Annotated in this window: 241 protein-coding genes, 3 tRNA genes and 1 other RNA gene (2 of these 245 only partly in view); 108 read left to right on the top strand and 137 right to left on the bottom strand. The window is 66.6% G+C overall.

Going from position 1 to position 221559, the window contains the following annotated elements; genetic code table 11:
* The 40 genes from WFK98_RS20660 to WFK98_RS20465 all read right to left on the bottom strand — a co-directional run.
* Positions 1-866 carry part of the coding region annotated (locus tag WFK98_RS20660) for a DUF4815 domain-containing protein (RefSeq protein ID WP_336801563.1) on the bottom strand (this coding region is incomplete at its 3' end). The annotated region extends 619 nt beyond the left edge of the window, so 866 of the 1485 annotated nt are shown.
* The gene (locus WFK98_RS20655) at positions 866-1975 is read right to left on the bottom strand and encodes a phage tail protein (protein ID WP_336801562.1); all 1110 of its coding nucleotides are present in this window, start codon (positions 1973-1975) and stop codon (positions 866-868) included. The genes WFK98_RS20655 and WFK98_RS20660, both read right to left, overlap by 1 nt.
* Complete coding sequence (locus WFK98_RS20650; protein WP_336801561.1) at positions 1972-2829, bottom strand: baseplate assembly protein; 858 nt, start codon at positions 2827-2829, stop codon at positions 1972-1974. The genes WFK98_RS20655 and WFK98_RS20650 overlap by 4 nt, the downstream gene beginning before the upstream one ends.
* Complete coding sequence (locus WFK98_RS20645; protein ID WP_336801560.1) at positions 2826-3230, bottom strand: GPW/gp25 family protein; 405 nt, start codon at positions 3228-3230, stop codon at positions 2826-2828. The genes WFK98_RS20650 and WFK98_RS20645 overlap by 4 nt, the downstream gene beginning before the upstream one ends.
* A complete protein-coding gene (locus WFK98_RS20640; protein WP_336801559.1) occupies positions 3223-3411 on the bottom strand; it encodes a hypothetical protein in 189 nt (62 codons plus the stop codon). Before WFK98_RS20640 ends, WFK98_RS20645 begins: the two co-directional genes overlap by 8 nt.
* Positions 3408-4028 (bottom strand): phage baseplate assembly protein V, encoded by a 621-nt coding sequence (locus WFK98_RS20635; RefSeq protein WP_336801558.1) that lies wholly within the window; start codon positions 4026-4028, stop codon positions 3408-3410. Before WFK98_RS20635 ends, WFK98_RS20640 begins: the two co-directional genes overlap by 4 nt.
* Positions 4025-4615, bottom strand: coding sequence for a hypothetical protein (locus tag WFK98_RS20630; RefSeq protein WP_336801557.1), 591 nt, complete (start codon positions 4613-4615; stop codon positions 4025-4027). Before WFK98_RS20630 ends, WFK98_RS20635 begins: the two co-directional genes overlap by 4 nt.
* Positions 4612-5112, bottom strand: coding sequence for a phage virion morphogenesis protein (locus tag WFK98_RS20625; protein ID WP_336801556.1), 501 nt, complete (start codon positions 5110-5112; stop codon positions 4612-4614). The genes WFK98_RS20630 and WFK98_RS20625 overlap by 4 nt, the downstream gene beginning before the upstream one ends.
* Positions 5113-5114: 2 nt before the next feature.
* Positions 5115-5585 carry a phage protein Gp36 family protein gene (locus tag WFK98_RS20620; RefSeq protein WP_336801555.1) on the bottom strand — a complete coding sequence of 157 codons (471 nt, stop codon included), beginning with the start codon at positions 5583-5585 and terminating at the stop codon, positions 5115-5117.
* 220 nt (positions 5586-5805) lie between these two features.
* Positions 5806-5883: transfer RNA gene (locus tag WFK98_RS20615), tRNA-Met, on the bottom strand.
* A gap of 6 nt (positions 5884-5889) precedes the next feature.
* Positions 5890-6243: a hypothetical protein gene (locus WFK98_RS20610; RefSeq protein ID WP_336801554.1), complete on the bottom strand. Its 354-nt coding sequence runs from the start codon at positions 6241-6243 to the stop codon at positions 5890-5892.
* A gap of 197 nt (positions 6244-6440) precedes the next feature.
* Positions 6441-7403 carry a capsid protein gene (locus tag WFK98_RS20605; RefSeq protein WP_336801553.1) on the bottom strand — a complete coding sequence of 321 codons (963 nt, stop codon included), beginning with the start codon at positions 7401-7403 and terminating at the stop codon, positions 6441-6443.
* Between the two features lie 25 nt (positions 7404-7428).
* On the bottom strand, positions 7429-7812 hold the full coding sequence (locus WFK98_RS20600) for a hypothetical protein (RefSeq protein ID WP_336801552.1): 384 nt from the start codon (positions 7810-7812) through the stop codon (positions 7429-7431).
* On the bottom strand, positions 7809-8705 hold the full coding sequence (locus WFK98_RS20595; RefSeq protein ID WP_336801551.1) for a phage protease: 897 nt from the start codon (positions 8703-8705) through the stop codon (positions 7809-7811). The genes WFK98_RS20600 and WFK98_RS20595 overlap by 4 nt, the downstream gene beginning before the upstream one ends.
* Positions 8706-9130: 425 nt before the next feature.
* The gene (locus tag WFK98_RS20590; RefSeq protein WP_336801550.1) at positions 9131-10375 is read right to left on the bottom strand and encodes a phage head morphogenesis protein; all 1245 of its coding nucleotides are present in this window, start codon (positions 10373-10375) and stop codon (positions 9131-9133) included.
* A 3-nt stretch (positions 10376-10378) separates the two neighbouring features.
* Complete coding sequence (locus tag WFK98_RS20585; protein ID WP_336801549.1) at positions 10379-11974, bottom strand: DUF935 domain-containing protein; 1596 nt, start codon at positions 11972-11974, stop codon at positions 10379-10381.
* On the bottom strand, positions 11968-13635 hold the full coding sequence (locus WFK98_RS20580; protein WP_336801548.1) for a hypothetical protein: 1668 nt from the start codon (positions 13633-13635) through the stop codon (positions 11968-11970). The genes WFK98_RS20585 and WFK98_RS20580 overlap by 7 nt, the downstream gene beginning before the upstream one ends.
* Positions 13632-14228, bottom strand: coding sequence for a DUF3486 family protein (locus tag WFK98_RS20575; protein ID WP_336801547.1), 597 nt, complete (start codon positions 14226-14228; stop codon positions 13632-13634). Before WFK98_RS20575 ends, WFK98_RS20580 begins: the two co-directional genes overlap by 4 nt.
* Before the next feature lies 1 nt (position 14229).
* Positions 14230-14529 (bottom strand): VpaChn25_0724 family phage protein, encoded by a 300-nt coding sequence (locus WFK98_RS20570; protein WP_336801546.1) that lies wholly within the window; start codon positions 14527-14529, stop codon positions 14230-14232.
* Positions 14526-14933, bottom strand: a complete 408-nt coding sequence (locus WFK98_RS20565) for a DUF2730 family protein (RefSeq protein ID WP_336801545.1) — start codon at positions 14931-14933, stop codon at positions 14526-14528. The genes WFK98_RS20570 and WFK98_RS20565 overlap by 4 nt, the downstream gene beginning before the upstream one ends.
* 1 nt (position 14934) lies before the next feature.
* Entirely contained in the window at positions 14935-15444 is a 510-nt protein-coding gene (locus WFK98_RS20560) for a hypothetical protein (RefSeq protein WP_336801544.1), read from the bottom strand.
* Between the two features lies 1 nt (position 15445).
* Positions 15446-15655, bottom strand: coding sequence for a hypothetical protein (locus tag WFK98_RS20555; RefSeq protein WP_336801543.1), 210 nt, complete (start codon positions 15653-15655; stop codon positions 15446-15448).
* 1 nt (position 15656) lies between these two features.
* Positions 15657-16466: a glycoside hydrolase family 108 protein gene (locus WFK98_RS20550; RefSeq protein WP_336801542.1), complete on the bottom strand. Its 810-nt coding sequence runs from the start codon at positions 16464-16466 to the stop codon at positions 15657-15659.
* A 125-nt stretch (positions 16467-16591) separates the two neighbouring features.
* Entirely contained in the window at positions 16592-16990 is a 399-nt protein-coding gene (locus WFK98_RS20545) for a hypothetical protein (protein ID WP_336801541.1), read from the bottom strand.
* Positions 16987-17241, bottom strand: a complete 255-nt coding sequence (locus WFK98_RS20540; RefSeq protein ID WP_336801540.1) for a hypothetical protein — start codon at positions 17239-17241, stop codon at positions 16987-16989. Before WFK98_RS20540 ends, WFK98_RS20545 begins: the two co-directional genes overlap by 4 nt.
* Positions 17238-17636, bottom strand: a complete 399-nt coding sequence (locus WFK98_RS20535) for a thermonuclease family protein (RefSeq protein WP_336801539.1) — start codon at positions 17634-17636, stop codon at positions 17238-17240. Before WFK98_RS20535 ends, WFK98_RS20540 begins: the two co-directional genes overlap by 4 nt.
* Positions 17633-18262, bottom strand: coding sequence for a regulatory protein GemA (locus WFK98_RS20530; protein WP_336801538.1), 630 nt, complete (start codon positions 18260-18262; stop codon positions 17633-17635). Before WFK98_RS20530 ends, WFK98_RS20535 begins: the two co-directional genes overlap by 4 nt.
* Positions 18259-18549, bottom strand: a complete 291-nt coding sequence (locus WFK98_RS20525) for a hypothetical protein (RefSeq protein WP_336801537.1) — start codon at positions 18547-18549, stop codon at positions 18259-18261. Before WFK98_RS20525 ends, WFK98_RS20530 begins: the two co-directional genes overlap by 4 nt.
* Positions 18546-18782, bottom strand: coding sequence for a hypothetical protein (locus tag WFK98_RS20520; RefSeq protein WP_336801536.1), 237 nt, complete (start codon positions 18780-18782; stop codon positions 18546-18548). The genes WFK98_RS20525 and WFK98_RS20520 overlap by 4 nt, the downstream gene beginning before the upstream one ends.
* Entirely contained in the window at positions 18779-19504 is a 726-nt protein-coding gene (locus tag WFK98_RS20515; protein ID WP_336801535.1) for a DUF7168 domain-containing protein, read from the bottom strand. The genes WFK98_RS20520 and WFK98_RS20515 overlap by 4 nt, the downstream gene beginning before the upstream one ends.
* 9 nt (positions 19505-19513) lie before the next feature.
* Positions 19514-20161, bottom strand: coding sequence for a DUF3164 family protein (locus WFK98_RS20510; protein WP_336801534.1), 648 nt, complete (start codon positions 20159-20161; stop codon positions 19514-19516).
* Positions 20148-20579 (bottom strand): hypothetical protein, encoded by a 432-nt coding sequence (locus WFK98_RS20505; protein ID WP_336801533.1) that lies wholly within the window; start codon positions 20577-20579, stop codon positions 20148-20150. The genes WFK98_RS20510 and WFK98_RS20505 overlap by 14 nt, the downstream gene beginning before the upstream one ends.
* Positions 20576-20803 carry a hypothetical protein gene (locus WFK98_RS20500; protein ID WP_336801532.1) on the bottom strand — a complete coding sequence of 76 codons (228 nt, stop codon included), beginning with the start codon at positions 20801-20803 and terminating at the stop codon, positions 20576-20578. The genes WFK98_RS20505 and WFK98_RS20500 overlap by 4 nt, the downstream gene beginning before the upstream one ends.
* A gap of 1 nt (position 20804) precedes the next feature.
* Entirely contained in the window at positions 20805-21821 is a 1017-nt protein-coding gene (locus WFK98_RS20495; protein WP_336801531.1) for an AAA family ATPase, read from the bottom strand.
* A gap of 41 nt (positions 21822-21862) precedes the next feature.
* Positions 21863-23803 carry a transposase domain-containing protein gene (locus WFK98_RS20490; protein WP_336801530.1) on the bottom strand — a complete coding sequence of 647 codons (1941 nt, stop codon included), beginning with the start codon at positions 23801-23803 and terminating at the stop codon, positions 21863-21865.
* A complete protein-coding gene (locus tag WFK98_RS20485) occupies positions 23800-24297 on the bottom strand; it encodes a hypothetical protein (protein WP_336801529.1) in 498 nt (165 codons plus the stop codon). Before WFK98_RS20485 ends, WFK98_RS20490 begins: the two co-directional genes overlap by 4 nt.
* 1 nt (position 24298) lies before the next feature.
* The gene (locus tag WFK98_RS20480) at positions 24299-24481 is read right to left on the bottom strand and encodes a hypothetical protein (protein WP_336801528.1); all 183 of its coding nucleotides are present in this window, start codon (positions 24479-24481) and stop codon (positions 24299-24301) included.
* A gap of 1 nt (position 24482) precedes the next feature.
* Positions 24483-25319 carry a ParB/RepB/Spo0J family partition protein gene (locus WFK98_RS20475; RefSeq protein WP_336801527.1) on the bottom strand — a complete coding sequence of 279 codons (837 nt, stop codon included), beginning with the start codon at positions 25317-25319 and terminating at the stop codon, positions 24483-24485.
* Complete coding sequence (locus tag WFK98_RS20470) at positions 25316-25588, bottom strand: hypothetical protein (RefSeq protein ID WP_336801526.1); 273 nt, start codon at positions 25586-25588, stop codon at positions 25316-25318. The genes WFK98_RS20475 and WFK98_RS20470 overlap by 4 nt, the downstream gene beginning before the upstream one ends.
* 135 nt (positions 25589-25723) lie before the next feature.
* A complete protein-coding gene (locus WFK98_RS20465) occupies positions 25724-26005 on the bottom strand; it encodes a helix-turn-helix domain-containing protein (RefSeq protein WP_336801525.1) in 282 nt (93 codons plus the stop codon).
* Between the two features lie 130 nt (positions 26006-26135).
* Here WFK98_RS20465 and WFK98_RS20460 point away from each other — a divergent pair, with 130 nt between their 5' ends.
* The gene (locus tag WFK98_RS20460) at positions 26136-26828 is read left to right on the top strand and encodes an XRE family transcriptional regulator (RefSeq protein ID WP_336801524.1); all 693 of its coding nucleotides are present in this window, start codon (positions 26136-26138) and stop codon (positions 26826-26828) included.
* Between the two features lie 34 nt (positions 26829-26862).
* On the top strand, positions 26863-27318 hold the full coding sequence (locus WFK98_RS20455) for a hypothetical protein (protein ID WP_336801523.1): 456 nt from the start codon (positions 26863-26865) through the stop codon (positions 27316-27318).
* Positions 27319-27809: 491 nt separating this feature from the next.
* On the opposite strand, the gene WFK98_RS20450 is transcribed toward WFK98_RS20455, so the two are convergent.
* Entirely contained in the window at positions 27810-29027 is a 1218-nt protein-coding gene (locus WFK98_RS20450; protein ID WP_336801522.1) for an ABC transporter substrate-binding protein, read from the bottom strand.
* A 53-nt stretch (positions 29028-29080) separates the two neighbouring features.
* The gene (locus tag WFK98_RS20445) at positions 29081-30841 is read right to left on the bottom strand and encodes a substrate-binding domain-containing protein (RefSeq protein WP_336801521.1); all 1761 of its coding nucleotides are present in this window, start codon (positions 30839-30841) and stop codon (positions 29081-29083) included.
* 299 nt (positions 30842-31140) lie between these two features.
* Between WFK98_RS20445 and WFK98_RS20440 the strand changes: the two genes are divergently transcribed.
* The 6 genes from WFK98_RS20440 (at position 31141) to WFK98_RS20415 (ending at position 38668) form a co-directional block, all read left to right on the top strand.
* Complete coding sequence (locus WFK98_RS20440; protein WP_266336969.1) at positions 31141-32133, top strand: nucleoside hydrolase; 993 nt, start codon at positions 31141-31143, stop codon at positions 32131-32133.
* A 498-nt stretch (positions 32134-32631) separates the two neighbouring features.
* Entirely contained in the window at positions 32632-33669 is a 1038-nt protein-coding gene (locus tag WFK98_RS20435; RefSeq protein WP_336801520.1) for a sugar-binding transcriptional regulator, read from the top strand.
* The gene (gene deoC, locus WFK98_RS20430; RefSeq protein ID WP_336801519.1) at positions 33659-34675 is read left to right on the top strand and encodes a deoxyribose-phosphate aldolase; all 1017 of its coding nucleotides are present in this window, start codon (positions 33659-33661) and stop codon (positions 34673-34675) included. The genes WFK98_RS20435 and deoC overlap by 11 nt, the downstream gene beginning before the upstream one ends.
* Before the next feature lie 11 nt (positions 34676-34686).
* On the top strand, positions 34687-37080 hold the full coding sequence (locus WFK98_RS20425; protein ID WP_336801518.1) for an aldehyde dehydrogenase family protein: 2394 nt from the start codon (positions 34687-34689) through the stop codon (positions 37078-37080).
* Positions 37081-37214: 134 nt separating this feature from the next.
* Positions 37215-37706, top strand: coding sequence for a hypothetical protein (locus tag WFK98_RS20420; RefSeq protein ID WP_336801517.1), 492 nt, complete (start codon positions 37215-37217; stop codon positions 37704-37706).
* An 80-nt stretch (positions 37707-37786) separates the two neighbouring features.
* On the top strand, positions 37787-38668 hold the full coding sequence (locus WFK98_RS20415) for an N-acyl homoserine lactonase family protein (RefSeq protein WP_336801516.1): 882 nt from the start codon (positions 37787-37789) through the stop codon (positions 38666-38668).
* Positions 38669-38843: 175 nt separating this feature from the next.
* Here the strand turns inward: WFK98_RS20415 and WFK98_RS20410 are convergent, their stop codons facing one another.
* Positions 38844-39779: a carbohydrate kinase family protein gene (locus WFK98_RS20410; RefSeq protein WP_266336963.1), complete on the bottom strand. Its 936-nt coding sequence runs from the start codon at positions 39777-39779 to the stop codon at positions 38844-38846.
* 124 nt (positions 39780-39903) lie between these two features.
* Here WFK98_RS20410 and WFK98_RS20405 point away from each other — a divergent pair, with 124 nt between their 5' ends.
* Positions 39904-41952, top strand: a complete 2049-nt coding sequence (locus WFK98_RS20405) for a M3 family metallopeptidase (protein WP_336801515.1) — start codon at positions 39904-39906, stop codon at positions 41950-41952.
* Between the two features lie 171 nt (positions 41953-42123).
* On the top strand, positions 42124-42318 hold the full coding sequence (locus WFK98_RS20400; protein ID WP_336801514.1) for a hypothetical protein: 195 nt from the start codon (positions 42124-42126) through the stop codon (positions 42316-42318).
* A 78-nt stretch (positions 42319-42396) separates the two neighbouring features.
* Here WFK98_RS20400 and WFK98_RS20395 read toward each other — a convergent pair whose 3' ends face one another.
* The gene (locus WFK98_RS20395) at positions 42397-43191 is read right to left on the bottom strand and encodes an SDR family NAD(P)-dependent oxidoreductase (RefSeq protein ID WP_336801513.1); all 795 of its coding nucleotides are present in this window, start codon (positions 43189-43191) and stop codon (positions 42397-42399) included.
* Positions 43192-43380: 189 nt separating this feature from the next.
* The gene (locus WFK98_RS20390) at positions 43381-43953 is read right to left on the bottom strand and encodes a TetR/AcrR family transcriptional regulator (RefSeq protein WP_336801512.1); all 573 of its coding nucleotides are present in this window, start codon (positions 43951-43953) and stop codon (positions 43381-43383) included.
* Between the two features lie 91 nt (positions 43954-44044).
* Between WFK98_RS20390 and WFK98_RS20385 the strand changes: the two genes are divergently transcribed.
* From WFK98_RS20385 to WFK98_RS20370, 4 genes are all read left to right on the top strand, one after another.
* Complete coding sequence (locus WFK98_RS20385) at positions 44045-44953, top strand: SDR family oxidoreductase (protein WP_336801511.1); 909 nt, start codon at positions 44045-44047, stop codon at positions 44951-44953.
* Between the two features lie 151 nt (positions 44954-45104).
* A complete protein-coding gene (locus WFK98_RS20380; protein ID WP_336801510.1) occupies positions 45105-45605 on the top strand; it encodes a DUF2165 family protein in 501 nt (166 codons plus the stop codon).
* A gap of 223 nt (positions 45606-45828) precedes the next feature.
* Complete coding sequence (locus WFK98_RS20375; protein WP_336801509.1) at positions 45829-46407, top strand: TetR/AcrR family transcriptional regulator; 579 nt, start codon at positions 45829-45831, stop codon at positions 46405-46407.
* Complete coding sequence (locus WFK98_RS20370; RefSeq protein WP_266336955.1) at positions 46404-46748, top strand: DMT family transporter; 345 nt, start codon at positions 46404-46406, stop codon at positions 46746-46748. Before WFK98_RS20375 ends, WFK98_RS20370 begins: the two co-directional genes overlap by 4 nt.
* A gap of 72 nt (positions 46749-46820) precedes the next feature.
* On the opposite strand, the gene WFK98_RS20365 is transcribed toward WFK98_RS20370, so the two are convergent.
* Positions 46821-47192, bottom strand: coding sequence for a DoxX family protein (locus WFK98_RS20365; protein WP_266336954.1), 372 nt, complete (start codon positions 47190-47192; stop codon positions 46821-46823).
* A 105-nt stretch (positions 47193-47297) separates the two neighbouring features.
* Positions 47298-48257 (bottom strand): hypothetical protein, encoded by a 960-nt coding sequence (locus tag WFK98_RS20360; protein ID WP_336801508.1) that lies wholly within the window; start codon positions 48255-48257, stop codon positions 47298-47300.
* 135 nt (positions 48258-48392) lie between these two features.
* On the opposite strand from WFK98_RS20360, the gene WFK98_RS20355 reads away from it, so the two are divergent.
* The 5 genes from WFK98_RS20355 to WFK98_RS20335 all read left to right on the top strand — a co-directional run bounded on the left by WFK98_RS20355 (position 48393) and on the right by WFK98_RS20335 (position 54725).
* On the top strand, positions 48393-49736 hold the full coding sequence (locus WFK98_RS20355) for an amidohydrolase family protein (RefSeq protein WP_336801507.1): 1344 nt from the start codon (positions 48393-48395) through the stop codon (positions 49734-49736).
* 301 nt (positions 49737-50037) lie between these two features.
* The gene (locus WFK98_RS20350) at positions 50038-51081 is read left to right on the top strand and encodes a BMP family ABC transporter substrate-binding protein (RefSeq protein ID WP_336801506.1); all 1044 of its coding nucleotides are present in this window, start codon (positions 50038-50040) and stop codon (positions 51079-51081) included.
* 58 nt (positions 51082-51139) lie between these two features.
* Positions 51140-52684, top strand: coding sequence for an ABC transporter ATP-binding protein (locus WFK98_RS20345; protein WP_336801505.1), 1545 nt, complete (start codon positions 51140-51142; stop codon positions 52682-52684).
* Entirely contained in the window at positions 52681-53778 is a 1098-nt protein-coding gene (locus tag WFK98_RS20340; protein ID WP_336801504.1) for an ABC transporter permease, read from the top strand. Before WFK98_RS20345 ends, WFK98_RS20340 begins: the two co-directional genes overlap by 4 nt.
* Entirely contained in the window at positions 53775-54725 is a 951-nt protein-coding gene (locus WFK98_RS20335) for an ABC transporter permease (RefSeq protein ID WP_336801503.1), read from the top strand. Before WFK98_RS20340 ends, WFK98_RS20335 begins: the two co-directional genes overlap by 4 nt.
* Positions 54726-54827: 102 nt before the next feature.
* On the opposite strand, the gene WFK98_RS20330 is transcribed toward WFK98_RS20335, so the two are convergent.
* The gene (locus tag WFK98_RS20330) at positions 54828-55805 is read right to left on the bottom strand and encodes an alpha/beta fold hydrolase (protein ID WP_336801502.1); all 978 of its coding nucleotides are present in this window, start codon (positions 55803-55805) and stop codon (positions 54828-54830) included.
* A gap of 202 nt (positions 55806-56007) precedes the next feature.
* Between WFK98_RS20330 and WFK98_RS20325 the strand changes: the two genes are divergently transcribed.
* A complete protein-coding gene (locus WFK98_RS20325; RefSeq protein ID WP_336801501.1) occupies positions 56008-56427 on the top strand; it encodes an Rrf2 family transcriptional regulator in 420 nt (139 codons plus the stop codon).
* A 292-nt stretch (positions 56428-56719) separates the two neighbouring features.
* Here the strand turns inward: WFK98_RS20325 and WFK98_RS20320 are convergent, their stop codons facing one another.
* A complete protein-coding gene (locus WFK98_RS20320) occupies positions 56720-56995 on the bottom strand; it encodes a hypothetical protein (protein ID WP_336801500.1) in 276 nt (91 codons plus the stop codon).
* 138 nt (positions 56996-57133) lie between these two features.
* On the opposite strand from WFK98_RS20320, the gene WFK98_RS20315 reads away from it, so the two are divergent.
* The 3 genes from WFK98_RS20315 (at position 57134) to WFK98_RS20305 (ending at position 59253) form a co-directional block, all read left to right on the top strand.
* A complete protein-coding gene (locus WFK98_RS20315) occupies positions 57134-57391 on the top strand; it encodes a hypothetical protein (RefSeq protein ID WP_336801499.1) in 258 nt (85 codons plus the stop codon).
* A 131-nt stretch (positions 57392-57522) separates the two neighbouring features.
* Positions 57523-58737, top strand: a complete 1215-nt coding sequence (locus WFK98_RS20310; protein ID WP_336801498.1) for an XRE family transcriptional regulator — start codon at positions 57523-57525, stop codon at positions 58735-58737.
* 9 nt (positions 58738-58746) lie between these two features.
* Entirely contained in the window at positions 58747-59253 is a 507-nt protein-coding gene (locus WFK98_RS20305) for a DUF4411 family protein (RefSeq protein WP_336801497.1), read from the top strand.
* Positions 59254-59293: 40 nt separating this feature from the next.
* On the opposite strand, the gene WFK98_RS20300 is transcribed toward WFK98_RS20305, so the two are convergent.
* From WFK98_RS20300 to WFK98_RS20095, 42 genes are all read right to left on the bottom strand, one after another.
* Complete coding sequence (locus tag WFK98_RS20300; protein WP_336801496.1) at positions 59294-59551, bottom strand: hypothetical protein; 258 nt, start codon at positions 59549-59551, stop codon at positions 59294-59296.
* Between the two features lie 156 nt (positions 59552-59707).
* On the bottom strand, positions 59708-60091 hold the full coding sequence (locus tag WFK98_RS20295; protein ID WP_336801495.1) for a hypothetical protein: 384 nt from the start codon (positions 60089-60091) through the stop codon (positions 59708-59710).
* On the bottom strand, positions 60088-60369 hold the full coding sequence (locus WFK98_RS20290; RefSeq protein WP_336801494.1) for a hypothetical protein: 282 nt from the start codon (positions 60367-60369) through the stop codon (positions 60088-60090). The genes WFK98_RS20295 and WFK98_RS20290 overlap by 4 nt, the downstream gene beginning before the upstream one ends.
* Position 60370: 1 nt before the next feature.
* Complete coding sequence (locus tag WFK98_RS20285; protein WP_336801493.1) at positions 60371-60868, bottom strand: TIGR02594 family protein; 498 nt, start codon at positions 60866-60868, stop codon at positions 60371-60373.
* A gap of 268 nt (positions 60869-61136) precedes the next feature.
* The gene (locus WFK98_RS20280; protein ID WP_336801492.1) at positions 61137-61562 is read right to left on the bottom strand and encodes a hypothetical protein; all 426 of its coding nucleotides are present in this window, start codon (positions 61560-61562) and stop codon (positions 61137-61139) included.
* Positions 61559-63070, bottom strand: a complete 1512-nt coding sequence (locus WFK98_RS20275; RefSeq protein WP_336801491.1) for a phage head spike fiber domain-containing protein — start codon at positions 63068-63070, stop codon at positions 61559-61561. Before WFK98_RS20275 ends, WFK98_RS20280 begins: the two co-directional genes overlap by 4 nt.
* Positions 63070-64398, bottom strand: a complete 1329-nt coding sequence (locus WFK98_RS20270; protein WP_336801490.1) for a hypothetical protein — start codon at positions 64396-64398, stop codon at positions 63070-63072. Before WFK98_RS20270 ends, WFK98_RS20275 begins: the two co-directional genes overlap by 1 nt.
* Positions 64398-66032, bottom strand: a complete 1635-nt coding sequence (locus tag WFK98_RS20265) for a hypothetical protein (protein ID WP_336801489.1) — start codon at positions 66030-66032, stop codon at positions 64398-64400. The genes WFK98_RS20270 and WFK98_RS20265 overlap by 1 nt, the downstream gene beginning before the upstream one ends.
* Positions 66022-66393, bottom strand: coding sequence for a hypothetical protein (locus tag WFK98_RS20260; RefSeq protein ID WP_336801488.1), 372 nt, complete (start codon positions 66391-66393; stop codon positions 66022-66024). Before WFK98_RS20260 ends, WFK98_RS20265 begins: the two co-directional genes overlap by 11 nt.
* Positions 66394-66406: 13 nt before the next feature.
* Entirely contained in the window at positions 66407-66799 is a 393-nt protein-coding gene (locus tag WFK98_RS20255; protein WP_336801487.1) for a hypothetical protein, read from the bottom strand.
* Positions 66799-67170, bottom strand: a complete 372-nt coding sequence (locus WFK98_RS20250; protein WP_336801486.1) for a hypothetical protein — start codon at positions 67168-67170, stop codon at positions 66799-66801. The genes WFK98_RS20255 and WFK98_RS20250 overlap by 1 nt, the downstream gene beginning before the upstream one ends.
* A gap of 4 nt (positions 67171-67174) precedes the next feature.
* The gene (locus tag WFK98_RS20245) at positions 67175-68116 is read right to left on the bottom strand and encodes a hypothetical protein (protein WP_336801485.1); all 942 of its coding nucleotides are present in this window, start codon (positions 68114-68116) and stop codon (positions 67175-67177) included.
* Positions 68116-70629, bottom strand: a complete 2514-nt coding sequence (locus tag WFK98_RS20240) for a phage tail protein (protein WP_336801484.1) — start codon at positions 70627-70629, stop codon at positions 68116-68118. Before WFK98_RS20240 ends, WFK98_RS20245 begins: the two co-directional genes overlap by 1 nt.
* Positions 70629-71042, bottom strand: a complete 414-nt coding sequence (locus tag WFK98_RS20235) for a DUF6950 family protein (RefSeq protein WP_336801483.1) — start codon at positions 71040-71042, stop codon at positions 70629-70631. The genes WFK98_RS20240 and WFK98_RS20235 overlap by 1 nt, the downstream gene beginning before the upstream one ends.
* Positions 71042-71668 (bottom strand): hypothetical protein, encoded by a 627-nt coding sequence (locus WFK98_RS20230; RefSeq protein WP_336801482.1) that lies wholly within the window; start codon positions 71666-71668, stop codon positions 71042-71044. Before WFK98_RS20230 ends, WFK98_RS20235 begins: the two co-directional genes overlap by 1 nt.
* A complete protein-coding gene (locus WFK98_RS20225) occupies positions 71668-72318 on the bottom strand; it encodes a hypothetical protein (protein ID WP_336801481.1) in 651 nt (216 codons plus the stop codon). Before WFK98_RS20225 ends, WFK98_RS20230 begins: the two co-directional genes overlap by 1 nt.
* Complete coding sequence (locus WFK98_RS20220; protein WP_336801480.1) at positions 72315-75041, bottom strand: tape measure protein; 2727 nt, start codon at positions 75039-75041, stop codon at positions 72315-72317. Before WFK98_RS20220 ends, WFK98_RS20225 begins: the two co-directional genes overlap by 4 nt.
* A gap of 307 nt (positions 75042-75348) precedes the next feature.
* Entirely contained in the window at positions 75349-75501 is a 153-nt protein-coding gene (locus WFK98_RS20215; RefSeq protein ID WP_336801479.1) for a hypothetical protein, read from the bottom strand.
* Positions 75501-75917 carry a gene transfer agent family protein gene (locus WFK98_RS20210; RefSeq protein WP_336801478.1) on the bottom strand — a complete coding sequence of 139 codons (417 nt, stop codon included), beginning with the start codon at positions 75915-75917 and terminating at the stop codon, positions 75501-75503. Before WFK98_RS20210 ends, WFK98_RS20215 begins: the two co-directional genes overlap by 1 nt.
* Positions 75917-76360, bottom strand: coding sequence for a phage tail tube protein (locus WFK98_RS20205; protein ID WP_336801477.1), 444 nt, complete (start codon positions 76358-76360; stop codon positions 75917-75919). The genes WFK98_RS20210 and WFK98_RS20205 overlap by 1 nt, the downstream gene beginning before the upstream one ends.
* 21 nt (positions 76361-76381) lie before the next feature.
* Positions 76382-76786, bottom strand: coding sequence for a DUF3168 domain-containing protein (locus WFK98_RS20200; protein ID WP_336801476.1), 405 nt, complete (start codon positions 76784-76786; stop codon positions 76382-76384).
* Positions 76783-77253 carry an HK97-gp10 family putative phage morphogenesis protein gene (locus WFK98_RS20195; protein WP_336801475.1) on the bottom strand — a complete coding sequence of 157 codons (471 nt, stop codon included), beginning with the start codon at positions 77251-77253 and terminating at the stop codon, positions 76783-76785. The genes WFK98_RS20200 and WFK98_RS20195 overlap by 4 nt, the downstream gene beginning before the upstream one ends.
* On the bottom strand, positions 77253-77597 hold the full coding sequence (locus WFK98_RS20190; RefSeq protein WP_336801474.1) for a phage head closure protein: 345 nt from the start codon (positions 77595-77597) through the stop codon (positions 77253-77255). The genes WFK98_RS20195 and WFK98_RS20190 overlap by 1 nt, the downstream gene beginning before the upstream one ends.
* Positions 77584-77760 (bottom strand): hypothetical protein, encoded by a 177-nt coding sequence (locus tag WFK98_RS20185; RefSeq protein WP_336801473.1) that lies wholly within the window; start codon positions 77758-77760, stop codon positions 77584-77586. The genes WFK98_RS20190 and WFK98_RS20185 overlap by 14 nt, the downstream gene beginning before the upstream one ends.
* Positions 77760-78065: a head-tail connector protein gene (locus WFK98_RS20180; protein ID WP_336801472.1), complete on the bottom strand. Its 306-nt coding sequence runs from the start codon at positions 78063-78065 to the stop codon at positions 77760-77762. Before WFK98_RS20180 ends, WFK98_RS20185 begins: the two co-directional genes overlap by 1 nt.
* 33 nt (positions 78066-78098) lie before the next feature.
* Positions 78099-78251: a hypothetical protein gene (locus tag WFK98_RS20175; RefSeq protein WP_336801471.1), complete on the bottom strand. Its 153-nt coding sequence runs from the start codon at positions 78249-78251 to the stop codon at positions 78099-78101.
* Between the two features lie 68 nt (positions 78252-78319).
* A complete protein-coding gene (locus WFK98_RS20170; protein ID WP_336801470.1) occupies positions 78320-79717 on the bottom strand; it encodes a phage major capsid protein in 1398 nt (465 codons plus the stop codon).
* Between the two features lie 23 nt (positions 79718-79740).
* A complete protein-coding gene (locus WFK98_RS20165; protein ID WP_336801469.1) occupies positions 79741-80622 on the bottom strand; it encodes a head maturation protease, ClpP-related in 882 nt (293 codons plus the stop codon).
* Positions 80603-81940: a phage portal protein gene (locus WFK98_RS20160; protein WP_336801468.1), complete on the bottom strand. Its 1338-nt coding sequence runs from the start codon at positions 81938-81940 to the stop codon at positions 80603-80605. The genes WFK98_RS20165 and WFK98_RS20160 overlap by 20 nt, the downstream gene beginning before the upstream one ends.
* Positions 81941-81950: 10 nt before the next feature.
* Positions 81951-83702: a terminase large subunit gene (locus tag WFK98_RS20155; RefSeq protein ID WP_336801467.1), complete on the bottom strand. Its 1752-nt coding sequence runs from the start codon at positions 83700-83702 to the stop codon at positions 81951-81953.
* Entirely contained in the window at positions 83699-84178 is a 480-nt protein-coding gene (locus tag WFK98_RS20150; protein ID WP_336801466.1) for a hypothetical protein, read from the bottom strand. Before WFK98_RS20150 ends, WFK98_RS20155 begins: the two co-directional genes overlap by 4 nt.
* Positions 84179-84261: 83 nt before the next feature.
* Positions 84262-84603 (bottom strand): HNH endonuclease, encoded by a 342-nt coding sequence (locus WFK98_RS20145; protein WP_336801465.1) that lies wholly within the window; start codon positions 84601-84603, stop codon positions 84262-84264.
* A gap of 186 nt (positions 84604-84789) precedes the next feature.
* The gene (gene nusG, locus WFK98_RS20140; RefSeq protein WP_336801464.1) at positions 84790-85485 is read right to left on the bottom strand and encodes a transcription termination/antitermination protein NusG; all 696 of its coding nucleotides are present in this window, start codon (positions 85483-85485) and stop codon (positions 84790-84792) included.
* Positions 85485-86642, bottom strand: a complete 1158-nt coding sequence (locus tag WFK98_RS20135) for a helix-turn-helix domain-containing protein (RefSeq protein ID WP_336801463.1) — start codon at positions 86640-86642, stop codon at positions 85485-85487. Before WFK98_RS20135 ends, nusG begins: the two co-directional genes overlap by 1 nt.
* The gene (locus WFK98_RS20130) at positions 86639-87190 is read right to left on the bottom strand and encodes a helix-turn-helix domain-containing protein (RefSeq protein WP_336801462.1); all 552 of its coding nucleotides are present in this window, start codon (positions 87188-87190) and stop codon (positions 86639-86641) included. Before WFK98_RS20130 ends, WFK98_RS20135 begins: the two co-directional genes overlap by 4 nt.
* Positions 87187-88431: an MT-A70 family methyltransferase gene (locus tag WFK98_RS20125; RefSeq protein ID WP_336801461.1), complete on the bottom strand. Its 1245-nt coding sequence runs from the start codon at positions 88429-88431 to the stop codon at positions 87187-87189. The genes WFK98_RS20130 and WFK98_RS20125 overlap by 4 nt, the downstream gene beginning before the upstream one ends.
* Positions 88428-88970, bottom strand: coding sequence for a hypothetical protein (locus tag WFK98_RS20120; RefSeq protein ID WP_336801460.1), 543 nt, complete (start codon positions 88968-88970; stop codon positions 88428-88430). The genes WFK98_RS20125 and WFK98_RS20120 overlap by 4 nt, the downstream gene beginning before the upstream one ends.
* A gap of 2 nt (positions 88971-88972) precedes the next feature.
* The gene (locus WFK98_RS20115; RefSeq protein WP_442907468.1) at positions 88973-89209 is read right to left on the bottom strand and encodes a DUF2312 domain-containing protein; all 237 of its coding nucleotides are present in this window, start codon (positions 89207-89209) and stop codon (positions 88973-88975) included.
* An 89-nt stretch (positions 89210-89298) separates the two neighbouring features.
* Positions 89299-89982 (bottom strand): hypothetical protein, encoded by a 684-nt coding sequence (locus WFK98_RS20110; RefSeq protein WP_336801459.1) that lies wholly within the window; start codon positions 89980-89982, stop codon positions 89299-89301.
* Positions 89979-90131 carry a hypothetical protein gene (locus tag WFK98_RS20105; protein WP_336801458.1) on the bottom strand — a complete coding sequence of 51 codons (153 nt, stop codon included), beginning with the start codon at positions 90129-90131 and terminating at the stop codon, positions 89979-89981. The genes WFK98_RS20110 and WFK98_RS20105 overlap by 4 nt, the downstream gene beginning before the upstream one ends.
* Positions 90128-90619, bottom strand: coding sequence for a hypothetical protein (locus tag WFK98_RS20100; protein WP_336801457.1), 492 nt, complete (start codon positions 90617-90619; stop codon positions 90128-90130). Before WFK98_RS20100 ends, WFK98_RS20105 begins: the two co-directional genes overlap by 4 nt.
* A gap of 339 nt (positions 90620-90958) precedes the next feature.
* Positions 90959-91174, bottom strand: a complete 216-nt coding sequence (locus tag WFK98_RS20095; protein WP_336801456.1) for a carph-isopro domain-containing protein — start codon at positions 91172-91174, stop codon at positions 90959-90961.
* Between the two features lie 73 nt (positions 91175-91247).
* Between WFK98_RS20095 and WFK98_RS20090 the strand changes: the two genes are divergently transcribed.
* The 12 genes from WFK98_RS20090 to WFK98_RS20035 all read left to right on the top strand — a co-directional run bounded on the left by WFK98_RS20090 (position 91248) and on the right by WFK98_RS20035 (position 96697).
* Positions 91248-92009: a S24 family peptidase gene (locus WFK98_RS20090; RefSeq protein WP_336801455.1), complete on the top strand. Its 762-nt coding sequence runs from the start codon at positions 91248-91250 to the stop codon at positions 92007-92009.
* 121 nt (positions 92010-92130) lie between these two features.
* Positions 92131-92382, top strand: a complete 252-nt coding sequence (locus WFK98_RS20085) for a hypothetical protein (protein WP_336801454.1) — start codon at positions 92131-92133, stop codon at positions 92380-92382.
* Between the two features lie 91 nt (positions 92383-92473).
* Positions 92474-92605: a hypothetical protein gene (locus WFK98_RS20080; RefSeq protein ID WP_336801453.1), complete on the top strand. Its 132-nt coding sequence runs from the start codon at positions 92474-92476 to the stop codon at positions 92603-92605.
* On the top strand, positions 92602-92853 hold the full coding sequence (locus WFK98_RS20075; protein ID WP_336801452.1) for a hypothetical protein: 252 nt from the start codon (positions 92602-92604) through the stop codon (positions 92851-92853). The genes WFK98_RS20080 and WFK98_RS20075 overlap by 4 nt, the downstream gene beginning before the upstream one ends.
* Positions 92847-93077, top strand: coding sequence for a hypothetical protein (locus WFK98_RS20070; RefSeq protein ID WP_336801451.1), 231 nt, complete (start codon positions 92847-92849; stop codon positions 93075-93077). Before WFK98_RS20075 ends, WFK98_RS20070 begins: the two co-directional genes overlap by 7 nt.
* A complete protein-coding gene (gene dnaN / locus WFK98_RS20065) occupies positions 93074-94207 on the top strand; it encodes a DNA polymerase III subunit beta (RefSeq protein WP_336801450.1) in 1134 nt (377 codons plus the stop codon). Before WFK98_RS20070 ends, dnaN begins: the two co-directional genes overlap by 4 nt.
* A 2-nt stretch (positions 94208-94209) precedes the next feature.
* The gene (locus WFK98_RS20060) at positions 94210-94410 is read left to right on the top strand and encodes a hypothetical protein (protein WP_336801449.1); all 201 of its coding nucleotides are present in this window, start codon (positions 94210-94212) and stop codon (positions 94408-94410) included.
* Positions 94407-95207: a hypothetical protein gene (locus WFK98_RS20055; protein ID WP_336801448.1), complete on the top strand. Its 801-nt coding sequence runs from the start codon at positions 94407-94409 to the stop codon at positions 95205-95207. The genes WFK98_RS20060 and WFK98_RS20055 overlap by 4 nt, the downstream gene beginning before the upstream one ends.
* Complete coding sequence (locus WFK98_RS20050; protein WP_336801447.1) at positions 95204-95485, top strand: hypothetical protein; 282 nt, start codon at positions 95204-95206, stop codon at positions 95483-95485. The genes WFK98_RS20055 and WFK98_RS20050 overlap by 4 nt, the downstream gene beginning before the upstream one ends.
* A gap of 2 nt (positions 95486-95487) precedes the next feature.
* Complete coding sequence (locus tag WFK98_RS20045; RefSeq protein ID WP_336801574.1) at positions 95488-95706, top strand: hypothetical protein; 219 nt, start codon at positions 95488-95490, stop codon at positions 95704-95706.
* Complete coding sequence (locus WFK98_RS20040; protein WP_336801446.1) at positions 95703-95993, top strand: hypothetical protein; 291 nt, start codon at positions 95703-95705, stop codon at positions 95991-95993. Before WFK98_RS20045 ends, WFK98_RS20040 begins: the two co-directional genes overlap by 4 nt.
* Entirely contained in the window at positions 95990-96697 is a 708-nt protein-coding gene (locus tag WFK98_RS20035) for a hypothetical protein (RefSeq protein WP_336801445.1), read from the top strand. The genes WFK98_RS20040 and WFK98_RS20035 overlap by 4 nt, the downstream gene beginning before the upstream one ends.
* Positions 96698-96699: 2 nt before the next feature.
* Here WFK98_RS20035 and WFK98_RS20030 read toward each other — a convergent pair whose 3' ends face one another.
* Positions 96700-96942 (bottom strand): DUF982 domain-containing protein, encoded by a 243-nt coding sequence (locus WFK98_RS20030; protein WP_336801444.1) that lies wholly within the window; start codon positions 96940-96942, stop codon positions 96700-96702.
* A gap of 28 nt (positions 96943-96970) precedes the next feature.
* On the opposite strand from WFK98_RS20030, the gene WFK98_RS20025 reads away from it, so the two are divergent.
* Positions 96971-97240, top strand: a complete 270-nt coding sequence (locus WFK98_RS20025; RefSeq protein WP_336801443.1) for a hypothetical protein — start codon at positions 96971-96973, stop codon at positions 97238-97240.
* Positions 97237-98451 carry a hypothetical protein gene (locus WFK98_RS20020; protein WP_336801442.1) on the top strand — a complete coding sequence of 405 codons (1215 nt, stop codon included), beginning with the start codon at positions 97237-97239 and terminating at the stop codon, positions 98449-98451. Before WFK98_RS20025 ends, WFK98_RS20020 begins: the two co-directional genes overlap by 4 nt.
* Before the next feature lie 55 nt (positions 98452-98506).
* Here the strand turns inward: WFK98_RS20020 and WFK98_RS20015 are convergent.
* Positions 98507-98583 (bottom strand) — tRNA-Arg (locus WFK98_RS20015).
* Positions 98584-98795: 212 nt separating this feature from the next.
* Positions 98796-100247, bottom strand: a complete 1452-nt coding sequence (locus WFK98_RS20010; protein WP_336801441.1) for a sensor histidine kinase — start codon at positions 100245-100247, stop codon at positions 98796-98798.
* 389 nt (positions 100248-100636) lie between these two features.
* Here WFK98_RS20010 and rpmH point away from each other — a divergent pair, with 389 nt between their 5' ends.
* The 6 genes from rpmH (at position 100637) to WFK98_RS19980 (ending at position 105439) form a co-directional block, all read left to right on the top strand.
* Positions 100637-100771 (top strand): 50S ribosomal protein L34, encoded by a 135-nt coding sequence (gene rpmH, locus WFK98_RS20005; protein ID WP_201401895.1) that lies wholly within the window; start codon positions 100637-100639, stop codon positions 100769-100771.
* Positions 100772-100813: 42 nt separating this feature from the next.
* On the top strand, positions 100814-101257 hold the full coding sequence (gene rnpA / locus WFK98_RS20000; protein WP_266336935.1) for a ribonuclease P protein component: 444 nt from the start codon (positions 100814-100816) through the stop codon (positions 101255-101257).
* The gene (gene yidC, locus WFK98_RS19995) at positions 101247-103079 is read left to right on the top strand and encodes a membrane protein insertase YidC (protein WP_336801440.1); all 1833 of its coding nucleotides are present in this window, start codon (positions 101247-101249) and stop codon (positions 103077-103079) included. Before rnpA ends, yidC begins: the two co-directional genes overlap by 11 nt.
* Positions 103079-103720, top strand: coding sequence for a ribosome biogenesis GTP-binding protein YihA/YsxC (gene yihA, locus WFK98_RS19990; protein WP_336801439.1), 642 nt, complete (start codon positions 103079-103081; stop codon positions 103718-103720). The genes yidC and yihA overlap by 1 nt, the downstream gene beginning before the upstream one ends.
* A 91-nt stretch (positions 103721-103811) precedes the next feature.
* A complete protein-coding gene (gene argB / locus WFK98_RS19985; RefSeq protein ID WP_336801438.1) occupies positions 103812-104714 on the top strand; it encodes an acetylglutamate kinase in 903 nt (300 codons plus the stop codon).
* Between the two features lie 8 nt (positions 104715-104722).
* Positions 104723-105439: a pyrimidine 5'-nucleotidase gene (locus tag WFK98_RS19980; protein WP_336801437.1), complete on the top strand. Its 717-nt coding sequence runs from the start codon at positions 104723-104725 to the stop codon at positions 105437-105439.
* 385 nt (positions 105440-105824) lie between these two features.
* Here WFK98_RS19980 and WFK98_RS19975 read toward each other — a convergent pair whose 3' ends face one another.
* Positions 105825-106031: a hypothetical protein gene (locus WFK98_RS19975; protein ID WP_336801436.1), complete on the bottom strand. Its 207-nt coding sequence runs from the start codon at positions 106029-106031 to the stop codon at positions 105825-105827.
* On the opposite strand from WFK98_RS19975, the gene WFK98_RS19970 reads away from it, so the two are divergent.
* The 4 genes from WFK98_RS19970 (at position 106030) to WFK98_RS19955 (ending at position 110916) form a co-directional block, all read left to right on the top strand.
* Entirely contained in the window at positions 106030-107988 is a 1959-nt protein-coding gene (locus WFK98_RS19970; protein WP_336801435.1) for a TonB-dependent receptor domain-containing protein, read from the top strand. The two genes, WFK98_RS19975 and WFK98_RS19970, sit on opposite strands and share 2 nt — an antisense overlap.
* Before the next feature lie 247 nt (positions 107989-108235).
* The gene (gene dapD, locus WFK98_RS19965; RefSeq protein ID WP_266336929.1) at positions 108236-109087 is read left to right on the top strand and encodes a 2,3,4,5-tetrahydropyridine-2,6-dicarboxylate N-succinyltransferase; all 852 of its coding nucleotides are present in this window, start codon (positions 108236-108238) and stop codon (positions 109085-109087) included.
* 76 nt (positions 109088-109163) lie between these two features.
* Entirely contained in the window at positions 109164-110318 is a 1155-nt protein-coding gene (gene dapE, locus WFK98_RS19960) for a succinyl-diaminopimelate desuccinylase (RefSeq protein ID WP_336801434.1), read from the top strand.
* Positions 110319-110331: 13 nt separating this feature from the next.
* A complete protein-coding gene (locus WFK98_RS19955) occupies positions 110332-110916 on the top strand; it encodes a hypothetical protein (RefSeq protein WP_336801433.1) in 585 nt (194 codons plus the stop codon).
* Here the strand turns inward: WFK98_RS19955 and truA are convergent.
* Genes truA through def form a run of 3 tightly spaced genes read right to left on the bottom strand, consistent with a single transcriptional unit; the run spans position 110869 to position 113156 of the window.
* Complete coding sequence (truA, locus tag WFK98_RS19950; RefSeq protein WP_336801432.1) at positions 110869-111654, bottom strand: tRNA pseudouridine(38-40) synthase TruA; 786 nt, start codon at positions 111652-111654, stop codon at positions 110869-110871. The two genes, WFK98_RS19955 and truA, sit on opposite strands and share 48 nt — an antisense overlap.
* A gap of 7 nt (positions 111655-111661) precedes the next feature.
* A complete protein-coding gene (fmt, locus tag WFK98_RS19945) occupies positions 111662-112594 on the bottom strand; it encodes a methionyl-tRNA formyltransferase (protein ID WP_336801431.1) in 933 nt (310 codons plus the stop codon).
* A gap of 7 nt (positions 112595-112601) precedes the next feature.
* Positions 112602-113156, bottom strand: coding sequence for a peptide deformylase (gene def / locus WFK98_RS19940; RefSeq protein ID WP_336801430.1), 555 nt, complete (start codon positions 113154-113156; stop codon positions 112602-112604).
* Positions 113157-113296: 140 nt separating this feature from the next.
* Here def and WFK98_RS19935 point away from each other — a divergent pair, with 140 nt between their 5' ends.
* Both WFK98_RS19935 and WFK98_RS19930 read left to right on the top strand, forming a co-directional pair.
* Positions 113297-114469 carry a DNA recombination protein RmuC gene (locus WFK98_RS19935; RefSeq protein WP_336801429.1) on the top strand — a complete coding sequence of 391 codons (1173 nt, stop codon included), beginning with the start codon at positions 113297-113299 and terminating at the stop codon, positions 114467-114469.
* Positions 114470-114472: 3 nt separating this feature from the next.
* Positions 114473-114883: a hypothetical protein gene (locus tag WFK98_RS19930; RefSeq protein ID WP_336801428.1), complete on the top strand. Its 411-nt coding sequence runs from the start codon at positions 114473-114475 to the stop codon at positions 114881-114883.
* Here WFK98_RS19930 and WFK98_RS19925 read toward each other — a convergent pair.
* The 5 genes from WFK98_RS19925 to ffs all read right to left on the bottom strand — a co-directional run bounded on the left by WFK98_RS19925 (position 114861) and on the right by ffs (position 118684).
* Entirely contained in the window at positions 114861-115475 is a 615-nt protein-coding gene (locus WFK98_RS19925) for a DUF924 family protein (RefSeq protein ID WP_336801427.1), read from the bottom strand. The two genes, WFK98_RS19930 and WFK98_RS19925, sit on opposite strands and share 23 nt — an antisense overlap.
* Positions 115476-115607: 132 nt before the next feature.
* Complete coding sequence (gene recR, locus WFK98_RS19920) at positions 115608-116213, bottom strand: recombination mediator RecR (RefSeq protein ID WP_266336921.1); 606 nt, start codon at positions 116211-116213, stop codon at positions 115608-115610.
* A gap of 59 nt (positions 116214-116272) precedes the next feature.
* Complete coding sequence (locus WFK98_RS19915; RefSeq protein ID WP_266336920.1) at positions 116273-116596, bottom strand: YbaB/EbfC family nucleoid-associated protein; 324 nt, start codon at positions 116594-116596, stop codon at positions 116273-116275.
* Between the two features lie 39 nt (positions 116597-116635).
* Positions 116636-118465, bottom strand: a complete 1830-nt coding sequence (locus WFK98_RS19910; protein WP_336801426.1) for a DNA polymerase III subunit gamma/tau — start codon at positions 118463-118465, stop codon at positions 116636-116638.
* A 128-nt stretch (positions 118466-118593) separates the two neighbouring features.
* An RNA gene (gene ffs, locus WFK98_RS19905) (signal recognition particle sRNA small type) lies at positions 118594-118684 on the bottom strand.
* 149 nt (positions 118685-118833) lie between these two features.
* Here ffs and nudC point away from each other — a divergent pair.
* A complete protein-coding gene (nudC, locus tag WFK98_RS19900) occupies positions 118834-119799 on the top strand; it encodes an NAD(+) diphosphatase (protein WP_336801425.1) in 966 nt (321 codons plus the stop codon).
* An 87-nt stretch (positions 119800-119886) separates the two neighbouring features.
* Here nudC and WFK98_RS19895 read toward each other — a convergent pair whose 3' ends face one another.
* Positions 119887-120735: a prephenate dehydratase gene (locus WFK98_RS19895; RefSeq protein WP_266336917.1), complete on the bottom strand. Its 849-nt coding sequence runs from the start codon at positions 120733-120735 to the stop codon at positions 119887-119889.
* 32 nt (positions 120736-120767) lie between these two features.
* A complete protein-coding gene (locus WFK98_RS19890; RefSeq protein ID WP_336801424.1) occupies positions 120768-121520 on the bottom strand; it encodes a 3-deoxy-manno-octulosonate cytidylyltransferase in 753 nt (250 codons plus the stop codon).
* Between the two features lie 186 nt (positions 121521-121706).
* Here WFK98_RS19890 and WFK98_RS19885 point away from each other — a divergent pair, with 186 nt between their 5' ends.
* The 7 genes from WFK98_RS19885 to WFK98_RS19855 all read left to right on the top strand — a co-directional run bounded on the left by WFK98_RS19885 (position 121707) and on the right by WFK98_RS19855 (position 131260).
* On the top strand, positions 121707-122468 hold the full coding sequence (locus tag WFK98_RS19885) for a c-type cytochrome (RefSeq protein ID WP_266336915.1): 762 nt from the start codon (positions 121707-121709) through the stop codon (positions 122466-122468).
* Between the two features lie 148 nt (positions 122469-122616).
* Positions 122617-124476 (top strand): extracellular solute-binding protein, encoded by a 1860-nt coding sequence (locus WFK98_RS19880; protein ID WP_266336914.1) that lies wholly within the window; start codon positions 122617-122619, stop codon positions 124474-124476.
* Positions 124477-124529: 53 nt separating this feature from the next.
* Positions 124530-126380 carry an extracellular solute-binding protein gene (locus WFK98_RS19875; protein ID WP_336801423.1) on the top strand — a complete coding sequence of 617 codons (1851 nt, stop codon included), beginning with the start codon at positions 124530-124532 and terminating at the stop codon, positions 126378-126380.
* Between the two features lie 12 nt (positions 126381-126392).
* Entirely contained in the window at positions 126393-127505 is a 1113-nt protein-coding gene (locus WFK98_RS19870; protein WP_336801422.1) for a microcin C ABC transporter permease YejB, read from the top strand.
* Positions 127498-128646 carry an ABC transporter permease gene (locus WFK98_RS19865; RefSeq protein ID WP_336801421.1) on the top strand — a complete coding sequence of 383 codons (1149 nt, stop codon included), beginning with the start codon at positions 127498-127500 and terminating at the stop codon, positions 128644-128646. The genes WFK98_RS19870 and WFK98_RS19865 overlap by 8 nt, the downstream gene beginning before the upstream one ends.
* A gap of 14 nt (positions 128647-128660) precedes the next feature.
* Positions 128661-130304, top strand: a complete 1644-nt coding sequence (locus tag WFK98_RS19860) for an ABC transporter ATP-binding protein (RefSeq protein WP_336801420.1) — start codon at positions 128661-128663, stop codon at positions 130302-130304.
* Positions 130301-131260: a 2-hydroxyacid dehydrogenase gene (locus WFK98_RS19855; protein WP_336801419.1), complete on the top strand. Its 960-nt coding sequence runs from the start codon at positions 130301-130303 to the stop codon at positions 131258-131260. The genes WFK98_RS19860 and WFK98_RS19855 overlap by 4 nt, the downstream gene beginning before the upstream one ends.
* A 106-nt stretch (positions 131261-131366) precedes the next feature.
* Here WFK98_RS19855 and WFK98_RS19850 read toward each other — a convergent pair whose 3' ends face one another.
* The 4 genes from WFK98_RS19850 to WFK98_RS19835 all read right to left on the bottom strand — a co-directional run bounded on the left by WFK98_RS19850 (position 131367) and on the right by WFK98_RS19835 (position 134395).
* Positions 131367-131543, bottom strand: a complete 177-nt coding sequence (locus WFK98_RS19850) for a hypothetical protein (protein ID WP_266336908.1) — start codon at positions 131541-131543, stop codon at positions 131367-131369.
* A gap of 155 nt (positions 131544-131698) precedes the next feature.
* Positions 131699-132544 carry a C40 family peptidase gene (locus WFK98_RS19845; protein ID WP_336801418.1) on the bottom strand — a complete coding sequence of 282 codons (846 nt, stop codon included), beginning with the start codon at positions 132542-132544 and terminating at the stop codon, positions 131699-131701.
* Positions 132545-132558: 14 nt separating this feature from the next.
* Positions 132559-132909, bottom strand: coding sequence for a MarR family winged helix-turn-helix transcriptional regulator (locus tag WFK98_RS19840; protein ID WP_266336906.1), 351 nt, complete (start codon positions 132907-132909; stop codon positions 132559-132561).
* 88 nt (positions 132910-132997) lie between these two features.
* Positions 132998-134395 carry a leucyl aminopeptidase family protein gene (locus tag WFK98_RS19835; RefSeq protein ID WP_336801417.1) on the bottom strand — a complete coding sequence of 466 codons (1398 nt, stop codon included), beginning with the start codon at positions 134393-134395 and terminating at the stop codon, positions 132998-133000.
* A gap of 210 nt (positions 134396-134605) precedes the next feature.
* Here WFK98_RS19835 and WFK98_RS19830 point away from each other — a divergent pair, with 210 nt between their 5' ends.
* The 9 genes from WFK98_RS19830 to WFK98_RS19790 all read left to right on the top strand — a co-directional run bounded on the left by WFK98_RS19830 (position 134606) and on the right by WFK98_RS19790 (position 145898).
* The gene (locus WFK98_RS19830; RefSeq protein ID WP_336801416.1) at positions 134606-136138 is read left to right on the top strand and encodes an aromatic amino acid lyase; all 1533 of its coding nucleotides are present in this window, start codon (positions 134606-134608) and stop codon (positions 136136-136138) included.
* Between the two features lie 63 nt (positions 136139-136201).
* The gene (gene osmF, locus WFK98_RS19825; protein ID WP_336801415.1) at positions 136202-137113 is read left to right on the top strand and encodes a glycine betaine ABC transporter substrate-binding protein OsmF; all 912 of its coding nucleotides are present in this window, start codon (positions 136202-136204) and stop codon (positions 137111-137113) included.
* A 193-nt stretch (positions 137114-137306) separates the two neighbouring features.
* Entirely contained in the window at positions 137307-138458 is a 1152-nt protein-coding gene (locus tag WFK98_RS19820) for an ABC transporter permease (protein ID WP_336801573.1), read from the top strand.
* Entirely contained in the window at positions 138455-139435 is a 981-nt protein-coding gene (locus tag WFK98_RS19815; protein ID WP_266336902.1) for an ABC transporter ATP-binding protein, read from the top strand. The genes WFK98_RS19820 and WFK98_RS19815 overlap by 4 nt, the downstream gene beginning before the upstream one ends.
* The gene (locus WFK98_RS19810; RefSeq protein ID WP_336801414.1) at positions 139432-140190 is read left to right on the top strand and encodes an ABC transporter permease; all 759 of its coding nucleotides are present in this window, start codon (positions 139432-139434) and stop codon (positions 140188-140190) included. Before WFK98_RS19815 ends, WFK98_RS19810 begins: the two co-directional genes overlap by 4 nt.
* Before the next feature lie 246 nt (positions 140191-140436).
* Positions 140437-141810: a dihydroorotase gene (locus WFK98_RS19805; protein WP_336801413.1), complete on the top strand. Its 1374-nt coding sequence runs from the start codon at positions 140437-140439 to the stop codon at positions 141808-141810.
* Between the two features lie 5 nt (positions 141811-141815).
* A complete protein-coding gene (locus WFK98_RS19800; RefSeq protein ID WP_336801412.1) occupies positions 141816-143075 on the top strand; it encodes a Zn-dependent hydrolase in 1260 nt (419 codons plus the stop codon).
* A 16-nt stretch (positions 143076-143091) separates the two neighbouring features.
* Positions 143092-144228: a DUF917 domain-containing protein gene (locus tag WFK98_RS19795; RefSeq protein ID WP_336801411.1), complete on the top strand. Its 1137-nt coding sequence runs from the start codon at positions 143092-143094 to the stop codon at positions 144226-144228.
* Positions 144228-145898 (top strand): urocanate hydratase, encoded by a 1671-nt coding sequence (locus WFK98_RS19790; RefSeq protein WP_336801410.1) that lies wholly within the window; start codon positions 144228-144230, stop codon positions 145896-145898. The genes WFK98_RS19795 and WFK98_RS19790 overlap by 1 nt, the downstream gene beginning before the upstream one ends.
* Positions 145899-146114: 216 nt before the next feature.
* Here WFK98_RS19790 and WFK98_RS19785 read toward each other — a convergent pair whose 3' ends face one another.
* The gene (locus WFK98_RS19785; RefSeq protein ID WP_336801409.1) at positions 146115-147074 is read right to left on the bottom strand and encodes a nucleoside hydrolase; all 960 of its coding nucleotides are present in this window, start codon (positions 147072-147074) and stop codon (positions 146115-146117) included.
* Positions 147075-147408: 334 nt separating this feature from the next.
* Between WFK98_RS19785 and WFK98_RS19780 the strand changes: the two genes are divergently transcribed.
* From WFK98_RS19780 to WFK98_RS19765, 4 genes are all read left to right on the top strand, one after another.
* A complete protein-coding gene (locus WFK98_RS19780) occupies positions 147409-148908 on the top strand; it encodes a phosphomannomutase/phosphoglucomutase (RefSeq protein WP_336801408.1) in 1500 nt (499 codons plus the stop codon).
* 87 nt (positions 148909-148995) lie between these two features.
* Entirely contained in the window at positions 148996-150009 is a 1014-nt protein-coding gene (locus tag WFK98_RS19775; RefSeq protein ID WP_336801407.1) for an aldose epimerase family protein, read from the top strand.
* 272 nt (positions 150010-150281) lie between these two features.
* Positions 150282-151541, top strand: coding sequence for a GTP cyclohydrolase II (locus WFK98_RS19770; protein WP_266336893.1), 1260 nt, complete (start codon positions 150282-150284; stop codon positions 151539-151541).
* Between the two features lie 198 nt (positions 151542-151739).
* Positions 151740-152963: a URC4/urg3 family protein gene (locus tag WFK98_RS19765; protein ID WP_336801406.1), complete on the top strand. Its 1224-nt coding sequence runs from the start codon at positions 151740-151742 to the stop codon at positions 152961-152963.
* Positions 152964-153120: 157 nt separating this feature from the next.
* On the opposite strand, the gene lspA is transcribed toward WFK98_RS19765, so the two are convergent.
* From lspA to WFK98_RS19750, 3 genes are read right to left on the bottom strand one after another with little or no spacing between them, the layout of a single operon-like run.
* Positions 153121-153642, bottom strand: a complete 522-nt coding sequence (gene lspA / locus WFK98_RS19760) for a signal peptidase II (RefSeq protein WP_336801405.1) — start codon at positions 153640-153642, stop codon at positions 153121-153123.
* A 34-nt stretch (positions 153643-153676) separates the two neighbouring features.
* Complete coding sequence (locus WFK98_RS19755) at positions 153677-154513, bottom strand: TrmH family RNA methyltransferase (protein ID WP_336801404.1); 837 nt, start codon at positions 154511-154513, stop codon at positions 153677-153679.
* Complete coding sequence (locus WFK98_RS19750) at positions 154506-155486, bottom strand: class I SAM-dependent methyltransferase (protein ID WP_336801403.1); 981 nt, start codon at positions 155484-155486, stop codon at positions 154506-154508. Before WFK98_RS19750 ends, WFK98_RS19755 begins: the two co-directional genes overlap by 8 nt.
* Positions 155487-155651: 165 nt before the next feature.
* Here WFK98_RS19750 and WFK98_RS19745 point away from each other — a divergent pair, with 165 nt between their 5' ends.
* The 9 genes from WFK98_RS19745 (at position 155652) to irrA (ending at position 163466) form a co-directional block, all read left to right on the top strand.
* Positions 155652-156347, top strand: coding sequence for an SRPBCC family protein (locus WFK98_RS19745; RefSeq protein ID WP_266336888.1), 696 nt, complete (start codon positions 155652-155654; stop codon positions 156345-156347).
* Positions 156348-156477: 130 nt separating this feature from the next.
* The gene (locus tag WFK98_RS19740; RefSeq protein WP_266336887.1) at positions 156478-156966 is read left to right on the top strand and encodes a (2Fe-2S)-binding protein; all 489 of its coding nucleotides are present in this window, start codon (positions 156478-156480) and stop codon (positions 156964-156966) included.
* An 18-nt stretch (positions 156967-156984) separates the two neighbouring features.
* Positions 156985-157788 (top strand): FAD binding domain-containing protein, encoded by an 804-nt coding sequence (locus tag WFK98_RS19735; RefSeq protein WP_336801402.1) that lies wholly within the window; start codon positions 156985-156987, stop codon positions 157786-157788.
* Between the two features lie 161 nt (positions 157789-157949).
* Positions 157950-158201: a (2Fe-2S)-binding protein gene (locus tag WFK98_RS19730; protein ID WP_266336885.1), complete on the top strand. Its 252-nt coding sequence runs from the start codon at positions 157950-157952 to the stop codon at positions 158199-158201.
* Between the two features lie 98 nt (positions 158202-158299).
* A complete protein-coding gene (gene bfr, locus WFK98_RS19725) occupies positions 158300-158785 on the top strand; it encodes a bacterioferritin (RefSeq protein WP_266336884.1) in 486 nt (161 codons plus the stop codon).
* 230 nt (positions 158786-159015) lie between these two features.
* Complete coding sequence (locus WFK98_RS19720) at positions 159016-159900, top strand: phosphatase PAP2 family protein (protein ID WP_336801401.1); 885 nt, start codon at positions 159016-159018, stop codon at positions 159898-159900.
* A complete protein-coding gene (locus WFK98_RS19715) occupies positions 159884-161413 on the top strand; it encodes an ArnT family glycosyltransferase (RefSeq protein WP_336801400.1) in 1530 nt (509 codons plus the stop codon). The genes WFK98_RS19720 and WFK98_RS19715 overlap by 17 nt, the downstream gene beginning before the upstream one ends.
* Positions 161414-161534: 121 nt before the next feature.
* Positions 161535-162749, top strand: a complete 1215-nt coding sequence (locus WFK98_RS19710; protein WP_266336881.1) for an argininosuccinate synthase — start codon at positions 161535-161537, stop codon at positions 162747-162749.
* Positions 162750-163013: 264 nt separating this feature from the next.
* Positions 163014-163466, top strand: a complete 453-nt coding sequence (irrA, locus tag WFK98_RS19705) for an iron response transcriptional regulator IrrA (RefSeq protein WP_277614102.1) — start codon at positions 163014-163016, stop codon at positions 163464-163466.
* Between the two features lie 137 nt (positions 163467-163603).
* Here irrA and WFK98_RS19700 read toward each other — a convergent pair whose 3' ends face one another.
* Complete coding sequence (locus tag WFK98_RS19700; protein ID WP_420909594.1) at positions 163604-164122, bottom strand: SH3 domain-containing protein; 519 nt, start codon at positions 164120-164122, stop codon at positions 163604-163606.
* A gap of 260 nt (positions 164123-164382) precedes the next feature.
* Here WFK98_RS19700 and WFK98_RS19695 point away from each other — a divergent pair, with 260 nt between their 5' ends.
* Positions 164383-165378: a 2-hydroxyacid dehydrogenase gene (locus tag WFK98_RS19695; protein WP_336801399.1), complete on the top strand. Its 996-nt coding sequence runs from the start codon at positions 164383-164385 to the stop codon at positions 165376-165378.
* Positions 165379-165614: 236 nt separating this feature from the next.
* Here WFK98_RS19695 and WFK98_RS19690 read toward each other — a convergent pair whose 3' ends face one another.
* Positions 165615-166673: a LacI family DNA-binding transcriptional regulator gene (locus tag WFK98_RS19690; protein ID WP_336801398.1), complete on the bottom strand. Its 1059-nt coding sequence runs from the start codon at positions 166671-166673 to the stop codon at positions 165615-165617.
* A 257-nt stretch (positions 166674-166930) separates the two neighbouring features.
* Between WFK98_RS19690 and WFK98_RS19685 the strand changes: the two genes are divergently transcribed.
* Positions 166931-167104, top strand: a complete 174-nt coding sequence (locus WFK98_RS19685) for a hypothetical protein (RefSeq protein ID WP_266336878.1) — start codon at positions 166931-166933, stop codon at positions 167102-167104.
* A 98-nt stretch (positions 167105-167202) separates the two neighbouring features.
* Here WFK98_RS19685 and moeB read toward each other — a convergent pair whose 3' ends face one another.
* A complete protein-coding gene (gene moeB, locus WFK98_RS19680; protein WP_336801397.1) occupies positions 167203-167967 on the bottom strand; it encodes a molybdopterin-synthase adenylyltransferase MoeB in 765 nt (254 codons plus the stop codon).
* A 64-nt stretch (positions 167968-168031) separates the two neighbouring features.
* Positions 168032-168661, bottom strand: a complete 630-nt coding sequence (gene upp, locus WFK98_RS19675) for a uracil phosphoribosyltransferase (protein WP_266337361.1) — start codon at positions 168659-168661, stop codon at positions 168032-168034.
* A gap of 174 nt (positions 168662-168835) precedes the next feature.
* Between upp and WFK98_RS19670 the strand changes: the two genes are divergently transcribed.
* From WFK98_RS19670 to WFK98_RS19660, 3 genes are read left to right on the top strand one after another with little or no spacing between them, the layout of a single operon-like run.
* Positions 168836-170053 carry a phosphopentomutase gene (locus tag WFK98_RS19670; RefSeq protein ID WP_336801396.1) on the top strand — a complete coding sequence of 406 codons (1218 nt, stop codon included), beginning with the start codon at positions 168836-168838 and terminating at the stop codon, positions 170051-170053.
* Positions 170053-171030: an adenosine deaminase gene (locus tag WFK98_RS19665; protein WP_336801395.1), complete on the top strand. Its 978-nt coding sequence runs from the start codon at positions 170053-170055 to the stop codon at positions 171028-171030. Before WFK98_RS19670 ends, WFK98_RS19665 begins: the two co-directional genes overlap by 1 nt.
* A gap of 9 nt (positions 171031-171039) precedes the next feature.
* Positions 171040-171945, top strand: coding sequence for a phosphate/phosphite/phosphonate ABC transporter substrate-binding protein (locus WFK98_RS19660; RefSeq protein WP_336801394.1), 906 nt, complete (start codon positions 171040-171042; stop codon positions 171943-171945).
* A 145-nt stretch (positions 171946-172090) separates the two neighbouring features.
* On the opposite strand, the gene WFK98_RS19655 is transcribed toward WFK98_RS19660, so the two are convergent.
* Positions 172091-172543 (bottom strand): MarR family winged helix-turn-helix transcriptional regulator, encoded by a 453-nt coding sequence (locus tag WFK98_RS19655; protein WP_266336873.1) that lies wholly within the window; start codon positions 172541-172543, stop codon positions 172091-172093.
* Positions 172544-172798: 255 nt separating this feature from the next.
* Between WFK98_RS19655 and typA the strand changes: the two genes are divergently transcribed.
* From typA to WFK98_RS19635, 4 genes are all read left to right on the top strand, one after another.
* Positions 172799-174619 (top strand): translational GTPase TypA, encoded by a 1821-nt coding sequence (typA, locus tag WFK98_RS19650; RefSeq protein ID WP_266336872.1) that lies wholly within the window; start codon positions 172799-172801, stop codon positions 174617-174619.
* A 181-nt stretch (positions 174620-174800) separates the two neighbouring features.
* Positions 174801-175313, top strand: a complete 513-nt coding sequence (locus WFK98_RS19645; protein WP_336801393.1) for a GNAT family N-acetyltransferase — start codon at positions 174801-174803, stop codon at positions 175311-175313.
* Positions 175314-175434: 121 nt separating this feature from the next.
* A complete protein-coding gene (ppa, locus tag WFK98_RS19640) occupies positions 175435-175965 on the top strand; it encodes an inorganic diphosphatase (protein WP_266336870.1) in 531 nt (176 codons plus the stop codon).
* Between the two features lie 4 nt (positions 175966-175969).
* Positions 175970-176455 carry a hypothetical protein gene (locus WFK98_RS19635; RefSeq protein WP_336801392.1) on the top strand — a complete coding sequence of 162 codons (486 nt, stop codon included), beginning with the start codon at positions 175970-175972 and terminating at the stop codon, positions 176453-176455.
* A gap of 25 nt (positions 176456-176480) precedes the next feature.
* Here WFK98_RS19635 and WFK98_RS19630 read toward each other — a convergent pair whose 3' ends face one another.
* Together WFK98_RS19630 and WFK98_RS19625 are read right to left on the bottom strand one after the other, a co-directional pair.
* Positions 176481-176804: a DUF167 family protein gene (locus WFK98_RS19630; RefSeq protein WP_336801391.1), complete on the bottom strand. Its 324-nt coding sequence runs from the start codon at positions 176802-176804 to the stop codon at positions 176481-176483.
* A complete protein-coding gene (locus WFK98_RS19625) occupies positions 176801-177091 on the bottom strand; it encodes a YggT family protein (RefSeq protein ID WP_266336867.1) in 291 nt (96 codons plus the stop codon). The genes WFK98_RS19630 and WFK98_RS19625 overlap by 4 nt, the downstream gene beginning before the upstream one ends.
* A gap of 358 nt (positions 177092-177449) precedes the next feature.
* On the opposite strand from WFK98_RS19625, the gene WFK98_RS19620 reads away from it, so the two are divergent.
* Positions 177450-177525: transfer RNA gene (locus tag WFK98_RS19620), tRNA-Ala, on the top strand.
* A 94-nt stretch (positions 177526-177619) separates the two neighbouring features.
* Complete coding sequence (locus tag WFK98_RS19615; protein WP_336801390.1) at positions 177620-179299, top strand: site-specific integrase; 1680 nt, start codon at positions 177620-177622, stop codon at positions 179297-179299.
* A gap of 511 nt (positions 179300-179810) precedes the next feature.
* Here WFK98_RS19615 and WFK98_RS19610 read toward each other — a convergent pair.
* On the bottom strand, positions 179811-180080 hold the full coding sequence (locus WFK98_RS19610) for a helix-turn-helix domain-containing protein (protein WP_336801389.1): 270 nt from the start codon (positions 180078-180080) through the stop codon (positions 179811-179813).
* Positions 180081-180085: 5 nt separating this feature from the next.
* The gene (locus WFK98_RS19605; RefSeq protein WP_336801388.1) at positions 180086-180343 is read right to left on the bottom strand and encodes a helix-turn-helix domain-containing protein; all 258 of its coding nucleotides are present in this window, start codon (positions 180341-180343) and stop codon (positions 180086-180088) included.
* A 599-nt stretch (positions 180344-180942) separates the two neighbouring features.
* Between WFK98_RS19605 and WFK98_RS19600 the strand changes: the two genes are divergently transcribed.
* Positions 180943-181638 carry a recombinase family protein gene (locus WFK98_RS19600; protein ID WP_336801387.1) on the top strand — a complete coding sequence of 232 codons (696 nt, stop codon included), beginning with the start codon at positions 180943-180945 and terminating at the stop codon, positions 181636-181638.
* Positions 181639-181946: 308 nt separating this feature from the next.
* Here the strand turns inward: WFK98_RS19600 and WFK98_RS19595 are convergent, their stop codons facing one another.
* The 6 genes from WFK98_RS19595 to WFK98_RS19570 all read right to left on the bottom strand — a co-directional run bounded on the left by WFK98_RS19595 (position 181947) and on the right by WFK98_RS19570 (position 188609).
* Entirely contained in the window at positions 181947-183371 is a 1425-nt protein-coding gene (locus WFK98_RS19595; RefSeq protein ID WP_336801386.1) for a UvrD-helicase domain-containing protein, read from the bottom strand.
* Positions 183358-185082 (bottom strand): ATP-dependent nuclease, encoded by a 1725-nt coding sequence (locus WFK98_RS19590; protein WP_336801385.1) that lies wholly within the window; start codon positions 185080-185082, stop codon positions 183358-183360. The genes WFK98_RS19595 and WFK98_RS19590 overlap by 14 nt, the downstream gene beginning before the upstream one ends.
* 515 nt (positions 185083-185597) lie before the next feature.
* Positions 185598-187022: a PepSY-associated TM helix domain-containing protein gene (locus tag WFK98_RS19585; RefSeq protein ID WP_336801384.1), complete on the bottom strand. Its 1425-nt coding sequence runs from the start codon at positions 187020-187022 to the stop codon at positions 185598-185600.
* Between the two features lie 13 nt (positions 187023-187035).
* Positions 187036-187647 (bottom strand): SCO family protein, encoded by a 612-nt coding sequence (locus WFK98_RS19580; protein WP_336801383.1) that lies wholly within the window; start codon positions 187645-187647, stop codon positions 187036-187038.
* The gene (locus WFK98_RS19575) at positions 187647-188150 is read right to left on the bottom strand and encodes a copper chaperone PCu(A)C (RefSeq protein ID WP_266336864.1); all 504 of its coding nucleotides are present in this window, start codon (positions 188148-188150) and stop codon (positions 187647-187649) included. The genes WFK98_RS19580 and WFK98_RS19575 overlap by 1 nt, the downstream gene beginning before the upstream one ends.
* 66 nt (positions 188151-188216) lie before the next feature.
* Positions 188217-188609, bottom strand: coding sequence for a hypothetical protein (locus WFK98_RS19570; protein WP_336801382.1), 393 nt, complete (start codon positions 188607-188609; stop codon positions 188217-188219).
* 190 nt (positions 188610-188799) lie between these two features.
* On the opposite strand from WFK98_RS19570, the gene nikA reads away from it, so the two are divergent.
* Genes nikA through nikE form a run of 5 tightly spaced genes read left to right on the top strand, consistent with a single transcriptional unit; the run spans position 188800 to position 193763 of the window.
* On the top strand, positions 188800-190356 hold the full coding sequence (gene nikA, locus WFK98_RS19565; RefSeq protein ID WP_336801381.1) for a nickel ABC transporter substrate-binding protein: 1557 nt from the start codon (positions 188800-188802) through the stop codon (positions 190354-190356).
* Between the two features lie 8 nt (positions 190357-190364).
* Positions 190365-191309 carry a nickel ABC transporter permease subunit NikB gene (gene nikB / locus WFK98_RS19560; protein ID WP_336801380.1) on the top strand — a complete coding sequence of 315 codons (945 nt, stop codon included), beginning with the start codon at positions 190365-190367 and terminating at the stop codon, positions 191307-191309.
* A 47-nt stretch (positions 191310-191356) separates the two neighbouring features.
* On the top strand, positions 191357-192184 hold the full coding sequence (gene nikC / locus WFK98_RS19555; protein WP_336801572.1) for a nickel ABC transporter permease subunit NikC: 828 nt from the start codon (positions 191357-191359) through the stop codon (positions 192182-192184).
* A complete protein-coding gene (locus WFK98_RS19550) occupies positions 192181-192960 on the top strand; it encodes a nickel import ATP-binding protein NikD (protein ID WP_442907459.1) in 780 nt (259 codons plus the stop codon). The genes nikC and WFK98_RS19550 overlap by 4 nt, the downstream gene beginning before the upstream one ends.
* Positions 192957-193763, top strand: coding sequence for a nickel import ATP-binding protein NikE (nikE, locus tag WFK98_RS19545; RefSeq protein WP_336801379.1), 807 nt, complete (start codon positions 192957-192959; stop codon positions 193761-193763). Before WFK98_RS19550 ends, nikE begins: the two co-directional genes overlap by 4 nt.
* A gap of 16 nt (positions 193764-193779) precedes the next feature.
* Here the strand turns inward: nikE and WFK98_RS19540 are convergent, their stop codons facing one another.
* The 3 genes from WFK98_RS19540 to WFK98_RS19530 form a co-directional block, all read right to left on the bottom strand.
* Complete coding sequence (locus tag WFK98_RS19540; protein ID WP_266336859.1) at positions 193780-194778, bottom strand: GGDEF domain-containing protein; 999 nt, start codon at positions 194776-194778, stop codon at positions 193780-193782.
* A 129-nt stretch (positions 194779-194907) separates the two neighbouring features.
* A complete protein-coding gene (locus WFK98_RS19535) occupies positions 194908-196611 on the bottom strand; it encodes an arylsulfatase (protein ID WP_336801378.1) in 1704 nt (567 codons plus the stop codon).
* A gap of 366 nt (positions 196612-196977) precedes the next feature.
* Positions 196978-198591 carry a CYTH and CHAD domain-containing protein gene (locus WFK98_RS19530; protein ID WP_336801570.1) on the bottom strand — a complete coding sequence of 538 codons (1614 nt, stop codon included), beginning with the start codon at positions 198589-198591 and terminating at the stop codon, positions 196978-196980.
* Positions 198592-199153: 562 nt separating this feature from the next.
* Here WFK98_RS19530 and WFK98_RS19525 point away from each other — a divergent pair.
* The 12 genes from WFK98_RS19525 (at position 199154) to WFK98_RS19470 (ending at position 213167) form a co-directional block, all read left to right on the top strand.
* On the top strand, positions 199154-200497 hold the full coding sequence (locus WFK98_RS19525) for an ABC transporter substrate-binding protein (RefSeq protein ID WP_266336858.1): 1344 nt from the start codon (positions 199154-199156) through the stop codon (positions 200495-200497).
* Between the two features lie 110 nt (positions 200498-200607).
* On the top strand, positions 200608-201522 hold the full coding sequence (locus WFK98_RS19520; protein WP_266336857.1) for a carbohydrate ABC transporter permease: 915 nt from the start codon (positions 200608-200610) through the stop codon (positions 201520-201522).
* The gene (locus tag WFK98_RS19515; RefSeq protein ID WP_266336856.1) at positions 201519-202439 is read left to right on the top strand and encodes a carbohydrate ABC transporter permease; all 921 of its coding nucleotides are present in this window, start codon (positions 201519-201521) and stop codon (positions 202437-202439) included. The genes WFK98_RS19520 and WFK98_RS19515 overlap by 4 nt, the downstream gene beginning before the upstream one ends.
* A complete protein-coding gene (locus WFK98_RS19510) occupies positions 202436-203488 on the top strand; it encodes a Gfo/Idh/MocA family protein (RefSeq protein ID WP_336801377.1) in 1053 nt (350 codons plus the stop codon). Before WFK98_RS19515 ends, WFK98_RS19510 begins: the two co-directional genes overlap by 4 nt.
* A complete protein-coding gene (locus tag WFK98_RS19505; RefSeq protein WP_336801376.1) occupies positions 203485-205086 on the top strand; it encodes an N-acyl-D-amino-acid deacylase family protein in 1602 nt (533 codons plus the stop codon). Before WFK98_RS19510 ends, WFK98_RS19505 begins: the two co-directional genes overlap by 4 nt.
* An 82-nt stretch (positions 205087-205168) precedes the next feature.
* Complete coding sequence (locus WFK98_RS19500; RefSeq protein WP_336801375.1) at positions 205169-206320, top strand: alanine racemase; 1152 nt, start codon at positions 205169-205171, stop codon at positions 206318-206320.
* Positions 206321-206421: 101 nt separating this feature from the next.
* Complete coding sequence (locus WFK98_RS19495; RefSeq protein WP_336801374.1) at positions 206422-207471, top strand: lactonase family protein; 1050 nt, start codon at positions 206422-206424, stop codon at positions 207469-207471.
* 209 nt (positions 207472-207680) lie between these two features.
* Positions 207681-208757, top strand: a complete 1077-nt coding sequence (locus WFK98_RS19490; protein WP_336801373.1) for an ABC transporter ATP-binding protein — start codon at positions 207681-207683, stop codon at positions 208755-208757.
* Positions 208758-208790: 33 nt separating this feature from the next.
* Complete coding sequence (locus tag WFK98_RS19485; RefSeq protein ID WP_336801372.1) at positions 208791-209756, top strand: ABC transporter substrate-binding protein; 966 nt, start codon at positions 208791-208793, stop codon at positions 209754-209756.
* Between the two features lie 2 nt (positions 209757-209758).
* Entirely contained in the window at positions 209759-211489 is a 1731-nt protein-coding gene (locus tag WFK98_RS19480; protein ID WP_336801371.1) for an ABC transporter permease, read from the top strand.
* Positions 211477-212565, top strand: coding sequence for an MBL fold metallo-hydrolase (locus tag WFK98_RS19475; RefSeq protein ID WP_336801370.1), 1089 nt, complete (start codon positions 211477-211479; stop codon positions 212563-212565). Before WFK98_RS19480 ends, WFK98_RS19475 begins: the two co-directional genes overlap by 13 nt.
* Before the next feature lie 8 nt (positions 212566-212573).
* Complete coding sequence (locus WFK98_RS19470; RefSeq protein WP_336801369.1) at positions 212574-213167, top strand: dual specificity protein phosphatase family protein; 594 nt, start codon at positions 212574-212576, stop codon at positions 213165-213167.
* Positions 213168-213276: 109 nt separating this feature from the next.
* On the opposite strand, the gene WFK98_RS19465 is transcribed toward WFK98_RS19470, so the two are convergent.
* From WFK98_RS19465 to WFK98_RS19440, 6 genes are all read right to left on the bottom strand, one after another.
* Complete coding sequence (locus tag WFK98_RS19465; RefSeq protein ID WP_266336846.1) at positions 213277-213618, bottom strand: hypothetical protein; 342 nt, start codon at positions 213616-213618, stop codon at positions 213277-213279.
* A 267-nt stretch (positions 213619-213885) separates the two neighbouring features.
* Entirely contained in the window at positions 213886-214980 is a 1095-nt protein-coding gene (locus WFK98_RS19460; protein ID WP_266336845.1) for a GGDEF domain-containing protein, read from the bottom strand.
* A gap of 140 nt (positions 214981-215120) precedes the next feature.
* On the bottom strand, positions 215121-216599 hold the full coding sequence (locus tag WFK98_RS19455) for an SH3 domain-containing protein (protein WP_336801368.1): 1479 nt from the start codon (positions 216597-216599) through the stop codon (positions 215121-215123).
* Between the two features lie 249 nt (positions 216600-216848).
* The gene (locus WFK98_RS19450) at positions 216849-218435 is read right to left on the bottom strand and encodes an ABC transporter permease (RefSeq protein WP_336801367.1); all 1587 of its coding nucleotides are present in this window, start codon (positions 218433-218435) and stop codon (positions 216849-216851) included.
* Positions 218432-219457 (bottom strand): extracellular solute-binding protein, encoded by a 1026-nt coding sequence (locus WFK98_RS19445; RefSeq protein ID WP_336801366.1) that lies wholly within the window; start codon positions 219455-219457, stop codon positions 218432-218434. Before WFK98_RS19445 ends, WFK98_RS19450 begins: the two co-directional genes overlap by 4 nt.
* 180 nt (positions 219458-219637) lie before the next feature.
* Positions 219638-221559 carry the 3' portion of a GcvT family protein gene (locus WFK98_RS19440; protein WP_336801365.1) on the bottom strand. 529 nt of this gene lie beyond the right edge of the window, so 1922 of the gene's 2451 nt are visible here — the last part of the coding sequence; the start codon falls outside the window, past its right edge — the gene reads right to left on this strand; its stop codon occupies positions 219638-219640.

The raw sequence follows: 221559 nt of genomic DNA, 5'->3' as shown, positions 1-221559 counted from the left end.
GTCACCTCCTTGGTGATCATCGCGACCGCAAGGGCCGAGAGCGGCGCATGGTTCAGAGCGATCACCGCCGTGCCGCTGCCGGCATCGTCGAAGGTATGCGGCTCGCTCTGGGCCGAGGTGAGATCATAGAGCTCGGCCTCGGCGTAGCGCAGCGCGTTGAGGCGCGTGGTCTTGAAGCCGTAGATGTTGGCGATGCCTTCCTCGATCGAGAAGACCTGGTCGCCCGCCTCCTTGCCGAGCGCCGTCACCCGGCAGCCCTGGACGATGTAGTTGCCATGCGCCTGGTAGTCGTAGACCGCGATCACCTTGACGACGCCGGAGAGCGTCGGCGGCGGGCTCTGGTCGAGCACGGTGCCGTTGCGCAGCAGGTAGACGGCGATCAGGTCGCCGTCCTCGCCATCACCCGACCGGCCCCAGGCAACGGTCTCGGCGACCCTGGCGGAGCCGCCTTCGCCCTCGGCCTCGGAGCCCGGATAGAGGCCGAGCAGATCCGGGTCCTCGACGGAGGTGACGACGGTCGAAACGATGCGGATGCCGATGACGATGTCGCCGGTCATCGGCACGTCGGTGAGCACGGCGGCCGCAACGTCACGGACATCGCCGCGCGCATAGACCCGGCCGGCGGCCAGCTGGACGGAGCCGCCGGCGACGTCGACGACGATGTCGCCATCGGCGATGCGGTCACCATCCGAGGCAACCAGGTCGCCGACCCGGCGGTGCCGACGCTCGACGATCGTCTGGATGTCATTCAGGTCGGCCGCCTCGGCGAAACGGTCCTCGCGCCCGACGACGCGCTGCCAGAGCGGCTTGTGCTGCGCCCGGTCAAAGGCCGCCGGGAGGCCGGAGGGATCGGAGAAATCGGTCATCAGAACCTCAACAGGAAGCGCACGCGCTCGCGCACGGTGCGGCCGAATTCGATATCGAGCGGAGTCAAGGCGATCTCCGGCAGGCCGGCATCCAGCTCGCCGGGGCCGAGCCAGAGCGCGCCCGGCCGGGCAGGATCCGCAGGCTCGGCGGCGAGGATCAGCGAGACGGCGGCGGCCGTGCTGCCATAGCCTTCGCCGAAGTCGGTCAAGGCCTCGACCAGCATCATGTCGGCGCCAGTCGGCGCCGCCGCGAACCGCAGGCCGCCGAACTGGTAGGGGCCGGTCGGATCGACGACGACGCGCTGCTGCACCTTCGCCCGGCGATAACCGATCACCGTGCCGCCAGAATCGCGGAAGCAGGCCCAGGCCGTGCCGGCCGGAACGGCAAGCAGCATCAGCTCGGAGCGGGCATCGCCGCCAAACGCGTCCCAGGCGAGATCCGGCCATTCGATATCCAGCCACGGCACCTCGCCGTCACCGGTCGGCTCGATCCATACGCCGAGCGCGGTCAGATCCGCCTCCGTCATGGCGTGGTCAAAGCTGTAGGTCCGCCCGAATGACCATTTGGCGCCATCCGCGCGCAGCCGGGCTCCCGACGAGGAACTCCAGCGCGCCTCGGACCAGCGGTTCCGGCTATATTCCAGCGGACGGATGTCATAGCCGGCGAAGCCGCGCCAGAAGACCGAGCGAAGCGGCGTCGAGAGGTTGGCGACGCCGTCGATCGGATCGAGGTCATCCTCGTCGTCGCGGACGCGGTCGAGCGCGAGCTGGAACAGGTTCCAGCGCGATCGACGGACGGCCGCCTCTTCGATCCCGGCGGTATAGCCGAGCCAGCCGAGCGCGCGATCGACCGCCGCCGGCGTGCCGCGAACACGGGTCCACGCAACGCCCTCTCGAAGTAGGTCATAGAGGTTCGGGACATAGGGCGTCAGCTCGCCCAGGCCGTACTCGTAGACGAGAAAAGGCAGGAAGGACGGCGGCGGCGTGAACTTGATGCCGGAGAGACTGGTGATCGCGCCATCGAGGCGCGGCGTGACGTCGATCGCCTCCGACAGCGCCCGCTCGAAGGCTGTGGAAGACGTCGGCAGCAGATGCTCCGCCGCCGTCATCGATCCCGCCCCATCATCGTCAGGTCGACGGCACCGAGCGCGACGGCGCGGCCCGGCAGCACGACGACGGTCTCGGCCGGCGCCAGGATCTCGACCCGCTGCACGCCCGTCTTCATCAGCCGGGACAAGAGCCATTCGCGCGTCAGGTCGAAGCCGAGACCGCCCTCGGCAGCCCAGTCCGCCCGCAGCGCAGCCGGCAGGGCCGCGACCAGCGACCCGGCCGCATCCGGCAGCAGCCAGATGCGCGCCGCGACATCGATCGTGTCGGTGACGGCGGCGATCACCCGGATCGTGTCATTGACCATGCGGACGGCCGCGTTCTCGATCGCCTCGGAAACGAGGGCGAGCAGCCCGGCATCGGCGACGCCGTTGTTGTCGGCGGCGACCACGGCGATCTCGATCTGCGGCGTGGTGCCGACGCGATAGACGGCCGCGTCCGCGACCCGGAGCGAGGCGCCGAGCGCGACGGCGCGATAGCGCGGCTCGGTGCCACCAGTCGAACGGCCCTGGACCGTGAGCAGGGTGCGCAGGCGAAAGCGATCGTCGCTCTCGTCCAGTAGCCGCACCGCATCGTAGAAGGCGGCGAGATGGTCGAGATCGGCGCCGCGCGCGAAAGCCAGAAGATTGGCCCGCACCGCATCATTGACCCGGGCGCGAAGCAGCATCTCGCGATAGGCGGCGGCCTCGGCGACGATCTTCACCGGGTCGGTCTCCAGACCGCCGACGTCATAGGCGATGCCGGCCGCGTCGAAACGGCTCTGGGCGTCCGCCATGATCTCGACGAGGATCGCCTCGAAATCGAGCGTCTCGATCGCCTCGGGCGGCGGGAAAGTGGCGAGGTCGATCGCGGTCAAGACGAAGCGCCCCCGAGAAGACGTGCATCCAGATTGATCTCCGCCGCCTCCGACACGGAGTAGTCGCCCAGATGGCCGAACGGGTAGTGCAGCACCGACAGCAGAAAGCCGATCGCGCCGGAGCGGCCATCCAGGCGCCAGGGCATCACCTCAACGATGCGGATATTCGGCTCCTGGCTGTGCACGGCATCGACGATCTCGGCATAGGCCTTAAGCACGTTGTCGGCCGTCAGGTTCTCACCGCGCAGATCCCGGAGATCGGATCCGAACCCCAGCCGCATGACGCGCGTGATCCGACGCGTCGACAGGATGACGCGCACGGACTGCGCCGCATGATCGAGACCGCGCAGCAGGCGGCCCGTATGGCGGTCGATGCCGGTGCGGAGGCGACGCTCAGCCATTCTTCGCCTTGCCCTTCCTGGCAGACGGAGACGCCGGGCGAGGCGCGACCTTCTCAATCACGCCCCAGACGTCCTCGGCTTCGGCCTCGCGAAGGGTCAGAGGAAACTCCTCGCCCGCCTCGCGCCACTTGCCGGCGACCGGGGCACGTTTCGTCGCCCGATAGCGTTCTGTCTCGCTCACACCAGCACCTCGTCGTTGCCGTCCATGGCGGTATCGCCATCGCTGTCCTTGCCGCCCTTGTAGTGCGCCGGCCGGGAACCGCCCTTGCCGCGGAATCGCGTCGACATGGCGAGTTCGTCGCCGTCGAGGGTGAAACCCTTGCCATCGACCGCGATCGTGATGGAGCTCTCCGACAGCGAGATCTCGGCATCGCCGACCTTCAGCGTCAGCCCGTCGCCCTTCAGCACCAGGCGCGCTTTGCCGAACTCCCAGACGCGTTCGTCGTCCTTGGTCGACGGCGGCGGATGGTCCTCGTCGAAGGTGCCGAACATGGCGCGCGAGCCGGTGCCGATGACGCCGGAGGGCGACAGCAGAAGCATTTCCTCGCCTACCTCGGGCGGCGACCAGTCGCGCACCTTGCCGGCGGAGCCGGATTGCCACTTCACCCAGGGCGACAGGATCTCCGCGCCAGTCTCGGCGTCGCGCGCGATGACCAGGCGAATGCGATAGTTCTCTGCGTCGACCTCGCCGACCTTGCCGGGCAGCATGATGCGCGCCATGCGCTGATCCGTGTCGACCTGGCGCATTTCCATCCGGTCGAGCCGGGCCTTCAGGGCATTGAGGGCCAAGGGTCTCATGCGTCCACTCCCTCGGATCCGGGCCATAGGGTGACGGGCTGGCCGTCCTGTACCGTCTCCAGGCGCTCGGTCAGCATGGGCGGCGTCATCGGTTGCCCTTCGGCGAACAGCGTCTGGCGCCAGGTCACCGCGTAGAAGCAGAAGCCCTTCTGGTAGGAGAGCGCCGTAAAGAGAGGCTGGGCGCGCATCTCGGCTGGACTGGTGATGTCTGCCAGACCCCAACGCGGCGTCTGGAAATCGGCCAGGATGTCGAGCAGGCCATGGCAGAGCGCGAGCGCGACTTCCTCCCGGCGCGTCGAGCGGCCGGCGATCGCCATCTCCTCGGTGACGACATAGGCCGCGCATTCGGCGCCGATGTCGTATTGGCCCGGCACCTGCACCGGCGCGGTGGCGCCGATGACCGAGACGGCGATCATCGGCGGTTGAAAGATGTCGCCGGCGACGACGTCGGCAACATCAATCCGGCCGGGATGCGTCCGCACCGTGACATCGGGGAAAAGCGGGCGAAGGGTGGCGGCCATCGCATCGGGCAACGCGGCGAGGCGTGCGGCGGCCAGGCGCTCCGGCAGCGTGCGCGCGGCGATCATGACGCCCTCCGAGCGCGGCCAATCTGCCGGCCGAAGAAGTTCGTCACCAACTCGACTATGTCGGCGGCATTGTCGCCGGAAAGCCCGAGAAATTCGCGCGCCGGGATTGTCACCTGCTTTGCCACGACATGACGGCCCCCGACCATGAACGCGAGATGGGAGGCCTGCTGCGGCTTGATCGTCGCGCCAAACTGGTGGACGTGGGCGTATTCCCACGTCGCGCCCCATTCGACACTGTCGCCGCCGGCGATCCAGACGATCGATTGCAGCAGGTGCTGGCCAGTGCGGACCAGGATCGGCGTGCCCTCGGCGTTCTCCGGCCAGGCCGCGCCGTCTGGGCCGGCCTTTTCCTCCTCAATCCGCCGGCGCGTCTGACTTTCGCCGAGGGCCCCGATATCAGACAGCAGCCGTGCCCGGTCGAAATCGCCCAGCCCATCGACCAGGGGAATGATGGCCGCCAAATCGCTCGTATCGATGGAGATGCCAACGCCGGACATGCTCACCATCCCACCAGGCGATCGCGGGTCAGGACACGCTCGGGACCGACCACGAGCGCTTCATTCGGCGAACCGCTTCCGGCCGCGCCGTCCGGACCATCGCCACCGCTGGAGGCGCTGCCCTCGATCGAGAGCGCGCCCTTGCCGATGGCAATCGCCGTCAGCCGCGCGATCGCGGCCTCGTAGCGTTCCTTCACGCGCTCGTTGGAACGGCCGAAGGAAAGCGCGACGCGGTAGAGCGCCATGTCGATGCAATAGAGCTGCAGCACCTCGGCCGAGGCCGGCGTGACGCGGCCGAGCTCGGCCTCGGTGTATCGGGCGAAAAGGATGCTGCGGATCTCGGCCGACGCGTCGCCAAGGGCCGCCTCGATCCGCGCGTCGTCGCGCAGCCGCGTGGTCTCGTCGGCGGCGAGGATGGTGGCCTCGCTCGGATAGCGGGCGATGACCTGGGCGAGCGTGGCAAAGGCGGTCAAGTTCGTTCCTCTCTTTCAATGGTGTCTCCCGGCGCGTGCGCCGGGAGCAGGATCGCCGTCGCGATCGACCGGCAGGGAGGAGGTTGCCGGAGCTGGTTGCGGCGGGACTGACGCACCACGCCGCCCGAACTGATTGCCGGGCTACCCTCCCGGCCTGGCCGACGGCACTGGTTGCGTATCCAGCGCTTCCAAAACGGGGCACATCGGCTTCCCCTGGTATTGGTTGCGGGAGGCGGATTCGAACCGCCGACACTCCAGGGTATGAACCTGGCGGGCTACCGGGCTGCCCTATCCCGCGAAACGGTCAGTCGTCGGGCCATTCGCCGTCGATGGCGCGGGCGGCCTTCAGCTCGTCGAAGGCTTTCCGATCCAGTCGGATCTCGCCGCCGGCGGGGACGTGGACACCGTCGTGAAGGATGTTCGAATGGGCTTCGAAGACGTGGACCGGTTCCGAAACCGCGCTCATCTCGCCGATCGCATATCGGTCCTTGAAGAAGGCGGTCGACAGAGCCGTGCGCTCCTCGGCCGAAAGATTGGCGACCCAAAAGGCGGCGCGATCCTCAAGACTGAGGCTTTCCAGCTCGTCCACGATGACGGAGGCCGAACGGCCGCGAACGGAGAGGTCGGGGGCGGAGCTCGTCTCCGCCCCCTCGGTCATATGAGCAGCGGGCTGAACCCCTACGTCGGCACCGGTTGCCCCTACCACGGGCTCCGCCGGCTGACGTTCCGAAACGGTGCTGGGGGCCTCGCGAGCCGTACCAGACTGCTCTTCGCTCTCCACGGGTATGATGGGCGAGGTGGCGGCGGGATCGACCGCCGGCGCCTCGGAGCTCTTGCGCGGGGGGCGTGCCATGGTCAGGCCACCGCGTTCTGGATGAAGAAGCCGACGTCCTTGGCGACGACGAGCTCGCGCACCTTCTCGCCGACGCGGATCTGCACGCCGCCCTCCAGGCCAACGCCCGAATCCTCGATGCGCCCGGCGATCTTGTTGCCGAACTGTGCCGTCATGCCGAAGGTCACGCCATTGTCGGTGTTGGCGGCGGGATCGATGTGCAGCGCGGCGATGTGCTTGCCCCAGACGCGGGAAAGCGACGCGCCCTGGCCCTTCTTCGCCATGTTCACGAAGCTCTCGCCCACCAGAACCTTCTTGACCTCCAGGAGATCGGCGAGCTGCTGGCGGGTGATGACACCCTGGTCCGTCAGGTTGCCCTTCACGGCATTGACGAGCTTCGGGTGGCTGCGGATCTTCGCCCAGACCGGCTGACCGAAAACGAGCGTGTTGGCGCGGAAGATCAGCGTGCCTTCGATCGCGGCGAGCAGAACGCCGATCGGGTCGGAATTCGTGTAGTCCGAGAGCTGCGACGTGCCGGAAAGGGTGACCTTCCGATCGGAGGCGTAGCTGGCGGGATTGTGGACCAGGCCGGCAACGCGGATCTCGCGGCCGAGCTGGACGAGATTGGCGACGCCTTCGGCGGCACGAGCCTCGGGATCGTAAGCCGACGTCTTCTGCGCGCGGGCGGCGGCGGCGGCCTTGATGTCGGAGTTCGGCACCGGGCTTTCGAGCCCGTGATCCGTGGTCGAGCCATCGCGCTGCTCACCGGTGAACTCGACCTGGTTGACGCGGCCCTTACGCCCGACTTCGGTGTCGGGGACGGTGAAGCCCTCGGCGAGCGGGTATTCGGTCCACTTGAACTGCTCGGAGAGCACAGGGACACGCGGCAGCACCTCGTCGGCGATCAAGGTGTGCGCGGGATTGCTGTAGCCGATGGCGATCGCGGTCAGGACCGGATCGACAACGAAGGGGCGGTTCGAAGCCATGGAAGAATTGTCCTGGTTGGCGGCGTCAGGCCGGCGTGGTGATGAAACCCGGCGAGACCCTCACCGGAATGATGTCGTCGGCGACGCCGGGCGCGAGGGCGATCGCGACATAGGCGGCGCGCGTGCCGGCGGTGGGCGCACACTTGACGCCCTTGCCGCCCGTGCCGGCGGTGATCGGGTCACCGGCTGCGACCGTGCCGCCGAGGCGCACCTCGGCCGGACCGGCGAGCGTCACGTCGAGCATGCCGCCCTGCGGCGCGCCCATGCTGTCGGCGATGCCAAGCAGCGGATCCGTGCCGGCGGTGCCGATGCCGACCGTGGTGTCGGTGGTCGGCGCGGCGAACTTGGCGATGAGGTAGCCGGCGACGGCAACGGCCGCGCGGTAAGACTTGATGAAACTGCCGCTCACGACTGCTTCTCCTTCACGGCCAGGACGGCGTCGGCGAAGGAGATGTCGTGGCCGGCTGAGGACTGCTCCCTCTGATAGACACGGGCGGCGGCGGCGAGCGCGACCGGATCCGTGGCGGTGTCGGTATCGACCTTGCGGTCGTCGAGGCCGGACGCGGCGAGCTGCGCGGGCGTCGCAGCGATCAGACGCTCGACCTCGGCCAAGCCGGCGTCGGTGGCGCAAAGGGCGGTGTAGTGCCCCTTCTGCGCCGGCAGGATCTTCTTGGCGGCCAGGGCGCCATCGATGAGCGCCGTAACCTTCGCCGTCCGGTTGTCAGCCTGCAGCGTGGCGAGCTGGTCCTGGGTCGACTGCAGCGTGGCGACGGTCTGGTCGTGCACGGCCTTGTCGACCATGGCGCCCTTCAGCGTGGTGACGGCGGCAAGGCATGCTGCCTCGTCCGCAGTCTCGGCCAGGCCGAGCGCGACGGCGATCGTCTTCATGGGTTTCTCCGGGGTTTCAGGGATGTCCGAGGCGGCGGCCAGCGCCGGCATGGAGGGCAGCGCGGGCGATGCGACCAGCGCGAGCGACTTCAGGCGCGTGACCGTGCCGGCCTTGTCGTGCCAGAAGGCGGGCGAGACATAGCGGTAGGCCTTGGCGGCCAGCAGCGCCTTGCCCTTCTCCAGCCAGTCGACCTGGGCGAAGAGCAGCCCGCTCCGGATCTCCAGCTTCTTGATCCAGCCGACCGGCTCGACCTCCTCGCCCTTCGGCGCGCGGATCTCGGTGGCATGGTTCACGTCGACGGGCAGATCGATCGCGTCGCCGTCGAAGGTCGCGATCAGGGCGGCAAGATCGCCGAGCTGATAGGCGCGGCCGTCGCGGGTCTGGATCGCCGGTCCTGCGGGGAAAAGCTGCACCCAATCAGGCGCCTCAGCGCTCTCGCCGCCGAGGGCTGAGAGGGCTGCAAAGAAACCGATCGAGGGGGTTGCGCTGCGTTTCGTCATGCGGCCAGAATGGCGATGCCGAAGGGATCGAATGCCCCGGAACGGCTTCCGGGGCTAGACAGGCGTCAGGCCGATCGATCCGAAGAGGCCGAGCCTGCCGCGCCATCGCCTTCGAAGGCCTCTTTCAAAGCCCCTTCAAAGCCACTCAAAGCCCATCGCGGGCTTTTCCGGTAGGCTGATCGCCCGAACAGGCTGCTGCCGGCCGGCGGGCCGTTTCCGTGGCGAAGCGCTCGAAGCATTGCGCGAAGGCGAATTCGGCCCTATTTTGGTGATGCGGCCGGTCAAGCGGATAGGGAGCCTCGGATGCTCTGCTGGTTGTCCACCCAGCACCGGCCGCCTCAATCTCCCCGCCAGTTCCACGCCCCCAAACGATCCAGAAGCACGCGCATTCGGTTGCCGCTCGACCGGAACAGCGTCGACACATACGGGTAGCCGTCGCGGCTCACCTTGACCGCGAGCACCAGCCAGGAACCCTCCTGCTCCGCCGGCTGCCAGAACATCACGCCTTCCCCCTCTTCGCGGCGGTCGATGGCCGTGCCCATTTCGAGGATGGCGGGGATGTGGGCGAAGTCGCCGATGTCGATGCCACCGTGCTTGCCGATCTTCTGCGCCATCGTCGCCGGCGAAATGGCGACCACCGAGGATCGGGCGCCCAGGACGGCGGTGAGCTTCGGTGCGATGGCCGCCGGCAGATGCGCGCGCTCTCGCTTCAGGGCCAGCTGCAGCGGAACGTCGGATGCCCAAAGGTCCGAAATGGTCTTCTGCGCGATCGGGAGCTCGTCACGTTCCGCGCCTCCGATCACCTCGATCTTCTGGCGCAGGTTTTCGACGACGACCTTGGCGCGGCCGAGCCCGGAATTCGTGTGCCAGCCGGGATCGATGCCGACCGGGACGTGGGTGACTTCACCGGTCCGCCGGTTCACGAAAGGCTGCGTCTCGATGATCGGTCGATCCGCCGAGTAGAACTTCGCCTCGGACACCGAGGAGAGCAGGCGATCGCGCTCGCGCCGGGTGATCTGGCGGACCGTGCATTTGCAGCCCCAGCCATTCGGCGGAAAGTGGGAACGCCAGAACGGATCGTCGACAGGCAGAATTGTGCCGGCCCACCCAAGGTGCTCAGGTCGCGGATCGCTGGCCGTGGTCCGCACATAGAGCAGGAAGGGCAAGGCCTCCTTGGTCCGCTGGATCCGGTCCCACTGCCCGGCAGCCCGCGCCGCGTTCATGTTTGACCAGAAGATCGTCTTGAGGCGGCGCGGGTTGGAGAAATCGACCAGGCGGTCGGGATCCGCGCCGGTCGGATCCGCAACAGCCCTCTTGCCCCACCAGCCAAGGCGCCGCAGCTCGGGCTCGATCTCCGCTTTCCAGCTCTCCAGGCCCTGGCCGGTATCGATCGCCTTGCGGATCGAATCCCGAAAGGCCGTCAGGAGATCGAGCTCGGTCGCCTTGGCGACGGTAAACGCGGAGGCATGCTCCTCGCCCCAGACATCGAGCCAGGAGAAACGCGGCGCAAGGCCCTTCTCGCGGAAGTAGTCCACGACTTCCGGCGCCGGACCGAAACCCCTGCGCGGCGTGGGGTCTGCCATGGACTAGTCCTTGATGTCGCCGAGGCCACGCGCGATGGACGTCGCGATGGCGAGCTTCTCGGCCAGAGGGCGGCTGTCGAGATCCAGTCCGTCGACCAGTTCGAGGAGATCCTCGAATGTGGTCGCTCCATTCGCCGCCGCGAGCAGCTTGTCGATCATGGGAGCAAGCATCGGCTGCCAGCCTTCCATGACCTCGTCGAGATAGGCCTCGACATCGTCACCGGCGTGGTCACGCGGCCGATCGGCGGCAAGCCGGGCAATCCCGAGACAGCCACCGCATTGGCAGCCGGCGACATGGGCGCCCAGCGCTGCCGTGGGACGCTTGCCGACCGGCGGCGCGTCTGTCCGCACTTCCGGCGTGAGGCGTGGCTGCAGAAGCACCTCGTCCGGTGCAGGCTCGGAGAGGCCGATCCGTTCGCGCATCTCGCGCTGGCTCACTTTCAGGCCCAGCGGCACCAGGATGTCGACCGCCTCGGTCAGGGCCTTGATGTCCTCCGGCTCCGCCACCGACATGGCGAGCCTTGGATAGGCGTCCTGCGGACCGAAATTCATAGCCACGAAATAGGGGATGATGTCCCGGTTGACCGTGGTGCAGAGCTGCCGGCAATCGGCGCGGAGGATATCCAAGCGCACCTCGTTGTGGATCTTGGCCTGGCCAAGAGAGGCGCCATCGTCCGAGGTCATGGTCTGGCCGACGACCAGCTTGGAGACGGAGCGGTCGAGGTAACCGAGCAGACCGCCGAACACCGCCTCGCCCTGGCTGCCGGAGACCTCGTGGAACTCGATATCCATGCCCGTCGGCATGATGGCTGCGGCGTCGTTGGAGATCGATGCCACTGCCCGCAACAAGGTGCGCTTGTCGGCCTCGGAGGCCGAGGGATGATATTTGCCGACGCGCATCGGCATGCCGTAGACCTCGGCAAACGCCGCCCAGTCCTTCAGCGCCAGCGACTGCAGCAGGAAGGCCCAAGCCGCCGCGCGGGCGAAGCCGCGCCGGATAGGAATGCCCGTCTTGGCGCGCGGCGTGTGCCTGACGAACTTGCCAGGCGGAAGCGGCTCACCATCAAGGTTGCCGTCGACGGCCAGGCGCAGCTCTGTCATCGAGGCGCGGTCGAACTGGAAGAAGCGAGGGTCGCGCCAGCGGTACTCGACTGGCCGCAGCAGCTTCGCCTCGTACTCCCACATCATCTCCGACACGGCATAGCCCTTGGCAATGCCGTCCGTCTTGGCGCCGAGCATGTCCGAGAACTCGGCTGTCTCGACCAGCTCGCGCACGGCGTCGGTGATCTTGGACGCCACGCCCTTCGACGCCTCGATAGAGGTCTCGACACCCTCGATGGCGAGCCGACGCGTCTGCACCTGGCTGGCGTAGTGGAGGTAGCGTTCCTCCATCTCCTCCGCGAGGGTCAGATAGTCCCGAGTATGCCCCATGGCGGCGCCGCGAAGGATCATGGCGAGCCGTTCGGGCGTCATGCCGCTGGCGACCGTGTCGGAAAGCGTGTGGCGCACGCCCATGATGGCTGGGCCGGCGACCTCGGACGAAAGAAGCGTCCGCTCCATCGGTTGGCCGTCCGGACCGAGGATCGAGGATCTCACCACAGCGCGCGTCTCCCGCCGATTGAATAGTTGGGGTCGACCTGGTCGAGCCAATAGTCCTCGCCGCCGAGCTCGCTGACCGCGTCATAGGCATAGGTCGCGATCGGCATCAGCGAGGCGAAATGCGCCAATGCGGCGGCGATCGCCGCATCGCCGTGACGCTTCTTCTTCTTGCCGTCCGCTGCCGCCTCGCCCTTCTGGGTCGTGCGCGTGGCCGGCACGCGAGCGACGCCGTCGATCATCTTGATCAGGCGGAAATCGCCGAGCACGTCGGCATCCTTGGGCAATGCCATGCCGACCGCTTCCAGGGTCTCCTTCAGCTTCGGCATGTTCTCGCGATACCAGTCGACCGAGAATTTGATCTGCGCGATCCGGTCCATGCCCCATTTCTGGGCTGCGGCTTCCGCGAGCGCGGCGCCGTTGCCACCGGCGTCGAGCGCGCCACCAGCGAGGCGCGGCAGGCGCTCTCCGATCCAGAACAGCACCTGCTGCTGCTGGGCGAAGGGAATGTTCCGCATCTCGACCAGGAACGGCGTGCGCCGGTAGAGATTGCGGGTGAGTTGCACGGGCCAGAGGGCCGACAGATCCGCCACGCGGCCGAAGTCCATGCCGAAGAACGAGGTGAGGTGCGGGTCGAGCTGGGCCATGATCTGCCCCAGCATGGTCTCGCACCAGGAGCGCGCCGCGAGCTCGCGCTCGGCTTCCGGGGCGGCGGCGAAGCTGGACGGCATCTCCCAGCGCAGGACCGGCACTTCCGCGGACATGTTCTTCTCGATGACGGCAGGCAGCAGCCAGGCGCCCGAGCCCTCGGACGGGATGACGAAGAGCTCTTCGTCGGCCGCGTCGCCATAGTCGAGGATGACGCCGGCGCGCCATTCGGCCTCGCCCTCGGGCGACCAGACTTCGCGCTTGCGAAGGCAGATCCGGCGATAGAGGCCGTCGTGGAGCGCCTCGTCGAAATCGATCCGGACGAGGCCATAGCGCGCCCGGCCGGCACGGATGTCGCCGATGCGTCGATTGAAGGCGTTCGTCTCGCCGTCATGGGTTGAGATCACGACCACCTTTCCGCCCCAGATCAACAGAGCGAAGGCAGCTTTCAAAAGCTCGTCCAGGTCGTCATGGAAGGCGGCTTCGTCGACGATGACATAGCCCGCCTTGCCGCGCAGCGAGCGCGGCGACGACGGCAGCGCGACGATCTCGAAACCCGAGGCGAAGGCAATACGGAAGGCCTTGATCTGGCGCGTCTCGCCCGTCGCCGGATCGAGATCCTCGAAGACATACTCGCCGACCTCGACGGCCGCCTTGGCGAAGAGCTTCGCCCACATGCCGCAGACGTCGATGAACTCGCGCGCCATTTCGAGGTTGTAGCCGATGTACCAGGTATCCATGCCACCGGCGGCAAACTCGGCCGCCGACATCAGCACGGCATCGGCCGCAAAAGCCCAGGTCAGGCCGATGCGGCGTGACTTCTCGATGAAGGTGACGGAGTTCAGCAGACGGGCCGAGATCGACCGCTTCTGATAGGGCAGCAGGATATCGCCGAGGCCGGCCTCCTGCAGCTCGGGCGGAAGGCCGTAGAGGGACGCGCGCCGCAGCTCGGCCCACTCGTCCTTCGAGATGGCGCGGCCGATCTTGAAGGCCTGGTCAGAGGTGATGACGCTCATGGCGCCGCCTTAGCCGGCTCCGGCTTGATGCCGAGGAACTCGGCGCGGAGGGTGTCGACCGTCTCCTTGGTCAGACCCTGGCGCTTCGCCACGGTTTCGATCGTCGCGACGGCCGCTTGCTTCAGCTCGGCTTCCAGCTTCTGGCGCCGGTCGGTCGAGATCTTCTGCGCCGCGACGGTGGCATGGAAGGCGCGGGCCAGCTCCATAGCCTCCTTCGGCTTCTTCTTCCCCGACTGATCATCGACCAGCTCGATGATCAACGTCTTGATGAACTCGCCCAGGATGACCGTGTTCTCGTCGACGTCGGCGGCGGTGAACTGCGTCGCCAGGCCTTCGAACATGGCGCGCGCCTCGCCCATGCGGCGCTGTGCTGCCGCGAGGCGGAGTGCCTTTCGGTTGAAGGCCGACCGCGAGATCGCCTCGATGCCCTTCGCCTCGAGGCGATCGTTGAGCTCGAACAGGATGTCGGTCTGCGAGCGGGTGCGGAATCCCAGCTGCTCGCAAGCCCAGACGATATCGTCGGACGCTTCTTCCGGCAGCAGGTCGATCGACGACAGCCTGCCGCGTCCCAGACGATCCGGACGATCCGCCATGTCACACCTCCGGCGACGGGCGCGCGATGCCCTCGATCTGCGAACGACGTTCGACATGGTCGACGCCGGCGCGGGTGATCTCGGCGATCATGATGGTGCCGGCTTCCGAGATTCGGACAGCGCCGAGCTCGGAGAGCTTGCGCAGTTGGGTCCGCGTCCAATCGCGGGAACGGCGATGGCCGAAGGTTTCGAGAACGCGCGTGATCAGCGTTTCGTTCAGGCGGCCGTCGAGCTGGCGCACGAGCTCGCGCAGAATGACCAGGCGGGCGTCTTCGACCAGGTAGGCGTCGAAATCGGTCATCGACCATGCCTCATGAGAAAGTCTTCAACTCGCTGGCTGGATGCCGAGACGGCTTTCAGCGTCTCGCCCTGGGCGCGAACGTCGCCCCGGATCTCGGAGACGGTCAGCGCCAGCCCGTGGACGGATTCCATGTCCGGCATGTTACCGATGCGGGCCTCGATCTCGGTCAGGCGCTCGCGCACCTCGCCGCGCGAGGTCTGGCCGTCTTCGCGATCGACCTGCATATCGCGCTCCAGCTTTTCGATGCGACCGGCGAGGCCGGAGAGCGCCTCGTGCTGGGCGCGCTGCATCAGCGCCATGTCCTCCTTCTTCGCCTTCGAGCGCGCGGAACCGATGGTCCAGGCGAGAGCGGCTACGGAAAGCACGATGGGGATCGTTCGATAGACGTAGTCGATCCAGTCCATGTCAGCCGCTGACCTTCTTGCCGAAGATGGCCTTGAAGGTGTGGCCACCGCCGTAGATCGTCAGCCAGATGCCCGAAAAGCCGAGCACCTGCTCGTAGGGAATGCCGACGTCGATCGCGAAGAGAGCGCGGAGCCACGGCGCCAGGATCAAGGACTGGAAAGCGACCCCCGTCACCAGCCAGGAGAGCGCCGGTCGCCACGCCCAGGAGAAGGCGCTGCCGCCGGCCTCGCTTGCGGCCAGCTGCTGCATCAGCTTAATGCCTTCGGCTTCGAGCGCGGCGAATTCGTCCGCACGATCGCGCTGCAGGTCGTCGAGGCGGGCCGAAGCCTCCTCCGGATCCCGCTCGATCGCCTGGATGACGGCACCGGGCGTTGCCTCGACGCCGAGGGCGTCTGCTGCCGCCTTGCCGACGACGCCGCCGACAGCCGCACCGAGCGGTCCGCCGATGATGGTGCCGAGCGTCGTGGCGCCCGCCTGCGCCAGCGGCCCGGCGATTGTCTTCCAGTCCATGTCAGCCCCCGATCCAGAAGTAGAAAAGCGCGCGGACCACGATGAAGAGCAGCCCAAGCCCGACGAAGGCGCCGCCGGCGATGCCGCCGGCCATGGCGATGGCAAAGCAGCGGTCGAGGTCCGGCGAGCGGCAGAAGCGCCGAAACGTGATGGCGAAAATCAGCAAGCCGATAAGGATGGCGATGATGCCGATGGTGATCAGCCAGTCCATGTCAGGCGACCTCGGCGACGACGGCGAGCGTGGCGGTCGCCATCGCGTGGCGTGCCGCCGCACGGCGCTTCAGCACCAGCCCGCAGATGATCAGGACGCCGGCGGCAGCAGCCAGGGCGGCGACGGTGGTCCAGTTGAAATTGAGAAACTGATCGGACGGGACCGAGCCCGTGACAGCGCCCGTGCCCGAGCCGGTGCCAGCGGCGATGACCGCCGTTGCACCCTTCTCGTCGGCCTTGGCCTTCTTGTTGTCGTTGGCGGCAATGGCCTGCAGATCGGAGATGACGGCACCGGCCATCAGTAGCGAACGGGCGCGGATGTCGCCGACCCGCGCGCCCCAGCCTTTGCCGAAGGTTTTCCAGTTGGTCAGGCCCTGCAGGAAGCCGAGACGGCCGTCATTGAGCGCCTGGATCAGCTTGGTCGCCGATTTCGCGCGCACGGCCGCGAGCGTCGCCCGGCCGACCTTGCCATCCTGGATGGCGCCGGCGGCCCTCTGCAGCGCCTTGATCGAGCGCGAATTACCGGAGTTGACGCCATAGTCGAAGGTCGAAAGATCGACGCCGGCTGGCAGGTCATCGCCGCGCACGACGCGCCAATACTCGGCCTCGTAGATCTGGGCGATCTGCGCGTCGGTCAGCTTCTGGATGTCGAGGTTCGGATGCGAAGAGGCGGCGATGCCTGCCTTCGTTCCCCTCAGCTCGCCCTTGCCGACCTTGCCGCCGGTCCAGTTGCCGGGATCGGCGCGATTGGTCGAATAACCTCCCTCGTGCTTGAGGGTGACGGCCAGGCAGGCGGAGAAGCGGGACGACATGACGACACCTCGTTGCGGAGGTGTCCAAACTGGCCTGTGGCTATCGGGAAAATGCCCCGGAACTGTTTCCGGGGCCGGGTTCGAAGCGGCTTCGAAGCGGGCTCACGATAGCCCTGAAACCGCCTTCAGAACAAGGAGAGCTGATTGGCGTTCGCCGCGCCCCGCAGCTTGGCGCGGCGATAGCGGACGGCGCGGGTCGTGACGCCGGCCATGCGGGCGATATCGCGCTCGGAGAGGTCGTCGCGGGCGCAGAGCGCGGCGAGCCGGCGCTGGAACTCGGCGGTGGCGCCGGTGCCGCCGCGCGGCAGCTCGACCCACATGCCGCCCTGGCCGGTGGCGATATGCTTGGAGAGGATGTCGGCGGCGTCCTGGCCGATCGCGCGCACCACGGCGCTGTTCGGCTTGAACAGCACCGGCACATAGAGACGGTCGCCGCCCAATGCCGAGACGAGGCGTACCGCGTCGGCTTCGCCGAGCACGGTGAGCAGCTCCTCGAACGGCAGATAGGCGGCGGATCCGCTCATGCCTGCTGGACCCGGATGTTGCGGACGGTGGCGACGACGGTCAGGCCCTCTTCGCTGCCCTTCGATGGATAGCGATAGACGAACCGCCCCGTGACCGAGCCGTCTTTGCGATACCAGGCGCCCGACGTCGGCATGAGGGTGGCGCCGCGCTCGATCAACCCGGCGTGCCCTTCGAAGACTTTCGCGGCGAGCCCTGCGATCTGGGTCGCGGAGGCGCTGAGCCGCCAGGACTTGCGACGACGCGAGCTCACGGCTTCCTCCTCGGGACCGGATAGCCGCACCAGCCATTACGCCGCTCGCCATGATAGACGCGGGCCAGCCCTTCGCTGATCAGCACGCGGGCGACATCCCGGCCATCAGCGCGGACGATCGCCAAGGTCCGGCGATACTTGTCGGGTCGGCCCGAGCGGATGATCTCGATGTCGTCGGTGTCGACGAGCTCGGCCAGCCGGTCGCGCGCCAGCTCTGCCAAACGGCGCTCTGCCGGACACTTGGCCTGCAGCTCGGGAGCGTCCAGACCGATGATGCGGATCCGCTCGGAACCGAGGCGAACGGTGTCGCCATCGGTTACAGAGAGCCTGTCGGCGGCTGCCGCCGAGGTTGTCAGCATCAGCGCAACCAGCGCCGTAAGAGCAAACCTCTTCACTTCCGTTCCCCCTGCATGCGGATCTGCTCTCCGAGCTCAGCCTGGTAGCGGTCGAGGTCGTAGACACCATCGAGATTGGTCAGCGGCAGCCCGAGCCGATTGAGCTGGGCGGTGATAACCGCGCGCTTGGTGGCATTCGGGTTGGGCGTACTGCCCGGCCAGAGAACGCCAGATTCGCGCGCGATCCATCTCTTCAAGCCCTCGATCGCCTTCATCGCGTCGGCCGCCTCGCGCAGGAATCGCGTGTGAGAAAGACCGGTCTGACGCTCGACGAAGGCAACCAAGCCCCGGTCGGTGCGGTCGTGCACCACGCCGAGATGCCACCCGGAGATCCAGAGCGCGCGGAGCTTGCGGGCATAGGGACCGTCGAGACGCATGGCACCTTTCACGGCTGGTGCCCGCTGCGCTGCGCGCTCGGCCCTGTCGCGCGTCTTCGGACGGTACGGGTTGGGATAGGTGACCACGAAGCCAAGCCGAGTAAACTCGTTCATGACGAGGGAACGTTCGTGGGGCGACAGATCCTTCGCGGACCGCTTTCCGGTCACGCGCTCCAGAACGTCGCGATAGTCGTCATCATCGAGATCCAGCTCTTTCTTGGCGACGTGGATGGCGGCGAGAGAGGTCATGCTGATTTCACCATGGGGAGATCGACGAGAGATTGAGCGAGGACCAGAGCGCGGAGCGTCGCCTCGTGCGGAATGAGGGCCTTTACGAAGTGGTAAGTCTGGCCGGCGCGCTCGGCGGTTGCCCGGGCTTCGGCCAGGGTCCGCTCCGCCGTGGCGCTCGGATAGCGCGCCGCGAAAACCTCCAGCTGGCTGACGGTGCCTGCCTCGCGCTGTGCGATCAGGAAGAGATCGACGGCGATATCAGCCAAGCTGGCGTCCAGAAGGGGGATCGCGGCGCGCTGCGTCATGCGGCCCTCGCCACCAAGGTGAGCCGGCCGGGGGCGACGGCGAAGGATCCGACGCCGTCGACGCGGACCTTCAACCAGCCTTGGCCGAGCTCCTTGCTGACGCGCCCCTGGGCGCTGCTTGAGCCGTCGCGGAGGCAGAATTCGACCTGGTCGCCCAGCCGGGGAACATCCGCGGTGCGGGCGGGCCGAAGATCGTCGATCTCGTAGCGTTTCAGGAGATTGTCGTGGGTCATGACAGGATTCCTGCTGGCTGGCTGCGGTCGGCAACGCTTGCTTCGATGGCGAACGGTTGACCCGCTTGCCAACCCTGCCCGAGAGCTGCCATGCGGGATCGACCCGTTGCCTTTTGAACTGGGCGGAGCGGATCGAGCGTGATGCCCAAGCGTGCTAACGCGCCATCGGCGATGCGGATGTTGCCCTGGATGAGGCGGCTCGCCTCTTCGGGCGTGGTGCCCGGAAAGCGCCGCCAAAGGCCCTGCCAGATCTTGGACTTGATCGAGAGAGCAAAGCCCTCCTGGAAAGCCTTCAAGGCGGCAGCGCGGGTCTTTGGCTTCCGACGCTTCCGGTATTCCTCGGTCGACCGGAAATCGGTGATCGCGTGATCCGCCGCACGGCGGATCACCTCGTGCACGTACTCGGCAATGAGGACGTCTGAGCTGCTACCGACATAGGCATATTCCCAGCGATTACCCGCCCGCTGAAAGAAGCCGCTGCAGTTCGCGAAGGTCGCCACTCGTCGCCAGATCGTGTCTATCGGTGTCCGCCGTGGGCCCATTTGCACGGTCAGGACAACCAGGTCTGGCGTATCCAGATCAGCCTCGGTGAGCTCATAGGTCGACATCAGCTCGGCGGCCTTCTCAGCGGCGGCGAGGGCTTCGGCTTCGGTGCAACCATTGGCCTCGGTTTTTGCTCTCAACGCCGCGAGGCGAGCCCGGATTTTGGAGAGATCAGCCATGATCCGACCTCACGCCGCTGCCAGGTCGATGGTGATCGGGCGCCAGCCGCCCTCGGCGCCCGCCCGCTCGTGAAAGCGGATGTAGGTCTTGGAGCCGATGATGCGGATCGAATCGCGGATCGCCTGCATGGCGGCCTGCCAGCGCTCGTCCTCGATGGCGACGCGCAGCAGCATGAACAGCTCGGACCGGTTGATCTGCCCCTCCTTGTCGACGTTGAAGGCGCGCGTGACGATGGCGCGGAGTTCGTCCCGCGATCCCTCGGACCATTCCCCGAGGCACGCGTCGACGAGCCGCTTCGCCGCCTGTAGCTCGGGTCCGAACTCGATCTGATCGGCGACCTGGACGGTCACCTTCAGCGTGCCGTCGAAGCTGGTCAGGGTGACGTTGCCCTTCGGACCGCCCAGCGTGGCGCCGTATTCCTGCGCGATCAGCGCCTGCAGCGAACCGACATCATCGAAGCAATGCCCCTTGAAACGGGCGATCTGCTCCGACAGCTCGCGAGCGAAGGTCATCATCTTGCGGACCGTCTCGTCGGCCAGCTTGTCCATCGGCTTGACCATGGCGAGCGGCACGAGATTGCCCTTGGCGTCGGTCATGTATGGCTTGCCGCCGACATCGGTGACGCCGGGAGCGAGAGTGGCTTCAGGCTGCTGCATGGGACATTTCCTCTTGCTGGCGAACGATTTTGAGGGTGAGGCCGAGCGTGTTGAGCACGGCGAGAAGGTCGGAAAACCGGGGATCGATCGTGTGCCCCCAGCGCGAGATCTGGTGTCGGTCGAGGCCGGCGCGATCGGCGATCTCCGTCAGGGTTGCCCGCTGACGATTGGCCTCGACATAGATGCGGCGAACCGCCGGATGGGCATGCAACGGCACCGGCAGCCTGCCGCGCCAGCGCGTGCCGGCATGGTTGCCCTTCGGGCTCGGAGCGACGCGGATGCCGAGCATTTCGGCCTTGTGCCAGATCGACCGGCTGGAGCGACCCAGTTCCTGCCGGCACATGACGATGCCGAGCGGGGCGATCGCGCGAAGACGCGCGATCTCCTCCTTGGTCCAGCGTCCGGTGCGCACGATCATTGCGGCCTCCGGAACGGAAGGATGGTCGCGCCTGCTGTCGCCTCCGGCAGGAAGGGAACGTGAGGACCGAGCTGCTCCAACCGCATTTCCATGTTGGCGGCTTCGATCGCCCAGGTCTGGAAGATGCGGCGGTGTGCCTGGACGGCCTCGTCGTTCATCTGCAGGCCGGAATGCTCATACTCGCGGAAGGTGCGCGCGAGCTCACGGATGGCATCAGACAGCATTTCAGAGGGCCTCCCCGGAACGGTTGCGCCAGGCCGAGCGGATATGGCTGGCATTGAGCTCCTCACCGGCGCCAGCGGCCTGCATGGCTGCCAGTCGGATCGTCTTGTCGATCTGGCCGAGCGTGCCGGGCTTTCGGCCGATGACGGTGAGAAGCCGCCGGCAATCCATGTCGGCGATCTTCCAGGCGTCGAGCAGCGCGGTGATGTCGCCGTCGAGCGGCGACATGCGCTGGAGGCGCTTGCCAATGCGCCGGTGCAGCTGGCCGTGGCCGGCCTTCGGGTCGGCCTTGGCGAACCGGGTGTAGACGTCGAGATTGCCAACGAGCGCGATGCCGCAACCATAGAGGTCGAGGAAAAAGCGCAGTTGGTCGACGGACTTGTCGGCGAGGTTTTGGGCTTCGTCGACGATCAGCAGAGTGTGGCGACCGTTGCGCTTCAGCCGTTCGCCGACCGCGCGGTCCAGTCGGCCGGGGTTGCGCTCGGTGACATCGAGCGCCTGGGCAAGCTCCTGCAGCATGGCGTGCACGCCGGACGTCGTTGGGCGCATGGTGACGTGGAACACGGAAGACCGCTCGGCCGCATAGTTGCGGCAGGCCATGGTCTTGCCCATGCCGGCCTCAAGCGTGATCACCACCAGTTCGGGCGAGGTCTGCGCATAGATCAGCGTGTCGGTCAGCTCCCGCGCAGTGGGCAGGTCGACGAAACCCGGCGCGACCAACGTGCTGACGGCCTGGGACCTGGCGTCGGAGATGGTCTGCAGGAAGCGCCGCACGCGTTCGGTCGTGTTCGGATAGGAACCGCCATAGGTTCCGTCCAGCCACTGCGTCAGCGTCGGCAAAGGAATGCTCGAAGCCCGCGCAACATCGGTGCGGTTCAGCGTCTTGGTGCGGGCATGGGCGACCAGGTCGGCGCGCGCCGCCAGCCAAGTCGAGAGATCACCGGGCGAGAGCGCCGGCTCTGCCTTCGGTGCGCCCCATCCGTCCACTGCGGGGGCATCTTGTTCGAGAATGTCGGTCATGCGATGGTCCTGTTGCTACGAGGTGTTGCGGGCGGTCTTCTTCAGGGACCGCCCTCTTCTTTCCGGAAGGGGATTACGGCCCCGTCCTGGAATTGGCGGACGGCAGCCGAGAAAGCCTCGGCGCCGTCCCAAACTTCCAAATTCGAAGGTGTGCGGCCGCCGGCAACCATCCGGACGACCTTTGGCGAAACCGGCTCCATCGGCGTCGGGTCGGGCAGCATGGCTGCGGCTTCGTCGATCGTGAGACGCCGCTCCATCTCCAGCAGCTCGCGCCGCGACCGGAGATAGGTCCGCTTGCGGCGGGCATGGTCCCGCGCCGCATCGATATCGAGGAAGCCGGTCGCCGCGATGCACTCGGCCTCGCAGAGGAAGGAACCGTCCGGCCGATAGACAGCGATCGGCAGCATGAGGTTCTGCGGATCGAAACGGACGATCACCTTCCGGCCGGCGATTTCGGCCAGCGGCTCGGCCCAATAGCGGTTGTCGCCCAGGGCCAGTTCGCCGGTGATACGGTGTGCGGTGACATTCTCCGCCGCCATCAGGAACAGCCGGCGCTGTTCCTCGGTAGCGCGGCGCACCAAGGACGTCGGTGCTTCCATGCTCTCGCGGAAGACATCGGCGAAGGAGCGGCCCTTGGCGACGGCCGTGCGGCGGTTGGCCTTGGCGTTGTGCCGGGCAATCTCGGCCGCGACCAGCTTCTCGAACTCGTCGAACGCGATGGCGCGCGCGCCGTAATTGTCCGGTTTCGCGGTCGGGCTGTTGCCGGTATAGGCGCCGGCGCATTTCGGGTGGCGGGCGATCTCCTCGCAGAGGTCGCGGAAGGCGCGCTCGATCGGCTTCGCCTGGCCGTGATACGGCGTCGTGAAATGCACCTGCACGCCAAGGGCAGTGAGGATGCCGGCGGGTTCATCATCCCGGATTTTGAACCGGAAACGTGTCTTCGCACCTGCCGTCAGCCACTTAGAGGCGAAGTGCCGGCCATTGTCGAAGATGACGTGATCGGGAATGCCGAAGCTCTCGATCATGTCAGCAAGGCAGAGGCGAACGGCAGTCCAGTTCTCCGATCGGTCGAGGCGGTGCGCCACGATCATGTTGGAATAGAGATCCTGAAAGGCGGTCATCATCGGTCGGCCGACCGTGCCGTCCGGCCATTTGACGAAGACGTCGAAGCGGTGACCATCTGCGTTGACCGCTTCCATGGCTTGGAAAATCGAGCGGTCGCGGGTCTGGTGCGGGAAGATCTGCGCGGCGGCATGCCGACCCTTGCGGGCAAGCACCTGGACCGAGCGCGGTACGTCGCGCTCGATGCGCCGTTTCAGCGTCTTGGCCGAGGGGATGGGAGACCAGCCGTGCTCGCGTGCGGCATCGGAGAGCCGGCTGAAGCACTCCTCGAAGCATGGCTGCTCCGGCCGCAGGTAGTCGGCGAGCAGGTAGTCCCAGGCGCGCGGGTCGCATTCAACTGTGGCCGTGCGGCCCTTGCGCTGAGGCGCGAGAGCGGCAAGTCGGTCTGCACGGCTGACGGTAGCGGCCGTCTTCAGCCAACGATAGAGCGTGGAAACGGGGATTTGCGCGTCATGGGCGACGGCTGCAATCGCAGCTTGGCGACCAGTCGTCTTGGTCAGCAGATCGACCTGATCAACCGCCTGCAGCCGGCTGGCGGCCTCGTCTTTCGCCTTCTGGGAAAGGCCTTCATAGGCCTGCCAAAGCAGCTTCGAACGGGCGTCGTTGGCGGTGACGGGCACTGGGACCATGGCAGCATCGAGCAAGCGCGATTGCGCGTCCGGCGGCAGCAGGGTGATGTGATATTCCCAGCCGCCGCCCTGGCCACCCTCAGCCTGGCGGGAGCGCGCGCGATCGGCGCGCCAGCCGGCCTCAAGCACGAGGCGATTGAAGGCGGAAGGGTCGGAAGGCAGCGCGGGCGAGCCGGCCGCCAAGATCTCTGCCGGGCGGAACCATTCGCGCTTGCGTTCGGCGAAAGTCATACCCGTCTCCGGCGATGCGTGGCGACCTTGACGGGCTCTTCGCGGAGCTTCCGATCCAGTCCCTTGATTTCGTCTTGCAGCTGACGAACCTGCTGTTCCAACAGGCCGCGCTGGGCGAGATGCGCCTCCTCGCCTTCGAGCACGATCAGCCCGTCATCCTCGACCAGGACGTCCCACAGCCAGGTCGCGCCGGTCGCGCGGACGAAGGCGACGAAGCGGGTGATGCCGATCTCGTGTTCGGGCTTGGTCGGCGCGGTGTAGGTGTAGAGAGCATCCGCGGTCAGCTCGCGGCCGGTCATTTCCGTGATGGCAGCGGCGACCTGGGTGGCATTGAGCGGGCACTCCTTCAGCGCCCGGCCCATCGCCGTCTTGATGCGCAGCGACAGGTCGAGCGGGCGCATCGCGGTGGTCGGCTGACGCACCGGGTACATGTCGGCATAGGCGAAGAGGTCGCCCTGCCGCTTGTCCGCCCCCTTCTTGCCCCCGTTCGCCATGTCAGCGCGTCGCCTCGCCTTCCGGCTTCGATGCGACGGCCGGCTTCAGGTCCAGGAAATCGACGGCCGCATAGGCGGCGTGGCGGTCAAGGCCGATCCCTGCCATGACCGTCAGGCGCGTTTCTCTCGATGCTTCGGTGAGCTGGCGCAGGATCGAAAATGCCTGCTCTTTGTCGTTGGCCATATCAGTTGTCCTTGGACCGGCGACGCGGGTTCACGACGGCGTCGGCGACGTCCTCGGGCACCTTGATCAGCGAGAGGAACTGGCGCTTTTCCCGAGCGCTGGCGCGCGACCAGATGTCGAGCAGCTTGGCGGCTGTGACAGGCGGCGGGCCGGCGACTTCACCCGGCTGCCGGAACGCCTCTCGGATGTTCTGCGCGTCTCCAGCAGCGATCTTGGTCAGCGCGATCTTCTGGCTGTCGGGCGACATCGCCACGAAGGCCTCAAGGTCGCGCTGGTGGTCGACGAGATAGGTGCCGCGCAGCTGCGCGACGATCTCGGGCGTCAGGCCGGCGGCGATGTTGCAGGCGCGCTGGATGGAGCGCTCGGACATGCCGACCTTCTCGGCCGCGTCGGCGGAAAATCGAGTTGCCAAGTTGGCGACTTGATTTTCATCTTTGTTTTTCAGTGACTTGCGGTCACCGCCGTGCTGGGTATCGGGATACATCCGCTCCCACACGGCCTTGCGCTCGGCGAGGAAGATGGCGCGGTCGAGCACTGACAGCTCGCGACGGACAAGGTTCTCATCGATTTCAGCGAGGCGGGCTTCATCGTCCGTGAGCTGTTCGACCACCGACATGATGGTCTCGTGGCCGAGTTTGGTCACGGCGGCATGGCGATGTTCGCCTGCAACCAGCTCGAAGCGCTCCCCCTTGGGCCGCACCAGGATTGGCTGCTTCAGTCTCGAAACTCCGATGAGGCCCGCCAGATGATCGACCCACGCCGGATCGAGATTTCGCAGGCGATTGGCCGGCACGTCGATCAAATCGAGACGGATGGGGAGAACGGTCTGCGAGGTCATGCGGAGGTACCTTGATCAGCGGAAACGGCGCCGTCGTGCCAAGCCGGCAGCGTGAAAAATGGCTGGTCGCCAGGCGCGTGGGCGGACAGCAGGTCAGCCCACTCCACCGCGATCGGATTGGTCGGGAATATCTTCGCGTCTTCAACGAAGAAGCTGACCCTCGGCAGGGCGAGAACCATGGGCCCGCTGGTGTCGAGCGTGATGTCGCCTGCGAAATAGGAGAGGCCGGAGGGCGACAGGTTGCTGGCGCGAACGATCAGGAAGCGCATCAGAAGCCTCCCAGCCGCCGGGCGAGCACGACTGCTGAGCCGATATCCGACCAGCGGATGACGACCAGGGCGAAGGCTGCCAGGACGGAGAGTTCGACGAGATCACGAATGGCGCGCATCGAGCGTTTCCCCTGTCTACGCGGTGAGGCGTTTCAGACTGGCCGAGGCGGCATCGTCTGCGGTATGAAGGGCGGGCGTTGTGACGCGTGAGTGGTAGCGTTCCGGCCAAAGTTCGGACGGCTCGATACTGAGAAAGGCGGAGATCGCCAGTTCGCCGGCCGGATGCCGACGATGCAGGGCGACGCGCGTCGAGGAGGGTTCGAGGCCGGCATCTGCAGCGATGCCAAGCAACGTGCCGCCGCGACGATGAATCTCCGCCTTGATCGCATGTCGATCCCAGCGTTTCCGCTTCCGCATTCCTGACGCTCCGCCCCTCTTGAGCCGGCCGCATGGCCGTTTTTTTGAGGTTCATTGATCACAATTGTGACCAACTTAATCGCAGTTGCGATTACGGTCAAGGGGATCGCACTCTATTGCGATAAACGGTTTGGCGCGTCCGAAGAAGCAGCGACCCGAAGGGCTCTCCGAGTTTCACGAACGGCTTGCAGCCTTGGTAGATGAGGCTGGAGGTCAGGCCGCATTTGCTGGGAAGGCGGGGATTTCCCAGTCTGGACTGAACCGGATTCTGCAGGGAGGGCAGCCGACGCTGGAGACGTTAATCGCAATTGCGTCGGCTTCCGGGCGTGGGATCGAAGAATTAATTACTGGAGAGATAAATCGTTCGCCGGCTGCGGTGCCTGGGGTCGGCGCGGTTCTGGCGGGAGAAATCTTCGAGCTCATTCCGCGATACGACGTGAACGCCTCGGCGGGATCTGGTGCGGTAGCCCTCACCGAGATCGTCTCGGAAGAGATGGCGTTTCGACGTGACTGGCTGAAGGAGATCGGCGTCTCGCCCCAGAGTGCGAAGCTGCTTTCCGCCACGGGCGATTCGATGGAACCGCTGATTCCAGATGGCGCCCTGATGCTAATCGATAGTTCGATTCGCGAGGTGCGAAACGGCTGCATCTACGTCATCGTTAAGGATGGCGATCTCTTGGTGAAGCGGGTGCATCGTAAGATCGACGGCTCCATCTCGCTAATATCGGAGAACCCGCGCTATGATCCCGAGGTCATATCGGCGGACTTCCTGGACAAACTGCATATCGTCGGTCGCGTGCGCTGGGTCGGACGTTCGATTTGATCTCTATGCGGGCCGATTTGCTGGAGAAAGACCTATGCTGCGCGTGCTTCTGACAGGCCTGTCGATTTCGCTCATGACCGCATCAGCGCCGGCTATGGAGAAGACGTCCACTCTTCAGCCGATTGAACTGGCCTCCTGTGGGGAGGCGGATTCGGAATGTCTCGAATATCGGACCAAAGTGGAGCACGACTTTCCGCAGGCTCTCAACGGCGACTACAGGGCAATGTGGACGGTTGCGATCGGAATGGCCAATGGCCTGGGTGTATCGCAGAACATGGTCGGTTCATGCACTTGGGCGTCGCTGGCGATCATGACAGGAGACACGCGGGTCGATGACAATGCCGTAGCGATGGCCAAGAACGGTTGCGCCAAGCTCGACACGGCCGGCCTGCTCGCAGCTCGCCAACAATTCGATGGTTTGGCGCCCAAAGCGCTGAAATCCCCCTCGGCCGTCTTCCCATTCAGCCCCGGCATATTGGCCCGGCCCTGAACCACGTACAATTTGCCAGACCTCCGGCTCGACGGATTGGGCGAAATGGCGGAACTCCGCGACTACGTCGCGGCGGCCAAATCCAGACTTCCCGTCAGGGTGAGAGAGACTGAATCCTTCCGAACCTGCGCCGTCCCGTCAGCGGTCTTTCTCGGCTCAAAGCCAGCAATTCAGCCATTTCAAAGACTATCCGGCCCGGCCTCAAAGGCACTTCGAAGCGCAGAAGGCGCGGTAGCAGGATTCTCATTTCAAGTGTCCGCCGCGCCCCGATATTCTCATTTCAAGTGTCTAAGCGACCGATCGATCTAGACACAGAAAATGGCAGAGAAACCGCAGAATGCCGTGCTTTTCCCGCTCAATCCCGCAGGATCCCGGCCAATCCCGGGTTTCTCATTTCAAGTGTCCACCCACAGCCGGCCTGGCGGCAGGAAGGCAGGCAAGACCCTCACCCAACCCTCTCCCGCAAGCGGGAGAGGGCGAGGCACAGCGGATCAGTTCAGGCCGTTGATCGCGGCGCAGGCCTTCTTGGCGGCTTCGGCCGGATCGGCGCCGGAATAGACGTCCTGCGCCAGGGTCACCTCGATGTCGGAGACCTCGAGATAGCGGGCCGAGAGCGGACGCGGCTGGGCGTTGCCGAGATGCGTCATGATCTTGTCGGCGCCCTTGCGGTTGGCGTCGAGGAAGGTCTTGGCCGCCTTGACGTTGGCCGGGATCAGGTCGACGACCGCGCCGTTGACGTCTTCGCGCGTCAGGAACTGGATGAACTTCCAGGCCGCTTCCTGGTGCGGCGACGACTTGTAGACGACGAGGTTCCAGCCGCCATAGGTGCCGACCGGGGTCTTGCCCGCCGGCGCCGTGCCGTTCTCGAAGCCCCAGTCGATCTTCGACTTCTGCAGCGTCGGCTGCTCCAGCGCCGGCCAGAACTCGACGCCGAGCGAGCCGTTCAGGAACAGTTCGCGCATGTCGCCCGAGGACGCGTTCAGGATGCCCTTCGGCGCGAACGGCACCAGCGACTGCAGATAGGCGAGCGCCTCGACCGATTCCTTGCTGTCGAGCGCGCACTTGCCGTCCGCGTCCAGCACCTTGCCGCCATTCGAGAAGATGAACGAGTTCATGACGACGACGGTGTCTTCGCCCTTGTGGCCGAACAGGCCGACGCCGTACTTGCCCTTGGCCGGGTCGGTCAGCTTCTCGGCCGCCGCCTTGAGGCCGTCAAAGGTGGTGATCGAGGCCGGGTCGATGCCGGCTTCCTTGAACAGCGCGTTGTTCAGGAACGAGAACTGCCAGACGTCGACGTTGAACGGCACGCCGTAGAGCTTGCCGTTGTAGTTGGCCGAATCCCAGGCGCCCTTGAAGAATCCGTCCTTGGTCAGGCCGGCGGCCTTGGCCTGCTCGTCGAGATCGGCGATCGCGCCGGCTTCGGCGAAGGCGCCCTGCCAGATCTGGTCGACAGTCGAGACGTCCGGGGCGTTGCCGCCCTGCACGGCGGTCAGCAGGCGCTGCTGGAACTCCGGATAGGGGATGGTCGTGACTTCGACCTTGATGCCGGGATTCTCGGCCTCGAAGCGCTTGACCGCCTCCTGCTGGTACTGGCTCAGGCCAGATTCGGTCTGCTGGTTGTCCCAGAACTTCAGCGTGATGGTGTCCTGCGCGAACGCGGCAGGCGTCAGTCCCGCGAGCATGGTCGCGGCGAGAAGCAGTTTCTTCATGGTAGTCCCTCCCAGGTGTTCTTCAAAGTCGCATCTGCAGTCCGTCCGGCCGCTCAGGCCTTCCGTCTGTCCGCCACCGGCCTCCCGGTGCGGGGCGCCGCCATCTCCTCCGGCTCCTCGTCGGCAAGCGTGATGCGCGTGCCCATCGAGGCAAAGGCGAGCCGATCCGCCGGCAGCGAGGCGGAATCCGTGATCAGGTCGTCGATCGCGCCGAGCGCCACGATGCGGTGGCTGGCCTCGACGCCGACCAGCGAATGGTCGGCCATGACGACGACCTCGCGCGAGGCGTCGACGAAGCGCTTCGCCGCCAGCGCCAGCCGCTCGTCCGTCGCCGAGGCGCCGAAATGCGGCGAGATGCCGTCGACCGACAGGAAGGCGCGGTCGACCCGCATGGTCTCGAACAGGGCGCCGAGGCTGGGGCCGACGAGGCAGCGATCCTTCGGCTGGTATTCGCCGCTGGTCATGATGACCTTCAGGCCCGGGCGGCCGGAGAGCCGCTCCATCACGTCGACGGCGTTGGTGACGATGGTGATGCCGGTGCGGCTCATCAGTTCGTCGGCGAGGAGCGCCGAGAGGATGCCGCCATTGATCAGGATGGTGTCGCCGGCCTGCACGAGGCGGGCGGCGCTCCGCGCGATCAGCCGGCGGATCGCGGCGATCTCGCGGGCGATGCCGGATTGCGGCGCGGCGATGCGAAGCTCGAAGCCGAGCGCCTCGGCCCGCTCGCGCATGGCGCGCGCCATGTTGCGATACCAGTCATGCGCCGGATAATGCGGCACGAAGCCGATGGCGCGGCGCGGCCCGACCGAGCGGACGAAGGCCGGTCGCTCGGCGCCGCCGAGGATCGAGGCCTCTGCCTCCGGCGCCAGCCCCCAGCCGGCGCCCGCCTTGCGATAGTAACGGTCGAGCGTATCCGGCGTGACCACGACATGCGGCGTGCGGACTTCCTCCGGCATGGCGCCGCCATGCAGCGCGCTCGCCAGCGTCTCGACGGCGCGGATGCCGACGATTTCCGGGAACAGCGCCGAGGCCGCCTTGAGCTTGCCGCGAGACGCCAGCGCATCGAACAGCGCGCCCCCCTCGCCGCCGACGGAGAAGGCGCTGACATCGGCGACGCCGGCCCGGTCCGACGCCTCGATCGCCGCCAGTACCGAATGGTCGTTGACGCCGAAGATCACGTTGATGTCCGGGTAGGCGGCGAAGGCATCGAGGCTGGCGCGCAGCGCGATGCGGAAGCTGCCCTGGCCGTCCACCCGCCAGGGCCGGACGACGCCAGAAAACGTCTCGCCAAAACCCTTGATGAAGCCGTCGCAGCGGGCGCGCGTGTTCGGCAGCGTTTCGAGCGAGACGAGCAGAAGCCGTGCCTCGGCAATCGCCCCAGCCATCATGCGGCCGGCGGCGCGGCCAAGCTCGCGGCCGGCGGTGAAATTGTCGGGGCCGAGATACACGCCGCCTTCCTGCGGCGAGGATTCGGCGAGGAACGGGATATGCCGGCGCTTCGCCAGCATGCGCAGCGTGTCGGCGCCGCGCCCGCCGATCGGCGGCAGCACGATGGCGTCAACGCCCTCGATTTCGTCCTGCAGCGCGTTTTCGCGCGGCGCCGGCGCCTCGGCGACCTCGGCGGAGGCCGGCTGCAGCAGCGCGCCGCCATGCGTGCGCTCGACCCGGCCCTCCCCAGCCAGCCGGACGATGTCGCGCCGGATCGTGACGCTGGAAACGCGGCCGATGCGCTGCGCGATCTCCAGCACGGAGACCTCCTCGCCCGCCTGGGCAAGGATCTCGAGGATCCGGTTTTCGCGCTGCCTTTTGATCATATTGATCACTTTTCCTGATGTCTCGATCATTATCGTCAGCGGATTTCGGCAAGCAAGACGCGAAAACACGGCGAGACACATTGATCGATTTGATCGATTTGTCGTTCTTGACTAGCCGAGCGGATCGGCTTGAGCAGGATGGCGCGAGGCGTCGGCGGGGAGAAGTCGGGGCGCTTCGACACGGGGCCTGTTCAGCACCGCGATTCTGGACGATCTTGGCCGCCCCCGGCGCCGGCCTGCCCGCCGCCTTCCGAAGAGAATGGGGCGCCCGGCGCCCCCCGAAATGACCAGGACCCGACATGGCCGAAGCCACATCCGCCCCCATCAAGGTGATCTACGACACCGATCCCGGCATCGACGACGCCATGGCGCTGCTGTTCCTCGAATATGCGCCCAGCATCGACCTCGTCGGCATCACCACCGTGCTCGGCAATGCCTCGATCGACACCACCACGCGCAACGCGCTCTACATGAAGCAGCTCTTCAACCTCGCGGCGCCGGTGGCGCGCGGCGCCGGCAGGCCGCTCGCCGTGCCGATGGTCGAGGAGCCGCACTACATCCACGGCCATAACGGCCTCGGCGACGTGCCGATTCCCGAGACGCTGTCGGTCAAGGAACACGAGCTGCCGGCGCATCGCTTCATCATCGACATGGTGCGCAAGCACCCGCATGAGATCGTCATCGTCGCCGTCGGCCGCATGACCAACCTGGCGCTGGCGCTCCGCGAGGACCCCGGCATCGCCGAGCTGGTCAAGGAGGTCGTCATCATGGGCGGCGCCTTCGGCTTCTACGGCCATTCCGGCAATGTCACGCCGGTGGCGGAAGCCAACATCATCGGCGACCCGCACGCCGCCGACGAGATGTTCGCGGCCAAGTGGCCGGTCGTCGCCGTCGGCCTCGACGTCACCCAGGAATGCGTCATGACGACGGCCTACATGGAGCAGCTGCGCGACAAGGGCGGCAAGGCCGGCCAGTTCTGCTGGGACATCTCGCGCTTCTACGAGGACTTCTATCGCCGCGCGACCGGCATCGACGGCATCTTCGTGCACGATTCCTCGGCTGTCGCCTACCTGATCGATCCGAGCCTGTTCACCACCCGCTCCGGCCCGATCAAGGTGGTCACCGAGGGCATCGCCATCGGCCAGACGATCCAGAAGTCCGCGCTGCGTTCCTTCCCGCCGTCGGCGTGGGACGGCCTGCCCGACCAGAAGATCTGCACCGCCGTCGACGGCCAGCGCTTCCTCGACCTCTACTTCGACACCATCGTCAAAGGCGCCGCCGAGCGCGCATAGGCGACTCTACCCTACCCTCGCCCGTCCGCGGGCGAGGGGTTCCGGCCGGCTTCCACTCGATTTTGCCTCTCCCCGGCCGGACAACCTCCGCCGTCATCCTCGCGGAGGCGAGGATCCATGCCGCCGGGTTCCCGCCGCATGAATCTCCCGAAGCCTCGGCTGAATGGATCCCGGCTCGGAGGCCGGGATGACGGTGAGCGTTGGCGGGCGCCCGAGAACAACCCGCCACCGTCCGGGCTCTCGCCTTCCCCAACCCTCCGTCGTCATCCCTGCGAAAGCAGGGATCCATGCTGCCGGGCTCCCGCCGCAGGAGCCTCCCAAAGGCTCGACTGGATGGATTCCGGCCCGGAGGCCGGGATGACGGCGAGCGTGGACTGACGCCCGAGAACAACCTGCCGCCGTCTGGGCCGATGCCACAGGCCCCAAAACGATTGACTCTGCCGCTACGAGAGCCTATCGGTTTCACATAAGTGATCGCGTCTCACATTTGTGAAAGCAATGCCGAGCGTCGCCAACCCCGTTCCGCCGACCCGTGACGAGCAGCGCGAGCACCGCATGGTGCAGGTCGCGAAGCTCTATTACGACCTTGAGCGGACCCAGAGCGAGATCGCCGAGGAAGTCGGTCTGACCCGCTGGCAGGTCAGCCGGCTGCTGCGCGACGCGCGCGAAACCGGCATTGTCCGCATCGCCATCGTCCCCCGCGCCCAGCGTCTGCCCGCGCTCGAATCCCGGCTGCAGACCGCTTTCGGCCTGCGCGAGGCGATCGTCGTGCCGTCGATGGGCGATGGTGACGTGGCGCAGGACGCGGTGGCGCAAGCGGCGGGGCAGTACCTGGCCGGCCTCAGCCCGCGCCCCGGCCTGGTCGGCGTCTCCTGGGGCCGCACCATGGCCTCCGTGGCGCACTGGCTGGCGCCCGGCTGGAACGACGGCGTCCGCGTCGTGCTGATGAACGGCGCCACCAATCTGAAATCGGCGACGCTGAAGACCAACACCGTTGCCGAGCGCTTCGCCGAGGCCGGCAACGGCACGGCCACGCTGCTGCCGGTGCCGGCGATCGTCGGCCGGGCCGAGACGCGAAGCGTCATCGAGGCCGATCCGGTAATCGCAAGCGTATTGAAACTCGCCGACGAGGCCCCCGTCGCCTGCTTCGGCCTCGGCGGCATGGCCGGATCGGTGCATGTCGAATCCGGCTACCTGACCGCCGCAGACGTCGACGGCCTCGTCGCCAAGAAGGCGGTCGGCGACCTGCTCGGCCGCTTCATCGACGCGGACGGCGCCATTGCCGACCCGACGCTCGACGCCCGCACCATCGGCCTGGCGCCGGAACGACTGCGCGCCAAGTCGCATTCGATCGGCGTCGCCTCGGGCCGCGCCAAGCACGCCGTCGTGCTCGCCGCCCTGAAGGCGCGCTACGTCAACGTCCTCGTCACCGACGAGGCGACCGCCCTCCACGCCTTGTCGAACCAAGCCGTGTCCGACCAAGCCACCAACGAAAAAGCCCTTTCCGAAAACCGGGAGAACACCCATGCCGGCTGACGGCTCCACGGAGCGCAAGACTGCGCCCGCATCGAATACCCCGCCCCTATCGAACGCCCTGAAGCGCAATGACGGCACGCCGCTGCATGTCGACTGGTTCGAGGGCGCCCAGGTCAACACCTCCGCCGCCGAGCGTCGCGCCGCGACGCTGACCACGCGGCGGACGGTGAAGAAGGAATACCAGGCCGCCTGGCTGGTGAAGGCGGTGACGCTGATAGACCTGACGACGCTCGCCGGCGACGACACGCCCGGCCGCGTCCAGCGCCTCTGCGCCAAGGCGCGCCGGCCGTTCCGCGAGGATCTGGTCGAGGCGCTCGGCCTCCAGGCCAACCCGCCAAAGGTCGGCGCCGTCTGCGTCTACCCGACCATGGTCGCCCCGGCCGTCAAGGCGCTCGAGGGCTCGGGCATCCCCGTCGCCTCGGTCGCCACCGGCTTCCCGGCCGGCCTGACGCCGCTGAAGCAGCGGCTGGAAGAGATCCACTACGCGGTCGGCGAAGGCGCGCACGAGATCGACATCGTCATCACCCGCGCCCATGTGCTGAACGGCGACTGGCAAGCGCTCTATGACGAAGTGGCCGCCATGCGCGAAGCCTGCGGCGAGGCGCATCTGAAGGCGATCCTCGCCACCGGCGACCTGAAGACGCTGCGCAATGTCTACAAGGCGTCGATGGTCGCCATGCAGGCCGGCGCCGACTTCATCAAGACCTCGACCGGCAAGGAAGACGTCAACGCGACGCTGCCGGTCAGCCTGGTCATGTGCCGCGCCATCCGAGACTACCTGGCGCTGACCGGCTTCAAGATCGGATTCAAGCCGGCGGGCGGCCTCCGCACCGCCAAGGACGCCATGGCCTGGCTGATCCTGATGAAGGAAGAGCTCGGCAATGACTGGCTCGAGCCCGACCTCTTCCGCATCGGCGCCAGCTCGCTCCTCGCCGACATCGAGCGGCAGATCGAGCACTACGTCACCGGCCGCTATTCCTCCACCATCCGCCACGCGCTCGCCTGAGGGGAACGATCATGGCACTCGTCAAGGACATCCTCGTCAGCATGGACTACGGCCCGGCCCCCGAAGCGAACGAACCCGTCGTCGGCTGGCTCGACCTGCACAAGGACGGCTTCAACCACTTCATCGACGGCAAGTTCGTCGCCCCGTCGGAAGGCAAGCGCTTCCCGGTGTTCAACCCGGCCCATGAGACCGAGCTGGCCCAGGTCGCGCAGGGCAGCGCCGCCGACGTCGACAAGGCGGTCAAGGCCGCCCGCAAGGCGTTCAAGTCGTGGTCGGCGCTGTCGGGTCATGAGCGCGCCGTCTATCTCTACGCCATCGCCCGCCACATCCAGAAGCGCGAGCGCTTCCTCTCCGTGCTGGAGACGATGGACAATGGCAAGCCGATCCGCGAGACGCGCGACATCGACATCCCGCTGGTCGCCCGCCACTTCTACCACCATGCCGGCTGGGCCGAGCTGGTCGAGAGCGAGTTCCCCGGCGAAGGTCCGGTCGGCGTCTGCGGCCAGATCATCCCGTGGAACTTCCCGCTGCTGATGCTGGCCTGGAAGATCGCCCCGGCGCTCGCCGCCGGCAACACGGTCGTGCTGAAGCCGGCCGAATACACGCCGCTCACCGCGCTCGCCTTCGCCGAGATCTGCCGCGAGGTCGGCCTGCCGGCCGGCGTCGTCAACATCGTCACCGGCGACGGCGTGACCGGCAACGCCATCGTCGAGCATGCCGATGTCGACAAGATCGCCTTCACCGGCTCGACCGAGGTCGGCCGCATCATCCGCGAGAAGACCGCCGGCACGGGCAAGAAGCTGTCGCTCGAACTCGGCGGCAAGTCGCCCTTCATCGTCTTCGAGGACGCCGATCTCGACGGCGCGGTCGAGGGCGTGGTCGACGCGATCTGGTTCAACCAGGGCCAGGTCTGCTGCGCCGGCTCGCGCCTGCTGGTGCAGGAAGGCGTCGCCGAAGCGGTCTACGCAAAGCTGCGCGCCCGCATGGCAAATCTCCGCGTCGGCGATCCGCTCGACAAGTCGGTCGACATGGGCGCCATCGTCGACCCGGTCCAGCTGAAGCGCATCAAGGAACTGGTCGCGAAGGGCGAAGCCGAGGGCGCGACCCTCTTCCAGGCTAACAAGGGGTTACCAGCGAAGGGCTGTTTCTTCCCGCCGTCGCTGTTCACCAACGTCGCCCCGGCCTCCACCATCGCCGAGGTCGAGATCTTCGGACCGGTGCTGGCAGCCATGACCTTCCGCACCCCGGACGAGGCGGTGGCGATCGCCAACAACAGCCGCTACGGCCTCGCCGCCTCGGTCTGGTCGGAGAACATCAACCTGTCGCTCGACGTCGCCGCCAAGCTGAAGGCCGGCGTCGTATGGATCAACGGCACCAACATGTTCGACGCCGCAGCCGGCTTCGGCGGCTATCGCGAGAGCGGCTATGGCCGCGAGGGCGGGCGCGAGGGCATGGCCGAATATCTGAAGCCTGTCACCGACAAGCCCTTGAAGGCAGACGAGAAAGTCGCCGCCAAGCTGTCGCCGCTGCCGGTCGCCGACGAGGAGATCTCGGGCCTGCCGTCGATCGACCGCACCGCCAAGCTCTATGTCGGCGGCAAGCAGGCACGGCCCGACTCCGGCTATTCCTACACGGTGCTCGGCCCGAAGGGGCAGCCGATCAGCCAGGCCGGCCTCGGCAACCGCAAGGACATCCGCAATGCCGTCGAAGCGGCCGGCAAGGCGGGCTCGTGGGGCGGCGCCACGGCGCATAACCGCGCGCAAGTCCTTTATTACGTTGCGGAAAACCTCTCTTCCCGGGCCAAGGAGTTCGAGGCGCGCATCGTCGCCATGACCGGCGCCTCTGCCAAGGCGGCGGCGGAAGAGGTCGCGGTCTCGATCCGGCGGACGTTCTGGTACGCGGCGCAGGCCGACAAGTTCGACGGCGCGGTGCACTCGACCAAGTCGCGCCATGTCACGCTCGCCATGAACGAAGCCTTTGGCAACATGGGCATCCTCTGCCCGGACGAGGCGCCGCTGCTCGGCTTCGTGTCGCTGGTGATGCCGGCGATCGCGATGGGCAACCGGGTCATCGTCGTGCCGTCCTCCAGCCATCCGCTGGCGGCGACCGACTTCTACCAGATCCTCGACACCTCGGACGTTCCGGCCGGCGTGGTCAACATCGTCACCGGCGAACGCGACGTGCTCGCCAAGACGCTGGCCGAGCACGACGATGTCGCAGCGCTCTGGTATTTCGGTTCGAAGGCCGGCAGTGCGCTGGTGGAGAAGGCTTCCAGCGGCAATCTGAAGCCGGTCTGGGCCAACCAGGGCATTCCGCGCCGCTGGACCGAAAACTCGGCGCAGGGCCGCGAATTCCTGCGTCGCGCCACCCAGGTCAAGAACATCTGGGTGCCCTACGGCGAATAGGCCTCAAGCTGGCTGCCCCTCCGCTTCGCCTGGCGCGGCGGAGGGGCCCGCCGACCGCTCTTGAGCCCGGGCCCGCGATCGACCATGCTGCGCGGCCGGCCGTGGGGGGAGCCATCGGTCCGGCGGGAGGGGCCATGGCCAACCAACTGGAGTCCAAAACGTTTCGCTGCGACGTCCCGAACGGGCCCGACGACGGAACGCTCCGCTATATCGAGGCGGCGGGCGCCTGCTTCGAGGATCTGCGCGCCGTCACGGCGCAGCTTGGCGGCCTGCTGCTGCTTGCCGCCAGCGGCGCCCGTTCGGCCGGGCCGCATCATCCCATGCTCGCCGTCGCGGCGGACCTGCTGGATAGCGCTCGCGAGGCCACGCTTCGCCTCGCGCCATGCTCCGCCCGAACCCGCCATCACCATGACCACCTCGCCGCCGCCGTCACGCGATTGACGGAAGCGCTCGCGCTTGTCGACGCCGCGCCGCTCGGCCACGACGGCGTCACGGAGCCGATGCGGCGGCTCAACGCTTCCTGGACCGAGCTCGGCGCGGCATCGCGCGCGCTGCCCGGCTTCGACCTGATCGATCTCTCCGGCGCCTGCTGCGCCATGCATGCGCCGGGCCTCGCAACAGCCTAGAGCGTTTTCGATCGAAGTGGATTCTGGCTCGCGTGAAGAAAACGCGACACAACAAAGAGTTAGCGCGGCCGGGAGGGCCCATGTCCATCTATTCGATCTGGGTGCTGGAATACGCCTACATTCCGGAGATGCCGCTGAGCGCGCTGGTCTATGGCGAGCACAACAAAGGCACCTGCAAGCTTCCCTATGCCTACACGCTGCTGAAGAGCGACGACCATACCATCCTGATCGATTGCGGCCATGACGACGCCGCCTATGGCAAATTCCTCGCCGACCGCTCCGGCGTCGTGAATTTCGCCGCGCCGCGCGACGTGCTGGCGGAAGTCGGCATGACGCCCGAAGACATCGACCACGTCATCATCACCCACGCCCATTTCGACCATATGGGCGGCCTCGCCCTGTTCCCGAACGCAAAATTCCACATCCAGGAAGCCGAGCTATCACGCTGGATCTGGGCGATGTCGCTCGACCGGCGCTTCCGCTGGCTGATGCGCACCACCGATCCCGGCGACATCCTGCGCTGCGTCGAGCTGGCGCGCGACGGCCGCCTCGTCTCGGTGAACGGCGACAGGGAGGACGTCTTCCCCGGGATCGATCTTCGCATCGCCGCCGACACGCATACGCCGGGCTCGCAATTCGTCGTCATCCGCAATGACGGCCGGCGCGAAAGCGAAGACAGCTTCGTCGTCACCGGCGACCTCGTCTACCGGATGGAGAACCTCGATGGCGGCGAACCGGCCGACCCGTTCTACCGGCCGATCGGCATGGGCATCGGCAGCCAGACCAACATGGTGTTCGCGCTCGACGCCATCGTTGAGGCGGCTGGCGGCGATCACGGCCGGGTCGTCCCGCCGCACGAGGCGCGGCTGCCCGAGCGCTTTCCTTCCCGCCTGACGGAAAGGGGCCTGCAGGTGATCGAGGTCGCACTCGCCGACGGCGCGACGAGTTTTGTAGAGAGCTAGGTCAACGCGAGCGGGCGCCACCTCTCCCATGGGGAGAGGTCGACGCACGCAGTGCGGCGGGTGAGGGGTTAAGGCCCAACCTGTGACATCGCATCCCCTCACCCGGAGCTTCGCTTCGACCTCTCCCTGTGGGAGAGGTGAGGTGCCGCCTCTACCTCGTCGAATCCCCGAGCCCCTACACCTCGCCCCAGACGCGCGGCAGCGGGTCGCCGGCTGTGGGACGGCCGCCGAGGACGGTCGTCGCCTGCGCGCCCGCCTCGACGCCGCGATGCAGGCAGACATCGATCGCCTTGCCGGCCAGGCGAGCCGCCAGGAAGCCGGCGAGGAACGCATCGCCGGCGCCCGTGGTATCGGTGACCTCGACCCTGGGCGCCGCCGCCTTCAGGCGAACCGACCGGCTGGCCGCCTCGGCGCCCTCGGCGCCGCGCTTGATCACGGCCAGCTCGTAGCGGGCGGTGAGAAAACGGATCTGCTCGGCGGCGTCGCGGCTGCCGGTCAGGCAGGCGGCCTCCTCGGCATTCGGGAAAATGATCGAGGCGTCGCTGGTCCAGCCAAGGAAATTCGACGGGCCGACTTCCTCCAGGAAGCCGACCGAGGCCGGGTCGACGGTGACGGTAATGCCGCGGGCCCGCGCCACCGCCATCAGCGCCATGACGGCGGCGCGGGGGCCGGGCGTGAACAGCGCATAGCCCGAGACATGCACGAGATCGAGCTGGTTCAGCATCGAGAACGGCAGGTCATCGGCGCAAAGACCGTCATTGGCGCCGCGGTCGGTCAGGAAGCTGCGCTCGGCATTGTCCGAGAGAATGGCGATCAGCATGCCGGTGGTGCGCTCGTCGTCGGCGGCGAGAACCGGCACGACGCCGGCATCGCGCAACGCCTGTTCCTGCTCGGCCAGATCACGACGGCCAACCCGGCCGGCGAACGCCACCGGAATGCCGAAATGCGCCAGCCAGGCGGCCTGGTTGCAGCCCGAGCCGCCCGGATAGAGGCCGATCTTGGCGCGCCGGTCCGATCCGACGACCAGCGGCCCGTCCGGACGCACGATGACGTCGGTCATCACGTCGCCAATGACGAGCATGCGAGGGCGGGGCAAATCGGAGGCAGTCATGGCGGAACTCGAATCGGACAGAGGTTGATCACCCTCCTATAGAGAGGAATGCGGCCGGCATTAAGCTTGAACCATGCCGGCAAACCCTCCATGTCTGGACCAGCTCATTCTGACCGAGGCCCGCATGACCGCTGAAAATCCGCTTCTCGCGCCCTGGAACACGCCGTTCGACGTCCCGCCCTTCGCCGCCATCGAACCCGCCCACTACACCCCCGCCTTCCAGGCGGCGATCGCCGAACACGAAGCCGAAATCGCTGATATCGCCGACAATGCCGAGGCTCCGACCTTCGACAACACGATCGCGGCGATAGAGCGGGCCGGCCGCTCGCTCGACCGGGTCGCCAACGTCTTCTTCAACCTGACCGGCGCGCACACCAATGACGAACTCGAAACGATCGAGCTCGATCTCGCCCCGGTGCTGGCGCGCCACAGCAACGGCATCTACCAGAACGCCAGGCTGTTCGACCGCATCGACACGCTGTTCAAGGCAGGCGATGCCGGCCTCGACGCCGAGCAGGCGCGCGTGCTGGAGCGCTATCACACCAGCTTCGTGCGCGCCGGCGCGGGCCTATCGCCGGAAGCCAAGACGCGCCTCGGCGCCATCGCCGAAAGGCTCGCGACGCTCGGCACCAATTTCGGCCAGAACGTGCTCGCCGACGAGAAGAGCTGGAGCCTGACGCTCGAGGGCGAGGCCGACCTTGCCGGCCTGCCCGACTTCCTGCGCGATGCGGCAGCCCAGGCGGCCAGGGATCGCGGCCTCGACGGCAAGCATGTAATCACGCTGTCTCGCTCGTCGATCGAGCCGTTCCTGCAGTTTTCCGCCCGACGCGACCTGCGCGAGAAGGCGTTCGCCGCCTGGATCGCGCGCGGCGAGGCCGGCAAGACCGACAACCGCGCCATCATCGCCGAAACCGTGCAGCTGCGCGCCGAGCGGGCGAAGCTGCTGGGCTTCCCGAGCTTCGCGCATTTCCGCCTCGACGATTCGATGGCGAAGACACCGGAAGCGGCGATGGGCCTGCTCCGGTCCGTCTGGAAGCCGGCGCGCGCCCAGGCGATCGCCGAGCGCGAGGCGCTGCAGGCGCTGGCGCAGTCGGAAGGCGGCATTTTCGACATCGCCGCCTGGGACTGGCGCTACTATTCGGAGAAACGCCGCAAGGCCGAGTTCGATCTCGACGAGAGCCAGCTGAAGCCCTATCTGCAGCTCGACAAGATCATCGAGGCCGCCTTCGACACGGCGACGCGGCTGTTCGGCGTCACCTTCACCGAGCGCTTCGACGTGCCCGTCTATCACCCGGATGTCCGCGTCTTCGAGGTGAAGGACCGCGCGGGCCAGCCGGTCGGCCTGTTCCTCGGCGATTATTTCGCCCGCTCCTCGAAGCGCTCGGGCGCCTGGATGAGCGACTATCGCGGCCAGGAAAAGCTCGCCGGCGACATCCGCCCGATCATCGTCAACGTGATGAACTTCGCCAAGGCGGCCGAGGGCCAGCCGACCCTGCTATCCTTCGACGACGCCCGCACGCTGTTCCACGAATTCGGCCACGGCCTGCACGGGCTGCTTTCCGACGTCACCTATCCGCGCATCGCCGGCACCAATGTGGCGCGCGACTTCGTCGAGTTCCCGTCGCAGCTCTACGAACACTGGTTCGAGCAGCCGGACGTGCTGGAGCGCTTCGCGCTGCATTACAAGACCGGCGAGCCGATGCCGAAGGCCTTGATCGAACGGCTGATGGCCAGCCGCACCTTCAACCAGGGTTTTGCGACTGTCGAGTACGTGTCGTCGGCGCTGGTCGATCTCGAACTGCACCTGCTCGACGACACGGAAGGCCTCGACGCCTCGGCCTTCGAGCAGAAGGTGCTGGACGAGATCGGCATGCCGCAGGCGATGGTGATGCGGCACCGCTCGCCGCACTTCCAGCACGTCTTCGCCGGCGACGGCTATTCCTCGGCCTATTATTCCTATCTCTGGTCGGAAGTGCTGGACGCCGACGGCTTCGGCGCCTTCGAGGAGGCGGGAGACATCTTCGCGCCCGAGGTCGCTGTGAAGCTCCGGGACTACGTCTATGCGGCCGGCAACCGCCGCAAGCCGGAAGAGGCCTATCGCGCCTTCCGTGGCCGCGATCCCGAGCCTTCGGCGCTTTTGAAGAAGCGCGGCCTGCTCGAGGCCGCCGAATAGGCCGCTCCACCAAGCAACCGCCCTCTCCCTGCCCGGGAGGGGGCCATAACCACCGGATTAGCCGCGAAAACCGCGATCCGCCGGCCGCGCTTCACGAATTCTCGGCGCAGCGCTAGTCTTGGTCGGAATTATCGCTATTGTCCGCGGCCAATCATCAAGAGGATCAGCGCCATGGCCGTTTCCAAGTCCGACCTTTCCCAAATCGAGCTGAAGACGCTCGCCCGCGTCTCCCGCCCCGGCCCCTATGTCGGCCTGAACGGCAAGGCCGTGCAGAAGCTGATCGAGCTCGGCCTGGTCAAGACCCGCGTCGCCGGCTATGTGCTGACCGAGGACGGCATCAGCCTGCTGCGCGCCGACGCCGAGTAATCGGCCCGGGACATCGCGGATAGCAAAAGGCCCCCGGCGACGATCGCCGGGGGCCTTTTTCATTCCGTTCGCCCACCCTCAATCCGGCAGGACGACGCCGATCTTGGCGAGAAGGCCGCCATCGACCTTGTATTCGCCGCCGGTGCAGAAGGCGGCGCGCGGACCGGCCAGGAAGGCGATCATCGCACCGACGTCCTCGATCCGGCCGACGCGGCCGATCGGATGCGCCAGGCCCCAGGACGCGATCACCTCGTCCTCGGTCTTGCCGTCGAGATTCTCGCTCGCCGCGAAGCGCAGCATCGGCGTGTCGATCGAGCCGGGGCAGACGGCGTTGACGCGGATGCCGTCCTTGGCGTGATCGAGCGCCATGGCGCGGGTGAGCGCCAGCAGGCCGCCCTTGGAGGCGACATAGGCGGCGACATTGGTCTGGCAGGCGATGCCCTGCACCGAGGCGATGTTGACGATCGCGCCGCCGCCATTTCTGCGCATGACCGGAATCGCGTGATGGGCGGTGAGATAGGTGCCCTTCAGGTTGACGCCGAGCACGCGGTCCCACTCCGCCTCGCCCATCGTCTCGACCGTGCCATAGGGCTGGATCGCGGCGCTGTTGACGATGATGTCGATGCGGCCGAAATTCTCCACCGTCTCCGCCACCAGCGCCGCCACGGAGGCATCGTTCGCAACGTCGCCGACGACGCCATGCGCGGTGGCGCCGCTTGCCGTGAGCTTCGCGACCGCCTTGTCGAGCGCCGCCTGGTCGATGCCGAAGAGCACGATCGTCGCGCCCTCCTTCGCCAGCGCCTCGGCGCCGCCAAATCCGATGCCGGTGGCGCCGCCCGTCACGATCGCCACCTTGCCCGCCAGTTCCGCCATGCCCGTCTCTCCCTGTAGCGTTTGCCGCCAAGCGGGCGACCGGCTTGCTGCCCGCATCCGCCCACCGGCTCATTTTCTCGGCGCGCCGCCCCCTCCGGAATCAGGCACGCCTGTTGGATCGGGCTAACCTGCCACCGGCCAGGGCGGAGCGCCATCGCTTCCTCGACGGCGAGGCTTCGCAGGTGGAATTCAGGCGGCGGGTTCAGACGTCAGCAGCGCGGCGACGAAGCGAACCAGGCTATGCCGGACATGCTCGGCGACCGAGCCCTGCGGATCGAAGCCCCACCAGATCAGCAAACCCTGCCACTGCGCCGCCATCAGTTGGCCGATCTCGGCCGGCGCGCGCGGCGTCCCGATAAAGCAGGCGTCGAGCGCAGCAGCCAGATCCTGCTTCCAGCGCGCGCCGCGCGCCCGCAATTCCGGATCGCGCAGATCCTCGCGCAATACCAGCAATCCCTCGGCATAGGCCTCGATCTCGCCGAAGTCGGAAAGCCCGACCAGTAGAGCGATGGCGCCGGCCGGGCTCCTGGGCACGGCGGCGGCCAGCGTGGCGGTACGGGCATCGAGCCCGTCCCAGGCCTGCATCAGCGCCGCCTGCTTCAACGCCGCCTTGCTGCCGAAGCGCTGCACCAGCGTCGATCCGGACAGCCCGCAGGCACGGGCCAGGTTCTCGAAGGTCAACGCCTCCGGGCCGCGCTCATGGATCAGCGCCAGCGCCGCTTCCAGCACCGTCTCGTCCGGCATGGCCTTGTGGCGGGGCATGTTGACTTCCTTTTATAAACGAACAATCATTTATATAGAGAAACTCCACGCCGCACCAGCCCAGGTGCGCATCGAATCGCAGGAGAACGCCATGTCGCTGACGGGAAAAGTGGCCCTGGTCGCCGGCGCCACGCGCGGAGCCGGCCGCGGCATCGCCGCCGAGCTCGGCGCTGCCGGCGCCACCGTCTATGTCACCGGCCGCACGACGCGCGACCGCCTTTCCGAGTACCAGCGCGCGGAGACGATCGAGGAGACCGCCGAGCTGGTGACGGCGCTGGGCGGCCATGGCATCGCGGTCCCGACCGACCATCTGGAGCCCGAGCAGGTGCAGGCGCTGGTCGAACGGATCCGCCGCGACCATGGCCGGCTCGACATCCTCGTCAACGACATCTGGGGCGGCGAAAATCTGTTCGAGTGGAACAAGCCGGTCTGGGAGCACCATCTCGGCAACGGCCTGCGCCTGCTGCGGCTCGCCATCGACACGCACCTCATCACCGCGCATTTCGCGCTGCCGCTGCTGATCGAACGACCGGGCGGCCTGCTGGTCGAGGTCACCGACGGCACCGCCGACTACAACGCCACGCATTACCGGCTGTCGCCCTTCTACGATCTCGCCAAAACCTCGGTGAACCGCATGGGCTGGGCGCATGCCCAGGACCTGGCCCCACATGGCGCGACCTCCGTGTCGCTGACGCCGGGATGGATGCGCTCGGAAATCATGCTGGAGACCTTCGGGGTCCGCGAGAACAACTGGCGCGACGCCACCGCGGCCGAGCCGCATTTCGTCATCTCGGAAACGCCGCGCTTCGTCGGCCGCGCCGTCGCAGCACTCGCCGCCGACCCCGAGCGGGCGCGCTGGAACGGGCAGTCGCTTTCAAGCGGCGGACTGGCCGAGGCCTATGGCTTCACCGATCTCGACGGCTCGCGGCCGGATGCCTTCCGCTATCTGGCCGAGGTGCAGGAAGCCGGAAAACCCGCCGACGCGACCGGCTACCGCTGACGGCCCGGCGCGGAAAGGCAAGCCGAGACCCAGCGCGACGCTGGGTAAGTTGGCAGCTCCGAAAATCTCGAAGCGTTCCAAGTTGATCGGCATTTACCGCTCAGTAGATGATTCGTGTTTTCTTTCCGCTTTCTTTGGAGAGGAAAGCCCAATGCAAATCACACGGCTCAGCAAGACGGCCCTGACTGCCTCGATTGCCTTCTTCGCGACGCTGGTCGCCTTCGGCAACATCACCGACTATGGCTCGAACTTCGAGTTCGTGCGCCACGTCCTGCTGATGGACACCATCTTCCCGAACGCCACCATCCACTATCGCGCCATCACCAGCCCGACGCTGCACCACGCGTTCTACATCCTGATCATCGCCGCCGAGACGTTGACGGCGATCCTGTGCTGGATCGGCACCTTCGCCATGCTCGGCCGCCTCGGCGCCGACGCGCGTTCGTTCAACCGCTCGAAGAAGTGGGCGATCGGCGGCCTCGCCTTCGGCTTCCTCGTCTGGCAGGTCGCCTTCCTGTCGATCGGCGGCGAGTGGTTCGGCATGTGGATGTCGCAGACCTGGAACGGCATCGAATCGGCCTTCCGCTTCTTCATCACCATCATCTGCGTGCTGATCTTCGTCTCGATGCCGGACACCGAGCTGAACGACTAAGGCGCAAAGCCACCCTCACCCGGAAGAGCCCGGTCGGACTTCCTGCCGGGCTCTTTTTTCGTCATCCCGCACAGGAGATCGTCGGCGTGCACCGCGTCGGATCGACAGCGGCCGCTGGGTAAACTGATCGGTGCCGCGCCGCCCCCCCACCATCCGGCAACCCGATGCCATCGCCGATTTCCCAACCCTTGCGGACATACCGACCATTCGGTATGTTTAAATCATGACTAGCGCCCATGAACGCAAGAAGCAGCCCGAACAGGTCCGCCGCAGGCTCCTCGACTGCGCGGCGAGTCTCGCCGTCGAGACCGGCTTGGCGTCGCTGACCATCCAGGCCGTCGCCGACGCGGCCGACGTTACCAAGGGTGGCCTGTTCCATCACTTCGCCAGCAAGGAAAAGCTGATCGAGGGGGTGTTCACCGACCTTCTCGACAAGCTCGACGCGGAGATCGACGCGATCCTGGCGGCGGACCCGGTCGTTCCCGGCCGCTTCACCCGCGCCTATGTCGATTCGGCGATCCGGCTGATGGAATCGAAAGCGCCGAGCCCCTGGGGCGCGCTGTCGATCTCGATGATGACAGACCCGGCGCTGCGCCGCCTGTGGTCGGACTGGTATCGCGCGCGGCTCGCCCGCCACGCCGACACGGATTCGGCGCCGATGCTGGAGATCGTGCGCTACGCCGCCGACGGCATCTGGCTGTCCGACCTCTGCGACATGGACCCGGCGCTGCGCATGGACCGCGCCGTCCTGCGCGACCGACTGATCCGCATGACGACCGAACCCGAAAGAAGCCCGGCATGAGCACGCCGCTTGCCACCTATGCGTCGCTTGGAATCGCCATCGCCTGCGAGGTGATGGGCACGACGCTGCTGCAACAGACGCAGCAGTTCACAAGGCTGCTGCCGACGCTCGGCACCGTCGCCTGCTATGGCGCGGCGTTCTATTTCCTCACCATCGTCCTGAAGACGATGCCGGTCGGCATCGCCTATGCGATCTGGAGCGGGCTCGGCATCGTGCTGATCTCGGCGATCGGGCTGGTGCTGTTCCGCCAGACGCTCGATACGGCCGCGCTGGTCGGCCTCGGCTTCATCATCACCGGCGTGCTGATCGTCAACCTGTTCTCCGGCTCGGTCTCGCACTGAAGGACGGCCGAACGAAATCGGGGCGCGCCGACAAGGCACGCCCCGAAGGAGAAAGCCGATCGCCGCCCGCGCTCAGAGCGAGAGGCCGATCACCATCAGGCAGTAACCGACCAGCGTCGAGTTCACCAGCGTCAGGTAGAGGTGCGGCTTGCGCGCCTCGCCCTGGAACAGCAGGAAATTATGGAAGAGCGAGGTCGCGCCGATCAGGAACAGGATCAGCAGCGCCGCGCCCCAGCCGGGCAGGATGCCGAGCGCGACGGAGAGACCGCCCACCAGCTGCGAGGCGAAGCCCAGCGCCACCAGCGCCGCCGGCAGCTTGAAGCCGTAATTGGTCTCGGTCGCGCTGGCATTGGCGAAATTCGCGAAATTGCGGATGCCGGCGATAACGAAGAACAGGCCGAGAATGATGCGGCCAATCAGAAGCAGAGTAACTGCGAGCGTCATTGAATTCCCCCCGTGATACCAATTGAGCTAGCGGATCGCCGGCAAATAGAAAAGAGGGTACCGCCGACCCGACGGCCTGGGATCCGGAACGCGCCCGGCACCCGGTTAGCCCCGCCAACCGAGAACGGTCAATCGGATATCGGGCGACAGGCTCGCCAGCAGTTCGGCCGTCGAACGCGAATAGTCGACCGCGCCGCCGATGACCGTGCCCAGCACCGCCTCGCGCACATCCGCATGGCCGTAGCCATGAGCGAGAAGATTGACGATCGCGGCCTGGATGGGCTGGATCGTCGGATTGAAGGCGACGCTCTCCATGGCGATGCCGCTGACGCGATTGCCGTCGGCGAGCGTCAGCACCACTGCGCCGGGGCAGCGACTATAGGGCGAATGGCTGTAGCGGCCGACCGCGAGCAAGGCTGCCGCCTCGGGATGACCGGAAGACGCCTCGAACGCCAGTTCGGGCCAGAGGACCCGTCCCGGCACCGCGCCCGGTTCGCCCAGATAGGCCGGGTCGAACGGCCAGGGATAGAGCTGCGCCAGCGACAGCGTATGGCCGAGCGGGTCGATCAGTTCCAGTTCGCCGCTTCGCGCATATTCGGCCAGGCACTGGCGGCAATGGGCGCAGGGATGCGCCTCGCCGATCGCCAGCGTGGAGATGTTGGCGCCACGGCTCATGGCGCGGATGACGATAAAGCCCTCACCATGCAGCGTGTAGCCGAGATGCGAACCCGGAAACTCGACATTGCCGCCGAGGATCAGATTGCCGGTCTCCGCCTCCAGCCCGACCGCGCCGACATGGAAATCCGAGATCGACGGGTGGGCATAGCCCTTGGCGACGTCGAGCAGGAGCAGCATCAGTTCCCGCACGGATGAAAGCTGGAACCGCCCGATCAGATCCTCCGCCACGGCACGGGGGATCACACTGCCTTCATTGCCGAGGGGCGCACGCGCGCGAGACGCCAGCACGCCCTTCGCCGCCTGCTGAACCGCTTCGCGCAGCTCGGGGCCGAGGCTGGCGAGACGGGCCGGAATGGCCGGATCGGCCTTGAACGGATTGGAGCTCAAGGCGCTATGCCCAAAGAATGGTCATGGCGGCGAAATGCTGCGCAGACGAATAGTATGCCCTTGAATGCATTTGACAAAATTCCGTCGAAGTGGCTTTAGCTTCCTATCTAGAACGGTTTCCCGATAGTAGGTCAAATGGGTTCTACTCTTCTCCGCGACGCGACTGTTTTGACCGTCGACAGCCAAAACACCGTCCATCCTGCAGGCTGGCTCGCCATGGTCGATGACCGCATCACCGGTGCGGGTCCTATGTCGACTTGCCCGGACGACGCGGGTTTCGACAGGGTCCTGTCGCTGCCGGGCCATGTAGTGATGCCGGGCCTGGTCAACGCGCACACCCATTCGGCCATGATCCTGTTTCGCGGTCGCTCGGAAGGTCACAGCCTGCTGACCATGGAAGGCTGGTACAACACCATTCGCGAGCCAGAACTGTCGCTTCTCTCTTCCGATATCGGCCCGGCCGTGGCGCTCTCCTGCGCCGAGATGGCGCTCTCGGGCACCACGACCTTCTGCGAGCAGTATTTCTTCGCCGACGAGATCGCCGCCGCCGTCGCCGAGGCGGGCCTCCGCTCTGTGATCGCCTATGGCATCGTGCAGCTTGGCGACGAGGCGCGTGGCGACGAGGAACTGAAGAACGCCGCCGCCTTCATCGAGCGGCAGCGCTCCGGCGACGGGCGCATCGTGCCCTGGTTCGGACCGCATGCGCCCTATGTCGACAATTCGGAGGCGCTTCTGCGCGCCGAAGTGGATCTCGCGGTCGAGTATGGATGCGGCATGCATCTGCACATGGCATGCGGCCCCGAGGACAATGAAGAAACGCTCGCGCGCTACGGGCTGACGGCGACGCAGGCGCTGCAGCGGGACGGCTTCTTCGCCGGTCGGGTGCACGCCGCCCACTGCCTCGACCTCTCGGAGGAGGATATCGCGATCTTCGCCGCGGCGCCGGCAGCGTCCGTCGCCTATTGCGCCACGGCTGGCCTGCGCTCGGGCCGCGAGGGCATGTGCCCGGCGGTAAAGCTGAAGGCAGCCGGCGTCGTCGTGGCGCTTGGCACCGACAACGTCGCCGCCAACAATGCCTATGACATGATCGCCGAGATGCGGGTCGCCGGCCTCGTCGCCTCGCATCGCGAGGGCAAGGCGCAGCCGATTTCCAGCCGCGAACTGGTGCGCATGACCACCATCGACGGCGCCCGCGCGCTCGGGCTCGACCACGAGATCGGCTCGCTGGAGGCCGGCAAGGCCGCCGATGTCATCGCCATCGACGTCTCCGGCGCCGGCTATTCGGAAGCCCCCGATATCGAGACCCTGCTGGTCTATTCCGGCAGCGGCCGCGACGTCCGCCACAGCTGGGTCGCCGGCGAACAGCTTGTCGCCGACCGAAAGCTGCTGCGGCGGCCGCTCGCCGAGATCAAGGCCGACTACTCCGTGACCTACCAGTCGTTCTGGTCGCGCGTCGAGGCCGCCCGCAAGCGGGCCTGACGACCGGCGATCGGCCGCAAAGGCCGGCAGGGAAGCGGCGGCTCTCCTCGCCCTTCCGGCGAGGCTCGCGCTGAAATTCGCCGGCGCCATGAGCGGCACGGTCCTTGCTTTGCGCTAGCCGAAGCCGGCCCGGCCTTGGCCGGCCATGCCTTGTTGAGGACGAGAACGACGTATGGCTTGAATTCCGGCCGCTCCCATAGGCTGATGGAAGCCTGTATGCATGCCGCCGCCCCTCGCCCGCCCCGCCCTCACCCAGCCCTTGCCTTGCCAATCCAATGACGACGTCCACAGGAGTTCCTCGATGATCAAGACCACCCTTTCGCGCCGGGCCTTCGGCGGCCTGCTGACAGCAGGCCTGATCGCGGCGACGGCCGGATCGGCCGCCAAGGCCGAGGACAGCCCGAAGCGGCTCAAGGTGGCGCTGGTCGTGCACGGCACGCTCGGCGACAAGAGCTTCCTCGACAGCGCCGCCGCCGGCCTGAAGCGGGCGGAAGCCGACCTGCCGGTCGACGTCACCGTCATCGAGGCGGGCCTCGATCGCGGCCGCTGGCAGCCGGCGCTCGCCGACGCCACCGACCAGGGTTTTGACGTCGTCATCGCCGGCACCTGGGAGATGACCGGCTTCATGGCCGAGCTGGCGCCCGAATATCCCGACACCAAGTTCATCATCTTCGACGACGCGCCCGATTTCTCCGGCGGCAAGTTCGGCAACATCCTGGCGATCAACTACCGCGTCTCGACGGCCGCCTACCTCGCCGGCCTCGCGGCGGCGAAGATCAGCAAGACCGGCAAGATCGGCGAGATCCTCGGCGTCGAGGGCGCGACGATCCTCGAATTCGCCGTCGGCTTCGAGCAGGGCGCCAAGGCCGGCAATCCGGACGTGCAGGTGACCCGCGCCGTTGCCGGAACCTTCACCGATCCCGCCAAGGGCAAGGAACTGGCGCTCGCCCAGTTCGACCAGGGCGTCGACATCGTCTTCCCGATCGCCGGCGGCACCGGCATCGGCGCGCTGCAGGCCGCCCGCGACAAGGGCAAGCTGGCCGTCGGCGTCGACAGTGACCAGGCCCTGATCTTCGAAGGCAGCGACCCGGCCCAGGCCGCCGTCATCTTCACCTCGGTCGAGAAGAAGGTCGGCGACTCGCTCTACACCGCCCTGCAGCAGACGCTCGCCGGTACCGCGCCCTATGGCACCAACCTGCTGCTCGGCCTCGCCGACGGCGCGGTCGGCATCGCCAAGAACAGCTATTACGAAAAGCTGGTCCCGGCCGATGTGCGCGCCGCGGTCGATGCGGCGGAAGCCGAGATCATCTCCGGCAAGATCGTCGTCGAAACGGCGATGAAGTGATAGGTCGGGCTCCGCCTCCAGGCGGAGCCCTTCTTTCTGACGCGAAGGACGCAAAGGCATGGCGCCGCTGCTCGAAGCCATCTCCATCGGCAAGACCTATCCGGGCGGGACGGTTGCCAATAACGGGGTCAATCTCTCGATCGAGGCGGGCGAAGTGCACGCCGTGGTCGGCGAGAACGGCGCCGGCAAGTCGACTCTGATGAAGATCCTGTTCGGCATCGAGCAGCCGGACAAGGGTGAGCTGCGCCTCGAAGGCAAGCCCGTCTCCTTCGCCGGTCCGCGCGAGGCGATCGACCACGGCATCGGCATGGTGTTCCAGCATTTCTCGCTGGTGCCGTCCTTCTCCGTCTACGAGAACGTCGTGCTCGGCTCGGAGCCGCGCGCCGGCATCAAGTTCGACCGCGAGGAAGCGATCCGGAAGGTGCGCGCGCTGTCGGAAAAATTCCGCCTCGCCGTCGATCCGCTGCCGCCAGTCGGCCAGCTGCCGGTCGGCCAGCAGCAGCGCGTGGAGATCCTGAAGGCGCTCTATCGCGACGCGCGCATCCTGATCCTCGACGAGCCCACCGCCGTGCTGGCGCCGCAGGAAGTCGAGGAGCTTTTCGTCGCCGTGCGCGCCCTGGTCGCGCAGGGCCGCACGGTGATCTTCATCGCGCACAAGCTGCCGGAAGTGCTCGAGATCTCCAACCGCATCACCGTCATGCGGGCCGGCAAGACCGTCGGCTCCGTCGACGCCAGGGAAGTCACCGAGGACAGCCTCGCCACCATGATGATGGGCCGCGAGATCACGCTCCGCGTCGATCGCGCCGAGGGCCGCGGCGCCGTCGCCTGCGAGATCTCGGGACTGAAGATCGAGGCGGAGAGCGGCGCCGTCATCGCGGAGCGCCTCGATCTCAAGGTGCATGCCGGCGAAATCCTCGGCCTCGTCGGCGTCGAGGGCAATGGCCAGGCCGAACTTCTCGAAGCGGTCGCCGGACTGCGCCCTGTCGCCGATGGCGACATCCGCCTCGACGGCGGCCGGCTCAACGGCCTCAGCGTCCTGGAACGGCGCGAGCGCGGCGTCGCCAGCATTCCCGAGGACCGCATCGCCCGCGGCCTGGCGACGGGCGCGACGATCGCGGAGAACCTCGTCGCGACCCGGCTCGCCGACAGGCGCTTCGTCCGCAGGGGCCTGCTCGATCTCAAGGCCATCAAGGCGCATGCGCTGGCGCTGATCGAGCGTTATTCGGTCCGAGCCGGCGGTCCGGGCTTCGCCGTCGGCACGCTTTCGGGCGGCAACATGCAGAAGGTGGTGGTGGCGCGCGAGCTTTCCGAGCAGCCGAAGCTGCTGCTCGTCAACCAGCCGACGCGCGGCGTCGACCTGGGCGCGACCCAGTTCATCTGGAAGTCGCTCGCCGCCGCGCGCGACGGCGGCGCGGCCGTGCTGCTGAGCTCGGCCGATCTTTCCGAACTTCTCGCCCTTTCCGACCGGCTGGTCGTCTTCTATCGCGGCAAGATCGTCGCCGCCTTCGTCAACCATGACGATCTCAACGCCGAAACCTTGGGGGCCTACATGCTCGGCCTCACGTCCCAAGAACCCGAAACCATGCGGGCCGCCCTGCAATGAGTGCTTCCTCCCCCTCCCGCCTGGCGACGTTCGGCCGCGAAGCGGGACGCGCGATCACCGCCCTGGCGATTGCGCTCCTCGTCGCCTGGCTGGTCATCCTCGCCACCTCCACCGACCCCGCCAAGGCGTTCCGCACGCTGCTGACCGCGCCGCTGACGTCGAGCCGCACGATCGGCCTCTGGATCGACGACGTCGCCAAGCTGACGCTGACGGGCCTCGCCTTCAGCCTCGTCTTCCAGGCGCGGCAGTTTTCCATGGGCGTGCAGGGCCAGGTCTATGTCGGCGGCCTGTTCGCCGCCCTCGTCGCGCTGTCGCCGATCGGCGCGACGCCGCTGGCCATTCCGCTCACCATGGCCGCCGCGATGCTCGCGGGCGCCGCCTATGGCTTCATCCCCGGCTATGCCAAGGCGCGCTTCGGCGCGAGCGAGATCGTCTCGTCGCTGATGCTCAATTACATCGCCATCCTGGTGGTCAACTATCTGATCCGCGCCCATCTCGCGCCGGCCGGCACCGGCCAGCTGATGACGGCGAAATTCCCGCCGGGTTCCATCCTTCCCGCCATCATCCCCGGCACGCGGTTCGACCTCGGCATCGTCATCGCCCTGGTGGCGACGCTCCTGGTCTGGTTCCTGCTCTATCGCACCAACTGGGGCCTGAAGCTGCGCCTGGTCGGCCACAATCCAGGCTTCGCCGAATATGCCGGCATCCGCTCCAGCTTCATCATGGTGTCAGCCATGACGGTCGCCGGCGCCTTTGGCGGCCTCCTGGGCGCCGTCTTCGTCCAGGGCCGGGCCTTCGGCAACCTGGCGCAGAACTTCGACGGCAACCTCGCCTTCGAGGGTATCCTGATCGCCATCGTCGCGCGCAGCCGGCCGCTCGCCGTGCCGGTCGTGGCGCTCGCCTATGGCTATCTCCGCCAGGGCGCGCAGCTGATGGGCATTCGCACCGACGTGCCGATGGAAATGATTTCGGTGGTGCAGGCGATCATCATCCTGCTGGTGGCCTCGTCCTTCACCCTGCCCGGCCGCAAGCTGCTGGCGCGCCTCATCGGCGGCCCTGCCCATGCCGTTGCCAGCGCGGAGGCCGCCAAGTGATCGAGCTCCTGCTCACGGTCTTCTCGGCCGCCTTCTTCGTCACCGTGGTGCGCACCACCACGCCGCTGCTCTTCGCGACGCTGGGCGGCCTGATCTCGGATCTCTCCGGCGCGCTCAACGTCGCGCTCGAGGGCATGATGCTGATCGCGGCGCTGACCGCAGTCATCGTCTCTGTCTATGCGCCCTGGTATGTCGCGGTGCTGGCAGGCGTCGGCGCCGGCGCCCTGCTCGGCGCGCTGATGGCGCTGTTCCACCTGCGCTTCAAGGCCGACATCATCCTGGTCGGCTTCGCCGTCAACATCCTCGCCACCGGCGGCACGGTGTTCGCGCTGGCGCAGGCGACGGGCGGCGACAAGGGCACCTCGATCAACCTCGTCTCCAAGGCGGTTCCGGCCGTCGACCTGTCGTTCCTTTCCGCCATTCCCGCGATCGGCCCGACGCTCACCAGCCTGCTTTCGGGGCATTCGATCCTGTCCTGGCTCGCGGTCTTCATGGTCTTTGCGGTGTGGTTCTTCCTCTACCGCACGCCCCATGGCCTCTGGCTGCGCGGCGTCGGCGAATATCCGGCCGCGACCGAGGCGGCCGGCATTCCCGTCGACAAGGTCCGCACCTGGAGCCTGATCGCGTCTGGCGCGCTCGCCGGCATCGGCGGCGCACAGCTGGCGATGTTCAACTATATCGGCTTCACCCGCGACATGACCTCGGGGCGCGGCTTCATCGCGCTCGGCGCGGTCCTGCTCGGCGCGCGCCACCCGATCGGCGCCATGCTCGCGGCGCTGCTGTTCGGCATCTTTGAGGCGCTCGCCATCGTCATCCCGAACCTGTTCAGCTGGATCCCGGGCGAACTGATCCAGACGATCCCGTTCGCGATGACCTTCCTGGCCCTCATCCTGTTCAGTTATCGCGCCCAGCGCGCCCGCCAGCTCAGGACGCTGAGCAAGGTGTGACGGCGTCCGGGGCGGGGAGCAGGACGAGACGGACCATTGCGATCGACCCCGGGGCCGATCGCAACCGCCGGTGCAGCCCGGCATCCGCCCGGCGGCAGGGCCCTAGGTCGAGTGCCGCCTCGCGAACTCGATGATCGCGGCGCTTACCCGTTCGGGGCTCTCCTGCGGCGCCCAATGGCCGCAGGCCTCGAGGAACAGAGGCGGCTCGAGCCCCGGCGCCAAGGTGGGCATGGCAGCGACGATCTCCCGCATTCCCGGCATGCTCAGCCCGACATCGCGATCCCCCACGACGTAGAGCGCGGGAATATCGACGGTCCTGCCCTTCAGGGCCGCCTGCAACGCCCAGTTTCGATCGAGGTTGCGATAGTAGTTGAGGCCGCCCCGGAAGCCGCTCCGGGCAAAGGCGGCGACGAAGGCCTGCAGATCCGCCTCCGTCAGCCAATTCGGCAAGGCATTCGGCAGCGGCAAGGGCGCAAGCAGGCCGTCCTTTCGCGACACCATGCCGAACGGGTTCGGCGTGCCGTCGCCGGGCACGCGCGGCCCCGCGTCGCCCGACGCCGCATAGAGCAGCTTGCGCAGCGTCGTCGGCACGTCCCGCCCGAACTCCGCTTCGGCCACGCCCGGTTCCTGGAAATACAGCGTGTAGAACAGCGCCTCGGCCGTCTGCGGGAAGATCCGGGTCGGGGGAACCGGAGGCTGTCCCATCATCGGCACGCCGATCGCCACGACGCCGCGGAAGCGGTCTGGGCGCATCAGCGCGGCCTGCCAGGCGACGCTCGCGCCCCAGTCATTGCCGGCAATGATCGCCGTCGGCGCGCCGAGCGCATCCAGGATGCCGATCATGTCACCGACGAGATGGAACAGCGTGAAGGCCTCGGGGTCGGCGGGACTGTCCGTCTCGCCATATCCGCGCATGTCCGGCGCCACGACGTGGAAGCCCGCCGCCGCCAGAGCGGCGATCTGATGCCGCCACGCATGCGATGTCTCGGGGAAACCATGGCACAGCAGGACCAGCGGCCCCTCGCCCTGCTCCGCGATGTTGATCCGGATCCCATTCGCTTCGATAAACCGATGCTGCATCCTATCCTCCGGCCTGGCGGGTGGTTTCGCGGTGGCGCTGCGGACGGGAACCGACGCCAGAGCCGAAGAAGCCGCCCCGGCCAGACTGGCCAAAAATGTCCGTCTCAACATGTGCCACACCTCGTATGCGAAACTACATAAGTTACACATTCGGACGAGTCAATAATCCGTAACAAGATCAGTTACAGACGAGGATACCGCCTTGCGAAGCGACAGCCGCCTTTCCCGGATGCTGCATGTGCTCGTCCACATGCAGCTTCTCGGAGGAACCGAGACATCCGACACCATCGCGCTGATGCTGAAGACGAATCCGGTCGTCGTGCGCCGCACGATGGCCAAGCTGAAGCAGCATGGGATCGTTTCGTCGGAGGGAGGTCCCGGCGGCGGCTGGCGACTGCTGCGCGCGCCCGAGGACCTGACGGTGCTGGAAGTCCACCGCGCCCTGACCGACGCCTCGGTCTTCACGCTGGCGCTATCCGCCGATCATCCGGCCTGCCCCGTCGAACGCGCGGTCAATGCCCGACTCTCCCATGCGATGAGCCGCGCGGAAGCCGTGCTGGCCGAGGAGTTCGGGGCAACGACGCTCGCCGACATTGCCCGCGAATTCCAGCCGGCGGGCTAAGGCGGCGCGATCCGGAACTCCCGAAGAGGCCGCGGATTACGGCAGGTCGGTCGTCGACGCGCCGCCAAGCCGCCCGAAGTATCGCCGGACCGAAACGATAAAAGCGCCCGAAATGGCGCCACGACGTCATTAAGCAAACAAGGGAAATGGCGCCCCCGAAGAGATTCGAACTCCTGCCCCCCAGATTCGTAGGCTCTCTGGGCCATTGATATCGTTGATGGACGTTCCCAACCGGGCGGACGGGAACGGGATAGAGGCGGCTCCGAACAGGCGCCGCCTTTTCCGTTTTCGCCTAGAGCTTGAGCGCCACGATCGCAGCGTCAAGCTCCCACCTGGGGCCCTTCAGCCACACACCTGGAGGCTGCAACGACTCGATCGCCCTGATCGTCGCCTGCGGCAGCTTCTTGCGGATCTCGGTCTGCCAATCGTCGGCGGAGCGCCCTGTCAGGAAGAAGCAATAGGAGCTCCACCCGCGGACATCGAGCGACAGTTCGCGCGACTTGAAATCCTGCTCTTCGGCGATGATGCTCTTTCCCTCGACGAAGGTGCGACGTGTGATCTCAACCATGGGGCCTCCTGCTGTGGCCCGCCTACTATCCGATTCTCACCAGCAGGCCAGCCCGACAGATCGCCTCAACCGCAGGCAGATTGACTCCGTCTCACAAGAGAACGAAATAGGAACAAAACCCCATCGCAGGATAGGCCGATGAGCATCGAGACATTGGGACAGGCATGGTCGGCCGGCTGGCGCGTCAAGGCGCGCTGCCTCGGTCGCGACGCCAGCACCAAGAAGGGCACTCGCCCCTGCTTGAGAAACATCGACATCGACATGGGAACGCTGCTCTGGACGCGCGGCAGGGACTTTCCGATTTCCATGCTACCGCAGCGGCTGAAATGCCCTAGCTGCGGCTGCCGTCAGATCAGCGTGATGTTCGACGTTCCAACGGATCGGAAGAGGGCGTAGATCGAGCCAAAACGAACAAAAATGGGCTTTACGGTTTGACAATCATCGAATGCGACTGTTGACGAACCCGCGCAAATCGTGCGCGTTAACACTTTATTTAGGTTGGAGAGCGGTCCAGGTCCGCCGACACGATGCCACAGGTCAACCCAGAGATCTTGAGATGGGCACGGGAAACCGCGGGCCTCTCTCTAGAAGAGGCTGTCGCGAAGCTCGGCATCAATGATGCTCGCGGCGAGAGCGCTATTGACCGTCTGATTGCCCTCGAGCAAGGCGTGGGAGAACCGACAAGGCCTCTGCTTCTCAAGATGGTTCAGCAATATCGCCGTCCCCTGATCGCGTTCTACCTCGCAGAGCCGCCCAAAGTGAGCGACCGCGGGCACGACTTCAGGACACTGCCAGCCGACCACACCCGACGCGATGACGCACTCGTTGACGCCCTGCTTCGAGACGTCAAGGCGCGTCAGGAGATGGTTCGGGCATTGCTGGAGGCCGAAGATGAAGCTGTGCAACTTCCCTTCGTTGGCTCGATGTCAATGCGCGATGGCGCCAGCAAGGTGCTCGCTTCTATCGTCGAGACGTTGGGCCTGGACCGAGAGCAGTTCTGTAAGGGCATTCGTGGGGACCGATCGGCGGCCAAGGGCTTTGCATACCTGCGCCAACGTGCCGAGGATGTCGGCGTATTTGTGCTGCTCGTAGGTAATCTTGGAAGCCACCACACGGCGGTGGATGTAGAGCTCTTCCGAGGCTTCGCACTAGCTGACCCAATTGCCCCTTTCATAGCGATCAATGATCAAGACAGTGATAGGGCTTGGAGTTTCACCCTTCTGCACGAGCTAGCCCATATCTGGATCGGCGAAAGCGGCGTAAGCGGAGCAAACCCCTCGTTGCCCGTCGAAAAATTCTGCAATGATGTGGCTGGCGCTTTTCTGCTGCCGGATTCCGAAATCGAGCGCGAACGCGGAATCGGAGAGCGATCTATCGAAGAAATAATGGCACGAATTGGCGAAATCGCTTCGCGGAGCGAGGTTAGCCACTCGATGGTGGCGTACAAGCTTTGGCGCCTCGGCATCATTTCACGAGACCAATGGGCTGAGATAAGCGGCGCATTCCGCCAGCATTGGCTGCGGCATCGCGCGGCAGCCCGGGAGGCAAAACGAGGCGGAACCGGCCCAGACTACTACATCGTGCGGCGCCATAGACTTGGTGAGCGTCTAGTTGAGCTTTCACGCCGCATGATGGCGGGTGGGGCTCTTTCCCCGACAAAGGCGGCTCGCATCCTCTCGGTGAAGCCATCGAACGTCTACCCGTTAATCAGCGGTGCCAGCTCCCCTTGGCAGGCAGCATAGGGGCCAATTTTGCTTTATCTGTTGGACGCCAGTGTCTTGATCACCGCCAACAACCTTTACTATCCGCTCGACGGCGTACCTGAGTTCTGGGAATGGCTAGAGCACATGTGCGCCGAGGGCCGCCTGAAGATGCCCCTAGAGATCTTCGAGGAAGTTACAGACGACGTGGGCGATTGGCTGCGCGAACAGGATCGCAAGGCCAAGGTCTGCCTCGATGAACAGACCAACGTCGATTTGGTGCGGGAATGCATAGAACGGGGCTACGCGCCGGATCTTAACGAGTCCGAACTGCTAGAGATGGGAAACGATCCATTCCTGATTGCCTCAGCAATGGCGGCGCGCGACCAACGAGTCGTCGTCACAACTGAGGTCTCGAAACCGACTAAGCGCCGCGCCAATCGCCATATTCCTGACGTTTGCGACAGTGTCGATGTCAAATGGTGTGATAGCTTCACGATGCTGCGCACTCTGGGATTCAGCACTAGATGGCGCGAACAATTTGGTGTCTTTGCCTAGGTAGCAAGCACCGGACCGGCGGCTAGCACGCCCACCTCAGTCAGGGCCCCCTATGGGGAAACCAGCTCCAGATCCGCATAAGTGCATCGATCAGCAGTGGCAGGCCGATCACCAAGCCGATGATCGCCCCACCCACCAGGCCGAGGAACTTGCCCACGGTCCCGAAGCCGATCATCACCCGAATCAGCTTCTGCAGGAATGCGACCTCATCCGGGCGAAGCTCTTCCAGCATGCGGCGTGTCTCTTCCGGCAGGTCGCCATAGCGCTCGGCCAGCGGTTCGAGCTCCGGCTGCTTCATCGCCTCCGCGCCCCCCCCAGCTCGATCGCGACCTGATCATACGCGGCCACCACGCCCGCGTGCTTGGCGGTGCAGGCTCCATAGGCATCGATCGCCCGGTTCGCCATGACCTGCGGATTGCGGCTCGCGGCCGGTGGCGCCGCCGGTTCACGAAGATCAGGGGCGAGCGGCGCCAGAGAGACCCTCGCCGGCTCTGGCCGCGCGGTCGATGTGTGATTGCACCCGGCCAAACTCATCGTCGCTATAGCGACAGGCAGGATCGTCGCGCGTAAGCGCCTCATCGCTGGCAACCTCTCTGAGATGGGAAATCGCGCGGTTGACGCCGATCGCGATGGATTGGACGCCCGCCGCAAGGCGGGCATTTCGGGCAATGGTTTCGTTGGCAGCGTCGAGGTCGTCCTGCAGCTGCTTGCGCTCGAGGCGAAGCGCCTTGGCCTCGCCGAAGGCATCGGTGACGCGATAGCCGGCATAGGCGCCGATGGTGCACCCAACCGCCACGGCGACCGCAAGGCCCTTCAGGCCGAAGACGGACGGGATCATTCGCGCTCCCCTTCCGTCGCCGCAGGTGCATCAGAGCGCGGGCGTCTTCCGCCCCGGCTGAGCGCCATGAAGTTCTTGTCGTCCCAGGTCGCGCCGAAGACGTAGGCGGCGATGACTGAGCCGGCGAGCAGGATCAGCCCGTTGGCGATCGTCTCGGCGAGGTCCGTGTCCTGCCCCCAGATGGTGAGATAAAGGATCTCGAGCGCACAGAAGATCAGCGTCCCGACGATGATCGCACGGCGGACCCGCCAGGACGGCCGAGAGATCGGAGGCGCCATCTCAGGCCTCATTCCGGGAGAGGCGGCCATCGCTGGTCAGCACAGGCAGGTTGAACCGCTCCTCGAGCGGATAGGTCGAGGGCCAGCGATAGCCGAGCGCGCGCGAAGGCGCGAACGGCTTGATATTGACAGCGTCGCCCTGATTGCCCCCGAGCACCATCAGGTTGCCGTGCTGATCCTTGCCGACAACGAAGCCGACGTGACCGCCGCCGGCGCGCTCGAAAACCACGATGGCGCCGACGGCCGGTCGGTCCAGCTTGACGCCGAAGTTCAGCCAGGACCGCGCAGACGCCCCCGCGCCCCGCGCCGGCGGCCCGATACCCGTCTCCGACAGCACACCGCCCACAAAGGCGCCGCACCAAGGCGTCTCGTCGTCCTTGAACCAGGAGGCGCCGATGGCACTCCACCATTCGAGGATCTTCGGGTTGTGCTTGCCGCCGGCGATTTCGCGAAGGCCGAGATAGCCGCGCGCCTGCGCGATCCAGCGCGGATCGGTCATGTCATCTCTCCGATGTTTTGGCAGGGGAAGGGTTGAACGAGGCGCCGCCCGCGCTAGTTGAAGGCGCCTGGCTGAAACTACTCCGCCCGCCGGTTGCTCATCCCCGGCGGGTCTTCTTTTGGAACGGACGGGCCTCATCCGTGTTGTTCAGAGTATCGGGCGCGAGAGAGGACCCCTCCGACTTGGGATCGGAGCGCTGGAACCGGCATGCCAGCGCAGTGCCCGTTGAACCCGTCGGCCGGCGCAGCGGCCGGCGGGTTCTCCATTGCTACGCCCAGACGCGCGCCGGCGTCGCCACGACGGCCGGGTCGAAGATGCGCACGCCGCTCGGACCTTCCCAGCCCTGCGGCACGCCGATCTCGGAAATCGGCACCCATTCCATGTTGCTGAGCAGGTCGAGGATGCGGGTGCGGGCGAAGACATCGCCCTCGGCCGGGCGGCCCGCAACAAGCAGATTCGCCAGAGCGCCGATCGCGACGAGGTTCACATGCCAGCCGGCGATGACGTGCGGCTCTTCTTCGCCATCGGTCGCGGTATAGATCGGCCCGATCTCGTCAATGCGGACGCAATCAGACGGGATCAGTTCGCCGCCCTCAACCGTGGCCAGTGGCGTCCCGGTGACCGGGTTCAGGTAGACCGCCATAGCATCGAGGAACGCGGCGCGGTCGGGAGCCCAGAGGAGGTACTGGATCATGCCGCCCATGCCTGAAGCTCCGTATCAGACGCTGCCCGAGGGATGTATCGAAGATTTCTGATCCAATAGTTTGGTGAGGCGGCCAGGCTCTGCCCACCGAGCACCAACTCCGTTAGGCCGGATGGCATTATTGCCATGGCTGGCGAGACCAGAGACCTACTCGTCACGATACCTGCGGCGTTGCCAACCTGGTAACGAACCGCAGTTCGGAAGAACGCGTTGGCAGGCGGGTTCCCGAGAGATTGGGTAAACACGCCTGCACCGGCCGCCCTGGCCGTCATCACAGCCGCGGATCCGTTCTGCTGATATCCCGACAGGATATTTGCGTTGGTCCCACTCCAAATGCCCACAGTATCTCCGGCAATCGCTCCCGGTAGGGGGCGAATGTCCTGTGTCAGCACCGACACGGACGAGGAATACGGGAAAGCCGTAACAGGCAGGGTCACCTTGTCCGCCGCCCGCGTGACCTGCGCTGTGGTGGTCGGGATATAGGACGTTGCAAAACCGCCGACTTCAAGCTGAAAACCAGAAATCCGAAACGCGCGCTGACGGTTAGCTGCTGCGCGAATGACCCCGATGTTGCTCCCGCTTGCGGTGGCGGTCCGGGTATACGAAACTCGGTACAAACCGCCGCCAAGATTTTGAACGACATTGCTAAGGTTCTGGTTGGACGTGCCGTCGATGTTCAGGCCGAAATCGTTGCTCGCAGCCGACGCCGCATCCGAACCAAAAAGCGGAGGGCCAAGCCCATCGTCCATCTCGACAAAGATGGACAGCGTGTAGATCGTGCCGGCCGTCAGGGCGAACACCTTGTAGGCGTAAGCCTGCAAGCCATCAGCGGCGAAGGCTAGCCCCGTGTTGTTCCCTAGCTTGGGGAAGGATGACGCGGTTACGTTGGAGCGCACGGGCGCATCCGAGATGCCATTCCGGAAGTAGCTTTCGGTGAACAGGTTCGTCCGCTGGCTCTCGACGCGGATGCCGAGCGCGACGATCACCTTCCAGCTCGAGGCGGAGACATACGGCGCCGATGCAGCATAGCCGGCGATGACGAGCGTCTTGGTCCCCGCCGTCCAGGAAACAACCCGTCCGAGGATCCACTTCGTGATGTCGGCGGCGTCCGTAATGCGAACCACCTCGCCGACCGGATAGGTGAATGCCCCGCTAGCCAGCACGATCGACTTGTTGACGACCGCGCCGGCGCCGATGCCCAGCGAATTGAGAGGCGTCACGGAACTGTCGAGCGATGCCGGATTATGGTCGCAGCGCAGCGTCGTCCCGCTGGAGAGAACGCCGAAGGCATTCCAGATCCACTTCGCCGAGGGCGAGGCATAGGTGAGCTTGGCGTTCGGATCGCCCAGCCAGTTGTTCGCGCCGGTGACTCGATCGCGGATAAAGCCCCGCATCGCCGTGAAATCGATCGCCAGCCCCTGCTCTTCGTTGCCGAGCAGCGCAATGGCAGGATCAAGCGCGAGCGGGGCCGCGCGGTCCATGAACTGCATGATGCCCATCAGAGCGCTCCATAGGTCTTGGCGAAGAACTCGGTGACGGCGCCGGTCATGCGGGTGACGACGAACGAGACCTTGGCGCCGGCGCCGACCGCGATGGCGAGGCCCGAGAGCGCGACGGGCGTGCCGATCGCGACCGTGACCGGCCCATAGGCCATGACGCCGTTCACCTCGACATAGAAGTCGACCTCGGCGCCGACATTGCCGGCGATGATCTCCGCCACCAGCTTCGCCTGCGTGCTGCCGGCGCTGGCCGATCGCTCGGCGTAGTAGCCGCCCAGTGCGATGCCGGCGGCGCGGTAGATCGAGACGCCATAGGTCTCGTAGGCGTCACCCTTGGAGGCCATCAGATCCCACCAGGTGTTCGAGATCGCAGGCAGGGCCGGCGGCGCGTTGCCGGTGGTGGCCACCTTGGCGACCCAGCTCGAATTGCCATAGGAGACCGCGTCGCGTGCCACATAGGCCGTCCCTGCCGAATAGGGGCCGCGCCAGTTGATCTTGGCGACGTTCGCCGCCGTGGCGGCCGTCTGCGCGTCTTCCTTCGCGGTGTTGGCGGCTGCGGCCGAGGCAGCGGCAGCCTGCCGGTCCTGGCCGGTCTGGTCGCGATCGGCGGCCGTGGCAATCCGATCCTCGCCCGTATGCAGACGATTGTCGTCCGTCGCGAGAGCATCGAGCCGGACAGCTTCCCGATCCTCGCCGGTCTGGCGCCGATCATCAGCCGTGGCCAGCGCGTCAGCATGGGTAGCGACCCTATCCTCGCCGGTGGCGATCCGATCGGCAGTGGTGGCCTCGGCCGCGCCCGCAATGGCCTCCCGGTCTTCAGCCGTAGCCAGACGGTCGGCAGCGGTCGCTTCGGCGTCCTGCCCCGTGGCAATGCGATCCTCGCCCGTCTGACGACGGTCATAGGCGGTGGCGAGGGCACTGTTCGCCGCGTCCTGCGCCGCCTGCTGCGCCAGGATCACCGCCGCCCGCGCGTCGTCGACCGAAGCCGGCGGCACCAGCTCGGTGATCTCCGAGAGGTTCGCTGCCGGCGCCACGGGCACCACCAGGTTGAACGGTGGATAGGTCGTGCGCGGCCGGCCGGTCGCGCCGATCGCGACGCTCGCGACATAGGACGTACCGGCGATGCCTTCGGCATTCGGCCAGAGGTCGACGGCGATATTGCCGTCGGCATCGGTATCGGCCGCGACCGGCGCCGGCAGGATGGTGATCTCGCCGTCGCGATCCCGCCGCGACAGGGTGAAGGTGATCGTCGCCGGATGGCAGGGAGTGCCGTCCGGCTTCAGAACCGGACCGGTGACGCGGCACTTCGCGAGCAGGGCAAGGGTCATCAGTCGATTTCCTGTACGTCGAAGAAGGAGCCGGCGAGGACGGAGCTGGCCGTCGCGTTCGAGGCGTTTTGAGCAAAGGTCGGCGCCAGCGTGCCGGCGGTCGCGACATCGATGATGCCTTCGATGGTGGTGAAGTAGCTCGTGGAGCCTGCTTGGCCTGCGCCGGCTCCAGCTAGGTTCGTGCGGCGCGAGTTAATGATGGTCGTCGTTCCGCCCGTCGCCCAAGACATGATCTGGGCCAGAAAAGAGTTGGCGGTGCAGCTCCCGCCCATCTCATACTTGTGGCCTCCCGTCGTGCCGGCATCGACGAAAAGGCATGCCTTGAACCGATAGCGCGTGTTGGCCTTGACGTTGACAGCGAGGTCGCTGATCAGCCCGAGCGTCGCGTCCGATGTCTTGCTGAAGTTCGCCGACAGCCGCTTGATGCCGCCCGTCTTCAGGATGCCGTCGACATCGATGGACGCCTTCACGCTCCCCGAGACGTTGACCTTGAAGTCCACAATCCGGCTCGAGCCATTGCCGGCGACCGTCACAGACGTGTCGGTGGCGCCGCCGCCCGATGTGTCGAAGTCGACCAGGCTTGTGTCGCGCGCGCCAGCCAGCACCAGGCCACTCGCAGACTGGATCGTCATCCGACCGCCATAGGCCATCTGGATCGAGTTCGCGCCGCTTCCGAAGATGAACCGAGCCGCCCGCGTCGCCGCAAACCCCGTGAAGCCCGAAAGGCGCGGCGCCGCCGTCGTGCCACCGAGCGCGCTCAGCAGAATGTCATTGGCGAACGTGTAGGCCGAACTGAAATCCAGCCGCAGCGAGGTGCCGTCGAGCTTGAGACCGTCGCCGACCAGCACATCCTCATAATCGCCCGTCCCCGCCGAGAAGCGGGCCTTCACCCGGTATTGCGAAACCGGCGCCAGCTTGGCGTTCGTCACCGACCCATTCGGCACCGAGCCGACATCGCCGTTCGGCGTCCCGATAAGCGTGATGATGTCGCCATCGACGAAGGGCGAGGCCGACGAACTGCCGATCGGCGTCACCGCCAGGTTGCGATAGCCGGCCGGCGACGCCATGGCCGTGACGTCGAATGCCAGCCAGGCGGAGGGGTCGAGCGTCTTGAAGATCTTCACTCGGCTCTTGATGCCGGAGTTCGAGGCGACGAGTTCCGCCAAAAGCCCGGCAACATCGCCGCCGCCGGCATTGGCGAGATCGGCCCGGATCACGGTGGCCGCATTCTGCGTGGCGCTGCCGAGGCGGAGATTGCCGGCGCCCGGATCGGAATCGGCGGTTGCCGTCGAGAACAGGTAGGGGATCGACAGCGCGCCGGTCACCTGTAGCCCGGCCTCGATCGCCGCGATGATCTCGGCCAGCCGCGCGGCCATCGGCACGTTCGAATGCCAGTCGGCGCCCGTGCGTAGGATCAGGTAATTAGCCGAAGCCGCAACCGTCGCGCCGGCCCATGGCTTCACCAGCGTCGCAGCGAGGTTCCCCTCGATGGAGGCGATGACGCCGACGGTGGCGCCGATGACCAGCGTGTCGCCGGGCTTGGCGCCCGACAGCAAGGCCGCGCCCACGAAGGTCAAGGCGGTCGTGCCGGCATCGACCGAGATCGTTCCGGCGGCATAGTAGCTAGCGGCCATTCAGGAATTCCTCGAGAGCGGCTTCAATCTCGGCAGGATTTTTGGCGGCGCGGATTGCGGCTTGGGCCGCTTGGCGGCGCCTCTCTATCGTGCCGAGGAAAGCTTTGGTTTCGGCGGCCTTGGCAACAATGCGGGCCGAGAGGTCTGCCAGGTCCATCGTCTGGTCGAAGATCTCCGCGGTCAGAAGCGCCCCCGGCGGATGGCCGTCGAGAACCGCCGTCGCCTCGACCAACTTCCACGCCCGCAACACCGCCAGCGGCGACGCCACCAAGTCATGGATCTGCGCATTCGTCGCATCATCAGCGCGCGCAAGGGCGCTCGCCCGGAGCGGCTCCAGGTTCTTCGTCAGACAGATTTTCAAGGGAAGGCTCCGGCTAGGTGGCCGTGATCTCGGCCGACCAGGGCAGATAGGGGAACTGGTCGAAGACGATCGAATAGGTGGCCGGCATGTCCGCCGTCAGCTCGAGCAGGCCACCCTCGACCGTCACCGGCTCGCCGTCGACGAGCACGACGCAAGGGTCCGGCAGCCCGGCGATCTTGACCTTGCTGCGACTGTCGGCCGGGATCTCGGTGCGGTTGATGGTGATCGGCGCCACCGGCCGCGCGACGAGCTTGCCGTCGAGCACGTAGCTCGCCCCGAAGGATGCGTCGTCGGGCGCTTCGACGAACAGCTCACGCTGCCGCAGACCCGCCAGTTCCTCGGGCGTGAACGCCCCGGAAAGCTGGCCGGTGAGCCGGCCATCGCCATCGTGATAGAACAGCCGCATCAGGTCATCTCATTGTCGAAGACATTGTAGGAAAACACCGCGCCCGCCGTGCTGTTGTTGATCGTGAAATAGTTGCTGGCCCGGCGATAGGTGACCTCGAAGCCCCGCCCCGGCCCGCGCACGCCGCTGGCGCCGTAGAACATGTCGACGAGGATCAGCGGCAGGCCGGTGAAGGTCTTTGGCAGCGAGATGTTCGTGTTGCCCGTCGGGAGGGCGGCAGTGATGCCCGATAGGAGCGGCCGAAGTCGCTTGGCGGTCGAGTCGAACACCAGCCCTGCCGCCGGCGCCGTCAGAACGTCATAGCCGGGCTTGGAAAACTGGAAGACGAACTGGCCGGCACGCAGGCCGATATAGCCACGGGTGGTTGGCATGGCCTCAATCCGTGGGAACAGGCCTGTCGATCACGATGATCGAGACGTTGCCCCAGACAGCATTGCCCCAGCGTCGGATCCTGGCCTGCGCCACCCCTGGCGAGGTGGTATTGACGTAGCCCGACATCGGATAGGCAGCGCCGTACGTGTTCACTTCCTTGTCGGACGGCAGGGTGTAGATCTGGTCATTCTGCGCGCCGTTGAAGGTCCCGAAAAAAAAGATGATCGGGTAGTAGCCCTTCCACTCGTAGGTGAAGTCGATGTCGGTGTAGACGTTGTCCGTGGGACTGTCCGCCGCGCCCTTCCGGCTCGAGGCCGGCGCAAAGGTCTTGTTGATGACCGAGAAATCGTCATCGGAACTGAAGACCATCTGGGCCTTCGAGCAGGTCTCGACGTTGAAGCCCGGCCGCGAGACGTAAAGACCATACTCGCTGCCGCGCTTGCCCATCATCATGCGCGGCAGTGGATGTGGATCGTTGCCGACGATGTCGAGGTCGCGCGCCGGAATCTTGAAGACGACGGCACAGAGATAGCGGTCGAAGCGAAACTGTCCCGACTGCGAGTAGATCACCACCCGGTCCTTATAGGCCTCATAGGTGAGCGATCCCGCGCCGGGCGCCAGCGAGCCGATGTCCTCGCGCCAGTAGATGGTGGCGCCGCTCGGGCTGGACAGAAAGATCTTCACGCACGGCACATAGGGGAGTTCCGGGAAGAAGATCTGCAGCGGGCTCGAATTATCCGGGCCAGGGCTTTGGCTCGCATTGATCCCGATGATCCTGCGGCTCGCGACCGCATGAATGTTGCCGGCGAACGGCCAGGCCGTATCGAAGTCCAGGAACTCGCGGGCGAGGTTTGGATCCGATGCGTCATGGGTCGGTTTGCTGATGCGCGCGCGATAGTCGCCTGGCGAAAGCTGCCCGGCGAACAGGCGGGGAATCTCGACCATCAGGGCTCCGAGAAGATGAGGCTGTCGCCATCGAGATCGAGGCGCACTACGTCGGATGACGACTGCAGCGTGAGATGCCTGGCGATGATCTTGCCATCGACAATCGAGAACGGAATGATCCCGGTGGTTGCATCGCCGATGACGAACTGGTCGACCTTGAACACACAGCGCGCAACGCCGCCGACGATCTCCAGCATGAAGCCGGCATCCTTCCAGGCCGCCCCCGTCTCGCTGTAGAGGAATACCTGGAAGCGCGCCTCGGTGCCGGCCGGCGCCGCCATCGCCTCGAACTTGACGAAGCCGCCGGCGGTCGCCTGGTTGGCCTTGACCTCGAGCGCCGTGACGTCCTCCGCGAGCGCGGTGTCGCCGTCGACGATCGCCTGCGTCAGCTTGATCACCGCCGCCGACAAGGACTGCGACACCGCTTTCACCGTCTGCCGGATCTGGGCGCGCTGGGCATAGCCTTGGCCAGCATCCTGGATCTGCGTCGCGGCGATCCCCTCCATCGCCTCCTCGAGCTCGTTGCGCAGCTCTTGCATCGAGCCGCGAGCGTCATTGGTGATAAGCGAAAGCTCATAGGCCTGCTGCGCCGTGATGCCCTCAGCGATGTCGGGGGTCAGCACCGCCCGCCAGCTCGACCAGGCCGTATCGCGCGGCGAGGCCGGACGGTAGCGTCCTCTAACCTCATAGCGGGTCCGGCCGAGGATCGACTGCGATATCTCGATTGCGCCGGCGTCGACACGGTCCGTCTCGCCTTGCAGCACCAACGTCTGGTCGACCTCGAGGCGAACCTCGAACTGCACGCCATCGACATCGTCAAGGCTCGGATCCCACGACATGCGAATGCCGGCGCGCGCATTGTCGCCGTCGCCGCGGATCGTGATCGGCACTACGTTCCAGTCGATGATCGGCTGCGCCGACGGGCGCACCACCTCGGTCGGTGCGGTGATGACCGGGCGGAGATCGATCGGGCTGTAGTCGCTCGGATCTACTTCCGTCAGGTTCCAGCCGACATTGAGGTTCGCGAGCTTCTGCACCGCGTCGACCCGGAACAGCTTGCTTACATAGCCATTGCGCGCCGAGGTCCAGGAAACATAGTCCCCGGGCTCGACCACGACCGCCTCCGGCGGCATCGGCAAGGCGTGCTGGCGGAACCGCCGCGCCTCGGCCAAGGCCGACGCCATGAGCCGCTGCACCTGCGTTCCGGACGTCACGAAGCCATAGGAGACGTCCGCAACCTGGCGCCGACCATCATCCTGCTGCTCGAACAGGGTCGAATAGATCGGCGGCGCATCCTTGATGTTCCAGCCCTCGCTGGGCTCGGTGTATTTTCCGGTAGCGCCGTTGACCACGTCGGCCAGCGACGGGAACGGCTCGAAGGTCTGCGGGTCCGTGGAAAGAACATCGTCGTCCGTGAACGAATAGACGGCGAGGCCCGGCGCACCGGCATGCGGCTTGTAGATGCCGCCGATCTCGGCGAGGCGACCATTGCAGCATTTCAGCAGCTCGGCGATGACATCCGCCGGCTCGGTGTCGAGTGAGATCTCGCCGCCACTCTGATACTGAGGCTCCGTCCCCGCGCCGACGACGGCAACAGCCAGATCGCACTCGTTCATGCCAGCCGCCCAGGAAGAGATGGGCAACTGCGAGCCGGTGACGGTCTGGCCGCCGAAGAAATACTTGCCCTTGTAGGTGATGCCACGGACGACGTTGTAAGCCTGCAGGATCGCGTTTCTCGAGGCCTGGCTATAGGTCGCCACGTCGCCCCAGACCTGCGTGCCAGAGCCGCCCATGGCGCTATCCTTGCGGACGTCATAGAGTGACACGCCGTCGACCACGAACTTGAACTGCGGAAAGCCGGAAAAGAGCTTGTCGCTGACGCGCGCAATCACCACGGCATAGGCGACGCCCGTGCCGACCCTCGTCGTCCTGTAGGGGCGGCTCGATCCGGAGAAGCGGGCCACCATCTGGGCGTCGGCCGCCGTCTGGTTGCCGTCATAGAAGCGGATCCAGAGCCGATCGCCGTCATTGTTGTATTCCGGGATCGCCCGCTGCACGCCCGAAGGCGTCGCCGGGTCCCAGGTCACCTTCGACCCGTTGACCCAGACCTCGGCCAGCCCCTTTACCGGCAGGTCCGAGAGCGCGATCACATAGTGCATATAGGCGTTGGGCGTACCGTCGACTTCGCCCCAGGTGCCGTCATAGGCGAGCGAGCCCCCCGTCGCGGCCCGGCCCACAATGAAGCTGCGCGGCACGGCGCCGCCGAACTGCAGCTTGCCGGAGGTGCCACCGACGCCGCTGCCCGCCTCCTTCTTCTTGGCGAAGAGATAGCTCAGGCCGAGCCCGACCCCTGCCTTGAGGACACCGCCGACGATGCCGGCGAGGACACCACCACCGCCGAGCCAGCCGGCGAAGGCGCCGACGGCCGCGATGATCGGCGCAGCATGGCAAAGCGCCGTCGAGCACAGCAGCAGCTGCGTCGCGGCAGAGGCAACACGAAAGAGGTGCCGCATCAGCCGATCCTGAAAGCCTTGGCCGCCGACGATCGATCGAGCGTGGCGAGGCCATCCGGCCCCAGGACGGCGACACGCTCGCCGGCGACGACGCCGAGCGCCCATCCCTCCGGCGTGTCAAAGGCCGCGATGTCGCCGGCCCCGGCCATCATCGGATGGACCTCGTCGAAGAAATGGGCGGCCAGCGACACCAGGTCCGCGTAGCCGGCCCGCTTCAGGGCGCGATGGGCGCCGCCGGCCGAGCGATAGGTGCCACGGAACCCCATCGCGAGATCGAGCCCGGTCATGGCGCGGATGCAGTCCGACGCGAACAGCGCGCAGTCATGCTCGCCCCATGCGAACGGCAGGCGGCGCTGCGCCTCGATCGCCTCGTGCAGGGCTACCCGCCAGGCAGGAATCCGTTGCAGCGCCATCAGCCGGCCTTCCCTTGCTTCTTGCCCCAGAAGATTTCCCAATCCCCCACCACGCTGGTGTCGTGATAGAAGTCGTCATCCGCCTTGCGGAGGATCTGGCTCTCATGGCTGCGCACGTCAGGGTTCGCCCGCGTCAGCTCGCGCGTATGCGACGCGCAGGAGAGCTTGATGGTCGCCGCGCCGCCCTCGGCCGGTGTCTCGATCGGCGCTTCGTCGATGAAGCCGATGAAGCAAGCCTTGGCTGGCGCGACTGGCTCGAGCGTGTCCGGGTTCAGATAGCCCCGATAGATCGCAATCGGCGCGTTGCGGGCGTCATAGGATCGGATGGCGGCATTTACGGCCTCGTCGATGCCGGAAAGCTCGACCTCGACCGTCCGCACAGAGATGTCCGAGGTCAGCGCGATGTCACCAACCGAATTAAGCGCGCCACCGACGAAACTCTTCGTCTCGATCAGGCCAGTCCGACCATTCTTGATCTGGCAGGTGAAAGGGCCGCCATCCGACCAGAAGCACGCATCCTGCGTGGCGCCGGTGATCCGATCTTTGACGGTGAAGATGACGAAGTCGCGCGCGACAACCGCCCGCGCGGCAATCGCGACGAGCTCAGCCGGGTCGAGAGCAAGCATCAGCCGATCACCTGAATTGCGTTGAAGGAGATCGGGCCGCGCGCATTGAGATTGGCGGGCGTCGAAACCGATCCGGGAACGATCATCATCAGGCAGGCGGGACGCTTCACCTTGACGACGTTGTTGATGGCGGCGCCTTGCCGGATGGGAGGCCGCACTTCGAAGGCCGGCGTAACGCCCAAGCCGTCGGCCACGACATCTTCCATCACCTGGTGCAGGGCATAGAGGGGGCCCGAGCCGTAGCTGAAGGCGATGTGGTCGCCGGTCGTAATCTTGAAACTAGCCGGCAGCGCTTTCAGCCGAAGGGCGATCGTCGAGGGCAGCGCCGAGATGGCCGCCGCCTCCCCGTTGAACGCTCCGCCCGTCGGCCAACTGCCATGCGGATAGGCTGCCGGATAGAAGGACGCCGAGTCATAGCCCCAGAACGTCTTCTGCCCGTTCTCGAGAGCGGCAAGCCGCGCCTTCCAACGGCGCAGCTCGTTTGGCTCAAGGTCACGCGTCGTCGCCTGCATCGTCCAGAGCGGCGCCCGCCGCGACTTGACGCGGATCTGCCCGCCGGCCTGGCCTGAGGTCTCATCGCCATACGACAGGTCGAGCGTCGCCCATCCCGGCCAGTCGGCCAGAAGGTCAATCGGATAGGTGATCGTCATCGAAGGACCCGGTCCCGCTGCAGCTTCTTGATGGTGTCCGGCAGTGAGGCGATGAGCCGCTGATTGTTCTGCTTCAGGATCGCGGCAAACTCTGCCTCGCTCATCTGCGAACCGCGAGCATCAATGTGAGTATCGCCGAGGCGCACTACAGGGGCGACATCAGCCGCGACCGGCGCCAGTTTCGGAATGGAGGGGGCCAGCATTGCCCCCGCGCCGGCTCCAGCATTGATCGCCTCCAGAAGGCCACGATGGCGCGCCGTGGCCTCGGCGTTAACGACGAACTCCCTGCCGTGCACGACACCGCGCACGTCACTACGGCTGCTTCCGCCAGTGTAGCCGCCGGACGAGAAACCAAGCAGCTTGCCTATCGCGCCGAAGCCGCTCCCACCGCCACCGCCAAACAGGTCATTCAAACCAATGTCGATCAGCTTGTTCGCAACCTTTTCAAGGGCACCGGCCAACGCCTCGGTGGCAGATTTTCCTTCCCGAAGATCGGAGATGAGCCCTCCGAATACATCACGGCCCAGATCGCGCATCTCTTCAGCGCTACGCCGTGCCTGATCCTGCGCCTGAGCAAGCTTCTCAGCCTCGACCGACGCACCGGCATATTCATTTGCCAGAGCCAGCATGGCCTCCGCCTGCTCGCGAGCTCTCGGAGACAGCCCGTCGAAGTTGCCGGAGAGGAGCTGCTGGACGTCAGCCAGTTCCTTGCCCGCGGCGACACCCGACTGCTGCGCGGCAGCGAGAAGGTCCTGGGCGGCACGGAGCCGCTCGATGGTCAGGCCGTAGTCGTCGACCAGTGGATTGAGGCCCGCCTGTGCGGCAGTCTCCTCGGCAAGTGCCATAGTGCGCGCACGCATCTGGGCGACTTCCCGCTCGAACTCATCGACCCTTGAAGACGGCTTTTTGCCCTCGGCACTGCGCCGTGCGTCTGACACCAGATTGGCCTGGGCCAGCGCTTTGATCTGCCCCTCGGTAAGGACCGCACCGGCCGCATCTGCGTCTTTCCGGACGTTGGCAATCTCGGTTTCGAGCGCGAGCTGATCCTTCGTCAGGCTATTGCGGCGCTCGGCTGCGTCGGTGAAAGCCTTGTTGGTGGCTCGCATCGCCTCATAGGCGGCCATGGACTGAGTCTCGGCTGCCCGGAAGGAGGGACCGGCCTGGGCTTGGCCCTGGGCACCCTTAAGGCGCTCGAGCGATGCCGTCGCGAGATCGATCTTGCTGGCATACTCGATGATATTCGCAATGGCAGAAGCGAACGACGGTTGAGCGCGCGAGACCCCATCAAGTGCCGCCTTAAGGTCATCGGCGGACGTCTCCCCCCGTTGAAATTTCTCGACCAGATCGACGATGTTGCGCGCAGCATCACCTGTCTGAAGGTTGAAAGGGTTGCTTCCCATCGCCTCGAAAGGCACGAGCGCATCCTTCAGTGCCGCGGAGAAGTCCGCCAACTCCCCCTTGGCATCCGACATCTTCGCTTCAAGACTGGCCATCCGCTTTGCCAGCCCGTCTTGCGCCGCCGCGATCTGGTCGAGACCATCGGCAGCCTCAGGCGCCGTAAGCCCCAGCTCCTTCAGCGTCGCCTGAAAGCGGGCAGTTCTTTCCTCCGCCGCCATTGAAGACGAGGCGTAGAGCCCCAAAGCGGCCACTACCGTTCCGCCGAGGATCATCCCGATCGGCCCCGCTGCGGCCGTCAGCCCTGACATCGCCAACCCCACTCTGGCGGCCGAAGAAGCGGCCCGAAGCGCGGCTGTGAATTTGACGAGCGCGGCCGCACCGAGGCTGAGCTTGGAGATCATCCCCGCGATCGAACGCCCCAGTAACGCACCCGCCAAGACGGAGGCGAGCTGCAGAGCGACGTCGGCGGTCGCCTCGAAGTTATCAGCCATAACGACGAGTGCTTCGGCGATCTTGGCCGAGATGCCCACGGCCTGGTCACCACCCCCCACATATTCGAGAAGGGCGTTGCGGAGGAGCTGCAGGCCATCGGCGATGGTGGCCGGCATGGCCTCGGCCTCCTTTCTCAGGGTTGCCATCTGCGACGTCAGCGCCCTGAAGACGGTCGAGGATGTCAGCTTGCCTTCCGAGCCCAGTGCGCGCAGCTGATTGACACCGACGCCGAGACCGGCGGCGAGTGCCTCCGCCACGCGGCCACCCTGCTGAATCACGGTATTGAGATCGTCGCCGGCGAGTGTCCCGCCCGCCATTGCCTTGGCGAGCGCATTCTGGATCGCGGCAGCACGGTCTCCCTTGGCCGCGCTGATGACGAGCGCATTGTTCAATGCCTCGGTGTAGTCGAGCTGCTGCTGCGTATCGTAGCCGAGCTCACGAAGCGCCGTTGCATTGGCGAGATAGCTCTCGGCCGTCATTTCGAGACTGGAGAACGTCCGCCGGGCGATCTCTCCGAGGCGGACCATGACGTCGGCGCCGGCCGACATCGACCCCGCTGCCCTGTTCACGCGCGACGTTAGGTCGGTCCAGACATTCGTCATCTGGGCGAGCTCTCGCGCACCAAGCGCTGCACCGATGGCCGACAGAGGCGTGAGAAGATTCTGCGTCGCCTGTTTCATCAGGCCGTCGAGGTTTTTGTTCATCTGGCGGGCGCGGTTCTCGATAGCCCGTGCCTGCTGGTTCATGATCCCGGCGGCACGCTGCATGGCGCGCTCATAGCCCTTGATGTCGGCCGAGAGCTGGACAACCAGCTTTTCGAGATCAGTTGCCAAAATGCGTGCCTCTCAGGATGATGTGGCGGGGAGGCCAAATCATGCGATTTCGATATCGATTCACTGCGTTGGGATGGATAGGGGCGGCGCTGTTCGTGTTGCCGACACCATTGGTCGTTTGGCACTATGCGGGTGTTTTGAATGCTGCAGAGCGAAGCCTTCGTTTTCACGAGGCGCTTCGGGAACAAGGGGTCGACGGCGGCTCACTCTCTCCAGCGGCACTCAACGCGCCCTATCTAACAGCCCTCGCCACTGCCACCTTGATCGGCTTGGTGCTGGTGATAGTGGGCCGAGAGACGGTCCCCAGCTAGCTGGCGGAGACCATCGCCCAGAGATCATCCTTCTCTGCTTCCGACAGCCCCGTCTCACCCTCGGGATTGTGGGCTTCGGCGTAGCCATCGATCGCTGCCAGGAACTGCCAAACGGAGAGGCGGCTGACCTCCGCCGGCGACATACCCATCACAGCGCCGGCTCCGTAGAGGGCAGCGAATCGGATCTTCCCATTGGGGAGATCGTCGAGCCTGGCTGACTCGCTGCCGCTTCTTTTTTTGCCGTCGCATCCTCGTCAGGCGCCCCGTAGATACCGGCGCCGAGAACGGCCTGCGCCACCATAAGGTTTTCGGCAGGCGGCCGAGCCTCGACATAGGCCCGAACCAACTTCAGCGCCGCCACCGGCTCGCGTCCGCCGCCAATGAGGCCGAGGCGGATGGTGGCCGCAATCTCGCCGACCTTCCAGGCACCGCTGTTCAGGCGGTCCAGGATGACATATGGCCCCGCATCACAGGCCTCCTGGAGCTGCGCCAACTCACCCCAGCCGAGACGAAACGAATAGGTTCCGTCGGCCCAATCAAGGATGATCGCCCCATCGCGCGCCATTAGGCGATCGTGCTCGTCTGGACCAGAGCGCCGTCGCTCTGCATCTCGACCGAAATGGTCACTCTGCCGCCCTGCTCGGCACCGAGCGAGATGCTCGCAACGTGCATCTTCCCGACGAACTTCAGCACGCCGCTGGAGAAGGTGATCTCGAGCTGGACGCTGACGGAGTCCGTACTCTTGTAGGCGTCCATCCATGCCTCGACGGCCTCGGCGGCCAGCACACCCTCACCGGAGATGGATGCGCTCGTACTCTGCACATCCCGGCCGATCACGATCGGCGCATCCGGCTCGTTGCAATCAGGAATAGAGACCTCCGACAGCGTTTTTGTCAGCTGCAGCGACTTCGACGTGAAGCCGCACGGGGCAGCGAATACTTCCGGATCCGCGCCATCGCCGAGCTTGACGATGAACTTGCCGAACTTCGCGGTAGTGGGCTGGGCCATGAGGTTTCTCCTGTGATGGCTCTAGGGCAGCTCGACGAGAGCGGTGAATTCGATCACCGCATGGGAGGTAATGCCGTCCCGGTCCCGAAGTGTGCGGGTTTGCCGGTGCTCCAGCGAAAGAAGCGCGGCCGTAGGCAGGTCGAGATCGACCAGATGAAGGGCGGCGCGCACGGCGCCGGCGATCCTCTTCGTCTCTGGAAAGCCGACTGCACGTGACCAGACGTCGATCTGAAGCGAGATCTCGAGACCATCGACGCACTCGGCGCCATCGCTCAACACCTGGTCGGGACCAAGCGAAATGTATGGGAAGGTGGCGTTGGATGGCACTTGATCGAAGATGCGCGAGCTGACGATAGCCGCGACATCGGGCGATGACTTGAGGGCCGCGACGACGGCGGCCTGCAGTTCGAGACTTGCGTCGCTCACAATTTCGCAACCTGCTTGGCAGCCTTTCGAACCGCCGTCCCGATCTTGCGTTTGGCGCTCTTTCGGCTGGCTCGATAGGCGGGGAAGAAGAACGGCTGCGCTCTGGTACCTGGGTGCTCTGCACCGGCGAACTTGCCGCCGACCTCATGGGGGGCGGTGCCAAATTCAACCCAACGTGCCCAGAACGCCTCCGAGTTGCCGGCATAGACCGTGATGGTGAGCCCCCTGCCTAGACTTGAACGGGCGACTTTGCCGAGTGTCAGCGATCCGCGCGGCGGCGCGCCCCATGTCCAACCAATGCTCGCCCTCAGATCTCCGTCATCGACAGGCGCCAGCGATCGGGCTAACCGAACAATCTCATCCGCCACAGACTCCATCGCGGTCCGGATCGCTGCCGTCGCTGCGAGCGGCATGCGCGAAAGCTTCCGCTCAAGTTTGGCCAGGCCCAGAATGCTGTTGCTGGGCATTAGCCGATCGCGACCCCACTGGTCGCTAGGACATCGAGGTAAGCGCCCTTCTCATCCATGTTGGCCATCGATGTGATGTTGAAGGGCATACCGTTGCGCACATCGCGCGCGCGCCAGTCGACGCGGATTTCGCGCGTGCTGGACGAAAGCCGCACTCGGATGACGACTGGCTGGCTGCCTGCCAGGCGAGCGGCTTGCACACCCTCGCCACCCTTAAGGGGCTGGATCCGCGCCCAGACGACAAACTGCTCGCGCCAGTCACCGGCGACCGTGTTGCCATATCCGTCATCAACAGCATCCCGCCGATCGAAGGCGACGCGCTCGCGGAGTTCACCGGCGCTCATCACGCTCCTCCTTGTTCAAAGCCTTCGCCGCACCGACCGCGATCGCCGCAGCGGCGCAGGCGCGCGTGACACGAAGCTCCTTGCCGGCCTTGTAGGCGATCGTGACCCGGCCCTTGAGCTCCACCGGTGACCAATCGAAATCCTTGAGGAACCGGACACGCATCAGACGCGCAGATTGCGGAAGGGATTGATCAAACGCTGGGCCGACGGCGGCAGGCCCTCGCCACGCCCTTCACGGCCCTCCGGCTCGTACATGAAGGCAACGGTCTGCAGTCCGGCGACCTTGAAGATTGCTTCCTTGCCAGGAGGAACGAACGCCGCGTTGCAGTGGGCCAACAGGGCCATGACCGCGGCGTCCATGTATCCCTCGATCACCGCATCCTCGTCGTCGCTGTCGACACGAAGATGCTCCTTCACTTCGGCCAGCGTGAAAAGCGGCCCGAGCTGCACGACAACAGCATTGATCATGACTATCCCCCGGCCGCCGAGGCCTTGCTGGCGTCAGGTTGCGGCGTTGCCGTCCTGAAGGTTTCGTGCGACCGCTTCAGCGCCCGGAATGGTCGGGTCATTGAGGTCGATCTGGTCCTGCGGGCGCTTGGGCTTGGCCTTGCCCTTCGACTGGCCGGCCTTCTTCTCGGTCTGCTCGTCAGCCATGTTGGCCTCCTGTTCGTGAGGGTGGTGCAGGCGGGCCGCATGGTCCGCCTGTCTGTGCGAGGAGGGCGTCAGGTGTTCGCGGCGACCTTCAGAGCCCGCATCGGTTCGGGGTTGAAGAGCCCGCCGCCGACGCGCTTCGTCGTGTAGAAGTGGACGTAGGGCTTATTCGTGTAGGGGTCGCGGAGCACACGAATGCCGACCCGGTCGACGACCAGATAGCTCGAGCCCATGTCGCCATAGAGCGCGGCGATTGCGCCGGCGGCGACGGCAGGCATGTCGGGAATCTCGACGATCGCCTCTCCTGCCAGGGTGGCCGGCTGTCCCGCCGCGAAGGAGGGCTGCCAGAGATAGTTGCCCTGGCCATCCTTCAGCTTGCGCATCCCCTGCTGCGAGCCGCGCGCCGTATAGAGCTTGGCGTTCGCCCGGTATTCGCTCGGCAGATCGTAGAAGAGATCGATGAAGCCGTCGGAGGTGAGCGCCGCCGCGGCGCCGCTGTTGACGACCTTGATCGCTCCCCAGGGATGCCGCGCAGCATTCGCGGCACCGGTGACGTAAGTCAGGATGCCGTAGGGCTTGTTCGTGCCGTTGCCGGACAGGAAGGCGATCCCCTCCTGGCGCGCGAACTCGGTGTCGACCTCATCGGCCAGCCACTGCTCGAGGTCGATCGCGGCGTCATCGAGCAGCTGCTGCGAGATCGCAGGATTGGCGTAGATCTCGCCCGGCGTGAAGTCCAGCGAGCCGAAGCCCGGCGTGCTGGTTTCGGGCCGCGCGGCGGTCTCGCCGACCCAGCCGGAACCGACGGCGCGGTCGGTGAACAGCTTCTTGAAGCCGGCCGTGGTGATCGAAATCACGCGGGCATTGGCGCGGATGGGCGACACCTGCTTGAGCTTGCCGGTGATCGACCGATCCCATTCGACCGGCGCCAGGTAGCCTCCATCGGCGTCAGCGCCCTTGGTCATCGACGCCTCGACCGTACCCTTGCGCATATGGGCCTTGAATGCGGCCAGATACTCGGGATCCGGCTGGATATCGCCGATGACGCCACCTCCGGCGCCCTGCGCCGCAAGCTTGGCATTGAGATCGTCGATCGCCGTCTGGAAACTGGCGACGGCGGCATCGATACGGCCGATCTTCTCGTTCAGGACCGTGTCCGAGACCTTGGCATTCAGGGCCTTGTCGTTCTCGGTCTTGAACTCCTCGAAGGCCTTGTGCAGCTCGGCGAGCAGCTTCTTCGGGTCGCTCGTATCGGCCCGCAGGCCGAAACCGGTCACGGCGCGCGGCGGCTTGAGCGAGGTCGATACCTTGAGCGCCGGCCGCAGTGCGCTGGCGGGGATGATCGCGCCGGCAATGGCCGGTGCAGTGAGCGAGTGGATGATGGTGGCGGCATGGGCGGCATCGGGCGTCAGCGCATAGACGCACGCGATCGCCGCAGCGGCGAAGAGCGCCGCGATAGCGAGGGTTCGCATGGGAGTCTCCTTGAGAGGAAGGGTCAGCTACGGAAAGCAGAGAGAAGGGCCGAAAGGCCCGTCCAGTCGTCGCCAGCGCCCGGCGTGGCGTTCTCAATGGCAGCGCCAGGCGTGCCCTTGATCTTGTTGATGCGCGCCCGAGCGTCGGTGCGCGACATGCCCGAGCAGCAGAGCTGAAGCTCCATTGCCCGCAATTCGTTGACGTTGCGGTCGCTCGCCTGCGCGTCGCCGTCGACGGTCATCTGGTCGGCGGAAAGGAGCGCCTCGGCAAAGCCGCGTTCGATCGCCTGAGATCCCGACATATAGGTCTCGGCATCCATCCACTTCGCGATATCGGCCGGCTTCTGGCCGGATCGCGCCGCGTATAGATCGACCATGGCCTGATCGAAGGGGGCGAGCCACTCCGACGTCTCGGCCATATCGTGCCGGTTGCCGACGGCCATGACCCAACAATTATGGATCATGAGGAAGGATGCGGCGCCGATCTCAATACGGTCGCCAGCCATCGCGATGATCGAGGCTGCGGAAGCCGCCATGCCCATCACCTTGACGGTCACTTCCTGCGGGTGCTCCCGCAGGACGTTGTAGATCGCGATCCCCTCGAACATGTCGCCGCCGGGCGAATTGATCTGGAGCTCAACCGGCTGGTCGCCGATCGCCCGCAACTGCGCCGCGACCTTCTTCGCCGTGATGCCGCCGCCGGACCAATAGTCCTCGCCGACGACGTCAAACATCGTGATGACGTTGTCGCCGCGCTCGAGGGCGCGAACGCCGGCGGCGTCGGCTGCCCACTGGTCGAAGACCTGCGGCTTGGTGAAAGCATGCACGTCCTGGCGAACAGGCAGCGGCATCGCGCCGGGCCGAGCCTTCGCCATGACGCGACAGCTATGCATCTTCGTCGTCATCTTTCGCATCCTTGCGTGTGGGTCGCTTCGCCGGTGGCTGTTCGTCGTCTTCCAAGGGCGGTCCGCCGTTGTGGCCGGCCATGCTCGAGCCCGGATTGAGAACGTCGCCGCCCTCGTCGCGCGGCATGTCGAGCGTGTCGCGGACCTCATTCGCTTTCATCCAGCCCGGCGCCCCGCCAGAGCCGAGAGCCTTCGCGAAATAGTCGGCCTGGTCCTTCATCGACCCGCGCAGCAACGCGGCCGGATTGAATTTGATTGAGAAGAGATCCTCTTCCTCCTCAGGCAGCAGGATGCGTTCGCAAGCCTGCTGCCACGCCTCGAACCATGGCCCGAGGGCGAACTGAACGAAGAACCGCCCGAGCGCCTCAATGCCGGTGCCCCATGAGGTGTCATCCAGCATCAGAAGCGGGCGTGGCACCCCGGTTGCGCGCCCGATCTCCTCGACCTGCATCTTGCGGATGTCGGCAAGCTGGGCGTCGCGAGCCGACGAAGCATAGGTCTCGTACTTCATCCCCTCCTCTAGGATGAGGCTTTTACCGGCGTTCTCCGCGCCTTCCTTCTCCGAGATGCTGTCTTGCAGCCTCTTGAAGGCTTCCTCCGACAGCTTCCCCGGATGGGTAAAGCCGCCGCCGACGAAGGTGCCGTTCTTGTACAAGCGGCCGGCCGCCAGCTCGGCCGCCAATGCCAGTGCGATGGCCTCGGCAGCCTGCTTCACAACCGACAGACCCGTCAGGCCATCAAGCGAAAGCCCGCGAATATGCAGGATGTCGCTCTGCAGATAGCGCCGCGTGCCGCCCGTCTTCGGCTGGTAGTCATAGACGACCGACCAGTCGTCCAGCTGCTTCGGTTGAACTCGATCGGGATCCAGCGGCACCAGCTGGGCGACCTTCTTCTTTCCGGTGCGGACATCGACCGACCGGACGACGAGGGCGTAGCCGTTCCCCTTCACCAGGGCACGCAGCTGCATCAGCGTTCGGAAGTCGAACGCCGACTGCCAGGCGTTCGGCCGGCGATGGAGCACCCGATACAGCGGATGCGTTGTCGCCTTCTCCTTGGTCGCTTCGTCGATCAGCTGCAGCGGCAGCATGCCGATCGAATAGCCAATCAGACTGACCGCCCGGAACATCGCGGTGTTCTTCAGCGCGCGCTCGACATTCACCGTGATGCCGGTTGCCGAGACATCGCCGAAGCGCATGAACTCAATCAGGCGCGGGTCGTCGAACGACAGATAGGATTCGCCCTGGGCGAAGGGACGCGCTCCGGCGGTCACTACCGCCTCAGGCGGAGCCGAGCGGCGAAAGATGTTCATGAGGCCCATCGCCACTCCTTCAGACCATTCGAATGCCGCGGGTCTCATAGACAGAGCGACCGGCCGCTTCCGGGTTTCGGCTCATCAGCGTGGCGCCGTCGAACAGCGCCATGGCCGGGTCGATCTTGGCGTCGCCGGCATTGGCCTTGGTTGCCCGGATGCCGGTAGCCGTCGGCTCGATCTTCAGGTTGCTGACACACCAGGGCATCATCAGACCGCCGGCATGACGCAGGAGCCCGCTCGACACGCGCCGCTCACAGGTCTTGATCGCGTTCATCATTCCAAAGCCCTGCGGGGCACCGACCAGCAAGCCGCTTTCCTCGGTGACATCGATCTCGGCAAGAGCATCGACAAACTCGCCCAGCCCGGCCGGATCCGCCGCGACGCCGCCGAGCAGGCCCCGCGTCTTGATCTGGTCGATCAATTCGATGATCGCGCCGACGTCTTCGAGCGCGTCATCCACGATCGTGAGCTCGCCCGCGGTCTCGAAATCGAGCAGCTTCGATGCGATCGACTTGCGCCGGTCCAGCACGCCACGATGGCACCAGGCATGTGACCAGGAGAGCCAACGTTTCATGCGGCGCACCGTCCAGACGCCATTGATCTGGACGCGGATCTCGATCTCTGCCGGTTCGCGACCCAGCGCGCAGAAGCCGAAGAGGTCGTCAAGGCCACCACCGTCGACGCCGACAACGACGACCTCGCAACGGTCCATCAGCCTTTCGAAGGCCTCGAAATGGGGCAGCTCGGAAAGCTCGGCGTCGGCCGCGTTCTGCCAGTGCTCGGCGCCAGGCCAGCGATTGACCCTGAGGCCGGTGCTGATCTCGACATTGAGATGCTTCGCCAGGAAGACGACGAGAGCTGCCTTGTCGCCGCGCTGCGCCTCCGCCAGCTTGTCGAGCAACCACTCGGCGCCGACCGAACGATTGATATTCGGGTTCGTGATGTAGAAGTACGCCGGGTCGAGATAGGCCTCGCTCTCCAGCAGGCTCGGCGGAAACTCGTAGAGAACTCCGAGAGACTTCCGATCCTCGATCTTCCCGTCGCGAACGTCGCGGAAATAATCGAGCTTCGCCTTGAAGACGCCTGCCGGCGGAACATCGGCATGGGTCGAGGCGTAGATGACGAACCCCTCGGGTCTGGACACGAGGCCACCAGTCGCCTCGCGCAGCATCGCGTCGGCACCGGCGCGCTTGCCGAAGATCCACAGCTCGTCAATGAAGACGAAGGCTGCTTTGGAGCCGCCCACCGTGTCGGTGTCGGCAGCGATGACCTTCAACACCGCCTTGGTGATCCGGTGCGTGATCTGGCGGAGGTTCTCCTGGATGTGCAGGAGATCCATCAGCTCGGCATCCGCCATCACCATGTCGCGGGCCGGAATGAAGCTGTTGTTCGCGATTTCCAGTGTCGGCGCCAGGATCAGCAGAAGCGCCGAATGTCGCCAGTTTCGGATCAGCGCCGTCAGCATGATCGCCGCGGCGATCGTCGACTTGCCGTTCTTCTTCGCGATCAGGAGGAAGAAGTCGGCGATCAGCCGGCGGGCGGCATGGGCGTCATAGGCGCCAAAGATTGCCCGGACGAAGTCGAAGACCCATTCGTCGGCCGCCTCGCCGAATGTCGGCTGGCCGGGCAGGTCGACGATGCGAAGCGACTTGAAGACCGCGAGCGCTGCCTCGGCCTCTGCTGGAAACAGCGGGCCGAACGGGATCAGCGACCGCCGCTCGACGATCCGGGCCTCCCAATCCTGGCAGGCCGTGTTCCACTCGATCATCGGTTGTCGACGACGAGCTTGGGAGCCGCAGGCGGGGCATACTTGCCGCCAACGTTCTCGGCCGCGATCTGCCGTTCCTCCTTCTTGCCCAACCGCTTTGGCCGCTCGACCGCATCGGAAGATCGCTTGGCCACCTTCTTCTCGGCGTTCTCCGCCTGGATCTTGTCGAGCGTTGCCAGGGCAGCGTTCAACGCCGTGGCGTTGCCGCCCAGCCCCTGCTTGATCTGGCTGACCCGAAGCTTGGTCCGCATCCGGTCGAGCATCAGGTCCTTCTGCTTCAGCAGGTGCAAATAATGTTTGCGCAACGTCGGGACAGTGAGCCCGAGCGTCGCCGCGACCTGCTTGTTGGTGTAGCCGGCCGCCAGCAACACCATGATAAATATGATGTTTTCTTCCGTCGGCTCATGCGGAGGCCGACCCAGCTTAGGGTCAGCGACCACCAGCGGGTTGCCGAACAGGTCTAAATCCTGGGCCATGAGAAAAAAATCGTATGAGTGAGGGGGACGCGGGTCCGCGACGGGAGCCCGTTCTAGACTTTCGACCCCCCCCACCCCTTCGGTCAGGACCACGCGCGGTCGGCGGTCGCCTCGAGGCGTTGCTTGTCACGGTCGTGGCAAGGCTTGCAGAGGGTCTGCAGGTTCGATGGATCCCAGAACAGCCTGGGGTCGCCGCGATGCGGCGTGATGTGATCGCAGGCGAGCTTCGACGTGTCGCCTTCGATGCGCCCGCAACCTGGCATCTGGCAGGTGAACAGGTCGCGGGTGAATACATCCATGCGCAGGCGGCGCCATGGGGCTGTGTTGTACCAGCCTCGCCATGGCTGCGATCCGCGCCGCTCTCTGTCCCGCGCCCGCTCATCGCCGGGCGGACGGCCCAAGATCGGCTTGGGGATGCGGATCAAGGGACGGAGGGTCGTCAAGCGCTTGGCCATACCCCAGACAAACGAAAGCCCGGCACGCTGATGCGTCCGGGCCATACTTCGTCATCTGCGAAGGTCAGCTGCTGCCGCCTTCCGGGGGGGACCGACCTCGCTCAGACCCGATGGGTGCGATGGTGTTCCAGTCCGCTCGTCCTGTTGGATTCGCTATCAGGCGATCTCAACATGGTCAAGCGGCATGGAGACGGGCGTGGTGCCACCGAACACACCGACCTCGCATCTGACCGTGTCCGGGTCGCCACCCTCGACCACGGTACCGGAGAAGCCAGCGAATGGCCCCTTCACGATCCGAACCATCGCATTCGGCAAAGGCTTCAACAGGTTAGCTGGCTGGCGCTCGTCATGCTCCCCGCTCAGTTCCTCGCTGCGGATGCCGTCGATGACATCATTATCGAGCCGCACAACCACGCTCGATCCATGTCGAATGACGGCGGCGACACCGGGGATATCCAGCAGCATCCACCATGCGCCGAGGCGCGGATCGGCAGCGACGAACAGGTATCGCGGATAGAGCGGCACGGTGATTCTCTGCAGCGCGGGCTGCTCGCGACGCTTCTTGCGCGACAGCGTGCGATCGGCCCGAAGCCCGCCGCGTTTCTTCACGGCGACATAGCGCGTCATCATCGGCCGATAGACCGACCAGCCGCGCCGCTCCAGCGCATGCACAGCGCGCCCGTCGCCACCGGCGACATAGACGATGTACCAGCCCTGCCGCCCCGGCGCCGGCCGCGCCAGCCCTGCGCGCGCAGCGTCCTCCCGCTCGACGATATCCCCGATCCGCCAGACCTTGCCCTGTTCGCTCATGAGATCCGCCGCCATTGCCATTTCGAGATTCACCTGTTCCATCAGCCCGCCCTCGCCATCGCCTGACCATGGCCGGGCGGCCACCGGCTCGGCACCTTGATGAAGGGATTGCGGAGATCGACGTGATTGAAGCGCCTGAGGCCGAAGCGCTGGCCCATGTATTCGGACCAGGCGGCGAACTCCGCCGATGCGCCTTCGCCATCACGCACCGGGATCGCCACAAGCCCGGCGACACTGGCATCCGACGGCATGGCCGAAGGCTGAATGCCAACACCGACCGGGTCGCGACGATCGTCCGGGAAGGCCTGATCGAACATGAACCGGACCGGCTCTCCGGCTGCGGCGCGGCGCCAGAACTCGGCCCACCAGAAATCGCTTCCAGGGCGCAGCATGACCGGCGCAAGACCTGCACCGCCGGCCGCGGCCGGGAAGTTCTTCCAGGCCTTTTCCTCGAGATAGTTGAACAGGCGCCGGCGCTCCTTCTTGCGGCCGGCCCGGATAGCCGCCACAGCCGTCGGGAGGGCGGCAATCGCCTCCGCCTGCTCATCCGCCGTCAGGGCCAGCCATGCCGGATAGGTCCGGCTGATCACTTCCGTCGCCGTGTCGGGCCAGGCTCGCCAAGCCGAAGCGATGAACCGCGCATCTGCCCAGGCTTCGGACGCAATCCGTCTCGCCTGCTCTCCTGCCGTTTCCTTCCTGCCCCCATCACGCCGCGCCCCGCGCGCCTCTCTCTCTTTTCGTTCAGAAGAGAAAGGGATCGTTCTATTGGGTGTCAGCCCAGAGCTGACACCCCCGTGTTCGTTCTGGGCTGACAGGGGGGTGTCAGCAATCTGACAGGGGGTGGCGTCGGCAGTCATGTCGCCAGCCGCCTCGACAGCCAAATCATCAGCATCATTGATGAATTCCGAGGGCTGCAGATCGTCCAGCAACACCCGATATTCATGCGATCGGTCGCCGCCATCCTTGCGCAGCAGCGCCCGCTGTTGGACGTATCCGCATTCGACGAGCTTCTTGATCGCGGCGTTGACGGCCGAGCGGCTGCAGCCGAGTTCGTCGCCGACGCGACCCTGGCTTCGCGAGCACCAGCCGTCGCTGTCCGTGTGGCTACCGAGAATGCAGAGCACGCGCAACGCCGTGGCGGTCAGCCGCGTATCGATGATCGCCGGCCTGGGAATGATGGAGAGCCGCGGACCGCTCATGCCACGCCTCCCGGCGGTCGCGGCCGGGCCAGACCGAGCCTCTCCGCATGGCGCGTGATCCCATGGACAACGGAGGAATGGTCGCGTTCGAGGAAGCGACCGATCTGCGGCAGGGACAGTTTCGTCTCCTTTGCGGCGCGATACATGATCTCATGACGCGCCCGCACCAGGGCGGGGTTCCGCCGGTGTGAAAAAAGCTCATTCTCGTTGAGGCCATCGCGCAGCATCACGGCCTCGGCGATCGCCAGCAGCTGCTCCATGTCGATGTCCGACGCCCGCCTCCGCGATGGCCGCGCAGCCACCACCTTGGCGGCCCGCTCCCGCCGGCGGGTGACTGCCGGCGGTGCCAGAAGCGCCGGCGGCTCATCCGGCCGCACGGCATTGGCCCCGGCAGCGATCTGGCAGCGCAGACGCGCCACAGCAGCGCGCGCGGCGCCATCCGGCGGGTTCGCGCCATGGTGGATCAGTAGCAGGGACAGGGATCGGCGGCAGGCCTCGATCCGCTGCCCGCGCGACATGGCGAGATCTTCAGGTGTTGCGTGGTTCATGCCACCGCCTCCGGTGCTTCCAGGCCCCAGACGTCCCAGCCCGGCCGCGCACGGCGGGCGTTGAGCTCGATCTTGGGGAGGTTCGGATAGTAGGCCTCGATCATCTCGGCGAAGATCTCCGGCTTCGCCGAATGCGCGCCAACGGGCGCCTCGATCACCGAGGGCCACTGCTCGCCCGGCGCTGGCGCCGGAATATCGCCGCGCGTGCCGACGAGCAGCAGCTCGTGCTTGTTCCGGTTCCAGTAGCCGGTGCCGGTGCGGTCCTTGGACCAGATGAAATGCGACTTGTACTCGAAGCCCCAACCTTCCATGACCCGGATGGCAGCCTTGAGCATCGCTGCCGTGGCCCAGTGAAAGAGCACGCAATCCTTGGCCGCAATCCCGCCAACGTCGCGCAGGACGAGGTCGTTCGTCGATGTCGTCGGATAGTGATTGTCGGCCGCACGATCCATGCCGCTGTCGCGGCTGTAGGGCTCGAACCGCCATTCGCAATCGGAATAGATCACACCGAAACGCTTGTCGGGCAGCGCGCGCTGTCGCGTCGCCAGCGCCGCCTCGCGCCCCGCGCGCCGCGCTTTCTTCTCGGCCGTCTTCAGATCCCTGGCCTGGCGGATGGCGCCGGCCAGCGCGCGCGGGTCGAGGATCTCGACAACGCGCTTCTGCTCGGCCAGCGGCAGCGCCGCGAGATCCGCCGCGGCGGAAACGGCGATCCGCCCGCTCTCGACGGCGGCGACCAGCTCGGCGCCACCATGATCGAGCACGTCGCGCGCCGTCGTCACGCTGCGATCGGAAACGCCCACAGCCCGCGCCGCCTCCTCCTGGCTGACCTTCCGCAAGTTTGCGGAAGGATCCGCGAGATCGGTACGCGCGCCCTGCCCCATCGTGGCGAGCCGCGCGGCGATCAGGGCCCGCTGGCCGGTCGAAAGCTGCCGCCGGTGCAGGTTCTTCGAGATCACATAGCCGAGCGGGTCCGCTCCCTTGAACTGGCGCGTGTGCACGGTGACGCCGGCCGCGAGCGCGGCGCGATAGCGGTTGCGACCGTCAAGGATCGCGCCGTCCAGAAGCTCGATCGGCTCCTGCAGCCCGTTGGCCGCGACGTCGGCGACCAGCTCGGCGAAGGCCTCGCCCTCGATCAGCGGAAACAGGTTTGCGAGCGGATGGAATAGCAGCGACCCGATAGCCTCGGGCTCGTCGCCCGGCTGCCATGCCGCTTCGTCGGGGGGGAGGAATGTCAGCGTCATTTCCCGACCTTCTTCTGGTCGAGGGCGCTACGGCCGGGCGGCGGATCGCCCATGAGGGCGGACGTCTGATTTCCCGCCTGGCGATCAGCGATTTCACGTCGAATCTCAAAGGCGTCGCCGCTGGCGACAGCAACCGGCTTGGCTGGCCTGAAGGCCTGCGGCAGATCAATAAGAAGCTCGCGTCGGGACAACCCGATATCAGCTTCGACAGGCACCCTTTTGGTGTGGAAAGCGACGCCATCCGGCAGCGGAAAGCGCAGCGTTACGGCAGTGCCGCGCGGCGCCTTGCGGGTTTCGAACTTCCCCATACCGTCAGCCGCGCGGATCCGCAGACAATGCATGTGCGGATTGAAGGCAACGTTGAACCGCGGGCCGTCGAGCACCTTGCGCGCGTCGTCCTCCATTCGGTCGATATGGAAGGTGATCGAGAGGTAGCGCGCATGCTGGCGCCCCCACTCGGTCGCCGCCATCGTAACAGGCGCCTCTTTTGCGCGGGTTTCTGCGGCGGGCAAAATCTCAATGAAGCCATCGTCGGTCATGGTCACACCATCCCCAGCGCGTTCTTGTAGAGTTCGAGGATCGCTTCCTCTTCCTCGCGCTCGCTCGCATCCTTCTTCCGCAGCGCCACGATCTTGCGCAGCGCCTTGGTGTCGTAGCCATTGGCCTTGCCCTCGCCGTAGACACCCTTGATATCGTCGGCGATGCCCTTCTTCTCTTCCTCGAGGCGCTCGATCCGCTCGACGAGCGAGCGCAGCTCCGCCGCGGCGATGCCGTTCACCTGGTCGTCGGGAGCATCCTGCGCCTTGGGATTCAGCGCTTTTCCTGCGCGCGTGCGCCCGGTGGCATAGGGGTCATAGACATCCTCGCTCATGGCGCGCGCCGCCCGATGAAGGTGACGGAATCGCCGAATATGCAGTCTTCCTGCGGATGCCAGAGGGCAAGCCGCGCCAGCCACTCGGCCGCCCATTCATCCGGCCGCTTCGGAAGGAAGCGTTTCCAGTCGAGCGAAACGATCGGCGCGGCGCCTTCGATGGCGTCGTGCCAGGGCGCCGGCGGCGACACCATCATCGCGTCGCGCTCGGCCTTCAGCATGCGGATGTCCATCTCGGCGACGAGTGCAGCGGTGGCCGACGGAAGCGGCCAGTCGAGATCAAGGCGCTCATAGAGAGCCATATCCAGACGATGCTTCATGGTTTTGATTGCGCGCCGCACGATATCCCGACCGCGTTCGCCAAGCATTTCGACCACGAGGCATCCAAGGCCGTCGGCCACGGGGGTGGTAATGTCGCCGGAAAACACCTCATGCGCGTCATGCAGCAGGAAGGCGAGCGCCGCGTCTGTGTCGCCGCCGGTCTCGTGCAGGATGGCGTCGGCGCCGAGGCAGCAATGCTGCGCGACGGAATAGCCATGCCATTCCGAATAGCTGGCATGACCATCGAAGCGATTGATCAGCGAAAGCGGGGTGGCAACGTCGATATGCAGGTCAATCTTGGAGAGATCCGGCTTCACCAGGTCGATCGCGAGGCCGGAGCGGCTTTGCTTCCAGGTCATGATTTCACCCATTCGATGGCGGTGGAGAGGATCTTGGCGGCGGTGAGCAGCAGCACGCTGCCGCACGAGAGCCAGAGGATGGTGATGCCGATCGCGAGCCAGAGCGTGTCACGCCCGTCGGCCGGAACGGGCTTGGCGGGCGACGTCACTCGGTCCCCACCACGCGAAGTGCCGGGCCGCCCTTGGCCTGGGCGATCGAGAAGCGAAGCGCAGCCGCCGCCCGCTCGAGCGAGCCGGCATTGCGGTCGAGAATTTCGATTTCGGCGCCGGTGATCTTGCCGTCGGCGAGCGCGGCGGCCGTCGAGGCCATCAGCTCGGAACTGGCGCGCATCGTCTCGGCGTAGTGGCAAAGAACGGCCGTCGCCGTGACGGCTTCGTCCGCCGAGCCTTCCAGCCGCCGGCCGCCGAGATCCGCCATCACGGTGGTGACGAGCGGCAGCTCGCAATCGGCCTCCAGTGCCAGCACGGCGGGAAGCGGAATGATCGCCTCGTCGGTGGCGACCTGCCAGCGGGAGACTTCGGATTTCGAGGCATGGGCAAGCTCACCGGCGCGCACCAGACCGCCGCAGGCCTGGACAAGGTCGCGGGTGGCGGATTTCACGCGGTGGAACCAGGCGTCGGAGATGGGTCGGGACATGGTCGCCTCGGGCAAAGCTTTCCCGGCTCGGGAAAAGCGTTGCAGCTTTCCCAGCGTGGGAACGGTTTCGATCTGTCAGAAAGGGAGCGTCAGAAACGCCTCAGGGAGGGCCGCGCAGATGTCGACCGTCGGGATGATTGCCCTCGAAAAGAGCGGGCGGGCACGGCACGGAAATGCGCCGGCCCGCCCCAAGTCTGGGGAGGAAGAACCCGAGGCGCCGGACGGCGACGCCAAGGGCAGTCACGATCGCCGGGAGGTGGTGGCGATCGCTTCTCGGTCCGGCGATGGCCGGAAAATCGGAGCCTTCGGCGGTTCGAAGGAGGTCGTCAGGACGATCGCTCATGCGACCTCGCGAAGGTGCAGTCGCATCAATCGGTCGGCATCCACCCCAGGAATCCCCTTGTCCGCGGCGGCCTCGATGATCGCGGGCCAATAGTCGATAGGGATCGACTCTCGACGCTTCATCTCCGAAGCCGTCGAGGCGTTCTTGCCAATTACCGAGGCGAACTTTGTGTTGCCGCCAAAGGCATCGATGAGGGCACCGATCGTGTTCATGCAGAACAAGTCACATGAAACGTGTTCGCGAGTCAACATGATTGATGTTGACATAAAGTGTGATAGTTCCGCCATGGAGACCATGCACACCCGCCTCAAAGAGGCTCGCATCAACGCTGGCTACACCTCAGCCTCGAAGGCGGCGTTTGCGCTGAATCTCAAGCCGTCAACCTACAATGCCCACGAAAACGGGCAGAACGAGTTCGATGCAGAGCTTGCCAAGACCTACGCCAAGAAATTCAAGGTGAGCGCGGCATGGCTGCTCACCGGCGAGGACGACGGCCCTAGGCGTGTCCCGCTTGGTCATGAATTTGACCCGGATCCAGATTTCGAAGCGGACGGCGCGAAGGCCTTCAGTGACCATCAATTCGTTCCAGCGCTGCCTGGCGGCCGACCCGAGATCGATGTTATGCCCGGTGCCGGCGAAGGTATGATCGGGGACACGCGAAACCTAACACTCGCCTCAGGATCTACCATAACCGGGCATCGCGTTATCGCCGAGTGGGTTCTGCCCGAAGCCTTTTACCGCCACGAGTTGCACGCGAATCCTGACGGCAGCATCTTCATGTCAGTGATCGGCAATTCCATGGCGCCCACCCTTTGGCCTGGAGACAGGGTGATCGTCGACACCCGCCAGAACGTCTTTGGTCCCGATGCCATCTACGTTTTCGATGATGGCGATGGTGAGCCGCGAGTGAAGTCCCTGAAGAAAGTTCTTGGCACCGACGAGGTCCGGGTCATATCCGACAATCGTGAGTCCTATGGCGAGGACCGGATGTCGCTAACGGCCCTGCGGATCCTCGGCCGCGTAGTCGGAAAGATCTCCAAGCTGTAGCCACACCAACACGACAACACGATTGATGTTGACACAAATCGTGTTGTCGTGTTGATATCCCTCCATCGGCGCCGGAAGCCCCTTCGCGCCGAACCTTTCCAGGTTCACGATGGAGACCGAAATGCTGACCAGCCAGACCCGCTTCTCCCGCCCGCCGCGCCAGATCCGCGAGACCGCGCTCGACAAGGCCCGCCGCCTCGGCCGCGTACCCGAGCTGATGGCCTCCGAGATGATCAATCTCGCCGCCGGCAGCGGTAGCTGCACCCAGGCCGACCTGCGCAATTACGGCTTCTCGGAAATCGAGATTGCTGAGCACGCCGGCGCCGCCAATCAGGAAGCACAGCGCCGCTCTGTTCGCCAGGCAGCCGCCTGACGCAAAAGCGTCGAGCCAGCGCGGCTTCGGCTCCCGCCCCTTCCCCGCCGAAGCCGCGTCGCCGGACGCTTCCGTCCAGAGACGAGACCCCATGCGCACGATCATCGAAAAGATCGCCGCGGTGCATGACAGCACGGCGGCGGACAGGATTTCCATTGCCGCTTTGCTGTCGGCGTTCGCCTTCGCCATCGGCCTCGGCATTCACGCGGGGCTGCTGCGATGACCGAGCTTATCCGCAGCGAGCTTACCCGCAGCGAGCGAGCCACCCTGGCGCGCGCCGAGCAAATACTCATCGAGGCCGTGCCCGACCTGCAGGCAGCCCGCAATGGCGGCGTCACGCCGCCGCGCGCCGTCGTCGCCCGGGTCGCCGAGGCAGCCACCTGCCTGCTCGGCCTGATCGAGGACGGCATGCACGACCACGCCCTCATCGCCAACCTGGAAGTCTGGATCGCGGAGGAACGCAGATGCTGAGATGTGCCGCCTGCGGCTCCGAGGAAATTCGAGGCAGGGACGACGATGTGCACACCGTCGACCAGGACGACCTGAGCCTTGCCGTCCACTCGCTGACGAAATGCATGGGCGACGAGAGCCGCCGCCTGCCAGACGTCGTGCACTACCTCACCCGCGCCATTCCGGACCTTTACCCGCTCGCCGCCCTGCTCGAGCGCGAGACCGGCAGGAAGCTCACCCCATGAAGCTGATCATCGAACAGGCGCGGCTGCTCGCGATCCTCACGACATGCAAGCTGACCGTCGACACCAAGGCGCCCTCGGCCATCCTGTCGTGCGTCCGCCTGAGCGCCGCCGACAACATCCTCGAGGCCATGACGACGGCAATGGATATCCAGTCATCCGATCAGGCGCCGGCCGAGGTGCAGGTTGCCGGCGAGATCTGCGTCAACCAGTCCGACTTTCACGATCTTGTCCGCCGGCTGCCCGAAGGTGCCGAGGTCGCGCTCGAGGTTGTCGGCGCACAGCTGCTCATCCGCGCCGGCCGCGTCAAGGCGGCGATGGCCGGGCTGGACGCGCGCACCTTCCCGGCGCTGGCGCCGCCGGAATACACGCACAGCTTTTCGCTGCCGGCCGGCGATCTCGCGCGGCTGCTGCGCGAGACGGAATTCGCCATGTGCACGGCAGAGGACCGCTTCACGCTCTGCACGATATACCTGCATACGGCGGATCTGGACGGAAAGCCCCACCTGCGCGCCGTGGCCACGGATGGCATCGCTCTCTCCTGGAGCGATATGGATCTGCCCGCCGAGGCGGATGGGATGCCCGGCGCCCTCCTGCCCAGCCGCACCGTCAATGTCTTCACCGGCATTCTCGGCAAGAGGGCCGACAAGAACGCGACCGAGCCGGTGCGGATCGACGTCTGCGACACGAAGGTCGGCCTCTCCATCGGCACGATCGGCATCACCACCAAGCTCGTCGATGGCGACTATCCGCCCTATCGCAGGATAATCCCGGAAGGCGGCGACGTCTTCGTCAAGCTGCCGCGCCGCCAGCTTCAGCTTGCGAGCGAACGGGCGGTTTCAATCCTCGACGGCAAGAGCAAGGGCATCCACCTCGAATTCAGCGGCGAGCAGGAGGATGGGCTGCAGCTTTCGTCGGCTGCCGGCGCATCCACGATCGAGGATCGGCTCAGCATCATCATCGACGGTGGCCCGGCGAAGTTCATCGTCAACGGCCAGCACCTGGCCCGAAGCCTCGCCAGCTTCAACTGCGATGACATCTCGCTCGCCATAAGCACCCAAGGTGCGCCCCTGCGCCTGTTTGACGACAAGGACGACAGCCACGGCGTCGTCATCATGCCGATGCGAGGCTGACCATGCGCGAACACATCACCCCAGCCATACGCCAGACCGCGAACGACTTCATGCATTGGCGCCAGGCGCGCGGCGGCGCCGTCCGATGGGACCGCGGCGGCGCGCTCTCCCGCCGCCGCAACCGCGAGCGCCGCCTCGAGGCCGAAGCCATCGACGCCGCGCCGGTCGGCAACTTCCTCACCCAGAACGGAGCCGGAGCATGAGTTGCCATACGGTCATGAATAAGCGCCGCGAGATCGACCGAGCGATGCTCGACAGCCTGGCAACATGGTTCGAGGCCCGGGCGAACGGCTATCAGGGGCCCCATTCCTTCAATGACTGGGATGTTGCGTTCATGCTGGCGCGGGCAGAGAGGACGCTCAATCTTGATCCCCTCATGGCCGATATGATCCGACACCATCTCCGCGTTGCCGAACTGCTCGAGGCGAACAACCGCTACCTGGAACGCGCCCGCGCGGCAGAGGCGGAGAGTGCCCGCCTGAAGAAGATCCTCGATGCCTGCCAGTGGCACTGGCCGGAAGACGACACGAGCGAGGAACACTGCTGCAGCAGCCCCTTTGAAGTTCTCGAGTCGCAAGATCTGCCGGCTGGTACCGTCGCCGCCATCGCGCGCGGCGGCATCGTCGAGATCCGCTACTGCGCGCAGCTTCCGCCCGACCCTGATGGCAGCAGCGACGATGACTTCGAGGTCGACGAGGCTACGAAGGAAGATGCCGAAAGGAAGATCGTTGACGAGTTGTCCCGTCGCGCAGGGCAGCCGCAGTGTCTGGCCTGTGCAAAGCAGCTTCATCTCGGCGACCGCTACTTCCCCGATGTCAGCGGCGTCTTATGCGCCGAATGCGCCCCGACCTATGAGTCCCTGATCGGCGAGCCCGAGGGCCACGTCTACATGGATGACGAAGAGCCGCGCACCGCCGAGGACTGCCGCGCCCAGTTCGATGCGCACATCGCCGCCGGCGGCAAGCCGACCGATAGCATGGCGACAGAGGTGCTGGCATGAGCAAGCGCAAGCACTGCCCGAAAGACGTCTTCTGGCTCCGTATCACCCTGCTCGACGACCCCGCCTTTCCGCCTGGCGCGCCGTGGCGCATGGCGCCGCAGGTGTTCGAGCGCCTGCAGGGCGCCGGCCTGGTCGAGAAGCGCGTCGCCGCGAGCGGCGCCGAAAGCGCCGTCGGCACGGACCTTGCCCGCGAGCAGATCGCAGACCTCCGCCGCACCCGCGCAGCCCGGATGCCGGCAGAAGGTCGCGCCGCTCTCGAACAGGAGGTCGCGCCGTGAGCATGGCCTATATCCGCAAACGCTACAGCGTCCCCGCCAAGCGCGGCGCCCGGGTCGAATACACCGGCTGCGGCCGAAAGGAATTGGGAACTATCCGCAGCGCCCGCGGCGCACACCTGATGATCCAGTTGGACGGCATCAAGCACACCATGCCGTTCCACCCGACATGGGAGCTTCGCTATCTCGATGCGCCCCTCCCTCTCCCCGGAGCAATGACATGAACCGCCAGGAACATCTTCTGACATGCCTTGCCGAGGAATGCGCCGAAGTGGCTCAGCGCGTTTCCAAAGCCCTCAGGTTCAGCCTTGCAGAGGTCCAGCCTGGGCAGCCTGACAGCAACGCCAAGCGCATAGCGGCCGAACTTAAGGATCTGATCTCGGTCGTCGACATGCTGGAGGCCGAAGCTGTTCTGCAGGACTGCTATCCGACGCTTGAAGAGCGGGCCAAGAAGGTTCGCAAGATCGAGGGCTTCATGGAATTCGCGAAATTCCAAGGAGCGCTGACATGACGAGCGAAGTGAAGCTTGAGCCTACAGCCGAGGAAATCGAGCTGAAGCCGTGCCCGTTCTGTGGGGAGCGCCTGGTGCACAGCCCCGATCTATCTACCCGGAGCAGCATGATCTTCGTGCATCCGGAGACCGAGGACTACTGCGTAGCGGAACGCGTCATGATCAGCACTGCCGGCAGCGGTCGCCGCGTGGTCGCGTGGAACACCCGCGCCGCGATCCTCGCCATGGACCGCCGCGCCTCCCCGCCCGCGCCAGCCGTGGCGGTGGGGGACTTCGCACCTGATCCTGCCGACGCCGACCTGATCGAGCGGCTGGACGCGAAGGACTGGCGCGGCGTCCACAGCACCCTGTTCCGGCTGACGCAGTCGCAAGCCGGCCGGCTTCGCGCCATGCTCGCCGCCGCGCCTCAGCCTCCCGCAACCCGGAGCTACGAGGAGGGCCTTACCGCCGACATCCTCGCCGAGCTGGTGCGCGCTCGCGCGAAGTTCCCCGGCAAGAATGTGACCCTCGCCGCGCTGATGGAAGAGGTCGGCGAGCTGGCAACAGCCACGTTCGAGGAAGGGCGCGAGCGCGTGCGCAAGGAGGCCGTGCAAGTCGCCGTCATGGCGATGCGCATGGTGCTCGACGGCGATCACACCTTCGATGCATGGCGGGCCGAGAAAGGGTTGGATGCTCTTGTCGCCGATCGGGAGCCGGCGCCGTGACGCTACTCCACCAGGATATCCGCCTCGCGCGCCGCGATGATGAAGGCGGCGCGCGCGTAGTCGTTTTCCACGCGACCTTCCAGCGCCTCGAGGCAGGCGATCCGCGCGGCGCGGTGCGCCAGCGTCGTGCTGAACTCATAGGGCCAATGATCGAGCAGCCACTGCGACGCTCGCTCGACATCGCCGATCGCGCGGCGCTTGCCGCTCGTCTCCCAGACGAACACGAGATCGAACGAATGGTACATCCGGGCGCATATAGAAGAGAGAGCCGCCATGGCCAGTGAGGCGTTGCAGCAGAGCGTCGAGACCCCAACTACAGCCAAGCTCTACCTGTTCGAGATTGAAGTCGCCCAGCGCGTCGGCGTCTCGGAAAAGGCCTGGCGCCGGCTTGCGCCGGTGCTCGAGCGCGACGGGCTGCCCCGGAAAGACGCGCTGATCGGCAAGCGCTATTGGCCCGCCGTGCGCGCATGGCTGGACAGGCGGCACATGACTCATGGCACTATCCCCACGTCCGCCCAGGACGGAGAAGAGAATTGGGGATGAAGGAAGACATGGATGCGCCGGGCCTGAAGTGGCGCCAGCGCGCGGATGGTGGCCGGGTGCCCTATTGGGTCGCCCGCACCGACATTGCCAAACGCGGATACGAACCAAAGACGGTTCGCCTGCACTATGCGCCCGACGACCTCGAGGCCATCGCCTCGCGTTGCCGGGTTCTTCAAGCTGAAATGCTGGAGTGGTCGAAGATCGGCGCCAAGCCGATCGCCGGCGCCGCGCCGGGCACGATCGCGCATCTGGTCGAGATGTACCAGACGAGCGAATTCAGCCCCTACCGCGCCGTCAAATGGAATACGCGGCGCCAGTACGACCTGGACTGCGCCAAGCTGTCGAAGGCAGTCGGCAAGCGGCTGCTGTCAGCCGTCACCTTTGCTGACATCCATCGCTGGTATGAGACGGCGAAGCGTCCAAAGAAGGAAGGTCAGCCGGAGCAACTCCGCTCAGCGCATGGCCTGATGACCATGTTGCGCATGGTGGTCAATTTCGGCGTGCTCGCAGAGGTGCCGGAATGTGATCGACTGGCCGGGATCCTAAGCAAGGCACGCTTCAAGGTGCCGAAGCCCCGGAAGGAGACCCCAAGCCTTGACCAAGTGCGGGCCATCATCGATGCGGCACACGCCGCAGGCGCGCACTCGATCGCCTTCGGGCAGGCCCTTCAATTCGAGGGCATGTTCCGCCAGTCGAGCGTGACCGGCCAGTGGGAGCCTGCGGAGAATTCCGCCGGCGGCATCCGACTGAACGGCAGACGCTGGGCCGATGGCCTGACATGGGCGCATCTCGATAGCGAAGGTCTGATCGACTTCGCCACATCGAAGACGGGCCGCGAGATGAAGATCGATACGACGCTCTACCCGCTCATCTCGGCCGAGATCGCCAGGGTGAAGCAGGAAGACCGCATCGGGCCGATGATCATCGACGAGCGCTCAGGGCTGCCCTACTCCGAAAAGGAGTACAGCAAGCGCTGGCGCAAGATCGCGACGGCGGCCGGCGTGCCGAAGGAAGTCTGGAACAGAGATAGCCGCGCAGGCGGCATCACCGAAGGACGGGATGCGGGCGCGGCCGTGGAAGATGTCTCGAAGCATGCTGCCCACACCGACGCGACCATCACGTCGCGGGTCTACGATCGCGGCGAACTGGAAGCCTCCCGCCGCGTCGCGACGAAGAGAAAGGAGCACCGGGAACGCGTGGGGAACGTGTAATGGGGAACGCGTGGGGAACGCGTTACAGGAGACTTCGGCTAAGTCATTGAAAAGATGGCGCGCCCGAAGAGATTCGAACTCCTGACCCCCAGATTCGTAGTCTGGTGCTCTATCCAGCTGAGCTACGGGCGCCTGTCGATTTGCACCACCCTGAAGCAACACTCCCGGGCGCCGCGCCGACCCTCAGGTCGTCGACGAGGGGATTGCTACAGCCTCACTTCGCCGATTGCAAGCGCCGAGTTGGACGAGGCTGTGGAGAATTTTCTATCCCACCTAAAAACCCGAGGCAGTACCGCGCGGCGCGGGCGGCTTTGCCCGAGCTGCGTCGTCCGCCGGAAGCCGCGCTAGCCGACGCGGGCGCGCGCGGCGAGATCGAAGTCGATCGGCCGGTCCGGCAGCGTGATCTCGAAGGCCGCGCCCGGCGCGCTCTGGTCGACCAGGGCGATGGTGCCGCCATGGGCGCGCACGATCTCGGCCGCGATGGCGAGGCCGAGGCCGGCGCCGCCGGGGCGGACGCCGCCCTGGAAGGCCTGGAACAGATGCTGGCGCGCCTTGGCCGAGACGCCGGGGCCGGTATCGCAGATGCGGATGACGACGACGCCGCCCTCGCGCCGCCCCTCGACGAACAGGCGGCGCACGACGGCCGGGTCGGCCTCGCCGTCCATCGCCTGCACGGCGTTGCGACAGAGATTGAGCAGGACGCGGAACAGCTGGTCCGGGTCGGCGTCCACCTCGAAGCCCGCCTCGATCCGGCTGTCGAAGACGATGGTCGCGTGATGGTCGAGCCCGAGCACGTCGGCGACCTCGCGACATATCCGGCCAAGATCGACGAGGCGGCGCTGCGGCTCGCGCTCGCGCGCCCGGCCATAGGCGAGCGTCGTCTGGCAATAGTCGATGGCGCGGCCGAGCGTGGCGATCAGCTTCGGCGCGAAGCGCTGCACCGCCGGGTCCGGCAAGGCCGCGATGCGATCGGAAAAGAGCTGCGCCGAGGCGAGCAGGTTGCGCAGGTCGTGGTTGACCTTGGACACGGCGAGACCGAGATCGGCGAGATGTCGCTTCTGCGCCAGCGATTCGGTCAGGTGGTTCTGCATGGCGGCGAGCTTGTCCTCGGCGATGCCGATCTCGTCGGAGCGGCCGCTCGGCTCGATGATGCGGGACTTGTCCTCCGGATCCTCCGAATAGCGCACCATGGCCTGCGCCAGCTGGCGCATCGGCCGGATCAGCAGGCGCTGCAGGCTGATATAGATCAGCACGGCCGTGAGGATCGAGATCACCGCCGACAGGATCAGGATATTGGCGGCGAAACGCATCATCGCCGCCCGCAGCGGCCGGTCGCTGATCACGAGCTCCAGGCTCTTGCCGTCCCGGTCCGCGCCGATGACACGCAGGGTGCGCGGCGTCCAGGCGGTGAGCGTGGTGAAGGCGGCCTGGGCGGAGCGCCAGAGCGAGGTATCGCGCAGGTCCGCCACCTCGTCGACGGATGGCGGCATCTCAACGGCGGCGAGCAGCCGGCTCGCCTTGCCGGTGCGCAGCACGATGGCGGTGGCGCCAACGGTCGCAAGCAGCTCGTCCTGGACGGTGCGCGGCACATTATCCCAGGCGGCGGAGCCGAGCAGCACGGCGGCGGCCTGCGCGGTCGCCAGCTTCTCTTCCAGGAAGCGGACGCGATAGCTCGAGACGGACGGCACGAAGGCCGCCACTTCGCTGACCATGACGAAGACGATCGTCAGGAGAATGAGCTTGATCGACAGGCCGAAGGCATGACGCCGTGGCCGCGCAGGAGCGACATCCGGCAAGGGGACCTGCGCGACTAAACCGGATTGCAAGGGGCTCGCGTTGAGATCCGTCACTTTGGCGTCATTCAATCGGCGCTCCCATCTCGGGCCGACGACCCCTCTATGATGACTCGGGCGGGTGGACCGCGTCAAATTCACGTCGGAATCGCCGTGGACCACGGAATTTCGCGTTATTCATGGCATTGGGTGGCCGCCAACGCCTTCTCTCCGCGGCGCGCCGGACTCGCGTTGACTTGGCTGGACCTTCTCCGTATAAGCCGGGCTCACGAGAGCACGCTTCCTGTCGTGTCATGGCTTCGGCCGTGGCCGCGGCGCCAAACCGCCGGGACGGCTCGCTCATCCGATGACAAACTCTGAATTCGAGGGGCCGCCCCAAGCGGTGACGACGCATGAAGCGCACCTATCAACCTAGCAAGCTCGTTCGCGCCCGCCGCCACGGCTTCCGTTCCCGCATGGCCACCGTCGGCGGCCGCAAGGTCATCGCGGCTCGCCGCGCGCAGGGCCGCAAGAAGCTCACTGCCTAATCAGGCGGTCGAACAGCCGGCCGGCGCCCGGAAAGGCCTCCCATGGATCACATGAAGACCATGGATCGTCTCAAGAAACGCGCCGAATTTCTTGCCGTCGCCGGTGGGCCCCGCGCCTCCCGGCGCGGTTTTGTTTTGCAGAAACGCAGCCCGCGCGCCGAGGAGGCCGATCGGCCGGCGCGCATCGGCTACACGGTCACGAAGAAGATGGGCAATTCGCCCGAGCGCAACCGGATCCGCCGGCGCCTGCGCGAGGCGATCCGCATCGCGGGCGGCGAACATGCCGCCGTCGGCACCGACTATGTCCTGGTCGGCCGCCGCGCCGCTCTGTCGCAGCCCTTCGAACTTCTCGTTGCCGACCTTATCTCCGGCTTCGACGCGCTGCAGCGCCCGACGCCGGCTTCGCGCCCGAAAGCGCGCGGCAAGGAAACGGCCCGGCAGCCGGGCCAAGCGACTCACCCGAAAGACGTGAACGATGACCGATAACCGCAATCTGATCCTAGCCGTCGTCCTGTCGGTGGCGGTCGTCTTCGGATGGCAGTATTTCGTCGCGGGCCCGAAGGTCGACCAGGCGCGCCAGCACGCCGCCCAGACCAGCACGGCCACGCAGACCACGGGCGCCGCGACGTCGACCGCGGCCGGCACGGAAGGCGCGGCGACAACGACCGGCGCCGCCCCCACCACGGCGGCACAGCCTGCGGTCATGACCCGCGACCAGGCGCTCGCCGCCAACCCGCGCGTGCCGATCAACACCGCCTCGGTGACCGGCTCGATCAACCTCAAGGGCGCCCGCTTCGACGACCTGCATCTCGACGGCTTCCGCGAGACGGTCAATCCGAACAGCCCGACGATCGTTCTGCTGTCGCCCTCCGGCGCGCCGAACGGCTATTTTTCCGAATTCGGCTGGGTCGCACCCGCCGGCGTCGCCGCTCCCGGCCCGGACACGCTCTGGAAGGCAGAGCCCGACGCCAAGCTGACCGACACCACCCCCGTCGTGCTGACCTGGGACAATGGCGCCGGCCTGACCTTCAAGCGCACGATCTCGATCGACCCGCGCTTCATGTTCACCGTCAAGGACGAGGTGGCGAACGCCACCGGCGAGGCCGTCAGCCTGTCGCCCTATGGCCGCGTCGTGCGCCTCGGCGAACCGACGGTTGCCGGATACTACATCCTGCATGAAGGCCCGCTCGGCGTGCTCGGCGAAAAGGGCCTGCAGGAGATCACCTACAAGAACCTGCGCAAGGCCGGCTCCGAGTCCTTCCAGAACATCGAGACCGGCTGGCTCGGCATCACCGACAAGTACTGGGCCGCCGCCGTCGTGCCGCGCGACACCAAGTCGTTCGACGCCTCGTTCAGCTTCGTCGACGGCCAGACGCCGCTCTACCAGACCGACTTCAAGAGCAAGGCCGTCACGGTCCCCGCCGGCGGCACCGCCTCGGCCGAGGGCCTTCTGTTCGCCGGCGCCAAGCAGGTGTCGGTGATCCAGGACTACCAGAACAACCTCAAGATCGACCGCTTCGACCTGCTGATCGACTGGGGCATGTTCTATTTCTTCACAAAGCCGCTGTTCTTCCTGATGGACTATTTCTTCAGGCTGTTCGGCAATTTCGGCGTGGCGATCCTGCTCGTCACCGTCATCGTCAAGGCCGTGTTCTTCCCGCTCGCCAACAAGTCGTACAAGTCGATGAGCGCGATGAAGAAGGTGCAGCCGGAGATGCAGGCCATCCGCGAGCGCTTCGCCGACGACAAGGTGAAGCAGCAGCAGGAGCTGATGGCGCTCTACAAGAAGGAAAAGATCAATCCGCTCGCCGGCTGCTGGCCCGTGCTGATCCAGATCCCCGTCTTCTTCTCGCTCTACAAGGTGATCTTCGTCACCATCGAGATGCGGCACGCGCCGTTCTTCGGCTGGATCCAGGACCTGTCTGCGCCCGATCCGACGACGATCTTCAACCTGTTCGGCCTGATCCCCTGGACGCCGCCGCACATGCTGATGATCGGCATCTGGCCGCTGATCATGGGCCTGACCATGTGGGTGCAGATGCGCCTGAACCCGGCCCCGGCCGATCCGGCGCAGCAGGTGATCTTCAACTGGATGCCGGTGATCTTCACCTTCATGCTCGGCACGTTCCCGGCCGGCCTGGTGATCTACTGGGCCTGGAACAACACGCTGTCGATCGCCCAGCAGTGGGTCATCATGCGGCGCCAGGGCGTCGACGTGAACCTGCTCGGCAACATCATGGCCACCTTCAAGAAGAAGCCCAAGGACGGCGGCGACAAGACCTCCGTGCCAACCAAGGCCAAGAGCTGATGCCGGAAATCGACCCGGAAGAGATCGACCGCATCGAAAGCGGCCGCCTGTTCTTCGCCAAGGCGTGGGACTTCGTGATGAGCGTGCCCACGATCGGGCACCTGCCGCCGATCGACGTCGCCGAGATCGCCTTCGCCGGCCGCTCGAATGTCGGCAAGTCGTCGCTGATCAACGCGCTGACCAACCGCATCGGCCTGGCGCGCACGTCGAACACGCCGGGCCGCACGCAGGAGCTGAACTTCTTCACCTCCGGCAGCGGCCTGTCGATCGTCGACATGCCGGGCTATGGCTATGCCGAGGCGCCGAAGAAGCTCGTCGATGCCTGGAACCGGATGATCCGCGACTATCTGCGCGGCCGAGTCAGCCTGCGCCGTGTCTACGTGCTGATCGATTCGCGCCACGGCATCAAGGCGAACGACAAGCTGACGCTGGACCTGCTCGACGAGACGGCGGTTTCCTACCAGATCGTCCTGACCAAGGTGGACAAGCTCAAGACCGGCGAACTGGCCAAGGTCAGGGCGGCGACGGAAGCGGCGATCGCCCGACGTCCGGCCGCCTATCCGATCATCATCGCCACCTCGTCGGAAACCGGCGAAGGCATGGACCTGCTGCGCGCCGAAATCGCCCAGTTGGCGAGCTGACGAAAGCGGGGCGGCGGACGCGTCACCGTCATTGTTCCGCCATCTCAAAATCGCTATAGAGCGCTGCCTTTAGCGGAGCGGAGATTTGAGGATGGATATGCGGGTAGAGGACAGCACGGATCCGGTGCTGACCGCGCGACTGATCGCCACTGCGCTGCCCTACATGCTGCGCTATGACGAGAAGACGGTGGTGGTCAAGTTCGGCGGCAATGCCATGGGCTCGGAAGAGCTCGGCAAGGCCTTCGCCGAGGACATCACGCTCCTGAAGCTCGCGGGCATCAATCCCGTCGTCGTCCATGGCGGCGGCCCCCAGATCAACGCCATGCTGAACCGCCTCGGCATCAAGTCCGAATGGGCGGCCGGCATGCGCATCACCGACAAGCCGACCGTCGAGGTCGTCGAGATGGTTCTCGCCGGCTCGATCAACAAGGAGATCGTGCAGACGATCACCGAGGCGGGCGGTCGCGCCATCGGCCTGACCGGCAAGGACGGCAACATGGTCACGGTCAAGCGCCTGACGCGCAAGGTCGTCGACCCCGATTCCAACATCGAGAAGGTCGTCGACCTCGGCTTCGTCGGCGAGCCGACCCGCGTCCGCACCGAAGTGCTGGAAGTGCTGGCGAAATCCGAGATCATCCCCGTCCTGGCGCCGGTCTGCGCTGGCGAGGACGGCGAGACCTACAACGTCAACGCCGACACCTTCGCCGGCGCCATTGCCGGCGCGCTCGACGCCAGCCGCCTGCTTTTCCTCACCGATGTTCCGGGCGTGCTCGACCGCAACAAGCAGCTGATCAAGGAACTCACGGTCGCCGAGGCGCGCGCCATGATCGCCGACGGCACCATCTCCGGCGGCATGATCCCCAAGGTCGAGACGTGCATCGAGGCGCTCGACCGCGGCGTCGAGGGCGTCGTCATCCTCGACGGCAAGACGCCGCATGCCGTGCTGCTCGAACTCTTCACCGAGCGCGGCGCCGGCACGCTGATCAAGCGCTGACCGGACCGATGCCCCAGAACCCGCTGTCGACGGACCCGGCGCTCGCCCGGTTCGCCGACATCCGCGCCTGGGTGTTCGACCTCGACGACACGCTCTATTCGAGCCACACGGGCCTGTTCCGCCAGGTCGGCGACCGCATCCAGCTCTATCTGCAGCAGTTCCTGTCGATCACGCCCGAAGCGGCCGTCGAAGTCCGGCGCGACTACTACCGTCGCCACGGCACCACGCTGCGCGGGCTGATCGTCGAGCACGGCATAGCGCCCGACGCCTTCCTCGATTTCGTGCACGACATCGACCACTCGCCGCTCGAGCCGGATCCGGCGCTCGTCGCCGCAATCGAGCGGCTGCCCGGGCGGCGCTTCATCCTGACCAACGGCTCGCTCAGCCATGCGGAGCGGATCCTGGCGCGGATCGGTTTCGACAAGCCGTTCGACGACATCTTCGACATCATCCGTGCCGATTTCCTGCCGAAGCCGCATCCGGACACCTATGCGCGCTTCCTCGGCCAGAACGACATCGACCCCGCCACGGCGGTGATGTTCGAGGATCTGCCACGCAATCTCGAAGTGCCGAAGTCCCTCGGCATGGCCACGGTCCTCGTCGTTCCCCACGGCACCGACGCCGTGCCGGTCGAGGCCTGGGAGACCAGCGCCAACGCGGCGCATATCGATCATCTGACCGATGATCTCGGCGCATTCCTCGCCCGACTCGCCCTGATCCGCTAGCGACTCGACCGCAGCGCGAGCGTTGCAGGAAAGTCACGCCGCCCCGCTTTCACCGCATTTCGCCCGGCCGCCACAGCAGCGCCGGCCGGCCTCTTCCTGGCCTCGCCCGCGCAACTCGCCCGCATGGCGATCCGGCGCGCATCATGGCGAACGCTGCGTCAGCTGCGAGCTCGTCCCGACGTCACCCTTTTTCCAAACTAGACTAAGAAAACATCCAATATTCGATTCCATATTTGAACGATAATAGATCATAATTTTGCCATTTCGTTGACACCGCGCAAGCCCAGGCCCTAATCAGGCCCCGACCTGCCAGCAGCCAGCGATTGCAAGACAACGAGCCAGCGACTGGTCTCCCCAATTTATCGCAGGAGGCTCTATTGCACCCTCACGCCGTGAGTGTGGCGCACTTGTTGTTGTCCACGACGATCCTTACGACATCTTTGGCAATATTGACGACGACCGCGCACGCCCAGAGCGCGGCCGTGACGGCGCCGGCCCAAACCGCCGAAGAAGAAGCCGAGGCCAGGAAGAAGGCCGACGCCCAGAAGGTCACGGTTCTGGAGCCGATCACCGTCACCGCGGGTTCGGTCATGGACGCGCCCTATATGACGCCGGGCGGCGTCAGCGTCGTCGACGGCGCCGTCGTGCAGGAGAAGTTCGGCGGCGACGCCAACGCCATCATCCGCTCGATCCCCGGCACCTTCACCCGCGTCACCTCCAGCCAGCCCGGCGTCGCCGTCAACATCCGCGGCTTCGAGTCGGACGGCCGCGTCAAGACGATGATCGACGGCGTGCCGCAGACGTTCCGTAACGTGAACGGCCACGCCTCGACCGGCGGCGAACTGCTCTACATGGACACGATCCTGCTGGCGGGCATCGGCGTCGAGCGCGGCGCGGTCAACGGCGCCAACGGCATGGGCGCGCTGGCGGGCGCGGTCAATTTCCGCACCATCGACTTCGAGGACGTCGTCCTCGACGGCCAGAGTGTCGGCGTGATGACCCGCCTGAAGACCGGCAGCAACGGCTTCGGCTTCTCCAGCATGATCGCCGGCGGCGCCAAGGCGTCGCTGCCGCAGTTCGGCACCGCCAGCATCATGGGCGCGCTCAGCTATAGCGAGCACGAGAACTATCGGCGCGGCGACAATGGCATCCTGAACACGCCCGACGCCAGCAACTCGCCGACCTCGGGCCTGGTCAAGCTGCACTACGAGCCGAATGGCGAGCACGACCTGAAGCTGGGCGGCCGCTGGTACGACAACGCCTTCATCGTCTCCGGCTATGACTGGGGCGTGAAGAACGCCACCTACACGGCGAACTACCACTACGACCCGGACAATCCCTGGATCGACCTCAAGCTCAACGCCTTCTACAACAAGACCGACATGTCCTACGACCCGACGGTCGGCGGCTCCTATCGCTACCGCGAGACCGAGGCGGTCGGGCTCGGCTTCGACATCGCCAACACCAGCCGCTTCAACCTGACCGACACGATCGGCGTCAGCTGGAACTACGGCGCCGCCTATACGTCGGACGACTACACGGTGAACCAGTACCGCGGCGCCAACCCGCCCGGAAAGATGGAGAAGGCGCGCGCCTTCACCGATATCGGTTTGAACTGGGGCATGTTCGACCTGAATGGCGGCCTCAACTACGACTACTGGACGCTCTCCGGCCACCAGAGCCCGTGCACGGCCGGCGTCGGCTTCTGCCCCGACACCGGCGGCGACGTCGACGTCTCGCGCGACGGCAATTCGCTCAACCCGAAGATCACGCTGTCGGCCAAGCCGCTCGACTGGCTGCAGCCCTATGTCACCTATGCCCACACCTATCGCCCGCCATCGGCGCGCGAGGCGCTCTGGGCCCTGGTGCCGATCGGCGCCGGCATCGGCGGCGGCCAGTATTCGAACTTCTACCTGGAGCCGGAAACCAGCAAGGGCTGGGAGTTCGGCGCCAACGTGCTGAAGAACGACCTGCTCTTGGCCAACGACGCGCTGCGCCTCAAGGTCAATTATTTCGACATGGCGATCGACAACTACATCGTCAACGACCTGCTGACCCTGCCGGGCGACCCCTACCAGCGGGCGATCTGGGTCAACGTGCCGGGCACGACGCATTCGCGCGGCGTCGAGATCGAGGGCGGCTACGATGCCGGCTTCGCCTATGTGAACCTCGGCATGACCTTCTCGGACATGAACCAGCCGGTGGGCTGGGGCGCCGGCATCGGCAATGGCGACAGTACCTTCCTGCCGGAAGACTATTCAACGGTCGATATCGGCATCCGCCTGTTCGACAAGGCGCTGACCATCGGCGGCAAGATGAACCATGTCGGCGGCAGCCGCTATGCCACGGGTCTCGGCGCAACGGCCGAGAAGGAGGCCTACACGCTCTACGACCTCTACGCCTCCTACAAGGCGAACGAGCATGCAACCGCCTTCGTCAATGTCGAGAACCTGACCGACGTCGCCTATAGCCCGGCCGTGTCGGGCGACTCGACCGTGCAGAGCGGCCGCGGCCGCACCATCGTCGGCGGCGTCACGCTGCAGTTCTGACAATCCGTCCCCGCCGGCCGCCCCTGCCGGCGGGGACGTCTCTCCCCCACCTCCCCGCTCCCACCCCGCCCCGGAACGGCCGACTGGCGATCGGGGCGGGCAGACGCCGGCAAACCGAACGCACGAGCGGCGCAAAACCGCCCTCTCCGCGCCTTGCGCGTTGACTTCCCCCGATTGGCCGATATCGTCCCGGCCGAACCTTTCCGGCGACCTCCGCGCCGGGGGATGTCCGCTCCAAGGAAAAAAGATGACCACGCACGACCTCGCCGCCCTGAAGTCCACCGTCGAAGCCGCTTTCGAGGATCGCGCGAATATCGGCCCCGCCACCCAGGGCGCCGTCCGCTCGACCGTCGAGACCACGCTTGGCCTGCTCGATCGTGGCGAGGCGCGCGTCGCCGAGAAGATCGACGGCGACTGGGTCGTCAATGACTGGCTGAAGAAGGCCGTCCTTCTCTCCTTCCGCCTGAACGACATGGGCCCGATTCCGGGCGCGCCGAACGGCTCGACCTGGTGGGACAAGGTGCCGACCAAGTTCGAGGGCTGGGGCGCCGACGAATTCACCAAGGCCGGCTTCCGCGCCGTGCCGGGCGCGGTCGTGCGCCGCTCCGCCTTCATCGCGCCGAGCGTCGTGCTGATGCCGTCCTTCGTCAATCTCGGCGCCTATGTCGACAGTGGCACCATGGTCGACACCTGGGCAACCGTCGGCTCCTGCGCCCAGATCGGCAAGAACGTCCATCTTTCCGGCGGCGTCGGCATCGGCGGCGTGCTGGAGCCGCTGCAGGCGAGCCCGACCATCATCGAGGACAATTGCTTCATCGGCGCCCGCTCCGAGGTGGTCGAGGGCGTCATCGTCGGCGAGGGTTCGGTCATCTCGATGGGCGTGTTCATCAGCGCCTCGACCAAGATCGTCGACCGCGAGACGGGCGAGATCCATATCGGCCGCGTGCCGCCCTATTCCGTCGTCGTCTCCGGCTCGCTGCCCGGCAAGAACCTGCCGAACGGCCAGCCCGGCCCGTCGCTCTATTGCGCCGTGATCGTCAAGAAGGTCGACGCCAAGACCCGCTCGAAGACCAGCGTCAACGAGCTGCTTCGCGATTGAGACCCGGCCGGCTCGCGTCTTCGTCTCGCGAGCCGGCATTTCCTATATTCGAACTGCTCGGGCAGGACCCAACGCCATGGCCAGCGATCCCATTCGCATCCTGCAAGACCTGATCCGCTGCCCGTCGGTGACGCCGGCCGAAGGCGGGGCGCTCGTCTATCTCGAAAGCGTCCTGACCGAGGCGGGCTTCACCGTCGATCGCCCGGTGTTCACCGAGGCCGGCACGCCGGACGTCGAAAACCTGTTCGCCACCATCGGCAGCGGCGCACCGCATTTCGTCTTCGCCGGCCACACCGACGTCGTGCCGCCGGGCGACGAGGCGCACTGGCAGCACGGCCCCTTCTCCGGCGAGATCGCCGACGGCATGCTCTACGGCCGCGGCGCGGTCGACATGAAGGGCGGCATCGCCGCCTTCGCTTCCGCCGCGCTCGATTTCCTGTCGGAGGGTGGGCTGAAGCAGGGCACGATCTCGCTGCTGATCACCGGCGACGAGGAAGGTCCGTCGGTCAACGGCACGGTCAAGCTGCTCGACTGGGCGGCGAAGAAGGGCCACCGTTTCGACGCGGCGATCGTCGGCGAGCCGACCAACCCTCAGGCGCTCGGCGACGCGATCAAGGTCGGCCGGCGCGGCAGCCTTTCCGGCACGATCATCGTCCAGGGCCGGCAGGGCCACGTCGCCTATCCGCATCTGGCGGTAAACCCGATCCCGCAGCTAACGACGCTGATCCGCCGGCTGACCGCGGAGGCGCTCGATGCCGGCAGCGAGCGCTTCGATGCCTCCAACCTGGAATTCGTCGGCCTCAGCGTCGACAACAAGGCCTGGAACGTCATCCCCGCCGAGGCCAAGGCGCGCTTCAACATCCGCTTCAACGACCAGTGGACGCGCGACACGCTGGAAGCCTGGCTGATAAGCCGGCTGGAGGAGGCGGCGCGCGGCGCCATCGAATTCGAGCTCGACCTCGAGCCGGGCGGCAGCGAGTCCTTCCTGACCCACTCGGAGATGCTGATCGGCACGCTGTCGGACGCAATCGAGCAATCGACGGGGCGCCGTCCCGAGCTATCGACCAGCGGCGGCACCTCGGATGCCCGCTTCATCAAGGATTATTGCCCGGTGGTAGAATTCGGCCTCGTCGGCCAGACCATGCACCAGATCGACGAGCGGGTCGCCGTCGAGGATCTCGTCGCGCTCACCGCCATCTATCGCTGCTTCCTCGACCGGTATTTTGCGTGACGGCAGAGGCGCGATGATCTCCCCTTCGTCATCCAGCGCGCTGACCGGCGCGTTCGAGCTGTTTCTCGGGCGGCGCGAGGGATTGCAGCGCTTCGATTTCAGCGTCGAGGGCTTCTGGCGCTCGTTCGGCGCCATCTTCTTCATGCTGCCCTTCTTCGCGATCAGCGTCGCCGTCGAGCACCGGCTGCGGCCGGAGGACGTCACCGTCGCCGGCCCGACCGACGCGATGTTCATCGTGTCGCGCGGGCTCGACCTGATCCTCGACTGGACGGCGATGCCGGTCCTGCTGGCGATTTTCGCGAGAAGGCTCAACATCGCGCGCAGCTACGCGTCCTATATCGTCGTGCGCAACTGGGCGTCGGTGATCATGGCGGCGCCGCAGGCGGCCGTCGCGCTGCTGGCCGGGCTTGGCCTGGTGCCGATCGAGTTCGCGGCCGTGGTGTCGCTCGCGATCGTCGGCGTCATGCTGCGCTACCACTACCAGATCGTCGGCGCGACGCTCGGCAAGTCAGTCGGCTTCCGGGTTGGGCTAGTCGCCGCCGACCTCGCCCTAAGCCTCGTCCTCAGCGGGGTCTTCACCCAGCTGTTCGGCGCCTGAGCCGTAGTCAACCTGCACGAGATAGAGCCCGCCGGGCGGCGCCACCGGGCCGCAGGCCTTGCGGTCGCACGCTTCCAGCACCTCGCCGACGCGGGCGACGGGCCACTTGCCCTCGCCCACCTTCTTCAGCGTGCCGACCATCGACCGCACCTGGTTGTGCAGGAAGGAGCGGGCCGAGACGCCGAACAGGACGTGATCGCCCTCGCGGGTGATCTCCAGCCGGTCGAGCGTCTTCATCGGGCTCTTCGCCTGGCAATCGGCCGAGCGGAAGGTGGTGAAATCATGCCAGCCGAGCAGCAGGTTCGCCGCCTGCTGCATGGCGTCGATGTCGAGACGCTTGCGCACGTCCCAGACGCGGTTGATCTCGAGCGCGGCGGGCGCGCGCCGGTCGAGCACGCGGTAGATATAGTGCCGCTTCACCGCCGAGCGGCGCGCGTCGAACTCGTCCGGTACCAGCTCGGCCTCGATCACGGCGATCGGCTCGGGCCGCAGCTGGGCGTTCATGGCGTCACGGATGCGCAGCCCGGTCCAGTGCCCGGTTAGGTCGAAATGCACCACCTGGCCCGTCGCATGAACGCCGGCATCGGTGCGGCCGGCGCCGCGCGTCGGTACCGCCTCGCCGGAAAAGCGCAGGATCGCCTCCTCCAGCGCCTGCTGAACGGAAGGCGCATTCGCCTGTCGCTGCCAGCCGGCATAGGGCACGCCGTCATATTCGACGAGAAGCTTGTAGCGAGGCATCGACCGGCTAGCCGAGGACGGCGCCCGGCGCGATCGCCGCGCCGCGCAGGAATTCGACGGCACCGAGCGGCTTGCCGCCGGCGCGCTGCACCTCGACGAGGCGCACCGCGCCGTCGCCGCAGGCGATCACCAGCTGGTCGTTCAGCACGGTGCCCGGCGCGCCGGAACCCGTCGCCAGCGTCGAGCGCAGCACCTTGACCCGCTCGACCTTGTCGCCGAACGTCATCTCGCACCAGGCGCCCGGAAAGGGCGACAAGCCACGAATGTGGTTGTGCACCTCGACGGCCGGCTTCGACCAGTCGATCCGCGCCTCGGCCTTGTCGATCTTGGCGGCGTAGGTGACGCCCTCTTCCGCCTGCGGCACGGCATCGAGGCCGCCACGCGAGGCGGCGGCGAGCGCCCGCACCATCAGATCGGCGCCGAGCCGCGCCAGCTTGTCGTGCAGGTCGCCGGTGGTGATGTCAGGCGCGATGGCCAGCTTCTCGGCCATGGCGACCGGGCCGGTATCGAGGCCGGCCTCCATGCGCATGACCATCACGCCCGTCTCGGCATCGCCGGCCATGATGGCGCGATGGATCGGCGCGGCGCCGCGCCAGCGCGGCAGCAGCGAGGCATGCAGGTTGAGGCAGCCCTCGCGCGGCGCGTCGAGGATCGCCTGCGGCAGGATCAGCCCATAGGCGACGACGACGGCGACGTCGGCATCGAGCGAGGCGAAGGCCTCCTGCTCGTCGGCGCCCTTCAGCGATTTCGGCGTGAAGACGGGAATGCCAAAGCGCTCGGCCGTCTCGTGCACGGGCGACTTGCGCTCGGCCATACCGCGGCCGGCCGGACGCGGCGGCTGCGAATAGACGGCGACGACCTCGTGCCCCTGACCGATGATCTCGACAAGCGTGGGCACCGAGAATTCGGGCGTGCCCATGAAGACGACGCGGAGGCTCATCTCGGCCTCACATCTCGTCGGGGGTGTGCGACTTGAATTCCGGCCGGACGCCGGTCTTGGCGGCCTTGACGAACTTCTTGATGACCATGTCGCGCTTCAGCCGCGACAGGTAGTCGATGAACAGCTTGCCATCGAGATGGTCGATCTCGTGCTGGACGCAGGTCGCGAGGATGTCGTCGGCCTCGATTTCCTGCAGCTTGCCGTCGCGATCGAGATAGCGGATGCGCACGGAGGCGGGGCGCTCGACCTCGGCATAGTAATCCGGGATCGACAGGCAGCCCTCCTCATAGACCGAACGTTCGTCCGACGAGGTCAGGATCTCGGGATTGATCAGGAACAGCGGCGCGGGCTTGCTGCCCTCCTCGCGGCCCGAGACGTCGATGGTGACGACGCGGCGCGGCACGCCGACCTGGATGGCGGCGAGGCCGATGCCCGGCGCCTCGTACATCGTCTCCAGCATGTCGTCCATGAAGCGCAGCAGTTCGTCGTCGATGCGCTCGACCGGCTCGCTGACGAGCCTCAGCTTCGCGTCCGGCAGGGTGATGATGTCGAGAAGAGCCATGAAAACCTCGGTTTGAGCCGTTTCAGATAAGAGATGCGGCCGGGTCGGTCAACGAGGAATGATGGGCGGGACCTCGGGCCGCGCCGCCCATGTTCTTGTTTTGATCTCGTCTATCGGCCCGAATCTGCTATGAAGGAGGGATGCAGGACACCCTCTTTCTCCTCGGCGACCGGCCGATCACCGTCGCCATGCTGGTGCTGGCCGCCGCCCTCCTCGGCGTCGTGCTGCTTTTCGTCGTGCTGGTCGTGGTCTGGCGCGGCATGCGCCGTCGGGACCTGGCCGAGGCCGACCAGGCGATACTCGGCGGCGAATTCGAGCGCCGGATCGCCGATCTGGTGCGCATCCAGAGCGAGATGACCGGCCGGATGCAGACGATGGCCGAAGTCTTCGGCTCGCGGCAGTCCGAATTGCTGCAGGGGCTCTCCAGCCGCATGGACGGGCTCGGCCACCGGATCGGCCAGACCATGGTCGAATCGACCCGCCACACGCACGAGAACCTCACCCGGCTGAACGAACGCCTCGCCGTCATCGACACGGCGCAGCGCAACCTGACCGAACTCTCCAGCCAGGTGGTCGGACTGCAGCACATCCTCGCCAACAAGCAGACGCGCGGCGCGTTCGGCCAGGCGCGGATGGAGGCGATCGTCCAGGACGGCCTGCCCCTCGGCGGCTACCAGTTCCAGGCGACACTCTCCAACGGCAACCGGCCGGATTGCGTCATCGCCTTTCCGAACGGTGCCGCCAGCCTGGTCGTCGACGCCAAGTTTCCGCTCGAGGCCTGGAACGCGATCCGCGCCGCCGAAGGACCGGACATGGCGCGCGCCGCCGAGACGCAGTTCCGCCGCGACGTCACCAAGCATCTGAAGGACATCGCCGAGCGCTATTTGATCCCCGGCGAGACGCAGGACACGGCCTTCATGTTCGTGCCGTCGGAATCGATCTTCGCCGACATCCACGAGCGCTTCGAGGATCTGGTCCAGGCGGCGCACCGGCTGCGGATCGTCATCGTCTCGCCCTCGCTCCTGATGCTGTCGATCCAGGTGATCCAGTCCGTGCTGAAGGACGCCGGCATGCGCGAGCAGGCGCATCTGATCCAGGGCGAGGTGATGAAGTTGATGGAGGATCTCGGCCGGGTGGACGAGCGCGTCCGCAAGCTGAAGACGCATTTCGACCAGGCGTCGAAAGACATCGACGACATCCTGATCTCGACCCGCAAGCTGACCGCCCGCGGCGCCAAGATCGAGGCGCTGGAGTTCGGCGACGAAGGCTCGCCGGCCTATGACCGCCAGCCGGATCTCCTGGCCGGGGAGTAGCCCATGGGCGCGATCCGGGCCGGAGCGATCTACTTCCTGATCGTCTTCGCGATCGGCTTCGTGCTCGGCTCGGCGCGGGTGCTGCTGCTCGAGCCCCGGATCGGCGCCCTGGCGGCAGTGGCGATAGAGCTTCCGGTCATGCTCGCCGCAGCCTGGATCGTCTGCGGCGGCATCCTGCGCCGCTCGCAGGTTCGCGCGCGGCGCGGCGCCGACCTCGGCATGGGAGCCGTCGCCCTGCTGTTGCTGCTGGCCGCCGAGTTCGCGCTCGGCCACTTCGGCTTCGGCCGTGATATGACCGCTCTATTCGCGGCTTATGGGACGTCGCCCGGCCTGCTCGGCCTCGCAGGCCAGATCGGCTTTGCCGCGATCCCGGCCGTCCGATGCCGATGGCTCAGTAGCCGCGGCCATCCTTGAGAAACTCGATCTCTTCCGGCGTCGAGGCGCGGCCGAGATCGGCATTTCGATGCGGGAAGCGGCCGAAGCGCCGGATCAGGTCGCGGTGCTTCTCGGCATAGCCCACAAACGACTGATAATCTTCCTTGTCCGCCTCCGGCACTTCGGCCAGCAGCGCCTCGTAGAGGCTGACGGAGAGATCCTGATCCGCCAGTTCCTCGCTGTGTTCGAACGGAAGATAGAGGAAGACACGCTCGATCGGCGCGAAGCGCTCGACGCCGCCGGCGATCAGCCGCCGCACCGCAGCGCGGGCGCGCGCATCGTATGCAAAGGCCCGGCCGTCGTCGCGGAACAGGTTGCGCGGGAACTGGTCCAGAAAGAGGACGAAGCCGATACCGGCCGCCGGCGACAGCGTCTCGAACAGCCAGTCGGTCTCGGCGACGGCGTCGAGATGATCGCCGAAGCGGACCCGGCAAGCATCGTCGGTGGCGTCGCGGCGCGAGAACCAGACCTTGACCCGCTCGGCCGGCACATCGATGCCGGCAACCAGTTCCCCGAACCAGAAGCGATGCGCATCCAGGAGGATGGCAGGGTCGAGCGTATCAGTCGTCATGGTTCTTTTTCCCCGTATGTCGCAGGTCGGTAAGGCCCCCACCCTCTGCACGGCTCGGTGCAGACATCAGAGCCAAGCCGGCTCCGGCAGTCCCCCTCCCGCCTGCGGAAGAGGTTGGGTGAGGGACTTCCCTCAGAAAGGCGTGCGGGCGCGGATAGCGGCGGCGAGCGTGCCCTCGTCGAGATAGTCGAGCTCACCGCCGACAGGAACGCCATGCGCGAGGCGCGAGACGCGGACCGGCGTGCCGGTCAGACGGTCGGTGATGACATGCGCCGTGGTCTGGCCATCGACGGTCGCGTTGACGGCCAGGATCACCTCCGCCACCTCGCCGGTCGAACAGCGGCTCACCAATGATTCGATGTTCAAATCTTCCGGACCCACGCCGTCGAGTGGCGACAGCGTGCCGCCCAGCACGTGGTAGCGCGCCTTGATGGCACCGGCCCGTTCCAGCGCCCAGAGATCCGAGACGTCCTCGACGACGACGATCGTCTTCGTGTCGCGCGCCGGATCGCTGCAGATCGTGCAGGGATCGGAGGTGTCGATGTTGCCGCAGGTCGAGCAGGTCAGGATCCGCTCGGCCGCCACCGTCATGGCGCCGGCCAGCGGCACCAGCAGCTGGTCCTTCTTCTTGACCAGCGCCAGCGCCGCGCGCCGGGCCGAGCGCGGGCCCAGGCCGGGCAGCCGCGCGAGCAGCTGGATCAGGCGTTCGATCTCGGGGCCGGCGGTGCTGCGCGACATTCTTATTCCAGGGCTGCGGCGGGTCGGAGCGGATGCCTCGGCACCCGCCCCTCAGAAGACTAGAACGGCAGCTTGAGGCCGGCCGGCAGACCGAGGCCGCCGGTCAGCGCTTCCATCTTCTCGGCCATGGTGCGCTCCGCCTTGGCGCGCGCATCGGCATGGGCCGCGGTGATCAGGTCCTCGAGGATTTCGACGTCTTCCGGCTTCAGCAGCGACGGATCGATCGAAAGCTTGCGCAGGTCGCCCTTGGCGGTCATCACAACCTTGACGAGGCCGGCGCCGGAAGAGCCTTCAACCTCGATATTGGCGACCTCGGCCTGCATGTCCTGCATCTTCGACTGCAGTTCCTTGGCCTTGCTCATCATGCCGAGAATGTCGCGCATGCGGGTTCTCCTGGTTCGATTGGAATTGATTGCGACGGATCAGTCGTCGTCGGGATCGGGCGCTTCGTCCGGATTGTCGACGGGAACGGCCGGCGACGGCAGGCCCTCGGGCTCCTCGGCGCCGCGGATCTGGATGTCGACGATCTTGGCGCCCGGGAAGCGGGAGAGCACCGCCGCGACCAGCGGATCGGCGGCGGCGTCCGAGCGCGCCTTGTCGCGGGCGAAGGCGCGCGCCTCAGCGATCGTCGGCTCGGTAGCGCCGCGCCCGAGTGCCACGACCCAGCGTTCGCCCGTCCAGTCGGAAAGCTTGCGGCCGAGATCCTGCGCGAGCGTGCGCGGCGCATCCTCGGTCGGCTCGAACTCGAGCAGGCCGGGCTCGAACCGGATCGGCTTGACCTGCTGTTCGAGCGCGAGCTTCAGCGGGATGTCGCGCTTCAGACCGACATAAGCGACGAGGTCCTCGAAGCGCTGGAAGCGGATCGCCGGCTCTGCCTTGGCCTGGGGCACTCCAGCCGGCTGCGCCATCGACGCGGCGGCCGGCATGGCAGCCGTGTTGGTGATCGTGCGCATCTGGCCGATCGGCCCGCCATTCGAACCGCCCGAAGCCTGCGGCGCGGAAGCCGGCTGGTAGGAAACCTGCGGAGTCGCGCCGCCAGCCGAAGAAGCGGCGCCGAACTGGCCGCTCTTCAGCAGGCGCAGCGCCTCGTCCGGCGTCGGCAGGTCGGCGGCGTGGGCGATGCGGATCAGCACCATGTCGGCGGCGGCGAGCGGCCGGCTCGAGCTCGACACTTCCTCGATGCCTTTCAGCAGCATCTGCCAGGCGCGCGCCAGAACGCGGAGCGAAACGGTCCCAGCCAGCGCGCGGCCGCGCGTCCGCTCGTCCTGCGGCAGCGCGGCGTCCTCGCCCGAGTCCGGAACGACCTTGAAGCGGGTCACGGCATGGGTGAAGGCGGCGAGATCCTGCAGCACCACGGCCGGGTCGGCGCCGATGTCGTATTGCTCCTTGAGCAGCGCCAGCGCTTCCGCGATGCGGCCGCCCATCAGCGCCTCGAACAGGTCGATGACGCGGGCGCGGTCGGCGAGGCCGAGCATGCCGCGCACGTCTTCTGCCGTGATGGCGCCGGCGCCATGCGCGATCGCCTGGTCGAGCAGCGAGAGCGAATCACGTGCCGAGCCCTCGGCGGCGCGGGCGATCATCGCCAGCGCGTCGTCACCGATCTCGACATGTTCCTTGTCGGTGATCGAGCGCAGCAGACCGATCAGCCGGTCCGATTCGATCCGGCGGAGGTCGAAGCGCTGGCAGCGCGACAGCACGGTGACGGGAACCTTGCGGATCTCGGTCGTCGCGAAGATGAACTTCACATGCTCGGGCGGCTCCTCGAGCGTCTTCAGCAGGCCGTTGAAGGCCGCGCCGGAGAGCATGTGCACTTCGTCGAGGATGTAGACCTTGTAGCGCGCCGAGACCGGCTTGTAGCGCACGGCCTCGATGATCTCACGGATGTTGTCGATGCCGTTGTTGGAGGCGGCGTCCATCTCGAGCACGTCGACATGGCGGCCTTCCATGATCTCGGCGCAATGGACGCCGAGCTCCGGCATGTCGATGGTCGGACGGTCGACCTTGCCGGGAACGGAATAGTTCAGGCCACGGGCGAGAATGCGAGCCGTCGTCGTCTTGCCGACACCGCGAACGCCGGTAAGCATGTAGGCCTGCGCGATGCGGCCGGTCTCGAAGGCATTCTTGAGGGTGCGGACCATCGGCTCCTGGCCGACGAGGTCGTCGAAGCTACGAGGCCGGTATTTGCGCGCAAGGACGCGGTAGGCGCCGGTCGCGCCATCCTTCGGGGTGCTGGAAAGATCGCCGCCGTCCATGCGTCGCCGTTGCCGTCCCTGCTTCCGGGTCCAATCCGCGCCACCCTCGCGGGCAAGCCTCTTCGACCTTAGCACACCCTTGAGGGCGCGCCGTCATCGAGGCTGACGCGATGGCTGGGGAAAAGGTGGGAGGCTGGCACGCGACCCGTGCCGTGGCTCGTTGGGGCTGCTTCCTTCCGGACCTGACCCGGTTGGCGAGTGGCTCGTCCACCACCAACCTCCCGCGGAGACATATCGTCGTTCCCGATCGAAATGGCAAGCCCGAAGCGCAAGGAGGGGCTATCGCCGGCCGAAACCCTGTGGCGTAATCACCGGATTGTTTTCGAGTCGGCGCCCGCCGACCCGCTTTCCAGCACCACAGCAGCACCATGACCCGCAGTTTTTTTGATCGATTGCCGCCGGTCGAGCCGAGCACGACCGTCGGCTTTTCCGGCAATTCGCTCGACCGCCGCAGCGAGGCGCGCAACGAATCGACCTTCGCCGCAGCCCTCGCCGATCCCGGCGCACGGGTGTTCCTGCTGCGCGGCGACGAGGCGATGCTTCGCTCCGGCGGCGCCGCCGAAAGCCTGTTCACGCTGAAGGAAGCCAAGGCGCTCGGCGCCGCGATGGACGACGCCATCCTGCTCGGCTGGGACAACTCCGCGCCGCGCATCGCCGCCACCGTCGGCAGCGACACGTCGTTCGACGTCGACGCCTTCCACGCAGTGCCGCTGCGGACGCTCGCGATCAACGCCTATTCCGGCAGCATCCTGTCCGACACGGTCGAGCCGGGAACGCTCGGCGCGTTGGCGCAGGCGCGCGCCCTGCTGCACTGGCACGCCGCCAACCGCTTCTGCGGCCGCTGCGGCACGCGCTCGACCATGGCGCAGGGCGGCTATCGCCGCGACTGTCCGAATTGCGGGCTCCAGAAATTCCCGCGCACCGACCCGGTCGCGATCATGCTGGCGGTCGATGGCGACCGCTGCCTGATGGGGCGCCAGGCGCGCTTCGCGCCCGGCACCTATTCCTGCCTCGCCGGCTTCATCGAGCCGGGCGAGACGATCGAGGATGCGGTCCGCCGCGAGATCCAGGAAGAGGCCGGCATCCAGATCGGCCGCGTCGCCTATCACGCCAGCCAGCCCTGGCCGTTCCCGATGTCGCTGATGATCGGCTGCATCGCCGAGGCGACCTCGACCGAGATCGTCCCCGATACGGAAGAGCTGGAGGACTGCCGCTGGTTTTCGCGCGAGGAAACGCGCGCGATGCTGGACGGCGACCATCCGGACGGCCTCTCGACGCCGCCGCGCATGGCGATCGCCCACACGCTGATTCGGGCCTGGGTGGAGGCCGGCTGAAGCCGGCCCGGGCGCCCAAGGCCCCGACGCACCCCTCTCCCGCGCGGGAGAGGGTCAGGGTCTGCTAGACCACCACGCGAAAACTTCCTAGCTGGGCTCGACAATGTCGGCGCGGAACGGCGCCGCCGGATAGACGCCGAGAATGCGCAGCTCGGCCGAGAAGAACGCCAGTTCCTCCAGCGCATGGGCGAGGCCCGTATCCTCCGGATGGCCCTCGACGTCGACATAAAAGCGCGTCGCCGAGAAGCGGCCGTCGAGCTGGTAGCTTTCGAGCTTCGTCATGTTGACGCCGTTGGTGGCGAAGCCGCCGAGCGCCTTGTAGAGGGCGGCCGGAATGTTGCGGACGCGGAAGACGAAGGTGGTGATGACAGGGCCGGCACCATAGGCGGCGGGCTGCGGCTCGCGCGACAGGATGACGAAGCGGGTCGTGTTGTGGGCGGCGTCCTCGACATTCTCGGCCAGGATGTCGAGGCCGTAGATCTCGGCGGCGAAGCGCGGCGCGAGCGCGGCCCGCGTCAGGTCGTCGGTTTCCGAAATCACGCGGGCGGCGCCGGCCGTGTCGCCGGCGACGATGGCGCGATAGCCGTGCTCGCGGAGGATGCGGCGGCACTGGCCGAGCGCATGCACATGGCTTTCCACCGTCTTGATCGTCTCCAGCGTGGCGCCCTTCAGCGCCATCAGCTGGAAGCGGATCGGCAGGAAGTATTCGCCGATGATGTGCAGGCCCGAATCCGGCAGCAGATGGTGGATGTCGGCGACGCGACCGGCGAGCGAGTTCTCGATCGGGATCATGGCGAGATCGACGTCGCCGCGCGTGATCGCCTGGAAGCAGTCCTCGAAGGTGGCGGCCGGCACGGCCTCGTAGTCGGGATAGACGTCGGCGCAGGCGATGTGCGAGTTGGCGCCAGGCTCGCCCTGGAACACGATCTTCTTCATGGGATTGGGACTTCTGTTCGAGAGTGCCGGTTCTAGGAGCCGTGCGGGACGGCCAGCAGGGCGCGCGCCCTTTCCAGATCGGCCGGAGTATCGACACCGAGCGGCACGGCGTCAACGAGAGCGACGTCGATGCGCATGCCGGCCTCGAGCGCCCGCAACTGCTCCAGCTTTTCGCGCTTTTCCAGCGTCGAAGGCGGCAGCGCGACATAGCGGTCGAGGGCGGCGCGGCGATAGGCGTAGAGCCCGATATGGTGCAGCAACGGCCCCGGGCCCCAGGGCGCGGTGGCGCGGGTAAAGTAGAGCGCCCGCAGGCGTTTCTCCGTGAGCGGCGACCCGACGATCTTCACGACGTTCTCGTTGGTGCGGTCCTCGTCGCGATCGATCACCGCGGCGATCGTAGCGATGTCGACGGCCGAATCAGCAAGCGGCGCGAAGCAGGCGGCGACCGAGGCCGGCTCGATCGTCGGCAGGTCGCCCTGCACGTTGACGATGACGTCGTAGCGCCGAGCCGGATCGAGGATCGCCACCGCCTCATGAATGCGCGCGGAACCGTTCTCGTGATCGGCACGGGTCATCACCGCCTCGCCGCCTGCGGCGCGCACGGCCTCGGCGATACCGGCGTCGTCGGTCGCGACCACCACCGGCCCGATCTTCGCCTCGCTGGCGCGGCGCCAGACATGGACGATCATCGGAACGCCGTGAATATCGGCCAAAGGCTTGCCCGGAAGCCGCGTCGCCGCCATGCGGGCGGGGATAAGCACCAGGGCCTCGGAGGCGGAAGACATCGGGGTTTTCCTCATATTTGCCCGATGAAGGGCATGCAGGTGTCAAAACGTCTCAATCTGGAAGCGTTCATACGTATTGCACCCAACACTGGAAAGCTTGTAGTTTCCGCGCCACATGCGGGGGCGATGGCGCCGAGGCGGCTGCCGACCCCTATCGTCTATTCGAAGCGTCTGGGGCCAAGACCGATGGATTCTTTCGAGCTCAACAAGATCGTCGGTGCGATCCTGTTTACGCTTCTGGTTGTGATGTCGCTGAGCATCTTCTCGGGAGTGATCTATTCACCTGCCGTCCCGGAGAAGCCCGGCTTCGTCATCGAAGTCGCCGAAGAGGCATCCGAGGGCGGCGCCGCACCGGCAGCCGCGCAGGATCCCGCGATCTCGACCCTTCTGGCCAGCGCCAATGTCGATGCCGGCGCGGCCGTCGCAAAGAAGTGCGCCGCCTGCCACAACTTCGTCGAGGGTGCCGGCGCCAAGGTCGGCCCGGACCTCTACAACGTGATCGACCGTCAGATCGGCTCGGCCGAGGGCTTCAAGTATTCCGCCCCGCTGCAGGCCGCGCATGACGAAGGCAAGAAGTGGACCTACGAGCACCTCTACCACTTCCTGAAGAACCCGAAGGCCGACATGCCGGGCACGGCAATGGGCTTCGCCGGTCTCGCCAAGCCGGAAGATCGCGCCAACCTGATCGCCTACCTGCGCACGCTGTCGCATGAGCCGGCCCCACTGCCGGCACCGGAGGCTGCCGCTCCGGCAGAGGCCGCACCGGCCGCCGCCGAGGCTCCCGCTGCACCGGCTGCTGCCGAACCGGCGCCGGCTGCACCGGCCGCCGAGCCTGCACCGGCAGCCCCCGCGGCTCCGGCCGCAGAGCCCGCTCCGGCGGCTCCGGCTCCCGCAGCCGAGCCGACCCCGGCCGCTCCGGCACCTGCCGAGCAGCCCGCGGCGCACTAAGCCCCGCACATCCCTGCGACAATTTCGAAAGGCCGGAGATCACTCTCCGGCCTTTTTCTATTGCCAAGTCGGTTGCATGCGGTCACGCGGGAGTTGCCCTTCGCGCGATCCGCCTTAGTAATGAGCGTAACCAGCCGGAGAATCGCCGATGAAGCTTGCCGCCGCCGCCCTGCTCAGCCTGTCGCTCCTGCTGCCCGCGACAACAGGTGCGAAAGCGGACGACGTCTGGCGCACATCGACCTCGCTCATCGGCAAGCCGAAATACGAAGACGGCTTCAAGCATTACGACTACGTCAACCCCGACGCGCCCAAGGGCGGCACGCTGAACCAGGCGGCCGTCGGCACGTTCGACAGCCTCAATCCCTATATTGTCCAGGGCAGCCCGGCGGCGGGCCTGTCGCAGACCGGCGGCGGCCGGCTCTACGACACGCTGATGGACACCGCGACCGACCAACCCGGCACGGGCTATCCGCTGATCGCAGAGGCACTCAGCTATCCGGACGATTACAGCTGGGTGAAGTTCCGCCTCAATCCGGCGGCGCGCTGGCATGACGGCACCCCGATCACGACGGACGACGTCGTCTGGACTTTCAATACGCTGAAGGCGCAGAGCCCGTTCCACAACAAATACTACGCCAACGTCGTTAAGGCCGAGGCCACGGGCGAGCGCGAAGTGACCTTCACCTTCGACAAGGGCGGCAACCGCGAACTCCCGAACATCATGGGCGAAATGGTCGTGCTGCCGAAGCTCTGGTGGGAGGGCACCGACGCAAGCGGCAAGAAGCGCGACGTCACGAAATCGACGCTCGAACTCCCGCTCGGCTCCGGCCCCTACAAGATCGATTCGATCAGTGCCGGTCAGCGGATCACTTGGGCCCGCGTTCCCGACTATTGGGCCAAGGACCTGCCGACGCAGCTCGGCCGCAACAACTACGATCGGGTGGTCATCGACTATTACCGCGACCCCAACGCGGCGTGGCAGGCCTTCCAGAAAGGCGGCCTTGACGATATCCGCCAGGAGAACCGCATCGCGCGCTGGATTCAGGAGTACAATTTCCCGGCCGTGAAGCGCGGAAATGTCATCCTGCACTCCTATCCGATCGCTTCCTCGGGGCGCATGCAGGGCTATGTGCTCAATCAGCGCCGCGACCAATTCAAGGACCCGCTCGTCCGCGAAGCGCTGAACTATGTATTCGATTTCGAGACGATGAACCGGACGCTGTTCTTCGACAAATACAAGCGCATCAACAGCTACTTCGCCGGCATCGACCTCGCTTCCAGCGGCCTGCCCCAGGGCCAGGAACTGGAGATCCTCGAAACGGTTCGGGACGAGGTGCCGCCGGAAGTCTTCACCAAGGAATTCAAGGGACCGGTCAACGACACGCCGCAGGCATTGCGGGAAAACTTCCGCACGGCGCTGCAACTGTTCGAGAAGGCCGGCTGGGTTCTGAAGAACAACAAGCTCGTCAACGCAAAGACCGGCCAGCCCTTCACCATCGAATTCCTCGAGGCGGACCCGTCCTTCGAGCGCGTCGTGAACCCGTATATCCAGAATCTGAAGCGGATCGGCATCGATGCGAGCCTGCGTATCGTCGACACGGCCCAATACATCGCCCGCATCAACGACTTCGATTTCGATGTCGTCTCGACCGTGATGGGCCAGTCGCATTCGCCCGGCAACGAGCAGCGCGAGTTCTGGGGTTCGGCCGCCGCCGACCTGAAGGGCAGCCGCAACCTGATGGGCATCAAGAACCCGGCGGTCGACAAGCTGATCGACCGCGTCGTCTATGCCAAGGACCGCGAGGAGCTGGTTGCCGCCACGCACGCGCTGGATCGAGTGCTGCTCTGGAATTATTACGTCGTGCCGCAGTGGTACAGCGACACGATCAACGTCGCCTACTGGAACAAGTTCGGCATCCCGGAGAAGCAGCCTGAATATGTCGGTATCGACATTGATTCATGGTGGGTGGATCCGGCCAAGGCAGCGGCCCTGGGGGCCAAGCCTTGAGCGGCGGGCCGTTGCACGACGCACATCACCGACCGAGTCTGACGCGGCGTGCCTTGCTCACAGGGGCGGCGGCGGGCGCCATCGCGCCGATGATCGGCCTTCCGCCGTTCCACGCCATCGCGGCAGAGTCCACGAATTCGCACGGGCTCTCCGTCTTCGGCGACCTGAAATACCCGCGTGATTTCAAGCATTTCGACTATCTGAACCCGGCCGCGCCAAAGGGCGGCAGCTTCGTCTTCGCAGCACCGAACTGGTACTACAACCAGAACGCCTACACCTTCAACACACTGAACGGCTTCACCTTCCGGGGCGATGCGCCGCCGCGGATCGAGCTCTGCTTCGACACGCTGATGGCGGCAGCCTCCGACGAACCGAGCTCGGTCTACGGCCTCGTCGCCGAAAGCGTCGCTGTCTCGGAAGACGGCAACACCTACGTGTTCCGCCTGCGCGATGACGCGAAGTTCAACGACGGCTCGGCGCTGACCGCCGACGACGTCGTGTTCTCGTTCCAGACGCTGAAGGAAAAGGGGCATCCCGACATCTCGCAGTCGATCCGCGATATGGTCTCGGTTACAGCGACCAATCCGCGCGAGGTGACCGTGGTCTTTTCCGGCAAGCAGAACCGGAAGGTGCCGCTGATCGTCGCCTCGACGCTGCCGATCTTCTCGAAGGCCTACTACGCCGGCCGCGATTTCGAGGCCTCGACCATGGACCCGCCGCTCGGGTCCGGCCCCTATCGCGTCGGCAAGATCAGCCCCGGCCGCTCGATCGAATATGAGCGCATCGCCGACTATTGGGGCAGGGACCTGCCGGTGGCCGTCGGCGCCTACAATTTCGACCGCATCCGCGTCGAGTTCTACCAGGACGACGAGGTGCAGTTTCAGGCCTTCGCCAAGGGCGAACTGCTGTTCCGCGAAGAAGTCTCGTCCAAAACCTGGGCGACGGGCTACGATTTTCCGGCCGCCCGCGACGGCCGCGTGCAGAAGCCGTCCTTCGCGGCCGAACGCCGGCCGGACATGTATGGCTGGTTCTTCAACCTGCGCCGCGCCAAGTTCGCCGATCCGCGCACCCGCCAGGCGATCGGCATGGCGCTCGATTTTCCCTGGACCAACAAGAACCTGTTCTTCGGCCTCTATGTCCGGGCGACCTCCTTCTTCGCGATGTCGGATTTCGCCGCCTCCGGCTTGCCCGGCCCGGATGAACTGGCGCTGCTAGAGCCGTTCCGCGACCAGCTGCCGGCCGAGGTTTTCGGCACGGCGGTCATGCCGCCCGAGGCCGACGGCAGCGGGCGCGATCGCAAGCTGCTGCGCCAGGCCGCCACCCTGCTGGCGGATGCGGGCTGGCAACGGAAAGGCAACGACCTGGTCAATGCATCGGGCGAGACGCTGACGCTCGAATTCCTGATCCAGTCGCAGGCGTTCGAACGCGTGCTGTCGCCCCTGATCGCCAATCTGAAGGCGATCGGCGTCAACGCCTCGATGCGCATGGTCGACGCCGCGCAGTACCAGAGCCGCAAGAACAGCTTCGATTTCGACATCATGGCGCATCGCATCATGTTCGACGCCACGCCGATCGACGGCATCGAACAGATCTTCGGTTCCGCCAGCGCCGATCTGCCGAGCGGCTCCAACCTGGCCGGGCTGAAGAATCCGGTGGTCGACGCCCTGGTGGCGAAGGCTGCCAACGTCCGGGACCGCGCCGAGCTGGAGACGCTGATGCGCAGCCTGGACCGCGTGCTCAGATCCCTGCATATCTGGTTCCCGGCCTGGCTTTCGACGGCGCATCGCGTCGCCATCTGGGATATGTTCGGCTGGCCGGCGACAAAGCCGGACTACGGCTTTTCGCCGGAAACGACATGGTGGCAGGACGACGCCAAGGCCGCCGCCATCGGCAAGGCCGGCTAGGGCGGGAGACAGATGGCAGCCTATATCTTTCGACGCATCCTGCTGATGATCCCGACGATCTTCGGCATCATGGCGATCAGCTTCATCATCGTGCAGTTCGCGCCCGGCGGTCCTGTCGAGCGCGTCATCGCCCAGTTGCAGGGCAATGACGTTTCCGCGACCAACCGGATCGGCGGTGGCGGTGGCGCCGATGCCGGCATGGGCGGGCAGGACCGGACTCTGGGAAGCGCGCCCGTCTCCTCGAAATATCGCGGCGCGCAGGGCCTCGATCCCGAATTCATCGCCAAGCTTGAAAAGCAGTTCGGCTTCGACAAGCCGCCGCTGGAGCGCTTCGGCCTGATGCTCTGGAACTATATCCGCTTCGACTTCGGCCAGAGCTATTTCCGCGACATCAGCGTGATCGAGCTGATCAAGGAGAAGATGCCGGTCTCGATCTCGCTCGGGCTATGGATGACCCTGATTTCCTACGGCATCTCGATCCCGCTCGGCGTCGCCAAGGCGGTGCGCGATGGCGCCCGCTTCGACATCTGGACCTCGGCCGTGATCGTCGTCGGCTATGCGATCCCCGGCTTCCTGTTCGCCATCCTGCTGGTGGTGCTGTTCGCCGGCGGCAGCTTCTTCGACTGGTTCCCGCTGCGCGGCCTGACCTCGGACAATTTCTCCAGCCTGTCGCTCGGCGGCAAGATCGTCGACTATTTCTGGCACATCACGCTGCCGATCATCGCCATGTCGCTTTCCGCCTTCGCGACGACGACGCTTTTGACCAAGAACTCGTTCCTCGACGAGATCCGCAAGCAATATGTCGTCACCGCGCGCGCCAAGGGGCTGTCGGAGCGCAAGGTGCTCTACGGCCATGTCTTCCGCAACGCGATGCTGATCGTCATCGCCGGCTTCCCCGGTGCGTTCATCACATCCTTCTTTGCCGGATCGCTGCTGATCGAGACGATCTTCTCGCTCGACGGCCTCGGCCTGCTCGGCTTCGAATCCGTGATCAACCGCGACTATCCCGTCGTGTTCGCCACCCTCTTCATCTTCTCGCTCATGGGGCTCGTCATCGGCCTGCTCTCCGACCTGACCTACACCTGGATCGATCCGCGCATCGATTTCGAACGGCGGGATGTCTGACGTGACCGATGTTTCCGCCCAGGCCCGCGAAATCGAGCCGCGCCGCCTGGCGCTCTCGCCGCTCAACCTCCGCCGCTGGCGCAATTTCAAGGCGCACCGGCGCGGATACTGGTCGCTCTGGATTTTCCTGGCGTTGTTCGGGCTGACGCTCTGCTCCAACTTCATCGCCAACGACCGGCCGCTGGTCGCCTCCTACAAGGGCGAATTGCTGCTGCCGGTCTTCACCGACTATCCGGAGGAGAAGTTCGGCGGCTTCCTGGCGACCACCAATTTCCGCGATCCCTTCATCCAGGAAGAGATCAACGCCAATGGCTGGATGATCTGGCCGCCGATCCGCTATTCCTACGACACCGTCAACAACGACATGGCGACGCCGGCGCCCGCCCCGCCCTGGTGGATGATCCCGAAGGAAGACCGCTGCCGCGCCTATCCGCTCGGCGACGCCGACCCCAATTGCACGCTCGGCAACTTCAACTGGATGGGCACCGATGACCAGGGCCGCGACGTCGTCGCGCGCCTGCTCTATGGCGTGCGCCTGTCCGTGCTGTTCGGCCTGGTGCTCACCGTCGTCTCCTCGGCGATCGGCATCCTCGCCGGCGCGGTTCAGGGCTATTTCGGCGGCTGGCTCGACCTGATCTTCCAGCGCTTCATCGACATCTGGACCTCGCTGCCCGAGCTCTACATCCTCTTGATCATGGCCTCGATTCTGGTCCCGAGCTTCTGGGTTCTCCTCGGCATCCTGCTCCTGTTCTCCTGGGTGCGGCTGGTCGGGCTGGTGCGCGCCGAATTCCTGCGGGCGCGAAACTTCGAATATGTGCGCGCGGCGCGGGCGCTCGGCGTCAGGAACCGGACGATCATCGTCCGCCACGTCCTGCCCAACGCCATGGTGGCGACGCTGACCTTCCTGCCCTTCATCCTGAACGGCTCGATCACGACGCTGACCTCGCTCGACTTCCTAGGCTTCGGCCTGCCGCCGGGCTCGCCGTCGCTCGGCGAATTGCTGGCGCAGGGCAAGAACAACCTTCAGGCGCCCTGGCTCGGCCTGACCGGCTTCGTCGTCATCTCGGTGATCCTGAGCCTGCTGGTCTTCATCGGCGAGGCCGTGCGCGACGCGTTCGACCCCAGAAAGACGTTCGGCTGATGACGGAAAAGACCATGACCGCCGAACCCGGCACCGCCCCGCTCCTCGCCGTCGAGGACCTCTCCGTCCACTTCCTGCAGGGAGAGACGCGCACCGTCGCCGTCGACCGGATCTCGTTCACCGTCGGGCGCGGCGAAACCGTCGCGCTGGTCGGCGAATCCGGCTCCGGCAAGTCGGTGACGGCGCTCTCCATATTGAAGCTGCTGCCCTACCCTTCGGCCGAGCACCCGACCGGCCGCATCCTGCTCCACGGCAAGGACCTCCTGACCGCCAGCGACCGCGAGTTGCGCAAGGTGCGCGGCAACGACGTCACGATGATCTTCCAGGAGCCGATGAGCTCGCTCAACCCGCTGCACACGATCTCGCAGCAGATCGGCGAGATCCTGAAGATCCATCGCGGCATGTCTGGCAAGGCGGCGGAGAAGCGTATCCTCGAGTTGCTCGTCGAGGTCGGCATCCGTGACGCGGAAAAGCGCCTGAACGCCTATCCGCACCAGCTTTCGGGCGGCCAGCGCCAGCGTGTCATGATCGCGATGGCGCTTGCCAACGAGCCGGACCTGCTGATCGCCGACGAGCCGACCACCGCGCTCGACGTCACCGTTCAGGCGCAGATCCTGAAGCTCCTGAAGGAGATCCAGGGCCGCACCGGCATGGCGATGCTGTTCATCACCCATGACCTCGGCATCGTGCGCAAGATCGCCGACCGGGTCTGCGTGATGACCAAGGGCAAGATCGTCGAACAGGGGCCGACGAAGGAAATCTTCGCCCACCCGCAGCACAGCTACACCAGGCACCTGCTGGCGGCCGAACCGAAGGGCGCGCCGCCGCCGGCCGACGACAGCGCACCGGTCGTCGTGCAGACGCATGATCTCAAGGTCTGGTTCCCGATCAAGCGCGGCATCTTCCGGCGCACGGTCGACAACATCAAGGCGGTCGACGGCATCGACGTCGCCGTCCGGCGCGGCCAGACGCTCGGCGTCGTCGGCGAATCCGGCTCGGGCAAGACGACGCTCGGCCTCGCCATGATGCGGCTGATCAGCTCGAAGGGCGCGATCGACTTCAAGGGCGAGCGCATCGACGGCCGTGGCTTCCAGGCCATGCGGCCACTGCGCCGGCACATGCAGATCGTTTTCCAGGATCCGTTCGGCTCGCTCAGCCCGCGCATGTCGGTCGGCGAGATCGTCGCCGAGGGGCTTCGCGTGCACGAGCCGCAGCTCTCGTACCGAGAGCGGGAGCGGAAGGTGGCGCAGGGGTTGGAGGAAGTCGGCCTCGACCCGGCGACCCGCCACCGCTATCCGCACGAATTCTCCGGCGGCCAGCGCCAGCGCATCGCGATTGCCCGCGCCATGGTGCTGGAGCCGCAATTCGTCATGCTCGACGAACCGACGTCGGCGCTCGACATGTCCGTGCAGGCGCAGGTCGTCGACCTCCTGCGCGACCTGCAGAAGCGGCATGGCCTCGCCTATCTGTTCATCAGCCACGATCTCAAAGTGGTGCGCGCGCTCGCCAACGAGGTCGTCGTCATGCGCGGCGGCAAGGTGGTCGAGCGCGGCGCCTCGGAGAAGATCTTCACCACGCCGGAAACCGACTATACCCGCGCCCTGATCGCAGCCGCCTTCTCGATCGAGACGGCCCCGGAAGGCATCGTTTCGCAATGACCGACAAGACCGTTCTGCCCGGCGTCCTGATCGCCTCCGGCAATTGGGCGCCGGAGCCGTGGGCGGAGCCCTTCGCGAGCGAGCCGGAGCGGCCGCTGGCGATCTGGCCGGACGTGCCGGACCGGGCCGCCATCCACTATGTGCTGGCCTGGCGTCCGCCGGCGGAAGCCTTTGCCGATCTTCCCAACCTCAAGGCGGTGTTCTCGCTCGGCGCCGGCGTCGATCATGTCGTCGGCAACACAGCCCTGCCCGACGTGCCGATCGTCCGCGTCGTCGATGCGGACCTGACGACCCGCATGACGGAATGGGTGACGCTGCAGGTTCTGCTGCATCATCGCCAGCACCTCGCCTATACGCGCCAGCAGGCGGCACATCAGTGGCGCGAGCTGCGCCAGCCGGTCGCGCACGATGTCCGCGTCGGCATCATGGGCCTAGGCGAGCTCGGACGCGATGCGGCGGAAGTGCTCGCCCGCCTCGGCTTCCAGGTCGCCGGCTGGAGCCGCTCGGCCAAGGACATTGCCGGCATCGAGTGCTTCCACGGCGAAGACGGCCTCACCGCCTTCCTCGGCCGCACCGACATCCTCGTCGCGCTGGTGCCGCTGACGCCGGATACGCGCGGCATCCTCAACGCCTCGGTGTTCGATCGGCTTGCCAGGAACGGCGCGCTCGGCGGGCCGGTGCTGATCAATGCCGGCCGCGGCGGGCTGCAGGTCGACGCCGACATCCTCGCCGCGCTCGACGACGGCCGCCTGATCGGCGCCAGCCTCGACGTGTTCGAGCCGGAGCCGCTCGCCGCCGACAGCCCGTTCTGGGGCCACCCGCGCGTGGTCGTGACGCCGCATGTCGCCGCTTCCAGCGAGGCAAGCGTGCTCGCAGTCGGCATCCATCGACAGATCCTCGATTTCGAGGCCGGAAAGCCGCTCGGCAATCTGGTCGATGTCACGCGCGGCTACTAACCAACGCGCTATCTGAAAAAATTGGAGCGCTTCACGTTTCCATGAAGCGCTCCGGAGGGTGCCGGCGAACCGGGGGGCACGCCGACGACCTTTCTCGATCCGGAACCTAGCCGCGCGTCTCGCCCGACGCGGACGGCAGTCCCTCCGCGGCCCGCTCTACGTTCGCCCTGGCCTCCTCCGAGGCCAGCTTGAGCAGATAGGCCAGGTCCTGGAGGCCATGTTGCTGAGCGAGTTGGCTCAGCTGACCCGACAGCTCCTCGATATATTTGGCGGTTCTTTGCATCGCCGACCCCATCGTCCTGCGCCCCGATCGCCCCGAACGAAGTGTTTCAAACGGTTCTAAACCGTGGCGAGCCAATAGCATTGACCTGCCTCAAGCGGGAGGCCAGATCGCCCTGATTACGAAGAAGTAAGGAAGCGGCAGGGTTACGGTTAGGATCAGGGGCGTCGAACGGTAGTTGCGACGAGGCCTATACCGGCATAGCGCCCAAGAACATCCGCCAGCGGTTCCGAAACGACGACCATCTGCAGGCCACTTGCATGCAGCAGCGTTTCGGAATCTCGCAAGATGCCGACATGCCCTTTCCAGAAAACGAGATCACCCCGCCGGAGCGAGCCATCGATACCTTTTTCGACCCGCGAACCGATCGCCTGCTCTTGCTGGTCGGTATCGCGAGGGACCCGGACGCCAGCCTCCGCCAGAGCGACCTGCACCAGCCCCGAGCAATCGAGCCCGAAGCCGGACCGGCCACCCCAGAGATAGGGCGTTTCGAGGAAGCGCTCGGCGACCGCGACAAAATCGGGGGCTGCCGCCTCGTCCAGCGCCGCGACGTGACGGGCGATGACGGTGCCGCTGCCATCCGCCAGCCAGCGATAGCGCGTGCCGCGTGTCTCCGCCTCGCCGCCGAGTGTCAGCAGGCTGCCGATCGACAGCGCCGTCACCGGAGGCAATTTGAGATCGGCGGCCGGGTAGACGAAGGTACGGAGCGCGGTGACGTGATGAGTCGGCGCGGGATCGACGGCGGCAAGAGCATCCGACGAGACGAAGCCGACATAGGAATCCGTCTCGAGCTGGATCCATGCCCAGCCCTCGGCGGTCTCCTCGAACACCCGCACCACCTCGCCGCGCAGCGCCTCGCTGTTGATCGACGCGTCGGAGCGCGGCGCGCTGCGGATCGGCGTGGTCGGCGCGGCGACACGGCGCCGTTCTCCCTCGACGAAACGCGCGGCCTCGACCTGTGCCTGCAACCGGATATCCGCAAGATCCGGACGGTAGGCATGCATGCGGGGATCCAGCGTCAAAGCGGCAGTTCCTTGTGGCGGGCGATGACGAGATCGCCGAGGCGTTCGACCGCCAGCGCCCCGGCAACGGTCCTTTGGATCACGACATTGCGGCGATCCTTGGCATCGCGGTGACGGCTGACGAGGCCGAGCCGCCCCATCGTGTCGAGCGCGCGGGTGATCGCCGGCTTGGTCACGCCGAGCTTGGCGGCGAGACCGCGCACGGTGTGCGGCGGCAGCTCGAGATAGACGGTTAGCAGCACGGCCATCTGGCGGGCCGAGAGATCGTGCTCGCCGTCGCGGACCAGATCGAGCGTCACGTCATGCCAGAGGCGCAGCGCCTGGGTTGGACGCAGTTCGACGGGCATGGACGGCTCCCCTCATCCAATCGTTTCGGATCCGATCTATCTAAGCGCCCGCCTGCCTCCTCCACAAGACAAGGTTGCGATTCCGCTCCTATGCCGTGCCGAATCGCTCCTGGATCAGGGCGAACAGGGCGCGGATCGTCTGCGCCTCGCCGCCCTCCGGCCGGCCGGGCCGGCTCGACGCGTTCCAGGCATAGATGTCGCCATGGATCCACGGGATCGTCTTGGGAACGAAACGGTCCAGGAACAGCGCCGCCGTGATCGAACCGGCGAAGCCGCCGGCGCCGGCATTGTTGATATCGGCGATCTTGGAATCGATCATCGCCTCATAGGGCGCCCAGAGCGGCAGCCGCCAGAGTGGATCGAGGCGCTGGACGGCATGGCGGGCGAGATCGGCAGCAAGCGCCTCGTCATGCGTGTAGACAGCCGGGATCTCGGGGCCGAGCGCGACGCGCGCCGCGCCGGTCAGGGTCGCGAGGTCGATCAGCAGAGCCGGATCCTCCTCCGCCGCGACGGCCAGAGCGTCCGCCAGGATCAGCCGCCCCTCGGCATCGGTATTGCCGATCTCCACCGTGACGCCACCGCGCGAGCGCAGCACGTCGCCGGGCCGGAAGGCGGGGCCGGAGATCGCGTTCTCGACCGTCGGCACCAGGAGACGCAGCCGGACGGGCAGCTTCGCCTCCATGATCATGTGCGCCAGGCCCATCGTGTTGGCGGCGCCGCCCATGTCCTTCTTCATCAGCAGCATGCCGCTCGACGGCTTGATGTCGAGACCGCCGGTATCGAAGGTGACGCCCTTGCCGACCAGCGTGACCTTGGGATGGGCGGGATTGCCCCAGACGAGATCAACCAGGCGCGGCTCGCGATCGACGTCGGCGGCGCGGCCGACGGCATGGATCATCGGCAGGTTGGCCGAAAGCAGTTCGTCACCGACGATCTCGCCGACCTTGGCGCCGAAGCGCGCGCCGAGATCGTGAATCGCCTGCGACAGCTCCGCCGGGCCGAGATCGTTCGCCGGCGTGTTGATCAGGTCGCGGACCATGGTGATCGCCCGCGCCATGCCGCGCGCCTCAGCCGGGTCGACGCCGCGCGGCACCACGAGGCGGGGAATCGGCGACAGATTGGTCTTATAGCGCTCGAAGCGGTAATTGCCGAGCGCCCAGCCGACCGCGCCCAGCATCGGATCGGGCAGCTCGGTGGCGAACTGGTAGTCGCCCTGCGGCAGCATCGCCGAGAGCTTGCCGGTGATCATCGCGGCGCGGCTCCTGTCCGAGCGGCCGAGGCCGAACAGCACCCGGCCGATGCGGCCGCCCGCATCGGCGATGATGGTGACGGCGCCGGCCGCGGCGTCGAAGCCGGTCGAGCGCGCCCAGGCCGCCTCGACCTCGCCGATCGACGCCAGCAGCGCATCGAGCCCTTCCGGATCCACCGCGTGGATCGGAATGGCGACGTCGGAACTGTCGATCAGGCTGTCGCTCACGGCATTCATCCTTGGCTTGGTTCGAGTCGAAACGGGTGCCGATCATGGCCTCCCGCCCGGCGCGGATCAATTGCGCCGGGGTGACGCGGCAACCGGCCTGGCGGATCGGCAGATATAGCTGATCGCGCCGAATTTCGGCTAAGCTGCGACGGGGCTTCAACTCTCCATCTGACGAAGGACATCATGCCGCCTGCCGCCGAAGCTCTCCCTGACGACCGGATGGCATCGCCTCGCGATACCGTGACCCTGGACGGCTCGGCCCTCCGCCTTTCGACCCTCTCCCTGATCGGGCGCGGTCTTCTGCATGTCGTTCCCTGCGAGACCCGCCTCGTCGAGGTGGCGACCGCCTATGAGGCGGTGCGCGGCGCCGTCGAGGGCGGAAGGCCGCTCTATGGCGTCACGACCGGCGTCGGCGCCATCAAGGATCGCGCCGTCGCGCTGGCCGCCTCGGCCGATCGCACCGACTTGGTCCGCGCCCATCATTTCGGCGTCGGCGAGCCGCTCGCGCCGGAGATCGTCCGCGCCGGCATCGCCATCCGCGTCAACACCGCGCTTTCCGGCATGGTCGGCTGCAGCCCGGAACTGGTGCGCGCCTATGTGGCGGCCCTCGACGCCGACATCGTACCGGTGGTGCGGCGGCTCGGCTCGATCGGCGCCGCCGATATCGGGCTGATGAGCCAGGTCGCGACGGCGCTCGCCGGCGAGGGACAGGTATTCCATCGCGGCGTACTGAGATCGGCCGCCGACGCGCTGCGCGCCGCCGGGCTGACGCCGCTGGTGTTCCGCCTGAAGGACGCGCTTTCCGCCGTCAGCACCAATGCGCTCACCATCGCCAGCGCCGGGGCGACGCTGATCGACGCGGCGCAGACGGTGCGCGTCGCCATGGCCACAGGCTCGAGCGCGGCGGCGGCGCTGCGAGCGTCGCCGGAGCCCTGGCGGGTCGCCGTCCGCATCGGTTCGCCGCGGGAGGCCGCCGCCGGCACCGTGCTCACCGCCGTCGCCGAAGCCTTCCCATGGGCGCCCGCCACCCATCTGCACGACCCGCTCAGCCTCCGCATGATCGCGCAGATCTTCGGCGCTTCGGCCGGCGTGGTCGCCTTCGCCGCGGCCGCCGTCGAGGCGGCGACGGCGCGGCCGGACGACAATCCCGTCGTCATCGACGGCATTCCGATGGCCTCGGGCGGCTCTCTGCCGCTGGAACTGGCGCTGACGCTGCAATCCGTCGGGCCCGGCCTCGCCCATCTCGCCCGCAATATCCTGAACCGCATTGTCCTGATCGCCAATGGCGGCCGCGGCGTGCTGCCGGCCAACCTCGTCTCGGAGACGACCGACGCCACCGGCTTCGGTCCGCTGGTCAAGCTCGCCGGCGACCTCGCCAGCCGCGTCATGGGCGAGCTGGCGCCGGTTTCCGCCATGCCGCTGCTGATCGCCGGCGGCATGGAGGACGAGGCGATGTTCGCGCCGCTGATCGTCGAACGGCTCAACCGCCAGGTCGCGGCGCTGAAGATGATGACGGCGATCGAGGCGCTGCTCGCCGCGCAGGGGCTAGACATGCAGGGGATGAAGCCGGCCGGCCTGGTCGCCGCCGTCTATGATTCCGTCCGCTCCGAGGTGGCGTTCCTGCACAAGGATCGCGCGCTGTCGCTCGACATCGAGACCATCGAACGCAACCTTTTTCAGCCGGCGCTCTTGGAGACAGTCAGGAATTTCTACGAATCCATCACAACGGACGAGCTGATTTTCTCGCGTTGACGCGCGCGGAACCCTAAGAAGAAAGCAAACCGCCAGATCCACCGACAGTAGAGGAATTCCGCCATGAAAGCCTTGAAGACCCTTGCGGCCGCCACCGCGCTCCTCGCCTCGCTCGGCGCGGCGCACGCGGCCGATGTCGTCGTCTCGTCGAAGATCGATACCGAGGGCACGCTGCTCGGCAACGTCATCGCCCAGGTGCTCGAGGCCAACGGGATCACGGTCGAGGACCGCATCTCGCTCGGCGGCACGCCGGTCGTGCGCAAGGCGATCACCGCCGGCGAAATCGACATCTACCCGGAATATACGGGCAACGCGGCATTCTTCTTCAACAAGGCGGACGACCCGCTCTGGAAGGACGCCGCCAAGGGCTACGAGACGGCGAAGACGCTCGACTATGACGCCAACAAGATCGTCTGGCTGTCGCCCTCGCCCGCCAACAACACCTGGGCGATCGGTCTTCGCGGCGACGTAGCGAGTGCCAACAGCCTGAAATCGCTGAGCGATTTCGGCAAGTGGGTCTCGGGCGGCGGCAAGGTGAAGCTGGCCGGCTCGGCCGAGTTCGTGAACTCCGCCGCGGCGCTTCCCGCCTTCCAGACCGCCTATGGCTTCTCGCTGAAGCCCGAGCAGCTGCTGGTCCTCTCCGGCGGCGACACCTCGGCGACGATCAAGGCGGCGGCCGAGCAGACCGATGGCGTCAACGCCGCCATGGTCTATGGCACGGACAGCGCGATCCAGGCGGCCGGCCTCGTCGTGCTCGACGACGACAAGTCGGTGCAGCCGGTCTATGCCCCGGCGCCGATCATCCGCGAGGAAGTGTTGAAGAAGTTCCCGAAGATCGAGGAAGCGCTGAAGCCGGTGTTCGCCGCGCTCGATCTGAAGACGTTGCAGGAGCTGAACGGCCGCATCCAGGTCGGCGGCGAGCCGGCCAAGGACGTCGCCAAGGCGTTCCTGACCCAGAAGGGCTTCGTGAAGTAGCGCCCGGGCGCCGAAACCCGCTTCACGTGAAACCCGGGCGGCGTCGAAACCACGCCGTCCGGCGGCTGTTAACAGCATGCTCGCCTGTTAGCCTCGCGTTAACCTTGCGGTACGCCGAATTGCCCTTAAGCTCTTCTGCAACGAGAGGGAGCCATCCGGCGTGACGGAAGCGAGCCAGACCGCAGCCCAGCCCCTGACCGCGCGCCTCGACCGCGTCGGCGTCGTCGTTGCTGTTATCGCCGTGCTCGGCATGGACTGGCAGCCCTTCGCGACCCTGAAACCCAATCGCCTCATCTCCGGCCAGGGCCTCAGCCTGTCCGCCTCGCTGCCGACACTGTGGGCGGCGATCGGGATCGGCGTGCTGTCGATCGCCACCATCGTCGCCGTTCTCCGGACCGGGGCGCTGCTCCGGCTCGCCACCGGCATCGTCTCGCTGCTCGTGCTCGCCATGCTGATCGGCATCGTGCCGGCGACGGTGGTGCCACCCGAAAACACCTATGCCCGCGTCTCGCCGGCTTCCGGCTTCTGGCTGATGGCCTTCGCCTTCGCCGTGATGACCACCGACGCCATCGCCAAGCTCCGGCTCGGGCCGCTGGCGCGGCTCGCCATGCTCGCCGGCGCCGTGGTGGCGGTGGCAGTCATCCTCGGCTCCGGCCACTGGGACGGGCTGTCGATCCTGAAGGAATACGCCACCAATTCGCAGAAGTTCTGGCGCGAGGGGGCGAAACACATCGAACTGGCGCTGGGTTCGCTCGCCGCCGCCGTCGTCATCGGCCTGCCGCTCGGCGTCGCCTGCCACCGCAACGCGACGCTGCGCGGCATCACGCTTCCCGTCCTCAACATCATCCAGACCGTGCCGTCGATGGCGATGTACGGGCTGATGATCGTCCCGCTCGGCCTGCTCGCCGCCTGGTCGCCGCTCGCCGCCTCGCTCGGCATCCGCGGCATCGGCACGGCGCCGGCGCTGATCGCGCTGTTCCTCTATTCGCTGCTGCCGGTCGTCGCCAACACGGTCGTCGGCCTCGGCGAGGTGCGCCGCTCGGTGGTCGAGGCGGCCGAGGGCATGGGCATGACCCGCCACCAGCGCCTGTTCCAGGTCGAGCTGCCGCTGGCGCTGCCGGTCATCCTCACCGGCATCCGCATCGTGCTGGTGCAGAACATCGGCCTCGTCACCATCGCGGCCCTGATCGGCGGCGGCGGCTTCGGCACCTTCGTGTTCCAGGGCATCGGCCAGGCCGCCACCGACCTCGTGCTGCTCGGCGCGGTTCCCACCATCGCGCTCGCCTTCACCGCCGCCGTCCTGCTCGACGCGGCCATCGAGCTTTCCGAAAGGCGCCGGCTTTGATCGAACTCGAACATGTCAGCCGCCGCTTCGGCGACCAGATCGCCGTCGACGACGTCTCGCTCTCGGTCGAACGCGGCACCATCACGGTGATCGTCGGCACGTCGGGCTCCGGCAAGTCGACGACGCTCCGCATGATCAACCGGCTGATCGAGCCTTCCGCCGGCACGATCCTGATCGACGGCAAGGACACCGCCGCTGTCTCCGGCGAGGAGCTCCGGCGCGGCATCGGCTATGTCATCCAGGGCAACGGCCTGTTCCCGCACTGGACGGTCGCCCGCAACATCGCCACCGTGCCGACGCTGCTCGGCTGGGATTCCGCCCGCATAGCCAGGCGCGTCGACGAGCTGTTGACCCTCTTCAGCATGAAGCCGGCCGATTTCCGCGAGAAATTCCCGCATCAGCTCTCCGGCGGCGAACAGCAGCGCGTCGGCGTCGCCCGCGCGCTCGCCGCCGAGCCCGGCCTGTTGCTGATGGACGAGCCGTTCGGCGCGCTCGACCCGATCATCCGCGCCAAGGCGCAGGAGGATCTCCTCGCGGTCCAGCAGCGGCTCGGCATCACCGTCGTGCTCGTCACCCACGACATGGAGGAAGCGATCCATCTCGGCGACCGGATCGCCGTGATGGACAAGGGCAAGCTGCTGCAATACGCGACGCCGACCGAGATCCTCGCCCGGCCGGCGCCCGGCTTCGTCGCCCGGCTGGTCGATGGCGTCGACCGGCCGTTCCGGCTGCTTTCGCTCGCGCCGGTCTCGCAGATCGTCGAGCCCGGCACGGCGGAGGGGCCGCCCATCCTCGAAACCGCGACCCTGCGCGACGCGCTTTCCGAGCTGCTCTGGCAGCAGCGCGACGCCCTCCCCGTCACCGCCAGCGACGGCAGCGCCCGCGGCCGGATCTCGCTCGCCGCGCTGATCGCGCATGCCGGCGGCCCGACCGGCGGCCTGCCGGCAAGCGGTCCGGCAGCGAGCAGTCCGAGATGAGGCGGTTCGTCGGCCCGCTCGCCCGCCTCGCGGCGCTGGCGCTGCTCCTCGCGCTCGTGCTTCGGCCCGAATGGTTCGAGCCGATCCTGAAGCCGTTCACCGAGAACAACGCGCCGGTGATCTACACCCAGTCGAGCCTGCTCAGCCTGACGCTCGCCCATCTCGCGCTCGTCGCGGTGGCGAGCGTGATCGGCGCCGCGCTGGCGCTCGTGATGGGGGTGTTCGTGACGCGGCCGATGGGGGCGGAGTTCCTGCCGCTGACGAGGAGCCTGGTCAATATCGGCCAGACCTTCCCGCCCGTCGCCGTCCTGGCGCTCGCCGTGCCGGTGGTCGGCTTCGGCGTCAGGCCGACCCTGATCGCGCTCGTCCTCTACGGCCTGCTGCCGATCTTCGAGAACACGATCACCGGGCTCAAGGAAGTGCCGGAGAACATCGTCGAGGCGGGGCGCGGCATGGGCCTCAGTCCGTCGCAACAATTGTTCCGGGTCGAGCTGCCGCTGGCGCTTCCCGTGATCCTGGCCGGCATCCGCCTGTCGGTGGTGATCAACATGGGCACGGCGACGATCGGCTCGACGGTGGCGGCGAAGGGGCTCGGCGAAGTGATCATCGCGGGCCTCTTGACCTCCAACACCTCGTTCATCCTGCAGGGCGGCATCATCGTCGCGCTGCTCGCCGTGCTGATCTATGACGGGCTGGCGATCCTCGAGCAGCATGTCGCCAAGCGGACGGGGCGGCTGGCCGAAGGGTCGCTGTGACTTCAGTCACAGCGTCGGCAAACGCCCTTCACTATCGACCCCTTGGGCCGCATGCAGCGGCGTGGCCACTGGCGGGGGCGAAATGGGTCTGGAATCGAAGGTCGGCGACGGCGCCGCCGGCGCAGCGCGCCTCTCTCACAGAACGGCCTTTCCATTTCGACGGCAAAGCCGTCAACATGGCGGCAAGCCTGCGCCGTGGACGCTTCGCCCCCGCGATTCGATCCCAGCCAACCCCCCGGTGACCGCATGAGCGATTTCGATCTCGTCCTGTCCGGAACCGTCGTCACCGCCGATCGCCTGATCGAGGGCGGCTTCGTCGCCGTGCGCGACGGCAGGATCGCGATGGTCGGCCAGGGCGAAGCGCCTTCGGCGCCGGAACGGCACGAATTGGGCAAGGCCCTGATCCTGCCCGGCGCCATCGACGCGCAGGTGCATTCGCTGAGCCAGAAGGACCAGGAGGATTTCATCTGGTCGACCCGCTCGGCGGCGGCCGGCGGCGTAACCACCATCGTCGACATGCCCTATGACGAGGGCAATCTCGTCTGCTCGGCCGAGGCGGTGCGGAGGAAGGTGGCGCATGCTGGCGCGCAGGCGCGCGTCGATTTCGCGCTTTACGGCACGATCGATCCAGAGGAAGGCACGTCGCGCATCCGCGAAATGGTGGCGGCCGGCGTCGCCGCCTTCAAGTTCTCCACTTTCGGCACCGACCCGAAGCGGTTTCCCCGCATCGCGCCGGCGCTTCTGGCCGACTGTTTTGCCGCCATCGCGCCGACCGGGCTGACGGCCGGCGTCCACAACGAGATCCACGAGGCGGTCGACGCCCACATGGCGCGCGTCCGCGCCGCCGGCATCACCGACTGGCGGGCGCATGGCCTGTCGCGGCCGCCGATCACGGAACTCCTCGCCGATGTCGAGATCTTCGAGACCGGCGCTATGACCGGCTGCCCGGCGCATGTCGTTCACTCCTCGCTGGCGCGCGGGGCGGAACTCGCCGCGCGCTACCGCGCCGAGGGACACGCGGCGACGGTCGAGGTCTGCATCCACTATCTGACGCTCGACGAGGAGCACGACGTCTGCCGGCTCGGCGGCAAGGCGAAGATCAATCCGCCGATCCGGCCGCGCGCCGAGGTCGAGGCACTGTGGCGGCAGGTGGCTGAGGGCAGCGTCACGCTGGTCTCGACCGACCATGTCTCGTGGTCGGAGGACCGCAAGACCAGGCCGGCCATGCTCGACAACGCCTCCGGCGTGCCGGGGCTGGAGGTGATGGTGCCGCTCTTCGTCAAGGGCGCGCTGGAACGCGGCATTCCGCTCACCTGGGCCGCGCGGCTGATGGCGGCGAACCCGGCGCGGCACTTCCGCATCGACCATGAAAAGGGCGCGCTGGAGGTCGGCAAGGATGCCGACATCATCGTGCTGACGCCGGAGCCGCAGCTCTATGACGCGGCGGCGAGCGGGCATAATGTGGTGGGCTGGAGTCCGTATCACGGCATGACCCTCCCCTGGCGGGTGAGCGGCACGTTCCTGCGCGGAAATCCGGTCTTCGATGGCCGGAACGTCCTGGCCGAGCCCGGCTCGGGCCGTTTCGTGCGTCCCCCCGCGTCCCTGCCGATCGAGATCTGAACCTTATGCGTACCAATCTGCCCATCGACGCGACCCGGCTCTGGGACGACCTGATGGCGCTCGCCGAGATCACGGACCCCGACCGGCCGTGGACCCGGCGCGCCTTCTCCACCGTATTCCTGGAAGGCCGCGCCTACGTCGCCCGGCGCATGCGCGAGGCCGGGCTGACGGTCCGGCTCGATACGGCCGGCAACATGATCGGCCGGCGCGAGGGCCGCTTCCCGGGCCACAAGGCGATCGTCCTCGGCTCGCACACCGACACCGTGCCTGACGGCGGCCGCTTCGACGGCACCGCCGGCGTGATGGCGGGCATCGCCGTGGCGCGCAGCCTGCACCGCGACGGGGTCGTGCTCGATCACCCGCTCGAGGTGATCGACTGCCTGGCCGAGGAGGTCTCGATCTTCGGGCTTTCCTGCATCGGCAGCCGCGCCATAGCGGGCCAGCTTTCGACCGAGCAGCTCAGACGCCAGGCGCCGGACAGCCACGAGATCCTGCACGACGCCATCAACCGCATGGGCGGCGACGCCGCCGATGTCGGCGCGGCGCGGCGCGACGACATCGCGGCCTATCTCGAGCTGCATATCGAGCAGGGGCCGGTGCTGCAGGACGAAGGGCGCGACATCGGCATCGTCACGGCGATTTCCGGCATCACGCGACTGGAGATCGTCATCGAGGGCCAGGCCGACCACGCCGGCACGACGCCGATGCATCTGCGCCGCGACGCGCTGGTCGCCGCCGCCGCCGCCGTCACGGTGATCCGCAAGGACGCGCAGAGGCGCGCCGCCGCCGGCCACGGCCATTTCGTCGCCACCGTCGGCGAATTCCGCGTCGAGCCCAATGCCGGCAATGTCGTGCCGAGCCGGGTGACGCTGCTGGTCGACGCGCGGGCCGAGGAGCGGAGCTTCATGGAGGGCTTCGTCGCCGAGCTGCCGCCGCTGATCGAGCGGGCGATTTCCGGCTCCGGCGCCGAGATCACCAGCTTCCGCGCCATCTCCGACAATCGTCCGGCGCTCTCCGATCCGCTGCTGCTCGAGGTGCTGGAGCAGTCGACCGAGAAGTTCGGCTTCGCGGCGCGCCGGATGGCGTCCGGCGCCGGCCACGACATGGCCTGGTTCTCGCGCGTCGCGCCCTCGGCGATGATCTTCATTCCCTCGCGCGACGGACGCAGCCACACGCCGGAAGAATGGACCGAGCCGGGCGAGGTCGCCGCCGGCGCCGCCGTGCTGCACCAGGCCGTGCTCTATCTCGACAAACTGCTCGCCTGACAGAAGGAGACCGACCATGGGCCGCATCCTGACCGAGAAGGACGTCGAGCCCGCCGTGCGCGGCGGCTCGGTCTACGCGGCCGGCGGCGGCGGCTGGGCCGACCACGGCCGCATGCTCGGGCTCGCGGCGGTGCGCATCGGCCGGCCCGAACTGGTCTCGGTCGAGGAACTCGCCAAGGACGACTGGGTCGCCACCGCCGCGGCGATCGGCGCGCCGGCCGGCACCACAGCCTGGGAGATGCAGGGCGTCGACTACGTCAAGGCGGTACGGCTGCTGCAGGAGGCGATGGGCGAGCCGATCGCCGCGCTGATGGTGGGCCAGAACGGCCGCTCCTCGACGCTGAACGGCTGGCTGCCCTCGGCCATCCTCGGTACGCGGGTACTCGACGCCGTCGGCGACATCCGCGCGCACCCGACCGGCGACATGGGCTCGATCGGGCTCGCCGCCTCGCCGGAACCGACGATCCAGACGGCGGTCGGCGGCAACCGCGCCGAAAACCGCTACATCGAGCTGGTCGTGCGCGGCGCGACGGCCAAGGTGTCGCCGGTGCTCCGGACCGCTTCCGACATGTCGGGCGGCTTCATCGCCTCGGCGCGCAACCCGGTGCGAGCCAGCTATGTGAAGAAGAACGCGGCGCTGGGCGGCATCTCGATGGCGCTGGCGCTGGGCGAGGCGATCCTCGCCGCCGAGGGCCGGCATACTAGCCGCGGCAAGGGCGCCGCCGTCATCGACGCGATCTGCAGGACGACGGGCGGCCACATCGCCGTTTCCGGCCGGATCACGAAGAAGGACGTCGTCTACACCAACGCCGCCTTCGACATCGGCACCGTGGTGATCGGCAGCGGCGACCAGGCGACGACGCTGCATGTGATGAACGAATACATGGCGATCGACGACGCCGGCGGCGCCCGCCTCGCCACTTTCCCGGACGTGATCACCACGCTCGACAAGGACGGCGAGCCGCTCTCGGTCGGCCAGCTCCGTGTCGGCATGACCGTGCATGTGCTGCATGTGCCGAAGGCGATCATCCCGCTCTCGGCCGGCGTGCTCGATCCCTCCGTCTACCCGCCGGTCGAGGCGGCTATGGGCATCGAGATCGCGCGCTATGTGTTCGAGGAGACGCCGAAGAAGAAGCGGAAGGGCAGGAAGTGATGCGGAACCCCCGCTATCCCGTCACCTCGGGAACGACGCTCCGCTGCAAGGGCTGGCGGCAGGAGGGCCTGCTGCGGCTCCTGGAAAACGTACTCTCGGTCGGCGAGGATCCCGACAGCCTCGTCGTCTATGCGGCGCTCGGCAAGGCGGCGCGCAACTGGGCCGCGCATGACGCCATCGTCGAGGCGCTGACGACGATGGAGGAAGACGAGACGCTGGTGGTGCAGTCGGGCAAGCCGATCGGCCTCCTCCGCACCCAGGTGCAGGCGCCGATCGTCATCATGGCGAACTGCAACATCATCGGCCAATGGGCGAAGGCCGAATATTTCTACGAGCTGGAGAAGAAGGGCCTGATCTGCTGGGGCGGGCTCACCGCCGGCGCCTGGCAGTATATCGGCAGCCAGGGCGTCATCCAGGGCACCTACGAGATCTTCATGCGCATCGCCGAGAAGCACTTCGGCGGCGATCTCGCGGGACGCTTCATCCTGACCGCCGGCCTCGGCGGCATGGGCGGCTCGCAACCGCTCGCCGGCCGCATGGCCAATGCCGCCATCCTCACCGTCGATGTCGACCCCGAGCGGGCGGAAAAGCGCAAGGCGATCGGCTATGTCGACGAGATCGCGCCCGACCTCGACACGGCGCTGCAGCGCATCGCGCATGCCCGCCATCACCGCGAGGCGCTGTCCGTCGCGCTCGTCGGCAACGCCGCCGAGATCTACCCCGAGATTTTTCGGCGCGGCATCGTGCCTGATATCGTCACCGACCAGACCTCGGCGCACGACCTCGTCTACGGCTATGTGCCGGCGGGCCTGCCGCTCGCCGAGGTCCGGGCGCTGCGGCAGAGCGATCCGGCGAAACTGATGGCGCTGTCGCGCGCCTCGATCGTCCCGCATGTCCGCGCCATGCTCGATTTCCAGAGACATGGCTCGGTCGTGTTCGACAACGGCAACCTGATCCGCACCCAGGCGCGCGAGGCGGGCGTCGCGAATGCCTTCGACATCCCGATCTTCACCGAGGCCTATCTTCGGCCGCTGTTCGCCCGCGCCATCGGCCCGTTCCGCTGGATGGCGCTCTCCAACGATCCCGACGACATCCGCCGCATCGACGACCTCGTGCTGGAGCGGTTCCCCGACAACGCCATCGTCACCAACTGGATCCGCCTCGCCCGCGAGAACGTGCCGTTCGAAGGCCTGCCGGCGCGGATCGCGTGGCTCGGCCATGGCGCCCGCACCGAGCTGGCGCTCGCCGTCAACGACATGGTGGCATCAGGCGCCCTCTCCGGCCCGATCGCCTTTTCGCGCGACCATCTCGACGCCGGCGCTATGGCGCATCCGAACATCATGACCGAAAAGATGCGCGACGGCTCGGACGCGATCGCCGATTGGCCGCTCCTTGATGCGATGGCGCTATCCGCCTCCGGCGCCGACCTCGTCACGGTGCATTCCGGCGGCGGCGGCTATGCCGGCTACATGACGTCGGCCGGCGTGACCCTGATCGCCGACGGCCGGCCGACGGCGGGCGAGCGGCTGGCCCGGGCGCTCACCAACGACACCTCGCTCGGCGTCATGCGCTATGCCGACGCCGGCTACGAGGACGCGCTCGACGAAGCGACGGCAAAACACATCCGCCGCTTCGACGTGCCGTCGGAGGCGGTCGTGCGGCGGGGGTAGCTGACGGCTCACCTCTCCCTGGGGGAGAGGTCGACGCACGCAGTGCGGCGGGTGAGGGGTTGAGGTCTCACCCTCGCCGTCATCCCGGGCTTGACCCGGGATTCATGCAGCCGTGTTTTCACAGGACGAGACCCCCGTTGCCTCGAAAGATGGATCCCTGCTTTCGCAGGGATGACGCCTGAGTCCGGGGAGATGGCAGAGCGGACTTGCCGAGCCCTACCCGTGCGGGCGGGAGAAGATGTCGGTCAGCATGGCGACGAAGCGCTTCGGGTTGGCGTCGAAGGCGACGTCGGCGTTCGGCGCGCGGTTTCCCCGGAAATGCGTGTCGATGACGGTGCGGCCGACAGTGAGGGCGCCGCCGGTCTCGACGTCGACATGCAGGTGCCGCGTCGTCAGGATCTCGCGGTCGACCAGATAGGCGACGCAGACGGCGTCATGCACCGGCGCGGTGCCGAGCACGTCCATCTTCTGGGCGATGTCGTGCATCTCGATGCGGAAGCGGACGATGTCGGAGGTCGCCTGCGCGGCCGGGGTGCCGAGCATGGCGAGATGGTCGCAATCGGCATAGGACACCAGCGCCCGGTGCGTCGCGTCGAGCGTCACCAGCGTCACCTTCTCGAAGCCGGCATTGAAGACGCGCGCCGCCGCTTCCGGATCGGCCCAGATGTTGAACTCGGCCGACGGCGTCATGTTGCCGATCTCGTGGCCGCCGCCCATGATGATCAGCTCCGGCACGCGTTTTGCGAAATCCGGATCGGCGGCAAGCGCCGCCGCGATGTTGGTGAGCGGGCCGACCGGCATCAGCACGATCGGATCGGTGGCATTGCGATAGGTCTCGACCAGGTAGTCGACGGCGCCCTTGTCGGCCTTCCTCGACTTCGCCGCCGGCACGGGCAGCGTCTCGACATGGAACTTCGACGCCTGATCGGTGACGCCGCGCGCGACCGGGAAATTGTCGCGCACCAAGGGACGGTTCGAGCCCTCGTAGACAGGGATGTCGGAACGGCCGATATGGTCGAGCACGCGCAGCGTGTTGTCGGTGCAGAACTTCACCTCGACATTGCCGTTGACCGTGGTGACGCCGATCAGCTCGATCTCCGGGTGCAGCGCCGCCAGCATGATGGCGACCGCGTCGTCGGTTCCGGTATCGACATCGAGAATGAGCTTCTGGGCCACGCGCGGCTCTCCATGGGCAGGAACAACAGGAAGGCGGGAAATTCCCGGCGCCGGCCGAACCGTCGTCGGCGGGCTGGGCCGGCGGACGTTAGGGGCGCGCGCCTCGAAGCGTCAAGCGCGAGTTCGACGCCCGGCCGGGTCCCACCGATCGCCCGGGGCGGAACCGGCGCGGCGGCCGCGGGTTTACCGGAGGGCGGGCCGCGGGCGCGGCGCCACCTGCCGCGCATTCCGCCGCTTTCGGCGCGCAACCTGCCGGCGGCACCCGCTATGGTGTTGCTTTGGCAATGATTTCCACGCCAATCTCCGCTCCAGCCTATTCGAACGGGAGTCCCCCATGTTTCCGACGCCGGTACCCAAGCTCGTCCCCAACACCTACGACTTCGAATCGAAGCCGATGGTGAAGCCGACGGGCTTCCGGGAGTACGACGCGCGCTGGCTGTTCGGGGACGAGATCAACCTGATGGGCGTGCAGGCGCTCGGCATGGGCCTCGGCACGCTGCTCGGCGAGCTCGGCGTCGCGCGCGAGCTCGTCACCGGCCACGACTTCCGCTCCTATTCGGCCTCGATCAAGCAGGCGCTCGTCAACGGCCTGATGGCGGCCGGCGTCAAGGTGCACGACATCGGCCTCGCCGTGACGCCGATGGCCTATTTCGCCCAGTTCGACCTCGACGTGCCGGCCGTCGCCATGGTCACCGCCTCGCACAACGAGAATGGCTGGACCGGCGTCAAGATGGGCGCGGCGCGGCCGCTGACCTTCGGCCCCGACGAGATGAGCCGGCTGAAGGAGATCGTGCTCACGGCCGCCTTCGACCTCTCCGGCGGCGGCTCCTATGTCTTCCACGAGAACTTCCCGGCCCGCTATCTCGCCGACATCACCAACCGGCCGAAGCTCAAGCACCCGATCAAGGTGATCGCCGCCTGCGGCAACGGCACGGCCGGCGCCTTCGCGCCCCGGGCGCTGGAGATGATCGGCGCCGAGGTCATCCCGATGGATGCCGAGCTCGACTACACCTTCCCGCGCTACAATCCGAACCCCGAAGACATGAAGATGCTGCACGCGATCCGCGACGCCGTGCTCGAGCATGGCGCGGCGGTCGGCCTCGGCTTCGACGGCGACGGCGACCGCTGCGGCGTCGTCGACAACGAGGGCGAGGAGATCTTCGCCGACAAGGTCGGCGTGATGCTGGCGCGCGACCTGTCGGCGCTGCACCCGAATTCGACCTTCGTCGTCGACGTCAAGTCGACCGGCCTGTTCGCCACCGATCCGGTGCTGATCGCCAATGGCGCCAAGGCCGATTACTGGAAGACCGGCCACTCCTACCTGAAGCGCCGGGTGCACGCCCTGAACGCGCTGGCCGGCTTCGAGAAATCCGGCCACTATTTCTTCAACAAGCCGATCGGCCGCGGCTATGACGACGGCCTTGTCTCCGCCTTCGCCATCCTCGACATGCTCGACCGCAACCCCGGCAAGAGCATGGCCGAGCTGAAGAACGCGCTGCCCAAGACCTGGGGCTCGCCGACCATGTCGCCGCATTGCGACGACGAGAAGAAATACGGCGTCATCGACAGGGTGGTGAAGCGCTTCGAAGAGAAGAGAGCGAAGGGCGAGCTGGTCGCCGGCCAGAAGATCATCGACCTCGTCACCGTCAACGGCGTGCGCGTCGTCAACGAGGACGGCACCTGGGGCCTCGTGCGCGCCTCGTCGAACAAGCCGGAGCTGGTGGTCGTCGTCGAGAGCCCGGTCTCGGAGGCGCGCATGCGCGAGATGTTCAAATCGGTCGACGAGACGCTTCGCGAGAATCCGGAAGTCGGCGCCTACAACCAGACGATCTGATCTTTTGATCCCAATAAGCCCGCGGCCGGCACGCCGGTCCGGGCCGATAATAAACGCAGAGAAAAACACCCAACGGAGAGAATGCCCATGACTTCCCGCACCTTCGGCACGATGCCGGATGGCACCCCCGTCAAGTCCGTCACCATTTCGAACGGCGACCTGACGGCCACGATCCTGACCTTCGGCGCCGTCATCCAGGACATCCGGCTTGCCGGCGTGCCGCATCCTCTGGTGCTCGGCTACGACAACATCGAGGCCTATCGGCGCAACCGCACCTATTTCGGCGCGATCGCCGGCCGCTTCGCCAACCGCATCGCCGACGGCCGCTTCTCGATCGACGGCCAGGACTACCAGGTGTCGCAGAACGAGGCGCCGAACCACCTGCATGGCGGCTTCGACGGCTTCGGCACCCGCGTCTGGACGCTGCTGCGCTCCAGCCCGTCCAGCGTGACGCTCGGCATCACCAGCGCCGACGGCGAGGAAGGCTATCCCGGCAAGGTCGAGGTCGAGCTGACCTATTCGATCGAGGCGCCCGGCACGCTGAAGACCGAAATTTCCGCCACCACCGACAAGCCGACGCTGGTGAACCTGGCGCAGCACAGCTACTTCAACCTCGACGGCGCCGGCACCATCCGCGACCACGTGCTGACGATCCCGGCCGAAACCTACCTGCCGATCGACGCCGGCAAGATCCCGACCGGCGAGTTCCGCCCCGTCGCCGGCACCGAATACGACTTCCGCAACGGCCGCCGCTTCGGCGAGGGCCATGACGGCGTCGTCGAGAGCTACGACCACAACATGGTGGTCCGGCGCGAGAAGGTCTCGACGCCGCAGCCGATCGCCGTGCTCGCCTCGTCGAAGAGCGGCGTCGCGCTGGAAGTCACCTCGACCGAGCCCGGCGTGCAGTTCTATGGCGGCCAGATGGTGGCCTCGAAGGACAAGGGCATCAACGGCGAGGTCTATGGCGCCAATGCCGGCCTCTGCCTGGAGGCGCAGCTCTTCCCCGACGCGCCGAACCAGAAGGATTTCCCGAGCGCGGTGCTCCGGCCCGGCGAGACCTACCACCAGGAAACCCTGTTCCGCTTCAGCCGCACGGGCTGAGGACGACACATCCCGTCCCCTCCCTCACGCGGGAGGGGACACACCCACGGTCCCCACCCTCGCCGTCATCCCGGGCCTGACCCGGGATCCATCCAGCCGGGTTTCGGGACAAGCGAGCCTCCCCATGCTTCGGCGGCATGGATCCCCGCCTGCGCGGGGATGACGCAGGGGGCGCGCTTCGCGGAACCGCTCCAAACACGCGATTTTTCTTCCCTTCCGCAGCGGCGCGGCCCATTCTGACGTGCTCTCGCAGTCCGGTTCGCTGGAGCATCATGACGACGATCAACCGTTCGACGCATATCCGTCTCACCTCGCATCCAGGCGCCCAGGCGCCGGTCCGCTTTCCGATCCGCTGGGGAAATGCCGATCCGCTGAAGCGCGGCCCCGTCATCGGCACCGTGTCGAACCCGGCCGACCGCAACACAGTCGGCACGCATGGCGGCTCCTATTCGCTCTATCGCGCGCTCGCCGTCTCCTCCGGCGCGCTCAACCCGATCCAGCGGCCCGATTTCCGCAACACCGCGCCGGTCACGCCGATCGGGCCGCATCCGCAATGGTCGGAGCCCGGCAGGATCGTCTCGCTCGACCCGTTCGGCCATCTCGCCGCGCAGATCTTCGCCGACCGCATCGCCGAGGGCGTCGACATCCGCCCGACCATCGCCATCACCAAAGCGCGGCTCACCATGATCGAGCTGCACGAGGCGATCCGGCTGAAGCGGCTGCCGATCGACGGCGCCATCGTGCACGACAATGGCGACGTCGCCGTCACCAAGGCGGCGATCGACCCGGTCTGGCACCTGCCGGGCATCGCCGGGCGCTTCGGCGTCAGCGAGGAGCAGTTGCGCCGGACCCTGTTCGAGCAGACCGGGGGCATGTATCCGGAGCTCGTCACCCGGCCCGACCTCGAGGTCTTCCTGCCGCCGATCGGCGGCATGACGCTCTACATCTTCGGCGATCCGGCCGCGCTGGCCGATCCGGCGCGCCGCCTCGCCTGCCGCGTGCATGACGAATGCAACGGCTCCGACGTGTTCGGCTCCGACATCTGCACCTGCCGGCCCTATCTCGTGCACGGCATCGAGGAGGCGGTGAAGGAGGCGCAGGCGGGCGGCGTCGGCCTGATCGTCTACAACCGCAAGGAAGGCCGCGCGCTCGGCGAAGTGACGAAGTTCCTCGTCTACAACGCCCGCAAGCGGCAGGAGGGCGGAGACCAGGCCGCCACCTATTTCGAGCGGACCGAATGCGTCGCCGGCGTGCAGGACGCGCGCTTCCAGCAATTGATGCCCGACGTGCTGCACTGGCTGGGGATCACGAAGATCGACCGCTTCGTCTCGATGTCGGACATGAAGTTCGACGCCATCACAGGCTCCGGCATCGCGATCGGCGAACGGGTGCCGATCCCGGACGAACTGATCCCGATCGATGCGCGCGTCGAGATGGAGGCGAAGAAGGCGGCCGGCTATTTCACCGCCGACGCGCCGCCGACGGCGGATGAGCTCGCCCACACTATCGGCCGCTCGCTGGAGAAATACTGAGGGCGGGCCGCAAACGGTCCCCTCCCCCTTGCGGGAAGGAGACCTCCGCAGACGGCATCCAGCGGCCGGGACGGACGCAACTCTCGCCTCCGCCTCGAGGAATAGGCCGGGGCGACGCTCCGGGCGAGGGTTTACGCCCTCTTCGGAAACGCCGTACACCTTGTCCCTGTCCGACCTCTCGTCCTGCCGGAGCATCCCTTGGCCTCGATCCCCTCCCTTCTCACCGCGGCCGCCGTGCGCGAGCGCGCCAACCGGCTGCTCGAACTCGGCGTCGCCGGCAAGCTCGACCATTTCGCCATCGACCTCGACCGGCTGCCGGCGGTGGCGGACTTCGTGATCGACACGGCGCGCGAAAGCTATCCGGACCTCGACATTCCGTTCCATTCCCGCTGGCGTCATTTCGAGGCCGGACGGATCGACCGCTTCGGCGGGCTGATCGACGCGGCCGGCATCACCGATCCCATCCGCTTCGGCCGCACCGCCTATGACCTCGCCATCGTCAGCGTGCTGCTCGATGCCGGCGCCGGACCGGACTGGCGCTACCACGAGGCGGCGACCGGCGAGACCTTCTCGCGGTCCGAGGGGCTGGGGGTCGCCAGCTTCGCCATGTTCGCCTCGGGCCTGTTCTCGCAGGACCCGGCCGATCCGCTGCGGGCCGACGCGGCTGCGCTCGCCGTGCTCGACGCGGCCGATCTCGCCGAGGGCTTCCAGGTCACGGCCGAGAACCCGATGGTCGGGCTCGACGGCCGAGCCAGGCTGCTGAACGCGCTCGGCCGGGTGGTCGCGGACCGGCCCGACCTCTTCGGCACCGGCGAGGCGCGGCCGGGCGGCCTGTTCGACGCCGTGCTCGCCACCGCCGACGCCGACGGCCGCGTGTCGGCGCCCAGAATCCTCGAACTGGTGCTGGAGGCGTTCGGGCCGATCTGGCCGGGCCGGCTGCTGCGCGACGGCGTGGCGCTCGGCGACACCTTCGAGCACCGCAAGCTTGTCACCGACGACGCCACCGCCGGTCTGATGCCGTTCCACAAGCTGTCGCAGTGGCTGACCTATTCGCTGATCGAACCGCTGATCTGGACCGGCGTCGAGGTGATCGACCTCGACGGACTCACCGGCCTGCCGGAATACCGCAATGGCGGGCTGTTCCTCGATTTGGGCGTGCTGGTGCCGAAGGATGCGGCCGCCGTGAAGCGGCGCTGGAAGGCGGGCGACGAGTTCATCGTCGAATGGCGGGCGCTGACCGTGGCGCTGCTCGACCGCACCGCGCAACTGATCCGCGACAAGCTGGGGCTGGATGCCGATTCGTTGCCGCTGGCGAAGGTGCTGGAGGGCGGCACCTGGTCGGCCGGCCGCCGCATCGCCCGCGAAAAGCGCGCCGATGGCGGCCCGCCGCTGATCATCGAGAGCGACGGAACGGTGTTTTAGAGATTCCAAGTAAGACCCTCACCCAACCCTCTCCCGCAAGCGGGCGAGGGCTTTTGGGCTGACGGGTGTCACAAAGGTCGAAGCGCGGCCGACCAGCGCCGGCTTGCCCCCTCTCCCGCTTGCGGGAGAGGGCTGGGGTGAGGGGCTTCGAGCGCTCTCAGCCCTTCTTGCCGGCCTGGAACAGATAGACCCAGGCGAGCAGGATCGGGCCGATCGTGAGCGCGACGTCAGCGAGGTTGAAGACGAAGAAGCCGCGCTCGTTCCAGTGCAGGAACAGGAAATCGATGACGTGGCCGTGCCAGACGCGATCGATCAGATTGCCGAGCGCGCCGCCGACGATCAGCGCGAAGCCGGTGGCGGCGATCCGGCCGCCCTCGGTCGAGCCGCGCCAGACATAGATCACGACCGCCGTCACCACCGCCGTCAGCGCGATCAGGATCAGGCTGTCGGCGCTGTTGCCGAGCGAGAACGCGATGCCGGTGTTGTTGACGCGATAGAGCGCCAGCAGGGACGGGATCAGCTCGATGCCCTGCTGGTAGACCAGATTGGCGTCGGCGATCCATTTCGACAACTGGTCGACGACAACGGTCAGCCCCACGATGGCGAGGCCGAGCGCCGAGAGCGGGCCGGGAATGCGGGTGGCGGCGGGGGCGGCATCGGTGTCCGTCTCTGGCGTCATCGCGTCCAAGCCTTCATCGTCGTCCTGCCTGTTGTCAGAGCTTCAGCTTGTCGCGGCGGATCTCGTAGAGCATCACGCCGGTGGCGATCGCCAAATTGAGCGAATCCGCCCTGCCCGCCTGCGGGATCTTGACCAGGTGATCGCAGAGCGCGGCGAGGTCGTCGGGCAGGCCCGACTGCTCGTTGCCCATGAACAGCATCACCGGCCGGTCGTAGTCGACGGCGCGATAGTCCGACTTGCCGGAAAGATGCGTGCCGACGACGATGCCGGGCCAGCCCTTCCGCCAGGCCTTGAACTCGTCAACGGCCATGCGGGCGAGCTTCATGTGGAAGATCGAGCCCATGGTGGCGCGCACCGCCTCGACGCCGAACGGATCGACCGTGTCGCCGACCAGGATGACGCCCTCGGCTCCGACCGCGTCCGCCGTGCGGATGATGGTGCCGAGATTGCCGGGGTCCTTGATGCCCTCGAGCGCGACCCAGACGCCGGCGGGACCCGGCCGGACCTCGCTCTTCGGCGTCAGCCTCTGCTCGAACACGCCAACGACCATCTGCGGATTGTCGCGGCGGGTGATCTTCGACAGCACCGCTTCCGAGACTTCGAGCACGTCGCCGCCGCGCGCCCGCGCCGTGGTGGCGACACGCTTGACGACGGGGTGGTCGGCGACCTTGGCGCCATAGACAAGGATCTTGATCGGCCAGTTTTCCTCGACCGCGTCGGCGACCAGCTTCATGCCCTCGGTGACGAAGAGGCCGCTCTCCTTGCGGTTCTTCGGCAGCGCGAGGCCGCGAATGTCCTTGATCGTCGGGTTGGTCAGGCTGGTGATGGTCCTGACCGCGCCGGGCGCGGCAATGTCGTGGGGATCAGCCATCTCGGGACCACCGGGAAAAGAGCGACGTGGAAAGGAAACGGCCGCCGCCTTCCTCGCGGATCAGCAGCTCGCCGGATTCGAGCGTGCCCGGCAGGCCCGAGAGCGCCTCGGCCGAGGTCTCGTGGATCGCCATGAACGAGGCGCGGATCGAATAGGCCGAAAGGCAGAGGAACAGCGCGTCGTCGGCGAGAAGCTGCCGGCAGAGCGCCATCATCTCGGGCAGGCGCTCGAAAATGTCCCAGACCTCGCCATTCGGGCCGCGACCGAATTTCGGCGGGTCGAGGATGACGCCGTCATATTTCGAGCCGCGACGCACCTCGCGCTGCACGAACTTCATCGCGTCGTCGACGATCCAGCGCACCGGCAGGTCGGCGATCCCCGACATCTGCTGATTGTCGCGCGCCCAGCCGATCGCCTTCTTCGAGGCGTCGACATGCGTCACCTGCGCGCCCGCCATGGCGGCGACGAAGGAAGCGATGCCGGTATAGCCGAACAGGTTCAGCACCTTCGGCTGCCGCTTCGGATCGGCATATTGCGCCTCGCGGATGTTCTTGCCGAACCAGGCCCAGTGCATCTCCTGCTCGGGGAAGAAGCCGACATGTCGGAAGGCGGTGAAGCGGCCGAGGAAACGCACCTCGCCCTCGCCGACGTCGCGCGGCAGCGGCCAGGCCATCGGCCAGGTCTCGCCGATCGGCTTCCGGTATTTCCAACGGCCGTCGGAATCCTCGTCCTTGGCGCCGGTGAAGATCGCGTCGGCGCGATCCCACTCCTCGGCGGAGAGACGCGGCGTCCACAGCGCCTGCGCCTCAGGGCGGACGATGCGGTAGGGACCATAGCGCTCGAGCTTGCGGCCATGGCCGGAATCGATCAGCGCATAGTCGGGCCAGCCCTCGGTCGTCAGCATGACCGGCCAGCGGGACGCGGGCGCTGTCGCGCCGGAGGCGGAATGGGGAATGTCGGAAGCGATCGTCATGGTCGGTTCATAGCGTTCGCCGCGGCGAAAGCCAATCTCGTCCTGGCAAGCGAGACGACGGCCGGCTTGCCGTTCCGGGGGGCCCATGCAAGATAAACTCACAGGCGACCCGCGCGTGGATGCACGCGGCGAGAGCGGTCGGCCGGCGGACGAGGACGACGATCGATGGAGATGACGGGCGAATATCGCATTCCCGCCAGCCGCGACGCGGTCTGGCAGGCGTTGAACGACCCGGAAGTCCTGAAGGCCTGCATTCCCGGCTGCGAGGCGCTGGAGCGCACGGCGGACGACGCCATGAGCGCCAGGGTCACTGCCAAGGTCGGGCCGGTGAAGGCGACCTTCGTCGGCCAGGTCACCTTCTCCAATGTGCACGCGCCGGAAAGCTACACCATCACCGGCGAGGGCAAGGGCGGAGTCGCAGGTTTCGCCAAGGGCGGCGCCGATGTCCGCCTCGCCGAGGACGGCGACGCGACCGTGCTGACCTATGACGCCAGGGCGCAGGTCGGCGGCAAGCTGGCGCAACTCGGCTCAAGACTGATAGACACAACCGCGAAGAAGCTGGCCGACGAGTTCTTCGGCGCTTTTGCCACCCGACTTTCTGGAGACGAGCCGACGATGGCCTCACCCACCCTGACCACCCCGACCGATGCCGAGCCCGCCGACGCGGCCGCCCGCGAGGAACTGACCGACCGCATCGAGCACAAGATCGACGACGAATCGCTCGATCTCGGCGAAGTCGCGGAAGAGATCGAGGAAGAGGTCGAGGTCGCGGCCGGACGCGGCTTCCTGGGCGGCCCCTATGTATGGGGCCTGCTGGCGCTGATCGTCGTCATCCTCTTCCTGGCGGTCGTCAGCCGCTAGGCCTGGTTCGACATCGAGCAAGAAGGACGCTCCGGGGAAATCGCCTCCGGGGCGGTCCGACCCGAAAGGGAAAGACTGGCGTCGTCAGAGGTTTCGGGTCCCGCAAGGGCAGCCGGAAAGGAGGCGTTGGATGACAAGCATCTCCGTCACGGTCAACGGCACCGTGCGGCAGGCGGATGTCGAGGGGCGGACGCTGCTCGTCAGCCTGCTGCGCGAAACCTTCGGCCTGACCGGCACGCATGTCGGCTGCGATACCTCCCAATGCGGCGCATGCGTCGTTCACGTCGACGGCAGGGCCATCAAGTCCTGCACCATGCTGGCGGCGCAGGCCGACGGCTCGACCGTGCTGACCATCGAGGGACTGGCGCGGGACGGCGCGCTGCATCCGGTCCAGGCAGCGTTTCACGAACATCACGGCCTGCAATGCGGCTTCTGCACGCCGGGCATGATCATGGCCGCAATCGACATGATCGAGCGGCATGACGCCGAGCTCGACGAGGCGACGATCCGGCACGAGCTCGAGGGCAATATCTGCCGCTGCACCGGCTACCACAACATCGTCCGCGCCATCCGGGCCGCCGCCGACCGCATGGCCGGCCTGCGCCGCGCGGCGGAGTGAACCAGGGAGGGAGTCGCCATGTACGAGACGAACTATCATCGTCCGCGCGATCTCGCCGAGGCCGAGAGCCTGTTCGCCGCCGCCGCCGAGGGCCGTTATCTCGCCGGCGGCATGACGCTGCTGCCGACGATGAAGCAGCGCCTCGCCGCGCCGACAGACCTCGTCGATCTCGGCCGGCTGCCGGCACTGAAGGGGATCACAATTGCCGCGGGAACCGTGACGATCGGCGCCGGCGTCGTCCATGCTGATGTCGCCGCCTCGGCCGAGATCCGCGCCGCCCTGCCGGCGCTCGCGGGGCTCGCCGGCCAGATCGGCGACCCCCATGTGCGCCATCGCGGCACGATCGGCGGCTCGCTGGCCAATGACGACCCGGCCGCCGACTATCCCGCCGCCGTGCTGGCGCTCGGCGCGACGATCGTGACGACGCGACGCGAAATCGCGGCGCAGGATTTCTTCCAGGGCCTGTTCACGACGGCGCTGGAGGAAGGCGAGATCCTCGTCGCGGTCCGCTTCCCGGTTCCCGTGCGCGCGGCCTATGCCAAGTTTCCCAATCCCGCCTCGCGCTATGCCATGGCGGGCGTGTTCGTGGCGCAGTTCGCGGACGGCGAGGCGCGGGTCGGCGTCACCGGCGCCGGGCAGGACGGCGTCTATCGCGATCCCGCCTTCGAGGCGGCGCTCACCGCGCGCTTCGATCCGGCGGCGCTCGACGGCGTTTCCGTCGACGCGACGAACATGCTGGCCGACCTGCACGGATCGGCCGCCTACCGGGCCAACCTGGTCAAGGTCATGGCGAAGCGGGCGGTCGCCGCCGCCCTCGCATGATCCGGCGTCATCGAAACGCCCTCATCGCGGCGGAAAACGACTGAACGCGCGACGGGGTGCGGCACAACCGGAAGAAGATTGGCAGTCCGGTGGCGGATTGCGCCGGCAACGTCTATCTTTGACCAAACGGAAGCCCACGGAGGCAACCCCAGTCCCCTGTCATGATCGTCTGTTCCTGCAATACCCTCACCAAGGCACTGATCCTCGAAACCGCCGAACGCCTGGCGCGTGAAACGCCGGGGCGGCCGTTGACGCCCGCCCGCGTCTACCGCGCCCTCGGCATGAAGGCGCAATGCACGGTCTGCTTCGCGCTGGTGCGCAAGCTGCTCGCCGAATCGGGTGCCATCATCACCTGCCCCGAACCGCTCGGCAGCGGCGCGGAAGAGCCGGAAGACGTCGCGCTGTTCGGCTGAACCCAGGCACCAACCCTGCCGGGTGCAAATCGCGTTTGACCATCGACGCGACGCACCCTAGTCTGGATTAGAACTATTCCAGACAAAAGGGTGCCGCGATGAAGGGTGATGCCAAGGTCATCGAATATCTCAACCGGGCGCTTCGCCTCGAGCTGACCGCGGTCAACCAGTACTGGCTGCACTACCGGCTCACCGAGGATTGGGGCTACGCCAAGCTCGCCAAGAAGGAGCGTGCCGAATCGATCGAGGAGATGCACCACGCCGACAAGCTGATCGCGCGCATCATCTTCCTCGAAGGCTTCCCCAACCTGCAGGTGCTCGACCCGCTCGAGATCGGCCAGAACATCAAGGAAGTGCTCGAGGCGGACCTGCGCGGCGAATACACGGCGCGGAACTACTACAAGGAAGGCCGCGACGTCTGCTTCGCCGCCGGCGACTATGTCTCCATGGCGCTGTTCGAAGAGCTGATGAAGGACGAGGAAGGCCACATCGACTTCCTCGAGACCCAGCTTGGCCTGCTGAACGACCTCGGCAAGGAATTCTACTACCAGCTGCAGGCGGCCCCGAGCAACGAAGCCGAATAGCTTCGCGCCAGCACAGGTTCCGTTAGCCTCGGCGTCATCCGAGGCTCGCCGGCGCCGCCGCGGGTACACCACACCGCGCCGGCGCCGGTTTTCTTTTGCCGGCTCGGAAACGCCCGCCGGGGCAGCGATCATCACCCCAGCCACTGTCCTGATCCTGTCACAGAGCCTGCCGTATTCCTGTCCGCCATGGCGCCATGCGGCGTATCCGGGGCGGCAGCGGGGGCCGGGTGATGGCAGAACGACAGGCGGTTCCACACAGGGACTTTTCGGCCGGCGGCAAGACCGCGCCCCCCCTGCGCGCCCGACCCGGCCACACCCCGCTATCGCTGACGCGGCTCTACGGGGCGATGGGCATGCTCGCCGCCGTCTCGCTCTTCTTCATCGCGTTTCCCGGCCTCGACCTCCATGTCGCCGCCCTCTTCCATGCCGATGGCGGCTTCCCGGCGACGCAGAATCCGTCGCTCGTCGCCCTGCGCGCGCTCGGCAAGAACCTCGTCGTGCTGGCTTGCGCCGTCCTTATCGCCGGCCTCGCCATGCAGCTCGTCCGCTCGCCGCGCCCGATGCCGATCCGCGCCAGCCACATCTGGTTCCTGCTCGCCTCGCTGGCGCTCGGACCGGGGCTGATCGTCAATGGCATCCTGAAGAGCCTCTGGGGCCGGCCGCGCCCGATCCAGGTCGACCTCTTCGGCGGCGCAGCGCCGTTCGAGACGGCATGGACGATCAGCGGAGCCTGCCAGTCCAATTGCTCCTTCGTCTCCGGCGAGGCGGCGTCCGCGTTCTGGCTGCTCGGCCTCGTGCTGCTGGCGCCGCCGCGCTACCGGCCCGCGCTCGCGGCCGGCATCGGGCTGCTCGCCTTCGCCCTGTCGCTGAACCGGCTCGCCTTCGGCGGCCATTTCCTCTCCGACATACTGATTTCCTGGGCCATCACGCTCGTCGTCATGTTCGGCCTCGCCCGCCTCATGCTGGAGGAGCCGTTCCGCAGCCGCATCGACGCTGCGACCGAAAGCGCGCTCGGCCAGCTTGCCCTTGCGTCTCGGGCCGCGTTGGGGCGTATTGCGCGGCAGCGAACCTCGGACCATCGCAGCGGACCGGACAGAGTTGACCCACCGAATTGAGATGCATGCCGGCGCGCGGCCCGTCGCGGAAAGCCGCGTCGGCCTGCTCGTCCTCCTCCTGGCCGTCATCACGCTGGCACGCCTGCTGGCGCTGCGCTTCTCGGTGACCGACCTGCAGGTCGACGAGGCGCAATACTGGGATTGGTCGCAGCATCTCGCCTTCGGCTATTTCTCCAAGCCGCCGCTGATCGGCTGGACCATCGCCGCCGCCAACATGGTCTGCGGCACGGGCGTCGCCTGCGTGCGGGCGCCGTCGCCCCTGTTCTATTTCGGCACCTCGCTGCTGATCTACGCCACCGCCGTCAGGCTCTACGACCGCCGCATCGCCTTCTGGGCGTCGCTCGGCTTCGCCTTCGCGCCGGGCGTCGCCTTCTCGTCGGCGATCATGTCGACCGACGTGCTGCTGCTGTTCTTCTGGGCGCTGTCGCTCTACGCCTTCGTCCGGCTGCGAGCCGGCGGCGGCTATCGCTGGAGCCTGCTGCTCGGCTTCGCGCTCGGCTGCGGCCTGCTGGCGAAATACGCCATGGCCTATTTCGTCGGCTGCGCGCTGATCGCCGCCGTCCTCGACCCGCAGTCGCGCGCCGTCATCCGCTCCGGCCGGTTCTGGCTCGCCGTCGCGATCGGGCTGCTGCTGCTCTCGCCCAACATCGGCTGGAACCTCAACAACCACCTGGTCACGCTGCGCCACACCAACGAGAACATCTCGGGCGACGGCCTGAAGATCAGCCTCGGCAACGCCATCGGCTTCCTCGCCGCCCAGTTCGGCATCATCGGGCCGTTCCTGATGGGCGGCGCCTTCGCCGCGGCGATCGCCGCCTGGCGCAAGGGCGTGCCGGACGAGGACCGGATGCTGCTCGCCTTCGCGCTGCCGGTGATCCTGGTCGTCACAATCGCCAGCGTGCTCACCGTCACCAACGCCAACTGGGCCGCCTCCGGCCTGGTCGCCAGCGCCCTCGTCGGCACCGCCTTCCTGATCCGCGCCGACCGCTTCTCGCTGGTGCGCGCCGGCCTCGTCATCGGCATCGTCGCGCAGGTCGTGCTCATCGCCGGCAACACCATCGCCGACAAGGTGAAGCTGCCGCTCTTGAAGCATGGCGACATCTACAAGCAGGTGCTGGGCTGGAGCCGCCTCGGCGATGCCGTCCGCGCCGAGGCGAAGGCCTCCGGCGCGACCATGGTCGTGACGCTCAGCCGCGCCGACGCGGCGGCGCTCGTCTACTACCTGCGCAACGACCCCGTCGCGGTCACCGTCTGGCCCGACGATCCCGGCCCGGACAACCAGTTCGAGCTGACCCGCAGCATCGTCGACCATGCGCCGACCGGCCCTGCCCTGCTCGTCGCCGGCTGCGCCGAGGCGGCCCGGCTCGGCCCCTTTTTCGGCAGCGTCGAGGACAAGGGCCGGCTGACGATCCCGAGCGGCCCTGGTTCAAGCCGGCAATACCAGCTGTTCCGGCTCGACCAGCCAATCGCGCCGCTCAGGACCGTGCCGCTCTGCGTCCACGACGCGGACTAGGGTTCTCGGCGGCGCGTGGCGCGCCGCGCGCAGGCCAGGGTCGGCGCCGCTGCGGTTGCTGGCGGGTGGCGCGCATACTATAAGCGCAGCCATCCTTCATCTTCGCGGAAACGGCCTTACCATGTCCGATGTCAAGAAGGTCGTCCTCGCCTATTCCGGCGGGCTCGACACCTCCATCATCCTGAAGTGGCTCCAGCTCGAATACGGCGCCGAAGTCGTCACCTTCACCGCTGACCTCGGTCAGGGCGAAGAGCTCGAGCCGGCCCGCAAGAAGGCCGAGATGATGGGCATCAAGCAGATCTACATCGAGGACGTGCGCGAGGAATTCGTCCGCGACTTCGTGTTCCCGATGTTCCGCGCCAACGCCCTCTACGAGGGCACCTACCTGCTCGGCACCTCGATCGCACGGCCGCTGATCGCCAAGCGCCTCGTCGAGATCGCACGCGAAGTCGGCGCCGACGCCGTCGCCCATGGCGCCACCGGCAAGGGCAACGACCAGGTCCGCTTCGAGCTCTCGGCCTATGCGCTGAACCCGAACATCAAGGTCATCGCGCCCTGGCGCGAATGGAGCTTCAAGTCGCGCACCGACCTGCTCGATTTCGCCGAGAAGAACCAGATCCCGGTTCCGAAGGACAAGCGCGGCGAGGCGCCGTTCTCCGTCGACGCCAACCTGCTGCACTCCTCCTCCGAGGGCAAGGTTCTGGAAGACCCCTCGCAGGAAGCCCCGCCCTACGTCTTCATGCGCACCATCGCGCCGGAGGATGCGCCCGACGTCGCGACCTATGTCGAGATCGGCTTCGAGAAGGGCGACGCGGTTTCGATCAACGGCGTGCACATGTCGCCGGCGACGATCCTGACCAAGCTGAACGAGCTCGGCCGCGACAACGGCATCGGCCGTCTCGACCTGGTCGAGAACCGCTTCGTCGGCATGAAGTCGCGCGGCATCTACGAGACGCCGGGCGGCACCATCCTGCTCGCCGCGCACCGCGCGATGGAGAGCCTGACGCTCGACCGCGAGGCCGCCCATTTGAAGGATTCGATCATGCCCCGCTATGCGGAGCTGATCTATTACGGCTTCTGGTTCTCGCCGGAGCGCGAGATGCTGCAGGCGCTGATCGACAAGAGCCAGGAGCATGTCGAGGGCACGGTCCGGCTGAAGCTCTACAAGGGCAGCGCCACCGTCGTCGGCCGCTCGTCGCCGAAGTCGCTCTATTCCGACGCGCTCGTCACCTTCGAGGACGATCGCGGCGCCTATGACCAGAAGGACGCGGCCGGCTTCATCCGGTTGAACGCGCTCCGTCTGCGCACGCTGGCCGCGCGCGACAAGCAGGGCTGAGGCCCGGACGGCCTTTTCGCGTTTCGAAGGGACGCGGAAAGGCAAATTGCTCAACCCGGTTGCGTCTTCGGACCTAGGAGCCATAGCCGGCTCACCCGGAAACGCCCGAAAAAGCGAGGCAACGGGCCAACGTCATTGGCCTGTTGCTAAAGCTTCATTTTAGAGTTAGGTTATTCGGACTGGCCCGGCCCCACCTCGGGGGCGGGACCGGTCCGGTGCCTGAAAGCGCCGGCGCCTCGGACACAAGACACGGACGGCCGCAAGATGCGTATGGATCTCGTCAGGAAAGCAGCCCGCACGGCCGACAAGAAGGCTTCGGAAGTGCGCGTGATGCTGCGTACGGCGGGCCTGCGTCCGACCCGGCAGCGCCTGGCGCTCGCGGAAATCCTGTTCGAGCGCGGCAACCGTCACATCTCGGCCGAAGGCCTGCACGAAGAAGCGATGAGCCATCGCGTGCCGGTGTCGCTCGCCACCGTCTACAACACGCTGCACCAGTTCACCGAAGCCGGCCTGCTGCGCGAAGTCGCCGTCGACGGCTCGAAGACCTATTTCGACACCAATGTCGACGACCACCACCACTTCTTCGTCGAAGGCGAGAATCGGGTGCTCGACATCCCGATGTCGTCGCTGCGCGTGGAAGACGTGCCGGTGCCGCCGGAAGGCATGGAAATCACCCGCGTCGACATCGTCGTGCGCCTGCGCCGCATCGGCAGCTGATCCCGCCCGATACCGAATTCACAACGCCGCGCCGGCCCACCCGCGCGGCGTTTTTGTTTGTTCGCTTTTGCGCGCAGGAATGGTGGCCGCGCCCGGGCGAGGCGAGACAGGTGCGGGAGCGCAGCGAAGCAAGCCCCTCAGTCGATCACTTCGTCCGGATAGACGCCCCAGAGATTGGTCTGCTTGATCCAGCCGCGAAAGCGCTTGTCGACCAGGCGGCACCAGCCGCCCTCGCAGGTCGCCACCGAGGAGACGACCTTCGGCTGCAGATAGGCGGTGATCTCGGCCGTGTCGTTCGGCGCAGCGCGGATCGGCAGCGGGTCGCCGTCCTGCCAGGGCGCGACCACGGCGGTGCGCTTGCCGACGAGCAGGCTGTGGAAAACCCAGCCCTCGGTGCCGTCGGAATCGCGGATGCGGCGCCAATTGTCGAATTCCTGCACGATCTCGACCGGCAGGGCCGAACGGGTGAACACCCACGAGACCTTGTAGCCCTGGCCGGGACCGACGCGGACATTGACGCGGCCGGCCTTGAGCGAGACGAAGCGCGGCAACGGCAGGCCGCTTGGCCCAAGTTTCGGCGCGGCGCCGGCGGCGCCCTGCGCGTTGGCGGAGCCGGTCGGCTGGGCGACGAGGACGAGCGCGGCGACCATCGCCATGCCAAGCGCGGAGGGGATTGCGCGCGCCTTGTGCAGCCGACGGGACATCCCCTGGAACACAGCCCAAACCATCACGCATTCACCCCTCTTTACCGCCCGTTGCTGCGACCGGAAGTGCTTTCCCGAAAGCCCGACCACCGATACGGTTGTGATCGTCGGGCTGTCTGGTAAGGGATCGCGATACGCAGCGACGGGGTACACCAGCCGACGCGCATAGTCTGACGCTCCATGGTTAAGGAGCTCTCAACGGGGAGGCCGCGATGAAGAAGAAGCCGCTGGTCATCGTCACGCGCCGGCTGCCCGACGCGGTCGAGACGCGCATGCGCGAACTGTTCGACACTGAGCTCAACATCGACGACCGGCCGATGTCGCCGGCCGAGCTGATCGAGGCAGTGAAAGTGGCCGACGTGCTGGTGCCGACCGTCACCGACCGCATCGACGGCGCCATCCTCGCCGAGGCGGGCGAGCATTTGAAGCTGATCGCCAGCTTCTCGAACGGCTTCGACCATATCGACGTCGAGAAGGCCCTGGCGCGCGGCATCACCGTCACCAACACGCCGGGCGTGCTGACCGAGGACACCGCCGACATGACGATGGCGCTGATCCTCGCCGTGCCGCGCCGGCTGGTCGAGGGCGCGCATGTGCTGCGGCCGGACCATGACTGGGCCGGCTGGTCGCCGACCTGGATGCTGGGCCGGCGCATGTCGGGCAAGCGGCTCGGTATCGTCGGCATGGGACGGATCGGCCAGGCCGTCGCCCGCCGCGCCAAGGCCTTCGGCCTGTCGATCCACTATCACAACCGCCACCGCCTGCCGGCGGAGATCGAGGAAGGGCTGGAGGCGACCTACTGGGACAGCCTCGACCAGATGCTGGCGCGGATGGACATCATCTCGGTCAATTGCCCGCGCACGCCCGGCACCTTCCACCTGCTCTCCGAGCGGCGGCTGAAGCTGCTGCGGCCCGAGGCCTATGTGGTCAACACCTCGCGCGGCGACGTCATCGACGAAAGCGCGCTGGCGAAGCTGCTCGAGGCGGGCGCCATCGCCGGCGCCGGGCTCGACGTGTTCGAGCACGAGCCGGCGGTGAACCCGAAGCTGCTGCGCCTCGCCGCCAAGGGCAAGGCTGTGCTGCTGCCGCATATGGGCTCGGCGACGATCGAGGGCCGCATCGCCATGGGCGAGAAGGTGCTGATCAACATCCGCGCCTATTTCGACGGCCACAAGCCGCCGGACCGCGTACTGCCGTCGATGCTCTGAGTCGGCTAAGCGCCGGAGCTAAGCCGGATTCGGATTTTCGAAATGCCCTCACCTCTCCAATGGGGATAGGTCGGAGCGAAGCTCCGGCGAGGGGTTGAGGCCGGCCCAGAGCCACCACATCACGCGACCGACTCCGCCATCATCCTGAGGTGCTTCGTGAGCGAAGCCTCGAAGGATGATGGGCGAGTTCGGGAAGACGTCGCGAACGTCTTCTTGTCTGGCCCGATCGGACCGCCCTACCCCGTCCTCGGCGCTGCCGTCGACTGACGGACCAGCAGTTCGACCTCGAAGCGCTCGCGGCGCGGGCTGTCGATGCCGTCCAGGATCATCTCGGCCGCCATGCGGCCCATCACGTCGATCGGCTGCGCCACGGTGGTGAGCGGCGGCTCCGATATCTCGCCTTCCGCGACGCCGTCGAAGCCGATGACCGAGACGTCGCCCGGCACGGAAAGGCCGCGCTGGCGCAGCCAGTCGAGCGCAATCAGCGCCGACCGGTCGGACATGCACAGCAGCGCCGTCGGCCGGCGCCCCTCGGCATAGAAATGCTCCAGCGCCGCGCCGACCGTCCGGGCATTGTTCTGCGTCTCGAAGACGGGGACCGCCGCCGGATCGACGCCGAACTCGGCCAGGCCGGCGAGATAGCCCTGGATGCGGTTTCGCGTGCCGGAATAGAACGCGGCCTCGACCTCGCCCGGCGCGACAGGACCGATGCGATCGTCGACCAGCTCCAGCGACACGACGGCGACGTCGCGATGGCCGAGCGCGCCGATATGGCGGGCGGCGGTGCGGGCGCCTTCGAAATCATCGACGCCGATCACCGAGATTGTCTCGTCCGAGGCGTCGAGCTGCAAGGCGACGAAGGGCAGCCGGCGCTCGCGCGACAGTTCGACCAGTCGCTCGCCACCCTCGATGCAGAAAAGGACGAAACCGTCGACGATCGCGCTCTGGATGTTCCACGACAGCTTTTCGTCATTGGCGGCGGAGATCAGCGATATGCCGGCGCCGCGCTCGTCGCAGGCGGCGGAGATCGAGGCCATCACGGCGCGGGCATAGGGATCGGCGAAGAAATAATCGAGCGTCTCGGTGGTGGCGACGCCGATGGCGTTGACCTTGCCGGCGCGCAGCAAGCGGCCCTTCGGATCCGGCCCGGCATAACCGAGTTCGCGCGCCGCCGCCTCGACCTTCTCACGCACTTCCGGCCGGACGATTTCCGGACGATTGAACGCATTCGAGGCGGTGCCCTGCGACACGCCGGCGGCCTTGGCCACATCCGAAAGCTTGATCACGCGATTCATGCCGGTCTCTTGCCCGCTCCATCTCTGCGCCGGGGCGCCTGCCTGCCGTCTCTCCCTACCATAACGCCCGGCTTCGCGCGCCGCACCCGTCGTCGCGCCCGCCTCTCCCGGCGATACTGTCTGTTCACGTCTTCTTGTATCGGTTCAATTTCCGCTTGACCAGCCCCGCGAGCGGGCCTAGATTTGAACCGGTTCAATCGGCCGTATCCGCGTCGGAATTGAATCGATTCATACCAGCCCACACGGGAGCGGAAGCCATGATTCCCGCCAGCTATCTGTACAAGAGTCTGTATCAGGACCGGTTCGAGCGCGAGCTGCCGCCGGCCGAAACCCGCGACACGCGGACGCCGCCACAGGATGGCCTGCGCGGCGCGCGCCATCCCGCCGTGCCCTTCCTCGCTCTGCTCGGCCTGTTCGGCCTCGCGCGCTAGAACCATTCCGTGTTTCATGGAAACACGGAATGGTTCTAGCTCTTTGTTTGGTCGCGTTTTCTTCACGCGAACCGGTATCCACTTCGCTCGGAAACGCTCTAGGATTCCGCCGGGCGCGCCTTGCGCTTGTAGCGGATGGTCTCGAAGCGCATGGAGAGCGCGTCGACCAGCAGCAGCCGCCCGACCAGCGGCTCGCCGATGCCGAGGACAAGCTTCAGCACCTCCGCCGCCTGCAGGCTGCCCAGGATCCCCGTCAGCGCGCCGAGAATGCCGGCCTCCGCGCAGCTCGGCACAAGGCCGGGCGGCGGCGGCGCCGGAAACAGGTCGCGATAGCTGGGGTTCTGCGCGCCCTCGGCATCGACCGTCCAGGGCAAAAGCGTCGTCAGCGAGCCGTCGAAGCGTCCGACCGCCGCCGTCACCAGCGGCCGCTCCAGCGCAGCGCATCGGTCGGCGGCGAGATAGCGCGTCTCGAAATTGTCGGTGCCGTCGGCGACGACGTCATAGGCGGCAAGCAGCGCATCGGCGTTTTCGGCCGTGAGCCGCAGCGCATGCGCCTCGACGACGACATGCGGGTTCAGCCGATGCACGGCGGCGCGGGCACTCTCGACCTTGAGGGCGCCGACCGCCGCCGTGTCATGGATGACCTGGCGCTGCAGGTTGGAGAGCGCGACGCGGTCGTCGTCGACGACGCCGATCGTGCCGACGCCGGCAGCGGCCAGGTACTGGATCAGCGGCGCGCCGAGCCCCCCGGCGCCCAGCACCAGCACCCGCGCGGCGGCAAGCTTCTGCTGGCCGGGGCCACCGACCTCGGCGAGCAGAAGATGGCGCGAATAACGCTCGATCTCGTCGGCGGAGAACGCCATGTCCGTTGTCCGAAACCGGCAGCGCGGAGGCCAGACCGAAGCGCGGCCTCCGACGCTTCGGTCCTTACTTGGTGCCGTACATCCGGTCGCCGGCGTCGCCGAGGCCCGGAACGATATAGCCCTTCTCGTTCAGCTGCTTGTCGATCGAGGCGGTGAAGATCGGCACGTCGGGATGAGCGCCCTGGAAGTTGGCGATGCCTTCCGGCGCCGCCAGCAGGCAGAGGAAGCGGATATCCTTGGCGCCGCGCTCCTTCAGCCGCTCGACCGCGGCGATCGCCGAATTGGCGGTCGCCAGCATCGGGTCGACGACGATGGTCAGCCGCTCGTCGAGGCTGTCCGGCGCCTTGAAGTAATATTCGACCGCCTGCAGCGTCTTCGGATCGCGATAGAGGCCGATATGGGCGACGCGCGCCGCCGGCACCAGGTCGAGCATGCCCTCGAGCAGGCCGTTGCCGGCGCGCAGCACCGAGGCGAACACCAGCTTCTTGCCGGCCAGCGTCGGCGCTTCCATCTCGGTGATCGGCGTCTCGATCGTCGTCGTCGTCATCTCGAGGTCGCGCGTCACCTCGTAGCAGAGCAGCGTCGAGATCTCGCGCAGGAGCCGGCGGAAGCCGGCGGTCGAAGTGTGCTTGTCGCGCATGATGGTGAGCTTGTGCTGCACCAGGGGGTGGTTGATCACCGTCACGCCGTTCATCATTGGCCTCGCTTGTCTTGGTTGCGCCTACCGTAGCCTGCCAGCCCGGCGCTGGAAACCGCGCCGCTGCGTCAGCTCGCCGGCGGCCGCCGATTGTCCCCACGGATCGCCCCGCTTGTGACCGTGGCCAAGCCTGGCCTATCTTGTCGGCCCGATCGCTCAGGTTGTCCCTTCATGCCGCGCGCCATTCTGATTGTTCTCGATTCCGTCGGTATCGGCGGTGCTCCCGACGCCGAAGCCTATGGCGACGCCGGCGCGGATACGCTCGGCCATATCGCGGAAGCCTGCGCCGCCGGGCGCGGCGACCGTGCCGGCCTGCGCGCCGGGCCGCTGGCGTTGCCGAATCTCGGTCGCCTCGGCCTCGGCGCGGCGGCGGCCGGCGCCAGCGGCATCTGGCCGGCCGGCCTGCCCGAGCCGGCGCCGACGGCGATCTTCGGCCATGCGGCGGAAGTCTCGAACGGCAAGGACACGCCGTCCGGCCATTGGGAGATCGCCGCCGTGCCGGTGCCGTTCGACTGGGGCTATTTCCCGGAGACCGAGCCCTGCTTCCCGGCCGAGCTGACCGAGGCGATCCTGCACGAGACGGGCCTGCCCGGACTCCTGGGCAACAAGCACGCTTCCGGCACGACGATCCTGGCCGAGCTCGGCGAGGAACATATCCGCACCGGCAAGCCGATCGCCTACACCTCGGCCGATTCGGTCTTCCAGATCGCCGCGCACGAGACCCATTTCGGCCTCGACCGGCTTTACGCCCTCTGCGAGACGGTGCGCCGCCTGGTCGACCCCTACCGGATCGGCCGCGTCATCGCCCGGCCCTTCATCGGCGAGACGGCGGAGACCTTCGAGCGCACCGGCAACCGGCGCGATTATGCCGTGCCGCCGCCTGAGCCGACCCTGCTCGACCGGGTCATAGCCGCAGGCCACACCACCCGCGCCGTCGGCAAGATCGGCGACATCTTCGCCCACCAGGGCATCGGCAGGCTCTACAAGGCGGCCGGCAACAAGGCGCTGACCGACGCGACGCTGGCGGCGATCCGGGACGCGGCGGACGGCGACCTCGTCTTCTCGAACCTGGTCGATTTCGACATGCTCTATGGCCATCGCCGCGACGTTCCCGGCTATGCGGCGGCGCTCGAGGCGTTCGACACCCGCCTGCCGGAGATCGAGGCGGCGCTCAGGCCCGGCGATCTCGTCGTCATCACCGCCGATCATGGCTGCGACCCGACCTGGCGCGGCACGGACCACACCCGCGAGCAGGTGCCGATCCTCGCCTTCGGCCCCGGGCTGCCGGGAAAAGACATCGGCGCGCGCGCCAGCTACGCCGATATCGGCGAGACGGTCGCGGCGCATCTCGGGCTCGCGCCCGGACGACATGGACGGAGTTTTCTCTGATGGTTGCCCATCTTCTCAAGGCCGAACTGCATTGCCACGTCGAGGGTGCGGCGTCGCCGGAACTGGTGCGCCATGTCGGCGCCCGCCACGGCGTCGACCTGACCGGCCTGTTCGACGAGCAGGGCGCCTTCGCCTGGCACGACTTCACCTCGTTCCTGAACGCCTATGACCGCGCCGCCGCCGTCTTCCGCACGCCGGAGGACTATCGCGACCTCACCTTCACCTATTTCTCCAGCCTCGCCGCCGAAGGCGCGATCTATGGCGAGGTGTTCATCTCGTCCGACCACGCGCTCGCCTCCGGCCTTTCCTATCGCGACTATGTCGAGGGCCTGGCGCAGGGCATTCGCGATGCGGAAGCCGCGACCGGCATCGTCGGGCGGATGATCGCCACCGGCGTGCGCCATTACGGCCCGGACCGCATCCTCGTCGCCGCCGAGACGGTGGCGAACGAGCCGCATCCGCTGGTCACCGGCTTCGGCGTCGCCGGCGACGAACGCATGCACCACCCCAGGGACTTCGCCGACGCCTTCCGCATCGCCGGCGAGGCCGGACTCGGGCTCACCGTGCATGCCGGCGAATTCGGCGGCCCGGAGAGCGTGCGCGCCGCGCTCGACCATCTCGGCGTCACGCGGATCGGCCATGGCGTGCGCGCCATCGAGGACGCCGACCTCGTGCGCCGCATCGTCGAGGAAGGCATCGTGCTGGAGCTCTGCCCCGGCTCCAACGTCGCGCTCGGCCTCTATCCGGCGATCGCCGACCACCCCTATCGCCGCCTGCAGGACGCGGGCGCCCGCGTCACTGTCAGCTCCGACGATCCGCCCTATTTCCGTTCTTCGATCGGGGCCGAATATGGCTGGCTGTCGCGCGATCTCGGCCTGTCCGACGCCGCGCTCGAGCAGGCGACCCGCACCTCGATCGAGGCTGCCTTCGTCGACGAGCCGACGCGGAGCCGCCTGCTCGCCCGCCTGCCCGCCTGAGGAGAAGACATGCGCCGCGCCCTCGCCTGGATCGCCCTGCTGCTGACCCTGACCGCGCCGGCGCTCGCGAGCTGGCGCGACGACATCGGCACGCTCCGGGTCGGCTTCATCGCGGGCGACAATCCGAACTACGAGGTGGCGCGGCTGGAGAAGTTCCGCTGGCAGCTGCAATACGCGCTCGCCGTGCCGGTCGAACTGTTTCCGGCCCGCACCTATGACGCTCTGATGGAGGCGCAGGCGACCGGCCGGATCCAGTACACGGTCCTGTCCTCGCTCGCCTATCTCGCGCTCGACCAGCGCTGCGATTGCGTCGAGCCGCTGGTGCAGCCGACGTCGGCCGACCATCTGCGCGGGTTCCACGCGCTGCTGGTGGCGCGGGCCGACGGCCCGGTTTCCACCCTCGCCGAGGCGCGCAACATGCGGCTTGCCGTCGGCGCCAAGGATTCGCTCTCCGGCCGCCGTGCCGCCTATGCTGGAATGGCGAAGGAAGGCATCGATCCGCCCAGCTATTTCCTGCGCATCGTCGAGACGCCCGACAGCGCCGCGGCGCTCGCCGCCCTTGCCGCCGGCGAAGTCGACCTCGCCACGGCATGGTCGATGGCGTCCGATCCGCTGAGCCCCTCGATCGGTTCCGGCCCGTTCGGCCAGCTCGCCGGCGACGGCGTGCTCTCGCCTTCCACGCTCAAGATCGTCTGGCAGTCGGATCTGATCCCTTTCGGGCCGCATGTCGTCCGCAAGGACCTGCCGGAGATGGCGAAGTCGAGCCTGCTGCAGGCGCTGACGGAAATGCGCAATGTCCAGCCCGAAGCCTATGACGCGATCGAGCGCGGCCTGCCCGGCGGCTTCGTCGCCGCCGATCCCGCGCTCTATCGCCAGTTGGCCGAGACGCTGAACCTGCCCCGCCGCCGCGACTAGGCCCTCTTCGCGTGCAGCAACTCGGCGCCGAGCACGCCCGCGCCGGCACGCCCCCCCAAACGAAAAAGCCCGCGCCGATCGAAATCGGCACGGGCTTGAACTGGATCAGGCTCGGGTGGCCGGGCGCATCGCTGCGCCCAGTGGATCAGACGAGCACGTCGTCGCTGGCGAGGATGTTGTCCTGCATCTTCAGGAGCGCCAGGCGCATCGTCTCGATGACGGCCGGGTCGATGCCGCGCTCGGCATCCTCGCGCACCGTCTTGCCGACGGCGCGGATGCGCCGCACGACGCCGGCGGCGTTCGGCGTCAGCCGGATCAACTTGGCACGGCGGTCGGCCGGATCCTGGATCCGCTCCACCAGCGTCGCCGCCTCGAGCCGGTCGAGGAAGCCGACGAGCGTCATCGGCTCGACGCAGAGCTCCTCGGCAAGGGTCGACTGGCGAAGGCCGGGATGACGGCTCACGAAGGCCAGGGTTCGCGCCTCGGCGACCGTCAAACCGAGCCCGGCGTTTTCCAACGCCTTCTCAAAGCGCCGACGCAGCAATCGCGCGACATCGACGAGGACGAGACCAAGCGGATCTTCGGTCGTGGCTGCCAAAAGTTGACTCTCCAGCGTATAATAAGAATTCCATATTATAAATCGCGATGGCCGGAAAAGTCAACGCGACGCTGGGGAAAGCGCGATCCGCTGGTCAAACTTACGTTACGTCACCAGCCGGGCCTTCCGTAGCGTCATCACAACCCCCGCAAGGGAGGTTGCGTTTTACGGCCTTTTCGATCATTTTGCGCCGCAAAATCTGCCGGCCGTCTCGAGGCACCTGTCCGACGCCGCCGTGCCTTTTCGGATTCGCACATGACCCTTCGCAATATCGCCATCATCGCGCACGTCGATCATGGCAAGACAACCCTCGTGGACAAGCTGCTGCAGCAGTCCGGCTCCTTCCGTGACAACCAGCGCGTCGCCGAGCGCGTCATGGATTCGAACGACATCGAAAAGGAGCGCGGCATCACCATCCTCGCCAAGGCGACCTCGATCACCTGGCACGATGCCCGCATCAACATCGTCGACACCCCCGGCCACGCCGATTTCGGCGGCGAGGTCGAGCGCATCCTGAACATGGTCGACGGCGTGATCGTGCTGGTCGACGCCGCCGAAGGCCCGATGCCGCAGACCAAGTTCGTCGTCGGCAAGGCGCTGAAGCTCGGCCTTCGCCCGATCGTCGCGATCAACAAGGTCGACAAGGCCGACGCCCGCGTCCAGGAAGTCGTCAACGAGGTGTTCGACCTGTTCGCCGCCCTCGACGCCACCGACGAGCAGCTCGACTTCCCGATCCTCTACGGTTCCGGCAAGAACGGCTGGATGTCGCTGTCGCCCGACGGCTCGCATGAGGAGGGCATGGCGCCGCTGTTCGAGCTCGTGCTGAAGCACGTGCCGGAGCCCCGCGTCGAGGAAGGCCCGTTCCGCATGATCGGAACGCTGCTCGAATCCAATCCCTATCTCGGTCGCCTGATCACCGGCCGCATCACCTCCGGCAACGTCAAGCCGAACCAGATGCTCAAGGTGCTGTCGCAGGACGGCTCGACCGTCGAGTCGTTCCGCGTCTCCAAGATCATGGCTTTCCGCGGCATCGAGCGGCAGCCGATCGAGGAAGGCGTGGCGGGCGACATCGTCGCGATCGCCGGCATGACCAAGGGCACCGTCGCCGACACCTTCGTCGACCCGGCCGTCACCGAGCCGATCAAGGCGCAGCCGATCGATCCGCCGACCGTGTCGATGACCTTCATGGTCAATGACAGCCCGCTCGCCGGCACCGAGGGCGACAAGGTCACCAGCCGCATGATCCGCGACCGCCTGCTGAAGGAAGCGGAAGGCAATGTCGCGCTGAAGATCGAGGAATCGTCCGAGAAGGACTCGTTCATCGTGTCCGGCCGCGGCGAGCTCCTGCTCGCCATCCTGATCGAGAACATGCGCCGCGAAGGCTACGAGTTGGCCGTGTCGCGTCCGCGCGTCGTGTTCCAGAAGGACGTTTCGGGCCAGACGCTGGAGCCGATCGAGGAAGTCATCATCGACGTCGACGAGGAGCATTCCGGCGTCGTCGTGCAGAAGATGTCCGAGCGCAAGGCCGACCTGGTCGAGCTGCGCTCGTCCGGCGGCGACCGCCAGCGCCTCGTCTTCCACGCGCCGACCCGCGGCCTGATCGGCTACCAGGGCGAGCTTCTGACCGACACGCGCGGCACGGCGATCATGAACCGCCTGTTCCACGCCTATGCCCCGCACAAGGGCGAGATCCCCGGCCGCCGCAACGGCGTGCTGATCTCGACCGACCAGGGCGAGGCCGTCGCCTTCGCGCTGTGGAACCTCGAGGATCGCGGCCCGATGATGATCGAGCCCGGCTGGAAGGTCTATGGCGGCATGATCGTCGGCGAGCACACCCGCGACAACGATCTCGAAGTGAACGTCCTGAAGGGCAAGAAGCTGTCGAACGTCCGCGCCGCCGGCAAGGACGAGGCGGTCCGCCTCACCCCGCCGATCCGCATGACGCTCGAGCGCTCGCTTTCGTGGATCTCGGACGACGAGCTGGTCGAGGTCACGCCGAAGTCGATCCGCCTGCGCAAGGCGATGCTCGACCCGATCGAGCGCAAGCGCGCCGACCGCTCCAGCAAGACGGCCTGATTCAACGGCCTGATCCGGGCCCATCCGCCCGGCGGACCCGATATTCCGGACGGCGCCCTCGCGGCGCCGTCTTCGTTTCATGCGTCGTTCCGGTGACACCGGCGTCACGGCTTGGCGAACGCGCTCATCAATCCCAAAATCCCTCTTCCCCGATGCGAAACTCGGACATATCTTGATCGACATGAGCACTCTGTCGATCGGTGTCCGTCGCGCAGAAGCCAGTGACGCGGAAGCAATCACCGCGGTTCACGACAGCGCTTGGCGTCAGGCGTATGATGGGTTGATCCCGGCTCGGGAACTCGGCCGGATGATCACGCGGCGCGGTCCTGCGTGGTGGAGCCGGGCGATCCGGCGGGGCACCGGCATCGTCGTCATCGACGTGGGCGGCACGGTCGCCGGCTATGCCATCTTCGGCCCCAACCGGGCGCGAAACCTCGTCCAGCGCGGCGAAATCTACGAAATCTACATGCGGCCGGAATATCAGGGCGTCGGCCTCGGCACCCGCCTGTTCCTCGCGGCGCGGCGCGAACTGCTGCGGCACGGCTTCGATTCCGCCGTCGTCTGGGCGCTGGCCGAGAACGAGGGCGCCTGCCGCTTCTACAAGAATGCCGGCGGCCGCAAGGTCGCCCGCGGCAGCGAACGCTTCGGCGACACGGTGCTGGCCAAGGTCGCCTTCGCCTTCGCCCGCGGCTGAGCCGGCTTCCCTTCAGCGACCGGATCGGGGCCGCGGCGTGCTGCGCTGCGGCGAATTCGGACTTGCGGGCCGGCATGGCGACCTCGTAAAGGAAAGCGCCCTTTTCACTCGAGGTACCACCATGCGCATCGACGCTGTTCCGATCGGCAAGAATCCCCCGCACGACATCAACGTCATCATCGAAGTGCCGGTCGGCGGCGAGCCGATCAAGTACGAGATGGACAAGGACGCCGGCGCGCTCTACGTCGACCGCTTCCTCTACACGCCGATGCGCTATCCCGGTAACTACGGCTTCGTCCCGCACACGCTCTGCGGCGACGGCGACCCGATCGACGTGCTCGTCGCCAACCAGCGCGCCATCGTCCCCGGCGCGATCATGAGCTGCCGCCCGGTCGGCGTGCTCAAGATGCGCGACGAAGGCGGCGAGGACGAGAAGATCCTGGCGGTTCCGTCGACCAAGCTGACCCGCCGCTACGAGACCGTGAAGTCGTACAAGGACCTGCCGGCGATCACGCTGCAGCAGATCGAGCACTTCTTCCGCCACTACAAGGATCTCGAGAACGGCAAGTGGGTCGAGATCACCGGCTGGGGCGACCTCGACGAGGCGCAGCAGCTGATCGTCGACGCCATCGAGCGCGCCAAGAAGGGCTGATCCGATGACGCTCACGCGGCGCGGCGTCGCGCGGCTTTTCCTGGTCGCGACGCTCGGCGCGGCGGGCCTTTCGACCTCTGTCGGATCGTCGGTCGCCGCCGACGATCCGGAAGCCTTCGTCGCCTCGATCTACGAGCGCTACGAGAATGGCGGCGACGGCGTGCCGCTCGACGATGCCGCGACGATCCGCGCCCTGTTCGAACCGCGCCTGGCCGAGATGATCCTCGCCGACCGCGACGAGGCGGCCGCTGTCGGCGACGTGCCGAAGCTCGACGGCGACCCCTTCGTCGACGCGCAGGATTTCGACATCACCGATCTCCGCATCGACGTCGAGGACGGCACGCCCGACCGGGCCGAGGCCCATGTCAGCTTCCTGAACTTCGGCGAGCCGAAGCGGATCGACCTGCGGCTGGATTGGCTTGAGACCGGCTGGCGCATCCGCGACATCTACTGGCCGGAAGGGTCCCTGCGCGGACTCTATACGCACTAGGAATCGAAGCTGCGGGGTTCCGGGCTCAGCCCGGGGCCGCCGCCCCGCCGAGCCGCCGGACGATCGCGTCCGCGTCGCCCTCGATGCGCAGGCTCTTCAGCCGCGCCGTATGGCCGGAGAGAATCGTGACCGCCGAACGCGGCACGCCGGCGGCCTTCGCCAGCACCGCCTCGATAGCCGCGTTGGCGGCGCCCTTGTCCGGCACCGCCCGCACCCGCGCCAGCAGCACCTTGCGGCCGTCGGAGAGCTCGCCGACTCCGTCGAGCCCGTCGCGGCCGGCCTTCGGCGTCAGCCGCAACTGCACCACGACATGGCCGTCGCCGGCCCGGTAAAAACCGGCCTCGCTCAAAACACGTTCGGGTAGATGTACCGGATGATGACCTGCTGGATCAGGATGATGCCGAGCAGCAGGATGATGGGCGAGATGTCGATCGCGCCGAGATTGGGCATGAAGGCGCGGATGCGGCGCAGCGGCGGCTCGGTCGCCTGGTAGAGGAAGCGGCCGATCGACGACACGACCTGGTTGCGCGGATTGACCACGCCGAAGGCGTAGAGCCAGCTGAACAGGGCGCTGGCGATCACGATCCACCAATAGAGGTTGAGGGCGATCATAACGACGTCGAGGATAGCGCGCATGGGTTTCCCGGATCTGACGCGGAACAGGTCGCTCCTGATGTAGCGGTCGCCTGTCGCCATCGCAACCCGGGGACGCGGCGCTTCTCGCCGCCGGCAAATCCGCGCCGGAGCGGGCGCGTCCGGCCCGGACGGCGCCGGCCGGCCCAAGCGACGAATAGCGAGCGCGCCCCGAAGCCCGGGAAACGCCAACGGGCTTCCCCGCCGCACGGAAGAAGCGCCTGCCGCCCCGCGGATCGGGCCCGGGCCGAAGCGTGCGCCGGCAAGGCCGGCCCTCGCGCCCGTCCTTCCACACCACACTTCGCAGAGCGCTTGACAGCCCTCGGTGCCCCCCTCTAAATGGCGCCCGTCGCGACGCGACGGGGCCGTAGCTCAGATGGGAGAGCGCTGCAATCGCACTGCAGAGGTCAGGGGTTCGATTCCCCTCGGCTCCACCAATTTTCTCCAAAACGGCGGAATTCCGCCACTTATTGCAATGAACGCGGCATTGTGCGTTATTTCGGTACACCAGTCTGGTACACCGGAGTAAACATGGCTGCGGGACAAACACGCCTTCAAAGGCGAGGGGGACGGTATTGGTTTCGCGCCAAGGTTCCTGCGGAGCTGCGGGAAATCATCGGCAAGAGCGAGTACCACTACTCTCTCCGCACCTCGGACGCTGCCGAGGCACGTCAGCTACTTTCGATTGAGAGCACCAAGGTCAACGCCGAGTTGGCGACTGCCAGACGGAAACTCGCGCAGCAGCCAGTGACGCGACTCTCCAAAGCAGAAGCCGACTTCCTGACCTTCGAATGGTTTCATGAGGCAGACCGCCAGCGGCTAGCTTCGAGTTTGCCCAGTCCGATGGATATCCCAGATCGTCGTGATGAACTCGCGTCAGAGATGCGCGACCTCCAGGACGAGGACAACGAGAACGCGCTTCAAGCCGTACAAGGGGAACTCACCGCTATTCTGGAGCGTCATCACATATCTATCGACCTCCAACATCCCACGCTTCGCCCGCTGTACAGCGGCGTACATCGCGCGATGCAGGAGCAAGTGCGACGCAAGCTCCGGCAACTTACCGACGCCAAGCTTCCCACCGACGAGCTGTTCAAGGGCATCAGCGGCGACCAAGAGTTGCAGATCAAACCGCCCACCTCATTTGGTCGACTCGTGGAGCTCTATCTCAGTGATCGCTCGGGCCAGAGCCTGTCACCCAAATCTGAGCTTAAGCGGGCGGTGCATCTACGAGTGCTGAGGGAGATTATCGGACCCGACACCGCCGTTCACTCGATCGATCGAACGATGGCGAGACGTGTGCGTGAGACGCTTGCCACACTGCCCGTGAATGCCAGCAAGCGCGTCTCGGGGAATGCGATTGAAGCATCGCGAATCGGAAAAGAGAAATCGATGGAGCCGATCTCTCCGGTAACGGCCAATGCATATCTTAGGACGCTGCATAGCCTCTTAGAGTTGGCCGTGACAGAGCGACTCCTACCGACTAATCCCACGAACGGACTCAAATTCCCTGACAATGGCCCCAGCGCCAAGGCAAGGCGGCACGCTCTTTCTACAGACCAATTGCAGACGATCTTCAGCGCACCACTCTACACCGGTTGCACCGACGACTTCAGAGGCTATGCCAAGCCTGGACCGAACATAATTCGGAAGGGCCGCTTTTGGGTGCCGCTGATATCCCTCTTCTCGGGAATGCGGTTGAATGAAATCTGCATGCTTGAGGTGGCGGACGTTGAGCGCGTCGATGAAACCGACGTTATCGTCGTGCGAGGCGACGATAAGGGCATAAAGCGGGTTAAGACAGATGCAGGATGGCGATACGTGCCGATCCATCCCGAACTCGTGCGCTTCGGATTTCTTGACCATGTCGACAAAGCGCGCCGAAATGCTGACCAGCGCCTTTTCCCCGATCTCCAGATCGGCTCGACAGGTTACGGCAGCGATCCATTCAGTAAATGGTTCTCCCGCTTCATGGCGTCGCTCGACATCAAGACACGTCGAACCAGCTTTCATAGCTTCCGACACACATACCGCGATGCCCTGCGCGAAGCCGACATTTCCAGAGAGCGTGTCCGCGCTCTGGGTGGTTGGTCTGATGGTGGCAGCGAGGAAATCTATGGAAATGGCCTGAAAGCCAGCACGCTTGCCACCGAAATATCCAAGATTGGTTACCCGGAACTCGATCTCGAACATCTCGCCCGCGCCGGATAGCCTCTACCGAGGGGAAAAGACCCGTACAGCCGCTTGGCGAGCCGCCCGGCTACCCATCTAGCGGAAGAGCATACCTGTCCTTCACAAGGGCGGAAATTGAGCGAATTTGCCTAACGACGGCGTGTCCCAATGACCGGCCGTGCAGGTACATGCATTGCCCCCCCAATCGGCCGCCGGAGCTCGATGCAAATGGCGTGATCCGCAATTTGAGCGCAGCGCTAGGAAGCCGTCAGGCTGACCCCGGCGACGATCGAAGGTCGACGCCCCGAATTTCCTTCGGAAATTCGGTTGGGATGGGTATTCCGCAATGATGACCTCATATTTCCCAAAACTTGAATGGTTCTGTAATACGGTAATACGGTAATACGGTAACACGGTAACACGGTAACACGGTAACACGGTAACACGGTAACACGGTAACACCGATGTATTTGGATTGACCCAAGTCAACCCCTCACGCGCGCGCGGAATAATGACTTAATGGGCTGACGACTGCGGCATATATGCCGAATCATTGCTTGCGGCGCAGTATGATGGTTCGGGTACCCGCTCTAGTACTCTTCGGCGGAACCTGAGTTCCTGCTAACAACACGCCCGCGTCAACCCCGAGCGCCTTCGCCAATTGCTCAACCTTGTCCAGCGTCACGTTTTGCGAGCCCGCCTCAACTTTTCCCAGATAAGCCCGATCGATGGCCGCAAGCCCCGCAAGCTTCGCCTGCGTCAGCCCCATACGCTTTCTGACGCGCTTAAGATTCTGAGCGAAAGTTCGGTTCAACGACATCCAAACTAACGACGCCTACCAGGCTTTATGGAGGCCGGCGGCGGAGCATCGGCCTCGGGAATCGCCAACAAATCCAAAATGTCGACGGACAGACGGACAGCAAGCTTTTCAAGAGCCGCTATCGAAGGATTCTGCGTGCCCCGCTCAATACGGCCGATGTACGAAACATCTAGCCCAGCCTCATGAGCAAGCGCCTCTTGAGTGAGGCCAGCGCCAACCCGTAACCGCCTGACGTTCCAAGCAACTCTTTTCCGTGCCTCCATTCGCGGATGGCATCATCTTGCCTGGATTTTCGCCAAGGACTATAGTCCTTATAATTCAATTAGTAGTGACTCCGCACACGGTTCACTGCGACTACGGGGGGTGACATGACTCGCGGGGCTGCCGCATCGGCACTGTTTGGTATCGCTTTGATGATCACGGGAGGAATCGTTCTCAATGCAAACCGACCCGATCGTTACCGCGACGGGTATGAGAGCTGTCTCTTCCTCGGGCAATATCGCCACGAGGGAGCTTCCGCTACATTCGACCCCGTTCGCCCTGGGGATGTCCTGCCGTGCCCCTCGGCAGGGGAGCCATTCTCAGCACGAACCCTATTCCTTGGAGGAGCCCTCTTCTTCATCTTTGGCGGAATCGGTTTGGTACGCCAAATAGCTAAGCGTCCGCCCGAACTGGAAAGTAACGTCGAGCCCAAAGATCAGACCGGGGAACGATCAGGCCACCCGAAAGACGAACGCCTTATTGCCGCCCTGCGCGAGCGCGGCCTATTCATTAAAGATTAAAGATATATTGGCTTGCAGGTGCCTGCAAATACTGACTGTATTACATCCGAACCAACCCTCGTTGCTACGGATGTAATACAATGGCTGCAAACCGGTACGTTGCGTATTACAGGGTCTCGACCGCCCGCCAGGGCCGATCGGGGCTCGGGCTAGACGCCCAGCGAGAAGCCGTTGAGCGCCGAATGTCGGAAGGTCGATCCGACGTCGTGGCCGAGTACGTCGAGGTCGAAAGCGGTCGAAACTCGGATCGACCGCAACTAGCCGCCGCGCTAGCGACCTGCCGTATTCATCGAGCGACGCTGGTAATTGCAAAGCTCGACCGCCTCGCCCGCAACGTCGCTTTCGTCTCCAATCTACTTGAGGCTGGCGTGGAGTTCGAAGCCTGCGACTTTCCGCAAGCCAATCGATTGACGATCCATATTTTGGCGGCAGTCGCTGAGCACGAGGCGCGGATGATTTCCGATCGCACGAAAGCCGCCCTTTCAGCAGCAAGAGCCCGTGGAACGAAACTCGGCGGCTTTCGCGGCAGGCCAGCTACGAACGAGGATCGTGCCAAGGGACGACTCTCGCAATCTGACAGAGCCGACGCCCGAGCCACCGACCTCCGCCCGATACTCACCTCGCTCCGCTGCCGTGGCATCATTAGCCCGTCAGCAGTCGCGGTCGCCCTCAACTTGGAGCAGGTCCCGGCACCGAGAGGAGGAGAATGGTCAGCAGTACAGGTCCAACGATTGCAGGCGCGTATTACAAGCTTGCAAAACGACGGGAGGCACTAAGACCCCTCCCCTGATATAAGCTGACAAAAAAATCCGGAAAAAATGTGGGCACGTGATCTGCAGGACTCATCAAGAAGAATTCATCCCATTAATCGCGCAATTCAACTGACCCCCCCTACCAGTCCCGAGGGAATTCGTAAAACATTGATATTTCAGCGTTTCAAATAGTACATATCCTTACAAATCATTAGAATTCAAATACACGGCTCACCAGTCTTCATGCCGGCAAAAATTGCCCATATAATTGCAGGCGCCTGCAACTGCGAGCAGAATTCTAGGAAAAATCTCGTCAACGCGGAAATGATAGACTACCCGCCTCTCAACATGTTGTCGCTAGAGCAAATAATTAGTCTTTTAGATCCCCTCGTCATCGCCACGTAGAGATTTCTCGCATCGAGACCGGTCGTATCGAGCAGCACAGCGACCTCCGCCTCCAGCCCTTTTAAAAGCAGGGTACTGCCAACTGCACGCTTCGGCAGAGGGCGACCAATCAGCCTGTTTTGCTCGCGGGCCTGAATTACACCTTGATAGAACGAGGCCCTTAAATCGCTCCCTTCGCACGATTGCAACGCCCTAATGCAAGCGCGCAAGACTGTAGGGCGATGTGTTCGAACGCCCGGTTCTTTGCTGATCTCCACCAGCAGGTCTACGACTGCGGCAGGAGATCGATCTTGCTGAAAACGAAGGGCAGCGCGCTCCACATCCGAGGGATCTTTGCGCCCCCTGCCGCGCTCCAAAATTTCGACACGCTTTATGAGATCCGCCGATCCCACATTTGTCATTACGGATGCGGCAAAGGTTGCGATCTTGGCGAGCGCGTCCCTTCCAGCGAAGTCCAGCCCGCCTGCGAATTCCACCAAATCGCCGAGCTCGACAGATTCAACCGTCACGGCGCCCGGTAGCTGGCTAGCGTATCGACGTTGGCTTGGTGGACTTCTAGCATCTCCAATGATTAGGACTTCGCCGCCGTCCACGGCCTTGGTCATACCTGCCCGCAGCTGCCTTTCACGATCAGCTTTGCCGTCGAGGGACACCCAAGTGACTTCGGGTGGGGCGCATTTGAGATCGACGGGTTCCCCATTCTTCAACCGCTTGCGCACATCCAGCAACCACAGTCCAAGGCTCTTGGTACCAGCATTCTCCCATCGCCAAGGTGTCGTCAGTTCACCTGCCGTGGGAAATCTATCGCAAACCTGCCCCTCCCAGTCGGGCACATCGCCTGCCCATCCAAAGATCGCCTGCATTGGATCTCCCAGCACGACAGTGGGCAGGACTAGTGACGTGAAAGCGGCCATCGCATGCTGAAGCGTCCCGCAATCCTGATATTCATCTATGATCAGACGCGCGAAAGACGATTTCAGAATGTCGTTGATGTGGCCATCCCGCATGAGGATTGCCGCCGCCTTTCGAATAGCAGGATAGTCAGTCTTTGGCTTCGCAAGGGCCAGCAAAGTTGGATCAATTCCGGAGCGCTTAGGGAAGGCGCTGAGTAGCCGAAGCGCCCAACCGTCGAGCGTCGAAAGTCGGTAGCGCCCCGGAGGCACTCGGGCCTTGTCTAACCGCACGCGCAGTGCCGCGACGCCAGCGTTAGTGTGCGTCAAAACCAGCACAGGCTTGACGTTGTCATGCCGCCGCAGCGCTTGAGCTATTAAGTGCGTCTTGCCGCACCCTGCTGGAGCCGTAATCGAGCCTCGAGTAATAGCAAGGAGATCAATCTCGCTATCTGACATCATGAGCCCAGTCAAAGAGGGAGCCTACGATCCCCACGAACTCGGGTTCCGAAACATTGAATGCAGGTCCGATGACTTCACGTCCTACATCCTCCATAGCTGACACGCTTTTGAACCATGGTTCCCGTTTACCTCCAGCCGCCTTGCCAAGGACTGCACGCGTAGCAGGCGACAAGCTGAGCTCGGCTAAGCCCGTACGCACATGAGTAAGGGTTACCAAATTGCCCGAAGCGGACTTCAGCTGGTCGTTAACTACCGCCTCATCCTTTGCGGCAACAGCGCGCGTCAGAAGTTCGGCTATCGCGGCGATGGGTAGACTGCAAAAGAGCTCCTCTTCGAGCTTTCGTCCTTGCCGCCACATAACGACCAGTCCGCCGGAAGCGACGAATGACCGTTCCCCTGTCACATCGGGCGGGACGTCATCGTCGCGCAGAATCGCAGTGCGGTACCTCAGCGATTGGAATGCATTTGCCAACTTAATGAGATTTTTCTCCCCGCCAGCATTTACCAGTGCCGTCCCGCTCGCGAATACCGAGTTGTAACCCGCTGCTGCCCAATGCTGGTCGAGGCCTCGCACGAGACCGACTTCACTCGCTCCTTCACAAACCACAACTGACGAAGCCAAAAAGGCCTCTGGGAAGGATCGGATGGTCCCTTGGACCTCAGGGTCATTTCCCAGATGCAGCGGCTCATGCCGCCCCCCAATCTCCCGCAGGACCACCAATTGATCCGCAGAAAGCTCGCGCAATGCGACGGGCGAGTGCGTTGTCATGAACACTTGAAGCGGCGGCTCGGGCTCCTTTGCCCCTAGCGAACCGAGAAAACGGATGATCCTATGGGGCTCCAAACCGTGCTCAAGCTCGTCGACGAGCAGCATTGAGGACTGCGCGGCAGCTTTGCGCTGAAGTCCAGCGGTTAAGAGGCGGGTCGATCCGATACCCAGACCGCGCAGCGGCACGCCATCCTCATCGTGCAGCGAAATCGTACCTCCGCCGAAACTCACCGAATGAGCATCGAGAAGCGCTCTTACCTTCTTGCCTACATCAATACCGAGTTCCGCTGCCGCTTCGCCGACCAGACGCAGCGTTTCGCCAAGCTGCTTTTCAGCGTCCTCACCAAAAGCCCCGCGCGCATCGCGCGCCGCCTGCGCTAGCGCTGCCGACGCATCAGCTCTTTCGTCTGTCAGGCGGTTCAGTACTGAGCCCCGACGCCAGTTTAGGTTGAAGTCCGTCAATGCGCCAATACGTGTTGGGGCGAGACGCAGACGGTCACCCCAAGCAAGATTTCGAGCTGCACCTTGAGCCTGAGCGCGATCAGATATCAGATTCCATGACGGTTCGAGATCGCTGCCGACTGTCAGATTGAGAGACAACACGGTCTCAAGCCCCCTCTCAGGCTCATCTTCAATCTCGCCAGTTACAACGTTAAAGCCACGCAAGTAGAGCGAATAGGAATCGAAACTCTTAAGTGCGTCATCAAGTGCACCAATCGTCAGTGTGATGCTGATCGGCGTCGTTACATCAAGGGAATGGAAATCAGCATCATTGAACTGCACCGCTCGTCGCGCTCCAAGACACAAATCAATAGCGTCGAGGACGGTCGATTTACCGCTATCGCCTGGACCGATCAAACAATTGAGGCCGGGTCGAGGAAGCCAGCTTAAGCTCTTGATGCTTCGGAAATGGGATATTTCGATCTTCCGAAGTCGTGCCACGTTTCCCCCCAGCAGTCCTACAGCGCTAACATAGAATCTTCGCCAGCCAGTCTATTTCGTCATGATCGCATCGATCAATCGGCGCAACTTGCGATACGCGTGGCTAGCGACAAGATCCGAAGCAGCAGGTGTGCTTATCATCGACTTGATTCGTGTCCGCGAACCATAAATGACCCAATAGCGGAATATCGCGAGCTGGGGTGAATGGTACACTGTATCGGTACACCAGAGTATTGAAGGCAAGACAAAAATCGGCTGGAACCCGCCATCTTTATAGAAAATGCGACGCCTCCCCTCGGCTCCACCAATTTTCCAAGCCATTCGTCTTTCTGAAACATGATGGCTTGCTGTCGCACTCGCTTTCCGCATTCCTGACGATGAAATCGGCGGAGCCATCGGCTCGCTGCACGACCTGCGCTGCGCCACGATTGACGCGGTCCTTGCCTCGGTCGAGATCCGAGAATGCGGCGGAGTTCGCGCCCCGCCGCGTCGTTTTGAGAAGTACCGCGCGCGGGTCAGGCGAGCGCGCGCCGGAGGCCGGGCAGGAGGCGCAGGAGCGTCGCGTCGAGCAGGAGCACGGCGACGATGGCTGCCCCGGCCAGCGGAAAGGCGATGCCGAGGACGACGACCAGCGCCGCCGCTCCCTTCCAGAACGGCACATCTTCAGGCCGCGGCGGCGCCGCCAGCCTTCCCGCCCCGCTCGGCCGCCGCCGCCACCACATCACCAGGCCGGAAACGGCCACGCCGATGACGGACAGGCAGAACACCGTGTTCAGCACGAAGTTCCAGACGCCGAGATCGCCCTCGTGGAGCGCGATGCCCCAGGCCATCGCCTTGGCATAGGGCGAATAATCGGCATAGCGCACATCCGCCAGGACGTTGCCGGTGAAGCGGTCGATATGGATGGTGCGATCGGCCGCCGGATCGGGACCGTCATTCGACATGCTGTCATGGCTGATGGTCCAGACGCCGGCATCCCCCTTCGGCAGATTGACCTGGAAGCGACCGACGAAGCCGAGGCTGCGAGCGAAGTCCGCGACACTGTCGATGTCGACGGTCCCCTCGATCGCCGTAGTGCCCTTCAGAGAACCCGAGGCCGGCATCGGCGTCTGCTCCAGCCCCCACGGCACCTCCTTGGCGGCGCCGTGATTCATGCCCGCATGCACGTCGTCGGACAGGGGCACATTGTCCCATTTCTCGGCCGGGAATGTCGACCAGGCCTGGACGATCCTCTCGCCCCAGATGCCGGCCCAGCTCAAGCCGGAGATCAGGAAGACGATCAGCATCAGCGACACCCAGAAGCCGACGACGCCATGCAGCGACTTCCAGAACGTCCGGCCTCGCGCCGAGAGACGCGGGACCAGCGCGTTCCGCCAGGAGGCGCCGCGCCGGGGCCAGTGCAGATAGACGCCGCTCGCCACCATCACGAGCCCGAGGCTGGCCGCGATCTCGATCAGCCGGTCGCCGAATGCGCCCAGTAGCAGCGTGCCGTGGATCTTGTTGGCCAGGTCATAGGCGCCGGCCCGCCACGGGAAGGTGTGCAGCACCTCGCCCGTATAGGGGCTCAGCGCGACGCCGGTGTTGCCGGCTTCGGTCGCCACCGAGAAGACGGCGACGCGATCGGCCGCCAGCGGCTCGACATACTGGATCGCGCGGCCGCCCGGTATGGCCGCTTCGGCGGCCATCTGCAGCGTGCTCGCGGACAGGGCCGCCCCGCCCGGCTGGACGGCCATGCGCTCGGCGCCGACGCCGGCCATCCACGAGATCCAGAGCATGACCAGGCCGGTCGTCGCCAGCATGATCAGGAACGGGATCACGTAGAGCCCGGCGTAGAAGTGCCAGCGCCAGGCGATGAAGTAGAACTTGTTGGCGGCAGGGGACTGCGCAGCCGCCAGCGCCGACCCGCCGGTGCGAACCGGGGGAATTGTCGTATCCGTCATGGTTCCCTCGATCTCAGGCGCCGGCGACCAGCCGCTTCAGCTTTTCCAGCATCGTGTCGCGCGCTTCGCCATAGGCGAGCGTGCCGATGAATTGCCCTTTTCCGTCCATGAGATAGACGGAAGCGGTGTGATCGATCGTGTAGTCTCCGCCCTCGACGGGGACGCGCTTGTAGTAGACGCGATAGGCCTTGGTGACGGTCTCGATCTCCGCCTCGGTGCCCGACAGGCCCTGGATGCGGCCGTCGAAGGCGGGGAGGTAGCTCGCCATCTCCTTCGGGCCGTCACGACCCCAATCGACCGAGACAAAGACGAAGTTCATCTTCTCGGCCTCGGGTCCGAGCTCCTTGATCAGCCCGGAGAGCTCGTAGAGCGTCGTCGGGCAGACCTCGGGACAGAAGGTGAAGCCGAAGAAGATGGCGGTCGGCTTGCCGAGGAAGTCGCGCTCGGTCACCGCCTTGCCGTCGCTTCGCGTCAGCGTGAAGGGGCCGCCAATGCTGGCGACCCCCGTGACGACCTGGCCGGCGGGCGTCGACTGCCGTGACTTCACCAGCGCGGTGAAGCCGACCAGCGTCAGGACGATGGCGAACGCACCGCCGACGAGGAGGCCTATGTGCCGCGGTCGCATCAGTTCGCCCCCCCGTGCGATGCACCGTGGTCCATCGCGCCGTGCTGCATCGCCGGGGAGCCGAGCGCGCCGGCAGCCAGTTCGACGTCGACCGCGCCGGCATGCTCGAAGCGGAGGGTGACCGGCACCTTTTCGCCCTCGCGGATCGGCGCCTTCAGGTCGATCAGCATCAGGTGGAAGCCACCCGGCTCGAGCTTGACCGTTTCGCCGGGCGGGATCGGCAGGCCGTCGGCCAGTTCCCGCATCTTCATCACGCCATCGACCACTTCCATCTTGTGGACCTCGACGCGGCCGGAAGCGGACGACGAACCGCCGAGCAGGCGGTCGGCGGTCTGGCCGTGATTGATCAAGGTGAGATAGCCGCCGCCGACCCGGGCTGCCGGCGGCGTGGCCCGCGTCCAGGGATGGCCGATCTCGATGTCGCCGGCCTTGTATTCGTGGGCGAAGGCGGAAGGGGCGGCCAGCAGGATGGCGGCCGCGAGCAGACGCGAAAAGATTCGCATGATGATTCTCCAAATGCGCGAGAGCGGCCGGCGCGCGGGATGCGCGCCGAGCCGTGAAATCAGGCGTCAGATGGAGAGCGAGGGCGGTCCCCGGGCCTCGGGAACCAGGCGGGTTTCAGAAGGCGGGCCCCTTACCGTGCCGGCCGGGCGCCATTGCGTGGGCCGGGCATCGACCAGGAAGGCGAACACGACCGGAGAGGGAGCCAGTGACGGCCCGATGGCGCTTGCCGCCTGGCAGAGCGTCGAACAGCAGTCGCGCGCCAGCGCCTTGATCGGATCCTCTGCGTCCGCCCCGCCGAGCGGAGAGCAGATGATGAAGCGGGGCCCTGCCTCCGCCGCGGCCATTGCGGTCTGGGCGTAGGCCGAAATCAGCCCTTGCGAGAGCAGCAGATAGACGACGCCGACCGCCAGAAGGGCAGTCTTCAGCTCTTGCCAGATGAGCTTGCGCAACGCGTCCATGAATCGCTGATCGCATGAGGCGGGGTCTTTGTCACCGCGACAATTCTCCCCGTGATCGCCAGGCGGGCGGGAAAGCACCCCGCGGACCCTCGCCATTTCAGGTTGTGAGTATGAACTTTTTGACTCGACATCATACTCGCTTACCACCTAGCCTCGCATCCGGCAGAGAAAATCACTTAGGGGTTGATGGATGCGCGGAATTCTGGTCGGGGCGCTGCTCGGGATCGCGGCGGCCATGGCGCCTGTTTCGGGCGCGGTCGCGGAGACGCTGAATTTCTCCTGGCCGTCCAATGTCGGGCCGCTCGATCCGCACGGCTATGCGCCGAGCCAGATGTTCGCGCAGGGCATGGTCTACGAATCGCTGGTGAAATACCGACCGGACGGCAGCGTCGTCCCCTGGCTCGCCGCCTCCTGGACCGCCTCCGAGGACGGCCGCACCTATGTTTTCAAGCTGCGCGACGACGTCACCTTCGCGAACGGCGAGCGGTTCGACGCGGCGGCGGTGGTCGCCAACCTCGAGACCGTCATGGCCAATCGCCGGAGTCATGACTGGCTGGAGCTCATCCACCAGCTCCGGTCGGTCGAGGCGCTGGACGACTTCACCGTCGAACTGAAGCTGACGGACCCGTATTACCCGCTGCTGCAGGAGCTGGCGCTCGTGCGGCCCGTGCGCTTCCTGGCGCCGTCGCAGCTCGCCGCCCCGGGCGACATCAAGGCGCCGATCGGAACCGGCCCATGGAAACTCGCCGAAACGCGACTCGGCGAATATGACGTGTTCGAGCGCAACGACCGCTACTGGGGCGAAAAGCCGGCCTACGACAGGGTCGTCGTCAAGGTCATCGCCGACAGCAACACGCGCGCCGTCGCGCTCGAGACAGGCGACATCGACCTGATTTACGGCGACGAGGGCCCGATCACGCCGGACACCTTCGCCCGCCTCAAGGCGCAGGGCTACCAAGCGGGGATCTCGCCGCCGCTCGGCACGCAGGCCATCGCGCTCAACACCAACAAGGCGCCGACGAGCGAGCTCGCCGTGCGCCAGGCGATCAACCACGCCATCAACAAGGACACGCTGATCGCAGCAATCTATCGCGGCACCCAGACCCGCGCCGACACGCTGTTCGCGCCGACCGTCCCCTATGCCGATATCGGCCTGAAGCCCTACGGTTATGACGCGGCGCTGGCGGCGAGCCTGCTCGACAAGGCCGGCTGGACGCTCGCGCCGGGCGCCGCCTTCCGCGCCAGGGACGGGCAGACGCTGCGGGTCGACCTCGCCTATATCGGCACCGACGCGGTGATGAAGTCGGTGGCGGAGGTGTTGCAGGCCGATCTCGCCAAGGTCGGCATCGAGGCCAATCTGCTGGGCGAAGAGGCCAATTCGTTCTATGCCCGCCAGACGGACGGCAATTTCGGCATGATCTTCGGCAGCACCTGGGGCGCGCCCTATGATCCGCACGCCTTCGTCAGCGCGATGCGCGTGCCGGCGCACGCCGACTACCAGGCCCAGCTCGGCCTCCCCGACAAGGCGGAGATCGACGCCGAGATCGGCCAGGCGCTGACGAGCACCGACGCGACGAGGCGCCAGGCGCTCTATACCGACATCCTGACCCGGCTGCACGAGGAGGCGGTCTACCTGCCGCTGACCTATTCGACCGCCGTGCTGGTCGCGCGCGGCAATGTCGGCAATCTCACCTTCGGCGCCACCTCGTTCGACTATCCCTTCGCCGACCTCAAGCCGAAGGACTGAGCGCCGCCATGGCCGGCTTCATCCTCCGCAGGTTGCTGCTGCTCGTCCCGATCCTGCTCGGCGTCTCGATTCTGATGTTCGTCATCCTGCGGATGGCGCCCGGCGATCCGGCCGTCGCCTACCTGAAGCTGTCCAACATCCCGCCGACGCCCGGCGCCGTCGCCGAAGCACGCCACACGCTTGGCCTCGACCAGCCCATTCTCTCGCAGTATGTCAGCTGGATCAGCAACGCGGTGAAGGGCGACTTCGGCGTCTCGCACGTGACACGACGCCCCGTCCTCGACGACGTCCTGCACTTCCTGCCGGCGACGCTGCAGCTCGCCGGCGTGGCGCTGCTGTTCACGCTCACCGTGTCGGTGCCACTCGGCGTCTGGTCGGCGCGCCATCGCGACCGCTGGCCCGACCACCTCGTGCGCGGCTTCGCCTTCCTCGGCGTTTCGACGCCGAACTTCTGGCTCGGCTTCCTGCTGGTGCTGCTCTTCTCGCTGACGCTCAAATGGCTGCCGCCGATGGGCAAGGGCGGCTGGCAGCACATGATCATGCCGGTGCTCGCCGTCTCGTTCATGTCGCTCGCCATCAATGCCCGCCTGCTGCGCGCCAGCATGCTGGAGACGGCCAGCGCCCGGCATGTGCTCTATGCGCGGCTGCGCGGTCTCTCCGACCGGCAGGTGGAACGCTCGCACATCCTGCGTAACGCCATGCTGCCGATCGTGACGGCGACCGGCATGCATGTCGGCGAGCTCTTGGGCGGCACGCTGGTGATCGAAAGCGTGTTCGGCTGGCCGGGCATCGGCCGCTATGCCGTGTCGGCGATCTACAGCCGCGACTTCCCCGTCATCCAGTGCTTCACCCTGTTCCTGGTGACGATCTTCGTCGTCTGCAACCTGCTGGTCGACATCCTCTATGCGTGGCTCGATCCGCGCATCCGCCTGAATGCAGAGGCCGCCCCGTGACCCTTGCCAGCCTCGACGAACACGCGCCCCGGCGCCCCGCCTGGCGCTTGCCGCTGCGCGACACCTGGCTGGTGCGGCTCGCCCTTGCCATCGTGGTCGTGCTCGCCATCGCCGCCGTCGTCGCGCCGTGGATCGCGCCCTATGACCCCAACGCCGTCGACCTGACCCAGCGCCTGCAGGGGCCGAGCCTGGCGCACTGGCTCGGCACCGACCATCTCGGCCGCGACGAACTCTCCCGCCTGATCTATGGAACGCGGATATCGCTCGGATCGGTCGCGCTCTGCATCGTGCTGATCATGACGCTCGCGATCGCCGTCGGCGGCGCGTCCGGCTATCTCGGCGGCCGGGTCGACCAGGCAGTGATGCGCTTCTGCGACATCTTCCTCGCCTTCCCGACCATCGTGCTCGCGCTGTTCCTGATCGGCATCCTCGGCACCGGCATGGTCAACGTCGTCATCGCCATCGCGCTGTCGCACTTCGCCTGGTACGCGCGCATGGTGCGCGGCCTCGTGCTTTCCTTCCGGCAGCGCGATTTCGTGCTCGCCTCGCGCGCCGCCGGGGCGGGCCGGGTACGGATCTTCATGGAGCACCTGCTCCCCGCCATCCTGGCGCAGATGATCGTGCTCGCCACGCTCGACATCGGCCACATGATGCTGCACGTCGCCGGCCTCTCCTTCCTGGGCCTCGGCGTGCAGCCGCCAACCGCCGAATGGGGCGTGATGATCGGCGACGCCCGCCAGTTCGTCTGGTCCAGTCCGATGCTGATCGTCTGGCCCGGCCTCGCGCTGCTCCTGAGCGTGATGGCCTTCAACATACTGGGCGACGCGGTGCGCGACCGGCTCGATCCGAGCCTGCATGGAGACCACCAGCATTGACCGAGACGCTCACCATCGAAGACCTGCGCATCGCGGCCAGGCATGGCGACCACGACCACGTCCTCGTCGACGGCGCCAGCCTGACGATCCGGCGCGGGCGCATCCTCGCCCTCGTCGGTGCCAGCGGGTGCGGCAAGTCGATGACCTGCGGCGGCGCCCAGGGCGTGCTGCCGCCCGGCGTCCGGGTCACCGCCGGCCGCGTGCTCCATGACGGCCGGCCCATCGCACCGGAAAAGCTGCGGGGCCACCTCGTGGCGACGATCCTGCAGAACCCGCGCTCGGCCTTCAATCCGGTCCTCACCATGGCGGATCACGCCAGGGAAACGCTGCGCGCGGTCGGCAAGCTCGATTCCGGCTGGCGTGGCCGGACGCTGGAGGCGTTCGCGACCGTCGGCCTCCAGGATGGCGACGCGGTACTACAGTTGCATCCGTTCGAGATGAGCGGCGGCATGCTGCAGCGGGCGATGATCGCGCTGGCGCTGCTTTCGGACGCGCCGTTCCTGTTCGCCGACGAGCCGACCACCGACCTCGACCTGATCGTCCAGGCGCGGATCCTCGACCTGCTCGACGACCTCGCCCGCCGCCGCAATCTCGGCGTCCTCATGATCACGCATGACATGGGCGTCGTGGCGCGGCTCGCCGACGAGGTAACGGTGATGGAGAACGGCCGCATCATCGAGACGGCGCCGACCCGCGAGATCTTCGACAACCCGAAGCGCGCCGCGACCCGCGAACTGGTCGAAGCGCACATGGCGCTCTATCCGGAGGTCGCATGAGTCCCATCCTCTCCGCGCGCTCGGTGTCGAAGGTCTATTCCACCACGTCGCTGGTCGGGAAATCCGCGCCGAAGGCGGTGCTCCGCGACGTGTCGCTCGATGTAGCCGCCGGCGAGAGCATCGCGCTGCTCGGCCGCAGCGGATCCGGCAAGAGCACACTCGGCCGGCTGCTGCTCGGCTTCGAGCGGCCGGACGCCGGCAGCGTCGCCTTCGAAGGAAGCGATCTGCGCGGCCTCTCCGGCGAGGCATACCGGACCTACCGGCGCTCGGTGCAGATCGTGTTCCAGGATTCGATCGGGGCCACCAACCCGCGCCATACGGTCGGCCGCATCATCGCCGAGCCGTTGCGCCACCTGACGACGCTCGACGCGGACGCGCGCGACCGCAGGGTCCATTCGCTGCTGATGCAGGTCGGCCTCGCACCGGATGATGCCCGCAAGCTGCCGACGCAGATGAGCGGCGGCCAGTTGCAGCGCGTCTGCATCGCCCGCGCCATCGCGCCGGCGCCGAAACTGCTGGTGCTGGACGAAGCCGTCTCCAATCTCGACCTCGTGCTGCAGATGCAGATGATCGCGCTGCTGAGGGAACTGCAGTCGACCCTGAAGATGGCCGTGCTGTTCACCACGCACGACCTTCGCCTGGTGCGCCTCTTCTGCAGCCGCGTCATCGTGCTGGCGGAAGGGCGGATCCAGGAGGACGCCGCCGTCGGACGCGGGCTGGAACTGCGCTCGGCCGAGGGCCGGCTGCTGCAGGCCGCCATCCTGCCGGCGCGGCCGTTGCATCGATCGCTGGAACCGGCCTAGCCGTCCGGCGCGCCGGTCAGCCCGCGCGCATGGTGGCGCGGCCGGCGGCCTTGGCGGCATAGAGGCCGCGGTCGGCGCGCGCCAGCCAGTCGGCCGCCGTCTCGCCGGAGGCGAGAGTCGCGAGGCCGATGCTGGTCGAGGCGGTGCCGCGCGTCGGATGCGGGATCGCCGCCGCCGCGAGATCGTCGAGCAGGCGCTGCGCCACGATCGCCGCGCCGGCCTGGTCGGTGCCGCTCAGGATGAGCGCGAATTCCTCGCCGCCGACGCGCGCGGCCAGGTCGTCGGAACGCCGGGCCGAGCCGGGCAGCATCTGGCCGAATCGCGCCAGCACGGCGTCGCCGCCGGCATGACCGAGCCCGTCATTGATCTGCTTGAAATGGTCGAGGTCGATCAGGAGCACCGAGGCGGGCTCGCCGGTGCGGCGGGCGCGCCGCCAGGTCCGCTCGAACTCGTCGTCGAACATGCGGCGGTTGGCGAGGCCGGTCAGCGCGTCGGTATGGCTCAGCTTGCGCAGCTCGGTGTTGCGCTTGGCGAGCAGCAGCTCGTGGCTGGAAATGGCGGCGAGATCGCGCAGGATGTCGGTGCTGAAGGCGGCAGGGGCGCCCGGCGCCTCGCGCAGGATGCAGAGCGTGCCGATGATGTGGCCCTGCTCGCCGCGCAGCGGCACGCCGGCATAGAAGCGCCAGGGCAGATTGCCGGCGATCGGATGTCCATCCAGCCGCGGCGACGTCCGCATGTCCTCGATCACCACGTCGTCGTCCGCCGCGATCACCAGCGTGCAGACGGCCTGGTCGCGGTCGATATGCTCATGCAGCGCGTCGCAACTGCGCGATTTCATCCATTGCTGGCTGGCGTCGATGAAGCTCAGGAACGCGACGTCGGCCGCGTAATAGCGCGACGCGATCCGGGTGATCCGGTCGAAGCGCTCATCCGGCGTCGTGTCGAGAATGTCGTAGCTCTGCAGTTCGGCGAGACGTTCGGCCTCGGATGCAGGCGGGGGAGGAGTTTGCCACATAAGCCATTGCAATTGCGAAACGATGCCCGGACAGGATCACTGGTATCGGCTGCAATGGAAAGACGCAATCCAAGGTGTCGTAAACATCGGGTAAGCGGGGCGCCGAAGGCGCCCCGCCGATCGCGCGGGCTACTGGCCCGACTGGTTCTTCAGCGCCTCGTCGATCTGCGCCTTGACGGCCTCGAGATTGAACGAGGCCGGCGCTTGCATCGGCGGAAATTCCAGCGCCGTGCTCGCGAGCTCGGCAACGGCCTTCTGCACGAGAACGAAGCGCCAGAACTGGCGGGCGTAGAAGTCGTTCATGTAGCCGCCACCCATGTCGTTGATCGTCTCGCCCCGGATCGACGGCGTCCTCTCGAACGGGTCCTGCCGGATGTTGACGATCGTCGGCATGTCGGTCGTGACCTTCTCGCCCGGCCAGCCATAGGGCTGCTGGAAGAACTGGAACTTGAAGTCGTCGAAGCGCAGTGCGCCGAGCTTCGCGCCACCGAAATAGAACAGCTCATGCCGGGCCGACGGTCCCTTGCCCCGCAGCAGGTCGAGCTGGTTGTAGCCGTCCAGATGGTTCTTGTAGGTCTGGCCGTTGAGCTGGACGCCCTTCAGCAGCTGTTCCTTGATGTCGGGATTGCCGGCAGCCGCCGCGAGCGTCGGCAGCCAGTCGAGGCCGGAGAATATACCGTTCTCGATGCTGCCCGGCTTGACCTGCCCCGGCCAGCGGATGATCGCCGGCACGCGGAAGCCGCCTTCCCAGGTCGTGCCCTTGGTCGCCTTGAACGGCGTCATGCCGCCATCCGGCCAGGTGAACACCTCGGCGCCGTTGTCGGTCGTGAAGATGACGATGGTGTTGTTTTCTTCGCCGATGTCCTTCACGTGCTGCAACAGCGCGCCGATGCTGTCGTCCATCTGCGCCATGCCGGCTTCCTCGAGACCATAGTTCGAGGTCGGCGTCATCATCGCCTGATACTTGGGCGGGATGTACGTGAAGACGTGCATGCGCGTGGTGTTGTGCCAGACGAAGAACGGCTTGCCGTCCTTCTTGGCCTTGTCCATGAAGTCGCTGCTGGCCTTGACCAGCACGTCGTCGAACGTCTCCATGTTGTATTTGGCGTCGCGGCCCTTCTGCCAGTTCTGCCGCCCTTCCATGTTCGGGAACGGCGCCAGCGGACCCTCGTCGACGATACGCTGCTTGCCGACCTTGCCCCAGCGCGTCTCGACCGTGGTGTCGTCCGTCGCCGTGGCGTAGCTGTGGATCAGGTCGCGCGGGCCATATTTGTCGATCCAGTCCTGCGGGTAGTCGTACCAGTAGGGATCAGACATGGCGTCCAGATGGTACAAGTAGCCAAAGAACTCGTCGAAGCCGTGCACGGTCGGCAGATACCTGTTCAGGTCGCCGAGGTGATTCTTGCCGAACTGCCCGGTCTCGTAGCCCTGCGCCTTGAGCACGGTGGCCAGCGTCACGGCCTGGTCCGGCATGCCGACATCTGCGCCGGCCTGGCCGACGGTGGTGAGGCCGGTGCGGATCGGCAGTTCGCCGGTGATGAAGTTGGCGCGGCCGGCGGTGCAACTCGCCTCGGCATAATAGTCGGTGAACATCATGCCTTCCGACGCCAGCCTGTCGAGGTTGGGCGTCTTGCCCGACATGATGCCGCGATGATAGGCGCCGATATTGAACCAGCCGACATCGTCACCCATGATCACCAGGATGTTGGGCTTTTCGGCGGGCGCCTGAGCCAACGCCGGGCCGGCGCTGCTCAGCGCCGACGCCACCATCATTCCAGCGGCGAGAAGACCAAAACCGGCGCGCCGACAATTCATGGCGGCCCGATCAGACATTGAATGCTGCAGGCTCATTATCCACTCCTCAAAATAAAGAAGTCTGACAAAGATCCAATTGCATTCGATCGGCGTGCCCGGCCGGGACCATACAATGGCGGCCTCTGCAACTTCCAATGACAAGCTCGCGAGATGATTCGCGCGCCGGCGGGAGGGATTTTCACGGGCCGATCCGGACCGGCGATCTCCCGATACTGGGAATGAGCGGGCATCCGCCGGGCGAAGACCAGCTCAGTGCCGCGAAGAAAGGGAGGACGGCGAGGCCTGGATCGTTCCATCGTTTCACGGAAACGACGAAACGATCCGACTCTTTGTCCTGTCGCGGTTTCTTCACGAAAGCCGGTATCCACTTCGCTCGAAAGCGCTCTAGCGCCGCCGCTTCCCCTGCTTGCGGCCGACGGCGAAGCGCCTCCGGAACGCGGCCCAGTCACGGCGAAGCGCCGCCTCCGCCTCGACGCGGCCGAAGGCCTCCTGGCCGAGCAGGACGCCGAGGGCGCGGTTGGCGGCGGGGGAGAGTTCCGCGTCGGCAAGCCGGCCCAGCAGCTCCGGCGACCGACGGGCATCGTTCTGCCGCCCGAGATCGTCCTGCAGCTGCCTCAGCCGGTCGACATGCCGCGCCGCCCTCCGCCCGGCCTGCACCATCGGCAGGAACATGTCGCTGGCATAGCGCAGCGTCTTGAGGGCGATGCGCAGGCGGTGCCGCCCCTCGGCATCGAGGCGATCGAAGTTGCGACCACGGCGGAGCACCTTGCGATGCGACGCGACGAGCGCCTTCTTCGCCAGCCGGGCGACCGGACGGTCCGTCGGCCCCCGCCCGTCCGTCGCGCCGTCGCGCCAGCCATGCCGGCTCGCCCAGAGGCCGAGATCGAGCAGGAAGCGCCCGGCGCGGGACGACGCCATCGCCGCCCCCGCGCGGGCATGCGCCGCCAGCCGCAGCGGCTCGATGCGCGCCGCCAGCTCCCGAAAGCCCTCGCCTTCCAGGCCCCGGTCGGCGACGGCCGGCATCGTCTCGGTCGCCAGCACGTCCCATTCGCGGGCGTCGCTGAGCTCATTCGCCAGCCAGGCGGCCTCGGCCGACAAGGCGCGCGCCTTCTCCGGCGGGCCGACCTGCTGCGCCAGCCACAGCGCCACGCGGATCCGGCGCAGCGCCACGCGAAGCTGGTGGACGCCCTCGGGATCGCCCGCATCGCCCACCCGCGGCAGGTGATCAACCGCCTGCGCCAGGGCGGCGATAAGGATGGCCAACATCGCCTCGTCGCTCGTCATGTCGCGCCTGAGCGAGGGAGCGACGCTCGCGCCGGGCTCGGGCAATCCTGCGCTGCCGAGCGCGAGGGCGAAGCCGCGATCCGACTTGGTGCGCGCGCTCGGCACCAGCGCCACATCGGCCGAAAGCTCCAGCGCAAGCGCGTAGAGCGCCGCGACCGGGCCGCGCTTCAGCTCCAGCTCCAGCTCCACGAACGGCTCGGCCCGCGCGCCGGCGATGACCCGGCCGCGATCCATGGCGACCTCGATCGAGGCGCCGGCGAAATCGAGCGTGACCTCCTCGCGCTCGATCCGCGACACGAACACCGGCAAGAGCGGCTCGCCCTCCAGCGCGTCGAGGAGCGCGACGGGAAGCAGGCGCTTCAGCTGCTGGCGATCGAGCTGCGCCGAACTGTGCCGTTCCTCGCGCTCGAACCGGGTCAACCCCGGTCCGCGCTTCGCCTTGACCGTCACGATGTAGCGGCCGACATCGTCGCGGACGCGCAGCGTATAGCCCTGCCGCAGCAGCCTGTAGTCCGGCGTGTCGTAATAGGTCGAGACCAGTTGCCGGGTGCGCCTCGCGGCCGCCTGGGCCAGGAGCGGCATCGCCGCGACAAGGTCGAGATCCGCCGGATCGCGGCACAGGAGCTTCAGTTCCGTCTCCTCGTCGCCCGCCGGGTCCGCCGCCCAGGGGGCATGCCGCCGCGCCGCGCCAAGCTCCCCATCCCCACCCCGCACGCTATGCAAGACCACCTCCCCTGCCCACCGAACCGTCCGTAGCCACGCCCGGTTGCAGCCGAAGCCGATCCGGACCCCCTCCAGATCTACGCCTTCCCGCGCGTTTCACAAATCACTTGCCGGTTTTCTTTGCCGTTGCCTTTCCGGTTCCTTGCCGCTCCCTGCCCGTTTCGTCGCCAGCGCGCGCGCAGGCAGTCTCGATGCCGCCGGAGGCTGTCCGAACAACGATCATATGATGATTTTACGGACAATATTGAGCGTTGATATTTGATAGTCCCTGCCATAACGTGGCCGGTGACGTCGAAAGCCCGACGCCGAAGCGGGGTCGGAGTTCTTCCGGAATTTCCCCGCCCAACGCGACAAGAACAGGCTTCGCCGTCCACCGACCAGACCGGAGACTGGCACAGGGGACTCGGCGCCAGGCGCCGCGATCGAGGTTTCGGGCGAACGGAAGACCAAAGGGTCGACGGACGGCAACAGTCCGCGACCCCGGACGGCGCGGAGCGGCCGGGCCGCCTCCCGCGAGACGACGCGGAAGACCACCCAAGGGAAGGGGTTCACGATGAAGACCAGAGACACAGGGATGAAGCTTGCGGGCGGCCTCGATCGGCGCGCCTTTCTGAAGGCCGGCGGCGCCACCGCGCTCGCCGCCATGCTGGCGCCGGGCCTCGCCGGCCGCGCCGAGGCCGCCGGCTTCACCGGTTCGCTCGACATGCTCGCCTGGGACTTCCAGCCCGACACGATCAAGAAGCTGGTCGGCGAGTGGACGGCCAAGGGCAATCCGGCCGTCAATGTCGCCGTCATCCCCAATCTCGGCTATTCGCCGGCGCTGCAGACGCGGCTTCGCGGCGGCGACGCGATCGATCTCTACTACAACTTCGCCTACAATTCGCAGAAGTTCATCGACCAGGGCTGGGCGTCGAAGCTGAACGGCCTGCCCGGTGTCGACGACATGGTCGGCGACATGTTCGAGAGCGCCCGCTCGGCCTATGTCAACGCCGCCGGCGACATCATCAGCGCGCCCTATTTCTCCGCCGTGCACATGATGCACTACAACGACCGCATGCTGAAGGCGGCCGGCATCGCCGCCGCGCCGCAGACGCTGAAGGAAGTCTATGACGCGTCGAAGACGCTCAAGGACAAGAACGTCGTCGCCTCGCCCTATGTCGCCTATTGGGTGAAGGAATTCTGCGAGGAATACCTGCACACCTATCTGCTGAACGAGGGCGTCACCGCCTTCGACGCCGCCGGCAAGCCCGTCTTCGCCGACGACCCGAAGACCGAGGGCGTCTTCGAATGGTGGCAGGCGATGTACCAGGAGGGCCTGGCGCCGAAGTCGGTGCTGAACGACGACCCCGGCAAGCTCTCCAACCAGATGGCGCAGGGCGAAGCCGCCTTCTTCGTGCTGCACCACTACTTCCTGTCGTCGATCCGCAGCCTCGGCGGCCCGGAATCGAACAACGTCATGCAGGGCCCGATCGGCGGCTCCAATCACACCTTCCAGATCGGCGAGGTGCTGCAGCTCGGCGCCGGCGAGGATCCGGCCCGGCGCGAGGCGGCCTGGGACCTGATGAAGTTCTATGGCTGGAAGGATTCGGCCGGCAAGTTCAGCGTCTTCAACCAGTGGGCCAAGGCCGCCGGCCTCGCCGCGCCCTATCCGGGCTTCTTCACCGACCCCGACGTCATCGCCGCCTTCCCGGACTATTTCGACCTGCCGATGATCTCGAAGACGTTCGCCACCGGCTCCAAGGTCGTGCCGGCGCGCACGCTGCCCTGGTATCCGGACTTCCAGGCCAAGGTCGGCGACATCGTGCATGCGCTGCTGCTCGGCCAGGCGACGCCGAAGCAGACGGTCGAGGACCTGACGACGGCGGCGAATGGCGCCCAGAAGGGCCGCAGCCTCTGAGGCTGCCCTTCTTTGCCTCTTCCTGAGGGAGAGGTCGACGGGGCAGGAACGGTCCACGCGGCCATCCTGCCCCGTCGCCGCAAACCCATGACATGCCCGAGGGAGTGACCGTGTCGGCCTCACCCATTTCCAGCGGCGCGCTCAGCCGCGACGACCGGCGTTTCGGCTTCCGGCTGACGGCACCGGCCGGCCTCATCCTGGCCGTCCTGCTGCTCGTCCCGACGACGCTCACCATCCTCTACAGCCTGCACGACGTGCCGGCGAACGGCCGCAGCCTCGGCCCATTCGTCGGGCTGGAGAACTACACCATCGTGCTCGGCAGCTCGGTGTTCTGGCGCTCCGCCAAGGTGACGATCATCTTCTCGATCGGCTTCGTGGTGTTCTCGACGCTGATCGGCCTCGCCATGGCGCTGCTGCTCAACCAGCGCTTCATCGGCCGCGGCCTCGCCCGCGCCCTCCTGATCATCCCCTGGGCGACGCCCTGGCTGATGATCGGCATCCTGTGGAAGTGGTTCGCCGATGGCAGCGTCGGCGGGCTGAACGCGGTGCTGCTGATGCTCGGCGCCACCAGCGACTATCACGACTTCCTGTCCGACCCGAATTCGGCGCTGGCGATCACCATCGCCGCCGCGGTCTGGCGGCAGGCGAGCTTCGCCGGCATCCTGCTGCTCGCCGGCCTGCAGACCCTGCCCGACGACCTGAACGAGGCCGCCTCGCTCGACGGCGCCAATCTCTGGCAACGCTTCCGCAACATCACCCTGCCCTGGCTGCGGCCGGCGCTCGTCACCGTCACGGTGCTCAACATCATCTACGCCTTCCTGCAGTTCGACGTGATCTTCGCCATGACCCAGGGCGGACCGGGCGACGCGACCCAGGTGCTGTCGATCCTGATCTACCGCCAGCTCTTCGGCGTCACCCAGATCGGCCTCGGCTCGGCGCTCGCCGTCATCCTCGGCTTCATCGCGCTGGCCGGCGGCCTCATCACCGTCAAGCTGCTCTACCGCACGGAAAGGCAACCGGCATGAGCGACATCGCCCTTTCCCGCGCGCCGCGCCGGCGCGGCAAGGCCGCCACGGCCGCCGGCCTCAAGCGCAGCACCACGGCGACGGTCATCCTCTATCTCTGCGTCGCCGTCTTCGCCGTCTGGATCCTGCTGCCGGTCTGGTATCTCGTCGTCTCCAGCCTGATCACGCCGACCCAGCTCGGCGTCAAACCCTTCCCGATGGTTCCCTCCAGCATCACGTTCGACAATTACCGCTCGGTGCTGACGGGGGCGACCGGCTCGAAGGGCTTCGGCAGCACCGACATGGGCGCGCGCCTCATCCCGGCGATCGGCCAGAGCTTCTTCGTCAGCGCCGTGCTGGTGGTGCTGAACCTCTTCATCGCCGGCATCGCCGCCTATGGCCTGTCGCGCTACCCGTTCCGCGGCTCGCGCCTGTTCGAGCTGTCGATCATCGTCTCGCGCGTCGTGCCGGCGATCGCCATCATCGGCCCGTTCTTCGTGGCCTTCCGCGTCGTCGGCATCCTGAACACGCCCTGGGCGCTGATCATCAGCTACAACGTGTTCACGCTGCCGCTCGCGATCATGATCCTGAAGAACTATTTCGACCAGCTGCCGCGCGAGATCGAGGAGGCGGCGAAGATCGACGGCGCCTCGCGGCTGCAGACGCTCTGGATCATCGTCATGCCGCTCGCCCGGCCCGGCCTCGTCGCCGCCGGCGTGCTGATCTTCCTCGAGGCGTGGAGCGAGTTCTTCTATTCGCTCGTGCTCACCAACCAGCTGACCGTGCCGCCGCTGCTCGCCGGCTTCCAGTCGGTGCAGCAGTTCAACTGGAACGCGCTCGCCGCCGCCACCGTCATGTCGATGATCCCGCCCGTCGTGCTGGTCGTCATCTTCCAGCGCCATGTCGTCGGCGCGCTGACCGCCGGAGCCGTGAAATGACCAAGCCCATCCGCGCCGGCGTCATCAGCGCCGGCGCCTGGTCGCAATCGAGCCATCTGCCGACGCTCGCCGCCCATCCCGATGTCGATCTGTTGGCTCTTTCGAGCCCGAACGCCGAGACGGCGCAGAAGCTCGCCGCCGCCTTCGACGTTCCGCACGCCTTTGCCGACTGGCGCGACGTGCTGGCCGAAAAGCCCGACATCGTCGTCGTCTCCAGCCCGCCGGTGGCGCACGAAGAACAGGTGATCGCGGCGCTTGAGGCCGGCGCGCATGTGCTGGTGGAAAAGCCGTTCGCGCTCGAAGGAGGCGCCGCGCGCCGCATGCGCGACACGGCGGAGCGCGTCGGCCGCGTGCTCCTCGTCGGCTTCGGCTGGCCGGCCGCGCCATGCTTCGCGCTCTCGAAGCAGCTGATCGACGCCGGCGAGATCGGCGCGATCGAACATCTGACCATGCATCTCGCCGTCAACACGCGTGCGCTGCTGATGGGCGGCACGGATGGCGGCTGGGGTGGCGACGGCAGCTCGGCCGCCTCGACCTATACCGACCGCAGAATCTCGGGCGGCGGCTCGGCCACCGTCTCGATGTCGCACCAGCTCGGCCTGATCGAATGGCTGGCCGGCGAGCCGATCGTCGCGCTCCACGCCAGCACCTATCCGCCCGGCCGCGAGATCGACCTGCACGCGACCGTCCATGCCGAGTTCGCCGGCGGCGGTTCTGCGGCGATCAGCAGCGCCTCGACGCATCCCTACCTGGCGCGGCCGCAATGGCACATGGCGCTCTATGGCTCGAAGGGGCAGATCTGGCTCGATTCCGTCGCCGACCATGTCCGCCTGGTGCGGGTGAATGGCGACGTCGTCGAATATGGCGAGACGGAAGCCTCCGGCCTCTATGATTCCGGCGCCCCGACGAAGGCGCTGATCGCCTGCGCGCAGGGCGCCCCCGCGCCGACGGGCCTGACGGCAGAACTCGCGGCCCATGTGGTCGCCGTCACGGACGCCATCTACGAGAGCGCCCGGACCGGGCAGAGAATACGGATCCCCGCAGAATGACCTCTGAGACCACGCTGTTTGCCGGCGGCATCCTCGTCGATGGCCTCGGCTCCGACCCCGTGCGCGGCGACGTGCTCGTCGAAGGCGACCGCATCGTCCGCGTCACCGACGGCACGGAGAAGCTCCAGGCCGACCGCACGATCGCCATCGACGGGCTGATCCTCGCCCCCGGCTTCATCGACATGCACACCCATTCCGACCTGCAGGTGCTGGTCCAGCCCGACCACACCTCGAAGATCACGCAGGGCGTGACCACCGAGGTGCTCGGCCAGGACGGGCTCAGCTACGCGCCGATCGACGCGGTGACGCTCGCCGAGCTCCGCGCCCAGCTGAAGGGCTGGAACGGCGACCCGCCGGGCTTCGACTGGAACTGGCGCTCGGTCGCCGACTATCTGAAGCGGCTCGACGGCAACACCGCCGTCAACACCGCCTATCTGGTGCCGCATGGCAATCTGCGCATGCTGGTGATGGGCAACGCCCCCCGCCTCGCCACATCCGGCGAGCTGGAGCAGATGAAGGCGCTGCTGCGCATCGCGCTCGAGGAAGGCGGCGTCGGCCTTTCGACCGGTCTCACCTATGTGCCGGCGATGTATTCCGACACCGACGAGCTGGTGGCGCTCTGCGAGGTCGTGGCAGAATATGGCGGCTTCTACTGCCCGCACCACCGCAACTACGGCCTCGACGCGCTCGGCGGCTATCGCGAATGCTTCGAGATCGCCCGCCGTTCCGGCGTCGCGCTGCATCTCGCCCACACGCACCTCTCCTTCGAGTGCAATCGCGGCAAGCTGCCGGAGCTCCTGAAGATGCTCGACGACGCCATCGCCGACGGCGTCGACCTGACCTTCGACAGCTATCCCTATCTCGCCGGCATGACGACGCTGCTGTCGCAGCTGCCGAGCTGGTCGCTTGCCGGCACAGGCGAGGAGCAGATGGCGCGCCTGCGCTCGCCGGAGGACCGCGCCAGGATCATCGACGCCCTCGACGTCACCGGCTCGGACGGCCACCAGGGCCTCACCGTCAACTGGTCGACCGTGCATGTCGTCGGAACGCCCGGCGCGCCGGAGCTCGAATGGGTGATGGAAACCGACCTCGCCACCGCCGCCGCGAAGGCCGGCAAGCGCCCGGCCGAATTCGCGCTCGACCTGCTCGTCGCCACAGAGCGTAGCGCGCCCTGCGTCTTCTTCATCGGCCACGAGGAGCATGTGCGGGCGTTGATGCAGCGCGACGAACACACGGTCGGCAGCGACGGCATCCTGGTCGGCGACCGGCCGCATCCGAGATCCTGGGGCACCTTCCCGCGCATGCTGGAGACCTATGTGCGCGAGGAGAAGGTGCTGACCTTGGCCGAATGCGTGCGCCACATGACGAGCACGGCGGCGAACCGACTGCGCCAACCCGATCGCGGCCGCATCGTCGAGGGTGCCAAGGCCGACCTCGTCGTGTTCGACCACATGACGGTAAAGGCGCACGCCACCTACGAGGTGCCGCGCCAGGCCGCCTCCGGCATCTTCCATGTGATGGTGAACGGCGAACTGGCGCTGGAGGACGGCCAGATGACCGGTCGTCGTGCCGGCCGCGTCATCCGCATGCCTGCCTGATATTTCAGCGTGCTCATCGCATGAGCGCGCTGCTATGAACGCCGCACCGATCCGCCCGCCCATCCGACCAAAGGGTCTCCGCATGTCCGCCACCGCCGCCGCCGTCGCCGCCTCACGCTGGGCCGAAATCCCGGTCGCCACGCCGGGCCTCGTGCTCGACCGCGACGTCCTCGATGCCAACCTCGACGAGATGGCGGCGATCGCCCGCTCGGCCGGGGTCGAGCTGTTCCCGCATGCCAAGACGCATCGCATGGCCGAGGCCGGCCGCCGCCAGATCGAGCGCGGCGCACACGGGCTCTGCGTCGCCAAGCTCGGCGAGGCGGAAGCCTTCGCCGACGCCGGCATCGAGCGGCTGTTCATCGCCAATCCGATCTTCGGCGCCGAGAACGGCGCGCGCGCGCTCGCGCTCTCCCGCCGCGCCGACGCGCTGTTCGCGACCGACAGCGTCGCCGCGGCCGCGAGCATCGGCGCCGTCTTCGCCGCGGCCGGCGAGACAGCGCGCATGATGCTGGCGATCGATTCCGGCCTCGGCCGCGAGGGCGTGACGCCGGCCAAGGCGGTCGAGGTCGCCAAGGCGATCGCCGCCGCGCCGGGCGTCGAGCTGGTCGGCATCTACACGCATGAAGGCGCAACCTATGGCGCCAGGGACCGCGCCGACCTCGAGGCCCGCGCCGTCGCCGCCGGCGAACTCATGGTCGGCGTCGCCACGGCGATCCGCGCCGCCGGCATCGCGCTGCCAATCGTCTCGCTCGGCGCCTCGGCCTCGGCGCGCGCCGTCGCGCATGTGCCGGGGGTCACCCAGATCCGTCCCGGCATCTACGCCTTCAACGATGTCGGCCAGATCGCGCTTGGCAACGCCACGCTCGACAGCGTCGCCGTCCGCGTCATCGGCACCGTCGTCAGCCATCCCGATCCCGACCGCGCCTGCATCGACGCCGGCTCGAAGTCGCTCTCGACCGATCTCGTTCCCGCCGCCGCCCACCGCGACGAGTATCCCGGCATGGGGCTGATCGTGAACGCGCCCGGCTGGATCATCGAGAAGATGTCGGAGGAGCATGGCTGGCTGCGCTGGCACGGTGAGGGCGAGCCGACGCCGCTGCCCGTCGGCACGCGGCTGGAGATCGTGCCGAACCATGTCTGCATGGCCTTCGCCATGCTCCGCCGCGCCGCCATCCTCGGCGATGGCAAGGTAGTGGAGACCTGGGAGGGATTTGGGCCGGGCTCTTCGGAGTAGAGGGACGAAATACGGCCCCACCCCACCCTCAGGGAGAGGCAAGAGCCCGGGATTTGATCTAGGCTTCGGCCAAGGCAGACATTCGATCGGGGGAGACCACAATGTCCGACGTCCAACACGCCACCGGCGAGGCGCTCTACATCGCATCGCGCGGCGTCTTCGAACTGCACGGCCTGACGCGCTGGGCGCTGAAGGACGGCGCCTGGAAGGGCGAGACGCTCGGACGCGCCGAGCACCTCTCGGCGCTTGCCTGGCACCCCACCCTGCCGATGATCTACGGCACGTCGCGCGTCGGCATGGACGGCTCGATCCATGCCTGGCGGATCGACGGCGACAAGGCCGAGACGATCGGCGACAAGGCAAGCGGCGGCGCCGAGCCCTGCCACCTGACCGTCGATCCCTCGGGCAGGCTGCTTGTCTTCACCAACTACACCACCTCGACGCTCGGCCTGCAGCGCCTCGCCGCCGATGGCAGCTTCGACGGCGAGGTCGCGCTGGTGAAGCTCTCGGGCGGCGGCCCGGAGCTCGACCGGCAGGACGACGCCCATCCGCACCAGGCCTTCTTCGTCGGCGAGACGCTGTTCGTCATCGATCTCGGCGACGATTCGGTGCGCGAGTTCAGCGTCGACCTCGCGAAGCCGGGCGCCGAGGCGCTGAAGCAGACGCGGGTTACGAGACTGCCGGCCGGCTGCGGCCCGCGCCATGCCGTGGTGCTGAACGACGGTCGCCTCGCCATTTCCGGCGAGCTCGGCTCCAATCTGCTCGTCGGCCATCCCGGCGCACCGGAAGGCGCCTGGCAGAGCGTGCCGAGCACGACGCGGCCGGGCCCAGCCCGCACCCGCCACCGCCGCAACTATCCCGGCGACATCCAGCGCTCGGCCGATGGTCGCTTCGTCTATTTCGCCAATCGCGGCAACGACACGATTTCGACCTTCGACGTCACGGGCCTGAAGCCGCGACTGGTCTCGGAGATCGATTCGACCGTGTTCTGGCCGCAGCACCTGCTGGTGCAGGGCGACCGGCTGCTCGTCGCCGGCTGGGACTCCTCGCGCATCGCGGTGCTGACGCTTAGGGACGGCGTGCCGGTCTCGGCGGCGACCGCCTTCGAATGCGCGTTCCCCGGCTGGATCCTGCCGCAGCAGCGCGCCTGACATCGCCCTTTTTGCGGCGGAGATCGCGCCGCGCCCGCCCGAGGACGACGCAGGGGAAGCCATTTCCCGGCGCCGTCTCCGGCCCTCCGCGCGATGAAAATTGTCATCGAACTGTCGCGGCAGCTTCGCAACGGTGACAACAAACGTCGTCACTGAGCGCCTCATGGCGCGCGACCGGACGCGCCTCCAGCAGGAAGCGAAGACGGGTGATGACGGACATCGCGATCTCGGGACTCGGCAAGGCTTTCGGCGGCAACCGGGTCGTCTCGGATGTCAGCATGCACATCCAGTCCGGCGAGTTCGTCGCCGTGCTGGGGCCGTCGGGCTGCGGGAAGACGACGCTGCTGCGGCTGATCGCCGGCTTCGAGCGGCCCGACGCCGGCAGCATTCGCTTTGCCGGCGAACTAGCGTCTTCGGCCAGCCATCACACGCCGCCGGAAAAGCGCGATCTCGGCATCGTCTTCCAGAACTACGCGCTCTGGCCGCACATGTCGGTGGCCGAAAATGTCGGCTACAGCCTGAAGGTGACCGGCGTTCCGGCCGGCGAGCGCAAGCGCCGCGTCGCCGAGGCGCTGAAGACCGTCGCCCTGGACGAGATGGCGGAGCGGCGCCCCGCCGATCTCTCCGGCGGCCAACGCCAGCGCGTGGCGCTCAGCCGCTGCCTCGCCGCCCGCAACGGCATCGTCCTGCTCGACGAACCCCTGGCCAATCTCGACGTGCATCTGCGCGCCGCCATGGAGCACGAGTTCACCCGCTTCCACCAGGCGAGCGGCTCGACCATGGTCTACATCACGCATGACCAGTCCGAGGCGATGGCGCTCGCCGACCGAGTCGCCGTGATGGATGCCGGCCGGCTGGTGCAGTTCGCAGCGCCGGCGACGCTCTATCGCGAGCCGGCCACCGAGATGGTCGCCGGCTTCATCGGCGAGGGCATCGTGCTGCCGGCCGAGGACATCGTCGCCGACGGCGCCGGCCGCGCGCAGGCCAGAATCCACGGCGCGCCCGTAACACTCCGCTGCGCGGCCGGCGAGCGAACGCGCCGACGCGCCGCGATCGGGCTGCACCCGCAGGACATCCGCCTCGCCGCAGCCAACGAGACGGGCCTTCCGGCCCGCATCCGGCGCCTCTCCTATCGCGGCGGCAGCTTTCGCGCCGAGGCGGTCTGCGAGGCCGCGCCCGAAACCGTGCTCGCCTTCGATCTCCCCGAACAGGCACCCCTCGCCCCCGGCGCGGCGGTGTCGCTTGCGATCGGCGATGGCTGGGTCATCCCCGCCCTCGCCGCCTGATCTCCGCCTCCCTCCGAAACAGAGACAGCCATCATGCGCATCCTCGCCGCGACTGCCCTTCTGCTCCTGGCCGGCACCGCCGCCAATGCCGGCACCCTGACGCTCTACACCTCGCAGAGCGCCGAAATCGCCCAGCAGACCGTCGACGCCTTCCAGGCCAAGTACCCGGACGTGAAGGTCGAGTGGACGCGCAACGGCACCAGCCAGCTGATGAACGTGCTGCAGGCGGAAATCGCCGCCGGCGACATCCGCCCGGACGTGCTGCTGGTCGCCGACACCATCAATCTCGGCCTGCTCAAGAAGGACGGCCGCCTGCTCGCCTATCCGGAAGCCAAGGTCGGCGCCTATGACAAGGCGACCTACGACAAGGACATGATGTTCTTCGGCACGAAGATCATCTCGACCGGCATCGCCTACAACACCGCCTCGGCCAAGCCGATCGACAGCTGGAACGCGCTGCTCGACGAGGCGAACCGCAACCAGATCGCCGTGCCGAGCCCGCTCTATTCCGGCGCCGCCCTCAACCACCTGCACACCGTCATCAACGTGCCGGCGATCGGCTGGGACTTCTACGCCGGCCTCGCCAAGCTCGACATCGCGCCGGAAGGCGGCAACGGCCCGGCCCTCAAGGCGGTCGCCAGCGGCATCGCCAAGTACGGCCTGATCGCCGACGCCGACGTCATCCGCGCCAAGGCCGCCGGTTCGCCCGTCGACCTGATCTTCCCGAAGGAAGGCGTCTCGTTCATCACCGAGCCGGCCGCGATCCTTTCCTCGGCCAAGAATCCGGCCGACGCCAAGCTCTTCATCGACTTCCTGCTGTCGAAGGAAGGCCAGGAGATGGTGGTCCAGCAGGGCAACATGCCGCTCGACCCGACGCTGACGCCGCCGGCCGGCTTCCCCAAGCTCACCGACATCAAGCTGCTGCCGATGGACGCCGACGCGGCGGTCGCCGCCGACGCCGACGTCCGTGCCAAGTTCACCGCCACCTTCGGCGGCTGAGCATGACCTTGGCAGCGGCCGGCTTTGCCCGGGAGCGCCCGAAACGCGGGCTCTCCATCGCGACGGAGACCTGGGTGCTGGGGGCACTCGGGCTCTTCGTGATCGGGCTCTCGTTCGCGCCGCTGCTGCGCCTCGCCTTTACGGCGATCGCGCCGGACGGCTGGCCGGATGCCAGCCGTCTCGGCGAGGTGCTGGGCACGCGCCAGGTGCTGACGGCGACCGTCAACACGCTGCGCGTCGCGCTGTTCTCGACGCTGGTCTCGCTGATCGGCGGCACGCTGGCGGCGACGCTGGTGGCGCTGACCGACATGCGCGGCAAGTCGATCTGGGTGTTCGCCTTCATCCTGCCGCTGATGATCCCGCCGCAGGTATCGGCGCTCGCCTGGGTGCAGGCCTTCTCGCCGTCGAGCCCGATCCTCGGCCTGCTCGGCCTGTCGCTGCCGGCTGGCGCCCGTCATCCGCTTTACTCCGAAGCCGGCATCGTGCTGCTGCTCGGCATCTACAACAGCCCGCTCGTCTTCCTGACCGTGCGCGCCGCGCTGCGCCGCCTGCCGGCCGAACTGGTCGAGGCCGGCCAGGCCGCCGGCGCCTCGCAGGCGCGGCTGCTCCTCACCATCATCCTGCCGCTGGCGCGGGCGGGCATCTTCGCCGGCGCCGCGCTCGCCTTCGTCTCGGCGATCGGCAATTTCGGCATCCAGGCGATGCTCGGCATCCCCGCCCGTTTCCCGACCCTGATCACGCTGATCTACCAGAAACTCAACACCGTGGGCCCCTCCGCGCTCGCCGACATGGCGATCCTCTCCATGCTGCTCGCCGCGCTCACCATCGGCGGCATCACGCTGGCCGGCTGGCTCGGCAGCCGACGGGATGTCCGCGTCGACGGGTCGGCCCGGCCGCTGACGCTCCGCCTCGGCCGCTGGCGGCTGCCGGTCGAGCTTTTCGCCTGGCTAGTCCTCGTCGCGACACTCGTCCTGCCGCTGTCGGCGCTCGTCACCACCTCGCTCGTCCGGGGCTTCGGCCAGGAGGTGACGCTGGCGACCCTGACGCTCCAGAACTACACCAGCGCCCTCTTCCGCCAGGCGGCGATCCGCGAAGGCTTCCTGACCAGCCTGTGGCTGACGACCACGACGGCGCTCGTGCTGACCGCCGTCTCGATCCTGCTCGGCTACTTCCTGACCTGGCATCGCAGCGGCTTCGTGCGCGTGCTGCATCTCGCCGGCGAACTCGCCTATGCCCTGCCCGGCATCGTCATCGGCGTCGCCATGATCCTGTTCTTCCTGAAGCCGCTGCCCTTCACCGGCTTCAGCATCTACGGCACGGTGTGGATCATCCTCGCCGCCTATCTGGCGTCGTACCTGGCATTGTCCCTGCGCTCGACGCTCGGCGGCTTCGCACAGGTCGACCGCTCGCTCGAAGAGGCGGCGCGGGTGGCGGGCGCCGGTTTCCTGCGGCGGATGCGCGACATCGTCGGCCCGCTCGTCGCCCCCGCCGCGGCGGCCGGCGCCATCATCGTCTTCATGAGCGCGCTCAACGAGATCCAGTCCTCGATCCTGCTCGTCTCGTCGAAGGCGAAGACGCTGGGGCCGATGGTCGTTTTCCTGGAGGAAGGCGGGTCATCGACGCTCGCCGCCGCCGTGGGCTGCCTGATGGTCGCCATCGTGCTCGCACTGATGCTGACTGCCTCGGCGCTGTCCCGCTTCCTGCCGCGCGGGGTTCTGCCATGGCAAAACTGACGGTCATCAGCGGCGTCGGCGGCAAGCTCCCGGCCGCCTTCCTGCTCGAAATCCGCGGCGCCCGCCTGCTGTTCGATCTCGGCGAGGGACCGGAAGCGGGCGTGCTGCCGGATCTCACCAAGGTCGGCCGCGTCGACGCCATCCTGCTGTCGCATGCGCATATCGACCATGTCGGCGGCCTCGGCCTGCGCGGGACGATCGGCAATCCGCCCGTGTATGCGACGGCGGAAATCTGGCGGCAGATTTCGGAAACGCTCGTCGCGCCAGCCGACCGCCATGTCCTGCCGCTGCGTGGCGCGGCTGTCGTCGCCGGCATTGCGCTCACCACCGGCCGGTCCGGCCATGCGCCGGGCGGCATATGGGTCCACACGGCCGAAGCCGGCGGCATTCTCTACACCGGCGACTGGAGCGTGGAATCGACCGTGTTCCCGTTCGACCCGCCGCCGCCGGCCGCGACCGTCGTCACCGATGCCTCTTATGGCGACCGCGAGACGACGCTGGAAAGCCAGATCGATGATATCGCCGAAGCGGCGCGGGACGGGGCCGTGCTCTGCGTGCCGGCGTTCGGACGCGGGCCAGAAATGGCGCTGCGCCTCTCCGCGCTCGGCCTGCGGCCCAGACTATGCCCGGCGATCCGCGCCGAGGTCGAGCATCTGGCCGCCGACCGCTCCGGGCTCGCCGCGCCCGGCGCCACGGACGCGTCCGCCGCCCTGCTGGCGACACTCGCCGACGAACCCGTGACGCCCGACGACGTTGTCATCGCCACCGAAGCGAACGCGGAATCCGGATTCGCCGCGACGCTCTACGCCCGCCGCGACGAAGGCTTCCGCTTCCTGTTCAGCGGCCATGTCCCCGCCGGCACGCCGGCCGCCCGGCTGATCGCCGCCGGCGAGGCGCGCTGGCTGCCCTGGAACGTGCATCCGCGCCTCGCGGACACGCTCGACCTCGTCGACCGGCTCGGCGCGCGGACGGTGATCGCCGCCTTCACCGCTCCCGCCAGCATGCCGGTCCTCGCCGGCCGGCTCGGCGACCGCCTGTCCTGGCAGGCCAATATCAACCTTGCGAATAGCCGATGACCTGCCCAATGACCCTTGGAACGACCGCGCCCGCACCGATGCTGACCGACGAGCAGGAGGATGCGCTTCCCGTCCTGCTGCCGGTCGCCGGGCCGTTCGGACCGGCGCAGGCGACGATCTATCTCGGCAATCGCGTCGCCGCCGACGATCCGGCGCTGCTGCTGGCGGAAGGCATCACCTCGACGATGAACCTCGCCGTCAATGTCGAGATGGGGCCATTGGCGCTCGGCGACGGCAGCTTCGTGCGGCGCACCCATATCGGGCTGATCGACGGGCCGGGCAACAGCCCGAACCATCTGCTCTCGGCCGTGCTGGCGCTGGATGGAATTCTCGGCCAGGCAAGCCCCGGCAAGGCGCATTATCCGGTGCACCGGGCGGGCAATGTCCTGGTCCATTGTCGCGGCGGCCGCAGCCGCTCCGCCACCGTGATCGCGCTCTATCTGCATCTCGCGCGGCCGGAACAGTTTCCGACCCTCGATGCGGCGCTGGCGCGCATCCGCTCGCTGCGAAACCTCGAGGCGAGGCAGCCGGCGGCCTCGATGATCGCGCTGGCGGAAGCCGCCCTGAAGACGGCTTCCGGCCTCGTCGTCGGAATGGGCTGAAGCCCGCCGCTAGATCATTTCAGCGTTTCGCGGGAACACTGGCGTGATCTAGCTCCCTGTCTTCTCGCGCTTTCGTCACGCGATCCGGTATCGGCTTCGCTCGAAAGCCCTAGGAGGCGTGGAAGCGCTTCTGCGCCGCCTCGTGCAGATCGCCGAGCTGGATCAGCTTCAGGAAGTTCAGGTCGTCATTGTCGAGCCCGAGGCGGCGGAGCGTCAGGAACTCCAGCGATTCCGCGATGGTGAGGCCGCGAAAGCATTCGCGCCCGACGGCATCGATCACCAGCGCCTGCTGAGGCTCCAGCTCGTCGCGCTCCTCGACGGTCAGTTCGAGGAGGCGCACCGGCCGGTGGTTCGGCTCGGCGGCGGCCACGCCGGGCCGTCTTGTATCCGTGAAAGCAGCCACCGGCGGCGTCGGCTTCTTCGGCAGCTTCGTCTTCTTTCCTAGCGACATCGAGTTCTTGCCTTGCAGGTCGTCCCTGACCCGATAAAGCGGCCTCACCCGTTCGCAAACTCAAAAACGGATCATCGCAATTTGAACGATCTCGCGATTTCCGCGGCAGCGGCGAAAGGCGCGGCAAGCGCGGCTTTGCCACGGGCGCGGGCGTGCCCGAGGCATCCGGAAAGCGTCGATCGGAACAGGGAACCGGGATGGGCGCTCACACGTCGTCAAGCGATCGCGAGGGACCGCATCGGGCCTACCGGACGCCCCGGAGACGCCCTAGTGGCGCGACTTCGACATCGACTTGGAGTGCTTCTCCATCGACATCAGCGCATCGGCCTGACTGAGCAGGTCGTCGAGCGACTCGTTGCCGCCCGGCTTCGCCTGGACGATGCCGACGCTGATCGACAGCGTGCACTGAGCGGGCGACAGGCGATTGAAGTAGTCGAGCCGGGTACGCAGGCTGTTGCGCAGCGCCTCGGCCGGCGCCAGCGGCGCCTGCACGAGCACGCAGAATTCGTCGCCTCCCATCCGGCCGACGATATCGGACTGGCGCACGCTGTCGCGCAGCACGCTGGCGCAATCGGCGATCAGGCTGTCGCCGACCGTGTGGCCGAACTTGTCGTTGACCTTCTTCAGCCCGTCGACGTCGATAAAGGCGAGCTGGCAGCCATTGCCGCCCGCGAGGATCGCCTCGGCGGCGCGGCGGAAGCCGCGCCGGTTGAGCAGGCCAGTCAGCTCGTCGGTGATCGAAAGCTCCTCGATGTCAGCCTTGGCCTTGTCGAGCTCGGCCGCGCGCAGGCGCACGCGCTCCTCCAGCTCGCCATGGATGCGGATGTTCTCGATCGCCAGCGACACCGCATCGGCGAGCTTCGAAAGCAGGCGGAGATCATCCTCGTCGGGTCCGCCGGGCGCCGCCCAGTAGACGCCGATGGCGCCAACGGGCTCATGGCCGCGCACCGGCACGACGGCCAGGCTGCGGACGAAGGTCGCGTCATAGGCTCCGGGCAAGACCCGGTCGTCGGCGGCGACATCGCGCACCAGCACCGGCTGGCGATGCAGCATCGCCGAACCCTCGATGCAGCTCGAGAGCGGAACGCGCATGCCCTTCCAGAGCGGCGTGACCGCATCCTCGTCGACGAAATGGCAGGAGGCGCCGTCGCGCAGGACGAAACAGGCGCCGTCGCTACCGGTCAGCTGGCGCGCGGCGGTCTTGACGATCCGCTGCACCTGACCCGGCTCGCGCGTGAAGGACAACGCCTGCACGGCCGAGAACAGGACTTCGACGCCGCGAAAATAGCGCTCCGGGTCGCGCGGAGGCGTGTAGGGCGTCGCGCCCGGTGTGTCCGATCCCTGCCCTTGCATTTCCGTCATCAACCGCCCCGAACTGATCGCTTCCTCGTAGCAGATGCAATCATTCCGACACAATCATTATGGCGGTTCGCAAGCGAACAAGCCTTCACATTACGTAGAAGTGGATCCTCCCGCGAGAACAACGCGGGAGGATCGCGCCCCTAGCCGTTGACCGAGGCCAGGAACTTCTTGAACACGAAGCCGCGCTTGCCATCGACGACGACCTCGCACCAGCCCTTGCACTGCACCACCTGGACCTGCTCGCCGGCCTTGAGCAGGCCGACCGTCGGAGCGCCATTGTCCGGGTTGCCGCGCAGCTTGACGGCGCTGGTGACCCGGGCGAGGCCCGGCGCCGGGGATCCGGCGGAGACAGCCTTCGACGGCGCGACCGCGGCCGGCTTCGGCGCGGCGGCCTCCGGCTCGGCGGCGACGCCGGCGTCATCGGCGGAGGGCGCGGGCTCCGTCACCGACGCGGTCTCTACCGCGGTCGGCTTCGTCACCTCGGCCGGGGCGGCGTAGGCGGCGCGCACGTTCGGCGTCACCGGCTGCGTGCTGACGGCGGAGCCCGGCAACATCGCGGCGCCAAGCGTGGGGGCCGAACCGGGCACCGGGTCAACCGAGGCCTGCGCGGTCGGCGCCTGATTGAGCGGCGTCGCCTGGTTGATCATGTCGGCGCCGCGCAGCTGCGGCGATTCCGGCAGCGACTGGTCCTCTGCGGCGCGGTCATAGGACTGCTTCGCGGCCGGGGCCGGCAGCGGCGCCGGCGGGTCGGCCTTGACGATGCCGGCCGTGGCCGCGCTGTCCAACTCGCCGACGACGGTGGCGTCGCCCGACGCGGTGACGGAGCGGATCGTCAGCAACGCGCCACCGCCAACGATGGCGAGCAGGGCGACGACGGCGAGCAACTGCTTGTTGAGGGTGGTGAGGCCACGGCTGCCGCCAGCATTGAGGCTGCGGTCGGCATCGAGGGTCGGTTGCTCGCCATCGGCGATGCGCAACTCGTCGACAGCGATGGAAAGGCGTTGGGCCAGTTCGCCGGCGAGCCGGTCTTCCAGCTCCACGGCCGCCGGGGCCCGCTCCGCCGGCTTCGGCGCCGCCGAAGGCTGGCGTCCGCGCGCCAGCAGCAGCTCGACGGCGAGGCGGTCCTGCTGCGGCAGGTCGTCCTTGGTCAGCTCAGCCGGCGGCAGCTCGGAAGCGAGCGTCGGATCGAGCTCGACCTGATCGAGCGCCATCGGATCCCGCGCCGCTTCGTTGGCCGCTACCTGTTCCGGCGACATCAACGCGGGAAGGGCAAGCTCCGGCAGGGCGAGTTCCGGCAGAGCCAGTTGCCGTGTCGGCGGGGCGGAAGATTCAGACGCGGCCGCAGCCTCGGGCTCGTCCCAGAGCGAGGCGACCTTCTGAAGGTCGCCCATCAGCGCGGCTTCGAGCTCGGCCGCGAGATCTTCCAGCTGCGGCAGCGCCGTCTCGGCCGGCGGCTCCGGCTGCTGTTGAACCAGCTTGGGGAATCCGCGAACGACGTTCGAGCGGATGTTTTCGTGCGATGAATCGCGTTCGGAGGCCGGGTTGGAGAGACCTGGATCGGTCAGCTCAGCGAGACTGCGCACGCGCAAGGCGGCGCTCGATTTGCCCGAATGTGTCATGGTACTCATCTCTACTTTGTTTCGACACGTAACCCCCGCTGCCGCCAAAACAGATCGCAAACTCTCCTTGGTTAATGTTTCGTTTCGAGACGCTGTTCTGAGTCATTCGTCGAACAATATCGCGGAAACGGAATCGAACCGGCTTGGATCGATCCACCGTGATCATGAACGACAATTACGGCGACTCTTTGCCGCCTGCAGGGCTGGAGTCACAACGACCGCGAGCAACTGCAACTTCTACGACGTTGCTTAGTTGACCTGACGATCAGGGCGCGGGCGCAAGGTGCGCAGCGTGAAGATGTAGACGGGCAGGCCCGAAATCAGCACCAGCAGCGCTGCGAAGGGCGCGGCGGCGGCGTAGGCGCTGTCATTGGTGTGCGACCAGACCTCGGTCGCGAGCGTGACGACGCCGGTCGGTGCCAGGATCAGCGTGGCGGTCAGCTCGCGCATCAGCTCGAGCGCGACCAGCGCCAGCGCGGCGCCGAGCCCCGGCGCCAGCGACGGCAGCGTCACCGAGACGAAGGCCTGCCACGGGCTGCGGCCGAGCGTGCGCGCCACTTCCTCGATCTCGCGCGGCACCAGCTCGGCCGAGGCGCGGATCGCCGATTGCGCCAGCGGCAGGAACAGGATCGCATAGGCCGCGAACAGCACCGCGCGGGTCTGGTAGATCGCCGGCAGCAGGCGGATGGACAGATAGACCAGCGCCAGAGCGACGACGAGGCCGGGCAGGCCGTGCACGACATAGGGCAGCCGGTCGGCGAAGCGGGCGAAGACGCCCCGGCTGCGCAGCACGAGCAGAACCAGCGGCAGCGCGATCACCGTGGTGACGAGCGTGCCCGGCAGCGCCAGGGACAGCGAGCCGAACAAGGCCGGGCCGAGCGCATCGAGGCCGCGACCGGCCGAGACGCCCCTGACCAGCCAATAGCCGAGCCGGCCGAACGGCACGCCGAGCGAGACGATCGAAACGGCCACGAAGCCGAGCATGACGAGCGGCGCCCAGCGGCCGAGGCGGGCCGGCGAGCCGCGCCGGGCCGTGTTGCGGCCGACCTTGGAAAGACGGACGCCGCGCCGGAGCCACATCTCGCCGAACGCGACCGGAAGGCAGAGCAGCATCAAGAGGCCCGAGAGCACCGCCGCCGAGGCATTGTCGAACTGCAGCTCATATTGCTGGAAGATCGCGGTGGTGAAGGTCTGCACGCGCAGCAGCGCCAGCGCGCCGAACTCGGACAGCATGTGCGCGGCGACCAGCAGCGCGCCGCCGCCGAGCGCGGGCAACGTGCGCGGCAGCGTCACCTTCCAGAACGTTTCCCCCGGCCCCTTGCCGAGCGAGCGCGACACTTCCTCCATGCCGGGGTCCATGCTGCGCAGCGAGGCGGCGACCGGCAGAAAGATGAGCGGGAAGCTCTCCATGGTCAGGATCAGGATGGCGCCGGACATGCCCTGGAAACCAGGGCCGAGCGACTTCCAGGCAAAGCTGGCGACGAAGGCCGGCATGGCGAGCGGCAGGCAGCAGAGCACCCGCCAGAGCCATTTGCCGGCGAGATCGGTACGCTCTGTGAACCAGGCGGCGGTATAGCCGATCAGGCTGGCGAACAATGTCACCGACAGGCAGAGCGTCAGCGTATTGCCGAGCAGCATCAGCGTGCGCGGCCGCGCCAGCTCGGCCCAGACGCCGCTCCAGCCGGCGCCCCAGGCGCGCAGCAGCACATAGATCACCGGCAGCGCGATCAGCGCGGTCGGGATCAGGGCCAGCGCGACGAGCAGGCGCGATGCCGGCGCGCCGTGGCGGGCGTCGCGCCGGGAAGGACTGCCAGATGCGTCGGCAGCGGCCGTCAAGCGAGGTCCGCTTCGCGCAGCAGCGCCAGCGCGTCGGCGGCGTCGCCGAGATCGGCCGGCGTGACCGGGGCAGGATCGAGCTGGTCGAACGGCTTCAGCGGGAACGGCGAGACGACGCCGGGCCGGAGCGGATATTCGGCGATCGCGCCGACGATCGCGGCCTGGCCTTCGGCGCTGACCATGAAGGAAACAAAGCGCTGGGCGGCCTCGGCCTTCTTCGACGTCTTCAGCACACCGGCGCCGGACACGGTGATCAGCGTTCCGGGATCGCCATTGCCGATGAAGTGAAGCGCCGAGTTCATATTGTCGGGGCCGAGCTCCTGCTCGAGCGCGTACCAATAGTAGTTGTTGCTGAGCGCGACGGGGATGTCGCCGCCCTCGACGGCCTCGACCGCGGCGGAATCGCTGTTGTAGACGCGGCCATACTGGCGCAGGCCCTTCAGCCAGGCGAGCGCCGCATCACGGCCCTTGAGCAGCGCGACCGCGACGACCTGCTGCTGGAAGGCGCCGCTGTTCGGCGCGAAGGCGACCTTGTCGGCCCAGGCCTCGCCGGCGAAATCGAGCACGCTCTTCGGCAGCGCCGACGCCTCGATCATCGACTTGTTGTAGACGACGACGCGGCAGCGGGCGCCGGCGCCGACCCAGGTGCCATCCCTGGCGGTGTACTTCTCCGGGATCTGCTTCAGCGTCTCGGGATCGAGCGGCGCGAGCAGGCCCTTGCCGTCAACGGCGGCGAGCGACGGGCTCTCCTCCGACCAGAAGACGTCGGCCGGCGAATTGGCGCCCTCCTCGATCAGCTGGCTGGCGAGCTGGGCGCTGTTGCCGTTGCGGGTGACGACGGCGATGCCGGTGGCGGCGGTGAAGGCGGCGACCAGCGCCTCGACCGGCGGCCGGTGCTGGCCATTATAGAGCGCCAGCGTCTGGTCCTCGGCCCGCGCCGGGACCGAAAGGCCCGGCAGCATCGCGGCGCCGGCAGCGCCGATGCCGAGATGCATCAGCTGACGTCGCGTGACGTCGTACATTGGAATAACTCTATGTTATTGATGTCGATTGCTTTTCGTACCAATACCTGCACGGCGGCCCTGTCAACTCCGTAGCCATACGGAGCGGAAAGCGTCGCAGGCCGGTTTGCCGGGAAAGCAGCGAAGCGGCAAAAGCCGGACGACGGACCGCGCGGACAGGATTGCGGCCGGGGGCGAAGGCTAGGCGCGGATGCGCAGCCCCTCCGGATCATAGAGCGGATCGAGATGCGCATGGGCCACGACGCGCTCGCCGGCGACCTCCAGCTCGTAACTTCCCGACAGCACGAAATCGCGATCGACGCCGGCAGCGCGGCGGACATAGCCATAGCCGATGGGCCGCCCGACCGTGTGGCCATGGCCGCCGCTCGCCAGCCAGCCGACCCGCTCGCCGTCGCGATAGATCGTCTCGCGGCCGAGCAGCACGATCGACGGATCCTCGGTGGTGAAGGCGGCGAGCAGGCGCGGCAGCGGCTTTGCCGCCTGCGCCTCCAGCGCCGCGCGGCCAAGGAAGGGGATGGGCTTGCGGAGCTTGACGAAGGCGCCGAGGCCGGCGACCAGCGGCGAATGATCCGGGCCGATCTCGGCGCCCCAGGCGCGATAGCCCTTTTCCAGCCGCAGCGTCTCGATGGCGCGGTAGCCGGCGAGCTTCATGCCCAGAGGACGCCCGGACTGCATCAGCGCGTCATAGAGCGTCAGCGCGAATTCCATCGGCACGTGCAGTTCCCAGCCCAGTTCGCCGACATAGGTGACGCGCAGCGCCAGCACCGGGCAGCCGGCGATGGAGAGCCGTTTCGCGCGGCCGAACGGGAAGGCGGCGTGCGAGATGTCGGCGTCGGCCAAGGGCTGCAGGATTTCTCTCGCCCGCGGCCCCATCAGCACGAGAACCGCGTTCTGCGAGGTGACGTCGGTCAGCCGGGCGTCGAGACCTTCCGGGATGTTCGACTGGATCCAGTGAAAATCATGCGTGGCAAAGCCGGTGCCGGTGACGATGTAGTAGCGGTCCTCGGCCACGCGGGCGACGGTCAGGTCGCATTCGATGCCGCCGTTGGCGTTCAGCATCTGCGTATAGACGAGATGGCCGACCGGCCTGGCGACATCGTTCGCCGCGATCCAGGCGAGCGCCTTCTCGGCGTCACGGCCGGAGAGCTCGAACTTGGCGAAGGAGGTCTGGTCGAACAGCACCGCCGCCTCGCGCGCCGCCCGATGCTCGCGGCCGACCGGCTCGAACCAGTTCGGCCGCTCATAGGTGTAGCGGTCCTCGGCCGCCTCGCCTGCCGCCCGGTCGGCGAACCAGTTGGCGCGCTCGAAGCCGAGCTTCTCGCCGAACACGGCGCCCTCCGCTGCCAGCCGGTCATAGAGCGGCGAGCGGCGCAGCGGCCGGCCCGAGAGGAATTCCTCCGACGGCCACGCCATGGTGTAGTGGCGGGCATAGGCCTCCAGCGTCCGGTTGCGGATCCAGGAGAGGTCGTGGTGGTTGCGGCCGAAGCGGCGGATGTCGACCGGCCAGAGATCGAAGGGTGGCGCGCCGTTGACCACCCATTCGGCCAAGGCCATGCCGGCGCCGCCGCCGGACGCGATGCCGAAGGCGTTGAAGCCGGCGCCGACGAAGACGTTCTTCACCTCCGGCGCCTCGCCGAGAATGAAGTTGCCGTCCGGCGTGAAGCTTTCGGGCCCGTTGATGAACTCCTTGATGCCGACCGTCTCCATCGCCGGCACGCGGCCGAGCGCCTGCTCGAGGATCGGCTCGAAATGGTCGAAATCGGACGGAAGCAGCTGGAATTCGAAATCGCGCGGCAGCGGATCGACGTCCCAGAGCTTCGGGTTCGGCTCGTAGCCGCCCATCACCAGCCCGCCGACCTCCTCCTTCCAGTAGGTGAGGCGGTCGGGATCGCGCAGCGTCGGCAGGTTCGGCGTGACGCCGGGGACGGCGTCGGTGATCAGATACTGGTGCTGCACCGAGACGAGCGGAATGTTGACGCCGGCGAGCCGGCCGATCTCGCGCGACCATTGGCCCGCGCAGACCACGAGTTTCTCGCAGGCGATGCGGCCTTCGCTGGTCTCGACGGCGACGACCGCGCCATCCTCGACGACGATGCCGGTGA

Source organism: Kaistia sp. MMO-174 (assembly GCF_037147815.1).
GTDB classification, from domain to species: Bacteria; Pseudomonadota; Alphaproteobacteria; order Rhizobiales; family Kaistiaceae; genus Kaistia; species Kaistia nematophila.
The sequence above is the reverse complement of the archived record's forward strand: the minus strand, read 5'-3'. Positions and strand labels throughout refer to the sequence as shown.

Bases quoted from the DNA above. Each gene is read 5' to 3' on its own strand.
- WFK98_RS20655 (WP_336801562.1), bottom strand. From the start codon at position 1,975: ATGACGGCGGCGGAGCATCTGCTGCCGACGTCTTCCACAGCCTTCGAG.
- WFK98_RS20645 (WP_336801560.1), bottom strand. From the start codon at position 3,230: ATGGCTGAGCGTCGCCTCCGCACCGGCATCGACCGCCATACGGGCCGC.
- WFK98_RS20635 (WP_336801558.1), bottom strand. From the start codon at position 4,028: ATGAGACCCTTGGCCCTCAATGCCCTGAAGGCCCGGCTCGACCGGATG.
- WFK98_RS20630 (WP_336801557.1), bottom strand. From the start codon at position 4,615: ATGATCGCCGCGCGCACGCTGCCGGAGCGCCTGGCCGCCGCACGCCTC.
- WFK98_RS20625 (WP_336801556.1), bottom strand. From the start codon at position 5,112: ATGTCCGGCGTTGGCATCTCCATCGATACGAGCGATTTGGCGGCCATC.
- WFK98_RS20610 (WP_336801554.1), bottom strand. From the start codon at position 6,243: ATGACCGAGGGGGCGGAGACGAGCTCCGCCCCCGACCTCTCCGTTCGC.
- WFK98_RS20605 (WP_336801553.1), bottom strand. From the start codon at position 7,403: ATGGCTTCGAACCGCCCCTTCGTTGTCGATCCGGTCCTGACCGCGATC.
- WFK98_RS20590 (WP_336801550.1), bottom strand. From the start codon at position 10,375: ATGGCAGACCCCACGCCGCGCAGGGGTTTCGGTCCGGCGCCGGAAGTC.
- WFK98_RS20580 (WP_336801548.1), bottom strand. From the start codon at position 13,635: ATGAGCGTCATCACCTCTGACCAGGCCTTCAAGATCGGCCGCGCCATC.
- WFK98_RS20575 (WP_336801547.1), bottom strand. From the start codon at position 14,228: ATGGCGGATCGTCCGGATCGTCTGGGACGCGGCAGGCTGTCGTCGATC.
- WFK98_RS20570 (WP_336801546.1), bottom strand. From the start codon at position 14,529: ATGACCGATTTCGACGCCTACCTGGTCGAAGACGCCCGCCTGGTCATT.
- WFK98_RS20565 (WP_336801545.1), bottom strand. From the start codon at position 14,933: ATGGACTGGATCGACTACGTCTATCGAACGATCCCCATCGTGCTTTCC.
- WFK98_RS20560 (WP_336801544.1), bottom strand. From the start codon at position 15,444: ATGGACTGGAAGACAATCGCCGGGCCGCTGGCGCAGGCGGGCGCCACG.
- WFK98_RS20555 (WP_336801543.1), bottom strand. From the start codon at position 15,655: ATGGACTGGCTGATCACCATCGGCATCATCGCCATCCTTATCGGCTTG.
- WFK98_RS20550 (WP_336801542.1), bottom strand. From the start codon at position 16,466: ATGTCGTCCCGCTTCTCCGCCTGCCTGGCCGTCACCCTCAAGCACGAG.
- WFK98_RS20545 (WP_336801541.1), bottom strand. From the start codon at position 16,990: ATGAGCGGATCCGCCGCCTATCTGCCGTTCGAGGAGCTGCTCACCGTG.
- WFK98_RS20530 (WP_336801538.1), bottom strand. From the start codon at position 18,262: ATGACCTCTCTCGCCGCCATCCACGTCGCCAAGAAAGAGCTGGATCTC.
- WFK98_RS20525 (WP_336801537.1), bottom strand. From the start codon at position 18,549: ATGACGCAGCGCGCCGCGATCCCCCTTCTGGACGCCAGCTTGGCTGAT.
- WFK98_RS20520 (WP_336801536.1), bottom strand. From the start codon at position 18,782: ATGACCCACGACAATCTCCTGAAACGCTACGAGATCGACGATCTTCGG.
- WFK98_RS20515 (WP_336801535.1), bottom strand. From the start codon at position 19,504: ATGGCTGATCTCTCCAAAATCCGGGCTCGCCTCGCGGCGTTGAGAGCA.
- WFK98_RS20510 (WP_336801534.1), bottom strand. From the start codon at position 20,161: ATGCAGCAGCCTGAAGCCACTCTCGCTCCCGGCGTCACCGATGTCGGC.
- WFK98_RS20505 (WP_336801533.1), bottom strand. From the start codon at position 20,579: ATGATCGTGCGCACCGGACGCTGGACCAAGGAGGAGATCGCGCGTCTT.
- WFK98_RS20500 (WP_336801532.1), bottom strand. From the start codon at position 20,803: ATGCTGTCTGATGCCATCCGTGAGCTCGCGCGCACCTTCCGCGAGTAT.
- WFK98_RS20495 (WP_336801531.1), bottom strand. From the start codon at position 21,821: ATGACCGACATTCTCGAACAAGATGCCCCCGCAGTGGACGGATGGGGC.
- WFK98_RS20490 (WP_336801530.1), bottom strand. From the start codon at position 23,803: ATGACTTTCGCCGAACGCAAGCGCGAATGGTTCCGCCCGGCAGAGATC.
- WFK98_RS20485 (WP_336801529.1), bottom strand. From the start codon at position 24,297: ATGGCGAACGGGGGCAAGAAGGGGGCGGACAAGCGGCAGGGCGACCTC.
- WFK98_RS20480 (WP_336801528.1), bottom strand. From the start codon at position 24,481: ATGGCCAACGACAAAGAGCAGGCATTTTCGATCCTGCGCCAGCTCACC.
- WFK98_RS20475 (WP_336801527.1), bottom strand. From the start codon at position 25,319: ATGACCTCGCAGACCGTTCTCCCCATCCGTCTCGATTTGATCGACGTG.
- WFK98_RS20470 (WP_336801526.1), bottom strand. From the start codon at position 25,588: ATGCGCTTCCTGATCGTTCGCGCCAGCAACCTGTCGCCCTCCGGCCTC.
- WFK98_RS20465 (WP_336801525.1), bottom strand. From the start codon at position 26,005: ATGCGGAAGCGGAAACGCTGGGATCGACATGCGATCAAGGCGGAGATT.
- WFK98_RS20455 (WP_336801523.1), top strand. From the start codon at position 26,863: ATGCTGCGCGTGCTTCTGACAGGCCTGTCGATTTCGCTCATGACCGCA.
- WFK98_RS20450 (WP_336801522.1), bottom strand. From the start codon at position 29,027: ATGAAGAAACTGCTTCTCGCCGCGACCATGCTCGCGGGACTGACGCCT.
- WFK98_RS20445 (WP_336801521.1), bottom strand. From the start codon at position 30,841: ATGATCAAAAGGCAGCGCGAAAACCGGATCCTCGAGATCCTTGCCCAG.
- WFK98_RS20440 (WP_266336969.1), top strand. From the start codon at position 31,141: ATGGCCGAAGCCACATCCGCCCCCATCAAGGTGATCTACGACACCGAT.
- WFK98_RS20435 (WP_336801520.1), top strand. From the start codon at position 32,632: ATGCCGAGCGTCGCCAACCCCGTTCCGCCGACCCGTGACGAGCAGCGC.
- deoC (WP_336801519.1), top strand. From the start codon at position 33,659: ATGCCGGCTGACGGCTCCACGGAGCGCAAGACTGCGCCCGCATCGAAT.
- WFK98_RS20425 (WP_336801518.1), top strand. From the start codon at position 34,687: ATGGCACTCGTCAAGGACATCCTCGTCAGCATGGACTACGGCCCGGCC.
- WFK98_RS20420 (WP_336801517.1), top strand. From the start codon at position 37,215: ATGGCCAACCAACTGGAGTCCAAAACGTTTCGCTGCGACGTCCCGAAC.
- WFK98_RS20415 (WP_336801516.1), top strand. From the start codon at position 37,787: ATGTCCATCTATTCGATCTGGGTGCTGGAATACGCCTACATTCCGGAG.
- WFK98_RS20410 (WP_266336963.1), bottom strand. From the start codon at position 39,779: ATGACTGCCTCCGATTTGCCCCGCCCTCGCATGCTCGTCATTGGCGAC.
- WFK98_RS20405 (WP_336801515.1), top strand. From the start codon at position 39,904: ATGACCGCTGAAAATCCGCTTCTCGCGCCCTGGAACACGCCGTTCGAC.
- WFK98_RS20400 (WP_336801514.1), top strand. From the start codon at position 42,124: ATGGCCGTTTCCAAGTCCGACCTTTCCCAAATCGAGCTGAAGACGCTC.
- WFK98_RS20395 (WP_336801513.1), bottom strand. From the start codon at position 43,191: ATGGCGGAACTGGCGGGCAAGGTGGCGATCGTGACGGGCGGCGCCACC.
- WFK98_RS20390 (WP_336801512.1), bottom strand. From the start codon at position 43,953: ATGCCCCGCCACAAGGCCATGCCGGACGAGACGGTGCTGGAAGCGGCG.
- WFK98_RS20385 (WP_336801511.1), top strand. From the start codon at position 44,045: ATGTCGCTGACGGGAAAAGTGGCCCTGGTCGCCGGCGCCACGCGCGGA.
- WFK98_RS20380 (WP_336801510.1), top strand. From the start codon at position 45,105: ATGCAAATCACACGGCTCAGCAAGACGGCCCTGACTGCCTCGATTGCC.
- WFK98_RS20375 (WP_336801509.1), top strand. From the start codon at position 45,829: ATGACTAGCGCCCATGAACGCAAGAAGCAGCCCGAACAGGTCCGCCGC.
- WFK98_RS20370 (WP_266336955.1), top strand. From the start codon at position 46,404: ATGAGCACGCCGCTTGCCACCTATGCGTCGCTTGGAATCGCCATCGCC.
- WFK98_RS20365 (WP_266336954.1), bottom strand. From the start codon at position 47,192: ATGACGCTCGCAGTTACTCTGCTTCTGATTGGCCGCATCATTCTCGGC.
- WFK98_RS20355 (WP_336801507.1), top strand. From the start codon at position 48,393: ATGGGTTCTACTCTTCTCCGCGACGCGACTGTTTTGACCGTCGACAGC.
- WFK98_RS20350 (WP_336801506.1), top strand. From the start codon at position 50,038: ATGATCAAGACCACCCTTTCGCGCCGGGCCTTCGGCGGCCTGCTGACA.
- WFK98_RS20345 (WP_336801505.1), top strand. From the start codon at position 51,140: ATGGCGCCGCTGCTCGAAGCCATCTCCATCGGCAAGACCTATCCGGGC.
- WFK98_RS20340 (WP_336801504.1), top strand. From the start codon at position 52,681: ATGAGTGCTTCCTCCCCCTCCCGCCTGGCGACGTTCGGCCGCGAAGCG.
- WFK98_RS20330 (WP_336801502.1), bottom strand. From the start codon at position 55,805: ATGCAGCATCGGTTTATCGAAGCGAATGGGATCCGGATCAACATCGCG.
- WFK98_RS20320 (WP_336801500.1), bottom strand. From the start codon at position 56,995: ATGGTTGAGATCACACGTCGCACCTTCGTCGAGGGAAAGAGCATCATC.
- WFK98_RS20315 (WP_336801499.1), top strand. From the start codon at position 57,134: ATGAGCATCGAGACATTGGGACAGGCATGGTCGGCCGGCTGGCGCGTC.
- WFK98_RS20310 (WP_336801498.1), top strand. From the start codon at position 57,523: ATGCCACAGGTCAACCCAGAGATCTTGAGATGGGCACGGGAAACCGCG.
- WFK98_RS20300 (WP_336801496.1), bottom strand. From the start codon at position 59,551: ATGAAGCAGCCGGAGCTCGAACCGCTGGCCGAGCGCTATGGCGACCTG.
- WFK98_RS20295 (WP_336801495.1), bottom strand. From the start codon at position 60,091: ATGATCCCGTCCGTCTTCGGCCTGAAGGGCCTTGCGGTCGCCGTGGCG.
- WFK98_RS20290 (WP_336801494.1), bottom strand. From the start codon at position 60,369: ATGGCGCCTCCGATCTCTCGGCCGTCCTGGCGGGTCCGCCGTGCGATC.
- WFK98_RS20285 (WP_336801493.1), bottom strand. From the start codon at position 60,868: ATGACCGATCCGCGCTGGATCGCGCAGGCGCGCGGCTATCTCGGCCTT.
- WFK98_RS20280 (WP_336801492.1), bottom strand. From the start codon at position 61,562: ATGATCCAGTACCTCCTCTGGGCTCCCGACCGCGCCGCGTTCCTCGAT.
- WFK98_RS20275 (WP_336801491.1), bottom strand. From the start codon at position 63,070: ATGGGCATCATGCAGTTCATGGACCGCGCGGCCCCGCTCGCGCTTGAT.
- WFK98_RS20270 (WP_336801490.1), bottom strand. From the start codon at position 64,398: ATGACCCTTGCCCTGCTCGCGAAGTGCCGCGTCACCGGTCCGGTTCTG.
- WFK98_RS20265 (WP_336801489.1), bottom strand. From the start codon at position 66,032: ATGGCCGCTAGCTACTATGCCGCCGGAACGATCTCGGTCGATGCCGGC.
- WFK98_RS20255 (WP_336801487.1), bottom strand. From the start codon at position 66,799: ATGCGGCTGTTCTATCACGATGGCGATGGCCGGCTCACCGGCCAGCTT.
- WFK98_RS20250 (WP_336801486.1), bottom strand. From the start codon at position 67,170: ATGCCAACCACCCGTGGCTATATCGGCCTGCGTGCCGGCCAGTTCGTC.
- WFK98_RS20245 (WP_336801485.1), bottom strand. From the start codon at position 68,116: ATGGTCGAGATTCCCCGCCTGTTCGCCGGGCAGCTTTCGCCAGGCGAC.
- WFK98_RS20240 (WP_336801484.1), bottom strand. From the start codon at position 70,629: ATGCGGCACCTCTTTCGTGTTGCCTCTGCCGCGACGCAGCTGCTGCTG.
- WFK98_RS20235 (WP_336801483.1), bottom strand. From the start codon at position 71,042: ATGGCGCTGCAACGGATTCCTGCCTGGCGGGTAGCCCTGCACGAGGCG.
- WFK98_RS20230 (WP_336801482.1), bottom strand. From the start codon at position 71,668: ATGCTTGCTCTCGACCCGGCTGAGCTCGTCGCGATTGCCGCGCGGGCG.
- WFK98_RS20225 (WP_336801481.1), bottom strand. From the start codon at position 72,318: ATGACGATCACCTATCCGATTGACCTTCTGGCCGACTGGCCGGGATGG.
- WFK98_RS20215 (WP_336801479.1), bottom strand. From the start codon at position 75,501: ATGGGTATGTCGCCGGCGGAGGTCAGCCGCCTCTCCGTTTGGCAGTTC.
- WFK98_RS20210 (WP_336801478.1), bottom strand. From the start codon at position 75,917: ATGGCGCGCGATGGGGCGATCATCCTTGATTGGGCCGACGGAACCTAT.
- WFK98_RS20205 (WP_336801477.1), bottom strand. From the start codon at position 76,360: ATGGCCCAGCCCACTACCGCGAAGTTCGGCAAGTTCATCGTCAAGCTC.
- WFK98_RS20195 (WP_336801475.1), bottom strand. From the start codon at position 77,253: ATGCCCAGCAACAGCATTCTGGGCCTGGCCAAACTTGAGCGGAAGCTT.
- WFK98_RS20190 (WP_336801474.1), bottom strand. From the start codon at position 77,597: ATGAGCGCCGGTGAACTCCGCGAGCGCGTCGCCTTCGATCGGCGGGAT.
- WFK98_RS20185 (WP_336801473.1), bottom strand. From the start codon at position 77,760: ATGCGTGTCCGGTTCCTCAAGGATTTCGATTGGTCACCGGTGGAGCTC.
- WFK98_RS20180 (WP_336801472.1), bottom strand. From the start codon at position 78,065: ATGATCAATGCTGTTGTCGTGCAGCTCGGGCCGCTTTTCACGCTGGCC.
- WFK98_RS20175 (WP_336801471.1), bottom strand. From the start codon at position 78,251: ATGGCTGACGAGCAGACCGAGAAGAAGGCCGGCCAGTCGAAGGGCAAG.
- WFK98_RS20170 (WP_336801470.1), bottom strand. From the start codon at position 79,717: ATGCGAACCCTCGCTATCGCGGCGCTCTTCGCCGCTGCGGCGATCGCG.
- WFK98_RS20165 (WP_336801469.1), bottom strand. From the start codon at position 80,622: ATGACGACGAAGATGCATAGCTGTCGCGTCATGGCGAAGGCTCGGCCC.
- WFK98_RS20160 (WP_336801468.1), bottom strand. From the start codon at position 81,940: ATGGGCCTCATGAACATCTTTCGCCGCTCGGCTCCGCCTGAGGCGGTA.
- WFK98_RS20155 (WP_336801467.1), bottom strand. From the start codon at position 83,702: ATGATCGAGTGGAACACGGCCTGCCAGGATTGGGAGGCCCGGATCGTC.
- WFK98_RS20150 (WP_336801466.1), bottom strand. From the start codon at position 84,178: ATGGCCCAGGATTTAGACCTGTTCGGCAACCCGCTGGTGGTCGCTGAC.
- nusG (WP_336801464.1), bottom strand. From the start codon at position 85,485: ATGGAACAGGTGAATCTCGAAATGGCAATGGCGGCGGATCTCATGAGC.
- WFK98_RS20135 (WP_336801463.1), bottom strand. From the start codon at position 86,642: ATGAGCGGTCCGCGGCTCTCCATCATTCCCAGGCCGGCGATCATCGAT.
- WFK98_RS20130 (WP_336801462.1), bottom strand. From the start codon at position 87,190: ATGAACCACGCAACACCTGAAGATCTCGCCATGTCGCGCGGGCAGCGG.
- WFK98_RS20125 (WP_336801461.1), bottom strand. From the start codon at position 88,431: ATGACGCTGACATTCCTCCCCCCCGACGAAGCGGCATGGCAGCCGGGC.
- WFK98_RS20120 (WP_336801460.1), bottom strand. From the start codon at position 88,970: ATGACCGACGATGGCTTCATTGAGATTTTGCCCGCCGCAGAAACCCGC.
- WFK98_RS20110 (WP_336801459.1), bottom strand. From the start codon at position 89,982: ATGACCTGGAAGCAAAGCCGCTCCGGCCTCGCGATCGACCTGGTGAAG.
- WFK98_RS20100 (WP_336801457.1), bottom strand. From the start codon at position 90,619: ATGTCCCGACCCATCTCCGACGCCTGGTTCCACCGCGTGAAATCCGCC.
- WFK98_RS20095 (WP_336801456.1), bottom strand. From the start codon at position 91,174: ATGAACACGATCGGTGCCCTCATCGATGCCTTTGGCGGCAACACAAAG.
- WFK98_RS20090 (WP_336801455.1), top strand. From the start codon at position 91,248: ATGGAGACCATGCACACCCGCCTCAAAGAGGCTCGCATCAACGCTGGC.
- WFK98_RS20085 (WP_336801454.1), top strand. From the start codon at position 92,131: ATGCTGACCAGCCAGACCCGCTTCTCCCGCCCGCCGCGCCAGATCCGC.
- WFK98_RS20080 (WP_336801453.1), top strand. From the start codon at position 92,474: ATGCGCACGATCATCGAAAAGATCGCCGCGGTGCATGACAGCACGGCG.
- WFK98_RS20075 (WP_336801452.1), top strand. From the start codon at position 92,602: ATGACCGAGCTTATCCGCAGCGAGCTTACCCGCAGCGAGCGAGCCACC.
- WFK98_RS20070 (WP_336801451.1), top strand. From the start codon at position 92,847: ATGCTGAGATGTGCCGCCTGCGGCTCCGAGGAAATTCGAGGCAGGGAC.
- dnaN (WP_336801450.1), top strand. From the start codon at position 93,074: ATGAAGCTGATCATCGAACAGGCGCGGCTGCTCGCGATCCTCACGACA.
- WFK98_RS20060 (WP_336801449.1), top strand. From the start codon at position 94,210: ATGCGCGAACACATCACCCCAGCCATACGCCAGACCGCGAACGACTTC.
- WFK98_RS20055 (WP_336801448.1), top strand. From the start codon at position 94,407: ATGAGTTGCCATACGGTCATGAATAAGCGCCGCGAGATCGACCGAGCG.
- WFK98_RS20050 (WP_336801447.1), top strand. From the start codon at position 95,204: ATGAGCAAGCGCAAGCACTGCCCGAAAGACGTCTTCTGGCTCCGTATC.
- WFK98_RS20045 (WP_336801574.1), top strand. From the start codon at position 95,488: ATGGCCTATATCCGCAAACGCTACAGCGTCCCCGCCAAGCGCGGCGCC.
- WFK98_RS20040 (WP_336801446.1), top strand. From the start codon at position 95,703: ATGAACCGCCAGGAACATCTTCTGACATGCCTTGCCGAGGAATGCGCC.
- WFK98_RS20035 (WP_336801445.1), top strand. From the start codon at position 95,990: ATGACGAGCGAAGTGAAGCTTGAGCCTACAGCCGAGGAAATCGAGCTG.
- WFK98_RS20030 (WP_336801444.1), bottom strand. From the start codon at position 96,942: ATGTACCATTCGTTCGATCTCGTGTTCGTCTGGGAGACGAGCGGCAAG.
- WFK98_RS20025 (WP_336801443.1), top strand. From the start codon at position 96,971: ATGGCCAGTGAGGCGTTGCAGCAGAGCGTCGAGACCCCAACTACAGCC.
- WFK98_RS20020 (WP_336801442.1), top strand. From the start codon at position 97,237: ATGAAGGAAGACATGGATGCGCCGGGCCTGAAGTGGCGCCAGCGCGCG.
- rpmH (WP_201401895.1), top strand. From the start codon at position 100,637: ATGAAGCGCACCTATCAACCTAGCAAGCTCGTTCGCGCCCGCCGCCAC.
- rnpA (WP_266336935.1), top strand. From the start codon at position 100,814: ATGGATCACATGAAGACCATGGATCGTCTCAAGAAACGCGCCGAATTT.
- yidC (WP_336801440.1), top strand. From the start codon at position 101,247: ATGACCGATAACCGCAATCTGATCCTAGCCGTCGTCCTGTCGGTGGCG.
- yihA (WP_336801439.1), top strand. From the start codon at position 103,079: ATGCCGGAAATCGACCCGGAAGAGATCGACCGCATCGAAAGCGGCCGC.
- argB (WP_336801438.1), top strand. From the start codon at position 103,812: ATGGATATGCGGGTAGAGGACAGCACGGATCCGGTGCTGACCGCGCGA.
- WFK98_RS19980 (WP_336801437.1), top strand. From the start codon at position 104,723: ATGCCCCAGAACCCGCTGTCGACGGACCCGGCGCTCGCCCGGTTCGCC.
- WFK98_RS19970 (WP_336801435.1), top strand. From the start codon at position 106,030: ATGGACGCGCCCTATATGACGCCGGGCGGCGTCAGCGTCGTCGACGGC.
- WFK98_RS19975 (WP_336801436.1), bottom strand. From the start codon at position 106,031: ATGACCGAACCCGCGGTGACGGTGATCGGCTCCAGAACCGTGACCTTC.
- dapD (WP_266336929.1), top strand. From the start codon at position 108,236: ATGACCACGCACGACCTCGCCGCCCTGAAGTCCACCGTCGAAGCCGCT.
- dapE (WP_336801434.1), top strand. From the start codon at position 109,164: ATGGCCAGCGATCCCATTCGCATCCTGCAAGACCTGATCCGCTGCCCG.
- WFK98_RS19955 (WP_336801433.1), top strand. From the start codon at position 110,332: ATGATCTCCCCTTCGTCATCCAGCGCGCTGACCGGCGCGTTCGAGCTG.
- truA (WP_336801432.1), bottom strand. From the start codon at position 111,654: ATGCCTCGCTACAAGCTTCTCGTCGAATATGACGGCGTGCCCTATGCC.
- fmt (WP_336801431.1), bottom strand. From the start codon at position 112,594: ATGAGCCTCCGCGTCGTCTTCATGGGCACGCCCGAATTCTCGGTGCCC.
- def (WP_336801430.1), bottom strand. From the start codon at position 113,156: ATGGCTCTTCTCGACATCATCACCCTGCCGGACGCGAAGCTGAGGCTC.
- WFK98_RS19935 (WP_336801429.1), top strand. From the start codon at position 113,297: ATGCAGGACACCCTCTTTCTCCTCGGCGACCGGCCGATCACCGTCGCC.
- WFK98_RS19930 (WP_336801428.1), top strand. From the start codon at position 114,473: ATGGGCGCGATCCGGGCCGGAGCGATCTACTTCCTGATCGTCTTCGCG.
- WFK98_RS19925 (WP_336801427.1), bottom strand. From the start codon at position 115,475: ATGACGACTGATACGCTCGACCCTGCCATCCTCCTGGATGCGCATCGC.
- recR (WP_266336921.1), bottom strand. From the start codon at position 116,213: ATGTCGCGCAGCACCGCCGGCCCCGAGATCGAACGCCTGATCCAGCTG.
- WFK98_RS19915 (WP_266336920.1), bottom strand. From the start codon at position 116,596: ATGCGCGACATTCTCGGCATGATGAGCAAGGCCAAGGAACTGCAGTCG.
- WFK98_RS19910 (WP_336801426.1), bottom strand. From the start codon at position 118,465: ATGGACGGCGGCGATCTTTCCAGCACCCCGAAGGATGGCGCGACCGGC.
- nudC (WP_336801425.1), top strand. From the start codon at position 118,834: ATGACCCGCAGTTTTTTTGATCGATTGCCGCCGGTCGAGCCGAGCACG.
- WFK98_RS19895 (WP_266336917.1), bottom strand. From the start codon at position 120,735: ATGAAGAAGATCGTGTTCCAGGGCGAGCCTGGCGCCAACTCGCACATC.
- WFK98_RS19890 (WP_336801424.1), bottom strand. From the start codon at position 121,520: ATGTCTTCCGCCTCCGAGGCCCTGGTGCTTATCCCCGCCCGCATGGCG.
- WFK98_RS19885 (WP_266336915.1), top strand. From the start codon at position 121,707: ATGGATTCTTTCGAGCTCAACAAGATCGTCGGTGCGATCCTGTTTACG.
- WFK98_RS19880 (WP_266336914.1), top strand. From the start codon at position 122,617: ATGAAGCTTGCCGCCGCCGCCCTGCTCAGCCTGTCGCTCCTGCTGCCC.
- WFK98_RS19870 (WP_336801422.1), top strand. From the start codon at position 126,393: ATGGCAGCCTATATCTTTCGACGCATCCTGCTGATGATCCCGACGATC.
- WFK98_RS19865 (WP_336801421.1), top strand. From the start codon at position 127,498: ATGTCTGACGTGACCGATGTTTCCGCCCAGGCCCGCGAAATCGAGCCG.
- WFK98_RS19860 (WP_336801420.1), top strand. From the start codon at position 128,661: ATGACCGCCGAACCCGGCACCGCCCCGCTCCTCGCCGTCGAGGACCTC.
- WFK98_RS19855 (WP_336801419.1), top strand. From the start codon at position 130,301: ATGACCGACAAGACCGTTCTGCCCGGCGTCCTGATCGCCTCCGGCAAT.
- WFK98_RS19850 (WP_266336908.1), bottom strand. From the start codon at position 131,543: ATGCAAAGAACCGCCAAATATATCGAGGAGCTGTCGGGTCAGCTGAGC.
- WFK98_RS19845 (WP_336801418.1), bottom strand. From the start codon at position 132,544: ATGCATGCCTACCGTCCGGATCTTGCGGATATCCGGTTGCAGGCACAG.
- WFK98_RS19840 (WP_266336906.1), bottom strand. From the start codon at position 132,909: ATGCCCGTCGAACTGCGTCCAACCCAGGCGCTGCGCCTCTGGCATGAC.
- WFK98_RS19835 (WP_336801417.1), bottom strand. From the start codon at position 134,395: ATGAATGCCGTGAGCGACAGCCTGATCGACAGTTCCGACGTCGCCATT.
- WFK98_RS19830 (WP_336801416.1), top strand. From the start codon at position 134,606: ATGGCATCGCCTCGCGATACCGTGACCCTGGACGGCTCGGCCCTCCGC.
- osmF (WP_336801415.1), top strand. From the start codon at position 136,202: ATGAAAGCCTTGAAGACCCTTGCGGCCGCCACCGCGCTCCTCGCCTCG.
- WFK98_RS19810 (WP_336801414.1), top strand. From the start codon at position 139,432: ATGAGGCGGTTCGTCGGCCCGCTCGCCCGCCTCGCGGCGCTGGCGCTG.
- WFK98_RS19805 (WP_336801413.1), top strand. From the start codon at position 140,437: ATGAGCGATTTCGATCTCGTCCTGTCCGGAACCGTCGTCACCGCCGAT.
- WFK98_RS19800 (WP_336801412.1), top strand. From the start codon at position 141,816: ATGCGTACCAATCTGCCCATCGACGCGACCCGGCTCTGGGACGACCTG.
- WFK98_RS19795 (WP_336801411.1), top strand. From the start codon at position 143,092: ATGGGCCGCATCCTGACCGAGAAGGACGTCGAGCCCGCCGTGCGCGGC.
- WFK98_RS19790 (WP_336801410.1), top strand. From the start codon at position 144,228: ATGCGGAACCCCCGCTATCCCGTCACCTCGGGAACGACGCTCCGCTGC.
- WFK98_RS19780 (WP_336801408.1), top strand. From the start codon at position 147,409: ATGTTTCCGACGCCGGTACCCAAGCTCGTCCCCAACACCTACGACTTC.
- WFK98_RS19775 (WP_336801407.1), top strand. From the start codon at position 148,996: ATGACTTCCCGCACCTTCGGCACGATGCCGGATGGCACCCCCGTCAAG.
- WFK98_RS19770 (WP_266336893.1), top strand. From the start codon at position 150,282: ATGACGACGATCAACCGTTCGACGCATATCCGTCTCACCTCGCATCCA.
- lspA (WP_336801405.1), bottom strand. From the start codon at position 153,642: ATGACGCCAGAGACGGACACCGATGCCGCCCCCGCCGCCACCCGCATT.
- WFK98_RS19755 (WP_336801404.1), bottom strand. From the start codon at position 154,513: ATGGCTGATCCCCACGACATTGCCGCGCCCGGCGCGGTCAGGACCATC.
- WFK98_RS19750 (WP_336801403.1), bottom strand. From the start codon at position 155,486: ATGACGATCGCTTCCGACATTCCCCATTCCGCCTCCGGCGCGACAGCG.
- WFK98_RS19745 (WP_266336888.1), top strand. From the start codon at position 155,652: ATGGAGATGACGGGCGAATATCGCATTCCCGCCAGCCGCGACGCGGTC.
- WFK98_RS19740 (WP_266336887.1), top strand. From the start codon at position 156,478: ATGACAAGCATCTCCGTCACGGTCAACGGCACCGTGCGGCAGGCGGAT.
- WFK98_RS19735 (WP_336801402.1), top strand. From the start codon at position 156,985: ATGTACGAGACGAACTATCATCGTCCGCGCGATCTCGCCGAGGCCGAG.
- WFK98_RS19730 (WP_266336885.1), top strand. From the start codon at position 157,950: ATGATCGTCTGTTCCTGCAATACCCTCACCAAGGCACTGATCCTCGAA.
- bfr (WP_266336884.1), top strand. From the start codon at position 158,300: ATGAAGGGTGATGCCAAGGTCATCGAATATCTCAACCGGGCGCTTCGC.
- WFK98_RS19720 (WP_336801401.1), top strand. From the start codon at position 159,016: ATGGCAGAACGACAGGCGGTTCCACACAGGGACTTTTCGGCCGGCGGC.
- WFK98_RS19710 (WP_266336881.1), top strand. From the start codon at position 161,535: ATGTCCGATGTCAAGAAGGTCGTCCTCGCCTATTCCGGCGGGCTCGAC.
- irrA (WP_277614102.1), top strand. From the start codon at position 163,014: ATGCGTATGGATCTCGTCAGGAAAGCAGCCCGCACGGCCGACAAGAAG.
- WFK98_RS19700 (WP_420909594.1), bottom strand. From the start codon at position 164,122: ATGGCGATGGTCGCCGCGCTCGTCCTCGTCGCCCAGCCGACCGGCTCC.
- WFK98_RS19695 (WP_336801399.1), top strand. From the start codon at position 164,383: ATGAAGAAGAAGCCGCTGGTCATCGTCACGCGCCGGCTGCCCGACGCG.
- WFK98_RS19690 (WP_336801398.1), bottom strand. From the start codon at position 166,673: ATGAATCGCGTGATCAAGCTTTCGGATGTGGCCAAGGCCGCCGGCGTG.
- WFK98_RS19685 (WP_266336878.1), top strand. From the start codon at position 166,931: ATGATTCCCGCCAGCTATCTGTACAAGAGTCTGTATCAGGACCGGTTC.
- moeB (WP_336801397.1), bottom strand. From the start codon at position 167,967: ATGGCGTTCTCCGCCGACGAGATCGAGCGTTATTCGCGCCATCTTCTG.
- upp (WP_266337361.1), bottom strand. From the start codon at position 168,661: ATGAACGGCGTGACGGTGATCAACCACCCCCTGGTGCAGCACAAGCTC.
- WFK98_RS19670 (WP_336801396.1), top strand. From the start codon at position 168,836: ATGCCGCGCGCCATTCTGATTGTTCTCGATTCCGTCGGTATCGGCGGT.
- WFK98_RS19665 (WP_336801395.1), top strand. From the start codon at position 170,053: ATGGTTGCCCATCTTCTCAAGGCCGAACTGCATTGCCACGTCGAGGGT.
- WFK98_RS19660 (WP_336801394.1), top strand. From the start codon at position 171,040: ATGCGCCGCGCCCTCGCCTGGATCGCCCTGCTGCTGACCCTGACCGCG.
- typA (WP_266336872.1), top strand. From the start codon at position 172,799: ATGACCCTTCGCAATATCGCCATCATCGCGCACGTCGATCATGGCAAG.
- WFK98_RS19645 (WP_336801393.1), top strand. From the start codon at position 174,801: ATGAGCACTCTGTCGATCGGTGTCCGTCGCGCAGAAGCCAGTGACGCG.
- ppa (WP_266336870.1), top strand. From the start codon at position 175,435: ATGCGCATCGACGCTGTTCCGATCGGCAAGAATCCCCCGCACGACATC.
- WFK98_RS19635 (WP_336801392.1), top strand. From the start codon at position 175,970: ATGACGCTCACGCGGCGCGGCGTCGCGCGGCTTTTCCTGGTCGCGACG.
- WFK98_RS19625 (WP_266336867.1), bottom strand. From the start codon at position 177,091: ATGCGCGCTATCCTCGACGTCGTTATGATCGCCCTCAACCTCTATTGG.
- WFK98_RS19615 (WP_336801390.1), top strand. From the start codon at position 177,620: ATGGCTGCGGGACAAACACGCCTTCAAAGGCGAGGGGGACGGTATTGG.
- WFK98_RS19610 (WP_336801389.1), bottom strand. From the start codon at position 180,080: ATGTCGTTGAACCGAACTTTCGCTCAGAATCTTAAGCGCGTCAGAAAG.
- WFK98_RS19605 (WP_336801388.1), bottom strand. From the start codon at position 180,343: ATGGAGGCACGGAAAAGAGTTGCTTGGAACGTCAGGCGGTTACGGGTT.
- WFK98_RS19600 (WP_336801387.1), top strand. From the start codon at position 180,943: ATGGCTGCAAACCGGTACGTTGCGTATTACAGGGTCTCGACCGCCCGC.
- WFK98_RS19595 (WP_336801386.1), bottom strand. From the start codon at position 183,371: ATGATGTCAGATAGCGAGATTGATCTCCTTGCTATTACTCGAGGCTCG.
- WFK98_RS19585 (WP_336801384.1), bottom strand. From the start codon at position 187,022: ATGACGGATACGACAATTCCCCCGGTTCGCACCGGCGGGTCGGCGCTG.
- WFK98_RS19580 (WP_336801383.1), bottom strand. From the start codon at position 187,647: ATGCGACCGCGGCACATAGGCCTCCTCGTCGGCGGTGCGTTCGCCATC.
- WFK98_RS19575 (WP_266336864.1), bottom strand. From the start codon at position 188,150: ATGCGAATCTTTTCGCGTCTGCTCGCGGCCGCCATCCTGCTGGCCGCC.
- WFK98_RS19570 (WP_336801382.1), bottom strand. From the start codon at position 188,609: ATGGACGCGTTGCGCAAGCTCATCTGGCAAGAGCTGAAGACTGCCCTT.
- nikA (WP_336801381.1), top strand. From the start codon at position 188,800: ATGCGCGGAATTCTGGTCGGGGCGCTGCTCGGGATCGCGGCGGCCATG.
- nikB (WP_336801380.1), top strand. From the start codon at position 190,365: ATGGCCGGCTTCATCCTCCGCAGGTTGCTGCTGCTCGTCCCGATCCTG.
- nikE (WP_336801379.1), top strand. From the start codon at position 192,957: ATGAGTCCCATCCTCTCCGCGCGCTCGGTGTCGAAGGTCTATTCCACC.
- WFK98_RS19540 (WP_266336859.1), bottom strand. From the start codon at position 194,778: ATGTGGCAAACTCCTCCCCCGCCTGCATCCGAGGCCGAACGTCTCGCC.
- WFK98_RS19535 (WP_336801378.1), bottom strand. From the start codon at position 196,611: ATGTCTGATCGGGCCGCCATGAATTGTCGGCGCGCCGGTTTTGGTCTT.
- WFK98_RS19525 (WP_266336858.1), top strand. From the start codon at position 199,154: ATGAAGACCAGAGACACAGGGATGAAGCTTGCGGGCGGCCTCGATCGG.
- WFK98_RS19515 (WP_266336856.1), top strand. From the start codon at position 201,519: ATGAGCGACATCGCCCTTTCCCGCGCGCCGCGCCGGCGCGGCAAGGCC.
- WFK98_RS19510 (WP_336801377.1), top strand. From the start codon at position 202,436: ATGACCAAGCCCATCCGCGCCGGCGTCATCAGCGCCGGCGCCTGGTCG.
- WFK98_RS19505 (WP_336801376.1), top strand. From the start codon at position 203,485: ATGACCTCTGAGACCACGCTGTTTGCCGGCGGCATCCTCGTCGATGGC.
- WFK98_RS19500 (WP_336801375.1), top strand. From the start codon at position 205,169: ATGTCCGCCACCGCCGCCGCCGTCGCCGCCTCACGCTGGGCCGAAATC.
- WFK98_RS19495 (WP_336801374.1), top strand. From the start codon at position 206,422: ATGTCCGACGTCCAACACGCCACCGGCGAGGCGCTCTACATCGCATCG.
- WFK98_RS19490 (WP_336801373.1), top strand. From the start codon at position 207,681: ATGACGGACATCGCGATCTCGGGACTCGGCAAGGCTTTCGGCGGCAAC.
- WFK98_RS19485 (WP_336801372.1), top strand. From the start codon at position 208,791: ATGCGCATCCTCGCCGCGACTGCCCTTCTGCTCCTGGCCGGCACCGCC.
- WFK98_RS19480 (WP_336801371.1), top strand. From the start codon at position 209,759: ATGACCTTGGCAGCGGCCGGCTTTGCCCGGGAGCGCCCGAAACGCGGG.
- WFK98_RS19475 (WP_336801370.1), top strand. From the start codon at position 211,477: ATGGCAAAACTGACGGTCATCAGCGGCGTCGGCGGCAAGCTCCCGGCC.
- WFK98_RS19470 (WP_336801369.1), top strand. From the start codon at position 212,574: ATGACCCTTGGAACGACCGCGCCCGCACCGATGCTGACCGACGAGCAG.
- WFK98_RS19465 (WP_266336846.1), bottom strand. From the start codon at position 213,618: ATGTCGCTAGGAAAGAAGACGAAGCTGCCGAAGAAGCCGACGCCGCCG.
- WFK98_RS19460 (WP_266336845.1), bottom strand. From the start codon at position 214,980: ATGACGGAAATGCAAGGGCAGGGATCGGACACACCGGGCGCGACGCCC.
- WFK98_RS19455 (WP_336801368.1), bottom strand. From the start codon at position 216,599: ATGACACATTCGGGCAAATCGAGCGCCGCCTTGCGCGTGCGCAGTCTC.
- WFK98_RS19445 (WP_336801366.1), bottom strand. From the start codon at position 219,457: ATGTACGACGTCACGCGACGTCAGCTGATGCATCTCGGCATCGGCGCT.